We start from the raw sequence: 204,811 nt of genomic DNA on the forward strand, positions 1-204,811 counted from the left end.
TCTTCCTTCGGCTCTGGCTTCTTTGCTTCTGCCTTTGGAGCTGCGTTGGCATCGCCGACTCGTGCGATGACTGCGCCTACGTCGACGGTGTCGTCTTCGTCAGCGAGGATTTCAACGAGGGTGCCTGCAACTGGGGAAGGAATCTCGGTGTCGACCTTGTCGGTGGAGACTTCGAGAAGTGGTTCGTCGACCTCAACAGTGTCGCCGACCTTCTTCAGCCAGGTGGTAATGGTGCCTTCGGTAACGGATTCGCCGAGTTCTGGCATTTCGACGTCGGTAGCGTCGCCGGAAGCTGCTGGTGCTGCTTCCTCTTCTTCGGCTGGCTCTTCTGCTGGTTCCTCAGCAGGAGCTTCTTCAGCCTGTGGTTCTTCCTTCGGCTCTGGCTTCTTTGCTTCTGCCTTTGGAGCTGCGTTGGCATCGCCGACTCGTGCGATGACTGCGCCTACGTCGACGGTGTCGTCTTCGTCAGCGAGGATTTCAACGAGGGTGCCTGCAACTGGGGAAGGAATCTCGGTGTCGACCTTGTCGGTGGAGACTTCGAGAAGTGGTTCGTCGACCTCAACAGTGTCGCCGACCTTCTTCAGCCAGGTGGTAATGGTGCCTTCGGTAACGGATTCGCCGAGTTCTGGCATTTCGACGTCGGTAGCGTCGCCGGAAGCTGCTGGTGCTGCTTCCTCTTCTTCGGCTGGCTCTTCTGCTGGTTCCTCAGCAGGAGCTTCTTCCTTAGCCTCTTCAGCCGGGGCGTCCGAAGCTGCTTCGCCTTCTTCGCCGACCTTAGCGATAACTGCACCGACATCTACGGTGTCATCTTCCTCAGCGAGAATTTCCAGCAGGACGCCAGCAACTGGAGAAGGAATTTCGGTATCTACCTTGTCGGTCGAAACCTCAAGCAAAGGTTCGTCGACCTCAACAGTGTCGCCGACCTTCTTCAACCAGGTGGTAATCGTACCTTCGGTGACGGATTCGCCCAGCTCGGGCATCTCAACAGAGGTCGCCATGTGTGCACTCCTCGACTAATTGGTCTAAAGACGATGATCACATCCAAGACTACAGCCTGTCTGAAAGCCGTGCTTACAAGGTTGGGCCAAAACTGTTTTGCTTATCGAATTGCTACCTAAAAATGCAGGAGAGGCCACCCAAATCGCCCGTCGCCGGGTGTTTTCGGGTGGCCTCATTACTGGCATTCACCTTTGATGGTGGTCGAATTCAGTTACTCCAGGTTTTCAATGACGGCCAGCATTGTCCGGACTGGAACGCCAGTTCCGCGCTTTGGGGTGTAACCCCACGCGCCATTGGTGTTGAACGCTGGACCCGCAACGTCAATGTGAGCCCACTGGACATCGTCTGCGACGAACTCGCGAAGGTACGCAGCAGCGACGCTCATGCCACCCTCGCGTGAGGTCGTGACATTTCGCAGATCAGCGACGGGAGACTTCAGACCCTCGGTGAGCTCCTCAGGCATTGGCATTGCCCAACCGTTCTCTCCAATTTCGCGAGAAAGTTCAGCGACGCGATCTCGGAATTCATCGGTGCCCAACACGCCAGGCGTACGTCCACCAAGCGCAACGAGCTGTGCACCGGTGAGCGTTGCGGTGTCGATAAGGTGAGTCGGTTGATCCTCGCATGCACGTACAAGCGCATCCGCAAGAATGAGACGCCCCTCAGCGTCAGTATTCAAAATTTCGATGGTTTTGCCACCGTACTGAGTAACAACATCGCCCGGACGGTACGACTTTCCGTCCGGCATATTCTCAGCCATTGGAATCGTTGCGACGACCGGCACCGCAGTCTCCAACTTCGCGGCGAGCACCACGGTCGCGATAACCGCTGCCGCACCACCCATATCGGAGATCATGTTCTCCATGCTGGCGCCTGGCTTCAACGAAATTCCACCGGTATCGAAAGTGACACCCTTGCCAACGAGCGCCATCTTCGCGTCCGACTCTCCCTTGCCTGCCCATTCCATCCGCACTAGGCGAGGTCCGCGGGCGGAGCCACCACCGACGGCGGTGAGACCACCGAAGCCCTGTTTCTCCAACGCGACGTCGTCAAGAGTGGTCACAGTAAGTCCTGCAGCTTCACCCAGGTCAGTTGCGATATTCGCGAACACCTCAGGGTAGAGGTGGGAAGACGGTGCGTTGACGAGGTCACGCGCAGTGCATACTGCGTCGACAATTGCAGTCGAGCGCTGGATCTCCGCATCCGTCGCACCAATAACATGCAGGGTGCAGTCCTTGCTGGAATCGGTCTCGTTCGACTCGCTTTCCGACGCTTCCTTCAAGGACTTCAAGCCGGAGTAAGAGTATGCACCCAGTGCGAAACCCTCGGCTGCTGCCTGTGCATCGATATCGCCAAGTGCGGTAGCAATGGAAGTGGCTCCCTTAGCTGCGCGACCAGCGGCGCCAGATGCGCGACGGATGATTTCTGCGTCAGGGTCCGTATTGCCCAAACCAACAGCAATTACTGACTGCACACCAAGCCCGGAAGGTGCAGGAATGCGGGTAGTTGTTTCAAGCGAAGCGTTGGCATCTACTGCCTCGAGAGCTTCGAGGAGGGGCTTTGCGTATTCACCGACGACATGTGGGACTACGAGTTCCAGACCATCTTCGCCATCCATAATCGCGACAACGAGGCACTCCACAGAATCTGGCAAGGTGGCCGCGTCAGCTGCAGCTGCCCTGATGTCGATTCGAGTGCCGACAGCAGGGAGATGGCGCAACAAGATCTCGGAATTGGGGGTCTGGAAACTCATGAATTCTCCTTCATTGGTAAAGGCTGTGGGCAATGACTGTGCGGAGACTCCACATCGAACACGGGAGCAAACGCACCTGCCTCCCGCGGTTGTTGCGAGTTGCACAGTGATCATTCCTCTGTGTCGCCACTGTATATGTCACTGCGGATTGTGTCGTTAACTGAGACTGGCGAATCGGTGTCGGATGGTGATGCTTGTAGGCAGTGGGATGGTCACCCGTGGGGGTAATTATGTTGGCCAGTGAAACTTGAATGTGACGTGCATCACGCTGTAGTATCCCGATTGATGGGACTAAAATCCCAACGCTTGGACACCTTCTCGTTTCACCTCGGTGAGTCGAGGTTTACTATGGGGATATGTCGTCACTTGAATTCGCCATCGAGCGCACCCCGAATCCACTTTCCGACTCTGAACGAGACTCAATCCTGGCAAACCCAGGTTTCGGCAAGCGGTTTACTGACCACATGATTCGAATCGACTGGGATATCGAAAAGGGCTGGCATGACGCAAAGGTCGTGCCATATGGTCCGGTTTCTCTCGATCCTGCTACGTCGGTTTTGCACTATGGACAGGCGATTTTCGAAGGACTGAAGGCGTATCGCATGGCGGACGATTCCGTCGTCACGTTCCGTCCAGAGCAGAATGCGGAGCGATTCCAGATGTCGGCACGTCGTCTCGCAATGCCAGAGTTGCCGGTTGACCTGTTCTTGGAATCGCTTCGTCAGCTCGTGGAAATCGATAAGGCCTGGGTTCCTAAGGCTGGCGGTGAAGAGGCGTTGTACTTGCGTCCACTGCTGTTTGCAACCGAAGCAACACTGGGTGTGCATCCTTCGACGTCGTACACCTTTTTGTTGATGGCATCACCAGCTGGTGCTTACTTCAGCGGTGGCATCAACCCGGTGAAGGTGTGGCTATCGCACGAGTATGTTCGTGCGTGTCCAGGTGGTACCGGTGCTGCCAAGTTTGCAGGCAACTACGCAGCCTCTCTCGCTGCACAGGCGCAGGCGGAAGAAAAGGGCTGCGACCAGGTGGTCTGGCTCGACGCTATCGAGCGCACCTATATCGAAGAGATGGGCGGCATGAACCTTGCCTTCCTGTATGAAGATGACACCGCACCATCTGGAATCAAGCTGGTCACCCCGGCGTTGTCCGGCTCGCTGCTTGCTGGCATCACGCGTGACTCGCTGCTAACTGTTGCACGGGATCTGGGCATGAATGTCGAAGAGAAGCGCATTTCGACAGATGAGTGGGAGCAGGACGCCAATAGCGGTGCAATGCTTGAAGCATTTGCCTGCGGCACCGCAGCTGTCATCACACCAGTCGGCTTCGTTGAGTCGCGTGATGGATCGTTCACGATCAACAACGGTGAAACCGGCGAGTGGACCATGAAGCTGCGCAACCAGCTCACCGGCATTCAGCGTGGTTCGGTCGATGACTCCCACGACTGGCTCCATGAACTGAGCCCAGCCAAGTAGGTAAGTAGCGAAGGTAGCCAAATGCTCCTTGGCTGCCGAAGATGAGCACGCAGCCACCGCATCCTGCGGTGGCTGCAGTGGTTAAAAACGAAAAATATCCCGAGTGGAAATCCACTCGGGATACTTCGTAAATCGGGAGGCCGAAGGTGTGCTCGTTGATGGTGCCCCGGCAAACGGTCGGCACTAAATAATTTGGGCGAGCCCCGAAACGAGCCTCCTACTCCGCCTTCCCGGCGGTGTGCCCTTAGTGTATGCCCGCTCACAACCAAGGTCAATGGTTTTGTGCGAAAGATAGTGAAAATCGGGGGTGGAGTCAGGGGAGAGTGCTCTGACCAGCTAGAACGCGAAGATGGTTAATGAAACTGTTACTGCAATCTGAATTGTGGCCCCCAATACATCGCCGTTGACACCTGCCAACTTCTTCTGACAATGCCGCACAAACAGGACGGTGCTGGAGAGCGATACGATCGTCGCAAAGATCCCGAGGAATCCGGCAGCAAACCAGGACCCAATTGCAATGAGCGCCCACCACAAGGCGATCGTTTTGGTGCCTTGAGTGCCTACCGTCAAACCTCCGAATCCAGTGTTTGACATGGGACGGAACCACGAAGAACACGCCGTTGTCGCAGCCGCTCGCCCAGCAATCGTGGCGATGACGAGCAGCGAAGCGTGAGCCAGCTGCGTACCCCATGAACCATCAGATTGAGCAATCTTTGCAATGATCGCACCCATCGACATGGCCTGTACAAGAAGAACAAGCGCCACTGTGGCAGCGCCCATTGGGCCAGTTGAGGGATCACGAAGGATGGCCTGGGCGCCAGCTGGATCCCGGTAGGAGCCCAGCGCGTCGGCAACGTCTGCCAGCCCATCAATGTGCATGGCGCGAGTCACTATCTCGGTTGCGCAGACGAGTAGAGCTCCAAACATGGGGTAGAGCGCGGGGTTGATGCCATTGATGGGATCAGCAGACCACGAGGCCAAACCTGCGAAGAGTAGGGCGAGGACCCCGACGACGAAACCCGGGATCACACCGGCAACTGGAGCGGCAGCCATCGCACGGCGTCCCGTGATGCGGTCGAATGTCGCAGCACCACGCATGGGTACGATAGTCAGCCAAGAAATGGCCGTCGTGACGCCTTCGTACACCGGATTACCGTGCTGCGCTGGATCACCTTTCAAATCAGAGTGATCGGAGGGCCCCGCTTTTCCCGACATAATGCGGTACCCGATTAATCCTTACCAGCGACGCCGGCATCAGCGAACGTCGCCATGTCGCGCATAATCGCACCGGCAGCCTTGACGACTGGAATCACAGCTGCAGCGCCCGAACCCTCACCAAGTCGCATGCCATATTCCAACAAAGGCTCCAAATCGAGGTGCTTCAGCGCAATAGAATGCGCCGGCTCAACAGAGCGATGCCCTGCAACCCACCACTGGCGTGCACCCGGCGCTAACTGGTCCGCCAACAGCGCAGCAGACGTGACGACGGCTCCGTCCAAAATGCATGGCGTCCGCCGAACGGCAGCCTGAGCCAAGAATGCGGCCATCGCAGTGAGGTCTGGAGAACTAATGCGTCGGAGCACCTCAACTGGCTCGTTGCGGAGCCGGCGAACGCGGAACATCGCGTCGCGAATAGCGGCGGTCTTGATCTTCCAGCCTTCGTCGTCAATGCCCGTGCCACGGCCAACGACGACAACAGGTTCGGTGCCGGTGATAGCACCAATCATCGCAGCAGCTGGGGTGGTATTTCCGATGCCAAGGTCTCCCGGAATGAGCAGATCCGCGCCTTCGTCGACTGCCTTATTCGCGAGCGCAATACCCACGTGAATGGCCTTCTCGACTTCGCCGTGGCTCATGGCATCTTCACGATCAATTGACCCACACGAGCGGCGTACCCGGTACGCCCCCTCGGCTTCGTGGTCCAACGAAATATCTACTGATTCGACGGTCGCGTCACCATTAGCCGCAAGAATATTAATCGCGGCTCCATTCTGGCGGATATTCTCGTGCATCTGGATTGACACTGCAGGCGGAAAAGCTGATACACCATGCTGAGCAATACCGTGGTCACCTGCGAACACGACAACTCTGATGTCCTTCAGCTCTCGCGGTGGGCACTCGCCCTGGCACGCGGACAGCCAGATGCCGACTTCTTCTAAACGACCCAACGATCCTGCAGGTTTCGTTAGTTGCAAGTGTCGTTCACGGGCCAATTCCGCGATGTGTTCATCAGGGGCAGCCACCGGGCCAAAGTAATCCGCAGTCATGCATTAAAGATTAGTGCATGAAGAGTTAAGGCTGCTTCATCACCAGCTCGCAGCCAGCTACCACGAGCACAACCTTGTCACAGACCTCAGCCAACTGGGAATTCAGTGAACCAATTTCATCGCGAAAAAGCCTGCCCGAACGGTGCTCTGGGATCACACTCATGCCCACTTCCGGGCTCACAATGACCAGATGTTGCTCTGTGCTTTGCGACGGCCACCCCGCCACAGCATTTACCAATTCCTCGGTGTAATGCGCCAGGTGGCCACGTGGTTTTTCCCACGCGTCGTGCTGGTCAATGAGGTGGGTGAGCCAGGTTCCGACGTCGTCGAGAAGAACGTGCCCGGGAGCTGCCAGGGACTCCGGGGTGCGCAGAATATCCACGGCATCGGTGTCGTCGATGGTGGGCCAGTGAGCAGGACGACGAAGCTGGTGGGCGGCGATGCGTGCACCAAAGTCGTCGTCGCCAGGCCAAGGGCGGGCGGTGGCGACATAGTTGACAACCGGGCTGTCCGTGAGGCCCTCGGCGCGTGAGGAATCGTGGGCAAAAAAAGATTCAGCCCACGCAGATTTTCCGGAGCGCGCGCCACCAAGAACGAGAATCCGCATGGGCTGATGCCTTTCTACAAAGAAACTGGAAGCAAGAAACCTAGTAAGTGCCACCGATTTCGACTTGTGGACGAGGCGTGCGCAGACGACGTGGCTGTGACGCGCGTGAGTACGCATAAAAGCCGAGGCTCATTGGCTTCTCATCTGTATTTGGGTAGCGCTCACGAACGACGGCCATTGCCTTGCGGCCGATCCAGATGCCCTCGGCAAAGAGCGCCAAAATCATGACCATCGCAACCAACGTGGCAATGTTGGCTACCTGAGGCATCGAATTGCCAATCAACATGATGAGCAGCAACAAGAATGCAAATGGCATGAAGATGTTGGCGAAGAAACGACGAGAATCGACCCAGTCGCGGACAAGCTTGCGCTCCTTGCCCTTGTCACGGTCCAGGAGATACTGCGGGTCCCCAGAGGCCATGCGCTCATCAGCAATACGACGCTGCTCTCGTCGCTCTGCTCGTTCCTTGGCCTTCATGGCCTTCAGTTCGTCCTTGGACATCGACTGCTTCAGTTCACGCTTACGCGCGCGAGCTTCCTTCGATGTCAAAGGAGCGTCGACTGGTCCACGGCGTACACCTTGCGCACGCTCGACCTCGTTACGCTTCGGAGTTGGGCGCCCCTTCTTTGGCGTATATGCGCTGCTGACCGGGCGTGCGTCCGCTGCAGGAGTAGCTTCCGCTGCAGGCTTTGCTTGAGCAGCAGCATCAGAGCTGCTTGATCGGTCAGCATTCTCGTTCTTATTCCACGGCTTCTTCACAGCCTCAAGATTAGGGCGTAGGGACTGAACTGCAAAAGTGGGGTGTATCGCGTTCGCTCAGGGCTTAATGGAATTGCGGGCGAACCGTCGTGAAGTAAACGAAGATCGGGACTACCCTTTCAAAGAGCAGAGTCGATGGAATAGACTTCAGACCTATTACGTTGCCCCAAGGGCAGTACCGGGCAGGAAAATGTTCCGGACTCAGAATTTTCTTCTACATAAGTGAAGGAGCACCAAGGAATGACCACTGCACAGAGCACTGGCGTCACCCTGACCGAGACTGCAGCAGCTAAGGCAAAGGCTCTGCTTGATCAGGAAGGCGCAACCGATCTTTCGCTGCGCATTTCTGTCGCACCAGGTGGCTGCGCTGGCCTCCGCTACCAGCTGTACTTCGACGACCGTAACCTCGACGGCGACGTTGCAGAAGAGTTCAACGGCGTTCGCCTCGTTGTAGACCGTCAGTCGGTTCCTTACCTCATGGGCGCAACCATCGACTTCGCAGACACCATTGAGCAGCAGGGTTTCACCATCGATAACCCGAATGCAACTGGTTCGTGCGCTTGTGGCGACTCGTTCAACTAAGTCCTCGTTTCACTAAGTCACTGTGCCTCGTTGGCTTGTTGCCTGCGCAAGCAGGACGTAGTGATATAGCGAGGAAGCCTCAATAAAAAGGGGAGCCTTGCCCACATGAATTGTGTGGGTAAGGCTCCCTTTTATCTTCGGCCGAATGCGAAATGAGGCCCCTTCCGTCCTTCGGCCTCCCAGCCGTTTCGTCTCTCTGATCGACTCTCTGACTTATGACCGCGCTGGCAACATTTGAGGCCGAAAATTGCGTGAAATTGTTGCTAACTCGGTCATAGGTCGGAAGAAGCGGCGGTGCAATGAAGGCTAGAGGTTCACTGGGTAATCGCGCTCTTCAATCTCAGGCTTGATACGACCCTCGATGAAGATGCCATGCCAAATCATGAACGCAAGCACCGTCCAGAGACGACGAGAGTTGTCATTCTCGGTTGGGTGGTGTTCTTCGAGCATCTTCAAGACTGCAGCCTTGTCAATCAACTCTTCCGTCTGCGACTCACGAATGACATCCTCGGCCCAGCCACGAAGCTCGTCTCCAGCCAGCCAGTGACGAATTGGCACTGGGAAGCCCAACTTACGACGGTTCAAAACGTGTTCAGGAACAATCTGCTCCATGGCACGTCGCAAAGCGTACTTAGTGGTGCCGTTAGAAATGCGCATGTCCACAGGAAGGGTCTCTGCAACCTTCAGTACCTCGCGGTCCAGGAATGGAACACGAAGCTCCAGTGAGTTAGCCATGGTGATCTTGTCTGCCTTGACCAGAATGTCGCCGCGCAGCCACGTGAACAGGTCGAGGTGCTGCATACGAGTTACTGGATCCCAGCCCTGTGACTGAGCGTAAATCGGAGCAGTGACCTCGCGGTGATCCCACTCGCGTGGAGCCCATGGCAGAACCGATTTCAACTGTTCGTAATTAAAGGAGCGAGCGTTGCCGTAGTAGCGATCTTCCAGTGGGGTAGTGCCACGCTGGAGCAGCGACTTGCCGCGGACACCGTTAGGCAGTGCGTCGCCGACCTTCGCTAGGCCACGCAACAATGGAGAAGGAACCTTCTCGAAAGGCTTCAGCGACAATGGCTCCTTATAGATGGTGTAGCCACCAAAGAGCTCGTCAGCACCTTCGCCAGAAAGTACGACCTTCACGTGCTTACGTGCCTCAGCTGCAACGAAGTACAGCGGGACAAGCGCAGGGTCTGCCACCGGATCATCCAAATACCAGATGATCTTCGGAATCGCCGCCGCGAACTCCTCCGGAGACACCACCTTCACGATGTGCTCCACACCAATCGCAGCTGCAGACTCCGCCGCGACATCGACCTCCGAGAAGCCCTTGCGTTCAAAACCAGTCGTGAACGTCAACAGATTAGGGTTGTGGCGCTTCGCTAACGTCGCAATCGCCGTCGAATCGATACCACCGGACAGGAATGAACCAACCGTCACATCTGCACGCATGTGCTTCTCGACGGAGTCCTCCAAAGCATGAGCGATCGAATCAAAGACATCCTGCTCCTTGCCCTTCGCCACTGGCTTAATAGGGAAGGAAGGCTTGAAATAGCGCGTCTGCTCGACGATGCCACCTGGCTTCACGAAAGCGCTGCAGCCCGACTCGAGGCGACGGATGCCGGTGTGAAGAGACTCCGGTTCCGGCACGTACTGCAAATCCATGTAGTGAACCAGTGCGCGACGGTCCAGATCCTTCGTATCCACGCCCAACTCCGGAGCCATCTCCAGGATGGACTTCTTCTCAGACGCGAAAGCTGTGCCACGCTCAGTCGTCGCAAAGTAGAGGGGCTTAATGCCGAAAGGATCGCGGGCTAGGAACAGGCGACGCTCGACCGTGTCCCAAATGGCAATGCCAAACATGCCACGCAAATGCGTGACGACATCTGCGCCCCAATGGTGGAAGCCAACCAGGATTGGTTCACCGTCACCGGAGGTATTGAAGGTATAACCAGCATCGGTCAGTTCCTTGCGGAGCTCCAGATAGTTGTAGATCTCGCCGTTAAACGTCATGGAATAACGATTCGGCTGATCCTCCGGACCCCACTGCAGAGGCTGGTGGCTGTGCTCCAAGTCGATAATGGAGAGGCGATTGAAGCCAAATACGGCGTCCTCGTCGTGCCACGTTCCGGCCTCGTCTGGGCCACGGTGGCGCATACATGGCAGAGCGCGCTCGACAGCTGGAACCAGCTGCGCGGCATCAGCGTTTGCGGACAGAATTCCGAGAAGACCACACATGCCTTTTAGTGAGTACCTTTCCTAATGGATACGGCGAGCACCTCGACCGTACAAATCGGTCGAAGACTTTCGAGATGTAATCGATGCGTATCACCGCGTCCGCACTGGATAGTTAACTGTGCGAGACGTGACAGTGAAGTCGCGAAAGCAAAGGTGCAAGCAATTACTTCGACCACATTAGTACGGTAACCAACAATGTCGTGAACATTCGTGTTGGTGGTGTTAGTCACCGGGCTGCCGGACGGAGATTTTTCTCAGGGAGTAGGGCGCGGAGGACAGGGGACTGGCGCAGAGGTTCCTGATGAAAAGGAACCCTCTATTCCTGCCGTTGTCCTAGTTGTGAGCGTTTCAAGTGGGTAAAATTGCGTGCAATCTGTGGGAATCGGTACCTAATCTAAGAGATCTACCCCCGTAGGGTGGGGCACTCTCAGAGTTTTATTAGGCACGTTATACTCGGTGACACCCCTAAAGGTCTGTCCATTGTGGAGAATTCACAGGAATGGACTAACCTGCATTGGTAAGACTGAACCGATATTTAAGGTTCTTTAACAAATTGTGTGGATCAGGAAGGCAGACACACGTGAATCAGCGTAGAGAGCATGGAGCCGTTCGTAAGCTCGGCATCCTCGGCGTCCTCGCCGGAAGCGCCACCCTGCTCGCAGGTTGCGACGTCAATCCGCCGGAAAACGGCTTCTTCAAGCTACTCCGCTTCGGTTGGCCAATGGGCGTTACGCCTGAGGCAGAAGCAATGGGTAACTTCTGGGTGTGGGTCTGGGTTGCCGCGTGGATCATCGGCATCATCGTTTGGGGTATCACCCTGTACTCGATGGCCGCATTTACTGCTAAGAAGGCAAAGAAGACTGGCGAGGGTGAATTCCCACGTCAGACTGCTTACAACGTTCCACTTGAGCTGATTTTGACGATCTTGCCAATTCTGATCGTCATGTCTCTGTTCTTCTTCACTGTTCAGACGCAGGACAAGGTCACCGCGCTGGACAAGGAGCCAGAGGTCACCGTTGACGTCACCGCGTTCCAGTGGAACTGGAAGTTCGGTTACGCAAACGTTTCTTCCGACCTGATGGGTGGCGAAGAGTACACCGGGCGCAAGGAAAACCAGAGCCCAGAAATCTTCTTCACGGACGAGCACGCTGACGACGCTGAGAAGGCAGAGCAGAAGCAGTTCCCAGTTCACGGTCTGTCCAAGTCTGACCTCTCCTTCTTGCACTTCAACGAGATCGAGACCCTGGGTACCACCGAAGAGGTTCCAGTTCTGGTTCTCCCAGAAGACACTGCAGTTGAGTTCGACCTGGCTTCCGCTGACGTCGTTCACTCCTTCTGGGTTCCAGAGTTCCTCTTCAAGCGAGATGCATTCCCTCACCCAGATGCGAACAAGGTAAACCGTCTCTTCCAGATCGAGGCAATCGAGTCTGACAAGATTCAGAACCGCCCAGAGGACAACCCATCCTCCGAGGTTCACAATGCATTCGTTGGTCGTTGTGCTGAAATGTGTGGTACCTACCACGCAATGATGAACTTCGAGATCCGCGTTGTTCCTCGCGAGGACTTCGCTAAGTACATCAAGTTCCGCCAGGAGAACCCAGCCGCTACGAACGCTGAGGCTCTCAAGGAAATCGGCGAGCCAGCATTCGCAGTTTCCACCTCTCCGTTCAACGCTGGTCGTACCGAGACTCGTGACATGGGCAACCGTGAAGAGTCCAACACCGTCGACCTGAACCAGAACTAACCGCCCACTTTTTGGATTAGGAAGTCAACAGATATGAAGTCTGCAGCAAAGCTCTTCTACGGACTTACCGTGTTCTTGGGCACCATGACCGTGGTGTACATCTTCGGCACCATGTACTTGCAGGACACCGGTAACGTCATCAACGAAAACCAGGGCCGCCTCGAGTGGGTCGGTGCAACTGGTCTGTTCCTCGGTACCCTGCTCACCCTGATGCTCGGCGTTTACCTCCACTTCACGGAGACCCGCTCTGACATCACCCCTTCCGACTGGGAAGAAGCCGAGATCGCGGACGGCGCAGGAACCCTGGGCTTCTTCTCCGCAAGCTCCATCTGGCCATTCGTAATGACCATGGCAATCCTGCTCATGGGCTACGGCATCGCTTTCATGGCATACTGGCTCATCGTTCTCGGTGCGGTTATTCTCATCGTTTCCGGTACCAAGCTGAACACCCAGTACATCCAGCCAGTCGAAAAGCACTAGTCTGGAATACACTGTAAAAACGCCCTGTAGAACCCGGCCTTCCGGTTCTACAGGGCGCTTTTGTGTGCAGACAACCAATCTACGTAGGCATCCAGCGCAACCACAGCGTGCATAGAAAAGCCCGGAAGTCACCTCCCAGGACCCAACACTGGCATGTGACTTCCGGGCTGCTAGCACCGTGTAGAACTAATCAAGGCCTACGCAAACTCGACAGGCTTTTGTCCCTTAGGCAGCTCGGCTACTTGGCCTTCTTCTACGACCAAGTGACGCGCCTCTAATCGATCAACCATGCGGCGGTCGTGGGTAATCACGATGACAGTTCCTTCTGTCGCCACGATTGCGTCCTGGACTTCCTCAATCAGGTCAACCGAAAGGTGATTTGTCGGCTCGTCGAGAAGCAGAATCTCCGGGGGATCAGCTACTACGAGGGCCAAGGCAACACGACGTTGCTGACCAACAGAAAGATCCGAAACAGGACGGTTACGGTCGCGCTTTGTTAGCAACCCAAGGTCTTCCAACGTGACCTTTGGGTTGGGAGCACGGTCATAGAGCTCCTGAGGCGTCAGATTTGGATTGTCCCAATGCTGTTCCTGCGCGAGCATTGCGATACGCGCCTCTTGGCCGATACGCGCCTCACCGGCCTGTGGAGCTACTTCGCCCATCATGACCTTTAGTAGCGTCGACTTGCCCGCTCCGTTCGGTCCAGTGACCACGACGGTGTCGCCCGGGCGAATGGTCAAAGAACCTACATGAATTCGATCAGGGACAACAACGCCACGCAACTTGATGTGGAAGTCCTCTTCGCTGCCTGCAGCTGCGCGCTTCGACGACAACGGAGCTGTCAGTGGCGCATCGAAACCGAGCAGGGCAGGGGGCTTCGGTACACCGTCTTCGATCAACTCTTCAAGACGCTGTCGGGCAGCCCGGATTCGACGAGCAACTTGTCGATCAGCACGACCCCCAGCATGCCCGTAGCCCATCTTCTCGTTGTCGCGCTTCGGCTTGACGGGACCGGCATCTTCATTGACATTGTCAATGGTCTGTTCCAGCTTTGCACGTTCATGCTGCTCGGTACGCCACTGATGCTCCCAGAGTTGGCGTTCGTGGCGCCTGTGCTTGTCGTAATCGGTGTAGTTGCCACGGAACAAGCCGATACCCGGACGGTTCGGTACTAGGTCTCCAATGATCGTACAAACCGCATCTAGGAAGTCACGATCATGCGTTGCGACGACTACGACGCCAGGGTGCTTTCGAATCGTGTCAATCACAAGTGCGCGGCCACGGTCGTCGAGGTGGTTAGTCGGCTCGTCGAGAAGCAAGATCTCGGGCTTACGAATTAGGGTCAAAGCAAGACCCAAACGGGCACGTTGACCACCTGACATGTCTACGGTCCTCTGCTCGAGTACCGGACCGTCGGGGCCATCACCAGAGAGGCCGAGGTGATCGAGGACAACAGCAGCGTGATGCTCGGCATTCCAGTCATCGTGGGCCATGACATCGCTGAAGATGTCTGAATACGCCTTCTCGGCGGCCGCTGCAGCTTCATCACCGTCAGCTGTGGCCATGTGTTCGGCAGCTTCTTCTAAAGCCGCTAGACGGCGCTTTGATGGCCCGAGGGCTTCGTCGACAAGCATTTGCACTGTGGAGTCAAAAGGATCCTCTAGCTCTTGAGAGCCCAGCACACGAACACCGATATGAGAAACCTTGCCGCGGGTTGGCTTTCGGCGTCCTGACAACACCCATAGCAGCGTTGATTTGCCTGCGCCGTTGTCGCCGACGAGTCCGAGTACGTCGCCGGCCGATACAGTCAGATTGATGTCTTGGAGAACCGGCGTCCCCTCGTAATCAAAACTGACACCATTCGCGACAAGTTGAGTGTTGGTTGCATCGACAAAACTCAATGTTGATTCAGCCATCAGTCGATTCGCCTCCTTCTAGAGATACCTAACTAATGCAATCCCGAAAATTGTGAAGGCGCTGCGAAATGATGGGGTAGGGGATCGTAAGAACTAACCCGGTTCGCAGCTGGCGTAATCAGTTCATAGCTGAAGATTATACGCTGTTAAGTCCGTGTTAAGTAGCGATTGCTCACGAACCCTGATGATGTCTCGTTGGACTGAGACCTGTGTCCGCTGGCTTTCACGTCCACTGAGTTTTGCCTGCGCTGATGGAAAGTGGCCAACTAACGGGGCCTGACCGACTAATGCGCGCCGTCGAGGAAGAGCGCAGAAATGCGAAAACCGCCCGTCTAGGAATTGTGATCCTAGCGGGCGGTTTTGGAACGCAGTGAAAGTAGGCGCTTAAACCTTACTTCTCCAGCTCTGCGCGATCTGCGGCGTTCTTTGCCTCCAGCTCGCGGAACATCTGAGTACGCTGCTTGTCGTTCTCTTCCTCGATGCGAGCGGCTTCAGCTGCGATCTCAGGAGAGTCAGGCTTGAAGTAGCTGCCTCGACCTGGAGCGCCGGATGCGCCGAGCTCGTTCATCTGGGTAGGAACGTATGCACCCTGGTACTCGAGTGGAATTGGATGACCGTGCTCGTCAACAGGACCCAGTGGCTGGTGAACCTCAATGAAGGAACCAGATGGGAGCTGGTTGATGATGCCAGTCTCAATACCGTGCTCGAGGATCGCACGGTCACGACGCTGCAGGCCAATGCAAATGCGGTACGTGACGAAGTACGCAATTGGAGGCAGCAGAATCAGACCGATACGACCGACCCAAGTCATCGCATTCAGCGAGATGTCGAAGTGGTAAGCAACAAGGTCGTTACCACCGGAGATCGTGAGCAGACCGTAGAAGACCAGAGCCATTGCACCCAGACCGGAGCGGACTGGAACGTCGCGTGGACGCTGCAACAGGTTGTGGTGGCCTTCGTCGCCAGTGATCTTGGCTTCGATGAATGGGTAGGTGAAGAGCAGGACCACCAGCAGTCCGAGCAGCAAAGCTACCCAGAAGACTGCAGGAATGGTGTAGTTGCCGAGGTACAGCTCCCATGCAGGCATGACACGAGCAGCACCGTCAGTCCAGAGCATGTAAATATCTGGCTGGGAACCAGCGGACACCTGCGATGGGTTGTATGGACCCAGATTCCAAATCGCGTTGATCTGGAACAGACCAGCGATGAAGAACAGGAAGCCGAAGGTGATCAGACCGAACGATGCAGCCTTGACTGCGAAGATCGGCAGGATTCGAACACCGACAACGTTGTTCTCAGTGCGACCAGCGCCTGGGAACTGGGTGTGCTTCTGGTACCAGACCAAGGCCAAGTGAGCGGCGATGAGGCCGAGCAGCAGGGCAGGGATGATCAGAACGTGAGCGATGTACAGACGAGGAATAATGATGTCGCCTGGGAAGTCGCCGTTGAACATCATCCAGTGCATCCAGGTACCGATGATTGGCAAACCAATGATGATTGCCGACATGATTCGGAGACCAACACCGGAGAGCAGGTCGTCTGGCAGGGAGTAGCCCATGAAGCCTTCTGCAACCGAGAGGAGCAGGAGGATCGAGCCGATAACCCAGTTAGCTTCACGTGGCTTACGGAAAGCACCGGTGAAGAAGATGCGGAACATGTGCGCCATGATCGAGATGGCGAACAGCAGAGCACCCCAGTGGTGGACCTGACGAATGAACAGGCCACCACGAACCTCAAACGAAATCTGCAGGGCGGTCTCGTAGGCGCGGGACATTTCCACACCATTGAGTGGCGCATATGCACCGTCGTAAATGACCTTCGACATCGATGGGTCGAAGAACAAGGTCAGGTAGACACCGGACACGAGCAGTACGATAAACGAGTACAGCGCGATTTCACCCAGCATGAATGACCAGTGGGTAGGGAAGACCTTGTTCAGCTGCTGACGCAGGCCAGCAGACATGGTGTAGCGGTCGTCCATGTTACTTGCAGCGCGTGCTGCCTTTACGGAATTACTCATGACTGACGCTCCCAGAATGCAGGGCCTACAGGCTCAATGAAGTTGGACTTGGCGTAGAAGTAGCCCTCTTCGTCCACATCGATATCGAGCTCTGGCAGTGCGCGGGCAGCCGGACCGAAGACTGGCTTACCAAACTGCAGGGCATCGAACTGGGACTGGTGGCATGGGCACAGAATGCGGTTGGTCTGAGCCTCATACAGCGAAGTTGGGCAACCAATGTGCGTACAAATCTTCGAGTATGCGAAGTAGTCGCCGTAGTGGAACTCTTCCTGGCCCTTGCGCAGGGTAGCGCGAGCAGCATCGGAAGAACGCAGTCGAATCAACATGACCGAGTTACGGGAACCGTGAATCGAGTGCATGTGAGCTTCGTAAGCATCGCGATTTGCATCGTACTTATCGCCGTCGTTGACATCAGCCTCTGGAAGCGGGAAGACCGTTTCCATTGCGCCAGCGGAGAGATCTTCTGGGCGAACACGAACCAGGCGGGAAACGCCGCGGGTGTGGTAACCGTGGGAGTCTTCTTCCGCAATTGCGCCGGTGTCGCGACCGAGGTAAACCTTCTCGCCCTTTTCGACGAGGGTCCAGCCGGTGGTCCAGAGAGTGCCATCACCAGTGACGTCCATTTCGTGGCGTGGCTTCCAAGGATTCTTGATCATGCCACCGATTGGCAGAACCATGCCGAGGCCGGCGAGAACTGCACCGGTACCGAGCAGGCCCTTGATAGCGGAACGACGACCAAGAGTCGAGGTCTGCCAAGAATCGTTCAGCAGGGCGACGATGGTCTTACGGTCAACTTCCTCTGAAGGGCCATCGTGGCGACGCTGCACCGAGATCTCTTCTGGAACGAAACGCTTGGTGTACTTAACAGCACCAACGCCTAGGGAGATGATGGAGCCACCGAGGGTGAAACCGAGCAGTGGGGTGTACAGAGTGTAACGCCACAGGTTCTCGGAGCCGTGGCCCTCGTAGTTCCATGGGTAGAACAAGTAGATGGCGATGAACGCCAGTGCGAGAACAACTGCCAGTGACAGCCAGATGATGACGCCAGTTGCGGCGCGCTTCTCAGCTGGATCATTCTCGATTGGGAAGCGCTCCTTGCGGAACGCAATGGTAACGTCGTCGAGCTCTGCGCCGAGGCGAGCGAGCTCTGCGTTATTCATCTTCGACAGCTCTTCCGAGCTGTAGGTCTTCTTAGTGTTCTCACTCATTGGCGTGATCCAATCCACAGGGCTGCGGCGCAGAGAGCCACGATGCCAACAATCCACATGAACATGCCCTCAGTCACTGGGCCGATGCCACCGAGGCCCCAACCACCTGGGGTAGGGGTTTCGGATGCATTCTTGATGTAAGCGATGAGGTCCTTCTTCTCGTCGGCAGAAAGCTGACGGTCAGAGAACTTCGGCATGTTCTGAGGGCCGGTAAGCATTGCCTGGTACAGCTCCTGCTCGTTTGCAGGATCCAGAACTGGTGCATACTTACCGCCAGACAGTGCGCCACCACGACCGGTGAAGTTGTGGCAGGATGCACAGTTCAAACGGAAGAGCTCCGAGCCACGTGCAACGTCGGCTGGATCGATTTCACCGTTCGGGCCGGCGTTCTTACCGCGCAGGGATTCCATTGCGATGGAGCCGTCTTCGTCGCGGACGATGCCTGCGCCACCACCATGAGACTGAACGTAGGCAGCAATTGCCAGCGTCTGCTCTTCGGAGTAGCGAGGGGTCTTACGCGAAGCCTGTGCCTCGTTGCGGAGCATAGGCATACGACCGGAGTGAACCTGGAAGTACACAGCGCCTTCACCGACACCGATGAGAGACTTACCGCGGTCCTTGACGCCCTGCAGGTTAGCGCCGTGGCACGTGATGCAGGCGACGTCGTAAAGTTCCTTACCCTGCTGAATCTGAGCTGCCTTGTCCTGCTCCGCTGTAGCAGTCTGGGCATCTGGGGTAAGTGCGTTAGCAAGGAAGCCCGCGCCGGTGAGGGCGAGAGCAAGCGCCATTACGCCGGAAGCGGCGCGACGCATCTTACGGCGACCCTTAGTCTTAGGGGCCGCCGTCGAGGAGACATTCTCCTCAGTAGCGGGGTTTTTGATTTCCATCTTGTTCCCTTTAAGAGTTCGTGGAAAGTGGATGGCCTCGTAGTCGCAGTTAGACCGCGACAAGCGGCCTACTGGATGAAGTAGATGGTTGCGAACAGACCAATCCACACGACGTCAACGAAGTGCCAGTAGTACGAAACCACGATGGCTGCCGTTGCCTGGGCTGGGGTGAACTTCGCCTTGGAGATACGGATCATCACAATCACGAAAGCCACAACACCTGCAAGAACGTGTGCTGCGTGGAAACCGGTGGTGATGAAGAATACCGAACCGTAGACGGAGTTCTGGATGGTCAAACCGTGGCCGACAAGAGTTATGTACTCGTATGCCTGACCAAGAAGGAAGATCGTTCCCAGCAGGGTCGACAACGCGTACCACCTGCGGAGGGCGAAAACGTCGCCACGTTCGGCCGCGAACACGCCCCACTGGGCAGTGAACGAAGACGACACCAAGATCACGGTGATCAAAAGTGCGTACGGGACGTTGAGGTGGCCGGTACCCCAATCCCACGATTCGCCTTGGCCATTTGCGCGAGATACGAAGTACATCGCGAAAAGACCGGCGAAGAACATTAATTCCTGAGACAGGAACACGATCGTGCCGACACTGACCATATTTGGCCGATTCAGTGTCGCGGCACGACGTGGTGCTGTCATACCTTGATTTTCAACTGCGCTCGTCACGCTTAACAGTATGGCCTGTTTCTTAGGTGTAGTCACGTTGCAACCCCCATTTTGGCCAGAAATTTCGCAAAAGCCCAGGTCGTTGCAAAAGGTTCCTGAGAATTCACATAGATTTTCGGATTACCGGGAACTCTTTGGGGTCGCTTTCCGACGCGCACCTGAGTGGGGGTTTTGATGAGCCAGGCATCCATGACCGCAAAGCGTCGAGCACTGCACCTGTGAGCTCCAGTAGCTTATGGAACTCTCATGCCTGATTAATGTTCCACAAGTGTATATGAACGACAGCTCCATGGGCGAACGGGGGAGCTTTGCCGTCCGCCCACGGATTGTGATGTTGACAAGTACTATTGTCTCCGTGCTCGGGGTCCGGATGCACGCAACGTCGATGAGCTGATCGACCCCGAGAATCTTGTTAACCGAGACTGAACGTATTGTGATCGTGGATGTCCCAACTGCGTGCGTTTCCACGTCGTTGTATCTCAGAGATTTGTAGCCCATATATAAGGAGGAATATCAGCCATGACAGAGTTGACCGAGTTAGTCGCCGATACGTCGTGGCGTGAAGTCCTTGGGGCTATCGGTGCGCGACGCGAGCTGACGGAGCCAGAGATCGCGTTCGCAATGGATCAGATCATGTCTGGTCAAGCAACGGACGGGCAGGTCGCTGGTTTCTCATTCGGCCTTTTCGTCAAGGGCATTACTCCTGCCGAGTTGGATTTTGCTGCCAATGGAATGTTGTCCTTTGCTACTGAGCTTGACGACGAAGAAGTCCTGCAGGCTGTTGCCGATGGTGCGGTCGATATCGTCGGAACTGGCGGCGATGGTGCGCATACCGTAAATATTTCGACTATGTCGTCGGTTGTCGTCGCGGCATCGGGTGTTCCGGTTTTGAAGCACGGCAATCGTGCAGCGTCGTCAAAGTCGGGTGGCGCGGACATGTTGGAAGCGTTGGGTATTGATATTGCCGATGGTCGAGTCTTCTCGCCGTCGCACCCTGACTTCGTTCTGCGATTTATCTTTGCAGCGTCGTATCATCCGGCGATGCGCTATGCCGGGCCGGTGCGTAGAGAACTTGCGGTGCCGACGATCTTCAATTTGCTTGGTCCACTGACCAATCCGGCTCAGCCCTCGTGCAGTCTGATTGGCTGTGCTTTTGAAGAGCAAATGGAGGCCATGGCGGGTGCATATGCACGCCGCGGTCAACGTGTACTCCTTGTCCGAGGTAGTGATGGCCTGGATGAAGTAACGGTGACTGGACCTACTCGGCTGTTTTTTGTCGAGCACGGCGAGGTCCACGAGGATGTGATCGATCCGGAGGATTTCGGATTCTCGTATGCACCAGCGGATTCCTTGCGTGGTGGTACGCCGGAGTACAACGCAGAGATTGCTCGCCAAGTCTGGGCTAGTGAGCTTCATGGTCCCATTCGAGATGCAGTAGTTCTCAACTCCGCTGCATCTTTGGTTGCATCCAAGGGATTGCAGGGGCGCACGCTTCAGCAGGCGCTGGCGGAGGAAGTGGCAATTGCCGATCATGCGTTGTCGTCGGGGCGTTGTAAGGAGATCATCGAGTCGGTCATCGCGAACTCATGATGTGCGTCAGGCCCCTTTAGCCTCACGTGCTCTTAGCGCCCATTCTCGATATTTGCCGACACCTTCTATATGGGATGCCCACGGAGACGAGGTTGGTCCAATATAGACGTCGTCACGTGTGAGCCATTTCCAGGTAATGGAGAGCTCATCCGGTGTCGTGCCACGGAAGGGGGCGGCAGTTGGCGTGACCGTTTCTGCGGATGCAGCGAGTAGTTCGATGACATGGGCGACGCGGGCGCCTCGTGGGCAGTGTCCGGACGCAGTGAGTTTCCCGTGACGAACAATTGCGAGATTCCAGCCTCCGCAGCCGTCTGGGAAGGCAGCATGAACTTCTTCGATTGCTGCCAAACTTGCGAGGCGTTGTTGACGGTCCAGAAGCAAGATTAATTCCGATGTCACATCACGCAAGTGGGCAGCACGACGGTATCGGCTTTGGTCTGCTGCATCTGACACGGCGCGGATGAGCGCGGCAATGCGGTCCGCGCCCCCATGGCGAAGTTCGGTGGCGATGCGGGTGAAACTGCCGTCGCCGATTCCTAGGGTGTCGCGTGCTTCGAGCGCGGCATTTCGAGTCTTGAATGGGCCGATGCTGAGTTCGCCTTGCGGAAGCCGACTGGCTTTGGCGGAGTCAGCCTTGCCATTGCTAATGAGGTACCAGCCTCGACCGGGTTCCTTCCGCTGGCGGTTATAGGGTGGGCGCGTGCTGGACAGAAGCCTGGCCTCCCGGACTTCAGCTGCGAAGCCATGGACGCACTCGATGGTGTCAATGCTTTCGGTGAGCATGACCATTTCTGACATTCGTTTCCGCGGGTCTGAACCATTGAAGTACTGGTTCAGCCGTCTGCGAAGGTCGACAGCAGTACCTATATATAAGGGGTCGCCGTTGGCAGATTTGAAAACGTACACACCCGGGCTGTGAGAAACATTGTCAATGAGGGAGCGTTTCTTGCGGACGCGAGGATCGACTGCAGGGGAGTATGCAGTTAATTCGTCAAGTGTTTCGACATTGTGTCCGCCCAACCGTTCAATAAGGAAATAGAGGACATCGACGGTCGCGGCGGCGTCGTCAAGCGCTCGGTGCGTAGGTGTCGTACGTGCTTTCGCATATCGTGCCAGCGTGCCGAGTTTGAACGATCCGACCGTCTGTCGGTCCAGGACTTTTCGAGCGAGCCCTAGCGTGTCGACGACCGTCGGAGCTGGCCAAGGGAGTCCGAGTGCTTTGCAATTTGTCTGAATAAAACCGATGTCGAAGCGAGCGTTGTGAGCGACCCACACTGAACCTTCGGCAAACTTCAAAAACTGGGGCAGGACAGTTCCTATTTGGGGCTTGCCGACGACGTCGTGATTTGTAATACCCGTCAAATTGGTGATGAAGCCTGAAATGTCGACTCCAGGATCAATCAAAGTGTTAAAGCGTGCCAGCTCGACGCCTCCCCGAGTTTTTACGGCACCGATTTCCAGAATGTGATCACCGTCTGGGCGCATCCCTGTTGTTTCCAAGTCGAAAACGACAAAGGTCGTATTGAACAACAGGGTGTCAGCCTCCGATACGGATTCTCCTGAACCGGAGGACAAGGGGAGAGAAGGCTGCTGTTCGATCACGGCTCCACTGTAGTTTCTCGCTTGGATTGGATGATGTTCGACCGCTATGAGTACTCGCGGGCAGCGTTATGAAGCCGTAATCGTAATGTGAATAGCGGGGGACAAGTGAAAGTTGGGGCAGAAAATAAACCAGGAAGGTGTATAGTGACATAACTCACATATAGGATTCTCATGGGTGAATTGGCGCCAAACCTATGGAAGTACGCTGTTGTAATTCACCCGCTCATAGCTCCAGGTGGAACACCGTTTTTGAAATCTCCTGTCGGCAGGGTTAGCAGGGTAGCAATTTTGATAACGGCAAGGTAACGGCTTGACGGTCGCCTTGGTAACGACTTGGTTTCAGGTCGATTGTGGCGCGTCGACTGGACATGAGTTGATTCCATTTCGTAATCTTGCTGAGACATTGCAGCGGGGCCACAAAGTGTGGTGGCCGCTCATGGACAAGAAACCAGGCCAAATCAATTCCCTACAAGGAATTGAACCGGGGAACCACCTCAAACCATGGGGTGAATCTCACCGGCATTTGCCGGTGGGTAGGAAGTTCTTCCATACGCTTCCGAACCCGTCAGCTAACCCGGTCGGCACTAAACAGGAAGATTCGGAGTCTTTATCATGGGTATGCATTCCCGCCGTTCCAAGATTGCACGCAACGCAGCAGTTTTCTCTGCAACCATCGCTGGTGTTACCGCACTTGTTGCTCCAGCTGCATCCGCAAATCCACTTGCTCAGGTTCCAGGCCTGGACATGATCCCAGGTGCTCAGCAGGCTGTTGACCAGTTCGGTCAGTACATCCCACAGGGTGACATCGCTTCGCAGATCCCGGCTTCGGCACAGCTTCCAGGTGCTCAGCAGGGATTCGAGCAGGTCAACAACTTCGTAGGTAATCAGGCGGAGGTACCTTCCGTAGGTGGACAGTCCGGCGTTGTTGCAGCAGCTCGCTCCCAGCTCGGTACCCCATACGTTTGGGGTGGCACCCAGCCAGGTGGCTTCGACTGCTCCGGTCTGACTCAGTGGTCTTACTCCCAGGTTGGCAAGTCCATCCCACGCACCTCCCAGCAGCAGGCATCTTCCGGTGCTCCAGTTGCTTTCGGCGCAAAGCAGCCAGGTGACATCATCTCCTTCTACTCCGGTGCTACCCACGTTGGTATCTACTCCGGTGGCGAAAACGTTATCCACGCTCCAACCGAGGGTGACGTCGTGAAGGAATCCCCAATTTCTTACATGCCAGTCAACAACGTAGTTCGCTACTAATTAGCGTCTCTCGTTTCCAATAGGTGTCGCTAATCGACACCTACCTGGTTGTTACGCCGTAATTGAATAGATTCTTATCATCCTGTTTCAAGGGCGAGGTTCCACTGTGATGGAAACCTCGCCTTTCGGCGTTTTCTCGGTCGAACTTCAGTTCAATATGCCTGGTAGATACTGCTAGTATCGATGGCAGTAGTTTCTTTAATTCTGTTCTTGAAAGGCGTACCAGTTGTCTAAACGAGGACGTCGTGGTGCTTCTTGCTCCACCACCCGCGGAGCGCTTCTTGCAAGTGTCGTAATTTCGGCGATGTTGGTTCCTGTAGCCGTAGCGCCTTCGGTGTCGGCGCAACCCGTCGAGTCAAATAATGTGTTCGCTCAGATCGAGTCACTGTCGCGCGAAGCGTCAGCTGTTTCTGAGGAGTACATCCGCATCGACGAAGATGTGAAGGCGAAGGAAGCTGAGCTTGCGGGTTTGGAAACTCGCGTCACCCAAGCGACGGAGAGGGCAGAGGGCCTGCGGAGCTCTGCAGATGAGTTGAAGGGTGATGTCGGTACGTATGCCTTGCAGCGTATGCGTGGCCAGACTCTGGATCCGATGACTGCGGTTCTTGGCTCAGATGACGCGCAGTCAGCGATTGACCGTTCGGCGTATATCAATCAGCTCGCTCGCGACAAAGAAAACAAGCTCGCTGCAATTTCTCAGGCGCAACGCGCTGCTGCTGATGAGTACGCGGCGGCTTCCTCTGCCCGCACTATTGCGCAGTCGGAGCTGAAGGGTCTGGAAGTAAAGCGTGGCGAGCTCGACAAGCGCGCTGACGAGCTCGAAGCTTCCATCGATGAAGTTACCGTGCTGGTCAATGCGCTTACTCCAGAAGAGAGAATTGTTTGGGAAAACAAGAACAACCCGGTCACGGTTGGGTTGGAGACGTTCACTGGATCTTCTGCAGCGGTTGATGCCGCGATGACCAGGATTGGTGCACCCTATGTGTGGGGCGCAACCGGTCCGGATTCCTTCGATTGCTCAGGCTTGATGCAGTGGGCATATGCGCAGATCGGCAAGTCCATCCCACGCACTTCCCAGCAGCAGCTCGCTGGTGGTACCCCAGTCGCGTTCGAAGATCTGCAGCCAGGTGACTTGATCGGCTTCTACCCAGGTATTACGCACGTCGGTATGTATGTTGGCGATGGCAAGATTATCCATGCAGCGGACTACGGCATTCCTGTTCAGGTAGTGCCGATGTCTCAGGGTGGTCCATACCAGGGGGCTGTTCGCTTCTAGGCATTGCACGCTTCTCCGGGCACATTCGCTACTGTTGCGGGTGTGCCCGGACGTGTTTTGCTGATTACTAATGATTTCCCACCCCGCCAGGGTGGCATCGAGTCGTATCTTCGTGATTTCTGCGACTGCTTAAACCCTGAAGACATCACTGTTCTCGCATCGACTCGAGCTCCGGGCGCGGAGACGGTCGAGCACGACTCAGCGTTACGATATCGAGTGCACCGTCTGCGGGATCGGGTCTTGCTGCCGCTTCCGCACGTCGCCCGTGCAGCTGCGAAGATCATCGCTGACGAAGACATCCACACCGTATGGTTCGGAGCTGCGGCCCCAATGGGTTTGCTGGGCGCTGCTTTACGACGAGCCGGTGCCGACCGCGTCGTTGCCACTACTCACGGCCATGAAGTGGGTTGGTCCATGGTTCCTGGCGGGAGGCAATCACTACGGACAATAGGCCGTTCCGCGGATGTAGTGACATACATTTCGCAATACACGCGCAATCGTTTTGCAGCGGCGTTTGGCGCTGGTACTGCGTTTGAACGATTGCCTTCTGGCGTCGACATTGATCGTTTCGCGCCTAACGCTGAGGCTGGTCTTGCTATTCGTCAACGCCATGGACTTGATGAATCCACTCCGCTGATCGTGTGCATTTCTCGGCTCGTCCGTCGTAAAGGGCAGGATATGTTGATTCGAGCACTGCCTGCGGTGCTTGCCGACGTTCCCAATGCCAGGTTGATGATTGTGGGTGCAGGTGGGCGTCGCGAAGCTCTAGAGAAACTGGCGGAGCGAAAAGGGGTAGCGGACGTCGTCATTTTTACGGGAGCTGTCCCGTATGAGGAATTGCCGGCGCATTACAACGCTGCGTCTGTCTTCGCGATGCCAGCACGAACCCGAGGGGCAGGGTTGGACGTGGAAGGTCTGGGCATCGTGTATCTCGAGGCGCAAGCGTGCGGTGTGCCAGTTATCGCGGGCGATTCTGGTGGCGCTCCGGAGACGGTTATTGATGGCGAAACTGGTTTCGTTGTCGGTGGTCGAGATGTAGCGGGACTGGGTAGTGCGTTGGTCAAAGTCTTGGCGGACCCAGTGCGCGCTGCGGAGATGGGTGCTGCTGGTCGTGCGCATGTCGCAGAGCATTGGACGTGGGATGTGATGGGTGCGCAGCTCCGTCGAATCTTGGCTGTTGATACTGAATAACCTTCTCGCTGCATTCCTAGGTAGAATGAGCGAGTTCGTTCGTATCTAAATGCATTCAGATGTGCACTTTGGGTAGCGCACCTTAAAACAATGGAGTTTGCAGTGCCTTTAGAAGCCTCTCCGCAGCAGATGCAAGATGCAATGCCGACAACGATCGGCTTCGACATCGGCGGCACCAATCTTCGTGCAGCAGTGGTGCGCGGAGACGGAACGATTGTCGAAAGAATGCAGACATCTTCCGACGGTTCGGTGAAGGCTGTGGAAGACGGCATCGTTCGAGTGACAGAACGTTTGTATGCCATGCATCCTGAAGCTCAGGCGGTGGGGTTGGCGGTCGCTGGGTTCTTGGATAAGGATCGGCAACGAGTGCGCTTCGCGCCGCACTTGCCGTGGCGTGACGCAGATGTAGTTGCCCGACTGAGCCCTCGGCTTCCAGTACCTCTCGAACTCGAGCACGATGCCAACTCGGCCGCGTGGGGTGAATACAAATTCGGTGTCGCACAGAATGTTGATAATTGGGTTCTTTTCGCTGTCGGCACCGGTATTGGCGGCGCCATGATGCACAACGGCGAGATCTTCCGTGGTGCATACGGCACTGCACCAGAATTCGGTCACCTCACAGTTGTGCCCAATGGCCGCCCATGCTCGTGTGGCAAGCGTGGTTGCCTCGAACGCTACTGTTCTGGCACAGCACTTGCAGCCACAGCTTGTGAGCTTGCTTCGACCCGACGCTTTGCGACGCCACTCGTCGAATCATGCCTCCGTGGAGAAGTCACAGGCACTGACGTGATGGTGGCAGCACGAAATGACGATCGACTTGCTGTCGCCGCAGTCCAGGAATTTGCTCATTGGTTGGGGCAGGGGTTGGCGCTGGTAGCGGACATCTTCGATCCTGAGCTCATTGTGATCGGAGGTGGCGTGGCCCAGGCAGCAGACCAGTATCTGGACACTGCCACAGCATTGCTGGGGCGTTACACCACTGGAGCTGGTTATCGTCCGCTTCCACGTGTTGATGTGGCCTCGCTCGGAGTGGATGCTGGCTTGATTGGGGCTGCGAACATTGCAGCGACGAGCGTCGTCAAGAATTCCCGTACGTAGTTTTCACGGAGAAATTTAAGCCACGCCCTTGCGAAGGCCAGCGAATGTCACAGCAAGCGGTAAGATTCGACCCGTGAACAATCGGTGGTATTGGTTTTTTAAGAACATTCTTATCGGCCCATTCCTTCGGGTATGGAACCGTCCGTTTTACAAGGGTGGCGAGAAGATTCCCGAAACCGGTGGAGCTCTGATGGTGAATAATCACCTCGCGGTGATGGATCACTTCTTCTTCCCGCTGGTGTGTGATCGTCAGCTCACGTTCCTAGCAAAGCAGGAGTATTTCACTAACCCTGGTTTGGTTGGCCGGATCCAGAAGTTCTTCTTCACTTCGGCAGGTCAGGTTCCCATTAACCGCGAGTCTGGCGATGCGGCTCGTGATGCCCTGCAGGCTGGACTGAAAGTGCTTGAACGCGGTGATCTGATCGGCCTGTCCGCCGAAGGTACCCGTAGCCCAGATGGGCGACTGTACAAAGGCAAGACTGGTGCTGCACGTATGGCTCTCAAGAGCGGTGCGCCGGTAGTTCCCGTCGCTTTGATCAATACCGAAAAGGCGAATCCAATTGGTACCTGGATTCCACGCCCATACCGCGTTGGCGTCGTCGTCGGCGACCCGATTGACCCAGCTGATTACGTAGACATCACCGATGAGTACCAGGCTGCTCGTGCGCTGACGGACGACATCATGAAGGCTCTACAGGAACTCTCCGGCCAGGAATACGTTCATGAGTATGCGTCGGTCGTGAAAGAGTCGCTGAACGCAGGCAAGGGCTACCCAGAGGGCACGGAACCAGGTGGCGCACTGACTACACCAGCAACGAATCCAGTACCACGCGGATAACACGATGGTGGCTAACGTAAAGTAAGAGCGTGCGCTATTTTTATGACACCGAGTTCATCGAAGACGGTCACACCATTGACCTAGTATCTATCGGTGTCGTCTGTGAGGACGGTCGAGAGTACTACGCAGTATCGACCGAATTTGACGAACGCAAGGCAGGGCAGTGGGTTCGACAGAATGTGCTGAACCAGTTGCCAAGCCCGTCGTCCCCACTATGGAAGTCCCGCGCAACCATTCGAGAGGAACTCACCGAGTTTCTTTGTCCTCGCGGAGATGATCGCCCGGAGCTGTGGGCGTGGATCGGCGCTTATGACCATGTCGCATTTGCTCAGCTGTGGGGAGATATGACGAAGCTCCCACGACAGATGCCGCGTTTCACCCGTGAACTACGTCAGTACTGGGAAATGGCTGGTAAGCCACGACTTTCGAAGCAGGCTGACGGAAAGCACGATGCTTTGGCAGATGCCCGGCATAACTTGGTTCGTTTTAACGAGATCGCGAAGGCGTTGCCTCTCCGCTGATGCGACCGAACACGACATTGTGTGTCATGTCAGTTCTCGACGAATTGCTGTGCCGGTGCCAGTTTCGGTGATCGGCACAGTGCCCCCGGTTATCACTAGAACATGGCTAGTTAGGTCCAGCAATGTAGTTAGTGGCTAGAATGTTCCATTGTGAGTTGGAGCATTGACCTACCCGTAGACGAATTGCCTGATCTGCCACCATTGCCAGCGGACCTACGTGCCCGTTTGGATGAGGCACTGACCAAGCCGGCATTGCAGCAGCCGAGCTGGGATAAGGATCACGCGTATCGCGTGCGCCGCATCCTTGAATCTGTGCCACCGATTGTGGTCGCGCCGGAGATTCGTAAGCTCCAACAGGAAATGGCCGACGTGGCTAACGGTCGCGCATTCCTTTTGCAGGGTGGCGACTGCGCTGAGACGTTCGAGTCCAACACTGAACCGCATATTCGCGCGAATGTGAAGACCCTGCTGCAGATGGCCGTAGTTCTTACGTACGGTGCATCGACCCCAGTGGTGAAAATGGCTCGTATTGCAGGTCAGTATGCGAAGCCACGCTCAAAGGACATCGATGGCGATGGTCTGTTGAGCTACCGAGGTGACATGGTTAATGGTGTCGAGCCAACAGAAGAGGCTCGCGTCCACGACCCAGCTCGAATGGTTCGCGCCTATGCTAACGCATCTGCCGCCATGAACTTGGTTCGTGCCCTCACTAACTCCGGTACCGCTGACTTGCATCGTTTGCACGAGTGGAACCGTGAGTTCGTCACCAACTCGCCAGCAGGTGCGCGCTACGAAGATTTGGCGCGCGAGATCGACCATGCGCTGTCCTTCATGGCAGCCTGTGGTGTGTCGGATACCAATCTGCAAACCGCGCAGATCTACTCATCGCATGAAGCATTGGTCGTGGACTACGAACGCGCGCTGCTTCGCCTGGCCGAAGACGAGGACGGCAGCGAGAAGCTGTACAGCCTGTCTGCCCACCAGTTGTGGATCGGCGAGCGTACCCGCGGTCTTGACGATTTCCATATTGCGCTGGCTGCGCTGATCGGCAACCCAGTGGGTGTGAAGATCGGCCCGACGACGACGCCGGAAGAGGCTGTTGCGTACGTCGAGAAGCTAGATCCATTGAACCAGCCAGGTCGATTGACTCTGACCTCGCGCATGGGCAATGACAAGGTTCGCTCGACATTGCCAGCAATCGTCGAAGCTGTGGAAGCTACTGGCCACAAGGTGATCTGGCAGTGCGACCCTATGCACGGAAACACGTACAGTGCATCCAACGGTTACAAGACCCGTCATTTCGACCGCATTGTTGACGAGGTGCAGGGCTTCTTCGAAGTCCACCGCCAGATCGGCAGCCACCCGGGTGGTTTGCACATCGAGTTGACCGGTGAAGACGTAACGGAGTGCCTCGGTGGTGCGCAGGACATTCTTGATGTTGATTTGCCAGGTCGCTACGCATCAGCGTGTGACCCGCGATTGAACACCCAGCAGTCGCTGGAACTCGCGTTCCTTGTTGCGGAGATGCTTCGCAACTAGTCAGCGCAACTGGTTAAAACATTGCACACAGTGGGGTCGACCTATTTTCAGGTCGACCCCATAGTTGTTGAATGGTGAAAATCAGCAGTGATCAGAGAAAAGTGCCACGAAACGAATGCTTTTCGGTTGTGCTGCTACAGAGTTCGAACCGTCACCTTATCGCCAGACTTCGCGGATTTCCCTGCGCGTGGAGTTTGAGTAATGACCAGTGCGTTTTCGCCACCATCATTCTTCAAATCGAGTTCAAGTCCCGCCTCGCTGACCGCAGTACGCGCTTCGGCAACGGTCATCCCAATCACCATGGGCACACTGACGCGGTTTGAGACAACGATGTCAATATTTGGCTCCGCCGGGTCAACTAGTTTTCCGGCAGCGGGCGAGGTTGACTCGACCTGACCGGCTGGCAGCGAAGACGACGAGGTTTCCTTTGTCTCCGTCACAGTCAACCCCGCAGCGTGCAGAGCGGTGGTGGCTTCCTCAGCGGACATGCCCCGGACATCGGGCACTTCGATGGCATTATTAACAACAAGCGTGACCTCAGAGTCGCGTTCCAGACCAACTCCCGGTTCAGGTGAGACATCGAGGACTTCGTTCATGTCCGCTCCTGCCTCAAATTCCGTGTCAACGCGCGCAACTTTAAGCCCTGCTTCTGTCAACCGGGAACGAGCAACGTCTTCGGAGTCACCGATAACGTCGGGGACCTTCACAGGAGCGGCGCCCTTTGAGTGGTACACAGTCACAGTGGAGCCAACGAGTACAGCTTCACCTGGCGACGGTTGTGTAAACACCACTCCGCCGACAGGAACGTCATCTGAAAAGACTGGGTTGCCGGTCTTTTCCTTCAGTGTTCTTTCGGTAAGGGCAGCAGAGTAGTCAACTGCCGAACTATCCGAAGGGTAGCTCGGCACTACCGGTTTTCCCAGGCTGATCACCACTGCAACGTCTTCGCCTTTGACAACCTCACTGCCGACGCTGGGGTCGGTCCCGATGATGTGCGTCTTGGGGACACTGTTGTGGTACTCGTCCTTGGTCACCGGCGTAAAGCCAGCATCCGTCAAAGTCGTTATCGCTTGGCTCTGCGTCATTCCCGAGATAGATGGCACTTCGCCATAACGCCCCGAACCAAGCCACCATGCACCAAGACCCATGCCAAAGGTGGCAACCAGCGCAATGATGAGCCAGATCGCGCATCCGGTGCGCGTACGCTGACGACCAGCACGCTGGTGGGAGCCACCATTCTCAACCTCGTCGGTGTCGACTTCCCGTGGTGGGAACCGTTCCGGAACTGGAGCTTCTGCCTGGTACTGAGTTGTCTGCGAATCAACGGATGGCGCAATGGCCGGTCCAATGGGAACCGCCGGGCCAGGTGGTGCTGGGAACAGCACGCCCGTTTCATTACCGCCGTCATCGACAGCCCAGTCTTCCCGTGCAACCTTGGTGAAGTTCAGTTGTGAACCGGCTGCCTCGGCAGGCCGGGCTTCCGGACGGGTATTCATCTGTGTTGCTGCTGCCTCCAACGCACGATGCGAAGCGGAGTCAACCGGCGCTGGAACACGGAACCGTGGCAGACCGAGCTTTACGACGACGTCGTCAAGCGCTTCTCCAAACTCCACAGCAGTAGCGAATCGTTCGTGTGGATCGCGGGCACAGGCGCGGAGGACGAGATCATCGAACTCCGGGGGAACTCCATCGATGAGCTCGGACGGAGGAGGCACATCTTCTTTGAGACGCTTGAGAGCGATGCCGAGTGAACCATCACCAGTAAACGGTGTCTCACCAGTGAGCAGCTCGAACATGAGGACCCCCGCCGAATACACATCGGATGCGGGGGTGATGTCAGTTCCGGTGACTTGCTCAGGGGAGAGGTAGGCAACAGTGCCGACGATGACGGACGTAGACGTGATCTTGGCATCGGCCACAGCCCGCACGAGCCCAAAATCGGCGAGCTTTACTCGGCCGTTGTCGGAGATCAGGACGTTTTCCGGTTTGATATCGCGGTGCACCATGCCACGTTCATGCGCCAGAGATAGAGCTTCCAGAACCGGGTTCATCACCGCTGCAACCGCATGCGGAGGCATGGGGCCACGTTCGCGCAGTAGTTCGCGCAGCGTGCCGCCGTCGACAAGTTCCATGATGAGAAAGACGTGTCCAGCTGAGTCGACTCCCTGGTCATACACATTGACCAGGGTTGGATCCGTCATGCGCGCGACCGCACGAGCTTCGCGTTCAAAGCGGGCGCGGAACGATGCATCGTCAACGAACCGGGGATCCATGACCTTTGCAGCAACATGGCGACCGAGGCGAAGATCCGTGGCACGATGCACCGTACTCATGCCACCACGCGCAATGGTGGCGCCGATGCGATAGCGACCATCAAGAATGTCGCCTTCACGCAGTTCGGCCATCCGAGTCCGCCCCTTTCCGGAAAAACAAGTTTTTGTACTACAGCGGTAAGGTTACCTGTGTGAGAAAAATCCCTACCTGTACGGACATTCTAAATCCTGAAGAATCCACCCTAACCCTGCCAGATGTCGCGGATCGTATTGGCGTCGTTGTCACTCGTGTCCACTCGCTGCTGCAGGAGGGCAAGCTCGTTGCTGTTATGCGTGACGGAGTTCCGCGAATCCCTGAGCGCTTTCTCGACGACGATTCGGTGAATCGCTTTGTCCCCGGAGTTTTAGCAGTGCTGTCCGATGGCGGGTTCTCAAAGGAAGAATCACTGGAATGGCTGTTCGCCGACGATGAGTCGTTGCCAGGACGCCCAGTTGACGCGCTGCACGGGCACCTTGCACGTGAGGTCATGCGTCGTGCGCAGGCAATGGCGCTGTAAAACTCTGTCGCTGTAACTGACAGCCTGGTTTATTTAGTTTGCGCTGTTAGCGCACGTAGCCGTTTTTGTGGTCTGCCGGCGATCCACAGCAACATGCCAGCAGCTCCATTAGGAACGGCTACTTCCATTTTTCGAAGCTGCGGAACAACTGCGCGACCAGCGAAAACGTCATAGTTCGCTTTAACAATTTCGTCGAGAATATCCGAATACAGGACACGCGCCGTTCGAATGGCCTGTCTACTTGGCACCGCCAACATATCGATGCCTTTCTCGGCAGTGCGATACATCGACTGGTTTACAGCAATGAAGTGGGCAATCGCGGATCGAACTCGTGCATCTGCACATCCGTGAGCATGGCAGTACCGCAGCCGATCCTCATCGACACCGAATGCCTCCCACTCATCGAGGGGGAGATACACACGATCGCGTTGCAAATCTTCCGATACATCACGCAGGAAATTCGTGACTTGGAAGGCTCGTCCTAACTCAGCTGCGTAAGGGGCGGCGTCGTCACGCGATACCGACGCTCGGGTGCCCAGAATCGGCAGCACTTCCAGCCCAATGACAGCGGCGGATCCCCACATGTACGAATCGAGTTGCTCCCACGTGCGAAAGTGTGAAACATGACCGCCGGTACCGGGGATATCCATGAGCATCGACTCGAGGAACGCATCGGTGAGTTCCGTCGAAATACTCCACTCGCGCAGCGTGTGCGCTGTGGCAGCGAGGATATGATGCTCTTTCTCGCCGAACTCTGTGAGGACTGACTCTGGGACGGAGCCGTCGTGAAGCGTTTGGTGCAGAGCCTCATTGAGCGCCTGCACTCGTTGCTCGACAGCCTCAGCGTCTCTCACAGGGGACACTGAGCCATCGTCCAAATCCACGTAATCGTCGATGCAGCGCGCCCAGGCATACAACGCCCAAATTGCTAGACGACGACGCCACGGAAGCAACCGAGTCGCAAGAGCATACGTCTTGCCGTTTTCTTCGGTGACATCGCGGCACAGCTCGTATGCCTTCATCAGATCGTTCACTTGGCAGCGTCCTCTCGCCACTTCAGTGAGCCGTTCACCTTGCCGGTGAAGAGCCACACAGTGGCAAACCATGCCGCAATAGTGACAACAGCCATCCACGTTGGGTCGTAAAAGCGGTTATTGCCACCACCGGAAAACGACAAGCAAAGAATCAGCGTCGCAATCACAGTGCCTTGGATGAGCCAACGGCGAGGCTTCACCGCACCCATGGGAGTAAGCAAGCTCGCGTAGTACCACGGCAGGGCAACGGCATTGAATACACAAGCAACGCCGTAGGCCGCGACCATACCCAGCACATTGCGACGCGGGTTCTGGAAGAACAGGAACCAGCACACGACGAGTCCGGCCAACATAATGATGGACGACGCGATGCGGGTGTACGTCACGATGATGTTAAACGTGACATCATCGTTGATAAACGCCATGATCTTCGCAATAACGTTCGCCACTGCAGACGGTGCTGCCAGCGGATTAATCACCTTTGTGTTGCCACTAATTTCCGTGACCCAGCCCCACGTCGAGCCGGACAGTTTCGTTACCAGCGCCAGCGTCGCAACCATGATGGCCGCCAACCCGATGCCCACACCAAGGATGTGATGGAGGCGCTTGAACATATCCGTCCAATGCTCCATCGGCTTCTGGCGAGTAATGACCATCCACACAATAAAAGGCAGCGCAATCACTGCGGTTGCTTTCAACGACACAGCGATGCCGATGAGTACAGCCGACACAATGGCACCACGTACTGGGCGTGACTCCAGAGCAGCAACTAACGCCAAGGAAACCAGCCCGACCATCAATGCTTCGTTGTGTAATCCAACGACTAGATGCAACAGCACGAGGGGATTCAAGACTCCAAGCCATTGGGCAAGGACGGGGTCGCCACCAAGCTTCGTCGCAAGGCGTGGCACTGACCAGATGATTGCGTAGAAACCGGCAAGACACAGGATCCGGAAAAGAATGACACCAACAGTGATGTTGTCACCAACGATGCGCGTCACCGCTTCGCCGATACCGAGATGCAGCGGGCCATACGGGGTGGTGGTGTTGCGCCAGTCTCCCGAGACTTCGAGCAACATCGGACCAGGATTGGCTGCAGCGCCTTCGGTGTAGGGGTCGAACCCGTCACGCATCATCGCACCCTGCATCAAGTACGAGTACACGTCGCGCGAGAATGTCGGCGCGGACAAAGACAGCGGGATGATCCACCACAGCAAATTTCGGTTGATGGTTGCCAATCGAGCCTCGCGAGGTGAATCGAGAGCTTCGCCAGTGCGACCCCACAAGACATTGCGGCCAAGCAGCAACCAGGCCCCCAGCACACCGACGATGCCGATCCAGATCATTGCTTCAAACAGCGCAAAGCCATGTCCGTACGTAATCCAACCCATACCGAGCGCATCAACGATACCACCGCGATACCGCGTGGCTCCGGCGCCGAAAGAGCCGATTGCGATGAGAATCGCACCGATCGCGCCAAGGTGGGCGCTGGATAAACGGCTCATCCTTCATCTTCTTTCGCTGTTGATGGCATCACACTAGGCACCGAAGCGGTGCCAAATCGTTCTGCCGCGAGGCGCCCTGACACCATGACAGTGGGAACACCAACACCTGGAACGGTGGTTGATCCAGCCAATACGATATTGCCTGGCATCCGGTCAGAGAAATTGCGGGGACGGAATGGGCCGGTTTGCCGGAACAGATGCGCCAACCCGAACGGTGAACCGTCGCCCATGCCCTGTTCTGCCCAGGTTGCAGGAGTATCGATTTTGCCGGCGATCCATTGCGTGGAAATACCCGCGAACCCCCGTTCTTCCAGCTCCGTTGTGACTTCTGCGATGTAGGCGTCGGTAACCGATGCCCAATCGATTTCCGCCGACTTCAAATTTGGGCATGGAGCCAGCACACTGACGGGTTCCCACTGGGTGCCGTTGCTATCGGTCACAATCCTCGTCGGATCGGTATGCGCTGGCCTTGTAATGAGCAGCGACGGATCCGACATAACTCGACCTCGCGTAGGTGAGGAAATCTCCTCGAAGGTTTGATTCCAGTGCTCACCGAAAGAAATGTTGTGGTGCGACTGTGGCCACTTCTTTGCGACGTCGACAGGTACAACACCATGAGCAACGACTGCAGAAGGAGAGAAGCGAAGGGGGACTGGCCGGAACGGAACATCCCAGCCAGCATCCTCCAGCCATTCTTCGACGACGGGTAGATCCGTCGTTGCGATCACACCATCACAAGACAGTGCCGTGGGGACTGGCGTTGGCGAGCTAGACACGACAACTTCATTGACCTGCCACGTGTCGTTGTCGATGTCGAGGCCCAACACTTTGGTCCCGGTGAGGATGGTGCCACCTGCGTCGCGAACAGCAGCCGCGAGGAGTTCAGGTACAACACCTAGTCCGGAACCCCAACGCTGAGAGAGCGGGTAGTAGACACCCATGGACGTGTCCATGTGGGAAATGCATCCATAGACTGCGCGAGCACGCCGTGGCGTTACGCCTGCGTATAGTGCTTGAAAGCTGAATACCCGCGACAGCAGTTCGTCTGGCAGGAAGCTGCGAATCTTCGATTCCAGACCACCAAAAGCACCGTTGCGCGCCAGCCAGGTCAAGTCACGAATGCTTGTGCCGTCGCCGACCATATTCAGTGGTGAGTCAAAACTGCGAGACATGAAGTTGCCAAAGGACGATTCGAAAACGCCCTCGAACCAGCTACGAAGTCGGCGATACCCTGCAATATTGGTGTCAGCTGCAGCGGGGTCAAAGTCGCGCAATTGGTTTTCCATCAACGCTGGTTCACCGAAAACTTGCAGACGTCGACCATCCGTAAACATGGCATTGTAAGCAGGCGACATCTTCTTCACGACGAGCGAAGGGTCCACCTCCGCCATCGACGTGCCGACCGCAGCCAAGGCATTGTCGACGAGTTCCGGCATCGTCCATACCGTCGCACCAGTGTCGAAACGAGCGGTTACAGAACCAGCCGGGGTCGTGCACTCCACATCTTCCGTGGCACACCTGCCGCCGACATGATCACTAGCCTCGACAACAGTGACGGCATATCCGGAGCCGAGCAGGTACAACGCTGAGGTCAGCCCCGACAGGCCAGCGCCAACGATGACGATGTGATCACCCGGCGCGGAGTCCTTCACCGTACGACGCTTATCCCAACCTAGAAAACCCACCGAAAGTCATCTCCTGCGTTACTTGGCACGTGCAGTTGCACGCTTGCCCATTTCAATGAGGCGTTGCTTGTGCGTGTCTACGATCGGGGCAACATCAATTGCCGCGAGACCTTGATTGGTTAGCCGTTCAATCTCCTTTTCGACGAGCTCATCAGCTCCCGACGCACGAATAAGTTCAGTGAGCTCGGAAATCTCCGCGGGGGTGCGGACATTGCCCAATGCATCATCGAGTCGTTGTGCCCCCGCAGGATCCGATTCCTGCAAACGTGTGATCGCGGTGCTGACCAGTACTGTTCGCTTTCCTTCACGGAGATCGTCACCCGCTGGCTTACCCGTTATTTTCGGATCGCCGAAGACTCCCAACTGGTCGTCGCGAAGTTGGAACGCGATGCCGATGTCTTGTCCGAAAGTTCGGTACGCATCGAGGATTTCGGTGGTCGCGCCCGCAATCGCGCCACCGATATGCAGTGGACGGGCGATGGTGTACGCGGCGGTCTTGTACAGGTTGACCTTCTCGGCAACCTCGATGCGTGAATCGCCGGACGCTTCCGCAGTGATGTCCAACAACTGGCCGCCAAGCACCTCGGTACGCATTCTCCACCACGGCTCCAACAATCGGTCGATAGCCGCATGAGACAAACCAGAGGAATGCATCATGTCATCTGCCCACGCCAGCGCTACATCACCGGCGAGAATCGCGACGCTGCGACCGTAATGAGCAGAGCTGCCACGCCACGAGTTTTCCGCGTGCTTGTCTTCATAAATGCGGTGAATCGTTGGGGCACCACGGCGAGTATCGGAGTCGTCGATAATGTCATCGTGAACCAGAGCACAGGCTTGAATGAATTCCAATGCACAAACTGCTCGGAAAACAGCCTCCGGATCCTCTGCATCCGCAAAAGTGCCCATATTCCCACCAGCACCGAGCCAGCCCGCCCACGCAAATGACGGACGGACGCGCTTGCCACCATTCAGAGTGAAGTCCTTGAGCGAATCAACCACCATCGTAAACGCCGGATCAATGGCTGCGACACTTGCCGACCGCTCCTCGAAAAACGAAGCAAGCACGGATGTCACCGTAACGGGAATGTCCTTGAGCGCCATGTCCGGGTGGATGTGGAGGGCAACCATGATGGGGCAGACCTTTCCATGGTGTTGTCAACCAAGATTTGAAATAGAAATGCAGAGAAACAACTGAAAACACCTGGCCCAATCCTGAGGCTTTTGCCGAAGAACGCACGTGTTTTACATCTCCACAATATGGCACCCCTTAGAATACTTGTTCATGTCCTCAACTCCGCTGCCACCTGCCGGTCTCCAAGTCCCCATTCGACAGGCACTACAGATGCCCGGCCCAGGTCGCATTCCATTCAGCGTTGAGTTCATGCCTCCGCGTGACGACGACGCCGAAACGCGACTCCTCCGCGCAGCCGAGGCTTTCCATGATCTAGGCGCGACATTCGCGTCCGTGACATACGGCGCTGGCGGTTCGAGTAGGCAGCGCACGCTGCGTATTGCCGACCGGGTATCTAAGCAGCCACTCACCACGCTTGTTCATCTGACCCTGGTCGAGCACACAGTCAGCGAACTGATGGAAATCATGCGCTCGTACAAGGAACGCGGTTTAACCAATCTTCTGGTACTCCGAGGTGACCCACCGGGAGACCCATTGGGTGACTGGATTCCCACTGAAGGCGGCCTGCACTACGCCAGTGACCTCATCGAACTGATTCGCAACGAACCTGAATTCGATGATGTGGAAATTGGCATCGCGTCCTTCCCAGAAGGCCACTATCGAGCGGCCGATCTTGAGGAGGATACGAAGTACACCATCGCGAAGTTGCGAGCAGGGGCAGAGTATTCGATCACCCAAATGTTCTTCGACGTTGAGCACTACCTGCGCTTGCGAGATCGACTAGTTGCCGCTGATCCCGTCCATGGTGCGAAGCCTATTATCCCGGGACTTATGCCCATTACGTCGCTGCGATCGGTTCGTCGACAGGTAGAACTGTCGGGCGCAGCACTTCCGTCAGCGCTTGAGGAGCGGTTGATTGCGGCAGCAAATGGTGACGAAGTGGCTAATCGAGGTGAGATTCGGAAAGTTGGTATCGAAGTCTCGACACAGATGGCCGACCGACTGATTGCTGAAGGCGCGCCGGGCCTTCATTTCATGACTCTCAATTTTGCTCGAGCTACCCAGGAAGTTCTGCACAACCTTGGCATGGCGCCGGCGTGGGGTGGGGGTCAGAGCATGGTGCGTGGAGGCTTTTAAAGCCCATTCATGTCATACGAGCGACGTGCCCACAGGAAGACCAACACCGCAGCGAGAATACCGATGGCAGACACCACCCCAGTCCAGATCAGGAGCTGATTGCGGTTGGTCTCGCCTGCAGGAGCCGAAGCCCAGAAATTGGTTTGCTGGCCACCCTTGAGTTCCCACTGCACGGTGTCATTGTGAATCGAGCCATTCGAATTGATCACGGCCTCGGGGAACGTGATCGCCAACGCCACATAGGCGGTCGGGGCGCTCTCTAGATCAGCTTGCCCCGTCACCGACACCTGACCTGCAGTGGTGCGCTCAATTTCGACATCAATCGCTTCGTCACTTGCCGACGAAACCAATGCCTGCACTTCATCGAAGCCCAGTTGACGCAACTGAATGGTCATCGCACCCGTGTCAGGGTCCGTAGTTTCGACAACTACGCGATCTTCCATGCCACCAGGAACCTGCCACTTGTGAAAGTCCGCTCGGTACGCTTCTTCAGGAGTAACACGAATCTCGCCGTTTACTTGGTCATCGCCAGTGATAACCAATCCAGCTTCCGACTGAAAACACCCCGAGAGTGCTACGACAGGCGCAAAGGCAGCGATAGCCAATGCTGCTTTTCGGGCGCGCAGTCCACGAGAGTGCATGGAAATCCTTTCGGGTGGGTCGTCGAAAAGCATAGATGAATTGCAGCCCATGGGGCACGTCGGAGCTAGCGGGACGTGTCCGAGGAGGTTGGTGGAGGCGAGTCGAGGGGAAGCTTTGCGCCGAGTACTGCGAAGGGGCGGGAATCACCGGCGAACTCGAAATTGCGGAGAACATCTGTGAATCCGACGCGTCGGTACAAGCTCCAGGCTCGGTTGTTTTCGTGGGCAACTTCGGGTGTTGACAGTAAGACATGGTCCTCTGTGCGCCCAGCCAACAGCGTGCGAAGCATTTGCTCCCCAATTCCAGCGCCTTGATGGTCCGGGTGAACGTGGATTTCTGCCAGCTCAGTGTAATTAGAAAGGACAGCGCGACGATCGGCGAGCGGCCACTGGAGAGCTGCCATGCCAGCGCGAACCTGGGTATGCCACCACTGTTCAGGGCGCCCTTGATGGCAATACGCGATACCGACAAGACTGCAATCTGTGTCGAGCAACGCTTCTTCGGGAGTTACGGATTCTTGATGCTGAATAGCTGCGACAGCAGTGAATTTCGGCTCTAAACGGTGATTTGCCCACGCGCGTAGCCGCCCATCAGTAATGGCGGGGTCGTATCCCATGGCGTAGATGTACAAGCTCACGGCTTCGTGGAGACGAAGGCGGAAAGCTGAATCTGGCATGGAGAGAACGCTATATTGCACGCTGTACAGAGTAGCCTCCCCGCGCTGGTCAACGTGTCTTACTTGGTGAAAAGGTGTGGGATTCTTGCCCACATCGGAAAAGCTGGTCCTTTTCGACAGTGATTCGAACAAACGTGCTAAACTTGGGGTGTGGATGGAGTGGCGATCCGAGCTTCCCTATATCTTTCGGAGGCAAAGCGGGAAGTTTGGATTGCGGTTTCTCGAATTGCAGATTTTGTCCGTGTTCGCAGGTTCGCGCAGGAAGTAAGGAGGTTGGTTCGGATGCTGTTTAAAGATGAAACGTATGTAGTGCCGACTGGCGTTAGTGAGGAAGCGGTGATGTTTATTCGCCGTGCCCACGCCTTGCTCGCACAGGCGCGACATGCTGAGCCGGCCGAGAAGCTGGAATACAGCATGCAAGCTGCTTTTCGTGTGGCAGGTGCGGTAATTGCGCAGCGACCTGCGAAGCGCCGGCGGGGGAGTAGTAGTGCGTGGGTGCGTCTGCGCGCAGTAGCCCCGGAATACGCAGAATGGGCAGACGTTTTCGAAGAGTTTATGCCACTACGGGAGGATGTTCGGATGGGGCTGAATTTCAACCCCGATGAGTTAACGGTAGTGCGTATTAACTCGCAGGCTACTCAGTTCTTGGCAATTATTGAAGACGAAATGGGTGTATTGCCAGCGGTGGCGTAGATGTCTTTTTTCCTAGTCAGAGTGTGTTGAGTAGACTTTGGAGCTGAGACCGACTGCAATTTTTTGGCGAATTCAGTCGATGGGAACTTTTTGGCCGTTCGGTGCGTTTACATTGTTAGTATTCGGACCTGAATAGCGGGAGGCGGAAGCGTCATGGGACTGTCTGAGCAAGAACAGCGAATGCTCGATGAGATCGAGTCAGCGCTGTATGCAGAAGACCCTAAGTTTGGGTCGACCATGTCTGGTCATGTGCGGAGTTTCGATGCGCCATCGGCTCCTCGCGGATTCTCCCTGCAGGTTATTGCTCTGATCGTTGTTGGGCTGGTGCTGCTCATTGGCGGTGTTGCTGGAGCGATGGTCAATCTGTGGTTGATTTCCATTTCCGTTCTGGGCTTTTTGCTCATGTTTGGCGCTGGTGTCTGGGCACTGATGGGACAATCGGGCTCTGGTTCTGTGTCTCGCAGCGCCAAGTTGGGTGGCGCGCGCAAAACGAAATCGGGAAGGGGATCCAGTGCTGCTCGCGGTGACTCCTCTAATCTGGAATCTCGCTTCCGCGATCGCTTCAACGGTAGGTAAGTCAGTGGCTGCGGCTTCGTGCAGTAGTTAGGTATCTCATAACCACCCCAGATTTTTCTGGGGTGGTTTTTTCGTACCTGCGACGTGGGTTAACCCACTTCCTCGCGGGGTGGTTCACGGTTCACCCACTACGATCCACCATCGCTCCCCACTTTGCCCCACTTACGCGATTTGGCAGACCAATGAGTGTGTTGACCGGTGATTCCATAGTATCTGGTGCCACTTTAGTCACTCCAGCAACATCGGTTACCCCATCTAGTGAAGCTAAATGCCGCTATTTACGAGGGGTGGGAATTCCTCCCACTTTGACTTTGATGCTCTCGCTTTTAGTTTGTGCAGGTCAACCGTGGCCCTAGGTGTCTTCTTTTGTTAAGAATGGCTGAATCGCTCGGACTTGTTCGTCGTTTAGCTATTGATAGTGGGGACAAGTGGGGTATTGTGGGGCGTGATGTTGAAGAGGTTGGTCAACATTGCAGGAATTGAATAACTGAAAGACAGCGTCCGAGGCCTACAGCGCCACGGATGAAGGGCATCGAATGGGGAAGGAGCCGTTGACTGATGTTCCTCGGCACCTACACCCCAAAGCTTGATGACAAAGGTCGACTCACTTTGCCAGCGAAGTTTCGCGACGAACTGGCGGGCGGGTTGATGGTTACCAAGGGGCAGGATCACTCTCTTGCGGTCTACCCCAAGGATGAGTTCGTCAAGCTGGCGCAACGAGCCACTAAGGCTTCGCGCACCAACACTCGAGCTCGTGCGTTTATCCGCAACCTTGCGGCTAGTACGGATGAGCAACGCCCAGATGGTTCGGGTCGAATCACGCTTAACGCGGACCACCGCAAGTACGCGAATCTGACCAAAGAATGCGTTGTCATCGGTTCTATCGATTTCCTGGAGATCTGGGACGCAGAGTCCTGGGAGGCCTACCAGGCGGAGCATGAGGCTGATTTCTCCGACGGCGAAGATGATTCGCTGTTCGGCGTTCTCTAAGTCGCATCGATTCGCCGACTACGGGAGTGTCCGCATGGACTCTGTCCGGTTGCACCCTGGTGTACTTCCCCGATATCAGGTTGTGGCCGGGCAGGGCCCTGTGAACATTCCCTCCCCATTTAGCAGGGGTCATTCGAGCTGATGGTCACGTACAACTAGCACGCCTCGAGTAATGGGAGGAGGGTTCTTCATGTCGCAAGCACACACCAACAATCAGGACACCGATGTAGCGCAGAATGACGGTGATCGACGTTCTGGTGAGCACGGACACGTGCCGGTATTGCTGCAGCGCGTGACGGATCTCATCTCTCCGGGAGTGGAAGCTGCCCTTGCGGCGGGTCGAACTCCCGTGATTGTCGATGGCACCTTGGGTGCTGGGGGTCATACCGAGTACTTCTTGCAGACGTTTCCAGAAGCTCTCGTAATTGGACTGGATCGTGACATCAATGCTTTGACCTCAGCGCGTGCACGCTTGGCAGCTTTCGAGCATCGTTTCATTGGCGTGCAAACCCGCTTTGATGGTTTGCGAGATCTTGTTGATGGCTCGTTGGCCGACTTCGATGAAGATGTCGCTGATCCGCACGGCATTGTTGCCGCTGCTCGCCAGAATGGTCTCGCCGGTGCCTTGTTTGACCTGGGAGTGTCATCAATGCAGCTCGATCAGGTGCAGCGTGGTTTCGCATACCGCGTCGACGCTCCACTGGATATGCGCATGGATGCATCACAGGGAATTACGGCAGCAGACGTTGTGAATACGTATTCGCACGGCGACCTTGCGCGCATCCTGTCCACCTACGGAGACGAGCGTTTCGCAGGTCGTATCGCGTCCGCAATTCTCCGGGAACGCGACAAGGAACCCTTTAGTACATCGGGTCGTTTGGTCGAATTGCTTTACGACGCGATCCCTGCTGCTTCTCGTCGCACTGGCGGACATCCTGCGAAGCGTACGTTCCAGGCGCTACGCATTGAAGTCAATCGTGAACTGGAAGCACTAGAAAATGTCCTTCCGCAGGTGTGTGATCTGCTCGCTGTCAATGGGCGAGGGGTATTCATGAGCTACCAGAGTTTGGAAGATCGGCTGGTCAAGCGTGATTTCGCTGAATTGGTGAAGTCCACGACTCCGCCAGGGTTGCCAATGGAATTACCCGGACATGAGGCCAAATTCCAGTTGATAACCCGTGGCGCGGAGAAAGCGACCAAGCAAGAAATCGAAGATAATCCGCGCGCCGCACCTGTGCGAGTGCGCTGTATCGAACGAATATTGCCCAACAACTAATAGCCAGTCAGTACACCGCCAGCAACACTGCATCTTCTGGGAGAAAAACACATGGCAGCCACCGTTTTGGACGATGTCAAGGCTCGGACCTCATCCGTCGGGACCGCAACCCCAACTCGTCCTAGCTCGATTCCAGCGAAGCGTACCCGCCCACGTCGCTCGACCTACCGAGGCCGTTTCGGCTCGCAGCAGGTGGTGTCAGTTCGAGGTCGTCGTCTCACGAATACGACGAAAGACCGATCGTCGTTCAACTTTGCCCTTGGCGCGGTGCTGATTGCTGTTGCTGGCATCATCGTGGCCATGGTTTTGTCGGGCTTGTCGACATCGCAGTCCCTCGACCTGAATGCTGCTCGCGAGCGGGAAGTCGACCTGCAGAACAGTGTCGAGGTTCTCGAGCGCGATGTCGCGTACTTGCAGTCGACGGGTGAGATTGCTCGTCGTGCGGGTGAAATGGACATGGTTCACCATGATCAGCCAGCGATTCTGGCTACGGGCGAGGATGGTGTCGTTCGCGAAGTGCGCCCAGGCACCGGCGAGTACCAGAAGATGATCGACTTGAACGGTGGCAGCGATCGTCCTCACGCACCTACCTCTGACCCAGCAGAGACCAAGGTCGTCCCAGGCATGCAGGCGCCAACTATTCAGGAAGCAAATCCAGCAGGTCAGCTACCAGCTACTGCGCCGTATGCTCCGCAGGGCTACCGCACTCCAGCGCCAGCGCCAGCGCCAGCTCCTGCACAGGCTCCAGCTCCAGCAGAAGATAACGCTGCGCCTGCAGGCGAGGCACCACTGCCGGCACCAGCTCCATAGGTAAGCTGACCGGCGCAACAGTTCTGTGACCGTCGTATTGATCGCATTGCGTTCGCGTCGGTCATCTTGTCGTTTAGTTTGTGATTTTGCATTTTCTGATTCCTAGTCCATTAAGAAGGCGCCTGGCATGATTCGTTCTTCGAATGATTACCGCGATTCGGGGTATGACCGTGAACAACGCAATCATCGAATCAACATGCGTACCGAACAGCGACAGAAGCCACCGCGAAACCGCGAGTTCGCCACAGGTGAGCGTCTTCGGACATCGCACAAGGACTTTGTGCAGCGCCGCAACTGGCTGCAATTGATTGGTCTTCTGGTTGTTATTACCTTGGTCGCGCGTCTGGCTTGGGTACAGCTCATAGTGGGGCCGGATCTGGCCGCACAGGCGCAGAGTCAACGAAGCGTTGAAATCGTTGATCCGGCTCGTCGTGGAGCTATCACGGACCGTAATGGGGCTCAGCTCGCATTCACGATGGAAGCGCGAAGCTTGACGGTGCATCCAGGCACGCTACGTGCATTCATCGACGAGCGTCATCGGCTATATCCTGATCAGACTGATCCGTATGACGAGCGTCTGAAGCAGATCGCTGCTGAGCTTCCAGAAATGCTCGGCGTAAAGAATAAAGATGACGAAGAGGAAAAGAGCTCTCGTCGTCGACAAGCTTCACAGCCTGAACAGGAAGAAGGAATTCAGAATGTTCAGGAATCGATCAGTGCTAAGGAAATCCTTGCGAAGCTGAGAAACGAGAACAGCTCGTACGAGGTGTTGGTCCGAAATGTGGATCCAGACAAGGCCGCGGAAGTTACGAAGAAGTTCCCGGAGCTGGTGGCAGAACGCCAAGATATTCGTCAGTATCCAAATGGTGCGGCAGCAGCGAATTTGATTGGCAAGATCGGCATGGATGGTGTTGGTCAGTTCGGTTTCGAAGCATCGCGGGATTCCACGCTGCAGGGTGTCAATGGTGGAAAAACCATTGATGTCGCTGCAAATGGAATCGCCATTCCGGGTTCGACCCGTGATGTCAATGCGCCTATTGATGGGACGAACTATGAGCTGACCATCGATGTCGACATGCAGTACTACGTTCAGCAGCAGTTGGAACAGGCTGTAGAGAAGTCCGGTGCGAAGTCTGCATCTGCCGTCGTTCTGGATGCAAAGTCTGGCGAGATTTTGTCGATGGCGCAGTCGGGTACGGCAAATCCGAACCGCGACATCGGTGCAGAAGTTGATGCAGGTCGCAATATGAACAACTCCCCAGTGTCGGATCCGTTCGAGCCGGGTTCGGTTGCGAAGATCATTACAGCAGCGGCAGCAATCGAAGATGGGAAGACAACTCCCGATGAGGTCCTGCAAGTTCCAGGATCGATCGAAATGTCTGGTGTGACTGTGCGCGATGCGTGGGAACACGACACGGAAGCCTTCACTACCACTGGTGTCTTTGGTAAATCGTCAAATGTTGGCACGCTGATGTTGGCCGAGCGACTTGGACAGGACCGTTTCGCCGAGGTGTTGCACCTGTTTGGTCTTGGTCAATCAACAGGGGTTGAACTTCCTGGTGAATCCGCAGGTCTAGTGCCACAGCGTCCGCAATGGTCCGGGGGTACGTTCGCTAACCTGCCAATCGGGCAAGGCATGGCAATGACCTTGCTTCAGATGACCGGGGTTTACCAGGCTATTGCAAATGATGGTGAGCGTATCCAGCCTCGTGTCATTCGCAAGGAGACAACGTCGGACGGCACTGTCACGAAACAGAATCCGCCCGAGCGGGTACGCGTTGTTAGCCCAGAAACTGCTCGCACTGTCCGTGACATGTTCCAGTCCACTATGCAATCGGATGAAACCGGCGTGCAGATGGGTACTGCGGCTGGAAACGATATCGAAGGCTACCGACTATCCGGCAAGACCGGTACGGCACAGAAGGTTGACGAGGAAACGGGCGCATACTCGAACTCTCAGTACTTCATCACCTTTGCTGGTATTGCTCCAGCGGATGATCCTCGGTTCGTCATCGGCATCATGCTCGATGAACCCGTTCGGGGAGTACACGGTGAGGGCGGGCAGTCGGCTGCACCATTGTTCCGTGACATTGCTGCGTGGGCTCTGAATCGTTACAACGTGCCTCCGTCTGCACAGCCAGAACAAACGCTAGTGTTGCAGCCCTAATGAATCGTCAGGAAAAAGACAGTCTTACAAAGACACATCGACAAGGAGGACCAGTCATGGCCGTCACCATCGGAGACGTGGTCGCGCTATCAGGAGGCACTGTTCATAACGGTGCGGATAGTGCGGATACTGCACTCGTAGGTATGGATCTGAATGCAGCAGCTACTCCTGAAGGTGGATTGTTTGCTGCAGTACCAGGAACTCGTACCCACGGTGCAACGTATGCCAATCAATCCGCAGCAGCGGCAGTACTCACCGATGAGGCAGGGCTGGCACTCCTGAACGAAGCAGGAGAAAAGCGGCCAGTCATCGTCGTCGACGATGTGCGCGCGGTAATGGGTTCGGTTGCGGCGGAGATCTATGGCCGTCCCGTCGACAAGCTGACAATCATTGGTGTGACTGGTACGTCCGGCAAGACGACGACAACGTACATGCTGGAATCCGCGCTGCTTGAAGCGGGATGCACGACCGGCATTATTGGTACCACCGGCACCCGGATTAATCAGCGAACCGTGCCAAGTAGCTTGACGACTCCGGAAGCACCCTCGTTGCAGCGGTTGTTTTCTGAAATGGTCGACGAAGGCGTGACCCATGTTGTGATGGAAGTGTCGTCGCACGCCCTGTCACTCGGTCGCGTAGCAGGCGTGACTTTCGATGTAGGTTGCTTCCTGAACTTGTCGCAGGATCACTTGGATTTCCACCACACGCTGGAAGAGTACTTCGAAGCGAAGGCATTGCTGTTCCACGGGGACTCCCCAGTACATGCGCGCCATGCAGTTGTTTGCGTGGATGATGCATGGGGGCGTCAGATGGCAGAGATTGCGGGCGAAGATAGCGCTGTCACCGTGGACAAAGTGGCCACACACCGCATGCAGCTGGACGACGCACAAACCAACGACGCGCTGCCAGCAGACAGCGAGCTTGCCTGGAAAGCCCAAGACGTCACGGTGGCACCGAACGGCATGCAGCAGGTGACGCTCGTCGGAGCTGAGCAGGTGACTCTCGACGTACCACTGCCAGGAGAGTTCAACGTTGCAAACGCAACCGTCGCGTGGGGCGCGTTGGCAGCAGTCGGAATGGCTAACGACGCCGCACAGCGCGGTTTGGCAAAGGTCGCGGTGCCGGGCCGAATGCAGCGAATTGACAAGGGGCAAGACTTCTTGGCCGTTGTTGACTATGCACACAAGCCTGCTGCAGTTGGCGAAGTATTACGTACCCTTCGTGCACAGACCAGCGGCAAAGTCATTGCGGTTGTTGGTGCAGGTGGCGACCGGGATGCTACGAAGCGCCCACTCATGGGAGCAGAGGCTGTCAAGGTTGCTGATGCAGTGTTCGTCACCGACGACAATCCGCGTAGCGAAGAACCTGCCCTGATCCGCGAGGCTGTCGCAAGTGGCGCCTACGACCAGCAGAAGATCGAAAAGGATGCAGGTCGCGATGTCCCAGTCGAGGTCATCGGCGATCGCGCCGAAGCCATTTCCGCGGCGATCAACTTGGCGACGACCGGCGACGCAGTCGTCGTAGCTGGAAAGGGACACGAGACGGGTCAAGAAATCAACGGCGTGATGCATCCGTTTGATGACCGCGAAGAGGTTGCTAAGTCGCTGGAGCGAAAGAAGGGAGTGGACTAGATCATGATTCCAACTACTGCAGGTGAGATTGCCACCATCGTTGGCGGGCAATTGTCGAATCTTGACGCTGCGACCCCAGTTACTGGTCCAGTGGAGTTTGACTCTCGGAAAGTAACCCCCGGCTCTGTATTCTTATGCCTTCCCGGTGCTCGAGTGGACGGCCATGATTTCGCTCAGACTGCCGCTGAAGCAGGAGCAGCGTGTTCGTTGGCCGCACGGCCGGTTGCTGCAGGGGCGATCGTCGTAAAGCCGTTGGGTAAACAAGACTCCAATGCTGATGCGTTTGCGCATGATCCGGATGGATCAGGTGCGGCTGTGCTGGAGGCGCTGGGTAAGTTGGCGCGACATACGGTGGATGCACTGGCGGATCGCGAGCAGTCTGGTCTTCCGGGTGAGAACTTGACGGTAGTTGGAGTAACGGGGTCGGCAGGTAAGACCTCGACGAAGGACATGATGGCGACCGTCCTGCGTACCGCAGGTGAAACGGTTGCACCGAAGGGATCGTTTAACAACGAAATTGGTCACCCTTATACGGTGATGACCTGCACCGAAGATACGAAGTACCTCGTCGCTGAAATGAGTGCTCGCGGTGTCGGCCACATTGCGCATTTGGCTGAGGTTGCTCCGCCGAAGTTTGGCGCTGTGCTGAATGTTGGTACCGCGCACCTGGGCGAGTTCGGTTCCCGCGACGTCATCGCGCAGGCCAAGGGAGAACTCGTCGAATCGCTTCCTGCTGCGGAAGACGGTGGTGTGGCAATTCTGAATGCTGACGACGACTACGTCGCCGGAATGGCACCTCGTACCACCGCAAAGGTGGTGTACTTCTCGACGGACCCTACCAAGGCCGACAGCACCGATTATGTGGCGAAGGACATCGAGCTTGATGAACTCGCTCGTGCCCGGTTCACTCTGGTGTTCCCGAACCGGGAGGAACATCCGGTAGTGCTGCAGGTCTCGGGTGCTCATCAGGTGTCGAATGCCTTGGCTGCTGCGGCTGTTGGCGTAGAAGCCGGACTTCCAACAAAGCAGGTCGCAGATGCCCTGAGTAGCCATGTCGCTGCATCGGAGCGCCGGATGGACGTGCAAACCCGCGCTGACGGGGTGACTGTCATCAACGATTCGTACAACGCGAATCCTGATTCAATGCGAGCAGGAATTGACGCGTTAGTTCGTTGTGCCAATGCGCGTGACGACGTTCGTTCGTGGGCAGTGCTTGGACAGATGGGGGAGCTGGGCGACAGTGCAACGCAAGAGCATGAGAAACTCGCCGAGAATCTCGCGGAACAAGGCGTCAAAGTGCTGGTTGCCGTGGGAACCAGCGCCAACGTGTGTGCCCTGGCAGAGAAAGCACGTCAGTTGGGGTTAAATACTGTACGGGTCGCAAATACCGACGAAGCAGCGAACGCTGTTTCGGAAAGTATTTCGAGTGATGATGTCGTCTTAGTGAAGGCATCGTATGCAGATGGCCTGTGGCGAGTGGCAGATGCGCTACTTGCGGATGAACACGTTGGACAGAATCTCTCAGATAAAGAGGCGAATTAAGTGACTCAACTCATTGTCAGCGGGGCAATCGCATTCATTGTGTCGGTTTTTCTGACCCCCGTACTTATTCGTAAGTTCTCCGCTGAGGGCATCGGTCAGGAAATCCGTGAAGACGGCCCCAAGAGCCACTTGAAGAAGCGCGGTACGCCCACGATGGGCGGAATCGCGATTATCGCCGGTATCGTCGCTGGCTACGCGATTTCCAGTGTCATTAGCTTTATCCAGACCGGAGCAGGTCCAACGGCATCCGGCTTGCTTGTCATGTTCCTGACGCTGTCGATGGGTGCGTTGGGATTCGCTGATGACTTCATCAAGCTATACAAAGGTCGCAACCTAGGCCTGAACAAAACTGCGAAGTTGGTAGGTCAGCTCGCAGCGGCATTGATCTTCGGTGTGTTGCTGCTGCAGTTCCCGGACGCGAACGGCTTGACTCCAGGTTCGACTCAGTTGTCATTCATCCGCGATATTGCACCGTGGAATTTAGCGCCAGGTCCGGTATGGCTCGGGATGATCGTGTTCTTGGTTTTCGTCTACATCGTGATTGCAGCGTGGACGAATGCTGTGAACCTCACCGACGGCCTGGACGGCTTGGCTGCCGGTGCCACCGCTTTGCTGATGGGAACGTACACCATGATTACGTTCTGGCAGTTCCGCAATTCTTGTGAGACATCGGTGGGCCCTGGTTGCTACGACGTTCGTGATCCTCTAGATGTGTCGGTTATCGCCGTTGCAGGCCTTGGTGCATGCCTCGGCTTCCTCTGGTGGAATGCAGCACCAGCAAAGATCTTCATGGGCGATACTGGTTCGCTCGCGCTAGGTGGACTCGTTGCAGCATTGTCGTTCGTCACGAAGACCGAGCTGCTGATGGTGATCATCGGCTTCCTGTTCGTCATGGAAGTTGCCTCGGTTGCTATTCAGATTGCGGTCTTCCAGACCACGGGCAAGCGAGTCTTCCGTATGGCTCCAATTCACCACCACTTTGAAAACGGTGGGTGGGCTGAAACGACCGTCGTCATTCGCTTTTGGCTCCTTGCTGCAATCTTCAACATTTTGGGTTCGGCCATCTTCTACAGTGATTGGCTCCTACAGGTAGGCGTTTTGCAATGACACATTCCACTGACCATGCAGATCTGACGGCTCTGGTTCGATCCGGCCGGGTCCTGGTTGCGGGCGCGGGAGTGTCTGGCGCAGGTGCTGTGAAGATGCTGGCTGACCTTGGTTGCCCGGAGATTTATCTCGTTGATGATTCCGAACAGCGAGGCACGGAGCTGGCAACCGCGCATGGGATTCAGTGGTCTGACACGAATACTGCCCAGGAGCTGCTTGCAGATGCCGTAGCAGTTGTTACGTCTCCTGGATGGCCACCATCGGCTCCATTGTTTGCTGCAGCCGCAGCTGCTGGAGTGCCCGTCGTCGGTGATGTTGCCATCGCCTACGCTGGTGATCGTTCGGGGGTTTGGGGAGAGCCTCGTATCTGGCTCGTGGTTACCGGTACAAATGGCAAAACGACGACCACTGCCATGCTGGCTGCCATGATTGGTGATCGGGGATCCGCAGTCGGAAACATCGGAGTCGCTCTTCACGACGCGCTGAGCGCACCAGAGCGGATCGAGGTTCTCGCAGCCGAGCTGTCGAGCTTCCAGTTGCATTGGGCACCGAATCTCAAGCCTGATGCAGGGGTGCTGCTTAACCTGGCAGAAGACCATATTGATTGGCACGGCTCCTATCAAAACTACGCTGAGGACAAGGCGCGAGCCTTGACAGGTTCGATTGCTGTATACGGTGCAGATGACGACGACGTCGTAAAGCATGTCGCTCGCCTGCGGGCCAGCGGTGAGCTTGGGGCAACAGTGGTCGGGTTTACCGAAAGGGAACCAGCAGCGGGCGATATTGGTGTCGTTGACGGTTACATCGTTGACAGGGCTTTTTCTGACGGGGAAAAGATCGCTCCGATCGACGGGATTTCTCCTCCGGGGCGAGCAGGCGTGTTGGATGCGCTTGCGGCGACATCGCTAGCTCGAGCAATCGGCGTTCCGGCATCTGATATTGCAGCAGCACTGGCGGTCTTCACAGTCAATGCGCATCGTGGCCAAGAAGTTCATAACGCTCGTGGAGTGTCGTGGATTGACGACTCCAAGGCTACGAACCCTCATGCCGCCAATGCCGCGCTTTCTGGACATGACTCTGTGGTTTGGGTCGCGGGTGGTCAGTTGAAGGGTGCTGATGTGGGGGAGCTCGTCGAAAAGCACGCCCACAGGTTCCGTGCCGTCGTGGCGTTAGGTGTGGATGCTCAGATCATCGCCGATGCGGTAAAGGCGATTGATGCTGCAATCCCAGTGACGTTAATTTCAGAGAAAGACCCGGCGGTCGCTATGCAGCAATCCTGCGCGGCGGCAGCTGCGGCAGCACATTGCGGTGATGTCGTACTACTCGCACCCGCTGCAGCCAGCCTGGACATGTACACAGGTATGGCTCAGCGAGGAGACATGTTTGCCCAATACGCACGAGAGACGTAAGCAGTGACAGATCGCACTCACACTTCAGGTTCGAAGCGCCCGTCCCGACCGGCCGGCGCCTCTTCATCGCGTGCAACGGCTGCGAAGGCAGAACGGCCAGTAAAGTCAGCGGGCCCTTCCAGCCGAGGCGGTGGTCGCATGGTGTGGCGTGATGCAATCGAGGATTGGAAGTCACGGCCACTGTCGGACTACAACTTGCTGCTGATTATCGTCGGTCTTCTCACCGGTATTGGTCTCGTCATGGTGCTATCTGCATCAATGGCAAAGGCTGGTACCGAATCCGGCAACGTCTGGAGCGTGTTTATCCGCCAGACAGGCATGGTCATTTTCGGTTTGGTGGCCATGTGGTTTGTCGTGAGAATGCGCGTGGAAATCATTCGGCGGTTTTCGATCGTTGCGCTTTTGGGGTCACTTGTCTTGCTTATCCTCGTCATCATTCCCGGCATCGGTGTCGGTATGGAAGAAACGGGTGCGCAGTCGTGGCTGAACATCGGTGGCATGTCAGTACAGCCATCGGAGATCGCGAAGATCGCTATGGCTATGTGGGGCTCCAAGATCCTGGCTGATCGCACTCGAACTGCAACGACAACGAGGGAATTGTTCGGCGTCTTTGGTGTCGTTTCTGCCGTAATTTTGATGTTGGTGTTGCTGCAGCGCGACCTCGGCATGGTGGGTTCGATGTCTTTCGTCGTGCTCGCTCTAGCGTGGTTTGCTGGTTTGCCTCGCTGGATTGTTGCTGCCATCGGTGTATCCGGCGTCGTGTTGATGGTGGTGTTCTCTGTCTTGGAGAGCTTCCGTTCTGCGCGTTTCCGTGTCTACTTCGATTCGCTGCTGGGGAACTTCAATGACGTGCGTGGCGACGCGTACCAGTCTTACCAAGGCTTCCTGTCTCTGGCTGATGGCTCTATGACGGGCGTTGGCCTCGGCCAGTCGAATGCAAAATGGTTCTACCTGCCTGAAGCCAACAACGACTTCATCTTCGCCATCATTGGTGAAGAACTGGGCTTCATCGGCGCCGGAATTGTCATTCTGTTGTACGCCGCTCTCGGCTGGGTTGGACTTCGTATTTCAGCGAAGCAGGTGGACCCATTTCTTCGTTTGATGGCGGCGACTGTTACCGCTGCTACGGTGGTACAGGCGTTCATCAATATCGGTTATGTCGTTGGCGTACTTCCCGTCACTGGCTTGCAGCTACCGCTGATTTCCGCAGGCGGTACGTCGGCTTTCGTCACCCTCGCGTCGATGGGCCTGCTTTTGACGTGTGCACGTCACGAGCCTGAGGCCATTTCTGCAATGCAAACATCCGGGCGTCCAGCTATCGATCGCCTACTTGGAATCCCAGAGCCGATTGCCTACGACCCGTCCGCACGCGATCCACGGCCAGTTCGCACTCACCGCGAGACCCAGCGCTTCGGCGCCCCGGTTTCGGTGGCGGGCGTGCAAGAACGTGACGACGACCCCACGGGCCCACGTCGCAGCTCTGGCTCTGGCGGACACTCGAATCGGGCGAACCTGAATCGACAATCCAGAACGGAGCGGGTGGAACGCCGCCAACGACGAGATCGGCGTGATGAGAATCGTCGTAACGTAGATCGTCGTGGCGTTGATCGACGTGACGCCCCGATGTTTGAGAGCAACACGCGCGCTCGTGGCGGAGATATGTACCGTCAGAAGCAACGTGATGGTCGGTCGGTGCGGCCGATTGGCGAACGTCGTCCGGTGAGAGACCAACGAACTAGCTCAATGAGGAGAGAGAATCGTGACTACAGGCAACGATAAGGCTGTCTACACCAAGGCGGATGGCTCGGCACCATCCATCGTTGTTGCTGGTGGAGGTACCGCGGGTCATATTGAACCTGCCTTGGCTGTTGCCGATGCGATTCGCGAACTCTGTCCTGAGGCAACGGTGACGGCACTTGGCACGTCCCGTGGTTTGGAATCGACGTTGGTACCGGCTCGCGGGTATGAGTTGAAGTTGATTCCCCCTGTGCCGGTTCCACGCAAGCCGAATGTGGACTTGTTGAAGCTGCCGTTCCGGGTAGCTGATTCAGTGCGCCAGACCCGGAAGGTACTGGACGAAGTACAGGCAGATGCTGTCATTGGCTTTGGTGGCTACGTATCGGCGCCTGCGTACTTGGCGTGCAGGAAGGGACGAAAGATTCCGTTCCTTGTTCATGAGGCAAATGCACGTGCCGGCATGGCAAACAAGCTGGGTGTGCGTTTAGGCGGTGAGGGCTTGGCTGCGGTTTCGGGTTCCGGTTTGGATGCAGAGGTCGTCGGCATTCCAGTTCGCGCAGCGCTAGCAAACCTAGACAGGGAAGCTCTACGCGCTGAGGCTCGCGAGTTCTTTGGCTTGCCTCAGGATGGCTTGGTTTTGTTTGTGACCGGCGGTTCGCAGGGCGCGCAGTCGATTAACAAGGCACTGACGGGTGCAGCTGCTGCGCTTGCCGAAGCCGGCATTTCCGTTTTGCACGCATACGGCAAAAAGAACTCAGTTGAGGTCGAATCCACAAACGAGAAAGCCCCATATGTTGCGGTGCCGTACATCGACCGGATGGATCTCGCGTACTCAGCAGCTGACCTGATTTTGTGTCGCTCCGGTGCCATGAGCGTCGCGGAGATTTCCGCAGTGGGATTGCCAGCGGTGTATGTTCCTTTGCCTCACGGCAATGGTGAGCAAGCACTGAATGCCACTGACATTGTCGAAGCTGGCGGCGGTTTGCTCATCGCAGATGCGACGCTGACTCCGGCAACGGTTAAGGACACTGTTATTCCTTTGCTTCGCGACGAAGATCGTCTCAATGGCATGGCTGCCGCAACAAAAGCTCACGGGCACAGCTCGGCAGCTGAGGTTATCGCTGCTCGTGTCCTCAGCGCGGCGTGCAAGTAACATCACAAACTTTCACAACTATTTCGACATCATTTCGACTCACCACATAAAAGGGATTTCACACACATGTCTGACGTGAATTTTGACGCATTCCAGCCAGTGACGGAACCGTTGCCGGCAAGCGTTCACATGATTGGTATTGGTGGCGCGGGTATGTCGGGTGTTGCTCGAATTCTTCTCGCTCGTGGAGTCCGGGTGTCTGGTTCAGATATGAAGGAATCACGCGCAGTCATCGGACTCCGCGCTATGGGTGCATCGATTGAGATCGGCCACGCTGTCGATAATTTGGAGATCAGCGGTTCGTTGCCGGACGCAATTGTTGTGTCCTTTGCTGCGATTCCGCAGGATAACCCGGAGTTGGCTCGTGCCAAGGAACTGGGGATTCCAGTGCTCAAGCGCTCCGACGTACTCGCAATGCTGATGCGTGACAACCGTGCGTTGCTGATTGCCGGTACCCACGGAAAGACATCCACCACCTCTATGACTGTTGCTGCATTGCAGGCTGCGGGCATTGATCCTTCATTCGCAGTGGGTGGTCTGATGTCGAAGGCCGGCGTCAACGCGCATCAGGGCACCGGCGACGTGTTCGTTGCAGAAGCCGACGAATCCGATGCCTCTCTGTTGACGTATGCGCCTCAGGTCGCCGTCGTCACGAATATTGAGCCGGACCACCTCGACTTCTTCGGAACAGAAGAGAAGTACTTCCAAGTTTTCGATGAGTTCGCTAAGCGTCTTGTCGACGGTGGCACATTGGTCGTTTGCGCTGAAGACGAGCACGCTGCCGCGTTGGGTGAGCGTGCGGTTGCCGAGGGACTCAATGTGCTGGCCTACGGTGGCCCGGCATCTCTCGCAGCTCATTCTTCCTTGCCAGTTGGCGCGGAATTGCATGGCTGGACGTCTATCGGCGGTGGCGCAAAGATCGAAGCAACCGTGATGGACACTCCAGTGTCGTTTGAATTGCAGCAGCCTGGCCGACATATGGCGCTCAATGCTCTTGCCGCGTTGGTTGCCGGTAGCTGCGTCGATGCCGATTTGGCGCGCATGGCTCGTGGCTTGGGTGAGTTCACGGGTGTTCGTCGTCGCTTCGATTACCACGGCGCAGTGGCAAGCGGTCAGTTCGAAGGCGCTCGTGTATATGACGATTACGCACATCATCCAACTGAGGTCCGCGCTGTGCTGGGTGCTGCCCGTGAGATCGTGGAAGATGCGAAGGCCGGCAATGTTATCGCAGTTTTCCAGCCACACTTGTACTCGCGTACCCAGAATTTCTCCCAGGAATTCGCTGAGGCACTGTCGTTGGCAGACAAGGTCATTGTGCTGGATGTTTTTGGCGCACGTGAACAGCCAATCCCAGGTGTTGACGGCAACCTAATCGCCAAGGATGTCACAGTACCGGTTATTTTCGAGCCACACTTCGCATCCGCACCGGAGCGAGTAGCGGAGATTGCCGCAAGTCGGGATGTCATTCTCACCATCGGTGCTGGTAGCGTCACAATGCTTGCCGACGAGATCCTCGCTGAGCTTGGATCCGTGAAGGAGGACAACGCTGGTGTCTGATCCCACTGATAACGATGAGCAGCTGTTGGATCCAGCAACCGATGACACTGCAGCAGACGATGTAGATGACACTTCGTCGCGTGCTCGCAGCGCCAAGCGAGTAAAGCGATCTGGCACTCGTGGTGGTAGCCGAGTACGGGCGATCGGAGCCGCTGTCGTTGCACTCATCGTGATCATCGCGGCTGTATGGGCCGTGCTGTGGTTCACACCTGTTGCGACAGTGAAGCAGATCAACGTGGAAGGTGTCGTCAATGGCAATGCTGAAGAAATTCGTACTGCCTCGGGGATCTCTGAAGGGACACCAGTAGCTCGCGTGGATACAGTGTCTGCTGCGCGCAATGTCGCCTCGCAACCGTGGGTTGACGCTGTGACTGTTGGACGAAAGTGGCCATCCGCGATCACCGTGAAAGTCACCGAGTTCACACCAGCCCTGATGATTCGGGCTTCCGATGGCGCCCACATCATCGATACTAACGGCGTGGAATTTACGACGATCGACTTTGCAGCACCTGCGCCGGTTGGCGCAGTGGAGTTGACTGGAGCTCCTCAGGTAGATGCACCAGAGCCAGGAAAAGTTGGAATCGACCCAGGCGTGCTGGAATCGGTATTGGGCGTTGTCAACGCGATGCCACAGGTTGTTCGCGAGCAATTGGCACGAGTGGAAGCTCCCGGTGCAGCTGAAGTCACTTTGCAAATGAAGGACGGACGAGAATTCTTCCTGGGTTCATCGGATATGGCAAAGGAAAAGGGTAGAGCTGTGGAACTGCTCCTGCCTCGTGAAGAGCAGAAGTGGAATGTCTCGAATCCACATGAACCGACGGTTCGCCTCTAGTACAAAAACTTCGACGACTCTCGTTTGCGATAACGGGAGTCGTCGAAAAGTTTGTGGAGGATTTTCTTGAAATATTTTTCGGTGTCGTAATTCAGACTAACCGTGGCTGTTTGCCCGCAATCGTGTTGCCAGCGTTACTCATGTGAAAATCGCAGCGTATTGATGAGATTAGCCCTCAAGTTTGACTTGAGGCTAGCGACACGCCGGGAGTGTGAGTGACAGACATTTTCGGGTTGAATCAACGAAGATGGACGCAACAGCAAGCAGGGATCGTAAACAATGAAGAAAGGGCGAGAACAACGCAATGACCTCCCCGAATAACTACCTCGCCGTAATTAAGGTCGTCGGAGTCGGCGGTGGCGGTGTCAACGCCGTCAACCGAATGATCGAGGAGGGGCTAAAGGGCGTCGAGTTTATCGCCGTCAATACCGACTCGCAGGCTTTGATGTTCTCCGACGCAGACGTCAAGCTTGATATCGGTCGTGAAGCAACCCGTGGTCTTGGCGCTGGCGCTAATCCAGAGGTCGGCCGTACCTCTGCGGAAGATCACAAGGATGAAATTGAAGAAACCATCAAGGGTGCGGACATGGTGTTCGTTACCGCTGGTGAGGGCGGTGGCACCGGTACCGGCGCTGCTCCTGTTGTCGCGAATATCGCTAAGAAGTCCGGCGCGCTGACCGTTGGCGTTGTTACCCGCCCATTCTCCTTTGAGGGACGTCGTCGCACCAAGCAGGCACTCGAGGGTATCGAGGCTCTCAAGGAAGCTTGTGACACGCTCATCGTTATTCCTAACGATCGCCTGCTGCAGATCGGTGACCCAAACATTGGCATCATGGAAGCCTTCCGCGCTGCTGATGAGGTGTTGTTTAACGGCGTCCAGGGTGTGACCAACCTGATCACCACCCCAGGTGTCATTAACCTTGACTTCGCAGACGTCCGCTCGGTCATGGCTGATGCGGGTTCGGCGCTGATGGGCATTGGCTCGTCTCGCGGTGAGAACCGTGCGCGTGAAGCTGTCGAGTTGGCAATCAACTCGCCACTGCTGGAAAACACCATGTCCGGCGCTCGTGGCGTGCTGCTGTCGTTTGCTTCTGGCTCGGACTTGGGTATCCACGAAGTCAACGAAGCTGCAACCATCGTTGAAGAGCTCGCTGACCCAGATGCGAACATCATTTTCGGTACCATCATCGACGACAACTTGGGCGACGAAATTCGCGCCACAGTCATCGCGACCGGTTTCGAAGACCTGCACGGCGACCAGGCGAAGCCAGCTAAGCCAGCGCAGACTGCACGTCCAGCACAGTCCGCTCCACAGGAGCAGCCGGCACGGGTTAGCAACGAGATCCCTGGTGGAGACAACCTTCGCTCCACCGAACGCCCAGCTGCACGCCCAGAGCGCAATGAGCCAGCTCCAGCGGATTACCGCGATGAGCGTGAGCGCGAGCCACGTGGCGACCGCAACGAGGACCGCTACGACCAGGATCGTTTCACCCCGCGCACGAACGTAAGCTCCCGTTCCGGTGGCCTGTTCACCGATAACGGCCTGCGTGACCGCGACGAGAACTACCGCGGTGCGCATCGTATGGATGATTCTCGCGACGACCGCCGTTACGACGACCGCCGTGATGACCGTCGTGACGATCGTCGCGATGACCGCCGTGATGATCGTGATGACCGTCGCGGTGGCTACGACCCGAGCAGCGATCTGCCACAGTGGGGCTTCTAAGCTTCAGCGGCGCTAGGCATTCCTAGCTGCGACCTTGCTTGAAGAGCCCGCCAGCTCCTGAAGGGGAGACGGTGGGCTCTTTTTCTGTATATTTCAGCTATGACTTCTCATTCTGATGATCGCCGGCACCGCAAAGTCTTTACAACCCGGCACGGCGGTTATTCGACGGCCCCATTCGATTCCTTCAACCTCGGCGACCATGTTGGTGACGATCCGGAAAACGTTGCTAAGAATCGGCGTCGTCTAGCAGAGGGGTTGGGAATTGCGCCTGAAAATTTCGTCTACATGGAGCAAGTCCATTCGAATAATGTCACTGTGATCGACGGCCCTGTTAACGAGCCCGTGGAAACCACAGATGCTCTCATCACCGCAACCCCAGGGCTGGCGTTGGTGGTTCTGGTCGCGGACTGCGTTCCGGTACTGCTTTCCGACGACGATGCCGGCATTGTTGCCGCTGTCCATGCAGGGCGGATGGGTGCGCGAAATGGAATCGTCCGCAAGACAGTGGAGAAGATGATCGAGCTGGGTAGTAAGCCAGCCGATATTCATTGTCTCCTGGGGCCAGCGGCTTCGGGAGCGCATTACGAGGTTCCCGAGTCGATGGCGATCGATGTAGAAAATCGCCTGCCCGGTTCGCGCACCCGGACTAAAAAGGGAAGCCACGGTATTGATGTCCGTGCTGGGATCATTCATCAACTCGTCGGCATGGGGGTTAGCAACATTAATGCCGACCCGCGGTGCACGATTGATGACCACAGCTTTTTCTCGTACCGCCGTGAAGGAAAAACTGGCCGTCAAGCTGGGGTTATTGTGCTCACCAGCTGAGAGGAAACTGGCGGAGAAAATTCTGTCCTGGGCGTGTCTGCACCGTGAAAGGCATACCTAAACGGTACGTTGGGTGGCAGTACTGATTGAGCCGATCAGATGACACCACCCACGTAAGCCCTACAACGAAAAGAAGGACGTCAACATGGCCAACATGATGCGCAAGGTATCTGACTACTTTGGTCTGACCCCAAGTGACAACGAGCGTTACGAGGCTGAAGGATACGATGACTACGATCGTCGTGAAGTAGATACCTACGCTGACGAGTACCGCAGCGATCGTGACCTGCGTGATCGTGAGGACATGCCACGTCGTGAAGAGCGTGAAAGCCGTTACGAGTCCCGTCGCCCAGTAGATCTGCGTCCGATGGACACGCCAGTTGAGCCACAGCACATTTTCGTTGAGCCAAAGAGCGACTTCCAGGATCGTTACTCCAATGCTCCAGAGATTGGTCGTCACTTCCGTGATGGCGATATTGTCACTTTCGATCTGAGTGAGCTGGATCCAGCACAGCAGAAGCGTTACCTCGACTTCGCTGCAGGCTTGGCATTTGCTTTGCGTGGTCGCATTAAGGCTGACGGCCCAGTGATCACTCTGCTGCCAGAAGGCGTGTCGCCAGCCGATATCGAGCGCGACCGGATGTCTGTCTAAACTAGCTACCGTGCAATTAATTCTTGGCGTTCTACTAATTCTCGTGCAGGTATTTACCTACCTGCTGCTGATGCGAATTGTGATTGAAATGATTCAATCCTTTTCTAAAGCGTGGCGACCTGGCAGGTTGTTCTCTAGCATTGGTGAGATCATTTTTGTGATCACTGACCCGCCGGTCAAATTGCTGCGTCGGCTCATTCCGCCGTTGCCAATGGGTGGTGTTTCGGTGGATATGTCTGTGCTCGTTTTGTTCTTCATTCTGATGATTCTTCAGATGGTGTTGCAGAGCGTCGCACTTCAAGGCGCACCTTTCTAAGCGCCGGGGGTAATCCGGGGGCATAGATGGCAAGGGATCCTGACCAAATGTGGTCGGGGTCCCTTTTTTGTTGGGCGCAGCTATCTAAACCCGCAGGGTAATGCAAAGGTTGAGGGGTTCCCAGACGTTCACGTAGATTGAACGTAGCTAACGCCGGTGTTCAATCTGTACGTCAGCCTGAGAGTTTTCACAGGTTATAGGTAACATGGACTCGGTAATAGCTATTATCGCTGAAAACGCTCCACTTGAAGTGAAGGGGAACTCTCCATGCGGCTGACTCCAGCTGATGTGCATAACGTGGCCTTTAGTAAGCCACCAATTGGCAAGCGCGGTTACAACGAGGACGAGGTAGATCAGTTCCTCGACTTGGTTGAAGAAGCTCTCGCAAATCTTCAGGATGAGAATGAAGAGCTCCGCGCCGAGGTCGAAGAGCTGAAGGATCAGGTCAAGAGCGGCGCTGTTGCTGATTCTTCCGATTCTGACTCCACCGGTGCTGTTTCCGACACTGACGCTGTTGACGAAGACAAGCTCCGCGAGGAGATTGAGGCACAGCTGCGCGAGGAATACGAAGCTCGCTTGGCAGAGGACACTGAGCGCATCAAGGCTGACGCTGACGAGCGCGTTCGTTCCGCACAGGAGCGTGTGGAAGAGGCAGAGAAGCGTGCTGAGGAAGCATCTGCAGGCGAGTCCGCACAGCCAATGGCTGCTGTCGCAATGCCAGCTGCTGCACCAGGTGAGCCAGCAACCCCAGAAACCCACATGCAGGCTGCACGCGTGCTTGGTCTCGCACAGGAGATGGCGGATCGCCTGACTTCTGATGCGAAGAACCAGTCGGACTCCATGCTGACTGAGGCACGCACCCTGGCGGACACCACCGTCACCGACGCGAACAACGAAGCAGAGCAGACCCTCACCAGCGCTCGCAAGGAAGCTGAAGAGACTCTGACCAGCGCTCGCAACGAGGCAGAGGAAACTCTGACCAGCGCTCGCCAGGAAGCTGACGAGACCCTGACCAACGCTCGCGAGACCGCTAACAAGCTGGTCACCGACGCTCAGATCGAGGCGGAGAACACCCTCACTGACGCTCGCCAACGTGCAGATCAGATGGTCACCGACGCGGACAACCGCTCGAACGCAACCATCAAGTCTGCGGAAGAAAAGGCTATCGCACTGCAGGAAGATGCAGAGCGCAAGCACACCGAGATCATGACTACGGTCAAGTCTCAGCAGTCCGCACTCGAGGGTCGTATCGACGAACTGCACACCTTCGAGCGCGAGTACCGCACTCGTTTGAAGACCTTCCTGGAATCGCAGCTGGAGGATCTCCACACTCGCGAATCCGCTGCACCAGCAGAGGGCTACAACAACTAAGGTGCTGATTGCCGAGGGGCGTCGTAAAGCGATGGCGACTCGGCAATAGTACGGACGCAATTTTGCGTTTTCGGCGAATGGCTTTCCTTACCGCACGTGCTACTCCTTTCGGAGTACATGTGCGGTTTGTTGCATTTATGGAAAAGTTGCAGAAGCGGGCTATAATCGAGCGTCATACACGTGTTGATCCGGCTATCACCGGGGAGCGTCCCGGAAGAACGGTCACATTACGCGGACGGATGTAATGCCAGCGCGAGTGTGGCTCAGTAGAACTGGGCGGGTGGAGTCCGGCAGGTAACTCCAGCGATGAGCGGATGTGTCTTAGGGCATATCAAGCGGGGTGGTACCGCGCCGATTGGCGTCCCCGTGGTTGAACTTCAAGAAGCAAACCATGGGAAAGAAGAGAACCACTGTGAATAAGCCGACTCCTGCTGGTGGCGCATACCCACGCTCAACTGAGTTTGGAACAATTTCTGGTAGCCCAAGTTTTCCGCAATTGGAAAGTTCTGTTCTCGACTTCTGGGCCAAAGATCAGACTTTCCAGGAGTCTGTTTCTGCGCGTGATGGCGCAGATGAATACGTCTTTTACGATGGTCCTCCGTTCGCTAACGGTCTGCCACACTACGGTCACCTCCTGACCGGTTACGTAAAGGACATCGTCCCTCGCTACCAGACCATGCAGGGCAAGCAGGTACAGCGTGTCTTTGGTTGGGACTGCCACGGTTTGCCAGCGGAGCTGGAGGCTGAGAAGCAGCTCGGCATCAAGGACAAGGGCGAGATCGAGGACATGGGTCTGGCCAAGTTCAACGACTACTGTGCATCTTCCGTTCTTCGATACACCGAAGAGTGGAAGGACTACGTCACGTGTCAGGCTCGTTGGGTTGACTTTGATGGTGGCTACAAGACCATGGATCTCGATTTCATGGAGTCGGTCATCTGGGCTTTCAAGGCGCTCTACGACAAGGGCCTGATCTACCAGGGCTTCCGTGTCTTGCCATACTCGTGGGCGGAGCACACACCACTGTCGAACCAGGAGACTCGCCTCGACGACTCCTACAAGATGCGTCAAGATCCAACTCTGACCGTGACGCTGCCAATCACCGGCGCCGCAGCTGGTTCTGCTGCAGAAGAAACGCTTGCCGACGGCGGTGAGGTAGCGGAAGCGCTGACCGGTGCTGCTGCTCTCGCGTGGACGACGACCCCGTGGACTCTTCCATCCAACCTGGCCTTGGCTGTTCACCCTGAGATCACGTACGCCGTGGTCAAGGTAGGCGAGGAGGGGCTCGAAGAGTTCCGTGGCAGCAGGTTCTTGTTGGCTGAAGCTCTTGTCGGCCAGTACGCCAAGGAACTGGGCAAGGACTTTGAGGTCGTGGCCACCATGCCTGGTGCTGCGCTTGTCGGCCTGCAGTACACGCCAATCTTCGACTACTTCGCTGATGAACCAAACGCTTTCCGTATCGTTGCTGCCGACTACGTTTCGGTCGAAGACGGTACCGGTATTGTTCACCAAGCTCCGGCCTTCGGTGAGGACGATATGGAGGTCTGTAAGGCCAACGGAATCGGCGTTGTCATTCCTGTCGATATGGATGGCAAGTTCACCTCTCAGGTTCCTGAGTACGAGGGCCAGTTGGTGTTTGATGCAAACAAGAACATCATCAAGGATTTGAAGGCGAAGCAGCGGGTTGTTCGCCACCAGACCATTGAGCACTCGTACCCACACTCGTGGCGCTCGGGTGAGCCTCTCATCTACATGGCGTTGCCTAGCTGGTTTGTTGAGGTCACGAAGTTCCGTGACCGTATGGTCGAGTTGAACCGGGAACAGATCAATTGGATCCCAGAGCACATCCGGGATGGCCAGTTTGGTAAATGGCTTGAAGGTGCACGCGACTGGAATATTTCGCGTAACCGATACTGGGGTGCGCCAATTCCTGTGTGGGTGTCGGACAATCCTGAATACCCTCGCACCGATGTGTACGGTTCGTTGGACGAACTGGAGCGCGATTTTGGCGTCCGCCCTGAGTCTCTGCACCGTCCATACATCGATGAATTGGTTCGTCCGAACCCGGATGACCCAACGGGCAAGTCCATGATGCGTCGTGTTCCTGAGGTATTGGACTGCTGGTTCGAATCTGGTTCCATGCCGTTTGCACAGAAGCACTACCCATTCGAGAACAAGGAATGGTTCGACGAGCACTCGCCAGCGGACTTCATCGTCGAATACTCGGGTCAGTCTCGTGGTTGGTTCTACACCCTCCATGTCTTGTCGACGGCGCTGTTCGATCGACCAGCCTTCAAGACAGTTGTGGCGCACGGCATTGTGCTGGGCAATGACGGTCTGAAAATGTCGAAGTCGAAGGGCAACTACCCGAACGTCAAGGAAGTCTTCGATCGCGATGGTGCTGACGCGATGCGTTGGTTCCTCATGAGCTCGCCTATCTTGCGTGGTGGCAACCTCATTGTCACTGAGCAGGGCATTCGTGAAGGCGTCCGTCAGGCACTGCTGCCAATGTGGAATGCCTACTCGTTCTTGCAGCTCTATGCTTCAAAGCCGGCGGAGTGGTCCACGGATTCCGAGCATGTCTTGGATCGGTACATTCTGGCGAAGTTGGCTGCGACGGTTCGTTCGGTCACGGATAAGTTGAACGAGACGGACATCGCTGGTGCAACCGACGATATTCGTTGGTTCTGTGATGCATTGACGAACTGGTACGTGCGCCGTTCGCGTGACCGTTTCTGGGCTGGCGATGTCGAGCACCCAGAGGCATTCAACACGCTGTACACCGTCTTGGAGACGCTGACCCGTATCGCAGCGCCTCTGCTGCCAATGGCGACCGAAGTCATTTGGAAGTCGCTGACGGGTGGCCGTTCGGTACACCTGACCGATTGGCCAGATGCTGATTCCCTCCCACAGGACGATGCGCTGGTGTCTGCAATGGACATCGTTCGCAACGTGTGCTCGGCAACGTCGCGTGTTCGTAAGTCGAAGAAGCTGCGTAACCGGTTGCCACTGCCGAAGCTCACCGTTGCGGTGCCTGAATCAGAGCAGCTGTCCGCATTCGTGGACATTATCCGCGACGAGGTCAATGTCGATGAAGTCGAGCTGGCGTCTGACGTTGCTGCTGTCGGTACTTTCGAGGTGTCTGTGAATGCTCGTGCGGCCGGACCTCGGTTGGGCCGTGACGTGCAGCGGGTTATCAAGGCTGTGAAGTCGGGCAACTACGAAGTGGTCGATGGCGTTGTCGTTGCTGACGGTATTGAGTTGCAGGAGGGTGAGTACACTCGCAACCTCGTCGCAACGCAGCCGGAAACGACCGCCGAAATCGACGATGTCGATGGTCTGGTTGTGTTGGATATTGACTTCGATGAGTCTCATGAAGCTCGTGGTTGGGCAGCGGACCGCGTGCGTGGTTTGCAGGATGCACGTAAGCAGGCTGGTTTGGACATCAGTGACCGTATCTCGGTGACCATGCAGGTACCTGCGAAGTACGAGGCGTGGGCCAACGAGCACGCTCAGACCATTGCTGGTGAGGTCTTGGCAACGTCATTCAATGTCACCGTTGGTGAAGATGCGTTGACCTACGACTTGGGCGACGCATGCACTGCTGAGGTAGCGAAGGCATAAAATCGGTTTCGGTTCGCTTCACGACGGCCCGCTAACTCTCCTTTGTAGAAAGGGGAGCAGCGGGTCGTTTGTTTTCTGGGAAGGTCGAAGAATCAGACTTATGGCAATCGCGGGTTTTAGAGATTCGCTAGTGCGTAGTCAGCTTCTTCTGTAGTGAACTGCTCGCCGTAGTCAGAAATGAGCTGGTCGTAGATGGCATCTGGAGACATTGCCATTGTGTCTTGGTAGCTACGAGCCTTCTCGAGGGCGTTCTTATTCCAATCTGCTTGGACGTTATCCACGGCATACTGCGCAGCATCCGGTGAGAACTTCTCGCCGTACTCGGAAGTGAGCTGGTCATAAAGGCCAGCCTTAGACATATGCATCATGTTTGCATACGTATCTGCCTTCTTCAGCGCAGATGTGTACTCGGTAGGAACGTTCTGATCAGCCTTGTTAGCGGATTCATCGCTGTCTGCGGCCGCTCCTGTGGTGTCTTCAGCGCGGTCGAGTGCTGGGGCCGTAGCTACGATGCCTGCACTGTCCGTATTGCTCGACGCGGAATCCGTGCTATCGCTACCTCCACCCATCGCAGAGCCAATGGCAGCCAACACGATGATGCCCGCCGCGATGCCGCCCCATTTGAAGCAACCACCCTTCTTCTTTGCTGGCGGTTGTGGCTGCATTGGCTGACCCGCAAATTGCCCTGGCTGCTGCGCATACGGATTCTGCTGACCGTATTGAGGCTGGTTTCCATTCGGGAATTGCTGTGCCTGGAAGTCTCCGGTTGAATTCAACTCCGACATTTTTCTGACTCCAATATTTCGGAAAGAAGGGGCTCGTCGAATTTCGAAGAGCTCAGCATCACTTGCTGATGGTTCACATAGTGACGCATGACGCGGATTGGAGATGTGGAGGTTTCGAACATCTATTTGGCAACGTCGAAAAGCAAGCGAAAGAAAGCGCATTGTGGAGTAGCGATGGCTGTGCCTGAATATGAATATAAAGCCGAGAAACAGTCGTGTTTCATCGGTTTTAAATACCAAAAATCCGTTAGAAAATTAGCTCACAGGCGCGTTTCTATCCACAATTTCTGTATTGACTGGTGCCATTGCCCCTCTTGAACTCTGCCTATCTTGCTAAAACTGCCAGTGGAAATTGTTAAGTGTCGTTCTGTTGTGAAGTTATTAGCGTCAATGGAGCATTGGGGGATGTTTTCATGCAAGAACTGTCGTTTCCAGTAATGAGTTACGAAGCTGGAGAGCTGGAAAATCTCATGGTTATCGACGAGTGTGTGCATAAGATGACGGAATTGTTGGGGCCCGTTTCTGAATGGGAATGGGCGACATTACGCCGGAATACTTTGGCTGAATGTGTATTGGATGTCGTTTTTTCGATTCGTATGCGACATAGTGTGGTTGACGGAATTATTGAGCGCTGGAATGCGTGGGCTTCGGGGCGAGACATGCCAATGGCGAAATGTGCGTCTGTGCTTTGCGACGTCCACGGTGTGGAAGGTCCTGCGTCTGCAGAGCTGCCGGAGATCCCTGACGGGATTCTGCCGAGGAATCGCGTCGCCGGGCGATTAAAAACTGACGTTGTTGCTGACATTGCCGGAAAGCTGTCACAAGAAGGTATTGAGGACATCGCTGACTTTCGTGACGCGGTTCGGCGCGATTGCGCAACGGTGCGTCACTTGTGGCTAGGCGTGAAGGGATTGGGGGTTGGCAGCTGGAATCAGCTGCGCTTGATCTCCGGGTGCGACGTGGTTGATGTGTCGCCCGCTGTCCGGCGGCAGTTGGGTTGTGTATCAGATGCGCCAATCGAAGAAGTCGAAGGCGTGCTGAATGGGGTTGCACAAGAGCTTGGGGTCTCGGCAGTTGTGGCAGAGTACGGGTTGTCAATGATTGCCAATGCTCGGAAGTCGGTCGCCTAAAGGACACGTATTGCCGTACTTGTGAAATCTCACTCTTTCGCACAAATAGGCGAATTGCCGTAAATCTGGCTACACTTATGCCTTATGCAACGCTGGGTCTTACACATCGATATGGACGCATTTTTTGCGTCGGTCGAACAGCTCACCCGGCCAACATTGCAAGATCGTCCAGTGCTAGTGGGAGGACTGGGCGGTCGTGGCGTCGTTGCTGGTTGCTCGTATGAGGCCAGAGCCTACGGGGCTCATTCCGCAATGCCGATGATGCGGGCGCGTCGACTCATGCCACCCGGTGCGGTCGTTGTTGCACCTCGAAAGGGCATCTACGGGCATGTCTCCAAGCGGGTGTTTTCAATCATCCGTGAACGGGTTGATGTCGTCGAGCAGCTATCCGTCGACGAAGCATTTATGGAGCCACCCGAACTGGCTGGGGCAACCACCGATGCTGTTATAGCTTGGGCGGAGCAACTCCGCGCAGATATCCGTGAACAAACAGGGCTACCGTCGTCGATAGGTGCAGGGCCGGGGAAGCAGTTTGCGAAAATAGGTTCCGGCCTGGCAAAACCCAACGGTGTCTTCGCGATGCCAGCCGATAAGAAGGCTGAGCTGCTGGATCCGCTGCCCGTCGGAAAGCTGTGGGGTGTGGGGCCGGTGACTGCAGCGAAACTGAATGCGATGGGGATTTCAACGATCGGTGAGTTTGCCTCGCTACCGTTGCGCGATGTCGAGATTTCATTGGGGAAAACTGTCGGTCCCGCATTGTGGTCAATTGCGCAGGGCATTGATGAGCGTCCGGTGAAAGAACGAGATGTCGCGAAGTCTATTTCTTCCGAGTTCACGTACCCCGAAGATTTGCATTCGCAGGCCCAAATGGATGCGGCCATCAATCGAGCCCTCGACAAATCCTTCGAGCGATTGTTGAAAGACGGTCGTGGTGCTCGAACAGTTACCGTTAAGGTCCGATTGGCGGATTTGAATATCCATACCCGTTCGGAAACGCTTCTGTATGCAACGCAAGACAAAGCTGTGCTGTCTGCCGTTGCTCATCGACTTGGTTTTTCGCCAACCGTTATCGGCCCAGTGCGACTTGTAGGTGTCGGCTTTTCCGGTTTGGACGAGAACATGCAATCGGTTCTCTTCCCGGAACTGGAGCAACAGGGCGCCGGGAGTGTTGTGACAGAAGATTCCAACACGATCGACACCTCCTTGGCAGACGAACCCGCCGGACTTGTCGAGCTCACCGGCAGCAGCGAACTACCCACATTCCGCGCCACGGACTCGACGTGGCTGCCCACTTCGGATGTTCATCACGCGGAGTATGGACATGGATGGGTGCAAGGAGCAGGACACGGCATCGTCAGTGTCCGATTCGAAAGCCGCAGCACAGGCCCCGGGCGGATGCGAAGCCTCAAAGAAGACGACCCCAATCTTCAACCGTGCACACCAATCTGCAGCCTCGACTGGAACGACTGGTCACCCGTACCCTTAGATTCATGACGGACTCACACGCTAGCGACCACGCCTCCACAGCAACCCCGAAGCTCACTGCATCGCTACGCAACACCGGGCGAACATATGCGCCCACCATCGAAGAACTTGACGACGGCCGCACGCCCTTCGAGCACATGGTCTCAGGCGATTGGTATATCGCGGATAGCGAAGAACTGACTACGCTGCATGCTCGGGCGATGCAACTTGGCCGAGAATTCGCAGATGCCTATGTTAGGGACCAGGTTGCGGCACAGGAGATCGTCGCAAAGCTTGTGGGAAGTTGCGGAGAAGGCACCGTGGTGCGCCCGCCGTTCACTGTTGACTATGGCGTGAACATTCACCTGGGAAAACGGACGTTTATCAACTTTGGTTTGGTAGCACTTGATATTTGTCGCATCGACATTGGTGATGACGTACAAATCGGTCCGAATGTGCAGCTGCTGGGTGCAGTCCACCCCTTGGACCCGGTCGCTCGAAAGAAGTACATTGAAGCCGGCGATCCCATCGCTATTGGCAACAACGTGTGGATCGGTGGTGGAGCCATTGTGCTGTCCGGTGTGAAGGTTGGTGACAACGCAGTCATTGCGGCTGGGGCAGTGGTGACGAAGGATGTTCCCGCCAACGCGATTGTGGGCGGGAACCCGGCGAAAATTATCAAGTACGTCGATTAGTGCCCTGAACGTTCGAGCACGACTGTTGGTTTAAAACAGAGTCTGCGGGTGAGTGCCAGTCGCAATTGCGGCCGCCAGGATTACTCGCGCCTGTGGTGCATGAACGCAGCCAGCGCTGATTACACCCTGCTGTTGCAGCGATGCGCCACCGCCAAGACCGCCATACGCTGCGAAGACATCTCCTCGTGGAACGCGAGTACACATCACCACAGGAATGTCGGCCTGCACTGCACGAGCAACCGCTTCTGCAAACTGGGTGGGGACATTACCTGCGCCGAGACCCTCGATGACCAAACCACGGGCACCCGCAGTGATTGCTGCATCCACCATCGATCCATCCGCACCTGCATAGGCAGGGACAATATCGACTCGGACGTCAGCCAAAGGGTGCACTGGCAACGCTTCCGGACGAAGCGGTTCCTCCGGCGCATTTGTCGCAAATGCGAGCGCGTCAGTAGTGTGCCACTTCGTTGCGCCACGAACAGGCAAAACAGCATGGCCAAACACGATCAGAGTGCCAATGCCACGCGCAGACGCATCGATGGCGATAACACAAGACTCGAACAAATTGCCCGGACCATCAGCTTCTGGATGATCTGCTGCACACTGCGCCCCAGTAAACACAACCGGTCGATGATCCGAATGAAAAACATCGACTGCCATTGCCGACTCTTCCATCGTGTCCGTTCCATGCGTGACGACGACGCCATCAACCTCGGGATCGTCCAATGCATCATGGACAGCCTCAATAATCGCGTCGATATCGGAAAAAGTCACTGCCGATGAATCGATGTTCATGAGTTCGCGAACCTCGATATCGACGACTCCGGCATCAAATCGAGCAGCGATGGGACGTAGCAGCTCCTCACCACTAATAGTAGGAATGAGCTGTCCCTGCTTGTCCGTGGTGCAAGCAATAGTGCCACCAGTTGTAATGACAACGAGATGAGCGGTCCGAGTCTGCTCCTCAGACTGCTGCTGTGCCTGGTCAGTGGTGGCCTGGTTTTGCGTGCTATCCGCGCTGTTTATCATGTCTCATACCTTACGGTGATGGTCCGATCGGACTAACTCATGGTTGCACCTTGATGGCGTTCATAGTTTCCCACCTGCAGTGATAGGGATTCTGTGTAATGTTGGTCATGTTAGGCCGAATCCATTCGACCCACATGACGAGGTATGAAATGAAGAACTTGCGAAGCATGACAGCACTTGTCATCGCCGGAATGACTGCTTTGACGTTGGCAGCATGTGGCGATGATGAGCCGGCGACACCAGAATCATCAAAGGAGACTTCTAAAGAGAAGACTTCAACTAGCGAAGTTGCCGTATTGCCTTCTGCCAAGGAGCTCAACGACCTGTTGATGAAGGTCACTGATGGTGCTGCTCCAATTGAGGAACGCACTGCATTGGTGGAAACTGGCGAAGAAATGCCAGATCTATTTCCGGCAATCGTACGTCCACCTGAAGGCGGACCAAGCTTCAACGTCATTGAGCCAGTCATGCCGGGATTCACTGCAGATTCGGCACTCGCTGGTGTGGATGTGAACTACCCCGATCAGGAACCACAGCGCATTGAAGGCGTTGAGTTCATGAGGGTCGACGGTAAGTGGCGTTTGTCCAAGGTCTGGGCGTGTACTTTGGCGCAGACCATGTCTCCAGACAGTGTTCCGCCGGTATGTGCCCCAGAGGGCGAAGTTCCAGCTCCACCAGCTGAGGAACAGCCACCTGCTGAGGTGCCACCTGTGGAAGCTCCGGCTCCAGAGGCGCCACCAGCTCCGGAGGAGCCTGCGCCAGAAGCACCACCTGCACCACCAGCGCCGGAAGCGCCAGCGCCTGAGGCGCCACCAGCTCCACCAGCTCCAGAGGCACCTGCTCCGGAAGCGCCACCAGCACCTCCGGCTGACGCCCCACTGCTGTAGTGAGCAGTCGTGATTAGCGGCTAGCTGGTTGCCAACAGCTAGCCAGCTTTACTGGAACTGCAACGCTCGGTGGGCTTGTTGCACAATTCGGGTATCGCTGGCACCGTCGCCGTAAATCACTTCGGTGACGTAGTCGATGGTGCCTTCAACGGGCAGTGGTTTCGTCACATCGATGACGAGCCTTCCCTCGCGGGTTTCTGTCTTCGCGTCAACGACAGTCAGCTTCGCGCCCTCACCAGCATCAAGCTCCGTCACAGCTGGCGCCTGCTCCACTGCGACGTTGAGAGTCAACACATCTCCTTCGCGTTCTTTTAACGTGTAGGTGATTTTTTGTTGCATCGCGGTGCTGCTGGAAACTTCGTTCTCGACAGTCCATGACGCGCCCTTACCAATTGCCTCATCTGGGAACACAACAGGCACATCATTGAGCTGATGCAGCGCAGCCTCGATGCCCGCACGTGCAGTCTCCGATGCCTTGTCCGGCGCACCGACCTTCATTTCCTCAATGAGCCCAGTGTCTTTCGCTGTCCACTCCATGACGAAACCCTCGGCTGTCCCGATATCTTCGTTGAGCTCAGCGTTGGAACCAAACGGCTTGCCGACGGTCGCAGTAACGGCACGAGACTCTCCAGCGGTCGCCTTCGTCGTCAGTGGCATTTCTAGTCGAGTATCAGGGAACGTCGAATCCGATTGCTCATCGGCGCCCTTTTGCACAAACCCCTGGGTGATAATCACGCTGTTGGTTTGCTCGGCGCCGTCATCGTGCCAACGGACTTTGGCGGTTTCGCCGTCGCCGTCGTCAAGCAGAGTGACCTTAGGCGAGGAGATCTCGATTGGCATAGTCTCAGGGACCGCGGTATCAGAGCTACAGCTGCTTAACGAAAGTCCGGCTACGACGGGAATCCCGGCGCATAAAGTGATGATTCGACGCTTCACGGCCACCAGGCTACCGGCGAATGAGGAAAAGACCTAAGATGGCGGGGTGACTAAACCCGCCGACACAACTCAGAATGCACGATTAAAGCCCTTGATTGGTCTTTTGATCGCCACCATTGTGGTGGTGGCGGTGATCGATCAAATAAGCAAGATCGTGGCGGTGGGGCAATTAGAAGGAAAACCACCGATCGATGTGATCGGGGATTGGTTCCAACTCACGCTGCTGCGTAATCCTGGAGCTGCGTTTTCCATGGGTGCAGAATCAACGTGGATTTTCACCACCATTCAGATCGTCTTTATCGTGCTCGTCGGTGTTTTCTCGAAGTATCTGGTGACTCGTACTGGAGCCATTGCTGCCGGTATGGTCGCGGGCGGTGCGCTGGGAAACCTCATTGATCGACTTTTCCGGGATCCCAGTTTTTACGTCGGCCATGTGGTGGATTTCTTCTCGGTGAAGCATTTCGCAGTGTTCAATGTTGCCGATGCAGCGATTACGGTGGGCGTCATTGTGTTGGCAACGTGGATCGTATTCTCCAAGGATCTGGATACCGCGTTTGAAAAAGAGGCAGAAGACGCAGATGACGCGGAGGCTGCCAATGCGTGAGACTCGACAAATGCCAGTTCCACCTGGGCTGGCCGGGATGCGCGTTGATGCTGGTGTCGCAAAGTTGCTCGGCTTATCGCGCACAGTTGTCGCCGAGCTCGCGCAAGCTGGAGATATTACGGTTGACGGGGCAGTCGTAGGCAAGTCGGATCGATTACCCGAAGAAGCATGGTTGGCAGTGCTCTTGCCGGAAGTGAAAAACACCTTGATGCCTAAGGAAGAGCTGGTAGAGGGCATGGATGTCCTGTATCACGACTCAGACTTGGTAGCTGTGCACAAGCCTGTTGGGGTAGCTGCGCATCCATCGGTGGGGTGGGAAGGGCCAACGGTTGTTGGCGGTTTGGCAGCAGCAGGCTTCCGTATTTCTACCTCGGGCCCGCCAGAACGCCAGGGAATTGTGCAACGTCTCGATGTCGGTACCTCAGGCGTCATGGTGGTGGCGTGCTCGGAACGTGGTTACTCAACGCTCAAGCGGGCTTTCAAAAACCGCGATGTACAGAAGACATATCACGCATTGGTGCAAGGACATCCTGATCCGTCGTCAGGCACTATCGACGCTCCGATTGGACGGCATCCTTCGGCGGGGTGGCGGTTCGCGGTGCGCCAGGATGGCAAGCATGCGGTGACACACTACGAAACAATTGAGGCGTTTGCGCCCGCGTCGCTTGTGAAGATCCGACTAGAAACGGGACGCACACACCAGATTCGTGTGCACTTCTCCGCGCTGAATCATCCATGTGTTGGTGATCCGATGTACGGTAGCGACCCGGCGTTGGCGAAGCGAGTCGGACTGAACCGCCAGTGGCTACACGCCGTGGAACTGGGCTTCCATCACCCGGCAGATGGTCGTTGGATGACCATTGAATGTCCATACCCTGATGACTTGTCGCACGCACTTGATGTTTTGAGGACCTAGTTTTCATGTCTGCTTCTTCCAACCGCTCATCGACGGTGTCTCCGCTGCTGGCAGCGATTGCCTTTCTGTGCGTCATCGGCATGGCCATTCTCTTCGTTTACTTGTCCAACTCGGACCGCATGAGCAAGCCACAGAACATCAATGGCGACATGCTGGGACCTGAGGTCACGGAGTCTGCACCTGCCTATGTCAAGCGTGCCGACGACTCCCTGAACAACAGAGAAAAAGAAGAAGCAGAGCTTCGTGACCCGGGGGCAGCTGGGGTACACCCCAAGTATTGGGCACTGGTGTCGTTTGACACTCCTGGGACTACTCGCACCGCCGCGGCATCAGTCAAGGGAATCGAGGATCTTCGTGTTGCCTCCATGGTGGTGGGGCCAATGATGACACGGGACCTTCCGGAGCCCGTCGGCAAGGAGCAACGGCTGGATGTGCTGAACCGGGAAATGGAGATCGTGTATGAGTCTTCGGGCTTGGCCAAGGACGATCCGAATGTCACGGTCAATGGGCTCATTGTGCATGCAGATTTGGCAACACTTCGCGATATTCGGGACAACAAGGGTGTCTCTGCAGTCGAGGCACTACCTGCCGATGCTGCGCGAGGCCGGTTTGGCATCCGACCAATGCTTCCCTCGCAAGAAGACGGCGAAACCACCAGCACTACCAACAGCCCCGCAACTGGCCCAACCAACGGCCCAGCTATGGAGAATTAGGAGTTCTTGACGCGTGCTACAAGCAATTGGTGCTTATCTGCTGTGGGGACTGTTCCCGTTCTATTTCCCACTTTTGAAACCTGCCGGACCCGTCGAGATTTTGGCGCATCGCTTCGTCTGGACCTGCGTGCTCATGGCGATCGTCGTGACCATCATTGGTGGGTGGCGACGCATTCGTGCCATGAGCAGGAAAACGTTTCTCGTTGTTGCGGCTGCGGCAGTGTTTATCTCAGTGAACTGGGGCGTGTACGTTTACGCAGTTAACACCAACCAAGTGGCAGAAGCCGCTTTGGGCTATTTCATTAACCCGCTGGTCAGCGTCGCATTAGGCGTGGTGTTCCTCAAGGAAACGCTGACGCGATTGCAGACCGTCTCGGTTCTCCTTGCGACGATCGCCGTCATCATCCTGACCATTTCTATTGGTACTCCGCCGATTATCGCGCTGTCTTTGGCGTTTAGCTTCGGGTTCTATGGTTTGCTCAAAAAGCAGGTAAACCTCAGTTCTGCTGAGTCGTTGATGGCAGAATCGGCGATCATCACGCCGTTGGCCATTGCCTACCTCGTATGGCTGCAGACGAAGGGAACTAGCACCTTCCTCAGTGAGGGGCCATCGCACATGGGGCTGCTGATGTTTGCTGGCGTTGCCACGGCATTGCCATTGCTGTTGTTTGGCATCGGCGCGAAAAAGATTCCGTTGTCTACCATCGGGCTGATTCAGTACATCACTCCATGTATGCAGATGATTATCGCAGTGGTAATTAACAAGGAGCAGTTGGAGCCAGCGCGATGGGCGGGCTACATCATCATTTGGGTAGCAGTAGTCCTGTTCGTCGCAGACATTCTGATCTCGATGCGGAAAAGGCGCAAACTACGCACCGAAGAGCTCACGCAAGTGCGAGTTGAGGAATAGGCCCTGCGGATCCAGTTGGGAGCGAAGCTTTGCGACGTCGTCGAAAAGCGGGTAACGCTCACGCAGGTCAGCACTATTCAGAGTGTGCAGTTTGCCCCAATGCGGGCGTCCACCTGCTTCCTTGAAAATAGGTTCGATGAGATCGAAGAAGTAGCGCGCGTACGGTTCCTTCCAGTAGCGATGAACTGCAATGTAGGCGCTATCGCGTTGGTACGCGGTCGATAAAGCGACATCGTCGCTCTTTGCTGCGCGAATCTCTAGTGGGAATGACACCCAAGCCCGATGACGGTCAATGACCGAACGGATCTCACCGAGCACCTCGGGGAGATCGTCAAGAGCAATGGCGTACTCCATCTCGGAAAAACGAACACGGCGTGGCGAAACAAACACTCGATGCGATTCGTCCACATACTTCCGTCGGCTCACAGTACTGGCAGCAAAGCGGTTCAGCGCTCGGGTGCTCCGCGGCATTGCACGTGATAGTTCACAGATTCCGAGCAATCCGCCGTTGTTCAGGACTTCCTCTGAGAAAAAGGAACTTGTCGACGCAGCCATCCGTGCTGCACCCGAAGACTGACTGGTAGGAGAGTCACTCGGCAGGGAATGCGTGGCACGCAATTCTGGCAGGGCGGTGTTCAACTCTGTATCGGGGATGCGGGTGTTCTCTTTCACCAAGGCGGTCGAAGTCCCGGGGAACCAGTAGAACTCCATGTGGTCGACAGCTTTCACCCGCTCGGTGAAGTTGATGCGGACATCATCGAAGTCTTCTGGGTGTTCGTCGGCAGCAAGATGAAAAGCAGGTACGCAGTCGAGGGTCAGTTCTGTGAGAACTCCAAAGACCCCTAGACCGAGGCGTGCGAGGCGGAACAACTCCCCGGCACGACCTTCAGCTCCTTCGTAACAGTCGTATTCGACTGCATCGGCACAGATGATGCGGAATCCTCGGAGCATGCCCGCGAAACCAGTGAAATTCAGACCAGTGCCGTGAGTACCCGTCGATACAGCCCCCGCCACTGATTGCGGGTCAACATCGCCTTGGTTAGCCAAAGACAAACCCAACGGACGCAAAAGAGCAGGGACGTCGCGAAGGCGCGTGCCTGCACGAAGCGTAACTGTCATGGCCTCCCGGTCAACATGGAGCAACCCCGACATGTTGTCCAGCTGCACCCGATGCCCAGATGTTGTTGCCACAGGAGTAAACGAATGGCCTGCACCGAGCGGTCGCACCTGACTGCGCTGAGCTGCAGCTGCCCGAATTACCTCGGCAATGTCGTGCGTCGATTCCGGACTATGCACGCGCGCTGGTTCACACGTCTGGGTACGAGACCAGTTACTCCACAGCCGACTTTCTGTGTCGTGCCCCTCGTGCTTCGTGGAAAACGGATTGTGTAGCGAACTCATGTGAACAACAGTCCCTTTCCTCGGTACGTTGGCCAGCGATGAATAATCTCGCCACCTGCAACGATTAGTGTCTCATTGGCATGTTCAGCGATCTCTCCGGCTTTTGCGTGTCGGAACCAAACGGCATCACCGATGCCAAGCGACTTCGCTGCCTGTCCAGTCAGAGGCGTCTGTACTTCGCCTGGGCCCTCATCCGGCACGTACTTGAGTCCCGCCGGATACACCGGCGTTGGCAATCGATCGGCTCCCGCGGGGCCAGAGGCGATTCGGCCTCCACCAGCTACCGTCGCAATCGAACGATGAGGCTTTCGCACCACTGGCACGACAAACCATGCTGCAGGGGTCAGGGTGAACGCACGGTAGCCGTCGAAAAGTGTGGGGGCCAGGAAGCCAGATCCCGCAGCCACTTCCGTCACCGCAGATTCAACACACGTTGACTCAAACGAACCGGTGCCACCGCCGTTAACGAACTCCAGCGGGCCACTGTGCTTTTCGACGGCTGTCACTATAGCTTCTCGACGCTTCGCCAATTCCGCACGCGAGCGACGCTGCATCACTCGGATAAGGCGGGAACGCGCGGAACGGCCTTTGTCTCCGACACCTGCGATGTGGCCTTCGTACATCATGATGCCGGACAGTGCGAGCCCCGGAGTGTCGGTGACAAGCTTCGCAAGGCGGACAGCGTCTGCAGATGAGTGAGCAGGAGAGCGGCGAGTGCCAATATGGACGCCAGGTGCAGGTCGCCAAGACGCATCGATATCTAGGCACACGCGGATAGGTGTCGCATCTGTGGCGTGTCGTGCGATGAGAGCGATGTGTTCAGGGGAATCCACCATGAGGCAGATTGCTGCTCGGGCAGCGGGGTCGTCGGCAAGCTCAGTGAGCGCGGTCGTGTTAACGCTGGGGTACGCGACGAGAATGTCGTCGGAGATGTCGTCCCGAAAGAGGGCCAGTGCCTCGGGGAGTGTGTACGCGAGAATGCCTTGAAAACCAGGCTTGTTTAGTACATAGCGTAAGAGTTCGGGGATACGTACCGACTTGGAGGCCACCCGAATAGGCATGCCATGGGCGCGGTCAAGCAGTGACTGTGCGTTGGCGTCGATGGCTTCGAGATCCACAACGAGAGCGGGCAGTTGCTCGTGTGCGATCGCAGACCGAACTGCGTCGGGGACTGCTGGGGAAAACATGTCGCAAATATAACGAGATTAACTACGGCTCGTTGTGGTTTTAGAAAGAAAACCCGTAGGTGAAAGCCCAGATGCTGACTTCTATCGCTGGCGAGTACTGTCGCCGAAGTTCATCGGGGCAAGCGGCGGGAGTGGCTAGACGAGCCAGCTGTAACGAGCTTCGGAGGACTCGAATTCGATGACATCGCCGTCAACCAGGTAGCCAGCTGCTACTGGGCGACGTTCCATGGACTCCAAAACCTGATCGAGCTTGTCGGTGTTGAACATCGAGTAGACGCCCTCTGGGAGTGGAGAGAACATAGGTACGTTCCTTTCGCTATGGAAAACGTGAGAATGTCCTCAAGTATTAGGTAGAGGGTGGGCGAAAGTAAAGACACTGGTGAGTGAAATTCAACACGTCTGTAAGTATCGATATCTCATCATCTCTGACCAGGGGCTTGGCCTTCGATCCGGCTGTCAGCCTACAATCTGGGATCATGGCTAACTCTTCGTTCGTGCACCTTCATAATCACACCGAGTATTCAATGCTCGACGGCATGGCGAAGATCGATCTTCTGGCTGATGAGGTGAATCGACAAGGTATGCCGGCGGTCGGTGTGACCGACCACGGCAATATGTTTGGTTCAAACGCCTTTTATCGGCAGATGACCAAGAAGGGCATTAAGCCCATCATCGGCATTGAGGCGTACATGGCGCCCGAAAGTCGATTCAACAAAAAGCGTATTCAGTGGGGCGAGCCACACCAGAAGGGCGATGACGTCTCGGGTCGTGGTTCCTACTTGCATCAGACGATGCTGGCTCTAAATTCACAGGGCCTGCGAAATCTCTTCTACTTGTCCTCGATGGCATCGTACGAAGGGCAACTGGGTAAGTACCCGCGAATGGACGCAGAGCTGATTGCCGAGCGCTCCGAAGGCATTTTGGCCACCACGGGTTGCCCGTCCGGTGACGTTCAGACGCGCCTTCGCCTCGGCCAGTTTGATGAGGCCTTGAAGGCTGCCGGCATGTGGCAGGACATCTATGGCAAGGAGAACTACTACCTTGAATTGATGGACCACGGGTTGGATATCGAAACCCGGGTTCGCAGCGAGTTGCTGGAAATTGGCAAGAAGCTGAATCTGCCGCCCGTCGTCACGAATGACTGCCACTACGTAACCAGGGATCAAGCTAAAGCCCACGAAGCGATGTTGTGTGTGCAGACCGGCAAAACTCTGCACGATCCAGATCGCTTCAAGTTCGATGGCGACGGCTACTACATCAAGTCTGCCGAAGAAATGCGTGCGACCTGGGATCACCTGGTTCCTGAAGCGTGCGACAACACTTTGCTCATTGCCGAGCGCGTCGAGTCGTACGACGAACTGTGGGAGGAACACACCCACGATCGAATGCCACTTGCCGACGTGCCGGAGGGCGAAACACCCACCACTTGGCTGCGCCACAAGGTGATGGAGGGGCTAGAAAAGCGATTCGATGGGCGTGAAGTCCCAGAAGAATACATCCAGCGCGCCGACTATGAAATTGAAGTTATCGATGGCAAGGGGTACCCGTCGTACTTCCTCATCGTTGCCGAGTTGATCGCGCATGCGCGTGAAATTGGCATCAAGGTGGGCCCAGGTCGTGGTTCGGCTGCTGGTTCCTTGGTTGCGTACGCAACATGGATTACCAACATCGACCCGATTGAACATGGCCTGTTGTTCGAGCGATTCCTCAACCCAGAGCGCCCATCGGCACCTGATATCGATATCGACTTTGACGACCGTCGTCGTGACGAAATGATCCGCTACGCTGCTGATCGCTGGGGCGAGGACAAGGTCGCGCAGGTGGTGACCTTCGGTACGGTGAAGACGAAGCAGGCACTGAAAGACTCTGCGCGCGTGCAGTTCGGGCAGCCGGGCTACCAAATTGGTGACCGCATCACGAAGGCGCTGCCACCAGCCATTATGGCGAAGGATATTCCGCTGGGTGGCATCATGGACCCTCAGCATCCTCGTTACGGCGAGGCTGCCGAGGTGCGTCAGTTGATCGAAACAGATCCTGACGTAGCCAAGATTTACGAGACTGCCCGCGGTCTGGAAGGCGTAATTCGCCAGACTGGTGTACATGCGTGTGCGGTGATTATGGCTTCGGTGCCGTTGCTGGATCACGTGCCAATGTGGAAGCGCCAGGCTGACGGTGCGCTCATCACGGGCTGGGACTATCCGGCATGTGAAGCCATCGGTCTGCTGAAGATGGACTTCCTAGGCCTGCGAAACCTGACGGTTATTGGTGACTGCCTGGAAAATATCGAAGCGAATCGAGGAGAAAAGATTCTTCTCGACGAGCTGCAGACCGACGACAAGAACGCCTACGAGCTGCTTGCTCGTGCCGATTCGCTGGGTGTGTTCCAGCTGGACTCAGGTGGTATGCGTGAGCTGTTGAAGCGCATGCAGCCGACAGAGTTTAACGACATCGTGGCCGCTCTCGCGCTGTATCGACCAGGACCGATGGGTGTTGGCGCGCACTTGGCTTATGCCGACCGTAAGAATGGACGCAAGCCCATCGAACCAATCCACCCTGAGTTGGAAGAGCCACTCAAGGACATCTTGGGCGAGACATACGGTCTGATTGTGTACCAGGAGCAGATCATGAGGATCTCGCAGAAGGTCGCAAACTACACCGCTGGTCAAGCAGATGGCTTCCGTAAAGCAATGGGTAAGAAGAAGCCGGAGGAACTTGCTCGCCAGTACGCAACCTTCGAAGCGGGCATGAAGGAAAATGGTTACTCAAAGGAAGCACTCGATGCGCTGTGGGGAACCATCGAACCATTCGCGTCGTACGCGTTTAACAAGTCCCACGCTGCAGGTTACGGACTGGTGTCGTACTGGACGGCGTACCTCAAGGCGAACTACACGGCTGAATACATGGCTGCTTTGTTGACATCGGTGTCGGACAATAAGGATAAGTCTGCAATCTATCTTTCCGACTGTCGCCATCTTGGTATTCATGTGTTGTCCCCGGATGTCAACGAGTCTGCAATGAACTTCCAGTCGGTGGGCAAGGATATCCGTTTTGGTCTTGGCGCTATTCGTAACGTGGGCCATGATGTTGTGGACTCGATCGTCGCGACGCGAAAGGAAAAGGGGAAGTTCAAGGACTTCTCGGACTACCTGGACAAGATCGATACTCTGCCGTGTTCGAAGCGAGTGACAGAATCCTTGATCAAGGGCGGTGCGTTCGACTCGCTTGGCCACCCGCGTAAGGGATTGGCACTCATCCATGAGGATGCCGTCGATGCAGTCCTGCCAACGAAGAAGGCCGCTGACAAGGGACAATTCGACTTGTTCTCAGGATTCGGTGGTGAAGAAGACGAAGATGCTGTCAATGTTTTCCAGGTAGAGATCCCGGACGAGTCGTGGGAGCGGAAGCACGAACTCGCACTCGAGCGAGAGATGCTGGGTCTGTACGTGTCTGGTCACCCGCTGGACGGCTATGAAGAATCGTTGGCGCAGCAAACGGATACGGCAATTACGACGATCGTTGGTGGCGAAGTCCCTGACCGTACCGAAGTCGTCATTGGTGGCATCGTCTCGAGCGTGGATCGCCGAGTGAATAAGGACGGCTTGCCGTGGGCCATCATTGGTTTGGAAGACCATAACGGAGCCTCGGTGGAAGTGCTTGCGTTCCCGCGCACGTACGCAATGGTGTCGACGATGGTGGCGGAAGATGCAATCGTGCTGGTGAAGGCGCGCGTGCAGTACCGGGATGATCGCCTGAGCATTGTGTGCGATGACATTAAGGTGCCAGATCTCGGGCTGAACGGTGCATCCGGAATTCCGCTTCGGCTGCAGTTGCGCACTGAACAGTGCACGCCGGAGTTCATTGCCAAACTCAAGCGCGTTCTGCAAGACAATCCAGGTGAATCCGACGTGTACCTGAATCTCGTCGATGGCAATAATTCCACGATGATGGTGCTGGGCGAACACTTGCGAGTCAACCGTGCAGCAAGTCTTTTCGGAGATTTGAAAGCCACCCTCGGCCCAGGCATTTTGGGACAGTAATCCTAAAGGGTGGGACATTGGCGGAGGTTGTGGTTTGCCCGAATGTCGTCCTGAACTGGGATGACGGCGCGGTTATGCGCCGTAGCTGAGGGGGAGTTGCCGTCCCAATGTCATTGTTTGGGTTGGTGGCGGTAATGTAAATCAACATGACCGACTTTGCCGCTCCCTCCACAGATACTGCCCGCCGCCTCGTCCACGCGGCTGATATTCAGGTCGCTCAGGCTCGAATTTCGGCAGTCATTGCGGCAACACCTCTGCAGTACTGTGCTCGGCTGTCGGAAAAGACCGGCGCGAAGGTATTTCTCAAGCGCGAAGATTTGCAGGACGTGCGCTCGTACAAGATCCGTGGCGCGTACAACGCGATGGTGCAGCTTTCCGAAGAGGAGCGCGCAGCGGGTGTCGTTGCCGCGTCGGCAGGCAATCATGCCCAGGGCGTTGCATATGCGTGTCGTACACTCGGGGTCAAAGGGCGCATTTTCGTGCCGAGCCAGACGCCAAAGCAGAAGCGCGATCGCATCGCGTACCACGGACGGGATGCGGTAGAAATCATCGTTACTGGTGACAGCTTTGATGAAGCAGCAGCTGCTGCTCGTGCGGATGCACAGAAGTCAGGCGCAACGATGGTTGAGCCTTTCGACTCGTTCAATACCATCGTCGGCCAAGGCACTGTTGCTGCGGAAGTAGTGGCCCAGCTTTCGGCTCAGGGGCTGACTCCGGATACCGTGTGCGTCCCAGTCGGCGGTGGAGGATTGCTGTCGGGCGTCGTCAGCTACTTCGCAGATATGTCCCCACACACTGCTGTCATCGCGGTCGAGCCGCAGGGCGCACCATGCATGCAGGCAGCTCTGGACGCGAATGAGCCAGTGACACTGCCAACTGTGGATCCATTTGTCGACGGCGCTGCAGTCAAGCGTCTTGGAGATCTACCGTTCCACATCATTGAGGCAAATAGGAGCCGGATTCATCCACTTATTGCGCCAGAAGGTGCTGTCTGTGAAGCACTCCTGGACTTGTACCAGGACGAAGGCATCATTGCGGAACCTGCGGGTGCATTGTCAGTAGCTGCTCTCGAACAACTCAACTTCGCGAAAGACGAAGTCGTGGTGTGCATCATCTCTGGTGGCAACAATGATGTTCTGCGTTATGCGGAGATCATGGAACGCTCCCTTGTCTACCGTGGTTTGAAGCATTACTTCTTGGTGAATTTCCCGCAAAAGCCAGGACAGCTCCGAATGTTCTTGTCGGATGTCCTAGGTCCAGATGATGACATTTCCCAGTTCGAATACCTCAAGCGCAATAACCGCGAGACCGGCGCTGCCCTTGTTGGTATCGAGTTGCGTCGTGCTTCGGATCTCAACGCTCTGCTTGAACGAATGAAATCATCGCCACTCGACTGCCGTCGCCTCGTTCCGGGTACTCCGGAGTACGATTTCCTTACGTAGGAAACCGTAGTCACCTTGGGTGGTGGCGTGTCGTGAAGCGCAGGAAAGTGAGTGCATGTCTGCAAGTTTCTCGTCGGCGCAAGAGTCAGCTGCTCAAGGTGTAGAAGGCGGATCTACTCAGTCAGTTCAGGCACCGCATCCACACCGTTGGTGGGCCTTGGCAGTGTTGGCATGCGGAATCGTCATCCTCGCGGTCGACATGACGGTCCTGAATTTTGCGCTCCCGGCGATTTCTCGGGATCTGCAACCTAGCGGTACTCAGTTGCTGTGGATCATTGATATCTATGCGTTCGCGTTGGCATCGCTATTGATCACGATGGGCACACTTGGCGACCGTATTGGTCGCCGGAAATTGTTGCTCATCGGTATTGCTGGTTTCGCGGTGGCCAGCGCCATCGCGGCTATGGCGACTTCATCACTCATGCTCATCATTGCGCGCGCTTTACAGGGCATTTTTGGTGCAACATTGATGCCGTCGACATTGTCGATTATCAAGGCGATGTTCACAGAGCCAAAGGAACTGTCGCGCGCGATTGCTGCATGGATTTCCTGCTATTCACTTGGCGCTATCATCGGCCCGGTGCTCGGTGGCTGGTTGCTAGAACATTTTCACTGGGGTTCAGTCTTTCTCATCAATGTTCCGGTGGCAGCGATCATTTTCATCGGCGGCGTGTTCATCATTCCTGAATCCGTATCTCGCGCGCCGGGTCGTTTCGATGTTGTTGGTGCGGTTCTCTCGATCACCTCGCTCTTCGGGCTCGTCGGAGCGTTGAAAGCAGTGACTGCAGGGTTGGCACTGTGGGTTTCGCTTGGTTTGCTAGTTGTGGCAATTGGCCTCGGGGTGCTATTTGTCGCACATCTTAATAACACGCAGTTTCCGCTAGTCGACGTCCGCCTGTTGCGCAGCTCCGCGTACTCGACTGCAGTCATCGTCAATTTGGTGAGCTCGTTTTTACTTGTGGGCGTGATGTTCTATCTCACGCAGTATCTCCAAGTAGTTCTGGAACTCAGCCCAGTGCATGCAGGTTTATTACTGATGCCAGGAATGATCGTGTCGATGGTCTTCACCGTGGTAACCGGTGAGTTGGTCAGCCACGTTCCTGCACGCCGCTTGCTGGTGATTGCCCTTTTGCTAACAGCTTTTGGCCTCAGCATGCACGTCATAGAGGCCTTCGGTCAATGTGAAGCTATTTCTAGCGGGCCGCTGGTGAACTGGTGGTTTGGCGCCTCATTCATGATTATTGGAGCTGGCGTGGGCATGCTGGATCCGGTAACCAACACCATCATTTTGGGCGCAGCGCCCCCTGAACAATCAGGAGCAGCATCAGCATTGTCTGAAACTGGCTACGAGCTCGGCGCGGCCTTTGGTGCAGCTGTGCTAGGTGCTGTCTTGATTTCGGTGTACAGCTTTAACGTGGTGAAGCATGACTTTGGTGTGGATGCCAGCGAGCTCAGCGCGATTTCCAGCAATGTGAATAATGCTCATGCTTTTGCTGAGTCGCTGACCCCGGAAGCAGCAACCCAGGTTGTCTCCGCAGCGAATGATGCCTTCGTCACAGGAATGGGCGTGACGGCAGCCGTTGCTGCCGCATTATGCGTGGTCGCGGCAGTTGGTGTGCGCCTGGTGCTGCCGAATCTCGGCGTGCACGAGATGGCCGAAGCAGAGCGTCATTAGGCATACCGTCTAGGATGGAAAATCGGATGACAAACTGCCCTTAGAGCTCGTGGCGGTTGCAAGGCAAAAAGTTCCGTTTACTAGGGGAGATGGCAAACCAGTTATGGCCGACGTGTCGCAAAAACGTAGTTCGCAGCGATTGAACGATGCCACCATGGTTGGATTGTGGCTTCAGGCTGCTGACAGCGAGATGCGCGAACGAATGCAATCGTTGGTCGCATCAGCCACGGAATCTGATCTGGATGCTCTACTTGCGTGGTCAGGACTACGCATGGATGAGGTTGAGCGGATCGATACCTTCCTTGGCACTTTGCTTGCCCATCATTTGGCAGACTCCGCCGTCGAGGAAGCAAAGAGCGTTATAGATTCTTTCCCAGCCGTAGTGTTCGCTTCGGTTGTTGGTCGCGCTGCTCGTATTGCTGGTCCTCAGGACATCTGGCTCGATTGGCCGGCAGGTATGCAGCTCGATCCACGCGCCGATGAGACTAAGGCTGTGGTGGAGCACCTCATCGAAAAGCTCCCAGAGTTCGTTACGGACTTCGGGCTTGTCGACGTCGCAGTTCTCGACGGTGCCGCAGCTGAGGCAGGAACCTCGGAGGATTCCGCTCGATTGGCATTGCTCCACGCTGGCATGCAGCAGTCGGTCATGCCGCTGCTTATCGAGCGTCTAGAAGACGAAGCAGGGCTTGGTGACATAACTGATCCGTCGCCAAGCGATGTCGTGCAGACGCTGGCCACCGTCAAGAACTCGGTGGAAGCGATGGTGAGCGGGTTCGGAACGGATGCGGGTGGTGATGTGCCACGGGCGCTGCGGCTGTTGGCTCAGTCTGCGCCGAAAACGGCGGTCGCTCTGGTTAACGCAACGCTTGGCTATGCGATGGCAACGGCAGCGGATCCTGCGAACTGGGAATCACGCGATGATCTCGGACCTGACACCACAGGTATCCCACCAATTTTGCTCGATGCAGCTCGCGAAGAATTGCGATTGCGTCCAGTGGGTACGCAGTCACGACGAACCGCGGTTGGCGTTGTAGCTACCACTGGCCGGCCACAGTTGTACTTCGACGAGATCACGCAGCGCATCGGCATCCAGCTGCCAACTCCTGCAGCGCCCGCGAATCGCGACTGGCTTGTTACCTATGGTGGCACCGTTGTGTCGAAGCAGGCTGTTGGTTTGGAAGATTCGTCGTCACGCCCTGTCGTGCCGGTAACTGAACCAGTGCGTTCGGTGCTGGTTGAGCTGGGCGAAGATCAGCATTGGCGGGTACCCGCTATTGATACGGATGACCCGGTGCTGATTTTCGGTGCGGATGGGCAGTCGATCACAGATAAAGTGTCGCTTCATTCGGATGCCGTGACGGTTGTTTACCCTAACGATGCTCGTCTGGTGGATCCGGTTACTGGTGAGGATATTCCACTGCTCACAGAGCCACGTCCTGCTGAATGGCAGTTGTGGCAAGTCGCGGAAGTTGATTTACGTGATGTGCATGCAGTCCAGATTCGTCGCGGTGGTATCGCTGGCGAAGTGCGTTCTGCCTCTCCGGTGCGTCGACCGCAGCTGACATTGCCACACGCGCGTCTCGATGGAGCGGTTACGCAATTTGGCACGCCCGTCTATGCAGGTGGGCCGGTGGCAGTGTTCCCGCCGACGTTGTCTGGAAATGCGGAGACATGGCGAGCGCAGATTGCTGAATTCTCGGGCTATGGCAATTTCGCTGAAGAAATGATCATGGTCTACGACCTTGAAATCCCTGCAGCTGGCGGCAACGTCGACATTCTGACTGACGATGATTACCCATGGCTCGGTGAGTTCGTCGTACGCTTGACGAACCCACGCGGACGGAGCTTCCAGAAGCACTTTGCTGTCGCGGAGCAAGCCGAGCTGTCGGTCACGTACCGCAATGGTGGCGATGGGTTCCGTATCCCAACTGAAGAAGGTTTGAGCCCTGCTGAAGTGCGGGTTGTTTCCGGCGAGAAGCCGTTGGAAGCCGACCCAGCAGTGTTGCGTCTTGGTGAAGATGAAACGAAGGGCACCATAGAACTTTCCACCGAAGAGGGCGCTTGGCTAGAACTATTGGTGAAGCCAGGATTCCTCGAGTTTGAGGTTCCCCTGTCCGACGAAACTGTAGCGCGACGTAAGTTCACCCTGTTGACTCGCCCGGGACGACTCGATGTTCACGGTCGCTTCAAGGTCATGGCACCCGGCGAGTTGCGCCATGCGCACCTAGCTGTTGCGTCCGGTGAGCGTGACATTTGTCGAGTACCGATTTCTCGTAATGGCGACGAAGGTGTCGCGGACTTTGGGTCTTATGCTGATCGTATTGCGCTGCTGAAGTCGGTCTCAGTCAACTTGGACTGGACGCGAGTGACGGGTCGTCGCCGGTTGTCCGTTCCGTTGGTGTCAGCTCCCCAGGTTGATCCAGTGCAGTCTATTGCCTGGGCAGAGGATGCACCAGGAATTATCGAGGTTGAGCACAGCGCATCGGTTGCACATGTGCCAATGACACTGTGGGTGTGGTGTGCCCGAGCACCGTGGCTGAAGCCAGTTGGTTTGCGCGTCATCGATAGTGAGTGCGAATTGCCAGAGGAACTGCTGCCACATGGCCCGTTTGTGGTGCAGGTGACCTTCGGCGTCGAGAAGGATCGTCGCCCGGTGTGGCCAGCACTAGAATCGGTCATTCTGCCGGAAGTGGAGGGCGAGGAGGCGAGTTCCAGCCTTGCCGATGTCGTTGGTGACTTGAAGGTTGACCAGTTGGCTCAATTGTGGTCGTTGTTCGCTGCCATGCGGTCGGGTAGTGGCACGATGATGGCGCAGGCAAACGACGAGTTAACGCCAGACAATCTGCGGACTGTGCTGACGGCGGTGCCACGAAAGAATCTGTCGGCGCTGAATTCGACGTCTATCAAGCTTGACGATCAACCGGGCATGCTCATTTCTTCCGGCCTCGTGCTGCGTGATTTTTCCATGTCGGAACCGACTCCAGGTCGTCGTCGCGTGCCATGGCTGGGCGCACTGGCTGCGATGAGTGATGTCGTCACCGATGATGCGGTTACACACAGCGAACAGCTTGAGTATCTTCGCGCTACCGGTGGTGAAGCGCTGCTGCGTGCGATGGCTACAGGTCAGGATGCGACTTTGGAGTCCGCCTGCATTGACCAGTCATCCGTCCAGATCACGGCATTGCCCGAAGCACAGGCAAACGCGATTCTGGGGCAGTTCTTCGATGTGCACCGGATGGTTCCGGGTCCACTTACTGACGACGATGCTCGCTTCACCGCCATTTACGAAGTGGTGCAGCATCGCAATGAGATTGTGGATTCGGGCATCATGACTGGTTTGGCTGCTGCGTCCCGCAAACTCTTCCAGATTGTCTCTCGCACCTCGCCAAAGCTGAGGAAAGCCGTGAACGTGCGCTTCCACAAGCTTGACGGCATCGATGCCTATGAGCCGTCGTTGCACTGGACTCTTGTGCCTGGAACCTCACTGCTCATTGCCGTTGCAGCTCGAGCGTTGGCGAGGGCGAAGGCAGAGAACCCTGATGTCGATGACTCCGTTTTGGCTGAGCTCCTGCCACTGTGGGCGCAGCTCGCGGATCTGGTGCCAACGCTCGTCATGAGTGACCTTCTCATCGCCGATGCGTTGGTGACTTTCGCTCTGCACGGCGACCGTACCCTGCCGATTGAAGTCGCAGCTACCGATGACGACGATCCCGCCACGGAAACAAGTTCGGATACCAACGGTGACGAGGCGAGTGCAGCCGAAGCCAGCGCCGATGAGGCACTGGCTGACGCAATCCTCGGTGGCTCTGCAGACGCTAGCGACTAATTAGTCACCAGCGGTAGAGCTACTTTTCTCCGACCAGCGCGTATCCCCATGCAGGAAGCGTGACGACGCCGTCGTCAAGTGTTGCCGCCGCAGAGGGGAACGTGCTGAGTACAGTTGGCGAGCCGTGGGTGGTGTCGCCGAAACGGGCGACTGCTGCGTCATACATTACGTGGGAGTTTTGCGGTGACAGCGGGACTGTGACTTCCTCGTCCGAGAAGTTGGCCACAAGCATGACAGGAGATGGTGTTGTCGTTGAGAATGCTCCCGCAGCCGTGTTTGTGCGGGTGAGCTTGAGCCACCGTCCGTCAGCGTCGGTTTCTGTTGCCACGGACACTGCCCAGGGGCTGCGAAGCTGTGGGAGGGATCGGCGAAGAGCAAGCAGTTCTTGGTAGGCAGACAGAATTTCTGCGTGTGGAGCAGAATCCAGTTCCGACCAGTTCAACTTGGAGTTGGTGAACGTGTCGATGGCGATCGGGTCGGCGACTTCGTCTGGATCCCAGCCTGCCCGAGCGAACTCACGGAGTCGACCTTCTCGGGTTAGTCGCTGCAGTTCTGGATTTTCGTGCGAGCAGAAGAAGGCAAATGGAGTCGATGCGCCCCACTCTTCGCCCTGGAAGAGCATCGGAGTAAACGGGGACGCGGCGACGACTGCGAGTTTCAACGCTTGCTGAGCAGGAGTGAGATTCATCGATGGGCGGTCGCCCGTAGCGCGATTGCCGGTCTGGTCATGCGTCGTCGTATACGTGACGAAGGAGCTCAGTGGCTGGACATCGAGGTTGAAGCCACGGCCATGGGTACGACCTCGGAATGTGGACATACGGTTCAGGTGGAAAAACGCTTCGTTCAATGTCTGTGCGAGAACATCGACAGTGCCGAAATCGCCGTAGTAAGAGTGCTCTTCGCCGGAGACGAGCGTATGAATTGCGTGGTGAACATCGTCATCCCACTGTGCTGCAAGTCCGAATCCACCCGCGGCACGAGGTCGCACAATCTTTGGATCATTCTGATCGGACTCAGCGATGAGTGAACGAGGAATGCCCGTTTCAGCGGAAACGGACTCGGCGACAACCTGCATTTGTTCGAGGATGTGGAACGCGCCTTCGTCGTGAAGTGCATGAACCGCATCGAGGCGCAGGCCGTCAATGTGGTAATCAACGAACCACTGACGAATCGCATCCAGAATATAAGCGCGAATCTCATCGGAGTGATCGCCCATCAGATTGACGACTTCACCCCAGCCGGTTGAACCACCAGAGGTGTACGGGCCGAAGAACCCAACGTAGTTTCCATCGGGACCAAAGTGGTTGAACACTACGTCCATAATGACTGCTAGGCCCTTGTTGTGGCACGTATCAACGAGCTTTTGGAGGCCGCGCGGGCCACCGTAACCTTCGTGGACTGCGTGCCAGCTGACACCGTCGTAACCCCAGTTGCGATCGCCTCCGAATGGCTGCACGGGCATGAGCTCAATATGGGTAACGCCGAGGGAAATAAGGTGATCCAGGTGTTCAACCAGGCCTTCGAAGTCGCCAGACTCGGAAAATGTGCCGACGTGCAGTTCGTAAATCACACCACCTGGCAGGATCCGGCCGGTCCACTGTGCGTCTTTCCAGGCGTAATCGGAAAGGTCGACAATCTCGGAAAAGCCATGTGGGCCGTCCGGTTGCGACTGTGAACGCGGATCCGGAAGCGGGATAGTCCAGTCGCTCGGGTTCTCTGGAGTGTCGTCTTCGGAAGCGCCGTAGCCCGAATGTGCCCGCATTTGAAATGCGTATCGATCGCCAGGTGCCCGTGCTACGTCCGCTTCGAACCATCCCTCAAGAGCGCTATCCGGAAGCATTGGAAAGACCTGTGGTGCTTCCGGATCGCCAAGGAGGAGTTCAACTTCAGTTGCGTATGGTGCCCAGACTCGATAGTTACTCATGTTTTCCATGGTAAAGGCCTAATAGCGACTCTGTTGGATTACACAAGGAGGGAATAGGGAACAATAGGAGACATGTCTGATCCCAGCGCGCCCCTGATTGTGCCCTCGCCAGGCGAAATCGCTACTGATGAATACGAAATCAAACGATCTCGATTCATCACGTGGATCACGCGTGCCGACTCCGAAGAAGAAGCCCGCGACATTCTCGCACTCGCTCGCGCGGAGTATTCAGATGCTCGCCATCATTGTTCTGCATACATTCATGAAGTGGAGGGCTCGAATCGCGTTGAACGCTCCTCTGACGACGGTGAACCCTCCGGAACAGCTGGCAGGCCAATGCTCGATGTCCTCCTTGGGTCGGGGATGACGAATGTCGTGGCGGTCGTCGTCAGGTATTTCGGCGGGATCAAACTCGGCACAGGCGGACTTGTTCGAGCATATTCGGATGCAGTATCTGGGTGCTTGCCAAAGGTTTCAAAGAACACACGGGTGCGTCGCGAGCTGCGCAGTATCGAGGTCAATCCAGGTGACGCCGGGCGGGTCGAGTCGGAATTGCGCAATCGAGGCTTCGATGTTGTAGATACCGCGTGGTCGGCACAGGTGACTCATACTGTGGCAATTGAACCGGGAACAACTGAGCTTCTCGATGGAGCCCTGCAGGCCCTCTCTCACGGCGAGCTCTTGTCAGCCAAGGCGGGGACACGTTGGGTCGAGCTGCCACTGCGATAGCCTAGGCGAAATCGCAGAAACACCCGCGTCGTCAGTTAATCACTGGTAACTCTAAGTGCATGACACAGCAGCCTGATTCTTCCCAGCAGCCAGCACTTCTCGTCGACCGCGAGGGGTACATTGAGACATGGACTATCAATCGAGCGGATAGTCGCAATCCGATTTCTGCACCGGATGTCATTGACGCGATTGTCGATAACGTCGCTCGGGTCAACATGGACCACGATGTTCGCGCTGTTATCCTCACCGGCGCCGGGTCCGCATTCTCTGCTGGTGGCAATGTCAAGGACATGGTTGACAAGACGGGCATGTTCAGTGGCACCCCATACGAACTTCGCGACGGCTACCGCAACGGCATCCAGCGCATCCCAATGGCGTTGTACCACTGTCAAGTTCCTGTTATCGCTGCGGTCAACGGTCCCGCGGTCGGAGCCGGGTGTGACTTGTCACTGATGTGTGACCTGCGAGTGGCATCAACGAAGGCGTGGTTCGCAGAGAGCTTCGTTGGTCTCGGGATCATTCCTGGCGATGGTGGCGCATGGCTGTTGACCAAGACCATTGGCCCAGCGCGGGCGGCAGAAATGGCGCTGACCGGCGACCGAATTACTGCGGACAAGGCCGCAGAATGGGGCATGGTTAACGAGGTCGTCGAGCCGGACGAACTGCTCGATGCGGCGAAGAAGCTAGCGGGTCGCGTCGCAAAGAATCCTCCACATGCAGTGCGAATGGCAAAGAAGTTGCTTCGCGAGTCGCAGCATCAGTCTTTGGCTAGCCTGTTGGAGTTGTCGGCGGCAATGCAGGCGTTGGCGCACACGACTGAGGATCATCGTGAAGCTCTGAACGCATTCATGGAAAAGAGGCCGGGTTTCTATTCTGGAAAGTAGTCGTTTGCTGGTTATTGGGCGTTCCGCTATTAGCGAACAAGGTGCACTACGCTTTCCGCGATGTGCTGAAGATGAATAAGATGAAAGCATGAGTTACCTGCAGCCTTATCAGCAAAACCCGATTGAACTGCGCAAACAAGCGGTTCGTAAGCACTCGCGTAATGCAGTGTTGTGGAGCACCGGTGGCATTATCGGCGGTGTGGCCATTGGTTTGATGGCACAGAGCTTTGTCTTGATGGCCATGATCATTGGTATTGGCATCATCGGCGGTCTGGTGAACTGGCAGAAGGTTCAAAAGATCGTCAATCATAAGGACAATCAGTAGTTCACCCACGGGTTGGCGTGGCAGATGTGCCCGCGCAACCATGTGGTGCAGGTAGTTCATGACGCAGCATCTAGATGACGATAAGCCAGTCCGCATCGACGCCTGGCTGTGGGCAGTGCGGTTACTCAAGACGCGCTCTCAGGCTGCGGAGGCGTGCCGGGGTGGTCACGTCAAGCTGAATGGTAACGCCGTCAAGCCTGCGACGATCGTCGCGCCTGGCGACGAGATTCGTGTGTGGGCGAATCACCGCGAAACAATTGTTGAGGTCACGCGGACAATCGCCAAGCGAGTTGGCGCACCGATTGCGAAAACGTGTTACATCGATAAGTCGCCGCCACCGCCGCCAAGGGAAATCTTGGCGTCTATTCCGATGCGAGATCGGGGAGCGGGGCGTCCGACAAAGAAGGAACGTCGGCAGATTGATCGACTTCGCGGTCGATAACCCCTGTTTCGTTGACGGCTCCGGCCTTGTCCAAAATTGCGAGGCGCACTTTCATTCGCTTCACTCGCGCTTCTGGGTGCAGACCGAGGTGCTGGGTTTGCGTGATGTGATCTTCACCGAACTCGGCGAGGAGACAATCGTCGATAATTCGGGCGTGACCTGGGGTGAAACGATAGCGCATCGCTTTGGACACCTGGTCTACGCGACGAGGCTCTAGCAGTTTGCGCAACTCTCCCACGGTGTCGACTCCATTGGCATCAAGGATGTCTTCTAACCATGCGTAGTGTTCAGACTTGGATCGAGGGATGCGTGGCAGGAACAGGGTGAGCACGCCCGGCAGAGTTTCTGCATTGATTTCGATGTCGTCGGCACGATTAGGAGAGCTGTCTCTCCCTGTTGCATCGGACGTCGTGCTGTCTGAGTCTTGGGCAGATGCCGCTTCTTGTTCTTGCTCGTCAATGATGGAGGCGATCTGGTCGAACTGTTGGTCGGCAAGTTCAATCAGACCGGCTGCGAGAGCAAAAGCACGGTCGATGCGTGGATCGACTACACCCTCGGCTGACTTGTATCGAATATCGTGCTCGAATTCTGCCCACGCATGTTGGAGTACCGTGCGCACTTGAATCTCGAATTCAAGACCTTTATAAGGCTCGAGAATATTCGGCGCGTTCTCGCCGATTCGGCAGACCAAATGATGCGAGCCGTACCCTAGCTGCCCGCTGATTCGCGTTTCTAACGTTTTGTCCGTTGTGCGGAGGATGTCGAGGTCATCAGCCAGGACTTCAAGCACACTGGGGATCTCGGTAGAGTGGTACGTGGTGATACGAGCACCGACGAGATCATGAATATCGGCCCACGGGTCGGCGTAAACGAACGAGCCATCGTCGCGGCGACGCATCGCTTTCATTCGAAGCGAGCGCCATGTCTTCACTCGCGCTGTGACCTGATCGAATGCGAGGCCGGAGTCAGCGAGAATTTCACTGATTCCGTCTGCGAAGTCAGCAGCAGCCGTCGGGTGCGCCGCTAGCCACGAGTCGTACTGTGACTGCAGCGTGCGCATCCGTTCGCTAATTTTGCGACGCTTCTTTCTCGTCTGTGGACGAGCTGGTTGGTCTTGTTGCTTAGACATCTACTTCTTCTGCAACGAGCAGAGCCACAGGGTAGGTATCAAACATGCTAGAAACGACGACGGTTCCTGACCAGGTGCGACCAGTGAAGCGGTCTGTCCAGAATCCATCAGGCAAAGTTACTGTGGTGTCGCCCCAACCTCCATCGCGCTCCAGACCGATTGGACGGCGGGTAACCAAAGCGATGATGTCTTGGTCTTCGCCCTGTGGGCCACGTGCAGCACCGACCAGGTAGCGTTCGCCGACACCTTCGGCAAAAACTGGCTGGTAGGTGCCACCGACGAACGAGTCAGGTCGTTCAGCACGCAAAGCCAAACCATGGTGGGTGACCATCAGCTTGACCATGTTTGCATCTGCCGCAGTAAAGCCTTCAGGCAATGTCGCCGGAGTCTCTGCGGAGCTCACCGCAGTTGGAACCTCACCTCGGCGTACCTGGTCGAGTGCTACGCGACGGGCATCGTAATCTACGAAACGACGATTGTCTGGGTCCACCAACGAGTCTTCGAGGAACTCCGTGCCCTGGTAGGTGTCAGGAATACCTGGTCCTACGAGCTGAAGCAGCTTTCGCGACCAACTCGTCGTCATGCCTGCTGGAGCGATGGACTGCACAAATTCAGTAATGCGGTCGGTGAGCGGGCCGTCGAGGAGGCGGTCGATCCAGCGCATTACACGGAGTTCCATCTCCTCGTCCGGTTCGGTCCACGTGGTGATGGAACTAGCCTCGCGCATTGCTTTTTGCGCGTATGCGTGGAGACGGTCGCGGAGTTCGTCCGTGATAACTCCATCTGCGGGCCATACGCCAACGATGTTCTGGATCAAGAAATAGCCAGTTGCAGCGTCTGGAGCTGGGGTAATGGCATTCCAATCGCGAATGTTCTCGGCCCAGTCACCAGCGATATCCGAAAGTTGGATAATGCGAGCACGGACATCTTCGCCTCGCTTGGTGTCGTGCGTGGACAATGCCGTCATCGTTCCTGGCCATAGACGGGCACGCTCCGACTGCAGGAGATGGTACTCGGCAGCTGAGACACCATAGCGGCTTGGATCGCCACCGACTTCGTTCAAGCTGACCAGTCGGCTTGCCCTGTAGAACGTCGTGTCTTCGACTCCCTTTGCCATCACAGCACCACAGACCTGCGCAAAGCGAGTGGCGGCTTCACCCTGTGCGATCAGCCCAGCGGCAATCAAGTCCAGGGCAAAAACACGCGATGGGAAGCGTGCGGCCATTTCCTGGATGACCGACGATGCCACGCGAGACAGCGACACATAGTCCGAGCGATAGACAGGCATAGCTGCGACGAGCTCGCTGATGGTGTCCATCAACTCTTCCTCGGTGACATTGCCACCGTAGGTCGACCAGTTATCGCGGCGAAGTGCGCGGGCTAGACGACGTACCTCCGCCGTCAATTCGCTCTTTGCGATTTCTCGCTTCAGCTCTCGTTCCGTCGCCTTAACTGCCTGTTTGTCCCACGTAGAGCCCGATTCCTGTAGCGCAAGCATGCTCATAGTGTCGCGTGATTCGCGGTTCATGAAAACGTTGTCGAACTCACGCAGTGCGTCGTAGCCGGTCGTGCCATCCACCTGCAAGCGAGGATCGAGTGGCTCGGTAGCACCGAGAATCTTCTCGATGACCAACCACTTGTCGTCGCCAAGCAAGCGACGCAGCTGCGACAAGTAACCGAAAGGATCCGACAAACCATCGGGATGGTCAACTCGGACACCATCGATGATATCGGCAGCGATGAGCTCGCGAACGATCCGATGAGTGTGCTCGAAGACAACCGGGTTTTCCTGGCGAATACCCGCGAGCCCGTTCACACTAAAGAATCGACGGTAACCGATAATGCCATCGCGCCAGAACATCAATCGGTACGACTGGCGAGCATGCACTTCTTGCGGCGTACCCTCCTCGGTGCCAGGGCGGATCGGAAACGCATGATCGTAGTACTTGAGCAGTGGCTCATCACCGCTGAGATCAACCTCAAGCTTTTCGACGTCGTCCTCAGAGCCCAAAACGGGCAGGCCCATTTTGCCGTCAGCGCCGTTGTCCTCGTGCCAATCGATATCGAAGTACGGTTCGAAATCGGAATCTTGTCCGTATGTAAGGACATCCCACCACCACTTATTGAGCTCTGGCTGCTCGACACCAAGGTGGTTAGGGACGATATCGATGATGATGCCGATGCCAGCCTCGTGCGCAGTTGCAGCGAGCGACTGCAGTCCCTTCATGCCACCCAACTCAGGGTTTATGGTGGTGGGATCGATGACGTCGTAGCCATGGTTTGACTCGGGAACCGACGAGAGAACTGGCGATAGGTAAATGTGGGAAACACCGAGCTCGGCAAGGTAAGAGATCTGTTTCTCGGCATCCGCGAAAGTGAATGCGCGGCCGTTTGGATCCGCCTTTGGACCGCGCAGCTGAACACGGTAGGTGGACGTAATTGGTCGTCGATCCATGGAAACGAGATCACTCGCCTTTCTGTCAAGGTGCGACTAGTTCACCTCCACCTTAGTGGGCGTACGCCCAGAAAGTTGGATATAAAACTTCGCCAGTAGCGAGCGCGCAAGCCTCAACGTGGGCGCGATAGTCCGGACGGCTGCCCGCCGGAGTGAATAGAGCTAGTCGATCGCCCTCTCGCACGAAAGCAAGTGGCGATACCCGTTCGGCGGAGCGTTTCCATCTCTGTGCTGCCCATGCGTAACCACGTCGAAGGTCGACGTTGTGAGGAAAAACCAAAAGCGAATCTACTGATGCTGGAAAATACACCGGAGTGTCACCAAAAAGCCGACACAAGTGCCCATCCAGCTCTAACAGCGCAGCCGTAGCAGCAAGCCAACCAGTGACATGGTGCGCGGGGCTACCCAGTTCCAATCCATGCACAAGGTCGCGGCGAGCGGGGCAATGGCCTATGGCCTTACGCACCACATCCTGCTGGCGAGCCGTAAATAGCCGAGTAGCTTGTACTCCCGTTGCAGCTGCCGCGGGGCGTGCGACTACATGCAGTTGCCCCGTTGAGGTATGACGGTCGATCAATTCCTGCCCAGCTGTTTCCATTGAAAACCCTGGCCCAGTGACCACACCTATCAGCCCGGCCCCCACGTCGCGCCAATCTATATCTGATGGCGCATCACGTAACCACTCTGCCGGACGCAATTCCGGTACTGGTCGAAGCATTGCTAAGTCCCCCCACGTTCAGTCAATGCAATTTTGATGAAGCAGTTCTACTGCAGCCCTAGTGCAGCAGGAGGCTCTACCAACAGCCTCCCTTACTTACACTGACGCTCCAGGAATGGCATTGGTTCCCGAGGTTTTCGCAGAGGGGCACGAGAGCACGCATATTCGCGTGATGAGGTGTTTTAGAACGGTGGTTCGTCGTCAAGAGGGAAGCCGGCTGCAGCATTGTCATCGAATGAGCCTTGTGCATACGCGCCGCTTCCGAAGACTTGAGCGTGGGATTTGCGCGCCTCGGCTTCATCCAGCCCAAGTGCAGCGAAGAGCTGCTCTTTTGTCCAGATTTCGATATCCTGTCCCTGCTCCTGCAGCTCTCGGGCACGCCTTTCTTTTGATGTCACCGAATCCCACGGTCCGGCCACAAGAATGGTGGTTTTCTTGGTGACTCCCTTATTAATGTCCGCTCCCGCATCAGCGATCTTTTCCCACAACTGGCCTTTGTCGAACGGGTCGAAGTCTCCAGTCAGCGTCACTCGCTGGCCGAAAAGCAATCCCTGGGGATCAGCATGTGGATTCGGCTTGGGGATTGTTGTCGGTGTCTTCGCCGCATCCCACTTTGCTTGCCGACGAGCCCCTTGATTCCAATTCCCGCCACGACCAGCAACTCCAGAAGTGGTGCCTGATTTATACCTGACCTGGCGCAGCTTGCCTCCACTAATCTCGCCGAGACTCAGACTCAGAGTTTCAGACAACTCTTGGACGCTGGTGGAGTCCTGCTTGTGCATCAGCCATGTGGCGATATGAGCACAGGCAATGGCATCCGCCGTGGCATCGTGGTGTTCGGTCAAGTCGTAACCAGCAGCGGCAGCTAAGGTCGGCAGCTTCAAATTCTGCAATCCAAGCTCTGCTTGCCGAGCCCACCTATACGTGCAGCCGAACTTAACCTCAGGGGCTTCGATGCCCGCAGCCTGGCAGCCTTCATACATCGCAGTGAAATCAAACTTCGCGTTATGCGCGACGATGGGCATGGTTCCAACGACTTCGGTGAACTCCTGCACTCGTTGGGTAAACGAAGGTTGGTCTGCAACATCTGCTGGCTGGATGCCATGCACTGCGATGTTGTCCTCCGAAAACTCTTCCAATCCTGCAGGAGGTCGACACAACCACGAGTACGTGCTGTCGATTACACCGTTCTTTACGACGGCCAGACCCATTTGGATCACGGAGCCGAACGCAGCGTTTGCGGTCTCGACATCGAACGCAACGAAATCCTCCAAGCTACGATCGGCTGAACCTGATGTGTCTTCCTTTTGCTCAGACATGAACGGAAGCGCACCAGATTCTGCAATCTGCGTGAATTCTGGTGTGGGAGCAACTGCAGACATTGGGGCAGGGGTATCGATGATCACGTCAACGCCGTGGGTGTCTGTGTCTACGAGGGCTTGTGCTTCAGCCGCAAAGTCACCAGCTTTTGCCGCCGTCACGAGCACAACAAGTCGGTTGGCGGTGTCCACTGCAGCTGGTGTCACGCGAATCGCTGGAGCGTGAGGTCCAAACTTCACGAATCCTGGTAAAAGCGCTGTTGGAGCAGTGAAAATGAAGGATGGAGCTTCCACCGCGACGTCGTCAAGCGGAACGCGGACGGGGCCATTATCGGAGCTGTGAATACGAGCCCGTCGATCAACGGTCACGAATGATTCGGAAACGTGCACGATGAAACCGGAAAGCTGGAAGGCGACCATCATGGAAACCAGGGTAGCGGTCGGTGCGGATTGGCTGATCGACACGCCCTTTTGGGGGAGTAAGCGGAAGTGGAAAACCACATTCGACACGCGATTGGCGTCCGTATGATTTTTGATCGGACATTACCTATAATTCAGTCGCCTGCTAAAGATGATGGGAACAGAAATATATTTCGCTGAGCGGACAATGTTCTGTGACCGGAAGCTCGTGCAGGGGCGCGAGGAGCACGTAAAAATGTGACACGCGTCTCATGTTTTGGCCCCCTGAGACAGTTTGTTGGGTAATAATACCTGTGGGAAGCAACATGAATTCGTGCATAACCTGCATCGAAAACATGCAAAACCCACGTAAACCTGTTGTGTTTTCTACCGACTGCCCCTAGGACATCAAGGAAATAAGGAGCATCCGCTTGACCAGTGCTATTCCTGTACACCCTGGTTCCATCCTCAATGACGAGTTTCTGACGCCACGTAAGGTGTCCATCTACCGCCTCGCAGTAGGCATTGGAGTGCCAAGCTCAACGCTCGAGCGTTTCCGTAACGGTGACACCGCTGTCACCGAAGATCTTGCGCAGCGCCTGGCCAACTATTTTGACACCGACCCTGAGTACTGGATGAATTACCAGCGCGACTTCAATAGCAGCGCGGCCTAATCCCTGTTGTCGATTCGTAGGACAATGTAAAGAGTCGGCACCAACAAGAAAGCCCAACAACCATCGTGGTTGTTGGGCTTTTCTCATGCCTTCGCGCACTGCGCTTCTGGTTAGTGCTTTTCGATCAAGATAATGACTGATCGGGCTGGCACTCGAAGCTCGCCTTCAGGCTCGACAATGCGCTCCTTGGCTGGGCGTCCTGTTATTTCAGACGTATCCACAATGATTTCCCACTTGGATGCGTATTCGGTACCTGGAATCTGGAACTGAATATCTTCGTGGTGGGCGTTAAAACACATCAGGAAAGAATCGTCCTTGATGCGCAGGCCACGCAGGTCCGGCTCCGTGATAGCCTCGCCGTTCAGCCAGACCATTAGTGACTTACCGAAGTCGAAGCCCCAGTCTTCCTGAGTCATCACGCGGCCCTTGTACGTTAGCCACGTGATATCGCGATCGTCTGTCTCTGCGCCAAGAGGTCCGCCACGCAAGAAGCGACGACGACGGAACACTGGATGATCGGCGCGCATCTCGATGAGGAAGCGAGTGAAGTCCACCAACTCAGAGTTCGTACGGGTCTGATTCCAGTCGATCCATGCCAGAGGATTGTCCTGGCAATAGACGTTGTTATTACCCTTCTGGCTGCGTCCCATCTCGTCGCCGTGGCTCAACATTGGCGTTCCTTGCGAAAGTAGCAACGTCGTCAAGAAATTGCGGCGCTGACGTGCGCGGAGTTGCAGAATGCGCTCGTCGTCGGTAGAGCCTTCGACACCACAGTTCCACGAGCGATTGTGTGATTCGCCATCGCGGTTGTCTTCACCATTCGCTGAGTTGTGCTTCTCGTTGTAGCTGACCAAGTCGTTCAGCGTAAAGCCATCGTGAGCGGTAACGAAGTTGATCGATGCGGTCGGGCGTCGATCATTGTTGGCGTACAAGTCGGAGGAACCGGTGATTCGAGATGCGAACTCGCCCAGGGTTGATGGTTCGCCACGCCAGAAGTCGCGGATGGTGTCGCGGTACTTACCGTTCCACTCGGTCCACTGAGGTGGGAAGTTGCCGACCTGGTAGCCACCTTCGCCGACATCCCACGGCTCGGCAATGAGCTTGACCTGGCTGACAATTGGGTCCTGCTGAACCAAGTCGAAGAATGCAGCCAATCGGTCGACGTCGTGGAACTCGCGGGCAAGGGTGGAGGCGAGGTCGAAGCGGAAGCCGTCGACATGCATTTCGGAGACCCAGTAGCGCAGCGAGTCCATGATGAGCTGCAGCGAGTGTGGGTGGCGTACGTTCAGGGAGTTACCGGTGCCGGTGTAGTCCATGTAGTGCTGCTTATCGCCATCGACAAGACGGTAGTATGCCGCGTTGTCAATGCCACGGAAGCAGATGGTTGGACCCATGTGATTGCCCTCGGCGGTGTGGTTATACACCACGTCGAGGATTACTTCGATGCCGGCATCGTGGAATGCGCGAACCATTCCCTTGAACTCGCTGACGGCACCACCAGGTTTGGATGAAGCTGCGTAATCCTGGTGCGGAGCCAGGAAGCCGAATGTGTTGTAGCCCCAGTAGTTACGCAAACCCAGGTCGCGAAGGCGATCGTCCTGGAGGAACTGATGTACTGGCATCAGCTCAATGGCAGTAACGCCCAAGTCTTTCAGGTAATTGATGATGGCCGGGTGGGCCAAACCTGCGTACGTGCCACGCAACGTCTCCGGAATATCCGGGTGCTGCATGGTCATGCCCTTGACATGCGCCTCGTAGATAACTGTTTCGTTGTACGGAGTGCGCGGGGAGCGATCTGCAGCCCAGTCGAAGAAGGGGTTAATGACGACCGACGTCATCGTATGCCCAAGGCTGTCTTCCTCGTTGCGCTTCGACGGGTCATTCAAGTCGTAGCTGAAAAGCGAAGAGTGGCCATCGAACTCGCCGTCAAATGCCTTGGCATATGGGTCGACGAGGAGCTTGTTTGGGTCGCAACGGTGACCGTGCGCCGGATCGTAGGGGCCATGCACTCGGTACGCGTAGCGCTGTCCCGGCACGATTCCCGGCAGGTAGCAGTGCCAGATGTGAGCATCTACTTCTTCGAGCGGGATGCGGGTTTCCGTGCCTTCTTTGTCAATAAGGCAAAGTTCAACCTTCTCTGCAATGTCCGAAAACAGAGCGAAATTCGTGCCCGCACCGTCGTATGTCGAGCCCAAAGGATACGGTTCTCCTGGCCAGACTTGGTATCCGCCGACAGTATTAGCTTGATTCATGGTGAATACCTTAGTGCTAAGGCGCGAGAATAGGTGGAATTAAACAATCAGACACTCATCAAATTATGTCGAATTGGCGCGCCTACCTCAGTTGAAATGCATTCACTGCCGGTCGTTTTCGCGTGTCGACGTCGTCGTCGATCAGCTTTTCGACATGCCGGTGGATTCCCGTCGTGAATGTTGGCGACCAGTTATTGCCCGCAGGTACGTCGAATTAACCCGAACTGTGGGGGAGACAATCGTGTCAAACGGTGTTTCTTCAACGCTCGCATGCTGTGTTTCGTGGTTGTCGACGCGCGAAACTTACTGAACCGGTTTAGATTCGTAATTATGAGTCAGCGAACCATTGGAGTAACCGAAGTCGCCTTGCGTGATGCTCATCAGAGCTTAATGGCAACGCGCATGGCAATGGAAGACATGGTCGATGTCTGCGAAGACATGGACAAAGCAGGCTTCTGGAGTGTCGAGTGCTGGGGCGGAGCAACGTTCGACTCCTGCATTCGATTCCTGAATGAGGATCCATGGGAGCGTCTACGCACCTTCCGTGAACTCATGCCAAATAGCCGCCTGCAAATGCTGCTGCGTGGACAGAACCTCTTGGGCTACCGCCACTACGAGGACATGGTCGTCGATAAGTTCGTGGAGAAGTCCGCGGAAAATGGCATGGACGTGTTCCGTGTATTCGATGCGTTGAACGACCCTCGCAACCTCGAGCATGCGATGACCGCAGTGAAGAACGTGGGCAAGCATGCACAAGGCACGATCTGCTATACGACGTCGCCATTGCACGACATCGACGGATACATCAAGCTTGCGGGTCGTTTGCTTGACATGGGCGCGGATTCCATCGCGCTGAAGGATATGGCTGCGTTGCTGAAGCCACAGCCTGCATACGACATCGTCCGTGGTATCAAGGAAACCTACGGCGAAGACACGCAGATCAATGTGCACTGCCACTCGACCACGGGTGTCACCTTGGTCACGTTGATGAAGGCTATCGAAGCTGGAGCGGATGTCGTCGATACCGCGATCTCGTCGCTCTCCTTGGGGCCTGGCCACAATCCAACAGAGTCTCTCGTTGAGATGCTCGAAGGAACCGGCTATGACACCGGCTTGGACATGAACAACCTCATCAACATTCGTGACCACTTCCGCACCGTACGCCCGAAGTACGCGGAGTTTGAGTCCAAGACGTTGGTCAACACCGACATCTTCATGTCTCAGATTCCTGGTGGCATGTTGTCGAACATGGAGAACCAGCTCAAGGCGCAGGGCGCTGGCGACCGCGTGGAAGAAGTAATGCGCGAGGTTCCAATCGTCCGCAAGGATGCGGGCTACCCGCCACTGGTCACACCGAGCTCACAGATCGTCGGCACGCAGGCTGTGTTTAACGTCCTGATGGGGCGCTACAAGGTCATGACTGCCGAGTTCGCTGACTTGATGTTGGGCTACTACGGCGAATGCCCTGGCGAACGTAATCCAGAGCTGATTAAGCAAGCCGCGGAGCAGACCAAGAAGGAAGCCGTTACGTGCCGCCCAGCAGACTTGCTTAATCCTGAGTGGGATGACTTGGTTTCCCAGGCAGCTGCACTCCCGGGTTACAACGGCACCGACGAGGACGTCCTGACCAACGCACTGTTCCCATCTGTCGCGCCGGGCTTCTTCGAGTCGCGTGCTGAAGGGCCAAAGAATGTTGGTAAGACGGCCGAGCAGATGAAGCGCGAACAGGATCAAGCGACCGGCGCAGCGAACGCTATCCGCGAGCCAATCAAGTACAAGGTCACCGTGGGTGGCCGCTCGCAAACCGTCCAGGTCGAACCGGCCTAAGCAACGGCAGAACTACAACACGTAAAAGATTGTGAAGAGCTGATTTATATGTCTAACGAATCCTCTAACAACGCTCCTGCAGCTGTTGCTGACGCCTCTATGGACGAACGCCTCGAAGTGCTCTACGAGCAGCGCGCACGCGTCGCAGCTGGTGGTGGCGAAGCTCGTCAGGAAAAGCAGCGCGAGCGTGGCAAGATGACCGCCCGCGAACGCCTGGTAGCACTCTTGGATGAAGGTACGTTCCACGAAACCGGAATGTTCATCACCCACCGCACGACTGACTTCGGCATGGACAAGGCTGATGCCCCGGCTGATGGCGTCGTCACGGGTACCGGCGCAGTGCTCGGTCGCCCTTTGCATATCGCATCGCAGGACTTCACCGTGATGGGTGGCTCTGCCGGCGAAGCACAGTCCAAGAAGGTTGCGGCCATGATGAAGGCATCCGCAGATACGGGCACCCCATTCGTGTTCATCAACGATTCCGGCGGAGCTCGAATTCAAGAAGGCATCGACTCACTGTCCGGCTACGGCCAGGTGTTCTACAACAACGTGCTGCTATCCGGCTTGGTTCCGCAGATTTCCATTATCTCCGGCCCGTGCGCTGGTGGTGCTGCGTACTCGCCAGCATTGACTGACTTCATCATTCAGACGCGCAAGGCACAGATGTTCATCACTGGCCCAGGCGTGATCAAGGCTGTCACTGGCGAAGATGTCACCGCAGATCAGCTCGGTGGAGCTGATGCGCACATGGCGAAGGCCGGCAACATTGACTTCGTTGCTGACGACGATGAGCAGGCAATTCTCATCGCCCAGAAACTACTGAGCTTCCTGCCACAGAACAACACTGAGGAAGCGCCAGTCGTGGACCCGGTATTGGATGTGACCCCGGACAATTCGCTGCGCGATGTCGTGCCAGTAGACGGCAAGAAGGGCTACGACGTCCGCGACGTCATTACTCGCGTCGTGGACAATGCAGACTTCCTCGAGTCTCAGGCAGGTTTCGCACAGAACCTGGTCGTCGGTTTCGGACGTATCGCCGGTCGTACGGTGGGCATCGTTGCAAACCAGCCAGCAGTCATGTCGGGTGTTCTCGACATCAATGCTTCCGACAAGGGCGCTAAGTTCATTCGTTTCTGTAACGCGTTCAATATCCCGCTGGTTACTTTTGTGGATGTCCCGGGCTTCATGCCAGGCGTCGCGCAGGAACATGGCGGCATCATTCGCCACGGCGCAAAGATGCTGTACGCATACTCCGCTGCAACAGTGCAGAAGATCACTATCGTGCTGCGTAAGGCATACGGTGGCGCCTACCTCGCAATGTGCTCGAAGGACATGGGCGCCGACCGTGTCTTTGCATGGCCAACCGCTGAGATCGCAGTGATGGGTGCCGAAGGTGCTGTCAACGTTGTCTTCCGCAAGGACATCGCAGCAGCTGGTTCGGAAGAAGAGCAGGCGAAGGTTCGTAATGAACGCATTGCCGAATACAAGTCTCGATTCTCGACGCCGTACGTAGCCGCCTCCCGCGGACTTGTCGACGATGTCATTGATCCAGCAGAGACGCGTATGCAGATCGCAGATGCTCTAGAAGTGCTGGCCAACAAGCGCGTTGTACGCCCAGGCAAGAAGCATGGATTGGGGCCGATGTAAGCCATGACCACCGAAAACATGACCGGCGCTGGAGCCGGCGATGTTGCCGAACTCCGCGAACTCGTCGCCGAGATGGGGCGTCGCTTGGATGCGACGTCGCAAAGCTTGAGCACTGCGACCGCGCGACTGAAGAAGGCGGAAGCCGAGCTGGTCGAGCTACGAAAGCGCGTCGACGCCGACATTCCGGAAGAAGCAGTCATCGCTATTTCGGCGGCGGTATCGGCGTACTTGGGTAACCGCGGCACCGTGAAGGCAATCCGCTACAACCGTCACCGCACCTGGGCTATGCAGGGGCGTCAAGTTCAGCAGCTCCGACTGCGCTAGCAAACACCGTGTGAATCGAGGACAACCATGAAGTTGAAAGTCACCGTCAACGGCATTGCCTATGACGTCGAAGTTGAAGTTGAAGAAGAACAGAAGCGCCTGTCAACCATCGTGATGGGAGGCGGTGCAACCGTCACCAACACCTCCGAACCAGCTACTGCGAAGCTGTCGGGTGTGTCGTCGAACTCGGTCGTCGCGCCACTCGCTGGCTCCGTCAGTCGCATTCTGGTGGAGGAAGGGCAGCAGATTACCTCCGGCGAGGTTCTGCTCATCCTGGAAGCGATGAAGATGGAAACCGAGATCACTGCACCTCACGACGGCACCGTTGGCAGCATCAACGTTGAGGTCGGCGAATCGGTGCAGGGTGGACAGCCACTCGTATCGGTAGAGTAACCGAACAACGGCCACGGGCCCTGGTCGGTAAAGAGCATTGCTTGTTGCGTCACATTTGCGGTGATGAAGAACGGTTGAGTTTCATAACGGCATAAGTAATAACTTAGAATTTTTACTATGAATGCCGTTCTTCTCGCCGTTTTGGTGATGCTGATCCTCGCAGTGAGCAGGGTCCACGTCGTTATTTCACTCTTTGTTGGTGCCCTTGTGGGTGGCCTTGCCGGTGGGCTTGGCATCGATGGCACCATGGTTGCGTTCCAGGACGGCCTGTCCGGTGGCGCAAAAATCGCGCTGAGCTACGCCTTGCTCGGCGCTTTTGCTATGGCAGTGGCTAGTTCCGGACTTCCACGTTTGCTGGCAGAGTGGATCATTTCGAAACTGGGCACTGAAAGTGAGACAGCGAAGAGTGCCACGATTGCTCTCACCAAGTTTGGCATGATTGCCGGCATTTTGGCGATGGCCATCATGTCGCAAAACCTGATCCCGGTTCACATCGCGTTCATTCCGCTGATCATCCCTCCACTGTTGAAGATCATGAACCGACTACGCCTTGACCGCCGACTGGTAGCAAGCGTGTTGACGTTCGGTTTGATCACCACCTACATGTGGATTCCACTGGGCTTCGGCAACATCTTCTTGAACGAAATTCTGCTGGGCAATATTGAAAAGGCCGGCATGAATACGAATGGCATCAACGTCTTCACGACCATGGCAATTCCTGCAATGGGCATGATCGCCGGTCTTTTGATCGCGATATTCTTCTCCTACCGTAAGCCGCGTGACTACGAAGATCTGCCTATTGTTGGCGCAGAAGACACTGAAGATGAGCCAATTTCTCGGTACCGGGTCATCGTTGCAGTGATTGCGATTATTGCAACCTTCGCAGTTCAGGTCGTCATGCAGTCTATGGACTTCGAAGCTGATTCGCTTCTCGTCGGTGCTCTGGTAGGCCTGGCGATCTTTATGGTTACGGGTGCCGTGAAGTGGCGTGAAGCGGACGATGTATTCACCGCAGGTATGAAGATGATGGCACTCATCGGCTTCATCATGATCACGGCACAGGGCTTCGCCGCAGTGATGAGCGAAACTGGCGAAGTAGAAAATCTCGTCACCGCCTCTGCGGACATGTTCGCTGGCAACACGGGCGCTGCTGCAGCGGCGATGCTGGTCGTCGGCCTCATCGTCACGATGGGTATTGGCTCTTCGTTCTCAACGTTGCCTATCATCGCCACCATCTACGTTCCACTGTGTACAACGATGGGCTTTTCACCGGCGGCCACTGTTGCCATTATCGGTGCTGCAGGTGCGCTTGGTGACGCCGGTTCGCCAGCATCTGACTCGACTCTGGGACCAACGGCTGGTTTGAACGCAGACGGCCAGCATGACCACATTCGCGACTCCGTGATTCCAACCTTCATCCACTACAACCTGCCGTTGCTGGTATCCGGTTGGATTGCAGCCATGGTTCTCTAACCGCGAGGCACAATCGGGTTCTGACCGCGCCTCGTTCATTGTGGTGCGTCAGATCCGTGTGGCAGTGTTGAGCTAACAATCACGTCAAGGAGGTTCGTCGATAGTGGACATTGATGACCTGGATTTCGAGTTTCCAGAGGGGTCTTTTCGTAAGCTGCTCGGATTCTTCATGATCTGCATCGGCATCCTCGCATTTGTTGTAGCTGCAGCTGCACTCACGGCGTCAAATGTGCAAGGGGCGATTGCTCTCGGCTTCATCGGAGCTGGTTTAGGTCTCGGGGGCTGGCTTGTTGCCAGTGCCCGATGGTGGACTGGCGTGGCAGTGTTCCTCGGCTGTGTTGTCGCCGGCATAGTGCTTTCGCCTTTGACTTCCGCATAAGAACCAAGCCGGGATGGCATCACCGTCCTGGCTTTATCTCATGCAACCACTACTTAACCTGCTGCTTCAATGCCTGCAAGGATGATCTCGCAGCCTAAGCTGATGCGCCGCAAACCCTGCTGCCGGATCTCGTCCACGCTTAACGACGGGTCGTCCTTCGCCAGCTCTGCCATTCGCTCAGTAGTTTGCTCGTCCAGGGTCGTACCAATTGTGAAGTGCACCAATGTCGATGCCAAATCGGTAGCTGAAAAGTTGCTTGGAGCGTCGTCGAGGAGCGGTGCTAGCAGTGACAGCGGTGAAAGCTGCGCAGTGCCCGTGGCCATGGCTGCGGCGACGATCTCAGCACCATCGCGATGATGGGTCAAGCATTCGTGGAATGCAGTGATGAACTTGCTGACATTGTCGCGCCACCCTCCGGTGAATTCGCGAGTGGTGAGCGGAGTGAGGATGCGGTCAGCAACTGCGCCCAAAAGTGCTTGCTTCGATGGGTAGTGCCAGTACATGGCGCCTGCTGCGACATCGAGATGGCGAGCTAGTCGGCGAATGGTGAGGTCTTGGAGACCGTATTCGTCGAGGATTTCAAGCGCGGCATCCAAGATGATTTCTTTGGTCAGTTGCACAGTGGTCAACCGTAGCTGAAAAAACCGAGATGGTGATGAAAACACCGGGGGATGGCCAAATCACCACTCGGGTTGAACAGTGTTCTAGTATTGCAGTTAAACTAACTCGAGCACTGTTCAATTCTGTTTGACTCTGTTGTGCTTGACCCCCTTTTCCGAGAACTGGAGACATTAATGGCAGCCACCCCTGAAGCAGCAACCCTGGATCGCGACATCATCGAGATCGCCCGCGAGAAGGTCTTGGGTCGTGGTGAAGGTCTGAACTATGAAGAGACCGTTGCTGCTCTGAACATTGATGAAGATCGCATCGAAGAGCTCCTGCAGCTAGCCCATGAAGTTCGTCTGAAGTGGTGTGGTGAAGAAATCGAGGTCGAAGGCATCATTTCGCTGAAGACTGGTGGCTGCCCAGAGGATTGCCACTTCTGCTCCCAGTCCGGCCTGTTCGAGTCCCCAGTTCGTGCGGCGCGCCTCGACATCCCTTCTCTCGTGGAAGCAGCGAAGCAAACCCAGAAGACGGGCGCTACCGAGTTCTGCATTGTTGCAGCAGTAAAGAGTCCAGACGACGCACTGATTAGCCAGATGGAAAACGCAGTAAAGGCCATCCAGGCGGAAGTTGACATCAACGTCGCTGCGTCGCTTGGCATCTTGTCTCAGGAGCAGGTCGACCGCTTGGCTGCTGCAGGCATTCACCGCTACAACCACAACTTGGAAACCGCAAAGTCCTACTTCCCGCAGGTTGTTACTACCCACACGTGGGAGGAACGTGCGGAAACCCTCCGAATGGTTGGCGAAGCAGGCATGGAAGTATGTTGTGGCGGCATTTTGGGTATGGGCGAAACCGTTGAACAGCGTGCAGAGTTCGCTCAGGATTTGCAGAAGCTCAACCCAACTGAGGTGCCAATGAACTTCCTTGACCCTCGTCCGGGCACCCCATTCGAAAACCGTGAGCCACTGCCAGCAAAGGATGCATTGCGTGCAATTGGTGCGTTCCGACTGGCGTTGCCAAAGACCATTCTGCGCTTCGCTGGTGGACGTGAGTTGACCTTGGGCGACCTGGGTGCTGAGCAGGGTCTGCTCGGTGGCATCAACGCAGTTATCGTCGGCAACTACCTGACCACCCTGGGACGCCCAGCTGAGCAGGATCTGGATATGTTGGGCAAGATTCGCCTGCCAATCAAGGCTCTGAACGCCACCGTCTAAGAGCTGTTCAAACAAAGACCAAACGTAGAACTGTCAACCGGCAAGGTGCGCACATGATGAAGACAGCGAACACGGATCTCCTGCAGGCAATCGTCGTGCAAGACGAACCCATTTATGATCCATTCACCGGGGCGCATCTCGCCGCAGGGGAGTTCAAGCAGCGGAGCCATAGCGCTCGTGCAGGCCTCGAAGCTCCTCGTTACTGCCAGCTGTGCGGGCGTCGCATGGTGGTACAGGTGCGCCCCGACGGGTGGACGGCCAAGTGTTCTCGCCATGGCGAGGTCGATTCAGAAATGCTTGAGCGTCGCTGACCGTATTTAGTCACGCTCATCAGTAACACAATTGGGCAACACTGTTCGGCCATGTCGAGACTCTAGTAGATTCTTGGCATGGCCAATTCTCTTCCTACTGCTGCCCTCGGTGGGCCGTCGTCGCACAGCGGTAATACGGACGACGCCAGTTCGCCGGAAACCATGTCAGCTGCAGAAATCAAGAAGCTGAAGAAGTCACTTGTGAAAGATTTTTCTAGCGTCGTGCTGCAGGCCATCATCTTGTCTGCCGGTGCCGGCATTATCTGGGGTGTTTTGCGACCAACACAGGAAGTCGTGGGAGCAGGCAATGGACAATTGATGATTCCCCAAGAATCCCTCGATGCCAGTTTTGCCACCGTCCTCACCTATGTTGCCGTGATTGCGGTCGCGGGCTTGATTCTCGGAGCAGTGACGTACCGTCGCCTTCCGCAACGGCGCGGACTCGTTATGCAGAACTGGGTTGGCCTCTCGGGGCTCGTAGGCGCGGGCGCATTTACTCTCGCCGGTCAGTTCGTGGGATCGTTTCGCACCACGGACGTTGCGCACCTCAAAGTGTGGGAGACAGCGACGATAATCCCTGAATTCTCCACGTATATTGCCGGTTTAGTACTGCCGCTCGTGGCGATGATTGTGTATTGGCTTGGGCTCGTGGTGCTTGACGACGACTCGTCGGAAAGCGAACAGATTGTCTCACAAACGTAGTTTCGTGGCTCCAAGTGCAGAATTGCGCTGCCATCGGACTAAGATTGTGGCCAGCTACCCCCTGATGTCACGGTTGGGTGCGTCTTTGATGCCCGCGAGGGCTGCAGGCCGACTGTGACACCCTTGAAAACTTGTAAGGAAGAGTCACGTGACCAGCCAGCAAGCTACTACGTTGCAGCCAATCGAGTCTGAATTGGCAAAGAAGGTTGTCGACAACGGCACTAACTACGAAGGTGTCGAAGCCACCCCTGAATGGGCTGCTGAAGTAAAGCGACTGGCGAAGGAACGCAACGCCGTCATCTTGGCCCACAACTACGAGTTGCCCGAGATCCAGGATATCGCCGACTACACAGGCGATTCGCTGGGGTTGTCCCGTATCGCAGCAGAGACGGAAGCGGACGTGATTGTGTTCTGCGGTGTGCACTTCATGGCCGAGACCGCGAAGATCCTGAGCCCGGACAAGACGGTGCTTATTCCAGATGAGCGTGCAGGCTGCTCGTTGGCTGACTCCATCACCGCAGATGAACTGCGAGAGTGGAAGGCGGAGCATCCGGACGCATTGGTTGTCAGCTACGTCAACACGACGGCCGACGTTAAGGCTGAAACCGATGTCTGCTGTACGTCGTCGAATGCTGTCGATGTTGTTGCGTCGCTGCCTGCAGATAAGGAAATCCTGTTTAACCCTGACCAGTTCCTCGGCGCACACGTCAAGCGGGAAACTGGCCGCGAGAACATGCATATTTGGGCGGGCGAGTGCCACGTGCACGCGAACATCAACGGTGACGAGTTGGCGCGTCGTGCAGCTGAAGACCCAGAAGCTGACTTGTTCATTCACCCAGAATGCGGTTGCGCTAACTCTGCTATCTACCTGGCAGGCGAAGGCACGATTGCTCCAGAGCGTGTGCACATGCTTTCAACTGGCGCAATGTTGACGGAGGCCAAGAAGGTTGAAGACGCGCACAAGCCAGGCGCCAAGGTTCTGGTGGCTACCGAAGTGGGCATGTTGCACCAGCTGAAGAAGGCCGCGCCAGGTGTTGAATTCGAGCCAGTGAACGATCGCGCATCCTGCAAGTACATGAAGCTGATTACGCCAGCGGCGCTGCTGCGTTGTTTGGCCGAAGGAGTCGACGAAGTTGGTGTTGATGCCGACATCGCTGAGCGTGCTCGCAAGTCGGTCGAACGCATGATTGCTATCGGCAATCCTGGTGGCGGTGAATGATCCCGTCACCCTCCGGCTACGACTGGGATCTGTCCTGCGACCTGCTCATTATCGGTGCGGGCGTGGCAGGGTTGTCAGCTGCCCGTCGTGGTCGCGAACTAGGTCTTGATGTCCTGCTCGTTGACAAAGGGGAGTGGCGTACTGGCGCTCGCTCACACCTACGCTTCGACACGGCAGCCACGAATCTGGCACAAGGCGGCCTAGCGGTTGTCGGCCTTGCCGACGACCCGACGGGCCACCTCGCCAACGGCATCGATGATTCCGTCGAATCGCATGTCGCCGATACCCTCGACGCCGGTGCCGGTCACTGCGATGAAGATGCAGTACGCAGCATCATTGGCGGAGCTGGCGAAGCAGTGGAGTGGTTGATCGGCCTCGGCGCTGAATTTGATCCTGATCCGACGCATCCAGAAGTGCTGTCGCGAACTCGCGAAGGTGGGCATAGCGCTCGGCGCATCATTCACGCTGGCGGTGATGCAACTGGAGCCGAGATCCAACGCGCTCTGGAAGCGTCTGTGTCAGGAATTCGAGTTCTGCAGAATGCCGCCGCCGAGGATATCGTCGTTGACGATTCTCGCCGGGCGACAGGCGCGCTCATTCGAGATCCCCGTGGTTTGGGTTGTGTGACATCGACTGCCACACTCATTGCGACCGGCGGAGTAGGTCATCTCTACCGCTCTACGACGGCGCCAGAAGGCGCTTTCGGCGACGGCCTGTGCCTGGCCCTGGACGCCGGCGCAACTCTAGCCGACATGGAGTTCATTCAGTTTCACCCAACTGTTCTTTTTGACCGCGATCGCCGTGGACGTCGCCCACTCATCTCTGAAGCTGTTCGAGGTGAAGGAGCACGACTTATCGATTCCCGAGGAAAGAGCGTCACCGATGGTGTCGATCCACGCGGGGACTTGGCACCACGCGACATCGTCTCGCGTGCCGTCGCTACACGCATGAGCGAACTTGGCGACGACTGCGTTTACCTCGACGCACGTCATATTCCAGACGTATGTGAACGCTTTCCGACGGTCACCGCAGGGGTTGCCACAGCCGGATTGAATCCGGCGACTGACTTGTTACCAGTCGCGCCAGCGGTGCATTACACCTGTGGTGGCATTGATGTGGATGTGCATGGTCGGACCTGTGTGCCACAGCTGTACGCAGGGGGAGAGTGCTCGCGAACTGGTCTGCATGGCGCTAATCGCCTGGCATCGAATTCGTTGCTTGAGGGCTTAGTCGTCGGCAAGCGAGTCGCAGAAGATGCAGCATGGGTGCTAGAAGTACAAGGCGCCGACAAGAACCCCGCCGCGTTGCCATGGCCAGCGGAAGCGTGCGTGAAGCGTGCGGGGCGACCTGCACGCAGCGCAACGGGGCGACGGCGCCCACGGTTAAGCGCCCGGAATCTGGATAAATTGCAACAGGCCATGACACGTGGTGCTGGGGTAACGCGCAATGCCGAGTCCCTAGCGTCCGTTGCGGCGGTGCTGGCGACGTTGCCTGCTGCTCCTCAAGTCGTGGTTGCGAAGGCGATTGTCGCCGCTGCGGCGCAACGTCCGTATACGCTCGGATGTCATACCTGGTTGGAATAAAGAAGAAAGCAAGACAAACATGAGTGGAACTTTCGGCAGCAATGTTGGGCCGGATGCTGGTCAGCTGGACGAGCACATTACCCGTGGACTAATTCGCACGGCTCTGCAGGAAGACCTGCGTTACGGCCCGGATGTGACATCATTGGCGACGGTTCCGGCTTCGCAACGCGCGACAGGGCGTGTGGTGTCCCGTGTAGAAGGCATCATTGCTGGCGCGGCTGCAATTCAGTGGACCCTGGAAGAAGTCATTGCAGACGATTTCTCCGTCGAAATTCTGGTCTCAGATGGCGAGCGCGTTCACCCAGGAACCGTCGTTGCTGAGATTGAGGCGCCAACCCGAGGATTGTTGACCGCTGAGCGCACGCTGTTGAATATCGTGACGCATGCATCGGGCATCGCGACGCAGACCCGAGACTGGGTTGACGAGATTGCTGGTACTGGCACTCGCGTTCGAGACTCCCGCAAGACATTGCCAGGTATGCGCAATTTGCAGAAGTACGCCGTGTGCTGTGGTGGTGGAGTAAACCACCGCTTCGGACTTGGCGACGAGGCATTGATCAAGGACAACCACGTCGCAGCTGTTGGCGACGTGCGGGAAACCCTGGAACGAGTGCGTCGTGCGTACCCTGAATTGAAGTGCGAAATTGAGGTGGATACGCTCGAGCAGCTTGATGCGATCTTGCCACTGAAGCCGGAACTGGTCATGCTCGACAACTTCGAAGTGTGGCAAACCCAGATTGCAGTGCAGCGTCGTGCACAGGTCTCCCCAGCAACGCAGCTTGAATCGTCTGGTGGATTGACCATTGATGTGGCTCGGGAATACGCCACATGTGGAGTGGACTTCATGGCCATCGGTGGCCTGACCCACTCCGTCCATGTGCTGGACTTAGGCTTGGATTTCTAGCTAGAGTCGCGACGCGATGTCGGCGGCAATCTCGTCGAGCGCTTCGCCAAAGCGATCGCGTGCCTGCTGTGCAGTTGTGTGGTCGCGCGTCGTGAGGGTACGTGCACGGTGTAGCGCATCTTCAGCGCGTGGCACATCGTCAACAGCGAGTTGGCACTGTGCAACCTGTGCGAGCAGCGGTACTGCTTGTAGATAGAGTTCTTCCGACTCGAAAAGCCCCGCAGCGAGCTCCAAATGATCGACGGCACGGCCAGGATGCTGACGACGAACTTCCGCTTGCCCTGTCAAGGTATGCCACTGTGCCCAGCGCAAATGCCTGGGTGGTGTTCCCTCCGGAGACTCTTGGCCATCGGCTTCGAGATTGTCCAGGAAATCTAGCCAGTCTGCAGCTTTATCCATGAGTCGCGGTGCGGAGCCACGGATGGGGCGCCCCAACGAGTCCGTTTGTGGCGCATCAGCGGCGTCGCCGAGCTGCGCAAAACCACTCATTAGCACATCGGCAGCATCCCACAGGCGCTGCTGCTCGGCGAGAGCCTGGGCATCGGCGAACAGCTGTTGCGGATTCAAGTTCTTAGAAGACGCATCCATAACCGACAAGACTACCCGGGACTACATGTTCAAAATCTCTTGCAGTGCGTCAAGCACAGGATGCCCTGACCACGTTGGTTCCGGTAGTAATTTCTCAATGCGCGCTGCATAACGACGAGCGTCGTCCGGTTGTCCTCTATCGACACAACAGCGCACACCGGTCAGCAAGGCGCGCGCTGCCTCCTCGCCGTCGCCGGCTTCGAGGTACCCCGCAGCAGCGGTATCGACATGGCCGAGCGCCAAGTCTTCGTTGCCGGCCATCCAGTACACAAAGGCGAGGTCATCGTGCCAGTCCGCAATAGACCAGCCATCTGAAATCAAGTCTCTAGCCCTGATCATCAGATCCTCTGCTTGATCGAGATCCACCGAAGCCACAGATCGTGCTGCTTGGCGAAGCGCACGTGAGGCACGGTTATCGTCGCCAAGTGAGCGAGCGTTATCAGCGAGCTGCTCGAAAAGGCTGACCGCATGCTCAATATCGCCACTGCGTCCAGCAGCTGAGGCTGCGATGGTGAATGCGGCATCGGTACGTTCTTCGTCGGACGTAAACGTTGACCAATGTGCCACCGGTTCTGCGTATCGAAGTGCGCCGTCATCGTCGCCGGCGTCGAAAAGAGAACGGGCATAAATCAGTTGAATATCCATCGACAGTGGATTGATGGGCATGCCGGCTGCCCGTCGCAAAGCTTCGGCGGACACTGATTGGGCATCGTCGTACTGGCCGTTAGAGTTGAGCAACGCCGCGAGTAGTCGTGCAGAACGAAGCGTGCCGACGGTTAAGTCGTGGTGCAGCCCCACTGTGACCACGGGGCGCAGCTGCCGAATGGCCTCGGATTCCTCCTCGGCTTCCAGCGACAAGAAGGCCAGCATCTGACGAGCTTCAATTGTGCTGGTGACGGGTTCCGACTTCGGAGAAGCCGCGACTTCTGCGCAAATGTGAGCTGCCTTGCGGAGCTCGCCTCGACCATGCGCAAGTTGGGCATCAAGCAGTCGACGGTCATCGTCGCCAGCTCGTTTCGGTGCGTAGGTGCGCGCCCAATTCGCGAGTGCCTCGGCGATATCGGGGCGACGGGCTAGTGATGCAGAAGCACCGGCTACGGCGGCAGACAGCGCGTATTGATAGGCAAGTGGCGAGCCATCTTCCAACTCGAGATCTAAGATGTCTCGGGCCAAGCTGGTTAGCTGTGGCACATCGTGGTCTGTTGGACGGGCACCGGAGAAGAGATCTCCCGGATGGCTGTCAACGAATTTCTCGGCTTCGGCAAACGCACCGAATGAACGAGCATGGAAAGCCGCAGCTGGGCGGTTGGTGCGAATCGCCCAATCGAGCCATTGAGTGCGGGCTTCTTCGGCTTCGTCGACAAGCTCGAGCTGATCGGCAACCGCATGCCGGAGCGCGAAGAATTCTCCACGCTTGTCCTCAGCGAGATCTTTGGACGCGCTATCGTCGAGCCAAAAGGTCCGCGCGAAGGTAGAAACAGCGCGCCAACTGGACACATGATCAAGCGAGCGGGCAGCTTCACGTGAAAAATCAAGCAACGCTTCTAGCTCGACCGGTACCTCTGGTGGCTCATTTTCTGCATAGCGAGGAGGAATCGGATCAGCATCGTCCGATCCTTCGTTTTGCGCCGAAGCAAACTGATCTTCCGGCTCTGTCATCCACCACGTCATCTCACCATTGTGGGGCGAATGTGGCGTAAAGACAAAACAACATTAGTTTTGACGGGACTGCGGAGATAGCGTGGAGAACCTAAATCGATGCTGGTTAGTCCGCCGGCGCTGATTTCTTGGTCTCAGCGTCAGCCATAATCTGTGCGACGGTTGCTTGAATATCGGTATCGCCCGGCGCGAGTTCGTGGATCCGTCGGAGGTATTCCAACGAAGCTCGGTCATCGTTGGAGCTGAGTGCAGAACGCAGGGCGTATGTAAGTGCATCGGCGGCCTCCAGGGGCATGTCAATGCTGGTGAAAATCTCCGCGGCTTTTTCGGCGTTGGTACGAGCGGGGACATCGTCCCAGTTGGCCCACTTCAGCGCAGCAAACTGGCGATACCAATGTGCAGTTTCTTCCGGAGTGTCCAGATATTCGGCGGCCCGAGACATGAGGTTTTCGACGATCTCTGGATCAGTAGCGGCATCGTTCATCTCTGTCGCAGCTTGTTCGAGAGTTGCCGCCGGAGACGTCCGTGACTCAAAGCGGGACCGAACCTCTGCCAGCGCGTCGTAAAGAACCGCCGAGTGTGCGTAGTTTCCAGACTTGAAAGCAGCTATGGCAGCGATTCGACATGCGTGTGCCGTGCGGGCGTGATTCGACGTGTTGTCCGACCACGCGGCAATTTCTTCCGCCAGAGGCTGGGCTTCTTCAGTGCGTCCGGCACCAAGCAATTCAGTGGCGTGGTGGAGGCGGACATCCATGACGATAGGGGAGTCCGGCATTCCTTCCGTTGCGTCCAGAGCCGACGATGTGACGGCGAGGAGATTGCTGGTGTCGCCGGATTCGATCATGACTTGACCGAGCAGTCGGGTTGACACGATGTGGTCGAGATCAAGCCCCTGAGCCTCCGTGGCCTGCACGTTGGCACGTAACATGCGCAATGCAGTGTCGAAGTGTTCGGTTTCCATTGAGTACATGGCCAAGTTCTGGCGGTAGGCCAGGGAGGCGGTGATAGGTTCCCCCGCTGGCGACTTCAGTCCGGCAGCGCACGTACGTGCTGCCTTCATCAGGTCGCCGTCATCATGGAACTGGCGAGCATCCATCAATGCGACGGCGTCACGCAGGTCATCTTCTTCCGGTCGTTGAGCAAGATCCCGGAGCACGTCCTGCAACGGCGCTGCCAAATCCTGGCGGCCAACACGAATGCAACACGCTTCTACCCGCAAGAGAGCGTCGAGAAGCGCACGACCAATGCGACGATTCTCGTCAGAAGCGACGGCTTCGAGACGTTCGCGACCAGACAGATCCTGGGCGTGCTGAATTGTTGGTTGCAATGACTCGGAGGCCTGCCGGCCATCAAACGAGAAGTCCTTGAACTCAGCCGACGCGTCGCCTGTGATGAGATCCCGCAACTCGGGGAGTTCCTTCACCATGCGGGCGAGAAGCGGGACTTCGGACTCATCTGCGCTTGCCGAAAAATCGTCGGACAAGAAGGTGAGGTAGCGGGTGGCTTCATCCTCCGCGAGTCGTGCACGTGCTTGCCAAATTTCGGCAGCTTCACGACGGTCCGAAGCCCACGCAGCCCACTGCAACGCGGTGTGATGAGCGAGCTCATCCAGGCCGAGACCTCGGGCAATAGTGCGTTTCATGCGGAAAAACGCGCCGTGGAGGTCTACTGGCAGCTCGCTTTCCGACGTGTCCCAGTGGTGGCGTGCAAACATTGATTCCGCGCGACGCTCTGCGAGCGGGTGTACGTGATCAATGGCATCAGCATGAATCCGAATCAACTGTTCGGCTGGCAATACCGTGTTGTTCTTAATGGCATCTGCCAGAGCTGAATTCGCTTCCACGATGCTGCTTCACTCCTACCTTTAGGAACGCACTTGGGTGTGCGCTTACCCGCACGCGCCTGCTTTTGCGCCTGCGTGTCAACTGCGGAATCCTGTTGGAATCACAGCTAAGAGTAAGCAATATTACGCTTAGATACTAGTTCCATTACGAAATGATTTCCGTTTACGCCGAAGTTCACAGTGTTACTCGTATGAAACGGGTGTATTTTTCCTGGAAAATGGCCACGAATGACACCGTGAATCGAGGACAATCCGCGGGGCAATCTATGCTTATCCGTGTACGAAATTCGATCAACTCCGGAAGGTGGCTTCCCGCACCAATGCTCTCCACAATTGATTTGCGTGGCCAGACCCCAACAACCGCCGAGCTGCGCCGAGCGTTGCCTCGTGGTGCAGCTGACGTGGAGTCGATGATTCCAACGGTTCGTCCTGTTGTTGAGGATGTCGCAGCCCGTGGTGTCGCTGCTGCTATGGAGTATTCGGAGAAGTTCGATAAGGTTCGTCCCCAGTCTTTGCTGGTTCCGGCTGAGGTTATTGCGGAGGCACTGGAGAACTTGGACGACAGCGTTCGTGCTGCGTTGGAGGAATCTATTCAGCGCATCCGGAAGTTCCATGCTGCTCAGCGCCCATCGGATGTGACGGTCGAGGTAGTGCCAGGCGGCATCGTGAAGGAAAAGTGGGTGCCGGTACGTCGCGTTGGTCTGTACGTACCTGGCGGTAATGCGGTGTACCCGTCCAGTGTGTTGATGAACGTGATTCCAGCTCAAGAAGCTGGCGTGGAGTCGTTGGTTGTGGCATCGCCACCGCAGGCTGACTTCGGCGGGTGGCCTCACCCAACAATTCTGGCTGCGTGTGCGCTGCTTGGTGTCACGGAAGTGTGGGCAGTTGGTGGCGGCCAGGCTGTGGCATTGCTGGCGTACGGCGATGACGCTCCTGCAGATGGCTCGCAGGCATTGGAACCGGTGGACATGATTACTGGCCCAGGAAATATCTTCGTCACGGCATCGAAGCGCTTGTGCCGAAGCGTTGTCGGCATTGATTCGGAAGCCGGCCCCACTGAAATTGCCATTTTGGCGGACTCCACTGCTGATCCGGTGTCGGTGGCATACGACCTGATCTCGCAGGCAGAGCACGATGTCATGGCAGCGTCGGTGCTCATCACTGATTCTGAAGAGCTTGCGGCGGCAGTTGATCGGGAAATCGAAAACCGTTACGACGTTACATTGAATGCCGACCGCGTTCGCGAGGCACTGGAAGGCCAGCAATCGGGTGTCGTGTTGGTGGACAACATGGAGATTGGCATCCAGGTCGCGGATGCATATGCTGCGGAACACTTGGAAGTACACACTGCTCAATCTGCTGCAGATGCTCAGCAGATTCGCAATGCTGGTGCCATTTTCGTTGGTCGTTTTTCACCAGTACCACTCGGGGATTATTCGGCAGGATCCAACCACGTTTTGCCAACGTCGGGTACTGCTCGACATTCGTCGGGCTTGTCTACGCACACCTTCTTAAAGGCTATGCACGTTGTTGAGTACGACGAAGCTGCGTTGAAGGGTGTCGCAGACACTGTGGTTGCGTTGGCAGATGCCGAGCGACTGCCAGCGCACGGTGAAGCTATTCGTGCTCGTTTTGAAGACCTCCTGGCAGCTCAAGAAAACGACTCCGCTGCAGAAGATTCCGCGAACTAGTCGCTATCAAGGAAACCTGGACTGAAAGAGATTCATGGAAAAGCTAGAAAAGGTCACCCTCGCGGATCTGCCATTGCGGGATGAACTGCGTGGTGAGGAAGCGTATGGCGCACCACAGCTGGATGTTGATGTTCGCCTGAACACCAACGAGAACCCATTTCCACCGTCCGATGCTCTGATCGCTGAGCTCGTACAGCAAGTAGAAAAGTCAGCTAGCGACCTCAATCGCTATCCAGAACGCGACTCGGTTGAGCTTCGTACTGCCCTCGCGAAGTACATGACGGAACGCACGGGTGTTGCCCTCGGCGTCGAGAACTTGTGGGCAGCCAATGGTTCCAACGAGATCTTGCAACAGCTGTTGCAGACATTTGGTGGACCGGGCCGCAAAGCCATGGGATTCGTCCCTAGCTACTCCATGCACCCCATCTTGTCGTCGGGAACGCAGACGGAGTTTATTGGAGTAGAGCGTAATCCTGACACGTTTGATATCGACAAGGACGTCGCGCTTGCAGCTATCAAGGAACACCAGCCTGATGTCATCTTCGTGACCTCGCCGAACAATCCCACCGGCAACCTTGCCAGCACTGAACTTCTGCGCGACATTGTGGCTGCCGCGCCGGGCATCGTCATTGTCGACGAAGCGTATGCCGAATTCACCGATGAACCGTCGGCAGTGCATTTGATTTCTGAGTTCCCAAACAAACTGGTTGTCAGCAGAACGATGAGTAAGGCTTTTGACTTCGCAGGTGGTCGATTGGGTTACTTTGTTGCAGCGCCGGCGTTCATTGATGCGGTGATGTTGGTGCGCCTGCCGTACCACCTGTCCACACTGACTCAGGTCGCCGCTACAGTCGCTCTTCGACACGCAGACGAAACTCTGGGCACAGTTGCCACGTTGGCAAAGGAGCGTGACCGGGTCGTCGCAAAGCTTAAAGAGTTCGGCTACGACGTGATCGCGTCGCATTCAAACTTCGTGTTCTTCGGTAAGTTCACTGATGCTGCAACAGCGTGGCAGCAGTTCTTGGACAATGGTGTGCTCATTCGAGATGTCGGTGTGCCACATCGCTTGCGGGTAACCATTGGCCTACCAGCGGAAAACGATGCATTCTTGGATGCAGCGGCTGCTATTGCAACGGATGCAACCAGCCTGAAGGGAAAGAATTAGAGATGACGCACTCCTTGCCAGACACCACAGAGGATCGCATCGGTTCTGTTGATCGCGCAACGCACGAATCCTCCATCGTGTGCACCGTCAACCTCGACGGCACCGGTACGTGCGACATCGACACGGGACTACCATTCTTCGACCACATGTTGACCGCATTTGCCTCGCACGGCAGCTTCGACCTGAAGCTGCATGCGAAGGGCGACACTGACGTCGATGCGCACCACACTGTGGAAGACACCGGCATTGTCTTGGGTCAGGCCTTTGCAGAGGCGCTGGGAGACAAGAAGGGCATTCGTCGTTTTGGCGATTGCTTCATTCCTATGGACGAGACCCTGGCGCATGCTGTCGTCGATGTCTCGGGTCGTCCATACTTCGTTGCCACTGGTGAACCAGAGCAAATGGTCACAGCCATGATTGGTGGACATTATGCAACGGTGATCAACCAGCACTTCTTCGAGTCGTTTGCATACAATGCTCGCATTGCTTTGCATGTTCGTTGCCTATACGGTCGCGATCCACACCACATCACTGAAGCAGAGTACAAGGCTGTTGCCCGGGCGCTGCGCGCTGCCGTTGAATCCGATCCACGTGTAGACGGCGTTCCGTCCACGAAGGGCACGCTGTAATGGAACTTGCTACGTACATGTTGATGGCTATCGCCGGCCTGTTGGTTGGCGGTACCTGGTCGGCATACAAGTCTGGTTCAATGAAGTTAACCATCGTCATGGGACTGCTGGCAGTACTGGCCACTGCGGCAGCAATCTACTGGTATCTAGGAGCAGCAAACTAAATGGCAAAACGGGTGCTAAACCGGTCCGAGCTCGATCAGCTTGGCAGCATGTGGGAAGCACCCGGATTGAAACCCACCCTGGTCGCGGTTCTCGCAGCATTCGGTGGGTGGTCATTGCTTCTTCCAACGATCCCACAGGCCATTCTCGATGGTGGCGGATCTAACGGTCTTGCAGGCGCATATACCGGTGTCTTTATGGCCGCGACCGTTCTTACCCAAACCCAGACGCCACGGTTGCTGCGCTCACTTGGTTACGGCACAACCATGTTCATTTCTGGGCTTTTCTTGGGCTTGCCGACGCTACTGCATCTATTCGGCACTGACATGTGGCTGGTGTTGGTCATCGCAGTTCTCCGTGGCATGGGATTTGGTGCTCTCACGGTCGCGGAATCGGCATTGATTGCCGAACTCGTGCCTTTGAAATTCCTGGGCAAGGCGTCTGGCACATTGGGTTTGGCAGTCGGTATTGCCCAACTGGTCTTTTTGCCATTGGGCCTCGTGATGGCGGATTACTTGGGTAGTTACTCGGCGGTATATGTCGTGGGCACGATTGTGTCTCTCGTTGGCTCAGCCATGGCTTTGCTGATCCCACGAATCAAGGCGTCGCCCAAGGCGACAAAATCCGCCTCCACTGCCAAGGGCGACGCAGCTGTCGCGACAGTTCCTACGTGGAAGCTTGTTCTGGTTCCCGCCATTGCCATGAGCTCGATTGCTATGGGTTTCGGTGGAATCTCATCGTTCCTGGCGCCAGCTGCACGCGAGATCGACCCAGCTGCCGGTGCGATTGTCGGCGGCCTCGCTTTATCAGTACTAGGTGGCGCCCAAATGGTGTTCCGGTACCTGGCAGGTGTGTATGCAGATCGGCAGAGCAGAGCTGGGTTGTTGCTGGTGCCAGCGTTGCTCGCTGGTGTTGTGGGTCTGATCGCTATTTCCGGCGTGGCAGTCGCGGAATGGTCGGCCTGGCTCATCCTGGTTGCGGCAGCTGTATATGGTGCAGGCTTTGGTGTTGTCCAAAACGAAGCACTGCTGCTGATGTTCGCCCGCCTGCCTCGAGAGCGGAATGCCGAAGCAAGTGCATTCTGGAATATCTCCTTCGACTCTGGAACCGGTGTCGGGTCCTTCTTGCTTGGGTTTGTAGCCGGTGTTGCGCTGCATCCATATCCAGCGGTGTTCGCAGTTGCCTCCTGTCTTGTCGCTGGCGGTGCGCTGGTTGCTTTCATGGACCGGGTCGTCGGCAAGCACAGGGTGGCCGAGTATCAAAACACTCGTGCATCGCTACGGAAGCTGGGAGATGCAGCCACGGATGCTGTGCGCACCCGGCGCAGGAAAAAGTAGGTGGCGATGACAGCGGAAACGGCATCGGCAGGCCACGGTTCATCAAGACAACCCGACCACGCAGCGCGACATTCGTTGGGCGTAGCGCTGATGTTTGCGACCAACGGCGCAATGATGGCATCACTGGTGCCGTGGTATCCGACGTTCATCAAGGAATGGGGATTGCCAGAGGCAGCATTCGGGCTCGTGGTGGCATGTATGCCGTTCGGGTCATTGTTGTCATCGGTGTTGCCGGCCTGGGTGATGAGAAAGTTCGGTCCCAACGGTGCCGTGCTTGGTGGAACAATCTCGATGGCCCTCGTCGTCGCAGCAGCTGGTTGGCTGACCAATGCATGGATGCTCGCCGCACTTTTGCTTCTGTTTGGTGCGGCAGATGCGGTGGCTGATGTGGGGCAGAACCTGATTGGAGTTCGCGTTGAACATCGTCGCGGTAAATCGATCATGTCCAGCTTGCATGCGTGCTGGAGTCTGGGTGCAGCCGGAGGTGGCGCGCTAGCTACAACAGCCGCCGTGGCGGGTATCAATTACACGGTGTTTATGGTGACAGCTGCTGTTGTGATTGCGTTGCTGTCTGTGGTCGCCGTGCGCATGGTGGGCAGTGCAGCCCGGCACCCCGACGATGCCACCGACAGCCACACGCACGAGCATCATTCCAGCACCGAAAAATTGTGGACTCTGCCTGTCTTTAAAGCCGTACTGCCTCTTGTGCTCATTGCTATTGCCGCGGTGGTTATTGAAGACATCGCATCGAACTGGGCAGGGCTTAGCGCCGTGGAATTGCAGGGGATTGATGTCGCCTCGGCTGGCTCAGCATTCGTCTTCATTGTGGGTGCGCAGATGCTAGGACGCTTTACAGGGGACATGCTTATCGACGCCTTCGGTCGGGTCGCAATCGCGCGAATGGGAGGGATCTTCATCGCGTGTGGTGGTGTGTTAGTGCTGCTCGCGCCGAATGTGGTGGTGATGTACGCCGGTTTCATGTTGGCGGGGTTCGGCTGTGCCACTTTGGTTCCGTCGGCGTATTGGATGGCGACGCGGCTGCCCGGCGTATCTGATGGTGGCGGTTTGACGATGGTCAGTTGGTTGATGCGGATTGGGTTTATGGGGACGAGCCCTCTCATCGGCTCCATCGCAAGCGTGACCAATTTGAGCACGGCATTGTTGATACTCCCGGTATCAGGAGTCATCGTCGTTCTGCTGGCTACCGCTGTGGCACCTAAGACCGCAGCACAAGAATAAGGGCACGATTAAGGGCGCGACCAGTAATCTGGTGCGCCCTTTCTAAATGTGCTCTGAACGTTTCAGGGCTTATGTTGCTTAACTTATGCTGCTGATTCGTCGAGAACGCCCATGTCGGTGAGCAGTTCGCGAACGTGCGCTTCGATGTCAGCAGCGATGGTGTTGACTTCGACTTCGGTCTTACCTTCTGGGTCGTCGATATCCCACGAGACGTACTGCATGCCTGGCACTCCAGGAATTTCGTCGATACCCATCAGTACGACGACATCTGCGCGGTGCGATAGTCGTGGCGTAATGGACTTGGTGTACAGATCACTGGTATCGATGCCACGACCTTCGAGGACCTGCAAAACAGTCGGGTTAATCTCTCCGGTTGGATCGATGCCAACTGAGCGTACGAATACTGCATCGCCAACCAAATGGCGGGTGATAGCCGAAGCGAGCTGAGAGCGCCCAGCATTCTTCTCACATGCGAAGAGAATTTCCTTGCGGGAGCTAGCTTCCCTGCCCTCTGCTTCAGCGATCTCTTCGAGGCGTTCTGCCGTTTCCCGTTCAGCGAGAACAGGGAGGAAAGTCTCGACCTTTGCAGTCTCCTTCAGCTCGGCGATGACTGCGTCGAGTGTTTCGTCGATGAACGTAGCGTCGTGAAGCTGGTCGTAGCGACGGTGAATATCTTCGCGGATAATAGCGAACTGGCGATTGAGTAGAGTGTCGTTGAGCATGATGAAGACTTTCCCTTCCTCTCAGCCTGCGATGATTGAGAAACCGACCGCGTTACCGAGTATCTTCGTAAGAAACACGTATGTGCGTAAGCTAAAGTTCTAAGAAATAAGTAAGTTACTTCCTGGTGAACTACCGCTTAACCTTTTGTTAACCTACAGTTAACCTTACTGCATCACGTGGTCATCCGCTAAACCGTGATGGTTCGGCGTGTGGTGATTTCCGACATACAAATGCGCGCGACATGTGCGCACATTTTTTATTTGCATTAGGTGTTGGACTAGGTGACAGGTGCTTTCAGTGGATCGCGAGCCCTAGCGTAAAATTCCCACACATGACGACTGAAGACTTTTCGCACCTCACCGTTGCCATCCTTGACTACGGTTCTGGAAATTTACGTTCCGCTGAACGGGCTATCGCATCTACTGGTGTAAAAACTGTCGTCACTGCTGATCCGAAAATTGTGATGGCTGCAGATGGCTTGTTAGTACCAGGTGTCGGCGCGTACGCGGCGTGCATGGAAGGGCTCCAACGGGTGCAAGGACCCCGATTGATCGGATCGCGACTGGCAGGTGGGCGCGCAGTCTTTGGCATCTGCGTCGGCATGCAGGTCCTGTTCGAGCGGGGCGTCGAATTTGCGGACGGCATCCACGCTGACGAATTCAACCCAAGCTCCCGGGCGATCGGTACTCCTGGCTGTGGCGAATGGAATGGGACCGTCGAGAGGCTGCAGGCGAAAACCTTGCCTCACATGGGCTGGAACACGGTCGATGTCGCTGACAACTCAGCAATGTTCGCGGGCATCGAGAATGAGCGCTTCTACTTTGTGCACTCGTATGGTGTCCGAAACTGGGCGATGGAGGATGACTCCTACATTGCAGCGCCACAAGTGTCGTGGACGCAACACGAGAACGATTCCTTCGTCGCAGCCGTCGAGAACGGGCCACTATGGGCAACGCAATTCCACCCAGAGAAGTCGGGCGACGCAGGACTTGCACTGCTCAGAAACTGGGTTGCTACCTTGGCGCGGTAGTCCGCGACCTATACTTTGGGGGAACCGTGACGCATGTTGCGCGCCATGTCCTGGCAGTGCGATTTCTCTGCGTCACTTGAATAACTAACTAGGGAGCGATCCACGCTATGAGCTTGACCCTTCTTCCTGCTGTCGACGTTGCAGACGGCCAGGCAGTACGCCTCGTTCAAGGTGCCGCAGGTACGGAAACGTCCTACGGCTCTCCACTGGAAGCTGCAATGAATTGGCAAAATGCTGGCGCTGAGTGGATCCACTTGGTTGACCTAGACGCGGCGTTTGGTCGTGGTTCGAATTACGAGCTGCTGAAGGACGTCGTCGGCAAGCTCGATGTCGATGTCGAGTTGTCTGGCGGTATCCGCGATAACGACTCCCTCGAAGCCGCACTGGCTACGGGTTGCCGTCGCGTCAACATCGGTACTGCTGCGCTGGAGAACCCGGAGTGGTGCAAGACGGTCATTGAAAATTACGGCGATCGTGTGGCAATCGGCCTGGATGTCCGCAACGTTGATGGTGAGTGGCGTCTGCGTGGTCGCGGATGGGTGACTGACGGTGGAGATCTGTGGGAAGTCCTGGAGCGCCTCGATTCGGAAGGCTGCTCCCGCTTCGTGGTTACCGATGTCAGCAAGGACGGCACATTGCAGGGTCCTAATATTGATCTGCTTCGCGACGTCGCGGCAGCCACCAGCGCGCCAATCGTGGCATCGGGCGGTGTCTCTTCGTTGGCAGACCTCGAAGCTATTAAGACTTTGGTTGACGATGGTGTTGACTCGGCTATCGTCGGTAAGGCGCTGTATGCAGGGCGTTTCACACTGGAAGAAGCACTCGCAATTTCTAAGTAAGTTCTACGTGTCACGCCTGAGTTTGTGGGCGTGACGGCGTACTTATCATGCAGATGGATGCAGTCTGATGACAGAGCTCGATCCCCGTTCACTATTGGCGATGGCGGAGGCCGCACTCGACGAAGTCGAGGAAATGTTTGCCGCCAATGTTGGTGCGGCTCCACTAGTAACGAAGGCGCGCGGGGATTTTGCCACCGAGGCTGATTTCGCAATTGAGCAACGGCTGCGGGAAGTGTTGGCACAGCTCACGGGGTTTCCGGTCTATGGCGAAGAATTCGGTGGCAAGCGTCCAACAAGCGACACTGTATGGGTGATTGACCCCATCGACGGGACCACCAATTACGCAGCTGGGTTTCCCATGTGCGCGATGTTGTTGTCCTTGCTGCACAAGGGCGAGCCCATTGTGTCAGTGACGTCGATGCCAATGTTGGGGCGTCGCGTTACCGCAACGAAGGGCGGTGGCACCTTCATGAATGGCAGGGAAGTCCACCTTGACCCCGAAGCTGGCCGGCCCATTTCGATTGCCTTCGGGTCAGTGATCGCTCGGCACGATGGCACCTTCCCACGATCATGGCGGCAGTTGCTGTTGGCACGCGTGGGCGAGCGATACCCAACGATTCGAATTTCTGGTTCCGTAGGCGTGGACCTGGCTTCGACAGCTATGGGTGCTTTTGGTGGCACGGTCACGTTTTCGCCTCATATTTGGGATAACGCGGCAGGTGTTCTCCAAATCCGTGAAGCCGGCGGCATCGTGACTGATATTGCCGGAGAACCATGGACCAGAGATTCGGTCGGCGTGCTTGCAGGTACCAACGATGTGCATGCGACGTTGCTCTCGATCATCCAAGACTTGCAGCCACCTGAGGACTTCCGTGCGTAGCTCGGAACGCGCGTCATCCACCGAACTCACTACACAAAGCAGAATAGGAAACTCCATGTCAGTCGCAATTCGCGTTATTCCATGCCTGGATGTCAACAACGGTCGTGTCGTCAAAGGCGTGAATTTTGAAAACCTTCGCGATGCCGGTGATCCAGTCGAACTCGCTCGTCGCTATGGAGAGGAAGGCGCTGACGAACTGACCTTCCTCGACGTCACTGCGTCCAAGGATGGTCGTGGCACCATGCTCGACGTGGTTCGTCGTACAGCGGAGCAGGTGTTCATTCCTCTGACTGTCGGCGGTGGTGTCCGAAGTGTCGAAGATGTCGACCAGTTGCTTCGCGCTGGTGCGGACAAGGTGAGTGTGAATACTTCAGCGATTGCTCGTCCGGAGCTGCTCAGTGAATTGTCTCGTCGTTTTGGTGCGCAGTGCATCGTATTGTCTGTTGATGCCCGTCGCGTTCCAGAAGGCGGGAAGCCACAGCCGTCTGGCTTTGAGGTCACCACACATGGTGGTTCGAAGTCCGCTGAGCTGGATGCAGTTGAGTGGGCTCGTCGTGGCGAAGAGTTGGGTGTGGGGGAAATCTTGTTGAACTCCATGGACGGCGATGGCACGAAGGATGGCTTCGACCTGCAACTGTTACAGAAGGTGCGAGCTGCAGTTTCTGTTCCTGTCATCGCCTCCGGTGGTGCTGGCGCTGCGGAGCATTTCCCACCAGCCGTTGAAGCTGGTGCCGATGCAGTGCTCGCTGCTTCGATTTTCCACTTCGGCGAAGTTTCTATCCGCGAGGTCAAGGAAGCAATGGCTGCTGCTGGAATCGAGGTTCGCCTGTGAGCAACTCTGCTGAATCACGCGTGACGACGAACCTCGCTGCTGGCGCAGAAAACCACGGCGCTGGCGATAATCCTGCGGAGTACTCACTGCCAGATAAGGTCGAGCAGTTCGCAAAGTTCAACGCGGATGGTTTGATTCCGGCAATTGTTCAGGAAGCCGATACCGGAGACGTCTTGATGCTGGCGTGGATGGACAAGCATGCCTTGGCCTACACCATTGAGACGAAGCGCGGTACTTATTGGTCGCGGTCCCGCCAAGAGTATTGGATTAAAGGGTTGACCAGCGGGCACTTCCAAAAGGTCGTGTCACTGGCCTTGGACTGTGACGGCGATACAGTCCTCATGCGGGTCGAACAGTCTGGCGCTGCGTGCCATACCGGTGCGCACAGTTGTTTTGACGTTTTCCCGGTCTTTTAGTTTGCAGAAAGTCGGGCGCGGTGAGTTCCATCATGGTTGGGTAAGAGCATGCCTGTGCATCGCGTATTTCCCACCGCCCCGACGTACTCCCTCAGCACCCGTGTAGCAGCGGTAGCTGCCCGGTCAATGACTGCGCTGCCATCGGCTGTGCTTCGTGTGTTCGGTGCGACGAAGAATTCAGCTGGCAACACCCTTGATGCTGATGTCGCTGCGACTCTGCGCGCTCTCGCCGTCATCGAGTCCCGTGACTTTGCAGATGTGCGAGTGCCAATTGGGCGCGAGATCATCGACGAAGAAGCCTATCTTGGCGCGGGTCCATCCATCCCCGTAGGCACCGTCTACGAAGAAGATGTGGTGACTCCGGTGGATTTTGACACCGGTGCCGACAGCGTTCGCGTTCGTGTGTACCGGCCAGACGGGGCAGTACCCACAGCTGAGCTACCGACTCTGGTGTATTTCCATGGCGGTGGGTGGACGCTCGGATCACTAGACTCCCATGACAACACCTGCCGGTACTTCTGCCAGCGTGGCGAAGTTATGGTGATCAGCGTTGATTATCGACTGGCCCCAGAACATCCCTTCCCGGCTGGGCTGATGGATTGCGTGGCCGTCGTCAAGCTAGCTCTGGCGGGGGAGATTCAGGGCGTCGATGCTAACCGCGTGGCGGTTGGTGGTGACAGCGCGGGCGGAAACTTGGCGGCAGCAGTGTGCATGTACCTGCGCGATGAAGGAGCAGCACAGCCACAGCTGCAGATGCTGTTTGTGCCCGCGGTGGATCTGGCGAATATCAATGAAGAGGGTTGCCAAACGGCCAGTGGGCGCGAGTTTGCAGACGGGTTTTTCCTGACCGGTAAGCACATGTCGTGGTACGCCGATCACTATGTGCCCGAGCCCGCTGATCGCACGCATCCGTATGTGTCGCCGTTGCTTTCTGATGACTTTTCCGATGTCCCACCCGCCTACATTGCCGTCGCAGGATTCGACCCGCTGCGCGACGAAGGGCTTGCTCTTGCAGAGGCACTTGCCAAGGCAGGTGTGCGTGTGACCGTGCGTAATCACACCGGACTTGTTCATCCGTTTGTGAACTCAATGGGTGTGTGGGCTGGTGCTCGCCGGGCATTGGACGAAGCTGTTGGCGCTCTGCGCATGGAGTTGGGCATCGGAACTGGAAACTAATCGCGAGCTGGGTCAGTGGTGCATGGCACAATAGCGCCTATGACTCGTACCTCGATGACAAGCCGCGAGCATTTTCGCACGCTGGCTCAGGACCACCGGGTAGTTCCTGTAATCAAGCGCGTCCTGGCTGATAGCGACACTGCGCTGTCTGCCTACCGCAAGCTTGCTGCAGATCGCCCGGGTACATTTCTGCTGGAATCCGTGGATGTCGGACAGTCCTGGTCACGATGGTCGTTCATTGGTTGTGGTGCGCGCGCTGCGTTGACCGTGGGGGCAGACGGTCGGTCGACGTGGATCGGTACTGCCCCGGAAGGTGCGCCAGAAGGTGGCGATCCACTGGCAGATTTGCAGGCAACATTGGAGCTGCTGCACACGGAATTGCCCGAACTTGTCGACGTCGCGGATAACTCAGCAATCCCGAAACTGACGTCGGGACTGGTGGGGTACTTCGGCCACGACATCATTCGGTTCATTGAACGCAAATTGCCGGATACCTGCGTCAATGATCTACAGGTACCAGAAATGGTGCAACTACTGGTCGAAGATCTCGCAGTTATCGACCACCACCAGGGAGTGGTGTGGCTGATTTCTAACGCCATTAACTGGGATGGCTCTGCTGATCGCGTGGACGAAGCCTATGACCGAGCATGCGCGCGAGTCGAAGACATGGTTGTGCGGTTAGCAGCGCCGTCGTCAAGCAGTCCAAGCGTCGTGGATTTCCCGGAACCACAGATCCGCAGGCAACGGACGCAAAATGAACACATGCGCCGGATTGAAGTGTGTAAGGAGCACATTCGAGCGGGCGATGCATTTCAGATTGTGCTGTCGCAGCGTTTCGAAATGGACACCGAAGCCAGCGCATTCAACATCTACCGAATGCTGCGAACCACGAATCCAAGCCCGTACATGTTCCTCGTCAATGTTCCTGACGAAACGATGGAGCAGACGGCGTTTCAGATCGTTGGCTCATCGCCTGAATCGCTGGTAGCAGTGGAAAATGGTCAGGTAGTAACCAATCCAATTGCTGGCACCCGGCCACGGGGAGCAACCGTGGACGCGGATGTCGCGTTAGAGAAGGAACTGCTCGCCGACGAAAAAGAGAACAGTGAGCACCTCATGCTGGTAGATCTTGGTCGCAATGACCTCGGCCGAGTGTGCGCGCCGGGCACAGTAAAAGTCCATGATTTCCGTCATATCGAGCGTTACAGCCACGTCATGCACCTGGTCTCGACAGTGACCGGAGAGCTGGCACCGGGAAAGACCGCAGTGGATGCGTTTGCTGCAACGTTTCCTGCAGGAACGCTGTCCGGAGCTCCCAAGCCGTCGGCGTTGTCGATTATCGATCAGCTCGAAGACACCCGGCGTGGTGTCTATGGCGGCACAGTCGGTTATTTCGACTTCCGTGGCAACACTGATCAGGCCATCGCAATTCGCACTGGTGTTGTAAAGAATGGCACAGTATATGTCCAGGCCGGTGGCGGAATCGTGGCAGATTCTGATCCAGTGGCGGAAGATGAGGAAACTCGGAATAAGGCAGCAGCCGTGCTCCGCGCAGTGGCAGCAGCCGAGACTCTGACAGGTGCGGAAGGTAATGGCCATGACTAATGGCGACGCGATGGACACTACTGCAGCGGCGGACGATGTGGCAGTAACCGACAAGGCAACAGCCGAGACATCTCCGAAGAAGGACCGTCGACCCGGTATCGCTCAGCTTCTTATTGCGCTCTCTGCGCTCGGGATGTGGTTAGCGGGTCGGTTCAGCTGGCTCACCGTCACAACCATGGACGACAAGTCCGGTAGCGGCACCAATGAACTCGTCGGCGCGATTTGGGCACCCGAGATAGCGGCGCTTGCGTTGACGCTGCTTGCCGGTGTCGCTGCAACGCTGATCATGGCTGGCCTTGGGCGCCGCATCGTCGGTGCTGTCGCAGCGGCCGTTGCTGCGGGCGCGGCGTGGCCTCCGATCCAGTTGCTGACAGCTGGTGCGGATCACCAGCGAGCTCTCGAACTCTTGACGACGGGGTCAGCCACGCAACGCGCAAATGCGCCTGTGACCGTGTCGAATTGGGCACAAGTTGAAGAACTGGTCATCCACAATGGTGGTCCCATCGTGTCGATCATCGCAGCAGCGGTGGGCGTGCTTGGTGGCATGCTGCTGTTGGTTCGTCCGGGTGGGGTGAACAATCGCAAGTCGTCGGCATATGAGAATCCAGAAGTTCGTCGCGAGCGGGTGCGGGAAGACTTGGCTGCGGAGCCAACGTCTGGTCGTGTCCTGTGGGATGCCTTGGATGCCGGTGTGGATCCGACGGATATGGATTCGACCAGCGTCAGTGCAGAATCGACGGTGAGCGATGTTCATACTTCGCCGAAGAATACAGACCCCGAGGGAACAAAGACTTCTGGCAGCCATTAGCCTAGAAACAAGTCAGATAGATGTTTGCCCAAAACATCACTACTGAAAGGGGCCGATGATGGCGACCGTTCTAGACCAGATTATTGCAGGTGTACGGGAAGATCTCGCAGTTCGAGAAGCTGCCGTTCCTTATGCGGAAATCAAGGAACTGTCCCAGAAGGCTCCAGCTCCACTCGATGCAGCTGCGGCACTGCGTAGCGAAGGCGTGCAGGTCATTGCTGAAGTTAAGCGTGCATCGCCATCGAAGGGCGACCTAGCTGAGATTGCCGAACCACATGTGTTGGCCGCTCAGTACCAGCAGGGTGGCGCGGCAATTATTTCGTGCTTGACCGAGGAACGTCGCTTCCGTGGTTCACTCGCTGACCTTGATGCAGTCCGTAAAGCTGTGAGTATCCCCGTGTTGCGGAAGGACTTCATCGTCACGCCGTACCAGGTGCACGAGGCTCGTGCCCATGGCGCGGACCTGGTTTTGCTTATGGTGTCAGCACTGGACCAGAACACCTTGGTGTCTTTGCTTGATCGCACGGAATCGCTGGGTATGAATGCTTTGGTCGAAGCTCATACCGCTGAGGAAGTCGATCGAGCACTCGAAGCAGGCGCGTCCATCGTTGGCGTTAATGCTCGCAATTTGAAGACCCTCGAAGTCGACATGGGCGTGTATGCCAAGCTCGCTCCGCTGCTACCTGACGACGTCGTCAAGGTGGCCGAATCCGGAGTGAAGGGACCAGAGGATCTCCGCGCCTATGCCAGCGAAGGCGCAGACGCCGTGTTGGTAGGAGAGGGACTCGTCACCGCAGGTGACCCTTTCTTGGCTTGTAAGCGACTTGTTGCTGCTGGCCAGCACCCAATGACAAAGGGGTAATTGGGGGAATTCCCACCCAATTACTTCGAGGCACGTTTCTATAAGACAGAATGGCTAACTGTGAGCGATCAGGATTTCAAGAACCATGATGTTCGCGGTGACCGTTTACCAACCGTAGGTGAACTCATCGCGACCCCAACTACCCACGAGCCAAACGAGATCGGGCATTGGGGCAACTGGGGCGGACAGTTCGTTCCTGAAGCACTGATGGCCGTGATCGGTGAAGTGTCCGATGGTTACGCCAAAGCACGCGTAGACGAAGATTTCCGGAACGAACTGGACCGTTTGCAGCGCGATTACACGGGTCGTCCATCCCCGCTGTATTTTGCGCCGAAGTTTTCAAAGGCAATCGGTGCTCAGGTCTGGCTGAAGCGCGAAGACCTGAATCACACTGGTTCGCACAAGATCAACAATGTATTGGGCCAGGTCTTGCTGGCTAAGCGCATGGGCAAGACCAAGGTCATTGCTGAAACGGGCGCAGGCCAGCATGGTGTGGCAACTGCAACTGCGTGCGCGCTGTTAGACATCGAATGTCGCGTGTACATGGGTGCTGTCGATGCCGAGCGTCAAGCCCTGAATATTGCCCGAATGCGTCTTCTGGGTGCAGAGGTCATTGAGGTTGAACTCGGATCGAAGACTCTGAAGGATGCCATCAACGAGGCCATGCGCTACTGGGTGTCCCACGCCGATGACACGTACTACTGCTTCGGCACGGCGGCTGGTCCGCACCCATTCCCAACGATGGTTCGCGACTTCCAGCGTGTTATTGGTGCTGAGGCTCGCCAACAGATTCTGTCGGCGACAGGAGAGCTACCAGATGCGGTTATCGCATGTGTTGGCGGTGGCTCGAACGCGATTGGCTTGTTCCACCATTTCATTGACGACGAATCCGTGCGACTCATCGGCGCCGAAGCTGGCGGTGATGGACTGGAGACGGGTCGTCATGCAGCTCCAATTTCTGCTGGCGGTAATCCTGGTGTGTTCCAAGGCTCTTTCGCTGCGTTGATGCAGAACCAAGATGGGCAGATCATCGAATCGCAGTCGATTTCGGCGGGTCTTGATTACCCAGGTGTGGGGCCGGAGCATTCCTATCTGGCAGATATTGGCCGTGCGCAGTACGTGCCGGTGACTGATTCGGAAGCGATGGATGCGTTCCTTGACCTGTCGCGAATGGAAGGCATTATGCCGGCGATCGAGTCTTCGCACGCAGTGGCAGGCGCACGCAAAGTTGCAGCGGAACTGGCTGCAGACTTGGGTCGTGAGCCAGTTGTCATCGTGAGCATTTCTGGTCGTGGAGACAAGGACGTGACGACGGCCGCTAAGTGGTTCGGCCTTGTCACGGACGAGGGTGCTGCCGACAACTCTGCAGAAAACGCAGCGCAGCCAGAAGCCGTTGCTGGCGCAAAGGGGAAGAAGTAAATGAGCTTGCAGGACATCTTTGCACAGATTAAGGAAGAAAACCGATCTGCGTTCATTGCCTACTTGCCGGCGGGGTTCCCCACGGTAGCTGGTTCGATTGAACTTATCGACGCCGTCGTAGAGTCCGGCGCGGACATTGTAGAAGTGGGTTTGCCTTTCTCGGATCCGATGATGGATGGTCCAACGATCCAGGATGCTGCTGATATCGCGTTGGATAATGGATTCCGAACGAAGGACATTTTCCATGTCATTCGAGAGGTCACTGCCAAGGGTGCTAACTGCGTTGTTATGACGTACTGGAACCCGGTTTTGCAGTACGGTCCCGAGAAGTTCGCTGCCGATCTAGCAGCGGCTGGTGGCCTCGGCACGATCATTCCAGATCTGATTCCTGAGGAAGCTGGACGTTGGAAGGCTGCTGCGGAGGCACATGGCCTCGACACCATCATGCTGGTTGCGCCATCGTCTACCAATGAACGTCTTGCTCTGACCGCCGGCCAGTCCAGTGGCTTCGTGTACGCCACCAGTCATATGGGAATCACCGGTGCAAAAGACTCGGTGGACTCAGCTGCGGCAATTCTCGTGCGCCGTACGCGAGAGGTGACCGATGAACCAGTGTGCGTTGGTTTGGGCGTATCCAATGGGGAGCAGGCTCGGGAAATCGCTGCATTTGCCGACGGCATCATCGTCGGCTCAGCACTAATTAAAGCTGCTATGCGCAGCACTGACGACTTGCGCCAGCTCGGTGCAGAATTGGCAGCTGGAGTGCGGTAGCGTCGCATGACGTGAACACTCTTCTGTCTGCGACTGCCACTGTCGACTATCTTGCGAATATTCCCTCACCGCCACAAGGCGTGTGGGAGTTAGGTCCGCTGCCGGTTCGGGGCTATGCCATGTCAATCTTGGCTGGTGTCATTCTCGGCATTCTGTTGATGCGCAAGCGCTACAAAGATCGCGGTGGCGACCCTGAGCTTGTTCTCGATGTTGCTATCGCGGTCGTTCCTGCGGGCATTATTGGCGGTCGCATTTACCATGTCCTCACCGATTGGCCGAAGTATTTTGGCGAGGGTGCCAACCCTGTCGATGCCCTCAAGATCACCAATGGCGGCCTGGGCATTTGGGGTGCAGTGGTGTTTGGCGCGTTGGCGGCGGTCGCCGTCGCAAAGTACCGGAAGGTTCCAGTTGCTCCGCTTCTCGACGCCGCGGCGCCGGCCATCATTCTCGGTCAGGCTGTGGGTAGGCTCGGAAACTGGTTCAACCAGGAGTTGTACGGTGCATCGACGACGCTGCCGTGGGGTTTGGAGATCTACGAGCGGGTCGACGAAGCCGGTAACTTTGCGCCGGTAACAGGTACCTCGACTGGGGTTGTCATGGATGTTGTGCATCCGACGTTCCTGTATGAGTTGTTGTGGAACTTGTTGATTTGTGCCGTGCTGCTGTGGGCTGATCGTCGTTTCAAGTTGGGAGCCGGCCGGGTATTCGCGTTGTATGTAGCTGGTTATACCTTGGGTCGATTCTGGATCGAACTTATGCGCACGGATACTGCAACGATGGTGATGGGGCTGCGTATCAACACGATCACCTCTGCAGTGGTCTTTGTTGGCGCATGCGTTGTGCTGTGGTTGCTGCGCAAGAAGACTAGAGAATCTGAAGCCTATGTCAGGGGCGAGGCTCCTGCAGCTATGAACTGAACGGGATAGGGTAGGAAACGTGCAAAGACGAACAAAGATCGTATGTACCCTCGGTCCGGCTGTAGCCTCACTGGAGGGCATTAATGGCCTCGTAGAATCCGGCATGGATGTAGCCCGTCTGAACTTCTCTCATGGTGAGCACGCTGACCATGAACAGAATTACCGATGGGTCCGTGAAGCATCCGATGCAACCGGTCGTGCAGTGGGTATTCTCGCTGACTTGCAGGGACCGAAGATTCGCCTCGGACGTTTCAAGGAAGACTCCACGTACTGGGCGGACGGTGAGATCGTCCGTATTACCGTTGAAGATTGTGAAGGCACGCACGATCGTGTCTCCACGACGTACAAGAACCTAGCGAAAGACGCGAAGCCGGGGGACCGCCTTCTTGTCGACGATGGCAAGGTCGGCCTCGAGTGCATCGAGGTTGATGGAAACGACGTTGTTTGTAAGGTCATCGAAGGTGGCCCAGTATCCAACAATAAGGGCGTTTCGCTGCCAGGAATGGATATTTCCGTTCCTGCATTGAGCGAGAAGGACATCCGAGACTTGCGTTTCGCGCTGCGTCTTGGCGTTGACTTTATCGCTCTGTCCTTCGTTCGTTCGCCAGCTGACATTGAGCTGGTCCACGCTGTAATGGACGAAGAGGGACGTCGAGTTCCAGTGATTGCGAAGCTGGAAAAGCCTGAGGCCGTTGACGCGCTTGAGGCTATTATTCTGGCGTTCGACGCAGTCATGGTTGCCCGTGGTGACCTTGGTGTTGAAGTTCCGCTGGAAGACGTGCCTTTGGTGCAGAAGCGGGCAATTCAGATTGCGCGTGAGAATGCGAAGCCAGTTATCGTCGCAACGCAGATGCTTGATTCCATGATCGTGAACTCGCGCCCAACGCGTGCGGAGGCATCGGATGTGGCCAACGCAGTGCTCGACGGTGCGGACGCTGTTATGTTGTCGGGCGAAACGTCGATTGGTAAGTACCCGCAGCAGACCGTGCGTACCATGGCGCGAATTGTCACCGCAGCAGAGCGTGACGGTGAAGTACCAGCACTAACGCATGTGCCTCGTACCAAGCGTGGTGTTATTTCTTACGCGGCGCGCGACATTGGCGAACGTTTGAATGCACGTGCGCTGGTCGCGTTTACGTCTTCAGGTGATACCGCTCGTCGCGTAGCGCGCTTGCACTCCCACTTGCCACTGTTGGTGTTTACTCCAAACCAGTCGGTGCGCTCGCAGCTTGCGCTGACCTGGGGTGCCGAGACCTTCCTGACGCGCATGGTGAAAACTACCGACGAGATCATGCAGGTTATTGATGAGATTTTGGTAGCGATGCCGGACTACTCTCGTGGCGACACCATGGTGGTTGTCGCGGGAACACCTCCAGGAAATGAAGGCAATACTAACTTGATTCACGTGCATCTCCTTGGTGAGGACACGACGAACTCGAATTAGTAGTCGTCAGAGGCGTATCCGAGGGGTCGAGAATGCGGAGCGGGGTATACCCCCGCTCCGCATTTTTGCGTTAAAACGCAGAAGTGCTGCCCGTTTTATAGGGAAAATTATCCCCCGTGTGGCAGGCTCACTATCCTTGGGATAGCTTTCAGAGTATGAAGGCAACTGGCACCCTTGAGGTCTCTTATAACATCCCATCAGCACTCGAACCTTTGGTTCGTCTCGCAATGAACTTGCGTTGGTCGTGGCACCGACCAACGCGCGAGTTGTTCGAGAACATCGATCAGGAACTGTGGGCATCAACCCGAAACCCAATGGAAGTTCTGCACAAGTGCTCGCAGAGCCGTCTGGCTGAGCTTGCTGCAGATGAGCAGTACTTGGCTAATGTCCGCATTCAGGCAGACAATCTGGACAAGTACCTGCAGGACACAATGTGGTTCCAGTCCACTCACGAAGTTCACCAGGTAGCGGACCGCGCAACCACTGGTGCAACCAACCGCACGTCCACGGATCCAGTTGCTGCGTACTTCTCCATGGAGTTCGGTATTGACCCATCACTGCCGATCTACTCTGGTGGTCTCGGTGTTCTTGCCGGCGACCACATGAAGTCCGCGTCAGATTTGGGTGTTCCGCTGATTGGTATCGGCTTGCTGTACACCTTCGGCTACTTCACCCAGTCGCTGTCGACTGAGGGTTGGCAGGAGGAGTCCTACTTCGAGCACCCTCCAGTCGACCTGCCAGTTCTGAAGGTTACCGATGAGTCCGGCGAACAGATCATCGTGAACGTTGATTTCCCAGACGATCGCACGGTTGCTATCGCTCTGTGGGTTGCTCAGGTTGGTCGCGTTCCGTTGCTCCTGCTGGACACCAACATTCCACAGAACCCAGATGACCTGCGTGGCATCACTGACCGCCTGTACGGTGGCGACAACGAGCACCGTATCCGCCAGGAGCTCGTCCTCGGCGTGGGTGGTGTTCGTGCAGTAAATGCTTTCTGTGACTCCCGTGGCTTGGCTCGTCCACGCGTTGCGCACCTCAACGAAGGCCACGCTGGTTTCCTTGGCTTGGAGCGTATCCGCGAGCGCATGGACGAGGGCAACTCCTACGAAGAATCGCTGGCAATTGTCCGTGCCGGCAACATCTTCACCACGCACACCCCAGTGCCAGCTGGTATCGACCGCTTCGACATGGAACTGGTACGTCGCTATGTCGATGCTGGTGGCAATGGCACCTCGAAGCTGTGCCCAGGTGTTCCTGTGGACCGCGCGTTGGATCTCGGCCGCGAGCAGGATCCGCACCGTTTCAACATGGCGCACATGGGTCTGCGTCTGTCGCAGCGTGCAAACGGCGTCGCAAAGCTCCACGGTGTGGTGTCGCGTGACATGTTCCAGTCTCTGTACCCAGGCTACGAGCCAGCTGAAGTGCCAATCGGCTCTGTCACCAATGGTGTGCACCTGCCAACGTGGGTTAACTCCAAGATGGAAGACATTGTGGCGCGTGTGTCCGAGCATAAGGACATCACGGTTGTGAATGAGTGGAACAAGCCGGATGCAGTGACGAATGAAGAATTCTGGGCTGTTCGTAACGAGATGCGCGCGGATCTGGTTGAGGTTGCTCGTGAAGCAACTCACAAGTCGTGGCTGAACCGTGGTTTGGACGAAGCACAGTTGTCGTGGACCCGCCGCGTGCTGGATCCAAATGTGCTGACCGTTGGTTTCGCTCGCCGTGTTTCCACCTACAAGCGACTGACACTGATGCTCAAGGACCCACAGCGTCTGCGTTCCATTTTGCTGAACGAAGAGCGTCCAGTTCAGTTCGTCATCGCTGGTAAGGCTCACCCACACGACATGGGTGGCAAGCAGCTCATGCAGGAGATCATCCGCTTCGCAGATGAAGCTGGCGTCCGTGATCGTTTCTTGTTCCTGCCGGACTACGACATCGAGTTGGCAAGCTACCTGATTTCCGGCTCCGACATCTGGCTGAACAACCCAGTTCGCCCACAGGAAGCATCGGGTACCTCGGGCATGAAGGCAGTCATGAACGGCTGCATGACCTTGTCTATCTCTGATGGCTGGTGGGACGAAATGCCAAAGGACGAGACGGGCTGGACCATCCCAACCGTCGATTCCCCAGATTTCGGCTACCGTGACCAGCTTGAATCTCAGGCAATGTACGACCTGCTCGAGAACGAGATTGCTCCACTGTTCTACGACCGCGACGAAAGCGGCGTGCCACAGAAGTGGATGGACCGTGTTCGTGAGTCCTTCGCGACGTTGTCGCCAAAGGTTACGTCGACCCGCATGGTTCGTGACTACACGGAGGGCTACTACCGTCCTGCAGATCACGCTATCCGTCTCATCACGGCTGACGGCGACACGGCTCGTCAGTTCGTGAATTGGACTGAGCATGTTCACCAGGCATGGCCGAACTTGTCGCTCACGCACGCTACCTGTGAGGGCACTCCAATCGAGAATGGCCAGCTTGCAGGCCAAGACGCCACCATTTGTGTCGATCTTGAGCTCGGCACCCTTGCTCCTGACGACATCACGGTTCAGGCGATCGTCGGCAAGCTTGACGCGAACGGTGAGATCGAAAACCCTGAGGTCTACGAGATGACCCACGCTGAGGAAGGCCGCTACACCGCGACCGTGAACATCGATGTTCCAGGTGGCTACGGTTACACCGTGCGTGCGGTACCAAATAACCTGCTGCTGGCAAACCCAGCGGAGACGGGTCTGATCACTTACGCAAACGAGAACGCGTAAACCCGTTAGAAAAGCTGAAACTCCCACAGTTCCTTCTGAGCTGCGGGAGTTTTTGCTTTACGACGACGAGCGACTATCCAACGTAGCCAGCACAGCTGCGGCGGCTGCCGTGGTGGCGGCTGCGACGGTAGGTTCGTAGTCAGGGATGAACGTCGACATGTGGTTGGAAGGGATGTCTTCCACTACGCGGTCGGCCTTTACTGCGTTGTCCCATTGTTCTCGGGGGGTGGCTCCGACGGTCCAATAGACGTAAGGGGAGCCGAGACCACGGGGGATGTCGGCGAAATCTTCTGAGGCGGTCCAGGCCGTGGCGTCAATCGAGTCATCGCCGAGGATCGCATCGAACACTGGCCGAATGGTCTGGAAGAGCTCGGTTGAGTTGTCCGTGACTTCTCCGTGGTCCGAGTAGGTGATGACTGGTTCGCTGTCACAGCCGGAAGCGATGCATTCGCCTCGAACGATTCGCTCGATTCCGTCGATGAGCGTAGTGCGGACATCGTTGGAGTAGAAGCGCATATTCAGCACGATCCGGGCTGTGCCGGGGATGGTGTTGTTGGAATTGCCGGACTGGAGCGTTCCTACACTGACGACACCAAACTCATGTGGTGGGACCTCGCGACCGACAAGACCTTGTAGACGCAGCACAATAGATGCAGCAAGATATGTTGCATCAATCGAATTGTGTGGCATCGAGCCATGTGCTGAGCGGCCAGTGAGCTCGATCGTGATGGTGTCGCAGCCGGCCAGTGCAGGTCCTGGCATGGTCATGACGGTGCCTGCAGCGCCCGGGACAACGTGCTGCCCGAAGCATGCATCAGGTTTGGGGATAATGCGCCCCAGTCCGTCATGGATCATGGCTGACGCGCCACTAGCCTTTTCTTCTGATGGCTGGAACAACGCGATATAGGTGCCAGACCAGTGTTCTCTCGTGTTATGGATGATCGCAGCAGCCCCGAGCCCGGCCGTCATATGCATGTCGTGCCCACATGCGTGCATGACTTTTGTGCGGGAGCCATCACGGGCGACGCTGACCTTTGTGGAAGCGAAGTCGACTCCGGTTTGTTCGTCGACAGGAAGTGCATCCATATCGGCACGGAACAGAACGACGGGGCCGTCGCCATTGCGCAGAATTCCCACCAGGCCGTAGCCACCGATGTTTTCGTGAACCTCGAAATCACCCATGGCACGCAGCTTGTCCGCGATAAAAGAGGACGTTTCGCGTTCCTCTTCGGACAGTTCTGGATTGGCGTGCAGATGTGTATAAACATCGCGTTGCCAGCTCAAATCGGCAGTGTGATTCGACAGGATGTCGACGGCAGAGGTGGTCTGCACCAGGGCTCCTTGGGCGGTAGTCAATTCATGGTGTTCTCGACTACTGTAACCCCGGCCACGTTTACCTAGTCACATCCTGGGCCAACGTGAGTTGAATACTTGTTAAATACGTGGAGAGTCCTCAACTTAAATACGTGGCGAGTCCTCGACATGTGGGTTGTATCGCAGGGAGTTTGGCCTGCACGAGCATTCCGTCGCAATGCGGATATTGCGTGAGATGTGTCCGGCGTCGCGAAGCTCATAGAGGCGTGGGACGACGCGATCGCGCATGTCCCACGGGGAGATGGTGTTCAGATAGATCTTGGTGCCACCTTCGAAGCCTGCGAGGTTGGAGACGCGCCATTTGATCATCACCCGCCACGGCATCCGTTCTGCGAGGTCGACTGGGCGGTGGTGCCATTCTTCGTTGCATGGAATGGAGGCGCCTGCTGCCGCATGGCAAGCGTGGATGAGGTCGGACATGGCTGCGACTTCTTCATCGCTTTGTAGCCATGGTTCGCATACTGCGGACTTGGAATAGATTTCCAACGTCGGGTAGCGGTGCCCGAAACCAGCGAACGCGATGGCGTGGTCGTTTTCCGCCAGGATGAGGTTTTGGCGTGCGGCATAGTCGACGGCCAGTTCGTTGTACATGTTTGGCTCGTTGCGGAGTTTGGTGACTTCTCGTTTCAGGCTTTCCGCATGTTCGTCGATAGCTACCAACTGCTTGTGCAGGTGGTCGAAGCTGGCGCCGGCTGGTTTGAGCCAGTTTTGGAACGCAACGACGTAGCGCACATAGCGGTTGCGTCGGTACAGGTCAGCGATGGACTCCACCGTGAACGCGGTCAGCGCGCGGTGCTCATCGACGGTGAGCGTTCCCGACGATGCCAACTGGTCGTCATGCGTCGCCCCGTCGATGAAGTGCCGACGAGCAATGATCACATCGTGGCCGCCCGCAAAGTAGTCGGGTGCGCGTTGTAGAAGTTCGTCGTCAGCCATGGCGTCGACGTCCGCTGCTGGCTTGCCGGACGCCTTGAGCCTGGTACGCACGATATTCAATACATGCTCGCGACCTTGTTCGTCTGCGAGGTACGTCGCCATGCGGTGCTTAGTTTCGGCATCTGGGACGAAGCCGTAGTTCTTGGTCCAGTAGTCGTAGGTGACAATCTCGAAGAGGTTGGGCACGCGACGGAACTCGGCGACCGTGTCGTGTACCTGGCCAGGTAATACGCCTGTGATTGTGCGGAAACCCGTCGGCGACTGCTCATCGCGGACAACACGAGCTTTCTCCGGGGGCGTCAACAGCGGATTGTCCGAACCAAACGCGTCGCGCTTCGTGAAGTCATCCTCGGTGAGCGGTTTCGGCTGCTCGTTCTTAACCCCTAGTGGGCGATTTCCGCGCCCCGGAACCGTCCACACCTGTGTGCCCGAGAACGGATTGAGCTGCTTGACCGTGCCATCAGCCAAAGTGACAATTGGATTTCCATTAGCCTGCATGCTTCCCACATTACGGCGGGTGCTGGCGTGTTGGCAGCGCGAACTCTTACCCCTCCTGTGCCTGCGAATCGCACAGTCGCTGGACCGCCTCCGCACCCGCTGTTTCCAAGTCAGCCAGCGTATTGCTCATCGGCCCAGTCAGTTGCGTCCACGCCGTTGCTTGCTTTACGACGATCGCCTCCCGGTCAACCTCGCCCGCTACGAGGTGAACAGGCACGTTGTGTTCTTTGGCAGCGTCGATGAGGTAGCCGGCGACTTTGCCTACATGGCTTTGGTCGTCGATACGCCCCTCGCCAGTGATGAGTAGTGCGCAGCGGGGGAGGAGTTCGAGGAGGCCAGTGGTGCGGGCGACGAGGTCGGCGCCGATGCGCATGGTCATTGTGGAGCCTAGTGCTCGGCAGAGGTGAGCAATGCCGACAGCGGTGGCACCGGCTGCGCCATAGGCGGGGGTGTCGGGATCGACTCCGCAGTGGTCGCACCAGGCAAGCAGTCGGGCAGTGAGTATGTCGACCTGCTCTGGGGAGGCTCCCTTTTGTGGGCCGAAGACTTGTGCGGCTTCGCGTGGGGGAGTCATCACGTCGTGTGCCAGTACCCAGTTGATAGTGCTCAGTCGTTCGTGCAGTCGGTCGGCAGCGTCGGCGGCAAGATCGGTGGGGTTTAGCAGAGCCTCGACGATGCCTGCGCCTCCGTCGGTGGTCGCGGAGCCACCCAGACACAGGACGACGGTGGTGATACCTGGGGCGTTCAGCAAACAGTCGCGGATGACTAGGCCGGTGCCGACTGTAGATGCGTTCAGCGGGTCTTTCGCGTCGGAGACGGTGGGAAGCCCAGAGGCCGCAGCCAGGTCGAGGTAGCAAGTGGTTCCTTGCGGATCAGACCACCACACTGCTGTTGTGGGGCGGCCAATGGCATCGACGGTGGCAACCTCATGAGGAGTGCCGGTTGGTCCTGCGAGCAGCTCGGCTGTTCCTTCGCCGCCGTCGGCCATGGGTGCTTCGACAACGTCCCACGTCCCGTCGGAATCGCGAGGCCTTAACGACCGTGCTCCGTTTGCCAATGCACGAGCAGCCTGCTGTGCCGTGGCAGTGCCTTTAAAGGAATCAGGGCAACAAACAATCAGGTCACGGTTCATGGTGAAGCTTCCTTATAGCTTGTTCTGCGCAATCAACATGGTGGTGATGTAGTTGGCCACCGCTGCAACAGCCAAAATGCCAAGCATGACGAAAAGCTGCATGACAGCGGCGTCGATAAGCGACGCACCACCAAGAATCATGCCGACGAAAGCGCCGGGGATGGTCACCACACCAACGGTGCGCGTGGAGTCGATCGACGGTGTCAGCGCTGTCACCGCGGCATTGCGGATCACGATGAGGCGAGCTTGTGATCTGGCAAATCCGAGAGCAAGTGCGGCATCAACTTCACCGTGTCGCAACGAAAGTTCATCGTGGCAACGTCGCGCCGTTAGCGTGGTCAGCGTCATGCCGTTGCCAATGAAAATGCCGGCGACCGGAATGATGGCAATGCCGTTAGCGGGGACAACGCCGACAAGAACTAGGCACACGACGAGCATGATGGGGAATCCTGCGACGGGCAGCAAACTCCAGGTTGCCGAACGAATCCGGGATAGGCGATCATTCGTTCCTGGCTTAAAGCGGTGAGGTGCTACTCGCCCCGACGATGTCCACGCCGCAATCCATGCCATTACCGAAACGAACAGGGCGACGAGCCACAGGTTATCGACGATCAGTGTCAAAATGCCTGCGAGCGCCAGTAATTGGAGCGTCGCACGAATTGCTGCCCATGGCATTGACTTCCACTGTTCTTGCTTCGCTATAGCGGTCACGGCCATCGCGATGATGACAAGGAGAACGAGTACGACGATAAGTGTCGGGCCGATGTTGACGAGCGAAGTTTTCACACTGTTCACGCTACTGGACGCAGGCGTGGAGCTAGGGCTGATTGGAAAGCCCAGACGCTGCGTGCGGTGTCATTATGGCTCGTGGCTCCGCTCTCGCTACTACTTGTGCCACCTTCTAGCTCAGCGCATAACCCCGCGCAGTATGGTGAAGCATCTCACCAATACTCTGCGAAATTCCTTGCTCACCCCGGTTAGTTAGGTTAGCCTTACTGTTATGTCTGCTATCTACTTTGATTGCCTGGTCCTTCCATCTGACGTCGACTCGCTCGCGAATGCTTTTGCTGCTCAACTGCAGGAGTTTGAAAACGGGGGACGCATTAGTGGTGTGACGGTGACACATCAACCGGCACCCGTCGAGAAGCAGTTGGTCGAGCAGTGGGAAGAGCAGAATCCAGATGAGCCGCTGGGGGAGCGTGCGGTGGAGCGTTATGAGCTCGAGTTCACCAAGGAGTCTGGCTCGCTCAACGCATTGGCAATGGATCTGTCGAAGCTGCTGACGCCGGAGGCGGAGTTGCCAGCGGATCCAGTTCTGCGTGAGTTTGAGGAACTCTTTGAGGAAGTGGCGACCTACCCATGGATGGTTCGCATCCGTCCGTAGCTTTTGACGCGTGTGTGGACGCTCGAAAATTGAGCCTGTATGGATAGTTCGATGACTGGGGCACACCCGATAAGTCGGGGTGAATAATCTCCGGCCTATCCCTATTAAGTTAAATAAGCCGTTCTTACCGAACATGTTTAGATAACTAAAAGTCGCCCGACTTTTTCACCAAGTGAGACGTTGGGGGTAATTATTGAGAAAAATTACCCGCCCCTCTTGTAGCGCCCGCCAGGGAACGTGGAAGAATATCCCATTGTTCCAATCGTCTTCACCGTTCAGGTCGGCGCTTTCGGGACTCGCAGAGTAGCGGAGTTGAAGCTTGCTTCACGACGGCGCGCTGCGAGAGCTTCCTCCTTCGTATAAGGAGAAAGAAAACCGTAGGTGGTGTTTCCGGCGGTTGTGTAGAGAGGTGAAAAGTTGAGCATCGACGGTTCTGTTGCGAACTTTTATGAGGAGATTCTCCGCCGCAATGCTGGTGAACCAGAGTTTCACCAGGCAGTTGCTGAGGTTCTCGAATCCCTGAAGATCGTCCTGGAAAAGGATCCTCATTACGGTGAATTGGGCCTGGTTCAGCGTTTGTGCGAGCCTGAGCGTCAGCTGATCTTCCGTGTGCCATGGATCGATGATCAGGGTAATGTTCACGTGAACCGTGGCTTCCGCGTCCAGTTCAACTCGGTTCTGGGACCATACAAGGGTGGCCTTCGTTTCCACCCAAGCGTAAACCTCGGCATTATTAAGTTCCTTGGTTTCGAGCAGATCTTCAAGAACTCCCTGACTGGCCTGCCAATTGGTGGCGGCAAGGGTGGCTCGGACTTCGACCCTAAGGGCAAGACGGACCTGGAGATCATGCGATTCTGCCAGTCATTCATGACTGAGCTGCACCGCCACATGGGCGAGTACCGCGATGTCCCTGCAGGCGACATCGGCGTCGGTGGCCGTGAGATCGGTTACCTCTTCGGTCAGTACCGACGTCTGACCAACCAGCACGAGTCCGGTGTCTTGACCGGTAAGGGCTTGACCTGGGGCGGTTCGCTGGTCCGTACCGAAGCTACGGGCTATGGCGTTGTCTACTTCACTGAAGAGATGATGGCATCGCACAATGAGTCGCTGTCTGGCGCAAAGGTCATCGTTTCCGGTTCCGGCAACGTGGCAATCTACGCTATCCAGAAGGCGCAGCAGCTTGGCGCAACGGTCGTCGGCTTCTCTGACTCCTCCGGCTACGTTTCTACGCCTAAGGGTGTCAATGTAGAACTTCTGAAGAGCATCAAGGAAGTACGTCGCGGTCGTGTCTCTGACTATGTAGCAGAGTCTGAAGGTGCTACCTTCCACGCAGGTGGAAACATCTGGGAGTTGGAGTGCGATGTCGCACTTCCATGTGCAACTCAGAACGAGCTCGACGGCGAATCTGCCCGCATGCTCGTCGCTAATGGCTGCCGTTACGTCGCTGAAGGCGCAAACATGCCATCGACCCCAGAAGCTATTGCAGTGTTCCGTGAGTCGAAGATCATGTACGCACCAGGCAAGGCTGCTAACGCTGGTGGCGTTGCAACGTCCGCTCTGGAAATGCAGCAGAATGCTACCCGTGACTCTTGGTCCTTCGACTACACTGATGAGCGTCTCAAGGGCATTATGAAGAACATCTTCCGTACGTGTGAAAACACCGCGGCTGAGTACGACCATGAGCACGACTACGTTATCGGCTCTAACATCGCTGGCTTCAAGAAGGTTGCCGACGCAATGCTCGCACAGGGTGTTATCTAGTTTCACCTAGTAGATACCTAACGTGTGGCACGTAGGCCCACACCGATACACTTCCCGACGTGGACGTATCGGTGTGGGCTTTTGTCATTGTCGTGCTTGTCGTATTCGTTGGCTCGGGTATGCAACGAGTGTCAGGTATGGGACTAGGCCTTATCGGCGCACCTGTGTTGAGCCTCTTAGTCGGCCCAGTCGCAGGTGTACTAATCATCAACGTCCTCGCAGCCGTCAACGCAATCATGCAGGCGGTATCGGTGCGGGAGAACATCGATTGGCGAAAGTTCTGGCTGATCGGCCCGTTTATGGTGCTCGGCGCGATCCCAGGAGCGTGGGTGGTGCACAACACGCCGACCGGACCACTTCAAGTTGCGGTGGGCGGACTCGTGCTGATCGGTTTGCTTGTGACGACGTACATGCCCGACCACATGCGTGTCGACGGTCCCCAGTACGCCTCAACCGCCGGTGTGGCGGGAGGCTTCATGAATACACTTGCCGGAATCGCGGGTCCGTCGATCACTGTGTACGCACAGCTCAGTAGATGGCCGCAGCAGACGTTTGCGCCAACGCTGCAACCATTGTTCTTCGTCTCAGGCGCGCTTTCACTGCTGACTAAAGAGCTGAGCGCAGATCACAGCATCTTCACGATGACTCCATGGCTGTTGTGGCCGCTGTGTTTCGTCGGGATGCTAGGAGGCTTATGGGTAGGCACCCGCGTGTCGGCGAAAGTACCAACGAAAAAGGCCCGTCGCTTAGCGTTGATCATCGCTGCAACGGGCGCCTTCATCATCCTTGTGCGCGGACTGCTATTTCAATAGGGAAGACAGGAACTCGCGGGTGCGCTCTTCTCGTGGCTCACCCAGTACCTGCTCCGGTGCGCCGGCTTCCACCACAACACCATCAGCCATGAAAACAACCTGATCGGCTACTTCGCGCGCGAAACCCATCTCATGCGTGACGACGATCATCGTCATGCCACGATTCGCCAGTTCACGCATCACGTTCAGGACCTCGCCCACGAGTTCAGGGTCGAGGGCGGATGTCGGCTCGTCGAAAAGCATGAGCTTTGGTTCCATCGCGAGTGCGCGGGCAATAGCGACGCGCTGCTGCTGACCGCCGGACAACTGAGCAGGGTAGGCATCAGCCTTGTGGGAAAGTCCCACGATGTTGAGAAGCTCGTCAGCCTTGGCACGCGCTTGGTCTGGAATAACGCCCTTGACCTGGATTGGCGCTTCAATGATGTTGCCCATCACTGTGCGGTGCGGGAACAGGTTGAAGTTCTGGAACACCATCCCGATATCGCGACGCTGGCGGGCAGCATCTGCTTCAGAAATCTCGTGTAGGACGCCCTTCTTTTCGCGGTAGCCGATGAGCTCACCGTCCACATACAGGCGACCCGCGTTGACCTTTTCCAGATGGTTGACGCAGCGTAGGAAGGTAGACTTACCGCTTCCCGACGGGCCGATAAGGCACGTCACCGTGCCACGAGGAACCTCGAGATCGATGCCTTTGAGGACTTCGAGACGACCGAAATTCTTTCGTACTCGTTGAGCTTCGACCATCAAATCCGGTCGTGCATCAGTGGTAGTCATTACTGAGGATCCTCCTGGTTGAATCGACGTTCTTCGTGATCGACCACGCGGGTGTTAGCCAGCGGGATGCCTTCTGCATCGGCAAGGGCTGCCAACTGGCGAGCCGTGAGCTGGCGCGTCGCGCCACGTGCAAAGTAGCGCTCCAGGTAGTGCTGACCAACCATCAATACCGAGGTGATGACCAAGTACCAGGTCGCAGCAACTAGCAGCATCGGTACTGGCAAGAAGATGGCATTCGCAATATCGGTCGAGCGACCATACAGCTCCAAGGTGAATGGCACTGCGATGACCAGCGACGTGGTCTTCAGCAGGGAGATGAACTCATTGCCTGTTGGCGGGATGATGATGCGCATGGCTTGTGGCAGAACAGTACGAGTAATCGTCTGACGCCAGCTCATACCCAGAGCCTTCGACGCTTCGGTCTGTCCTTCCGGAACTGCCTGAATACCAGCACGGACAATTTCCGCCATGTACGCGGCCTCGTTCAAACCCAGTCCTAAGAATGCGAGGACGAAGGTGTTTGACAGGATCGTCGTCAAGTCCAGCTCAGTGAAACCGAGATTGATGGAGCTGTAAATAGTGGACAACAGGCCCCAGAAGACGAGCTGAACGTAGACTGGGGTGCCACGGAAGATCCAAAGGTAGAGCCATGCGACGGTGGAGAGCACTGGGTTGTCGGACATGCGGAGAACCGCAATGAGTGCACCACCGACGATGCCAATGAGCATCGCAATGATAGTCAGCGCCAATGTCCACCCAGCAGCTTCTGCGATGCGCGTGTCAAACAGGTACTGGCGGTACGTATCCCAGTGGTATGCCTCGTTCTGCGAGGCACTGATGATAAACCAGGCAGCGAGGGCAAGCAGGATGATGGCTGCAATCCACCGGCCAGGTCGTGGCAGGGGGCGGGCCTTAATTTCAGCGTTGAGCTCTTCGTTAGACGCAGTATGGCGTCCGACAGGCGTTGCCGACGTGCTCATTAATAGTCCTCTCCGTTAATGGTGGCCTGTTCGACAGCGCCATCTTCAAGTCCCCACATGGCAAAAATGCGCTGGTACTCGCCGGTATCAATCAGGTGTTGGAGAGCTTCGGCCAAGACTGGGCCGAGCTCGGAGTCCTTTGGTACTGGCCAACCGAACGGCGCAGAGTCGTAGATGTCTCCTGCCATTTCGAGCTTTCCATCGGAACGAGCGACAGCCCATGCACTGACGGGGGAGTCGGCGGCCAGCGCTTCGGCACGGCCGAGCACGACCGCAGTAGCTGCAGTACCGGCATCCTGATACGCGAGTTTGTCGATCGCCGGAAGTCCCTTATCCAAGCACTCCTGGTTCTTGAGCGGAAGGTCATCCATATCCGCGACAGTGTTGCGCTGTACTGCGACAGTCTTGCCGCATGCGGTATCTGGCGTGATGTCAGATTCAGGGGACCGTGCCCACTGCAAACCAGTGTCCAGGTAGTCAACGAAGTCGTAGGTCTTACGACGTTCTTCATTTGACGTGAATCCCGATGCTCCAAAGTCAACAGCATTGCCCGACACTGACGGCAGAATCAGTGCAAAGTCCTGCTCTTGAACAACAAGATCCAAGCCGAGAACGGCTGCTGTTGCCTTAGCGAGGTCAATGTCGAAACCAATGATGTTGCCTTGCGAGTCTTTGAACTCGGCTGGCGCGAACGTCGGATTTGTACCGATGCGAATGGTCCCGCGCTTACGGATGTCCTCGGGAACTTTCGCAGCCAATTCCGGGACGGCAGCTGGCTTAACTTCAGCCCAGCCTTCAGGATGACCACCTTCGTTATTGGTAACGCAGCCAGTCAACCCCAAAGTCAGCACCGTCGACAGCGCAAGTGTCGCTGTCACCGCCAGTGTGGTGAGGGGTTTTCTCATGGTGAAAATCTTACTCACCAAAGAGTTAGCGTTGAGGGTTACCCCAGTTTAAACGCTCAGGTCAGCTCCAGATGTGCTGTCGTTGCGAGCAGCGTCTTCCACAGCCTTTGCGACGGCCACCGGTACTCGTGGGTCCAAAGGAGATGGGATGATGCGCTGCGGCGACAACTCGTCGGCGCCTACCTCCGCGATAGCGCGAGTTGCTGCCAACTTCATTGACTTCGTAATGCGCTTTGCGCCAGCGTTCAGGGCACCACGGAAAATGCCGGGGAACGCGAGCACGTTGTTGATCTGGTTCGGGTAGTCCGAACGACCCGTCGCAACGATCGCACCGTACTTGGTAGCAATGTCGTAAGGAATCTCGGGGTTCGGATTAGCCAACGAGAACAGGATTGGATCGTCCCCCATGAGTGCAACCTGGTTCTCCGAGAGATGACCAGCGGAAACCCCGATGAAGGTATTTGCACCTTTGAGGGCTTCGTCGATAGGTCCCTGCAGCCCGCGTGGGTTCGTCAACTGAGCGAGATACGATTTCACATCATTGAGTGGTTCGCGATCTGAATGAATTATGCCTCGGGAATCAACGACGGTGATGTCCTTGACACCAGCGGCGAGCAACATGCGAGTTGCCGCAACGCCAGCAGAACCGGCACCAGAGATAACAATGCGCAGGTCCTCCATCCGGCGATTGGTCAACTTGCATGCATTGCGTAGGCCTGCGGTGATGACGATTGCGGTGCCGTGTTGATCATCGTGAAAGACAGGGATGTCGAGTGCTTCGTCAAGACGACGCTCGATTTCGAAGCATCGCGGGGCGGAAATGTCCTCCAGGTTGATGCCCCCGAACGACGGAGCCAACCGAGCAATCGTGTCGACGAGCTCATCAGGATCCTTCGTGTCCAGCACGATTGGCACTGCATTCAAGCCGGCGAAACGGCTGAAAAGCTGTGCTTTGCCTTCCATCACGGGCAGTGCTGCCTTTGGCCCGATGTCTCCGAGGCCGAGAACTGCCGTGCCGTCGCTGATAATTGCGACGTTGTTGCCCGTCCAGGTGTACTTTCGCGCCATTGATGGGTCGTCGTGAATTGCCTCGCAAACTCGAGCGACACCAGGGGTGTACGCGATAGACATGTCACGAATGCTGTCGAGAGGAAGCGTTGACGTGGTGACAAGCTTGCCACCCTCGTGCGCTGCGAAAATCTCTTCGTCAGTGACGTGTGCTTGCGAAAAATTGTTTGGCAACTGTGCCTCTTCGTTTCCCATACTTACGTGACCCACTTCGGTACCTATGACCTATGTACTTGCGCGTGCAGACTGGCTTTTTGGTACGCACGATGACCGGTGAGTTACTGGTGCAGAGATCGCATCAAGGGTGTGTGACGCGATGATCCTATGGAAGCCTGCAGTCGACTACTGCTGAGTTTTATAGGTGAAAAGTGTAATCCACTGACACCCAAAAACGTTAGTTGACCTGTGTGGTTAGGTGTGGGCTGAGTCACTGTTCTGGCATGGGGAACTCCCTGAGGGGTGGGAAGTCCTCAGGGAAGTAGAGAAGAAACCTACGGTGACGTAGCTAAATGATGGAGCTAAATCTCGCTACTCGATCACGTAATCATCGGTTGGAGGATCAAAAGGAGGATCCTCAGGGTAATCCGGATCGGTCGGATAGTCGGGATCAGTCGGGTAATCGGGCTCAGTTGGGTAGTCCGGCTCAGTGGGGTAGTCAGGATCGGTCGGATAGTCGGGATCAGTTGGATAATCTGGTTCGTCCGATGTCGTGGACTCATCCGTCGTTGACGTTTCAGTCGTGGACGAGGACTCGGTCGACGATTCTGACGTTACGGTCGTGGTTTCCGTCGTCGATGATTCGGTAGTAGTTTCCGTGACTACATCTTCAGTGACAGTTTTCGATGCGGACTTCGACTTCGGCTTCGGAGGAGTCTTGGACGACGATGAAGGCTTTTCTGCTACTGGAACCTCCTTCGCGTCCTTCTCAGGCAAGGCGAATGCCAGTGCGCCACCTGCAGCGAGTGCAGCCAATGACAAGGCGCCTACAGCTGTCCAGTGCTTATCGATCAGCTCTGCTGGTGCATTTGGATTCTTGGCCGCCTGGATTGCTCGGAATTCGTTGTACAGCCACCATGCACCCGGCCCGATCAGAGCGACGCTCAGCAAAACTGCGGGAATAACCCCCAGTAATCCTGACCTCAACACTGGAAGGGGCAATACCGCGATACCGGCGATGATTGCAAGGCAGGATAACGCGACTTTCCACCAGGTGGTCGAATGTGAAGCATCCTCAAACTGGAAGTTGTCCGAGTAAAATGCGTGTTGCTGAATGGCATCGTCGTTAAGCGGAAGTGCATCGTCGAAGTCGTTGCTCTCCGTAGCATTGAACGACGTGCTTCCAAAAGCGCCGTAGCCATGAGCGGCAAAGTCACTGTCTGTCGCAAAGTCGCTGTCGCTGGCATTCGACCAGGCTTGCTCATCAGTGGGGTGATTGTCCGATGCATCCCACTCTGAACGATCGGAATTGTCATGCGACATGGACTCGCCTCCGAGTGAATTAGCGTTACAACCCTGCGTGAGTTGAGTCTATCCAGTGAGAACTATGTTTGCTGGATGCGTGATGAAGGTGTGTGGTGCCGTGTCGTATGGGTTCGGCGAATCCAGTCTCGGAGCATACTTGCAGATAAATATGCTTATCCACGACCATATTCTGGGTTGAGATTGGAGCTTGCTGGAGGGGTGGGCGAGGTCTTGGGATACCGGTTGGTCGGCGGATTGTTCGGATGTGTTGGCTGCGAAGGGACGCTTGGATTGCGGGGAATGCTGGTCGCGGAGCTTCGAGGTATGGACGGGGTGGAAGTCGACGTGGTCGTCGGGCTTGATGTCGAAGACTCTGTCGTCTCTTCGCTGGTCTCTGCGGTTGTTTGTTCAGTAGTTTCTGTGACGGTTTCGTCGACAGTTTCTTCTACGGTTTCCTCGACAGTTTCAATTACTGGGGCAACTGGCTCCACACTTGCAGTTGTACTTTTTGGCTTCGGCGCTGGCGACTTAATCGAAAGTGACGAAGTAGTGAGCGCCACTTGTTCATCGGCGTCAGCGGTCACAGCAGGCAACGTGAAGGTAAGGGCGGTGCCAGCGAAAACTGCTCCGGCGCATAGCGTCGCAATCGGTGTCCAGTGTTGATCAACAATCTCGGGGAGTGCATTCGGATCTTTTGCTGCCTGGTTGGCGCGATATTCGTTGTAGAACCACCAGGTTGCTGGACCGAGGAGAGCGACGGACAACATGACGGCCGGAAGTACGCCAAGTGTGCCCAACTTCAACACGGGCAGTGGCAGAACTGCGATCCCCACCACAATGGCAAGACCCGCTAGCGCGACCTGCCATAAAGGTGTCGAGTGCTGAGGCTCAGGAAAAGCGAGATCATTATTTGTTAACGCGTGTTGCTCGCTAGCGACGTCGTCAAGCGGAAGCGCATCGTCTGAACTAAAAGTGATTCCTGACGACGCGCTCGCGAAATCGCCGTACCCATGAGTTTTATAACCGTTCAGAGGGGCCTGTCCCCAGGCTTGTTCATTGCTAGATTGCCCTTCGCCTGGGTGCGAAGGCGAATCGTCAAAAGGGTGATGCGCCATGATGCCCGCCTCCAAGTTAACGCGCTTAATAATGTTGCATGGGTGAGCCTAGAACAGTTCATGGCGGTTCGCTTAAGACGTGCGAGGCGATTCGTGCAGCAAAATCTTGGGGCTAGAAATTGGCGCGAGATTATGTAGCATGAGAAGACCCCGCCTACCAAGAAAACTTGGTAAACGGGGTCTCTATCTGGTGCCCCTGGTGAGACTCGAACTCACACTGGACGGGTTTTGAATCCGTTGCCTCTGCCAATTGGGCTACAGGGGCGCTCGCTTCGAATCGGTAGCTCCGAAGCAGCTGTGATCATATTAGTCTATGGCATCGTCTTTAGAAAAATAACGCTGCACAACTGCGACAATGGCGACAATCGCACCGCCCAACAAGAACAATCCTGCGGCCATTGGCCAGTCAGATCCGGCACGAAGCATTTCGTTTGTTTCGGACTGCCATGGCCACAATGCACGTAGAGAGCCGAGCAGCAGACCGGCCATTGCAACGAGCGTCAGGGTGTGGTGCTTTTCCAGCATCCACTCCAGCGCACGAACGAACAACACAATGCCCACCAGAGCACCAGCCATGAACGTGCCCAGATACGCAAAGTTACGTTGATCAACGGCGGCCATTGTTGGCGCGTACAGGCCGACGACCAACAAGAAGAACGAACCAGACACACCAGGCAACACCAGCGCGCAGATCGCAATCGATGCAGCGATAAAGACCATCCACAACGAAGGATTAGTTGGTGCGGCTGATGGCAACGAGGTGAGCCAGAAAGTCATCACGGCGAAGAAGACGAACACCGCGATGGCCTTACCCTGCATGCCGGGCCTCTTCATGGCACCTGGCTTCAACTCCTGAAATGGAATCAGCACAGACACTGCGATCATGCCGAGGAACAATGCGCGGGAAGCAACCGGTTGGTTTGTGACGAAGCTCTCCATCGGGCCGGCCATCGTAAAGACGACAGCCAACATTCCGATCGCTACTGGGATGAGAAGCATCCAGTCGATTCGTCGTAAAGCAGAACCCATAGAAGGCTTGCCGATGTGGGTCGGCACATCAGTGATGTTTTTCGCAGAGCCAATGAGGCGTTCGTAGATGCCCGTGACGAGGGCAACTGTTCCCCCGGATACTCCAGGAATCGTTTCCGCGAGCCCGATCAGGCCGCCTCGGACGGTGTTGCCAAGGACATTGCCGGGAGTCGGGCGAGGGAAGTCGGTGGTTTCATCGTGTGTACTCATCACGAAGAACTCTACGGGTAAAAGCGAAAAACGCTGGTAATCAACGCGCGAGAGTGCATAGTCACAATGTGATCTTGACTAAAGAAATGCAAAAACCTGTCCCCTGGAAGTCAGGAAACAGGTCTGCAGAAGTGGCACGGCGCGCTAAACGGTGTGGCGCAGCAAAAAGAAACTGAGCTACGCGTTTTCCAACACGCGCTGAATCTGCTCGCCGTACGACGTGATAGCTACGTCGGTGACACACGACTGGTTAGTGGTGTTGCCGAGCAACAAGGCAGTCATGCCCATGTACATAGCCAACGCGAAATCACAGCGGCGTTCTGCGTGAGCCTCATCAGTGATGCCCGGTGCTTCATTGCGCACTCGAGTAAGGAGTGTAGAGCGGGCCGTGGACTTAAACCGTTCTTCGATTTCAGCGGTTACATTGTCGCTTCCCGACGTCGCCATTAATAGGGACACGACAGATGAGGGGCCGAGATGCTCGCCAGAAATGGCGTCGGTAGCAAGCAGGCGGCCGAGCTCATTGAACGGCTGTTCTGCAATTGCATTAGTAATAGCGCCAAAGTCGATCAATTCAGCCAGTAGGCCTTCTTTGGAGCCGAAATACTTGATAATCAAGGGAGCGCTGACGCCTGCCTCGGTGGCAATTTCCTTCAGAGAGACCCTTGCGAAAGGCTTCTGAGTGAAATAAGTGGTCGCCGTATCAATAATCCGCGCACGGGTAGCTGCAGAATTTCTACGTCGCGTCGGCGTACTGTCGAGAGTCATGCTGACCAGCATAAACGCAACAAGGCGCAAATGTTGAACGCATAGCAAACGCTACGTATGCAAACTCCCATGAAAACGAGATGGATTACCCTATCGTGGGGGTGTGGATATGGAGACTCGGAAACAATTGGTAGCTACTGTGTGTTCGTTGAAGTTCCTCATGAATTTCATTCAACTAAGGAAGTGAGAGACGTTTAGGGGTTTTGGGAAATGTGTATATTCATTCTCCGTGACTTTTCCGGAGAGGATGAGGTTAGGCAACGCTTGATCACCATTCGGGATAGAACATTTAATGCCCCATTCGATGACGATTGTTAATTGTCTCTGCGATTCTGAATTGAGTTACGATCCATTTCCGCCTTCTTCGGGCAGCAAGTTGGCTCGGCGTCGACACCTGACGAGGGAAATGGCGAGAGCCAAGTCGAGGATGGGGGCGTGGGGCGGGGAGTCTGCAAACCTTTACACTGGTGCTATGAAACGAACGCTCATGCTTATCGACGGTCACTCCATGGCATTTCGCGCATTCTTTGCGCTGCCGACGGACAATTTCTCCACGACGAGCGGTCAATACACCAATGCTGTCTATGGATTTCTATCCATGCTGTCAACGTTGCTTAACGACGAGAAGCCCACGCACGTCGCTGTTGCATTCGACGTGGCGCGTGAGACGTTCCGAAACGAGCTATTTCCGGAATATAAGGCACAGCGCGACAAAACCCCTGAAGAGTTCCGCGGTCAGGTTCCGCTTCTGAAGCAGGTACTTCAGGAGATGGGCATCGTCACTTTGGAGAAGGATAACTACGAAGCTGACGACATTATCGCAACGCTCGCAACGCAGGCGAAGCCGGAAGGGTTCGAGACGCTTATCGTTACCGGCGACCGTGACTCGTTTCAGCTCGTCAACGATTCAACGACCGTTCTCTATCCGATGCGTGGTGTGTCGACGCTGCATCGCTTCACGCCGGAGGCCGTCGAAAAGAAGTATGGATTGACGCCGGAGCAATACCCAGATTTTGCTGCTTTACGTGGAGACCCTTCCGATAATCTCCCGGGCGTTCCTGGAGTTGGGGAGAAGACTGCGCAGAAGTGGATTCTTCAGTTTGGTTCGTTGGCGAACCTCTTAGAGCGCGTTGATGAGGTTCGTGGAAAAGTCGGCGACAATCTTCGCGAGCGCGTTGGTGCGGTTGAAATGAACCGCAAACTCACCGAGATGGTCAAGGATCTGCCCTTGCCGTATGGGCCGGACGAACTAGAGTTGCGTCCTGCGGATGCGCAGGGAATTGCAGACTTCTTTGACAAGTTGGAGTTCGGCGGGAGCTTGCGGGAGCGGGTATTCCGTACTTTGGCCATTGAAGGTGCGGGTGTGAAAGCCACCGAGAACGATGACACTGACGTGGTCATCGTTGAGCAGAAGGCTGGTGAACTCGGACACTGGCTAGATTCACTGAGTCAGCCTGTGGCGGTTGCTGTCGATGGGTTCTCGCTGTCTTTGGCAACGCCGCGCGACAATGATATCGAAGCACTTCAGGTTGAGTTGGGTAATCTCGATCCAACTGATGATGACTCCCTGCGCACCTGGCTCGCTGGCGAGCATCCAAAGCTCACTCACGACGCAAAGTCGCTCATGCATTCCCTGTGGGGACATGACCTAGAGATCGCTGGCATCGTCCATGACACTTTCCTTGCCTCCTACTTGCTGCGTCCAAGTCAACGTAGTTACACGCTCGAGAACATCTATCAGCGTCACTTGAATCGAACGCTGTCCCAGCAGGACGGGCAGCTTTCACTTCTCGACGATCCTGTTAACGCGGATCACGTCGCAGCAATTGTGGAATTGTCTGTAGCACTGTCTTCGGAACTGGAAGCGAATGGGCTCTATGAGGTGTACGCCGATTTGGAAGTTCCGCTTGCGCCAGTTCTCGCTCGCATGGAGCGTCTGGGCATTGCTGTCGACGTCGACAAGCTCGAAGATTTGCGGAAGCAAGCCCAGGCAGCGACGGATGAAGCTGAACATGCAGCGCGCGCACTGGTGGACCGCCCCGAGCTGAATTTGGCATCGCCGAAACAGCTGCAAGAAGTGCTGTTTGATCAGCTAGAAATGCCAAAGACGAAGAAGACGAAGACTGGCTATTCGACGGCGGCCAAAGAGCTGGAAAATCTGGCGAAGAATAATCCGCATCCATTCCTTGAGCATCTGATGGCTTTCCGTGAGGCTCAGAAGATGCGTTCCACGGTTGACGGGCTGATCAAGGCTGTCGCGGATGACGGGCGTATTCATACGACGTTTAATCAGACGGTCGCGGCGACTGGACGTTTGTCATCCACCGAACCGAATTTGCAGAACATTCCAGTGCGCACTGAATTTGGCCGCTCGATTCGTTCCGCATTCGTGGTGGGCGATGGTTTCGAGAATCTGGTGACGGCTGACTACTCGCAGATTGAAATGCGCGTAATGGCGCACCTTTCGCAGGATGCGGGTTTGATCGAGGCGTACCGGGCAGGCGAGGACCTGCACAACTTTGTGGGTTCGAAGGTTTTCAATGTGCCACTTGACGGTGTGACTCCTGAGTTGCGTCGTCGAGTCAAGGCCATGAGCTACGGTTTGGCATATGGATTGAGCGCGTTTGGTCTAGCCCAGCAGCTTGATATTCCGCAGTCTGAAGCAAAGCGACTTCGTGAAGATTACTTCGAGCGATTCGGTGGCGTTCGAGACTACTTGGAAGGTGTCGTCGCGCAAGCCCGCAAGGATGGTTACACCTCGACCTTGTTTGAACGCCGTCGCTACCTGCCAGATCTCAACTCGGATAACCGGATGGCACGTGACAACGCCGAACGTGCAGCGCTGAACTCACCGATCCAGGGAACAGCAGCAGACATCATTAAGGTCGCCATGTTGCGTGTCGACGATGCTCTTAAGGTGCAGGGGTTGAAATCGCGGATGCTGTTGCAGGTCCATGACGAACTGGTGCTAGAAGTGGTGCCAGGTGAATCCGAGCAGGTGGAGGCGCTCCTTCGGAAGGAGATGGATGCAGCGTGCGAGTTGCTGGTGCCGTTGGATGTATCTGTGGGTGCTGGGCCGAATTGGGATGCTGCTGCGCATTAGTGGTGAGCATGTGACAAATCGGGTTAACCTGCCGGTTGGATAGCCAGGCGAAACAGCGCGACATGGTGGTTATGGAACTTGAAAGGCCAGAGGTGGCCGAGTATCATTGTCGCGGTATGCATACGCATGCCGACTTTGCGTGTTCTAAGTCTGGCATCCCGCGGTCATAAACAAAGCTAAGGCATCGTTGCCGGAAGCGGATTGACCAGGGGATTTACAGTCTTGTCAGGCAAGGCCGAAATTGTCCGCTTTTTCGATTTACTATCCGCTTCGGAGCACATTATATATGTCCACCTCTAACACCCCTCAGGTTGCCATCAACGACATCGGCACCGCTGAGGACTTCCTCGCTGCAGTTGACTCGACGATGAAGTACTTCAACGATGGTGACATCGTTGAGGGCACCGTCGTCAAGGTTGACCGCGACGAGGTCTTGCTCGACATCGGCTACAAGACCGAGGGTGTCATCCCTTCCCGTGAACTGTCCATCAAGCACGATGTCGACCCTGATGAAGTGGTCGAAGTTGGTGACGAGATCGACGCTTTGGTTCTCACCAAGGAGGACAAGGAAGGTCGCCTGATCCTGTCCAAGAAGCGTGCTCAGTACGAGCGTGCTTGGGGCACCATCGAGGAGCTCAAGGAAAAGGACGAGCCAGTCACCGGTACCGTCATCGAGGTTGTCAAGGGTGGCCTCATCCTGGACATCGGTCTGCGTGGCTTCCTGCCAGCATCCCTCGTTGAAATGCGTCGCGTTCGTGACCTGCAGCCATACATTGGCCAGGAGATCGAAGCCAAGATCATTGAACTGGACAAGAACCGTAACAACGTCGTTCTGTCCCGTCGCGCATGGCTCGAGCAGACTCAGTCTGAGGTTCGCTCCGAGTTCCTGCACCAGCTGCAGAAGGGCCAGGTCCGCAAGGGCGTCGTCTCTTCCATCGTCAACTTCGGTGCATTCGTCGACCTGGGCGGCGTAGACGGCCTGGTTCACGTTTCCGAGCTGTCCTGGAAGCACATCGATCACCCATCTGAGGTTGTTCAGGTTGGCGACGAGGTAACCGTCGAGGTTCTCGAGGTTGACCTCAACCGCGAGCGCGTGTCCCTCTCCTTGAAGGCAACTCAGGAAGATCCATGGCGCGTATTCGCCCGCACCCACGCAATCGGTCAGATTGTTCCGGGCAAGGTCACCAAGCTGGTTCCATTTGGTGCGTTCGTTCGCGTCGAAGAGGGCATCGAGGGCTTGGTCCACATCTCCGAGCTGGCTTCCCGCCACGTCGATGTTCCAGACCAGATCGTCACCGTTGGCGAAGAAGCAATGGTCAAGGTCATCGACATCGACCTCGAGCGTCGTCGTATTTCCCTCTCCCTCAAGCAGGCTGACGAGGACTTCACCGAAGAGTTCGACCCAACCAAGTACGGCATGGGCGACTCTTACGACGAGCAGGGTAACTACATCTTCCCAGAGGGCTTCGATGCGGAGACCAACGAGTGGATGGAAGGCTTCGAAACCCAGCGCGCTGAGTGGGAAGGCCGTTACGCAGAGGCAGAGCGTCACCACCAGATGCACGCAGCTCAGATCGAGCGTCACCGTGCAGCTGCAGCCGAGGCTGAGGAAGCTCCATCTAACTACTCTTCCGAGACTGACGAGCCAGCACCAGCAGCTCCAGCAGCTCCAGAAGCAGCAGAGGATACCTCCGGCACCTTGGCTTCCGACGAGCAGCTCGCAGCTCTGCGTGCTCGCCTGTCCGGCAACTAAGCCTGTATAGGTAGTCCCGGTTACCTTTAGGTAACAAGGCTAACAATATTCCCCGTCTCTCCACAGGAGAGGCGGGGTTTTGTCATACTTGAAGCATTATGTTGAAAGTAGGACTAACTGGCGGAATTGGTAGCGGCAAGTCGACCGTTGCCCGGCAACTGAGTGCTCTCGGTGCCGTTATCATCGACGCAGACCAGATCGCTCGTGAAATCGTCGAACCTGGTCAGCCTGCACTTGCCGAATTGGTCGACTACTTTGGCTCGGACATCCTCAACCCCGATGACACGTTGAATCGGCGTGAGCTGGCTCGGCGAGCTTTTGCATCTGAAGAATCGACGAAGATCCTCAATTCCATCACCCACCCGCGTATTTCTGAACGTACGGCCGAACTTTACGACGAAGCGAGCGCCCGCGATGTGGTGGTCTTCGATATGCCGTTGCTGATCGAGAATGATCTCGTCGCTGACCAGCATCTTGTCATCGTGGTGAATACTCCGATGGAGAAGCGTATTGATCGGCTAGTTAACTCGCGTGGTCTGGATCGAGACGATGTTGAGCGACGTATTGCTGCGCAGATCGGCGATGAAGAGCGTATTGCTGCTGCTGACATCATTCTCGACAACTCGGGCTCAGAAGATGCATTGCGTGATTCCGTCGACAAGCTATGGCGTGAGCGTTTGCAGCCGATAGCTCAGTCGATGGTGCGACCTCCTGTCGTGCCGTTGGATATCTTGCCTGTGCAGCCTCGTGGTCGGGTCGAGCGCGAGAAGAAGCGTGTCGAACGGCAGTTGGGTGTTTCGGTCAAGGGGACGATGCTCAGTGAAAACCGGCTGATCTTGATGGTTGATGGAGTGCCAAATACGGAGGGAGCTCCGTGGATGGCTACTGGCCAAAACTGGATCAGCCTGGATCCTGGTAATCCTGTAACGCTGACACCTCCAAAGGAAATGTTGGAGATTGATCGTCAGCCATTGGATGGCCTTGATAAGGGGGCATCTAAGACCCCCTAATTGAAAATGAGTTGCAATAACGTGTACTGTCCCTCCTATGACAGTTAAGCGTTATTTTTTCAGCGCTATCCTCTCGTCCGCGCTCGTGCTTTCTGCATGCGGTACTGGCGAAGAAATAGCGAACAAATCAGTGAAAGACACGCCACGAGCTGGTGAGCAAGCACAGCCGTCGCCGTCGGTGACCACCGCTACTACGGTCGCTGACCTCCCGGAGTCTCGCTCGAAGTCTGATCGGCTGGCGGTGAGCTATGACGGTGGTGTCATGGTGATTGATGGTGGCAACCTCAAGCAGGAAATGGCTCCCGAAGTCCTCGACACTTTTGATGCCAAGGGCTATTTGCGTCTGAACAGGGCGGGCGATGGTCGACACGTTTTCGTCTCGACGGATTCGTCCTTCAAAGCACTGGACCTGGGTGCGTACGAGCGTCCACATGGCGATCACTCGCACTACTACGCCGGCGATCCATCGTTTACCGGCTTTGAAGTATCGGCGGTAAAGCCTGGACATGTGGTTGGTAATGCGGACAAGGCCGTGTTGTTCGACGACGAGACTGGTGATGTCACAACTCTGCGCTTGCAGGGGATGGACATGGTTGATCACTTCCATGTGCCAGCGCACCATGGCATTGCCGTTTTGGGAGAAGATAGCACCTATATGGTCACCATCGCTGATCAGGAAGGCGATCGGATTGGTGTAGCCCAGGTGGATGCCGAGGGTAAAGAACTGAAGCGTTTCGAGCAATGCCCAGGTGCGCACGGCGCAGCAGAAACCTCAGCTGGCGTATTCGTTGGCTGTGCAGACGGTGGACTTGTGTACCGAGATGGGGAAGTCACAAAGGTGAAGTCGCCAGATCCATATGGGCGTATTGGAAATCAGGCATCAAGGCCTGATTCAAAGTACGTGCTTGGTGACTACAAGTCCGATAAGGTCGCCGCAGATAAGGATGAGCTGGAACGGCCAACGCAGGTGAGCATTATTGATGCAGAGTCGGGAGAGATGCAACTCGTCGACCTGGGTGCCTCATACACATTCCGATCTCTTGCCATGACCGACGACAACACGGCAGTAGTTCTTGGTACTGATGGCAAAGTGCACCTCATTGATGCTGAAAAGGCAGAAGTGATTCGCTCCATTGACGTTCTCGCACCTTGGGAAGAGTCCGAAGAATGGCAGGATCCACGTCCTGCTATCACGGTCATCGGTTCCACGGCGTATGTGACTGATCCGGCGAGAAATGAAATTCACGCGATCGACCTTGACGGCAACGAAAAGCCACAGGTTACCAAGCTCCCCGAGCAGCCAGATGAACTCGAAGCTGCATAGAATGTGGATCCTGCTTGACGACGAATCGTCGTGAAGCAAACTCGACGAACACCGGCAATGACTTCAGCGGAGCTTTACCAATCCGCGCAACCAGATAACCTGGTGACTATGGCATTCCCCGCTGAACATCCGGTCCTTGCGCAATCTGAGTTTCGTCCTGTTGGAGATATCGAGCGTGCCGACGGCCAGTTTGAGGTCATCAGCGACTTCAAACCGGCAGGTGACCAGCCACAAGCTATCGCGGAGTTATCGGAGCGTCTCAACAACGGTGAGCGCGAAGTTGTGCTGATGGGTGCGACGGGTACTGGTAAGTCTGCGACTGCTGCATGGTTGATTGAGAAGATGCAGCGGCCCACGTTGGTGATGGCTCCGAACAAGACATTGGCAGCGCAGTTGGCAAACGAGCTTCGGTCGCTGCTGCCGAACAATGCCGTGGAGTACTTTGTGTCGTATTACGACTACTACCAGCCAGAGGCATACATCGCGCAGACCGATACATATATCGAGAAGGACTCCTCGATTAACGAAGATGTCGAGCGTCTGCGTCACTCGGCAACGTCGGCACTGCTGTCTCGTCGAGATGTTGTGGTTGTCAGTTCGGTGTCCTGCATCTACGGTTTGGGAACTCCTCAGTCGTATCTGGATCGATCGGTATTTCTGAAGACCGGCGAGGAAGTTGATCGCGATCAGTTCCTACGACTGTTGGTGGACATTCAATACGCCCGCAATGATATTGCTTTTACCCGTGGCACTTTCCGCGTCAAAGGCGATGTTGTCGACATCATTCCTGCATATGAAGAGCTCGCGGTTCGGGTCGAGTTCTTCGGTGACGAGATTGATTCTCTCTATTATCTCAATCCGCTGACTGGCGACGTCGTCAAGCAAGTGGACGAGCTGCGTATCTTCCCAGCAACTCACTATGTTGCGGGACCTGAGCGCATGGAAAAGGCGGTCGAGGCGATTAAGGAGGAGCTGGCGGAGCGCCTGGCGGATTTGGAAAATCGCGGCAAGCTGCTGGAAGCACAGCGCCTACGCATGCGTACGGAGTATGACTTGGAGATGATTCAGCAAGTTGGATTCTGCTCGGGCATTGAGAATTACTCGCGTCATATTGACGGCCGAGCTGCCGGTTCTGCTCCGGCAACGCTGATCGACTACTTCCCGGAGGATTTCCTCACCATTATCGATGAGTCGCATGTGACGGTTCCTCAGATCGGTGGCATGTTTGAAGGCGATGCCTCGCGAAAGCGTAACCTCGTTGACTTCGGCTTCCGACTTCCATCAGCGCTGGATAACCGTCCATTGACCTTCGATGAGTTTGATGCTCGTGTTGGCCAGACCGTCTACATGTCGGCGACGCCTGGCCCGTACGAGCTCGGGCAGACTGGCGGGGAAGTTGTCGAACAGGTTATTCGTCCGACAGGTCTGGTGGATCCGAAGATCGTCGTGAAGCCAACGGAAGGCCAGATTGATGATTTGATCGGCGAAATCCGCCAGCGCGAGGAACGCCACGAGCGCGTCTTGGTCACCACTCTGACGAAGAAGATGGCGGAAGACCTCACTGATTATCTGCTCGAAAACGGTATTCGCGTTCGCTATATGCACTCTGATGTCGACACTTTGCGACGAGTTGAGTTACTGCGCCAACTCCGACTTGGCGAATACGACGTTCTTGTGGGCATCAACTTGCTCCGTGAGGGTCTGGATTTGCCGGAAGTGTCGTTGGTCGCGATTCTCGATGCGGATAAGGAAGGTTTCCTCCGCTCGACTACTTCGTTGATTCAGACTATTGGTCGTGCTGCTCGAAATGTCGACGGTGAAGTGCACATGTATGCGGATACCGTCACGGATTCGATGGCTCGGGCTATCGACGAGACGGAACGTCGTAGGGAAAAGCAGATTGCCTACAACACGGAACATGGCATTGATCCGCAGCCGCTGCGCAAGAAGATCGCGGACATCTTGGACCAGGTCTACGACAATGCAGACAATGCTGATGGGCCGAATGTTGCGGCCAGTGCAGGCCACCGTCGGCGCAATCGCACCGGCAGTGATGCTGATTTGGCGACGTTTGGCAGTAAGTCAACGGCTGACTTTGAAGGCATGCCACGAGCACAACTGGAACAACTCATTGCTGATTTGAGTGAGCAAATGGGAGCTGCCGCACGGGAGCTGAAGTTTGAGCTTGCGGGCAGGTTGAGGGATGAGATTGTCGACTTAAAGAAAGAGCTCAACGGTATGAAAGAAGCGGGATTGCAGTAATTTTAAATTCCTGCAATCTGCAACCGTAGTTTTGCTACTCTTGGTCTCAGTTCACGAAAACGTTGTTGTTAAGCGAGTTTGAGAGGCACTTTAATGAGCGCATACAAGACCATTGTCGTTGGTACCGATGGATCTAAGTCGTCGCTGTTGGCAGTAGAACGCGCGGCTGCGATCGCTGCGTCGTTTGACGCGACTTTGGTCGTGGGTTGCGCATACTACGAGACTCCAGACGATGCATCGAAGACCCTTCGCCAGGACTCCGTACAGGTTCTGGGCGATGACCCAGCAGAGCGTAACTTGGCTGCTGCAAAGGAAACTGCAGAGGCTGCGGGCGCAACCAAGGTTGAAACCGAAGTTCGTGCTGGCTCTCCAGTAGAGGCACTGATGAGCTTGGTCAACGAGAAGAAGGCTGACCTTCTCGTTGTTGGTAACCGTGGCATCAACTCGCTGACCGGTCGTCTGTTGGGTTCTGTTCCTGCCGACGTTGCTCGTCAGTCTGACTGCGATGTCATGATTGTGCACACTGTCAGCTAGGACTGACGGTAAGTTTTCTTCAATGTGGCCCGCGCGCTGGTTGCCCAGCACGCGGGCTTTACTTCTTGGAGCGTCCTACGATAACACCATTGCGGACCTCAAATGGCCAGCTGATTCCGTTCTTGGTGAGCACCTCTGGGCGGAGTTCGTCGGACAGTACCTCAACGCGGGAACCATAACCTAGCAAATACTCGTCGAACGCGGGAAGCGAAAGCTCGCGGTCGAGAGCAGCTGTGAGTTCGGCAGCGGTGACATCGGCTTGCCACGAACCCATCCAGTAGGTATCGCCGTGGAATGCGAATGGGATGAGATCGCTGGCAGTCTCGACGGCTGTGACGGCTTGCTTCTTCGTGATGCCTGTCCACCACATCAAATCCTTCAGAGTCGCAGGTCCACGTGCGTGGAAATACTCCGTGCCTAGCACCTGCAAAGCATCGTCGCCGGTGAGTTCTCGCTGAGAGATTCCCTTCTCCTGCTCGATTGCAGTGAGGGATACGAAAGTCTCAACTTTGCCAATTCGTGGTCCCTGGACGATTTCACCAGCCCCGCCAAATGCACGCAATAAGTGCGGGCCGCGACCTTGTGAAGGGTCGACGTCGGCTGCTGCGAACACGTCGTATGCCTCAGGACGAGAGACAGGATCCGAAACTCCACGCTTGTTGAGCATGTCGACGAATGCCTCTAACGCGCGTTCGTAGTCGCCAGGTTCGAAGCCAAGTCCGGCGCGACGACGTGCCGCCTGTGCTTCAATGCGTGGGTGAGTCAACTGCATCATCCACCGAGCGTTCTCAGAGGGGAGGAAATGCAAAGTGCCACGTTGTGGCCAGCAGCGGACGATCTCGAAATCTGCGATGGAGTTCAACGCGGATTCAGTGGCATCCTGCAGCGGATCTGTATCTGCATCTGAGCGCGAAGAAGCCGCTTCCTTGACGCGCACTGCCAATGCCCGAACACCAGCGTCATAGTTCTGACCTTGGAGCGCAATCATATGCCGAGCGACGTCAACCGGAGCTGACGCGACCATTGGACGCGCCGCACTGTACGCAAGCCCTTGGGCAATGAGCCGGCGAGCTCGCAGTTCAGCGAGATGCGGCAGATAAGTTAGGTGATGGTCCGACATGGCGGAATCGTCTCCGGTTGTTTGTCAGCAACAACGACGAGGCCCTGCGTTGCGCGAGTCAGCGCAACATAAAGATCCTGCAGGCCTTGTGGCGATTCTTGCACAATCTCGTCTGGATTGACGACGATGACATCATCGAACTCCAGCCCCTTTGCTTCATCGACGTCGAGAATACTGACTGTGTCAGCATCGATAGTGCTGTCAGCGATGATGTCGTACAGTTCCTCCCGGCCGGAACCTAGGTGTTCGCGAGAAACAATGATGGCGATGAGTCGTCGTGAAGCAGTAGTCTCCGCGGCCCCATAATGCTCAGAAATACTGCGCAGCGCAGTGGCTACGGTCGTGGTGCGAACAGGTTCGCGACCGGTCGAACGAATCGATTGCGGAGGCTCCAGATCGGGGTTGACCATTGCAAGAACATGGGTCGCGACCTGCATGATCTCAGCGGGGGTTCGGTAATTTACCGTGAGTTCGTGGAGCCGCCACCGCGAACCAACAACAGGTTCGAGAACATCGGACCACGCCTCGGCGCCAGCGGGTGAGCCTGTCTGCGCGACATCTCCGACGAGCGTCATCCATGCATTAGGCGACCGACGACGCACCATTCGCCATGCCATCGCCGACAACTCCTGAGCCTCGTCAACAATCACATGTCCATATGCCCACGTCCGGTCGCTTGCAGCGCGATCCGCAGTCGAGCGGTAATCGCGTTCCTGGTGACGCTCTGCCAACGCTTCCGCGTCAATAACGTCATGCGCCATCAGAATTTCGGCGTCAAAACCGTCATCAAGTTCCTGCGACGCAGAACCGGTCAGAATATCCAGCGCACCCTGTGCTTCTTCGATCTGCGCCAGCCACCGCTCGCGATCTTCTTCTTCGCCTTTCGACGGTCCCAATAGCTCAGCAAGCTCATCCAACAGTGGTGGGTCAGTAGGCGAGAAGGGCGTGCCTACCGGGCGGAGCAGTGCTGCGCAGGTCTGCTCGTCATATTCATACGCTGCACTGGCGATGGCATCTTCCGAGGTGAGAAGACTGTCCAGGACTTCCTCGGGCGTGAGAATCGGCCAGAGTTCATCGAGTTCAACACCTACTAGCGGGTGATCATCAATCTCATCGCGCAGGTCGGCAACATCCGTGACAGATAGCAGATTCTCGCCGCCAAGTGGATCTCGGCCGATACGATCGGCCAATTGACGCGCAAGTGACTCCACGAGATGCTCCCGGAAAAGCGGGCGGGCCTGGTTATGAGGGCGACGCGAACGACGAGCCCGAGTCCGCGCAGCCTTCACCATCGCTGGGGTGATGGTGAGGGACAACCCGTCGAAAGGCACCGTAATCGGTTCCTCTGGAATGGCTTGGAGGTCGCGAACTGCATTCGTCAGAATGCCCACCATGTCCGCAGAACCCTTGACCTCACGAGTCACAAGTGGCTCGTCGCCGGTGCCATCGACACCTGGGTAGAGGTTCGAAAAAGTGCGAAGGACAACGCCCGTTTCGCCAAGGCTCGGTAGCACACGCGAAATGTAATCCAGGAAGGTGGCGTTCGGTCCGAGGATGAGCACACCAGTCTTCGCCAACTGATCCCGGTGGGTGTACAGCAACCACGCCACACGGTGCAGCGCGACCGCAGTCTTACCGGTACCCGGTCCGCCTTGCACAACCATCGTCCCACGGGTCTTGTCGCGGATAATGATGTCTTGCTCACGCTGAATCGTCTCCACGATTCCCCGCATATGGCCAGTTCGCGCAGCATTCAGCACCTCACGCAGCACAGTTTCGCCACCGACACCCACACTTGCATCGTCCACGTCGGTGTTAGTGCTTGTCGACGATTCATGAAGCGACGTCGTCAACCACTCATCATCAATGCTCTTCAGCGTGCGACCGTGGGTCCGGAGGTGACGACGAAGAGAAACACCTTCTGGGTGCGCTGTCGTCGCTAAGTAGAACGGACGTGCTTGAGGAGCACGCCAGTCCATGAGAATGCTGCGGTAGTCATTATCCGCGTCGGAAAGACCCATGCGACCGATATAGCGACGATCTACATTCGGTTGACCAGGTAGGGGATTGTCGGGTTCATCATCGGCTATGTCGATGCGCCCAAAAACGAGGCCGACTTCAGCTGCACGATACCGCTCCAAATTGCTGTGAAGTCGGTGGTACTCAACTTCACGTTCGACGCGGGCTTGGGGGTCCGTGTCGTCGTCAAGCATGACTTGGCGCAAATACTCTTGGTCGCGCTGGCGTGCTGCATCGAGGTGAGCATATGCGTCATCGAGGGCAGATTGCTCGACAGACAACTCGGAATGCGACACGACAAACTCCAATCGACTTGGACAAAAGAAATATCCATTCTATGTCACTGGAGTTGGTAGACCGGGGATGAGGTCAATGAGACAAGCAACTGAAAAAGGAGCCAGCGCTATCGCTGGCTCCCTTTAATGCGCCGAAAGTTTGACGCGCAGAGACACTATCGTGGCAACGTTCAAAACTTACTTACCGAGATTGCTCTTTACCTGCTTCGATGCCTTATCTGCACGCTCTGCAGCGACGGACGAGAACTGGCTAGCGCGAGTCGATGCCTCGGTACCGAGCTTGGTTGCGCGGGTCGACGCTTCGTCGGCGAGGGTACGGATCTGGTCAGTCCAGTCATCCTTGTTCTCGTCAACGTAGCCAGCAGCCTTCTCGTAGACCTCGGAGGCCTTCTGCTGCAGGACACCAACCTTTTCCTTGGCGGTGCCGGCCGCGCTAGTCAGAGATTCATTGAGCTCTTCAGTGCGCTTTTCTGCTTCAGACTTCGTTGGCAGCGCAGCCTGCACCTTCTTGTTGACCTGCTTGCCAGCGTGCTCTGCACGCCACTTCAGACCTGGCTTGCCAGCGGTATCAGCGCCAGCAAGGAAGAGTGCACCAAGCAAACCGACATCAGTGATAAAGCCGGTTCGACGAGCCTTCTTCTGCTCTGGATCCTGAGTCTCCCAGAATGCGTGGCGAGCAACTGCCGTTGGGATCTGGGCGAGTGCCAGAGCAGTAGCGGCGAAACGTGGAGCCTTGCCCAGTGCGTACAGAGAGCCTGCAACAACCTTGGTGCCGGCAACAGCCTGAACGGTCATTTCTGGGGAATTTGGCACGTAGCTGCGGTACTGATTTGGGGTAAGAGTACGTACACGATCGAGAACTGCGCGTGCTCCATCGAGGTGGTCCTGCTTGTTAACGAGAGTGTCAACACCATCTGCGACGAACACGGATGCCAGCATCGGGCGAGCAAACTTACGAATCATTTGTTGTTCAACTCCTGAGTGTTCTTATCGGACGTGATACTTCGAGGTTACGTGCAACCCAGGGTTCTCGCGGGGCAAAAACCCAAAAATTTCCACTGTTCACCTCTCAGCGAACAAAGGGGCTTCACTATTGCGACATTACCGAGACGTCTGTTATTCCGCGCGCGTTGGAACGAACGGGACAACCTGGCTACCAACCACGTTCGCGCCATTCCTCCAGGTGAGAGCGTTCAGCGCCGACCGTTGTGTCTGCGCCATGTCCTGGGTGGACGATGGCTTCGTCGGTGTACATGGCAAAAATTCGGTTCTCGGTGTCCCGGAGAAGTTGATCAAACTGTTCTGGCGTGTTTGTCTTTCCGACACCGCCAGGGAACAGTGAATCACCAACGAAAAGATGGGTTGGCGCATCGTCGCCGTCGGCAGCAGGAAGGGCGAGGCAGACCCCGCCCTTGGTGTGTCCGCGCATGATGAAGGCATCCAATTGGACGCAGTCTCCGAACAACAGCACATCACCGTTGTCGAGCGCGACATCCGCCATAACTGGAATATTGTCAGCATCCAATGCCGACGTCACATGCTGCGCACCCCACTCAGAAACCAACGGTTCTAACGCCTGCACATGATCAGAGTGTGAGTGCGTGGTGACGATGGTTGTCACTGTTGCTCCGGCATCTGCGACGAGTTGGCGGAGGGTATCTGCATCATTCGCCGCGTCGATAAGCAGAGAATTCTGGGGCTTGCGACGATCAACGAGCAAATAGCAGTTGTTGTCCATCGTGCCGACGGACTGTTTGTAAATATCTACGGAACCGGACGTGAACTTTTCAACCATGGCGCCAGGGTAGCGAGGAATAGTAGTCAGTGGGTACGGATAGCAGTTGAAAAATGCCTAAGAATTCATTCGAACAGTTGTGCCACAAAATAGGTATGATGGCTGAGGTAATTGCGTAGAAACAGGGCTACCTGAAAGTAGCCAAGTGAAAGAGGTATGCGCGTAGTGGCTGATCGTCTCGTCGTCCGAGGAGCAAAAGAGCACAACCTAAAGGGTGTGGATATCGATCTACCGCGCGATGAAATGGTCGTGTTCACCGGCCTGTCGGGTTCCGGTAAGTCCTCCCTGGCTTTCGACACCATTTTCGCTGAAGGACAGCGGCGGTATGTGGAATCCCTGAGCTCCTATGCACGTATGTTTCTTGGCCAGATGGAGAAGCCAGATGTCGAGTTGATTGAAGGCTTGTCGCCAGCAGTTTCGATTGATCAGAAGTCCACAAACCGTAATCCTCGCTCTACGGTGGGGACTATTACCGAGGTGTATGACTACCTGCGATTGCTGTACTCACGTGCAGGTACTCCGCACTGCCCGGTGTGTGACGAGGTAATTTCGTCTCAGACCCCGCAGCAGATCGTCGATCAGGTGATGGCTCTTCCAGAAGGCACGAAGTTCCAGGTGCTGGCGCCGGTCGTTCGTACTCGAAAGGGCGAGTTCGTCGATTTGTTTGAGAGCCTCGCCGCGCAGGGTTACGCGCGCGTCATGGTCGATGGGGAAATGCATCGGTTGACCGATCCGCCACAACTAAAAAAGCAAGTCAAGCACGATATCGATGTGATTGTGGACCGCTTGCAGGTGAAGGAATCCCAGCAGCGTCGCCTCACTGACTCTGTAGAAACTGCTTTGCAGCTGGCAGATGGTGTGGTGGTGATCGATGCCATCGATCTTGACGACGATCATCCGCAACGAAGCGTCCGCTTCTCTGAACGTATGGCCTGCCCGAATGGGCACCATATTCATATTGATGAATTGGAGCCACGCGCTTTCTCTTTTAACTCTCCATACGGTGCCTGCCCAGAATGTGATGGTCTGGGTACGAAACTGGAAGTCGATCCAGAACTGGTTATTCCTGATCCAACGCTGCCAGTGCTGGAAGCAATTAGTCCATGGCGGATGACCATGAACAAGAAGTACTTCCAAAAGCTGTTGGAAGCGCTGGCTGCTGAAATGGACTTCGACGCGGCAGCACCGTTTGATTCCCTGACGGCGGCCCAGAAGAAGGCCGTCCTGCATGGTTCCAGCCACAAGATTTCTGTGCGTTACCGCAACCGGTATGGGCGAACCAGGCAGTACACCGCGCCGTTCGAAGGCGTCATGCCGTATTTGCACCGCAAGCTTGCAACTGCCGAGAGCGATGCTCAAAAGGATCGCTTCCAGGGGTACATGCGCGAGGTGCCGTGCCATGCCTGTGAAGGTGCACGACTGCGCCCTGAGATCTTATCGGTCACCCTAAACTCAGAAGAATACGGTGACCGTTCCATTGCGGCGCTGACTGAAATGTCTGTTGCGGACTGCTCGCGGTATCTTGATTCGCTTACGCTAGGTCACCGGGAAGCCATCATTGCCGGACGTGTTTTGCGTGAGGCACAGGCTCGACTTCGTTTTCTTCTCGACGTCGGCCTTGAATACTTGTCGCTCTCTCGGTCCGCAGGAACGCTGTCGGGTGGTGAAGCCCAGCGAATTCGCCTGGCTACCCAAATCGGATCAGGTTTGGCCGGCGTCTTGTATGTCCTCGATGAACCATCAATTGGTTTGCATCAGCGCGACAACCAGAAACTGATTGGAACGCTGAAGAATCTCCGCGATTTGGGAAACACCTTGATCGTCGTAGAACACGACGAGGAGACTATTCGTGAAGCTGATTGGCTGGTGGATATTGGGCCACGCGCTGGCGAATACGGTGGCGAAATCGTCTATGCGGGTAAACCAGATGGCATTGTCGACTGCGAAAAGTCGATCACTGGCGCGTATCTGTCGGGTCGTCGTCAGCTAACTGTGCCTGAAGTGCGTCGTTCAATTGACCCGAAGCGCGTCATATCGGTCAAAGGTGCCAAGGAGAACAACCTGAAGAATGTCGATGTTGACTTCCCACTGGGTGTACTCACGTGTATCACCGGAGTTTCGGGATCTGGAAAGTCCACTCTCGTGAATGGCATTCTGTCCAAGGTTTTGGGCAACGAGTTGAACAAGGCTCGACAGGTTCCAGGTCGACATCGTCGTGTCGAAGGTTTGGACAACCTGGACAAGCTTGTTCAGGTCGACCAGTCGCCGATTGGTCGTACCCCGCGGTCGAATCCTGCGACGTACACAGGCGTTTTTGACAAGATTCGTAATCTCTTCGCGGAGACGCAGGAAGCCAAGGTCCGTGGCTACAAAGCAGGTCGGTTCAGCTTTAATGTCAAGGGCGGTCGTTGCGAAGCGTGTAAGGGCGACGGCACCATCAAAATCGAAATGAACTTCCTGCCCGACGTGTACGTTCCCTGCGAAGTGTGCGAAGGCGCTCGCTATAACCGGGAAACGCTCGAAGTGCTGTACAAGGGCAAGAACATTTCCGAAGTTCTCAACATGCCTATTTCCGAAGCTGCCGAGTTCTTCGAGCCAATCCAATCAATTGCGCGGTATTTGAACACGCTTGTCGACGTCGGCTTGGGGTACGTGCGCCTCGGCCAAGCAGCAACGACGTTGTCTGGTGGTGAAGCGCAGCGTGTGAAACTGGCTGCAGAATTGCAAAAGCGCTCGAACGGCCGGACTGTCTATATTCTCGATGAACCGACAACCGGCCTTCATTTCGAGGACATTCGCAAGCTGATGTTGGTGCTTCAGGGGCTCGTTGATAAGGGAAACACAGTGATTGTGATTGAGCACAATCTGGATGTGATCAAGTCTGCGGACTGGATTATCGACATGGGGCCAGAAGGTGGCGCAGGCGGAGGAACTGTGGTTGCCAAGGGCACTCCAGAAGAAGTCGCGGTGGTGAAGGACTCACACACCGCGGCGTATCTTCGACCGCTGCTTGATCTCAGCGCGTAGCTTTAGCTGCTTGTTCCCCAGGTTTCTTCAGGAACCTGGGTTTCCTCGGATTCCGCATCTTCTGTAGACGACTCAGAATTTGCCGTGCTGTTACTGCTATTACTGTTCTGCTTCTTACTTCCTAGGATTGCCATTGCCAGAAGCAAGAGACCGGAAACGATGAATGCGACTACACGGATAATGCCGTCCAGAGTCTGCATGTCGTAAAAGATCAGCTTGCCGACGGCAATGCTTGCGACCGCTAGAGCCGCGCCAAGATTGCCGTCGATAGCAGAGAATCGAGGTGACAGCACAAGAATGAACGCGGATACCATCCAGGCGATGCTGACCAGCATGTGGGAGAACATGAATGGTAGTCCGAGCACATTCATGATGGTCATGGCTGGCAACACCATGATGGCAAGCCCGACGAGTCCGAACCACACCGGAATCTTCCGTGTCATTGCCAACCGAATGAGACCCGCGTCTGCGATGGCCAAGAAAACCATGGAAAAGACAATGGCCCACGGTGCATCGAAGTACTCGTTAAATACGGCCGAGAGGTATGCCTGATTGTTGAAATGTGCCATTGCGAACCACAGTGCCGCTAGAACTACAGCAAGTTCGATGGCGGGGGATCCATTGGTGGCCTTCTTGATGAGGCCAAGGTCGGGTCGACCCAGAACGGCAATCCACATGAAGACCGCCGCAACAATCGAGGAGACGGCCAGGGTCAGAGGCGGAGTGCCCGGGAAAAACACCAGCAGCATCGGGACAAGCGCACCTATGAAGCCGCCGAGGCGAAGTGCGTGGTGGAATGGGGTGTCACGGAGCACTCCAAGTGCACCGAATCCAAGCGACAGGATGGTGATGAAGGCAATTGCCCAGTACTCCAAGGGACCCGGAGCTGAACCTTCGATTAATAGCGATACCGTTGCAATAACCAGGATTGTTGCGTAGGCACCTGAGATGGTGCGCACGAGTGGAACTGATTCTGCCTCATCCCGCTTGTCCGACCAGATTGTGAAAAGCATGAGGGCAGTTACTGCAGTAAAGAGTATGAGGAGAATAGCTAGCGTGACAGCAGTGACTCCAGTGCTCGACTCCTTGGTCGCAATTCCTGAGTTCTGGCCAAACAGGATGTAAGTGAGCGCAAGGAGCGCGAATGACGTGTAATAAACAGCTACGCCTGCCTTCTGCTTCCACGACAAGAACATCAGCACTGCGAAAGCAACCGGGATAAGTGTCACATAGTTGAACCCGGTCATCGCACGCATGGTTTCTGTGTTGACCGTGGAAAAGAGGAATCCAAGCCCCAGTACGCCAGAAATTATTGATTGCGAAGCGCTCTCTCGATATCGGGCTGTGGCCAGCCCCGCTAATGAGACCGCAAAGATCAGTGCTGTACCGACGAGCGGATGCCACCATTCGAGAATGTTGACTACCGCCGCCGTCGTCACGTGGGAGGTCAATTGCGCAGTGACTGCCGTTGCAGTGACTGCACTGGAATTCGCTTGACGACGATGCGCCCAGTAACTCGCGCCACCCAATACAGCGGCGAGGAGATACGCGAGAATGACACGACCGAGAGGACCCAACAGGCCGGTTTGAATCGCAAACGCGACCAAGAACAAAATGCCTGCTGTAGTGATAAGGCCACCGACGATAGCGATGACTCGCAGCACTATCTTCTCTTGTGTCCACCACGGCTCAGCGGGCGGACGCGGCGGGCGCGATGGGCCGATTGGTGTCGGTGAAGTGTGGGCGAGACCCGGCACAACTGCTGCAGCGGGTGTAACTGGTGCGTACCCGCTGACTGGTTGAGGCGGAGGTGAATGCGGGGTCGTGGGGATGCCCCATCCCGACGTGGTCGACGTAGGTACTATGACTGGAACGCTGCGTTCTTCGCGTGCACCGAGATCTGGTGTAGGAATCGAGACTGCAGGCTGAGGCGCAAGACGCTGAGGTGCAGCTGGCTTCGGTGTCTCAGATGAAGTGACAACTCCAGCTGCTGACTCCGAACTGCGTGCAACGGAGCCACTAAGCGTGTCGCGCATTTCGTGAGCAACGCGAGCTACCTTTGTTGCTGCTGTTTCCAGTTCGCCTAATGCCTCTACTAATAGCTTTGTAGAAGCTGCATCTGTCTCGGGAGAAGCGCTACCCGGTAAACCATCAGGGGAGCCCCGGTCTGGTGGCGTTGAAAAGCCTTCGGTGTTCATATTGAGAACACTAGTTAAGCTTTAGAGATAGTGTTGCCATGAAAATCGAGGGCTGTGGATAAGTCTAGGATCCTTGACTGTTTTTGTAATCACCACGTGACGTGATAACGTTGCGTACACAACCGCTGGGAAAAGTCGTAGCCGAGTTCGCGAAAGTGCAACAGGCCAGACAATTCCAGCAGTGAAGAGGAGTAACATCCCACCCTTGGCGCGCCAAAGAATTAGGGTAGTGCCGGGGTCATCGCTTTTCTTAACGGTCTGCCCATATTTTGTATGGCAGAGCCGGATACCTGGCGCTTTTGAGTTGTTGGGTAGATGAATCGCTATGTGGCATGGTCACCTCCTCCTCATCGCAGTTGCGGTTTGAGTAGAGACAGACATTGTTAAGGTTCGACCTAGGAGGCCACATCAGCGCTGAAGCTCGCACTAACGAGCGCATCCGAGTTCCCGAAGTTCGTCTTGTGGGACCAAACGGTGAGCAGGTAGGAATCGTCCGCACGGGCGACGCACTCAAGCTCGCGGAGGAAGCAGACCTCGACCTCGTGGAGGTTGCTCCGAACGCAAAGCCGCCGGTCGCAAAGATCATGGACTACGGCAAGTTCAAGTATGAGCAGGCTCAGAAGGCTCGAGAATCTCGAAAGAACCAGCAGCAGACTGTGGTCAAGGAGCAGAAGTTCCGTCCGAAGATCGATGACCACGATTACGAAACCAAGAAGAACAATGTCATCCGGTTCCTCGAAAAGGGGTCCAAGGTCAAGGTGACCATCATGTTCCGTGGACGCGAACAGTCGCGACCTGAACTGGGTTTCCGCTTGCTCGAGCGTTTGGCTGAGGATGTCCAAGAATTTGGCATCGTCGAAACTCGCGCGAAGCAGGATGGCCGCAACATGACCATGGTTCTCGGACCGGTTCGCCAGAAGAACAAGAAGTAACCGAGCTCCACAGTCACCACCGTTGGCATTAAGGGGCCTCGTCTTCCGTGGAACGAAGACGAGGGATGCCAGGCGTCATTGATCGTCGCCAATCCCGTGGCCTCGCCCGCTCAAATTCAGTTTGAGTGGACCCCGGACACCATCATTCGAAAGGCACTTGATTAATCATGAAGCAGAAGACCCACAAGGGCACCGCAAAGCGATTCAAGCAGACCGGCACCGGCAAGCTTCGTCGCGAGCAGGCTAACCGCCGCCACCTTCTTGAGGGCAAGCCATCTACCCGCACCCGTCGCCTGAAGGGTGACAAGGATGTCGCACCAGCTGATACCAAGCGTATTAAGCGTCTGCTGGGCAAGGCTTAATCAGCCAACCCACACCTTGCAGTGCACCACATGAAGTGTGCACCGCACTTTTCCCTCAAACTCTTTTCAATATCTCTGAAATAACGTAAGGAAGGTATCACCGTGGCACGTGTCAAGCGTTCGGTAAATGCCAAGAAGAAGCGTCGCGAAGTACTTGATTCAGCTAAGGGCTACCGTGGCCAGCGCTCCCGCCTGTACCGCAAGGCAAAGGAGCAGATGCTCCACTCCAAGACCTACGAGTTCCGCGACCGTCGCGCTCGCAAGGGGCAGTTCCGCAAGCTGTGGATCCAGCGTATCAACGCTGCTGCTCGTGCCAACGGCATGACCTACAACCGCTTCATGCAGGGTCTGGCTCTGGCTGGCATCGAGGTTGACCGTAAGAACCTCGCTGAGCTCGCCGTCACCGACGCAGCTGCATTCACCGCACTGGTCGAGGCTGCTAAGGCTGCGCTGCCAGAGGACGTTAACGCTCCAGCTGCACAGTAATTCAGCCGTTCTACTTAACTAGAACAACGTGAGAACACCGCCTTCCGAGAGGAGGCGGTGTTCTTGCTATCTGTGGATCAGATATACAGCCATTGGCCGATTTCCGTCGTGCGGTCTTCGGGTAGATGGAATCGCGCCGTTGGCGAGCTACTCAGGCTCGATAATCCAATGAAAACCGTCGACCGGAGTTTTTGATGCCATGGTTGAGGCGCGATATGAAACTCCAGGTTCGACAAGATGAACTGCGCCTTCGTGGGGTTGAGTTCCTCGTGATGCAGCCGTCGTGAAGCTCCAAGAAGAGCGAGTGGAACATTGATCCGATCGAAGAAGCCGTAGCGAATATCGACCAGCAGGATGCCCGGAATAGGGGCGGATGGTGGTTGTACTTTCACGCGATCGGGCAGTGGAATGTGCGGGACACCGAGCGTATGGACACGAACGATGATGACCGTTTCATGCAAAGTGCCATTTAGTCGCAGATTCTTCAGCAACGCTAGCGGCGGGCTGTGGTGAGCATTATGCGTATAAATGGCCGTTCCCGGGATACGCAGCGGGTGGGTTCGATAGGTCTCATCGAGGAATTCTCGCAATGAGCCTTCGGCTTTGCGACGTTTGCTGGCAACGGTTTTCGTTCCCCAATGCCACGTCTCCATGATGAATACTAGGGAGAGTGCAATGAGAATGGGTAGCCAACCCCCGTGGATGAACTTTGAGGTGTTTGCAGCGAAGATCGTTGATTCAACGGAGAGTAGAACTGCGCCCAAAGTAGCCGTGTGCCACAGGGGCCACTTTTTCCCGAAGTGTGCGTACATCAGGAACAGCACGGAATCGAGGATGAAGGTTGTTGCAACTGCCATTCCGTAGGCATTGGCGAGTGCCAGTGAAGACTGGAAAGTTAGGACGATAGCGACAACAGCCACGAGCAGTGCGTTATTTACTACTGGTACATAAATCTGGCCGTAGGACTGTTCAGAGGTATTGCGGATTTCCAGGTTCGGTAAGTAGCCGAGTCGTATCGCTTGCTTCGTAACTGAAAAGGTTCCCGAGATGACCGACTGGGAAGCGATGATGGTGGCAATCGTGGCGAGGACTGTCAATGGAATGACCAACCACTGTGGAGCCAACAGGAAAAACGGGCTCGAAACTGCTGTCGGGGAGTGCAATAGCAGGGCCCCTTGGCCCAAATAGTTCAGTGCGAGTGACGGGAACACAATCCACAGCCATGCTCTACTAATCGGTGAACGACCAAAGTGCCCGAGGTCTGCATACAACGCTTCAGCACCAGTTACCGTCAGAACTACTGCGCCAAAAGCCAGAAATGCCTTTCCAGGGTTCGCCACTGCGAAAGCAACAGCGTAGGTTGGCGAAATCGCTGCGAAGATCTCAGGTGCCTTCAATATGTGCGGAATACCAAGTACCGCGAGAACGCCGAACCAACTGGCCATAATTGGCCCGAACCAGGAGGCGATACTGCTGGTGCCGAATCGTTGCACAACAAAGAGGGCAATCAGAATTGACACCGCGATGGGCACTACGAAATGTGCAAGATCAGGTTGTGCGACTGTTAACCCCTCAACAGCCGAAAGTACCGAGATCGCTGGTGTAATGACGGAATCACCTATGAATAGACATGCCCCAACGACTCCAATCGGCATGACGAGCCGGGTTAGCCGGGGATGCCTCCGCATACTCTTGCGGGTCAGAGTTGCCAACGCCAACACTCCACCTTCGCCGTGATGATCCGCACGCAAAATGAGCGTCACGTATTTCACGGTGACGATGAGTGTCACAATCCACAGAACCAGCGAGATGATGCCCAGCACATTGTCGTGAGTAGGGGCGATCGCATGATGATGTTCTGAAAATAACGTTTGTAGTGAGTACAACGGACTTGTGCCGATGTCTCCGAAAACTACGCCGAGGCTTGCCACGATGAGCAATTTTGAAGTCTTCGGCGACGAAGTCTTAATCACGCTGGAAACGTTAGACCTACTTTCGGGCATTGCCCACTACATTTGATGTTATGAATATCTCTCTTGGAAACTGGGATTCGGACCCTTTTACTAGTCGCACTCCGCGCATCGTCAACGCGGCGAAGCTGCATCGGGCGGCAGCACGCAACAAGTCTGAACGATTCCTGGTTGAGGGATTCAATTCGGTTGACGCTGCGCTGCGCGCTGATGCCGCATACGAAGTTTTCGTAACCGAGACTGCAATCGACCGTTATTCTTCGTTGCTCGAAGGCGCCCGCGCACCGATCTCACTTATCGACGACTCCGCTGCCAGGGCACTCGCCGAAACCGTGACCAGCACCGGACTCTTTGCAGTGTGTGACGCTGACGCTGCACTGTCCTCTGTCGATGAAGTCATTGCTCGGGGAGTCGATGCTGGAGTTCTCGTCGTGCCGGTGGAGTGTTCGGACCCTGGCAACGTCGGCACGATCATTCGAATGTCGGATGCACTCGGTGCTGGTGGAGTGCTGCTCGCAGGCGACAGCGTTGATCCACTTGGCGGTAAGGCAGTACGCAGCTCTGCCGGTTCAATCTTCAATGTGCCTGTTGCGCGTGAGCGAGACGTGGATGCTGTGTTGTCTGCCCTCCATGACGCGGGCTTTGCGACGTTAGCGACGTGCATGGACGGAGCCGTGGTTCTTGGAAAGGACGAGCTCCCGACTGGGCATATTGCCTGGCTCTTTGGCAATGAGGCGCATGGTTTGAGTGACGAGGTCGTCGCAAAGTCCAGCCATAGCGTGTCTATCCCTATTCGTGGCGGCGCCGAGTCGTTGAACTTGGCTACCGCCGCCGCCATGTGCCTGTGGGAATTCGCGCGCGCTCGCTAGCGTGTACCGTGCATGCCACCCGTTGCACTGAATTAGTTTTGCAACAGACTATGATTGTTGCGTCCCATACTGGCTGCTCTGTGGTCGTGCGCTGTGCACGAGCGGAGCGCCGATAGAGCATTAGAGGAAATGGTTCACACGTGAGCGACTCACCAATTACCGTTGATCTTTCGGAAGAGGCATTAAACGCCGCGGCTCAGGCTGCACTCGATGCCTTTACAGCGGCTTCCGATTTGGCTCAGCTTGCCGACGCTCGCCGTGCACACCTCGGCGATGATGCGCCGATTCCACAGGCACGTCGTGCCCTCGGTTCGATTCCCAAGGCTGAACGCAAGGATGCTGGCCGTCGTGTGAACGTGGCACGGGGAACCGTCGAAAAGCAGTACGCGGAGCGTCTGGTTGTTCTTGAAGAAGAAGAGAATGCCCGCAAGCTGGTGGAAGAGCGTATCGACGTCACCGTGAGTTCGACTCGAACGCAAAAGGGCGCGATGCACCCGATCACGATCCTGTCTGAGCAGATCGGCGATATTTTCGTTGGCATGGGCTGGGAGGTTGCCGAAGGCCCAGAGGTCGAAGCAGAGTACTTCAACTTTGATGCGCTGAACTTCCTGCCAGATCACCCTGCACGAACGCTGCAGGATACTTTCCATATTGCGCCGGAAGGATCGCTTCAGGTGCTGCGTACCCACACCTCGCCTGTGCAGATCCGCACGATGCAGGAACGCGATCTGCCGGTATACGTCATCTGCCCAGGTCGTACGTTCCGTACCGATGAGCTCGATGCAACGCACACTCCGGTATTCCACCAGGTCGAGGGCTTGGCTATCGACAAGGGGCTGACCATGGGCCACCTGCGTGGCACCTTGGATCACATGGCCAAGATGCTCTTTGGACCAGACACGAAGACCCGCATGCGCGCCAACTATTTCCCATTCACCGAGCCTTCCGCTGAGGTCGATGTGTGGTTCCCAAATAAGAAGGGTGGCGCAGGCTGGATCGAGTGGGGTGGCTGTGGCATGGTCAACCCGAATGTCTTGCGTGCCTGTGGCATTGACCCGGAAGAATACTCCGGCTTCGCATTTGGCATGGGCTTGGAGCGTACGCTCCAGTTCCGCAACGGCTTGTCCGATATGCGCGACATGGTCGAAGGCGACGTTCGTTTCACCCAGCCTTTTGGTATTCGCGGTTAGTCCACCGGCCCACTTTTTAGGAGCTTAAAAGCAATGTTCATTCCTCAGTCATGGGTCACCGACATCGTTGCCGCGAAGACCCCAGGTTGGTCCGTTACTCCAGACGAGCTCGATGCAGGTTTCGTCCGCGTCGGATTTGAAACGGAAGGCCATGAGCCACTCGAAGGTGTCACTGGTCCTCTGGTATTCGGCGTTGTCGAGAACATCGAAGAACTCACTGAGTTCAAGAAGCCAATCCGTTTCTGCAAGGTAAACGTTGGCGATGCCAATGGCACCGGTGAACTGCAGGGAATCATCTGTGGCGCTCGCAATTTCGCTGAGGGCGACACGGTAGTTGTATCCCTGCCGGGTGCAGTACTTCCTGGTGGTTTCGCCATTTCTGCCCGCGAGACGTACGGCAAGGTTTCCGAGGGCATGATGTGCTCCGAGGCTGAGCTTGGTTTCACTGATTCTTCGGCCGGCATTATCACCTTGCCAGCTGGCACAGGCGAACCTGGCGAAGACGCGAAGCCATTCCTCGGCCTTGACGACGAGAAGTTTGAAGTCAACGTCACCCCAGACCGCGGCTATGCGCTGTCTGCACGTGGCATGGCACGTGAAATTTGCTCGGCATTCGACCTGCCTTTTGCAGACCCTGCTGAAGTGGAGCCACTGCCGGTTGACGGCGAGTCGTTGTCTGTCGAGCTGCGCCCAGAAACGGACGCAGTGCGTTTCGGCCTGCGTCGTGTCACTGGTGTTGATCCGAAGGCGCAGACGCCGTGGTGGATGCGCCGCCGACTGATGCTTTCGGGTCAGCGTCCGGTCAATGTGCCTACTGACGTCACAAACTACGTCATGATGCTGTTGGGTCAGCCCATGCATGCATTCGATGGTGCGGCAATCAAGGGTGGTCTGACGGTTCGTAACGCTGTGGCAGGCGAGACCTTGACCACACTGGATCACGTCGAGCGCAAGCTCAGCCCAGAAGATGTCGTGATCTGCGATGATTCCGGCATTCAGTCTTTGGCAGGCGTCATGGGCGGCGTGACGTCGGAGATCGCCGACGAAACTACTGATGTCGTCTTTGAGGCAGCCATTTGGTCGCCACTGCGCGTATTCCGCACAGGTCGTCGACATAAGCTCTCGTCTGAGGCATCTCGCCGTTACGAGCGAAACGTTGACCCGCAGTTGGTCGAGCCAGCATTGGATCTGGCATGCCGACTGTTGGCAGAGATCGCCGGTGGCACTATCGACACTGCTCGAACCTTGGTGGGCGATGCACCTGAACTGGCACCCGTCGTCATGCCCGCGTCGCGCCCAAGCGATGTAGCCGGTGTTGAGTACGGTCGAGACACTGTTGTTTCGCGTTTGGAAGAAGTTGGCTGCACCGTTGAGGTGTCGGAGGATGGGGAGACACTCACGGTTAACCCACCGAGCTGGCGCCCAGATCTGACGATGCCAGCAGATCTTGTAGAAGAGGTACTGCGTTTGGAGGGACTGGAAGATATTCCAGTTGTTCTTCCTGTCGCTCCAGCTGGCCGTGGCCTCACTGCACGTCAGCTGCGTCGTCGTTTCGTAGGCCATGCGCTGGCTCATGCCGGCTACTTAGAGGTTCTGCCGACACCGTTCATTGCCAACGATGTTTTCGATGTGTGGGGTCTCGATGCGGACGATCCACGTCGCAACACTGTCAAGGTGATCAATCCGCTTGAGTCCGATCACGGTCAGCTTGGTTCGACCTTGCTGCCGTCGATGCTGGATTCGTTGAAGCGCAATGTCTCGCGTGGCCAGGTTGATGTGGGACTGTACGGCATTGAACAGGTTTCTTTTGATCACGGCACTGGCAAGTCGCCGATGCTGGATACCTCTGGTCTGCCAAGTGGGGAAGAACGTAAGGCTCTGCTCGATTCGCTGCCACACCAGCCTCTCCACGTTGCAGCTGTCGCTTGCGGTCGTATCGAGTTGGACACCCCATGGGGTGCCGGACGTGACTATTCCATGGTTGATCTCATTGACGCAGCCCACACCGTTGCTGCCGCAGCAGGTGTGACATTGGATGTGCGCAATGCGGAGCAGCTGCCATGGCACCCAGGTCGCTGTGCTGAATTCAGCGTCGACGGCACCGTGGTCGGTTATGCCGGCGAACTGCATCCAAAGGTATGCAAGGATTCCGGTTTGCCAGAGCGAACCTGCGCGATGGAACTCAACCTTGACGCAATGCCACTGACCGAGAACCTGCCGGCACCTGTGCTGAGCCCGTTCCCGGCAGTTCACCAGGACGTTGCGATGGTCGTTTCCGATGACGTACCTGCTATCGAACTGGAGCGCACACTGCGTGAAGGTGCAGGGGAGTTGCTGGAGTCCATCCGCATTTTCGATGTGTACCGTTCGGAACAGCTTGGCGACGGTCGTCGTTCGCTCACCTTCTCCCTCCGTTTCCGTGCGAATGATCGCACGCTGACTGAGGAAGAGGCATCGGAAGGCCGTCTGGCCGCCATTGAATTGGCGAAGCAGCGTCATAATGCGGAGCTTCGTGGCTAGACTGGGTCACTAACATATGGGAGTCAACTCAACACGCTGAATATTCATGCATATCTTGCAATTGGATGAATAAAAGTGTTGAATGGCTCCCATGAGTATTTCCGTAGCCATTGCAGGAGCGACAGGTTATGCCGGAGGAGAGATTCTCCGTCTACTGTTGTCGCACCCTGCGTACCTTTCTGGCGAACTGACCATCGGCGCTTTGACTGGCGGATCCAATGCCGGCGCTATGGTGGGCGATGTGATGCCCCACCTCACGCCGTTGGCGGACCGTCAGATCGAGGCTACGAATGGTGAGACTCTCGCTGGTCACGATGTCGTTTTCCTCGGCCTCCCTCATGGCCATTCCGCTGCCATTGCCCGTGAATTGGGCGATGAGGTCACCATCATTGACTGTGGTGCCGATTTCCGTTTGGAAGATGCATCGCAGTGGGAGCACTTTTATGGTTCCGAGCATGCTGGTACCTGGACCTACGGCATTCCTGAAATGCCAGGCCAGCGTGTCAAGATCAAGAACTCGAAGCGTATCGCCGTACCGGGTTGCTTCCCGACGGGTGGCACCATCGCCATCCTCCCAGCTCTGGCCAACTTGTTGATTGAACCAGACTTGGCAGTTGTTTCTATTACCGGCACGTCTGGTGCAGGTAAGAAGGCAGCTGTTCCGATGCTGGGTTCCGAGGTGATGGGTAACCTCAAGGCCTACAACACTGCTGGTAAGCACCGTCACACGGCTGAATTTATCCAGAATCTTGGCCCATACGCCGGCGATAAGGAATTCAAGGTCAGCTTTACGCCAGTGCTCGCTCCTACTGCCCGTGGCATTTTGACCACGGTCACGGCTCCACTGGTCGACGAGAATCTCACCACAGAGGACGCACGTGAGGCGTACCTCAAGCACTACGCTGACGAACCTTTCGTACAGATTCTGACCAACGGCGCGCAGCCACAGACGAAGTCAATCGTTGGTTCCAACATGGTGCAGATCCAAGTAGAGGTCGATCAATTGTCGAAGCGGCTGCTCATCACTGCTGCCATTGACAATTTGACGAAGGGCACGGGCGGCGCAGCCGTTCAGTGCATGAACATTATTACTGGCCAGCCAGAAAACGCGGGTCTACCGCAGGTGGGAGTTGCACCGTAATGGAAAAAGAAAAAGAAGGTTTGGTCAAGGTCGGCGCCACGGCTGCAGGTGTGTGCGCTCCTGCTGGCTTCGAAGCTGCTGGTGTCATCGCAGGCATTAAGGCGAGTGGCAAGCCAGACATGGCTCTCGTCGTTAATCGTGGTCCAAAGAAGACTGCTGCAGCTGTATTCACGACAAACCGGGTACAAGCTGCACCGGTGACGATCACGAAGCAGCATATTGCTGATGGCGAAATCACGGCAGTGGTTCTGAACTCAGGCAATGCGAATGCGTGCAACGGTAAGCCTGGCCTCGACGATGCTTTGCAGGTATGCCAGGCAGTCGCAGATGCCCTTGATGTTCCGGTCACAGATATTGCTGCGTGCTCGACTGGTCTAATCGGCGATCGCTTACCAATGGACATCGTTCTTGGTGGCGTGCCAAAGCTGATGGCAGCCCTGGGTAGCGACGATGAATCAGATACCGCAGCTGCAACGGCAATCATGACTACTGACTTGGTGCCGAAGGAAGCCGCATTCCACGCAGATGGATTTTCAGTCGGTGCCATGGGCAAGGGAGTAGGCATGATCAGCCCTTCCATGGCGACAATGCTGGGAATCTTGACGACGGACGCTGACATCACAGCAGAAATGGCCCACGAGGCGATTTCGCAGGCAGCCGAGATGACGTTCAATCGTCTAGACATCGACGGCTCTACGTCAACGAATGACACTGTCCTGCTCATGGCTTCAGGTGCTAGTGGTGTGACCCCGTCGCAAGAAGAGCTGAACAAGGCTGTTTATGCCGTGTGTGACTCAATTGCGCGACAGATGCAGTCGGACGCCGAAGGCGTGACCAAGCGTGTTGCCATCACCGTTCGCGGAACTGGTGGGGAAGAAGATGCCCTGGTCGCTGCGCGCATCATTGGCCGAGACAACCTGTTCAAGTGCGCCATGTTCGGCTCGGATCCGAACTGGGGCCGAGTCCTCGCTGCCGTTGGTGTTGCACCAGTCGCGATGGATCCAGAACGCATCACCGTGGCGTTCAACGGACACGTCGTCTGCCGTGACACTGGTGGTACTCCAGATGCTCGTGACGTTGACCTCTCGGGTAGCGACATTCACGTAGAAGTGGACTTGGGTACTGGCAACACCGACGAAGCCACCATTCGTACGACCGACTTGTCCCACGATTACGTCGAAATTAACTCGGCATATTCCACCTAAACACCATGCCCCTTCAGAAAGCTCAAGAAATGGTTCACGAACTCACCGAGGATCTCACTGCCGAACAGCGCGCACATGTGCTGGCAGAAGCCTTGCCATGGCTGCAGCATCATCGTGACAAGATCGTCGTCGTTAAATACGGCGGTAACGCGATGACTGACGATAACCTCAAACGCGCTTTCGCCCAGGACATGGTGTTCTTGCGCACGGTTGGTATCAAGCCGGTTGTTGTGCACGGCGGTGGTCCGCAGATTTCTGCGATGCTGCGCCGGTTGAACTTGGATGGAGAGTTCAAGGGCGGATTCCGTGTGACAACTCCAGAAGTCATGGAAGTTGTCCGCATGGTGCTATTCGGCCAGGTGGGTCGTGAATTGGTCAATATGATCAATGCTTATGGTCCGCATGCGGTTGGTACTTCCGGTGAAGATGCCGGGCTGTTCACAGCGAAGAAGCGACTAGTCAACGTCAATGGCACGATGACTGACATTGGTTTGGTCGGTGACATCACTGAGGTTAAGCCAGAAGCTTTGTTGGACTTGATCGATGCCGGTCGTATTCCAGTGGTGTCGACGATTGCTCCTGCAATCGAAGGTGACGATGTGTACAACATCAACGCCGATACCGCAGCGGGTGCTCTTGCTGCCGCGCTGGGCGCTGAGCGACTCGCAATTTTGACCAATGTCGAGGGGCTGTACACAAATTGGCCAGATAAGTCGTCGTTGGTAACGAAGATTACTGAGTCAGAACTCCGAGAAGTCTTGCCTACGCTTGATTCCGGCATGATTCCGAAGATGGAGTCGTGCTTGAATGCAGTGTCTGCGGGAGTGAAGGCCGCGCACGTAATTGACGGACGCCAGGCGCACTCGGTACTTCTGGAACTGTTGACTTCTGGCGGTATCGGCACAATGGTCGTGCCGGACTAGCCGTCGGCTAACCCGCGCTCAACGCCACTTTAATTTCTTAGAAACGAGGCCCGGAAATTATGACAAATTTCCCAGCTAGCTGGCAGTCCTCCATGATGGACAACTACGGAACCCCAAATATCGAAGTAGTGTCCGGTTCTGGAGCTACCTTCACCGATTCCACGGGCAAAGAGTACCTGGACTTGTTGTCCGGTATTGCAGTCAATGCGTTGGGCTACGCTCATCCAGCCATCGTAGAGGCGGTATCGAAGCAGATCGGTACGCTTGCGCACGTATCCAATATCTTTGCGACGCAGCCGTCGGTGCAGCTCGCCGAGAAGCTCATTGAGTTGACGAATTGGAACACTGACGATACCCGCGTGATGTTTTGCAACTCGGGTACCGAAGCTAACGAAGCTGCATTCAAGCTTGCTCGCCTGACTGGTCGTCGTCGCATTATTGCGACCAACCATGGTTTCCATGGTCGCACGATGGGCGCGTTGGCCATGACGGGGCAGCCTGACAAGCGTGCACCATTCGAGCCAATGCCAGCCGGTGTTGAATTTGTTCCATATGGCGACCTTGATTTCCTGACAACCGCAATCGAGTCTGATCCGATGAGCGTTGCAGCAGTCATCATGGAGCCAATCCAGGGTGAAACTGGCGTCATCGCGCCGCCGGAGGGCTACCTGAAGAAGGTGCGCGAGCTTACGGAGCGCTACGGCGTTTTGCTCATTCTGGACGAAGTCCAGACGGGCATCGGTCGCACCGGTCAATGGTTTGCGCACCAGCACGAAGACGTTGTCCCAGACATCATGACGTTGGCCAAGGGCCTCGGTGGCGGTTTGCCAATCGGTGCGGTTGTGGCGAATGGCAAGGCAGCGTCGCTGTTTACACCTGGTTCGCATGGCACGACCTTCGGTGGCAATCCGGTATGTGCCGCAGCAGGTCTCGCCGTTATCGAGACCCTGGAGAACGAGGGCATCATCGCCCGCGTGGCGGAGAAGGGCAAGGTGCTGGCTCGGAAGCTCGCAGCGTTGGAGCATGTCGATCACGTTCGTGGTCGTGGTTTCATGCTGGGCCTCGTATTGGACGGCCCTCTTGCTCGCGGTGCAGTTGCCGCTGGCTACGAGCATGGTGTGATTCTCAACGCTCCACAAGCGGACGTGCTTCGCCTCGTTCCACCACTGGTACTGACTGATGAAGAAATCGAACGCGCCGTTGAGTTGGTCAATACCTGCTTGAACGATGCAGCGAAGAATTCCTAGTCAACGAATTATTAGAGAAAAGCGAGATAGTTATGGTTCGACATCTCCTGGCTGACGACGATCTCACGCCAGAAGAGCAGGCTGAGGTTCTGACGCTGGCTGCTGTGTTGAAGAAGCATCCGTATTCTTACCAGCCTTTTACAGGTCCACAGTCGGTCGCGGTTCTTTTTGATAAGACCTCGACTCGCACCCGGTTCTCGTTCGACGCTGGTGTTGCTGCATTGGGCGGAAATCCGATTGTCGTCGATTCCGGTAGCTCCCAGATGGGTAAGGGCGAAACACTGCAAGATACTGCAGCAGTTTTATCGCGCTTCGTCTCGGCCATTGTGTGGCGGACGTATGCGCAGTCCGGCCTGGAAGCGATGACAGAAACATCGACGGTTCCGGTCATTAACGCGCTGTCCGATGACTTCCACCCATGCCAGATCCTTGCTGATCTGCAAACCATTGTGGAGCACAAGTGCCCAGCGGAAGGTCCAGCAGGGCTTTCAAAACTGAAGGCTGTCTACTTCGGTGACGGTGCCAACAACATGGCAAATTCCTACATGGTTGGATTCGCTAATGCTGGTATGGACATCACGATTTGTGCACCAGCAGATTTCCAACCGGAAGCGAAGTTTGTCGCTCGCGCAGAGACCGTCGCAAAGCGTACCGGCGCAACCGTGACGGTGACTGATGACGTTGACGTGGCCATTGCAGGCGCCGATGTTGTGATCACGGACACGTGGGTATCAATGGGACAGGAGAACGACGGGCTGGACCGTCGGACGCCTTTCCTGCCGTACCAGGTCAATGCTGAGTTGATGGCCAAGGCGACGGACAACGCGATTTTCTTGCACTGCCTGCCCGCGTACCGAGACAATGAAGTCACCGCGGATGTCATCGATGGTCCGGCATCGGTTGTCTTCGATGAGGCAGAAAACCGCATGCATGCACAGAAGGCATTGCTGACGTGGATCGTCGCAAAGTCTCAGGGCATGACGGTGGAAGCGTTTGCTGCGTCGGCAAACACGAAGGCGTAAGAGCTCGATAACAAATGACGAATCCAGGGTCTCGTACAGCGCGGCAAGCTCGAATTGCCGACTTGTTGGCTCACCATGTTGTGTCCAGTCAAGTGCAACTCGTTGACTTGCTTGCGCAACAAGGCATCGACATCACGCAAGCGACGTTGTCGCGTGACTTGGATGAACTGGGCGCACGAAAGGTGCGGACCGAAGAAACAGGCTCCAGATACGCCATCGTGGAAGGAGCCGCAGTGACATCAGAAGGCGCAGTCTCCAGAATGCGGAGAGTGCTGGACGAACTGCTAGTGTCAATTGACCACTCAGGGACGATCGCAGTGCTGAGAACACCGCCAGGTGCAGCACAGTATCTAGCCAGTGTCATTGACCGCGCAGGACTGCCAGACATCGTCGGCACAATCGCCGGAGATGACACTGTTATGTGCCTAGCTAGAGCACCGATGAGCGGGGAAGACCTAGCCCAGGTACTGGCTGACACCAATGAGAAGTAACATCGTAACTAGTATTTCTGAAGCACCAATTAAAGGAGCACTACCTCATGACTGATCGCGTCATTCTCGCCTACTCGGGTGGCCTCGACACCACCGTTGCCATCGAGTGGATGAAGCAGGAGACCGGTGCCGAGGTCGTCGCTGTGTCCATCGATGTTGGACAGGGCGGCGAGGACATGGAGACCATCCGCCAGCGCGCTCTTGACGCTGGTGCAGTGGAGTCCGTCATTGTCGACGCACGTGACGAGTTCGCAGACGAGTACTGCCTGCCAGCAATCAAGGCCAACGCACTGTACATGAAGCAGTACCCACTGGTTTCCGCGTTGTCTCGTCCGCTCATTGTTAAGCACATGGCTGAGGCTGCAAAGACCCATGGCGGCACTCACGTTGCTCACGGTTGCACCGGTAAGGGCAACGACCAGGTTCGTTTCGAAGTTGGTTTCTCCAACACCGCTCCTGACCTGAAGATCATCGCGCCAGCTCGTGACTATGCATGGACCCGTGACAAGGCCATCGCATTCGCAGAGAAGAACGACATTCCAATCGAGCAGTCGAAGTCGTCTCCATTCTCCATCGACCAGAACCTGTGGGGTCGTGCTATTGAGACTGGTTACCTCGAGGACCTTTGGAATGCTCCAACGAAGGACGTCTACGCCTACACCGAGGATCCAACCCTCAACTTCAACTCCCCAGACGAAGTCATTATCTCTTTCGAAGACGGCAAGCCAGTCGCTATTGATGGCAAGCCAGTCACCATGTTGGAAGCCGTTGAAGAGATGAACCGTCGCGCAGGTGCGCAGGGCGTTGGTCGCCTCGACATGGTTGAGGACCGCCTCGTCGGCATCAAGTCCCGCGAAATCTACGAAGCTCCAGGCGCAATTGCGCTGATGACAGCACACGCTGCTATGGAAGATGTCACTGTCGAGCGTGAGCTCGCACGCTACAAGCGTGGCGTCGAAGCTAAGTGGTCTGAGCTGGTTTACGACGGTTTGTGGTTCTCTCCACTGAAGCGTGCTCTGGACACCTTCATCGAGGAATCCCAGAAGGGCGTTTCCGGTGATATCCGCATGGTTATGCACGCGGGTCACTGCTCGGTTAACGGCCGTCGCTCGAACACCTCGCTGTACGACTTCAATCTCGCAACCTACGACGAAGGTGACACCTTCGACCAGACCCTTGCACGTGGTTTCGTCGAACTGCACGGCCTATCGTCGAAGATGGCTGCGAAACGCGACTTCAACCTGTAAGAAGCAGCGTTCACCAGTAAGAACTAGAAATCGAGGTTTTCAGTGGAATCTGTGGAGAAGCACGGTACGAATGAAGGTTCTCTGTGGGGCGGCCGTTTCGCAGGCGGTCCCGCCGAGGCCATGGCGGCGCTCAGCAAATCAACTCATTTTGACTGGGTTCTTGCGCCGTATGACGTGCTGGCATCGAAGGCACACGCCCGGGTGTTACATGCCCGTGGCCTTCTGTCTGACGACGACTTCGCCACGATGCTCGAAGGCCTCGATAAGTTGGGTGCGGATGTAAAATCCGGCGTGTTCGGTCCAGAGCCATCCGATGAGGATGTCCATGGTGCGATGGAGCGCGGCCTGATCGATCGCGTTGGCCCTGAGGTGGGTGGCCGTTTGCGCGCAGGCCGGTCTCGTAACGACCAGGTCGCAACGTTGTTCCGCATGTGGCTGCGTGATGCGATACGCGGTGTTGCGCTTGATGTGGCGGACTTGGTTGATGCCCTGGTAAGTCAGGCAAAGGCGCATCCAGATGCGATCATGCCGGGTAAGACTCACTCGCAGGCTGCTCAGCCAGTGTTGTTGGCTCACCAACTGCTTGCGCATGCGCAGCCACTGTTGCGTGACCTTGACCGTGTGCAGGACTTGGACAAGCGACTTGCAGTTTCTCCGTACGGTTCGGGTGCTTTGGCTGGTTCATCGCTCCATTTGGATCCGGAAGCTATTGCCGCGGAGCTCGGCTTTGATTCTGCATCTGACAACTCGATCGACGGCACCAGCTCTCGCGACTTTGCGTCCGAGACTGCGTTTGTGCTCGCTCAGATTGCTGTTGATATGTCGCGTTTGGCAGAGGAAATCATCTATTGGGCTACGCCAGAGTACGGCTACGTCACTCTGCACGATGCCTGGTCAACAGGTTCGTCGATCATGCCGCAGAAGAAGAACCCTGACGTCGCTGAGCTAACACGTGGCAAGACTGGTCGTCTGATCGGAAATCTCACCGGCTTGATGGCGACTTTGAAGGCACAGCCACTGGCATATAACCGTGATTTGCAGGAGGACAAGGAGCCATTGGTGGACTCCGTGGAACAGCTCACCCTGTTGCTTCCTGCTTTGACTGGCCTGGTGTCGACGTTGACGTTCCATGAGGAGCGCCTGCGCGAACTCGCGCCGGCTGGCTATACCTTGGCAACTGACCTTGCTGAATGGCTGGTACGCCAGGGAGTACCGTTCCGTGACGCGCACGAAGCATCCGGTCAGTGCGTACGCATCGCTGAATCTCGCGGTGGTATAGGCCTAGACGAGCTCGCTGACGACGAGCTGGCATCCGTCCATCCGGCACTGACCGCGGATGTTCGTGAGGTATTGACCATCGATGGTGCAGTGGCATCGCGTGACACGCGTGGCGGTACCGCCGGTGTACGTGTTGCTGAACAACTTGCTCGAGTTGAGGAGAGTTCCGTGGCTGCCCGGAATTGGGCGGAAACGCCAGTTCGACAGTAGCTTTCCAACCGCCGCCTGACGACACCAACTCGAAATCCCAATCTACGGTTAACAGTGTATTAACTAGGGGTTTCGGGTTGGTGTTTTTGTGCGCAAAACATGCGTGTTGGCGGGCTGAAGTTAAGGAACTCTCGTATTCTTACTTGCGATAACTGTCCGGTGCAGACTCATGAAGCGACGTGTGCTCCGGTCTTACCGGAACGCCAGTTGCAGCAAGGGGGATAAAGCGAGTGAGCGCATCAAGCGCGCAGGTTTCCAAGAAGGGTTTGCGCAAAGCTGTTCTGGCCGCCGTACTGTTCGTTATCGCCATCGTTGCTGTTGTGTGGGGCCGAGGTGGCCTACCGGGAAACGTGTTTGGATCCGGACTCAGAATGGGGAAAACCGAAAGCGTTCGGGTCATCATCGGCTCCGAGAAGCGGGGCTTCCTCGAAGACGAACGAGTGCGCGACTTCATGGCTGACCGTGGATACGAACTGGACATCCACACGGCGGGATCACGTGAAATTGCTCAACGCCCAGATCTCACAGAGTTCGAGGTCGTCTTTCCATCATCTGTAGCGGCAGCCGAAAAAATCGAAGCTGTTGTCGGGGGAGCGGTCGTCGATAAGCAGAGGCCGTTTTACTCGCCCATGGCGATCGCTACATTCGAGCCACAACTGCAGGCTTTAGAAGCTGCAGGAATTGCATCAGAGGAACAAGGCACGTGGCGCATCGATATGACGCGCTACGTTGAGGAATTTCAGCGTGGCACCAGGTGGCGGAGTTTGCCAACTGCGGATGTTTCGTATCCGTCGAATCAGAAAGTGATGATTCGCTCGACGGATATCCGGACATCAAACTCTGCTGCGATGTATTTGTCCATTGTCAGTTGGGTCACGAATGGTGGCAGCATCGTCAACGGCCAAAACCAGGTGACACAGGCTGTAACTGATGTCGCGCCCTTTTTCCTTGACCAGGGTGGCTCTGGCCAATCCTCGGCTGGTCCGTTCGCTGGCTATCTCTCACAGGGGATGAGCGCCTATCCCATGGTGATGGTGTACGAAGCCCAGTTCTACGGCCGTCTCATGGGAACCGAAGCGGGTAACCAAGTATCCGACTCGATGCGTCTCGCATACCCAACGCCAACCGTCAATTCTGAACACGTGGCACTCGCTCTTACCGATCGTGGCGCGGATATCACCCGGCTGCTTGCCGACGCTCCAGAGCTGCAACGGATTGCCGCAGAACATGGGTTTAGAACCCAAGATCCGTCAGTATTCGCAGACGTTATCGCAGAAAAGGCAGCACAGTCGCCGCCGGAGTTTCTCGATACGACCGAAGTTCCGGATTATGACACGTTGGAGCAAATGATCGTGGGAATTGAGCGTCGCTATGGGTTCTCCAGTTCACCGCAAAGAGACCCCGATGGAACTGGCACTGATTCTCTGGTGTCCGGCGGAAATTGAGTGACTCAGGTAAGAGGAGAGTGCCATGACTAATCAAGCAATGCAGCCTTCGCCTGGTGGTGGGCTGCAGCTCACGCCGCCACCGGAGATCTCCGCGGTGCAGCCTCAACACGCCGGCATCGTGATTCCGCTGTCTAAGGAACGGAAGGCAATCGTCGCAAAGCGGTGCAGTGATTTTATGGAAGCCATCGAAAAGACTGATCCGATGGGTCCAGAAATGCATCAGCTAACGGATGCGATTTCGGCAATGGGTATGCGCGAGATGCATGCTGCGAACGCGAGCGCCGCTGAGCTTCTGGCCAAGCCGATTGCTGTGGTGAACGAGATGCAGACTGGCCGCGGCGCGGGTGGACAGTCTGTGGTGGTTGCGGGAATCGACAAGTTGAAGATCGTCGTAGGTGAACTCGACCCTATAACTATGCAAGATGACCGCAGTGTGCTGAAGCGCTTACTCAATAAGAATCCGCTGGCAGCGTACTTCGCGAAGTTTGAAACGAAGCAAGTACAGCTCGATCAGGTGATTCGTGAGCTACACACTGGCGGGGACTTGCTCCGCAAAGAGAATGCAACCATCGACGGCCAGCGTCGTCGTCTCTGGGATGCTATGGCCAAGCTGCAGGAGTATTTGGAACTCATCGAGCGGCTAGACCATCAAATGCAGCTCAAAATTGATGAGCTGGGGATGGTCGACTTTCAACGGTCCGAACGATTGAAGGCAACGTTGCTTCACGAAATCCGAGCGAAGCGGCAGAATCTTCTGATCCAAATCGCAGTGTGCGCGAATGCGTACCTGGGATTGGATATCGTGCGGCAGAATAATGCATCGCTCATTCGAGGTGTCGACGAAGCAACGACAACCACAGTCTCAGCGCTGCGAACGGCAATAATGACTGCTCAGAGTCTTGCCAACCAGAAGATTGTCCTGGACAAGGTTCACGGCATCCGCGACACGACCTCGAACTTGGTCATGTCGACATCGCAGCTTCTCAATCGCGACGGTGTGCACATTCAATCGCAACTGAATCAGCCAGCGGTTGATATGACTGCGCTGCAGTCGTCGTTTAGCAATATTTATTCAGCAATCAACGGCATTAATGCGTATCGCAGTGCGGCGGCTGACTCCATGTCAGCGACAGCGGGTGTTCTTGAAGAACAACTCGCTGTTTCCGCGGGCATCATGCGGAACTAAAAGGAATTCATCGCGGAACGCAGAAACTAGGGGAGCATCATGTTGTCGGTTCGTCATAATCGGGTAGCAATGGTTGTGTCATTGCTCTTGGCAGTGTGTTTTGTGTTGGTGTCGTGCTCTGAAGAAGACATCGCGAGTACGAGCAAGAAACCTAATGAAATAGACAGTCCTGGAGGAACTCTGTCGCTAGTCGCATCGACTGAGCTTGCTGATATGGAAGCCGTCATCGACAAGGCCGAGTCTGATCTGGATATGCAGATCGATCTGCAGTTCGTCGATGGAACTATCGAAACAAGTAATTTGATCGGGTACGGCGAGTTTGATGGTCGGGTCGACGGAGTCTGGCTCACCACAGATCGCTACCTGTTGCAGAACGGTCAGGCTGGCAAGATTGTCGATCCGACACCGACAGCTCTTTCTCCGGTGGCATTTGGTATTCGCCCGCAGAAGGCTGCGGAGCTCGGGTGGGATAAGAAGCAGCCAACGTGGGCAGAGATCTCACAGGCAGCTGGAGCCAAAGAGTTTACATACGGAATGACTGCCCCAGATCGCTCGAACTCCGGTTTTTCGGCTCTGGTTTCCGTAGCAACGGCTCTCGCAGATACTGGCGCTGCGTTGCAGACTTCAGATATCGAAGCAGTAGCTCCGGAGATGCAGAAGTTCTTCTCAGCACAGAACTTAACCTCAGGTTCCTCAGGATGGCTGCGTGATTCCTACCTCGATAAAGCGGACCGCATTGATGCCATGATCAACTATGAGTCCGTGTTGGAGTCGATGAAGCGCAAAGACAATATCGATCTCGAAGTCATCGTCCCATCTGATGGAGTTGTAACGGCCGATTACAAGCTCGCCACGATGGCAGCGCCGAAGGACGATCAATCTGCTGCACGCGTCAAGGCATTTAAGGACTGGCTCTTGACGGAGGAAACACAGCAGCAGATTTCCACAGAAACGTTTCGTCGTCCAGTGAACTCTGCGGTGTCGCCGGCACCTGAGTTGGCGGAGCGGAATCTCATTGAGCTGCCATTCCCTGCGACGACTCAGGTGTCTAACGCGCTGGTGGATTCCTACACCAATAAGCTGCGCGTACCTGCGCGGACGGTCTTCGCTCTTGATGTCTCGGGATCAATGGAAGGGGATCGCTTGTCTGCACTGCAAGACACCCTACGCGGGCTGGAAGGTCGTGCCGATAATGGAATCACACACTTCCGCGACCGAGAAGAAGTCTCGTATCTACCGTTCAGCACTGAAGCACATGAGATGGTGAGTACCACGATCGACAATGCCCGGCAGGAGTCCTACGCACCGCTGCAGCAGGTCACCGACTCGCTGATTGCATCCGGTGAAACTGCGCTTTACGACGCCGTCGCAAAGGCAAACGGTTATGCAACGGAACGCGGCGACGAGAGCATTTCGTCAGTGGTGTTGATGTCGGATGGCGAAGTGACGTCTGGACTAAATCTTGAAGCGTTTCGAGCAGAGTACAAGCGACTGCCGGAGGACAAGAAGAAGGCACCGGTATTCGTTATTTTGTATGGCGAGGCCGATGAAGGGGAGATGACTGAGCTGGCCGAGCTGACTGGTGGCAAGGTGTTCGACGCCCGCGACGGCAACCTAGGACAGGTATTCGAGGAGATTCGTGGATACCAATAGCGTTGAGAATGGAGCTGGTGACGGCTTTTCAAACTTCCTGACTTCCCGGCAGAACATCGTAGGTGTCGTTCTACTGTCGGTCACGGTGATCGTGCATCTGTTGGTCGGGCTCGGTTCGTTGTGGTGGGTCGCAGCAGCTGCCATGTATGGCGTGGGTGTATTCGCGGTACCTGCGCCAGCAAAGAAGACGGAGATTAGCTATGCGCCGATTGCTCCGCTCACAGCTACTAATCAACCGCCAGGAGCCTTGACGCAGTCGGTCTCTGACGTTGCCTATTTGGTGCGTCGGGATCCAGAGTTCCCGACGGAGTTCAGAGAGGTACTCAACGGTATTGCGGGGTCACTTCGAACCATCTTCGAACACTGGGATGAAGTTTCTGAAGCACCTGCCCAAAGAATCGCAGTGGAGCAGATTTGTCTGACCTATTTGCCTCAAGCGACTGATGCGTATCTCAATGTTCCGCCCAGACATCGTGATCGACAATTCGAAAGCCGAGAAAGTGCGAATCAGGCGTATCAGCGTGCATTGACCCTGCTCGAAAAGGAAGTAACACGGGTAGAGAACGCCGCCCTGGACCATTCGTTGCAAGAATTGCGCGACCAGAACCGGTACTTGGAACAGAAATTTGGTGGCTCGATACTCGACATGTAATCGGGCTTCATTAGGATGAACACATGAGCTTAGATCCACAACTCCTCCAGATTCTTGCGTGCCCACGAGACAAAGGCCCGCTGGAGTACCTCGAGGGTGAGCAAGTACTGGTCAATCCTCGACTCAAGATTGCTTACACAATCGACGATGGCATTCCTGTCATGCTTTCCGACGAAGCGATTGAGTGGAACAAGTAACCATTAACTTCTCCCGCTCGCTACTTTCCGACGCGCCCCTTATAGCTGCGCAGCATATTTTAGGTGCAGAATTGGTCATTCATGACCATGGCATTCGCGCTGTGATCACTGAAGTAGAAGCCTATGGAGGCCCAGCGGATTCACAGTGGCCAGACCCCGCCGCTCACACTTGGCCAGGTCAGACGCCCCGTAATCGCGTGATGTTCGGCCCTGCAGGTCATTTGTATGTCTACCGCTCGTATGGCATCCACCACTGTGCAAACATCACCTGCGGCCCCGAAGGTGAAGGTGGAGGTGTCCTGATTCGCGCAGTGTCAATCCGCGAAGGCGCGGACGCAGTACGAGGATTCCGCCCTGCATCAGTCCGGCTTTCCATTATCGGTCGAGGTCCAGGAAATGTTGCGCAAGCGTTGGGGATCACAATGGCGGACTACGGCACTGACGTCTTCTCGTCACGAAGTCGGATTCGCTTGGAGAAGCCCGTCGTCACGCAGAAGCAGGTTGTGCATGCAGGACCACGAGTAGGCGTGCGCCGAGCGTCGGAGCGGCCGTGGCGCTTGTGGCTTGAGGATGAAAGCGTGTCGAAGTTCCGGGCGCACGCGAAGGCTGAGGGTTTGTACTAGATCAGGGATAAGTCCAATGCCAGGAGCCCTTGTGTAGTCCTCAGCATAGGTGTGCCAACGAGCACACTCGGAATGCGAACAGTTACGATGGTTGGGTGACTATGCAAAACATTATTGATGAACTTGAATGGCGCGGACTGATTTCACAGTCCACTGATTTGGACGCTCTCCGCGAAGAAGCGGAAAAGGGGCCAATCACTGCTTATGTAGGTTTCGACCCAACCGGTCCGTCTCTGCACGCAGGCCACCTTGTTCCATTGGTAATGTTGCGCCGTTTCCAAATGGCAGGGCACCGCCCGATTGCGCTGGCAGGTGGCGCTACTGGCATGATCGGCGATCCACGAGATGTGGGCGAACGCTCGATGCTGACCATCGAAACCGTGGCCGAGAATCTTGAGTCGATTAAGAAGCAGCTTGCTCGCTTCATTGAGATTGGCGAAGGCAAGGGTCTTCTGGTCAATAACTACGACTGGACTTCCCAGATGAATGTCATCGAGTACCTCCGTGACCTGGGTAAGAACTTTTCGCTGAATACCATGTTGGACCGTGACACGGTCAAGCGACGTCTCGAGTCTGACGGCATTTCTTACACCGAATTTTCGTACATGCTGCTGCAGGCGAATGACTTCGTGCACTTGCGACGCAACTACGATTGCCGACTCCAGATCGGCGGAAATGATCAGTGGGGCAACATCGTTTCTGGTGTTGATCTCAACCGTCGTCTGGATGCCGAAAAGGTGCATGGCATTACTGTTCCGCTGGTCACCGACGCGGAAGGAAAGAAGTTCGGTAAGTCTACTGGCGGTGGCAAGCTGTGGCTCGATCCGGAGATGACCACGCCATACTCCTGGTACCAGTACTTCATTAATGCTGGCGACTCCGTAGTGATCGATTACCTGCGCTGGTTCACTTTCCTATCTAAGGAAGAAATCGCTGAGTACGAGACCGCGGTTACCGAGCGACCATTCAAGCGTGAAGCTCAGCGTCGTCTGGCTCAGGAAATGACTGACTTGGTTCACGGTCCTGATGCCACGAAGGCTGTCGAGTTGGCAGCGCAGGCTCTGTTCGGACGGGCTGAGTTGAGCGAACTCGATGAAGCGACCTTGGCTAGCGCGGTTGCAGAAGCGGGTGTCGCAGAGATTGGTGCCGGTGAGCCTCGCACAATCACGGATCTGCTTGTTGCGTCAGGGCTGGCTAAGTCGAAGGGCGAAGCACGTCGCACTATTAAGGAAGGTGGCGCGTACGTGAACAACGAGCGCATCTCCGACGAAGAGTGGACACCATCGGATTCTGATTTGTTGCATGGCAGCTGGCTGGTTCTGCGTCGCGGTAAGAAGAATTTCGCCGCAGCGCGCATTTTGGGTTAAGTCAGCGGATAGACGGTTTCTCAGACCGTAAATCGGAACTAACCGAGTTCCTCCCATTAACGTCACGGTGACGAATTAAATAACACCGATGACATTCGAGTCGGGCAGAGTCGCATCTGCTCGACTCTTTTTCAATTTCAAGCCAATTTAGGTCTTGACACGACCATCGCTTTACGACGGCTCGTCAGTATTGCACCGCGAATACCAAGGTTGAACTGGGGATTTGTATCCCGATTCGCCGTATGTGTATTGTTATCGGAGTCAGCGCGACGGGCTGCGGCCGGTGGTTGTGGTTGTTGTGTTGGTGGGGATGGTTTCGTTCCTTGTTGTGGTTCGGGTCTGGTTTGACTTTGTTCTGCGGGGTTTGTTACTGTTTCTTTTCGCTGCCAGGGGGCGCGCACGGTTGGTGTGTGGTTGTTGGTGGTGGTGTTGTTTGAGAACTCGATAGTGTGCCGATGTACTTTATTTTGTGATGCGCATGGATTGCGTTGGTGGGTACCTGGGTCTTTTTTGGTGG

170 protein-coding genes, 1 tRNA gene and 1 riboswitch are annotated in these 204,811 nt (G+C 56.1%); of the genes, 114 read left to right on the forward strand and 57 right to left on the reverse strand.

All coding sequences use genetic code 11. The features are described 5' to 3' along the window. Together WG934_RS09535 and WG934_RS09540 are read right to left on the reverse strand one after the other, a co-directional pair. Window positions 1-998 (reverse strand): biotin/lipoyl-containing protein (locus WG934_RS09535; RefSeq protein WP_339989891.1); only part of this gene is annotated, 998 nt, incomplete at its 3' end. A 212-nt stretch (window positions 999-1,210) separates the two neighbouring features. Then, window positions 1,211-2,752: a leucyl aminopeptidase gene (locus WG934_RS09540; protein ID WP_339980059.1), complete on the reverse strand. Its 1,542-nt coding sequence runs from the start codon at window positions 2,750-2,752 to the stop codon at window positions 1,211-1,213. Window positions 2,753-3,108: 356 nt separating this feature from the next. On the opposite strand from WG934_RS09540, the gene WG934_RS09545 reads away from it, so the two are divergent. Beyond that, a complete protein-coding gene (locus WG934_RS09545) occupies window positions 3,109-4,227 on the forward strand; it encodes a branched-chain amino acid aminotransferase (RefSeq protein ID WP_339989892.1) in 1,119 nt (372 codons plus the stop codon). 336 nt (window positions 4,228-4,563) lie between these two features. On the opposite strand, the gene WG934_RS09550 is transcribed toward WG934_RS09545, so the two are convergent. From WG934_RS09550 to WG934_RS09565, 4 genes are read right to left on the reverse strand one after another with little or no spacing between them, the layout of a single operon-like run. Continuing rightward, the gene (locus WG934_RS09550) at window positions 4,564-5,442 is read right to left on the reverse strand and encodes an adenosylcobinamide-GDP ribazoletransferase (protein WP_339989893.1); all 879 of its coding nucleotides are present in this window, start codon (window positions 5,440-5,442) and stop codon (window positions 4,564-4,566) included. A 14-nt stretch (window positions 5,443-5,456) separates the two neighbouring features. Continuing rightward, window positions 5,457-6,494, reverse strand: a complete 1,038-nt coding sequence (cobT, locus tag WG934_RS09555; protein ID WP_339989894.1) for a nicotinate-nucleotide--dimethylbenzimidazole phosphoribosyltransferase — start codon at window positions 6,492-6,494, stop codon at window positions 5,457-5,459. Window positions 6,495-6,519: 25 nt separating this feature from the next. Beyond that, window positions 6,520-7,101, reverse strand: coding sequence for a bifunctional adenosylcobinamide kinase/adenosylcobinamide-phosphate guanylyltransferase (locus WG934_RS09560; protein ID WP_339989895.1), 582 nt, complete (start codon window positions 7,099-7,101; stop codon window positions 6,520-6,522). Window positions 7,102-7,141: 40 nt separating this feature from the next. Next, on the reverse strand, window positions 7,142-7,861 hold the full coding sequence (locus tag WG934_RS09565) for a DUF3043 domain-containing protein (protein WP_339980068.1): 720 nt from the start codon (window positions 7,859-7,861) through the stop codon (window positions 7,142-7,144). Between the two features lie 240 nt (window positions 7,862-8,101). Between WG934_RS09565 and WG934_RS09570 the strand changes: the two genes are divergently transcribed. Continuing rightward, window positions 8,102-8,443, forward strand: a complete 342-nt coding sequence (locus tag WG934_RS09570; protein WP_339980069.1) for a HesB/IscA family protein — start codon at window positions 8,102-8,104, stop codon at window positions 8,441-8,443. Between the two features lie 306 nt (window positions 8,444-8,749). Here the strand turns inward: WG934_RS09570 and asnB are convergent, their stop codons facing one another. Further along, window positions 8,750-10,675 carry an asparagine synthase (glutamine-hydrolyzing) gene (gene asnB, locus WG934_RS09575; protein ID WP_339980071.1) on the reverse strand — a complete coding sequence of 642 codons (1,926 nt, stop codon included), beginning with the start codon at window positions 10,673-10,675 and terminating at the stop codon, window positions 8,750-8,752. A 580-nt stretch (window positions 10,676-11,255) separates the two neighbouring features. Here asnB and ctaC point away from each other — a divergent pair. Beyond that, on the forward strand, window positions 11,256-12,419 hold the full coding sequence (ctaC, locus tag WG934_RS09580; RefSeq protein WP_339980073.1) for an aa3-type cytochrome oxidase subunit II: 1,164 nt from the start codon (window positions 11,256-11,258) through the stop codon (window positions 12,417-12,419). A gap of 33 nt (window positions 12,420-12,452) precedes the next feature. Further along, a complete protein-coding gene (ctaF, locus tag WG934_RS09585) occupies window positions 12,453-12,899 on the forward strand; it encodes an aa3-type cytochrome oxidase subunit IV (protein WP_339980075.1) in 447 nt (148 codons plus the stop codon). 197 nt (window positions 12,900-13,096) lie between these two features. On the opposite strand, the gene WG934_RS09590 is transcribed toward ctaF, so the two are convergent. From WG934_RS09590 to ctaE, 5 genes are all read right to left on the reverse strand, one after another. Next, window positions 13,097-14,815: an ABC-F family ATP-binding cassette domain-containing protein gene (locus WG934_RS09590; RefSeq protein ID WP_339989897.1), complete on the reverse strand. Its 1,719-nt coding sequence runs from the start codon at window positions 14,813-14,815 to the stop codon at window positions 13,097-13,099. 391 nt (window positions 14,816-15,206) lie between these two features. Beyond that, the gene (gene qcrB / locus WG934_RS09595) at window positions 15,207-16,835 is read right to left on the reverse strand and encodes a cytochrome bc1 complex cytochrome b subunit (protein WP_339980077.1); all 1,629 of its coding nucleotides are present in this window, start codon (window positions 16,833-16,835) and stop codon (window positions 15,207-15,209) included. Then, the gene (gene qcrA / locus WG934_RS09600; RefSeq protein ID WP_339989898.1) at window positions 16,832-18,043 is read right to left on the reverse strand and encodes a cytochrome bc1 complex Rieske iron-sulfur subunit; all 1,212 of its coding nucleotides are present in this window, start codon (window positions 18,041-18,043) and stop codon (window positions 16,832-16,834) included. The genes qcrB and qcrA overlap by 4 nt, the downstream gene beginning before the upstream one ends. Beyond that, window positions 18,040-18,930 carry a cytochrome bc1 complex diheme cytochrome c subunit gene (gene qcrC, locus WG934_RS09605; protein ID WP_339980080.1) on the reverse strand — a complete coding sequence of 297 codons (891 nt, stop codon included), beginning with the start codon at window positions 18,928-18,930 and terminating at the stop codon, window positions 18,040-18,042. The genes qcrA and qcrC overlap by 4 nt, the downstream gene beginning before the upstream one ends. A gap of 68 nt (window positions 18,931-18,998) precedes the next feature. Next, window positions 18,999-19,613: an aa3-type cytochrome oxidase subunit III gene (ctaE, locus tag WG934_RS09610; RefSeq protein ID WP_339989899.1), complete on the reverse strand. Its 615-nt coding sequence runs from the start codon at window positions 19,611-19,613 to the stop codon at window positions 18,999-19,001. Between the two features lie 519 nt (window positions 19,614-20,132). Between ctaE and trpD the strand changes: the two genes are divergently transcribed. Further along, window positions 20,133-21,203: an anthranilate phosphoribosyltransferase gene (gene trpD / locus WG934_RS09615; protein ID WP_339989900.1), complete on the forward strand. Its 1,071-nt coding sequence runs from the start codon at window positions 20,133-20,135 to the stop codon at window positions 21,201-21,203. A 6-nt stretch (window positions 21,204-21,209) separates the two neighbouring features. Here trpD and WG934_RS09620 read toward each other — a convergent pair whose 3' ends face one another. After that, window positions 21,210-22,805, reverse strand: coding sequence for a DEDD exonuclease domain-containing protein (locus WG934_RS09620; RefSeq protein WP_339989901.1), 1,596 nt, complete (start codon window positions 22,803-22,805; stop codon window positions 21,210-21,212). A 441-nt stretch (window positions 22,806-23,246) separates the two neighbouring features. Next, window positions 23,247-23,404: riboswitch (cyclic di-AMP (ydaO/yuaA leader) on the forward strand. Window positions 23,405-23,417: 13 nt separating this feature from the next. Here WG934_RS09620 and WG934_RS09625 point away from each other — a divergent pair. The 7 genes from WG934_RS09625 to WG934_RS09655 all read left to right on the forward strand — a co-directional run bounded on the left by WG934_RS09625 (window position 23,418) and on the right by WG934_RS09655 (window position 30,519). Further along, complete coding sequence (locus tag WG934_RS09625) at window positions 23,418-24,056, forward strand: C40 family peptidase (RefSeq protein ID WP_339989902.1); 639 nt, start codon at window positions 23,418-23,420, stop codon at window positions 24,054-24,056. Between the two features lie 226 nt (window positions 24,057-24,282). Beyond that, window positions 24,283-25,332, forward strand: a complete 1,050-nt coding sequence (locus tag WG934_RS09630; RefSeq protein ID WP_339989903.1) for a C40 family peptidase — start codon at window positions 24,283-24,285, stop codon at window positions 25,330-25,332. Between the two features lie 42 nt (window positions 25,333-25,374). After that, the gene (locus tag WG934_RS09635; RefSeq protein ID WP_339989904.1) at window positions 25,375-26,523 is read left to right on the forward strand and encodes a glycosyltransferase family 4 protein; all 1,149 of its coding nucleotides are present in this window, start codon (window positions 25,375-25,377) and stop codon (window positions 26,521-26,523) included. A gap of 90 nt (window positions 26,524-26,613) precedes the next feature. Then, the gene (locus WG934_RS09640; protein WP_445228236.1) at window positions 26,614-27,621 is read left to right on the forward strand and encodes an ROK family protein; all 1,008 of its coding nucleotides are present in this window, start codon (window positions 26,614-26,616) and stop codon (window positions 27,619-27,621) included. Between the two features lie 73 nt (window positions 27,622-27,694). Beyond that, window positions 27,695-28,459 (forward strand): lysophospholipid acyltransferase family protein, encoded by a 765-nt coding sequence (locus tag WG934_RS09645; protein WP_339989905.1) that lies wholly within the window; start codon window positions 27,695-27,697, stop codon window positions 28,457-28,459. A gap of 29 nt (window positions 28,460-28,488) precedes the next feature. Next, window positions 28,489-28,980 carry a polyadenylate-specific 3'-exoribonuclease AS gene (locus tag WG934_RS09650; protein WP_339980093.1) on the forward strand — a complete coding sequence of 164 codons (492 nt, stop codon included), beginning with the start codon at window positions 28,489-28,491 and terminating at the stop codon, window positions 28,978-28,980. 150 nt (window positions 28,981-29,130) lie between these two features. Further along, entirely contained in the window at window positions 29,131-30,519 is a 1,389-nt protein-coding gene (locus WG934_RS09655; RefSeq protein ID WP_339989906.1) for a class II 3-deoxy-7-phosphoheptulonate synthase, read from the forward strand. Window positions 30,520-30,653: 134 nt separating this feature from the next. Here WG934_RS09655 and pknB read toward each other — a convergent pair whose 3' ends face one another. Next, the gene (pknB, locus tag WG934_RS09660) at window positions 30,654-32,924 is read right to left on the reverse strand and encodes a Stk1 family PASTA domain-containing Ser/Thr kinase (protein WP_339989907.1); all 2,271 of its coding nucleotides are present in this window, start codon (window positions 32,922-32,924) and stop codon (window positions 30,654-30,656) included. Between the two features lie 59 nt (window positions 32,925-32,983). On the opposite strand from pknB, the gene WG934_RS09665 reads away from it, so the two are divergent. After that, complete coding sequence (locus tag WG934_RS09665) at window positions 32,984-33,349, forward strand: Rv2175c family DNA-binding protein (RefSeq protein WP_339980097.1); 366 nt, start codon at window positions 32,984-32,986, stop codon at window positions 33,347-33,349. Window positions 33,350-33,378: 29 nt separating this feature from the next. On the opposite strand, the gene WG934_RS09670 is transcribed toward WG934_RS09665, so the two are convergent. The 4 genes from WG934_RS09670 to WG934_RS09685 are packed head-to-tail and all read right to left on the reverse strand — an operon-like array spanning window position 33,379 to window position 38,704. Next, window positions 33,379-34,383 (reverse strand): phytoene/squalene synthase family protein, encoded by a 1,005-nt coding sequence (locus WG934_RS09670; protein ID WP_339989908.1) that lies wholly within the window; start codon window positions 34,381-34,383, stop codon window positions 33,379-33,381. Then, a complete protein-coding gene (locus WG934_RS09675; RefSeq protein ID WP_339989909.1) occupies window positions 34,380-35,888 on the reverse strand; it encodes an alpha-(1->6)-mannopyranosyltransferase A in 1,509 nt (502 codons plus the stop codon). The genes WG934_RS09670 and WG934_RS09675 overlap by 4 nt, the downstream gene beginning before the upstream one ends. Then, window positions 35,885-37,573 carry a phytoene desaturase family protein gene (crtI, locus tag WG934_RS09680; protein WP_339989910.1) on the reverse strand — a complete coding sequence of 563 codons (1,689 nt, stop codon included), beginning with the start codon at window positions 37,571-37,573 and terminating at the stop codon, window positions 35,885-35,887. Before crtI ends, WG934_RS09675 begins: the two co-directional genes overlap by 4 nt. An 18-nt stretch (window positions 37,574-37,591) precedes the next feature. Then, complete coding sequence (locus WG934_RS09685) at window positions 37,592-38,704, reverse strand: polyprenyl synthetase family protein (RefSeq protein WP_339989911.1); 1,113 nt, start codon at window positions 38,702-38,704, stop codon at window positions 37,592-37,594. A gap of 154 nt (window positions 38,705-38,858) precedes the next feature. Between WG934_RS09685 and WG934_RS09690 the strand changes: the two genes are divergently transcribed. Then, window positions 38,859-39,845, forward strand: a complete 987-nt coding sequence (locus WG934_RS09690; RefSeq protein WP_339980103.1) for a methylenetetrahydrofolate reductase — start codon at window positions 38,859-38,861, stop codon at window positions 39,843-39,845. Here the strand turns inward: WG934_RS09690 and WG934_RS09695 are convergent. Together WG934_RS09695 and WG934_RS09700 are read right to left on the reverse strand one after the other, a co-directional pair. Continuing rightward, window positions 39,842-40,486, reverse strand: a complete 645-nt coding sequence (locus WG934_RS09695; RefSeq protein ID WP_339989912.1) for an LppM family (lipo)protein — start codon at window positions 40,484-40,486, stop codon at window positions 39,842-39,844. The two genes, WG934_RS09690 and WG934_RS09695, sit on opposite strands and share 4 nt — an antisense overlap. Before the next feature lie 65 nt (window positions 40,487-40,551). Next, on the reverse strand, window positions 40,552-41,163 hold the full coding sequence (locus WG934_RS09700; RefSeq protein ID WP_339989913.1) for a GNAT family N-acetyltransferase: 612 nt from the start codon (window positions 41,161-41,163) through the stop codon (window positions 40,552-40,554). A 282-nt stretch (window positions 41,164-41,445) separates the two neighbouring features. Here WG934_RS09700 and WG934_RS09705 point away from each other — a divergent pair, with 282 nt between their 5' ends. The 20 genes from WG934_RS09705 (at window position 41,446) to ileS (ending at window position 67,155) form a co-directional block, all read left to right on the forward strand. Beyond that, the gene (locus WG934_RS09705; RefSeq protein ID WP_339980108.1) at window positions 41,446-41,856 is read left to right on the forward strand and encodes an SAV_6107 family HEPN domain-containing protein; all 411 of its coding nucleotides are present in this window, start codon (window positions 41,446-41,448) and stop codon (window positions 41,854-41,856) included. A 153-nt stretch (window positions 41,857-42,009) separates the two neighbouring features. Then, a complete protein-coding gene (locus WG934_RS09710; protein WP_339989914.1) occupies window positions 42,010-42,432 on the forward strand; it encodes a DUF3040 domain-containing protein in 423 nt (140 codons plus the stop codon). 558 nt (window positions 42,433-42,990) lie between these two features. Beyond that, window positions 42,991-43,422: a division/cell wall cluster transcriptional repressor MraZ gene (gene mraZ / locus WG934_RS09715; RefSeq protein WP_339980111.1), complete on the forward strand. Its 432-nt coding sequence runs from the start codon at window positions 42,991-42,993 to the stop codon at window positions 43,420-43,422. 190 nt (window positions 43,423-43,612) lie between these two features. Beyond that, window positions 43,613-44,698, forward strand: coding sequence for a 16S rRNA (cytosine(1402)-N(4))-methyltransferase RsmH (gene rsmH, locus WG934_RS09720; protein WP_339989915.1), 1,086 nt, complete (start codon window positions 43,613-43,615; stop codon window positions 44,696-44,698). A gap of 51 nt (window positions 44,699-44,749) precedes the next feature. After that, on the forward strand, window positions 44,750-45,508 hold the full coding sequence (locus WG934_RS09725; protein ID WP_339980114.1) for a hypothetical protein: 759 nt from the start codon (window positions 44,750-44,752) through the stop codon (window positions 45,506-45,508). Window positions 45,509-45,635: 127 nt separating this feature from the next. Then, a complete protein-coding gene (locus WG934_RS09730; RefSeq protein WP_339980116.1) occupies window positions 45,636-47,675 on the forward strand; it encodes a peptidoglycan D,D-transpeptidase FtsI family protein in 2,040 nt (679 codons plus the stop codon). 56 nt (window positions 47,676-47,731) lie between these two features. Then, window positions 47,732-49,306 carry a UDP-N-acetylmuramoyl-L-alanyl-D-glutamate--2,6-diaminopimelate ligase gene (locus WG934_RS09735; protein WP_339989916.1) on the forward strand — a complete coding sequence of 525 codons (1,575 nt, stop codon included), beginning with the start codon at window positions 47,732-47,734 and terminating at the stop codon, window positions 49,304-49,306. A gap of 3 nt (window positions 49,307-49,309) precedes the next feature. Then, window positions 49,310-50,848, forward strand: coding sequence for a UDP-N-acetylmuramoyl-tripeptide--D-alanyl-D-alanine ligase (locus WG934_RS09740; RefSeq protein WP_339989917.1), 1,539 nt, complete (start codon window positions 49,310-49,312; stop codon window positions 50,846-50,848). Beyond that, the gene (mraY, locus tag WG934_RS09745; protein ID WP_339980119.1) at window positions 50,849-51,955 is read left to right on the forward strand and encodes a phospho-N-acetylmuramoyl-pentapeptide-transferase; all 1,107 of its coding nucleotides are present in this window, start codon (window positions 50,849-50,851) and stop codon (window positions 51,953-51,955) included. After that, complete coding sequence (gene murD / locus WG934_RS09750) at window positions 51,952-53,364, forward strand: UDP-N-acetylmuramoyl-L-alanine--D-glutamate ligase (RefSeq protein ID WP_339989918.1); 1,413 nt, start codon at window positions 51,952-51,954, stop codon at window positions 53,362-53,364. The genes mraY and murD overlap by 4 nt, the downstream gene beginning before the upstream one ends. Before the next feature lie 138 nt (window positions 53,365-53,502). Beyond that, a complete protein-coding gene (gene ftsW / locus WG934_RS09755; protein ID WP_445228238.1) occupies window positions 53,503-55,143 on the forward strand; it encodes a putative lipid II flippase FtsW in 1,641 nt (546 codons plus the stop codon). Then, a complete protein-coding gene (gene murG / locus WG934_RS09760; protein WP_339980123.1) occupies window positions 55,124-56,254 on the forward strand; it encodes an undecaprenyldiphospho-muramoylpentapeptide beta-N-acetylglucosaminyltransferase in 1,131 nt (376 codons plus the stop codon). Before ftsW ends, murG begins: the two co-directional genes overlap by 20 nt. A gap of 66 nt (window positions 56,255-56,320) precedes the next feature. Next, window positions 56,321-57,811, forward strand: coding sequence for a UDP-N-acetylmuramate--L-alanine ligase (murC, locus tag WG934_RS09765; protein WP_339989920.1), 1,491 nt, complete (start codon window positions 56,321-56,323; stop codon window positions 57,809-57,811). Then, a complete protein-coding gene (locus WG934_RS09770) occupies window positions 57,804-58,643 on the forward strand; it encodes a cell division protein FtsQ/DivIB (protein WP_339989921.1) in 840 nt (279 codons plus the stop codon). Before murC ends, WG934_RS09770 begins: the two co-directional genes overlap by 8 nt. Before the next feature lie 304 nt (window positions 58,644-58,947). Continuing rightward, window positions 58,948-60,369 carry a cell division protein FtsZ gene (gene ftsZ / locus WG934_RS09775; protein ID WP_339989922.1) on the forward strand — a complete coding sequence of 474 codons (1,422 nt, stop codon included), beginning with the start codon at window positions 58,948-58,950 and terminating at the stop codon, window positions 60,367-60,369. A 99-nt stretch (window positions 60,370-60,468) separates the two neighbouring features. Beyond that, window positions 60,469-61,194, forward strand: a complete 726-nt coding sequence (pgeF, locus tag WG934_RS09780) for a peptidoglycan editing factor PgeF (protein ID WP_339989923.1) — start codon at window positions 60,469-60,471, stop codon at window positions 61,192-61,194. 145 nt (window positions 61,195-61,339) lie between these two features. Beyond that, complete coding sequence (locus WG934_RS09785) at window positions 61,340-61,846, forward strand: cell division protein SepF (RefSeq protein ID WP_339989924.1); 507 nt, start codon at window positions 61,340-61,342, stop codon at window positions 61,844-61,846. 10 nt (window positions 61,847-61,856) lie between these two features. Next, window positions 61,857-62,162: a YggT family protein gene (locus WG934_RS09790; protein WP_339980129.1), complete on the forward strand. Its 306-nt coding sequence runs from the start codon at window positions 61,857-61,859 to the stop codon at window positions 62,160-62,162. A 267-nt stretch (window positions 62,163-62,429) separates the two neighbouring features. Further along, the gene (locus WG934_RS09795) at window positions 62,430-63,533 is read left to right on the forward strand and encodes a DivIVA domain-containing protein (protein WP_339980130.1); all 1,104 of its coding nucleotides are present in this window, start codon (window positions 62,430-62,432) and stop codon (window positions 63,531-63,533) included. Window positions 63,534-63,924: 391 nt separating this feature from the next. Continuing rightward, window positions 63,925-67,155, forward strand: a complete 3,231-nt coding sequence (gene ileS / locus WG934_RS09800; protein WP_339989925.1) for an isoleucine--tRNA ligase — start codon at window positions 63,925-63,927, stop codon at window positions 67,153-67,155. A gap of 116 nt (window positions 67,156-67,271) precedes the next feature. Here ileS and WG934_RS09805 read toward each other — a convergent pair whose 3' ends face one another. Continuing rightward, window positions 67,272-67,940: an Ltp family lipoprotein gene (locus WG934_RS09805; RefSeq protein ID WP_445228237.1), complete on the reverse strand. Its 669-nt coding sequence runs from the start codon at window positions 67,938-67,940 to the stop codon at window positions 67,272-67,274. A gap of 437 nt (window positions 67,941-68,377) precedes the next feature. On the opposite strand from WG934_RS09805, the gene WG934_RS09810 reads away from it, so the two are divergent. The 3 genes from WG934_RS09810 to WG934_RS09820 all read left to right on the forward strand — a co-directional run bounded on the left by WG934_RS09810 (window position 68,378) and on the right by WG934_RS09820 (window position 71,229). Then, entirely contained in the window at window positions 68,378-69,070 is a 693-nt protein-coding gene (locus WG934_RS09810; RefSeq protein ID WP_339989926.1) for a hypothetical protein, read from the forward strand. Between the two features lie 84 nt (window positions 69,071-69,154). Continuing rightward, window positions 69,155-70,564: a DNA polymerase IV gene (locus WG934_RS09815; RefSeq protein ID WP_339989927.1), complete on the forward strand. Its 1,410-nt coding sequence runs from the start codon at window positions 69,155-69,157 to the stop codon at window positions 70,562-70,564. Further along, on the forward strand, window positions 70,561-71,229 hold the full coding sequence (locus tag WG934_RS09820; protein ID WP_339989928.1) for a sugar O-acetyltransferase: 669 nt from the start codon (window positions 70,561-70,563) through the stop codon (window positions 71,227-71,229). Before WG934_RS09815 ends, WG934_RS09820 begins: the two co-directional genes overlap by 4 nt. Window positions 71,230-71,259: 30 nt before the next feature. On the opposite strand, the gene WG934_RS09825 is transcribed toward WG934_RS09820, so the two are convergent. Next, the gene (locus WG934_RS09825) at window positions 71,260-72,261 is read right to left on the reverse strand and encodes an asparaginase (protein ID WP_339989929.1); all 1,002 of its coding nucleotides are present in this window, start codon (window positions 72,259-72,261) and stop codon (window positions 71,260-71,262) included. A gap of 167 nt (window positions 72,262-72,428) precedes the next feature. Between WG934_RS09825 and WG934_RS09830 the strand changes: the two genes are divergently transcribed. Then, a complete protein-coding gene (locus tag WG934_RS09830) occupies window positions 72,429-73,148 on the forward strand; it encodes a hypothetical protein (RefSeq protein ID WP_339980141.1) in 720 nt (239 codons plus the stop codon). A 48-nt stretch (window positions 73,149-73,196) separates the two neighbouring features. Here the strand turns inward: WG934_RS09830 and WG934_RS09835 are convergent, their stop codons facing one another. Beyond that, complete coding sequence (locus WG934_RS09835; protein ID WP_339980143.1) at window positions 73,197-74,084, reverse strand: DUF6263 family protein; 888 nt, start codon at window positions 74,082-74,084, stop codon at window positions 73,197-73,199. Between the two features lie 46 nt (window positions 74,085-74,130). Here WG934_RS09835 and lspA point away from each other — a divergent pair, with 46 nt between their 5' ends. The 4 genes from lspA to rarD are packed head-to-tail and all read left to right on the forward strand — an operon-like array spanning window position 74,131 to window position 77,227. After that, window positions 74,131-74,688: a signal peptidase II gene (gene lspA, locus WG934_RS09840; protein WP_339989930.1), complete on the forward strand. Its 558-nt coding sequence runs from the start codon at window positions 74,131-74,133 to the stop codon at window positions 74,686-74,688. Continuing rightward, complete coding sequence (locus WG934_RS09845) at window positions 74,681-75,604, forward strand: RluA family pseudouridine synthase (RefSeq protein ID WP_339980145.1); 924 nt, start codon at window positions 74,681-74,683, stop codon at window positions 75,602-75,604. The genes lspA and WG934_RS09845 overlap by 8 nt, the downstream gene beginning before the upstream one ends. Before the next feature lie 5 nt (window positions 75,605-75,609). Further along, entirely contained in the window at window positions 75,610-76,317 is a 708-nt protein-coding gene (locus WG934_RS09850; RefSeq protein ID WP_339980146.1) for a hypothetical protein, read from the forward strand. 13 nt (window positions 76,318-76,330) lie between these two features. Next, the gene (gene rarD / locus WG934_RS09855) at window positions 76,331-77,227 is read left to right on the forward strand and encodes an EamA family transporter RarD (RefSeq protein ID WP_339980147.1); all 897 of its coding nucleotides are present in this window, start codon (window positions 76,331-76,333) and stop codon (window positions 77,225-77,227) included. On the opposite strand, the gene WG934_RS09860 is transcribed toward rarD, so the two are convergent. From WG934_RS09860 to WG934_RS09870, 3 genes are all read right to left on the reverse strand, one after another. Continuing rightward, window positions 77,186-78,628 (reverse strand): D-arabinono-1,4-lactone oxidase, encoded by a 1,443-nt coding sequence (locus WG934_RS09860; RefSeq protein WP_339989932.1) that lies wholly within the window; start codon window positions 78,626-78,628, stop codon window positions 77,186-77,188. The genes rarD and WG934_RS09860 overlap by 42 nt on opposite strands. Beyond that, window positions 78,625-79,815, reverse strand: a complete 1,191-nt coding sequence (locus WG934_RS09865) for an amino acid deaminase/aldolase (protein WP_339989933.1) — start codon at window positions 79,813-79,815, stop codon at window positions 78,625-78,627. Before WG934_RS09865 ends, WG934_RS09860 begins: the two co-directional genes overlap by 4 nt. Before the next feature lie 135 nt (window positions 79,816-79,950). Continuing rightward, entirely contained in the window at window positions 79,951-80,115 is a 165-nt protein-coding gene (locus tag WG934_RS09870) for a hypothetical protein (RefSeq protein WP_339980152.1), read from the reverse strand. A 173-nt stretch (window positions 80,116-80,288) separates the two neighbouring features. Here WG934_RS09870 and dnaE point away from each other — a divergent pair, with 173 nt between their 5' ends. From dnaE to WG934_RS09890, 4 genes are all read left to right on the forward strand, one after another. After that, entirely contained in the window at window positions 80,289-83,852 is a 3,564-nt protein-coding gene (dnaE, locus tag WG934_RS09875) for a DNA polymerase III subunit alpha (RefSeq protein ID WP_339990007.1), read from the forward strand. Between the two features lie 146 nt (window positions 83,853-83,998). Beyond that, window positions 83,999-85,294 (forward strand): threonine ammonia-lyase IlvA, encoded by a 1,296-nt coding sequence (gene ilvA / locus WG934_RS09880; RefSeq protein WP_339980154.1) that lies wholly within the window; start codon window positions 83,999-84,001, stop codon window positions 85,292-85,294. A gap of 55 nt (window positions 85,295-85,349) precedes the next feature. Then, window positions 85,350-86,969, forward strand: a complete 1,620-nt coding sequence (locus tag WG934_RS09885; protein WP_339989934.1) for an MFS transporter — start codon at window positions 85,350-85,352, stop codon at window positions 86,967-86,969. 103 nt (window positions 86,970-87,072) lie between these two features. Continuing rightward, window positions 87,073-90,795: a hypothetical protein gene (locus WG934_RS09890; RefSeq protein ID WP_339989935.1), complete on the forward strand. Its 3,723-nt coding sequence runs from the start codon at window positions 87,073-87,075 to the stop codon at window positions 90,793-90,795. Window positions 90,796-90,814: 19 nt separating this feature from the next. Here the strand turns inward: WG934_RS09890 and treZ are convergent, their stop codons facing one another. After that, the gene (gene treZ / locus WG934_RS09895) at window positions 90,815-92,728 is read right to left on the reverse strand and encodes a malto-oligosyltrehalose trehalohydrolase (protein WP_339989936.1); all 1,914 of its coding nucleotides are present in this window, start codon (window positions 92,726-92,728) and stop codon (window positions 90,815-90,817) included. A 63-nt stretch (window positions 92,729-92,791) separates the two neighbouring features. Here treZ and WG934_RS09900 point away from each other — a divergent pair, with 63 nt between their 5' ends. From WG934_RS09900 to WG934_RS09915, 4 genes are all read left to right on the forward strand, one after another. Next, window positions 92,792-93,448, forward strand: a complete 657-nt coding sequence (locus WG934_RS09900; protein WP_339989937.1) for an IMPACT family protein — start codon at window positions 92,792-92,794, stop codon at window positions 93,446-93,448. A 59-nt stretch (window positions 93,449-93,507) separates the two neighbouring features. After that, window positions 93,508-94,332 (forward strand): crotonase/enoyl-CoA hydratase family protein, encoded by an 825-nt coding sequence (locus WG934_RS09905; RefSeq protein WP_339989938.1) that lies wholly within the window; start codon window positions 93,508-93,510, stop codon window positions 94,330-94,332. 88 nt (window positions 94,333-94,420) lie between these two features. Next, window positions 94,421-94,657 carry a hypothetical protein gene (locus WG934_RS09910; RefSeq protein WP_339980165.1) on the forward strand — a complete coding sequence of 79 codons (237 nt, stop codon included), beginning with the start codon at window positions 94,421-94,423 and terminating at the stop codon, window positions 94,655-94,657. A 58-nt stretch (window positions 94,658-94,715) separates the two neighbouring features. Beyond that, window positions 94,716-95,099: an RNA-binding S4 domain-containing protein gene (locus tag WG934_RS09915; RefSeq protein ID WP_339980166.1), complete on the forward strand. Its 384-nt coding sequence runs from the start codon at window positions 94,716-94,718 to the stop codon at window positions 95,097-95,099. Here WG934_RS09915 and WG934_RS09920 read toward each other — a convergent pair. The 4 genes from WG934_RS09920 to WG934_RS09935 all read right to left on the reverse strand — a co-directional run bounded on the left by WG934_RS09920 (window position 95,020) and on the right by WG934_RS09935 (window position 101,143). Continuing rightward, on the reverse strand, window positions 95,020-96,228 hold the full coding sequence (locus WG934_RS09920; protein WP_339989939.1) for a GTP pyrophosphokinase: 1,209 nt from the start codon (window positions 96,226-96,228) through the stop codon (window positions 95,020-95,022). The genes WG934_RS09915 and WG934_RS09920 overlap by 80 nt on opposite strands. Continuing rightward, window positions 96,221-98,683, reverse strand: coding sequence for a malto-oligosyltrehalose synthase (treY, locus tag WG934_RS09925; RefSeq protein WP_339989940.1), 2,463 nt, complete (start codon window positions 98,681-98,683; stop codon window positions 96,221-96,223). The genes WG934_RS09920 and treY overlap by 8 nt, the downstream gene beginning before the upstream one ends. A gap of 52 nt (window positions 98,684-98,735) precedes the next feature. Continuing rightward, window positions 98,736-99,401, reverse strand: a complete 666-nt coding sequence (locus tag WG934_RS09930) for a hypothetical protein (protein ID WP_339989941.1) — start codon at window positions 99,399-99,401, stop codon at window positions 98,736-98,738. A gap of 182 nt (window positions 99,402-99,583) precedes the next feature. Continuing rightward, window positions 99,584-101,143, reverse strand: coding sequence for an exonuclease domain-containing protein (locus WG934_RS09935; protein ID WP_339989942.1), 1,560 nt, complete (start codon window positions 101,141-101,143; stop codon window positions 99,584-99,586). 407 nt (window positions 101,144-101,550) lie between these two features. Between WG934_RS09935 and WG934_RS09940 the strand changes: the two genes are divergently transcribed. Further along, a complete protein-coding gene (locus WG934_RS09940; RefSeq protein ID WP_339989943.1) occupies window positions 101,551-101,793 on the forward strand; it encodes a HigA family addiction module antitoxin in 243 nt (80 codons plus the stop codon). A gap of 110 nt (window positions 101,794-101,903) precedes the next feature. On the opposite strand, the gene glgX is transcribed toward WG934_RS09940, so the two are convergent. After that, window positions 101,904-104,045 carry a glycogen debranching protein GlgX gene (gene glgX, locus WG934_RS09945; protein ID WP_339980176.1) on the reverse strand — a complete coding sequence of 714 codons (2,142 nt, stop codon included), beginning with the start codon at window positions 104,043-104,045 and terminating at the stop codon, window positions 101,904-101,906. 330 nt (window positions 104,046-104,375) lie between these two features. Between glgX and WG934_RS09950 the strand changes: the two genes are divergently transcribed. From WG934_RS09950 to WG934_RS09975, 6 genes are all read left to right on the forward strand, one after another. Further along, entirely contained in the window at window positions 104,376-105,872 is a 1,497-nt protein-coding gene (locus WG934_RS09950; protein ID WP_339989944.1) for a methylmalonyl-CoA carboxytransferase subunit 5S, read from the forward strand. Window positions 105,873-105,920: 48 nt separating this feature from the next. Then, window positions 105,921-107,519 carry an acyl-CoA carboxylase subunit beta gene (locus WG934_RS09955; protein ID WP_339989945.1) on the forward strand — a complete coding sequence of 533 codons (1,599 nt, stop codon included), beginning with the start codon at window positions 105,921-105,923 and terminating at the stop codon, window positions 107,517-107,519. Window positions 107,520-107,591: 72 nt separating this feature from the next. Further along, complete coding sequence (locus tag WG934_RS09960) at window positions 107,592-107,843, forward strand: hypothetical protein (RefSeq protein WP_339980292.1); 252 nt, start codon at window positions 107,592-107,594, stop codon at window positions 107,841-107,843. A 27-nt stretch (window positions 107,844-107,870) separates the two neighbouring features. Continuing rightward, window positions 107,871-108,236, forward strand: a complete 366-nt coding sequence (locus WG934_RS09965; protein ID WP_339980179.1) for a biotin/lipoyl-containing protein — start codon at window positions 107,871-107,873, stop codon at window positions 108,234-108,236. Window positions 108,237-108,353: 117 nt separating this feature from the next. Then, window positions 108,354-109,709 (forward strand): Na+/H+ antiporter family protein, encoded by a 1,356-nt coding sequence (locus WG934_RS09970; RefSeq protein ID WP_339989946.1) that lies wholly within the window; start codon window positions 108,354-108,356, stop codon window positions 109,707-109,709. A gap of 103 nt (window positions 109,710-109,812) precedes the next feature. Beyond that, window positions 109,813-110,088: a hypothetical protein gene (locus tag WG934_RS09975; protein WP_339989947.1), complete on the forward strand. Its 276-nt coding sequence runs from the start codon at window positions 109,813-109,815 to the stop codon at window positions 110,086-110,088. A 53-nt stretch (window positions 110,089-110,141) separates the two neighbouring features. Here the strand turns inward: WG934_RS09975 and WG934_RS09980 are convergent, their stop codons facing one another. Then, window positions 110,142-110,708: a TetR family transcriptional regulator gene (locus WG934_RS09980; protein WP_339989948.1), complete on the reverse strand. Its 567-nt coding sequence runs from the start codon at window positions 110,706-110,708 to the stop codon at window positions 110,142-110,144. Window positions 110,709-110,882: 174 nt separating this feature from the next. Here WG934_RS09980 and bioB point away from each other — a divergent pair, with 174 nt between their 5' ends. The 6 genes from bioB to nadC all read left to right on the forward strand — a co-directional run bounded on the left by bioB (window position 110,883) and on the right by nadC (window position 116,627). After that, window positions 110,883-111,908, forward strand: coding sequence for a biotin synthase BioB (gene bioB, locus WG934_RS09985; protein ID WP_339980185.1), 1,026 nt, complete (start codon window positions 110,883-110,885; stop codon window positions 111,906-111,908). Window positions 111,909-111,964: 56 nt separating this feature from the next. Continuing rightward, entirely contained in the window at window positions 111,965-112,219 is a 255-nt protein-coding gene (bsaP, locus tag WG934_RS09990; RefSeq protein ID WP_339980293.1) for a biotin synthase auxiliary protein BsaP, read from the forward strand. A 78-nt stretch (window positions 112,220-112,297) separates the two neighbouring features. Continuing rightward, a complete protein-coding gene (locus WG934_RS09995) occupies window positions 112,298-112,921 on the forward strand; it encodes a hypothetical protein (RefSeq protein WP_339989949.1) in 624 nt (207 codons plus the stop codon). 193 nt (window positions 112,922-113,114) lie between these two features. Continuing rightward, complete coding sequence (gene nadA, locus WG934_RS10000) at window positions 113,115-114,140, forward strand: quinolinate synthase NadA (protein WP_339990009.1); 1,026 nt, start codon at window positions 113,115-113,117, stop codon at window positions 114,138-114,140. Further along, window positions 114,137-115,723 carry an L-aspartate oxidase gene (locus WG934_RS10005; protein ID WP_339989950.1) on the forward strand — a complete coding sequence of 529 codons (1,587 nt, stop codon included), beginning with the start codon at window positions 114,137-114,139 and terminating at the stop codon, window positions 115,721-115,723. The genes nadA and WG934_RS10005 overlap by 4 nt, the downstream gene beginning before the upstream one ends. Before the next feature lie 19 nt (window positions 115,724-115,742). Further along, on the forward strand, window positions 115,743-116,627 hold the full coding sequence (gene nadC, locus WG934_RS10010; protein ID WP_339989951.1) for a carboxylating nicotinate-nucleotide diphosphorylase: 885 nt from the start codon (window positions 115,743-115,745) through the stop codon (window positions 116,625-116,627). Here the strand turns inward: nadC and WG934_RS10015 are convergent, their stop codons facing one another. The 3 genes from WG934_RS10015 to WG934_RS10025 all read right to left on the reverse strand — a co-directional run bounded on the left by WG934_RS10015 (window position 116,628) and on the right by WG934_RS10025 (window position 120,717). Beyond that, complete coding sequence (locus WG934_RS10015; protein ID WP_339989952.1) at window positions 116,628-117,215, reverse strand: hypothetical protein; 588 nt, start codon at window positions 117,213-117,215, stop codon at window positions 116,628-116,630. A gap of 21 nt (window positions 117,216-117,236) precedes the next feature. Then, window positions 117,237-118,886, reverse strand: coding sequence for a hypothetical protein (locus WG934_RS10020; RefSeq protein ID WP_339989953.1), 1,650 nt, complete (start codon window positions 118,884-118,886; stop codon window positions 117,237-117,239). Window positions 118,887-118,980: 94 nt separating this feature from the next. Beyond that, window positions 118,981-120,717 (reverse strand): hypothetical protein, encoded by a 1,737-nt coding sequence (locus WG934_RS10025; RefSeq protein ID WP_339989954.1) that lies wholly within the window; start codon window positions 120,715-120,717, stop codon window positions 118,981-118,983. Between the two features lie 320 nt (window positions 120,718-121,037). On the opposite strand from WG934_RS10025, the gene hisD reads away from it, so the two are divergent. The 6 genes from hisD to WG934_RS10055 are packed head-to-tail and all read left to right on the forward strand — an operon-like array spanning window position 121,038 to window position 126,940. Beyond that, the gene (gene hisD / locus WG934_RS10030; RefSeq protein ID WP_339989955.1) at window positions 121,038-122,408 is read left to right on the forward strand and encodes a histidinol dehydrogenase; all 1,371 of its coding nucleotides are present in this window, start codon (window positions 121,038-121,040) and stop codon (window positions 122,406-122,408) included. Between the two features lie 34 nt (window positions 122,409-122,442). Continuing rightward, complete coding sequence (locus tag WG934_RS10035; protein ID WP_339989956.1) at window positions 122,443-123,573, forward strand: histidinol-phosphate transaminase; 1,131 nt, start codon at window positions 122,443-122,445, stop codon at window positions 123,571-123,573. 2 nt (window positions 123,574-123,575) lie between these two features. Next, complete coding sequence (hisB, locus tag WG934_RS10040) at window positions 123,576-124,202, forward strand: imidazoleglycerol-phosphate dehydratase HisB (protein ID WP_339980194.1); 627 nt, start codon at window positions 123,576-123,578, stop codon at window positions 124,200-124,202. After that, entirely contained in the window at window positions 124,202-124,366 is a 165-nt protein-coding gene (locus tag WG934_RS10045) for a hypothetical protein (RefSeq protein WP_339980196.1), read from the forward strand. The genes hisB and WG934_RS10045 overlap by 1 nt, the downstream gene beginning before the upstream one ends. After that, the gene (locus tag WG934_RS10050) at window positions 124,367-125,701 is read left to right on the forward strand and encodes an MFS transporter (protein WP_339980198.1); all 1,335 of its coding nucleotides are present in this window, start codon (window positions 124,367-124,369) and stop codon (window positions 125,699-125,701) included. It begins immediately after the preceding gene. A 6-nt stretch (window positions 125,702-125,707) separates the two neighbouring features. After that, window positions 125,708-126,940 carry an MFS transporter gene (locus tag WG934_RS10055; RefSeq protein ID WP_339980199.1) on the forward strand — a complete coding sequence of 411 codons (1,233 nt, stop codon included), beginning with the start codon at window positions 125,708-125,710 and terminating at the stop codon, window positions 126,938-126,940. 83 nt (window positions 126,941-127,023) lie between these two features. On the opposite strand, the gene WG934_RS10060 is transcribed toward WG934_RS10055, so the two are convergent. Continuing rightward, the gene (locus WG934_RS10060; protein ID WP_339989957.1) at window positions 127,024-127,662 is read right to left on the reverse strand and encodes an arsenate-mycothiol transferase ArsC; all 639 of its coding nucleotides are present in this window, start codon (window positions 127,660-127,662) and stop codon (window positions 127,024-127,026) included. A 332-nt stretch (window positions 127,663-127,994) separates the two neighbouring features. Between WG934_RS10060 and hisH the strand changes: the two genes are divergently transcribed. From hisH to glgP, 14 genes are all read left to right on the forward strand, one after another. Next, window positions 127,995-128,693 carry an imidazole glycerol phosphate synthase subunit HisH gene (gene hisH / locus WG934_RS10065; protein ID WP_339980202.1) on the forward strand — a complete coding sequence of 233 codons (699 nt, stop codon included), beginning with the start codon at window positions 127,995-127,997 and terminating at the stop codon, window positions 128,691-128,693. A 107-nt stretch (window positions 128,694-128,800) separates the two neighbouring features. Continuing rightward, entirely contained in the window at window positions 128,801-129,532 is a 732-nt protein-coding gene (priA, locus tag WG934_RS10070) for a bifunctional 1-(5-phosphoribosyl)-5-((5-phosphoribosylamino)methylideneamino)imidazole-4-carboxamide isomerase/phosphoribosylanthranilate isomerase PriA (RefSeq protein ID WP_339989958.1), read from the forward strand. 67 nt (window positions 129,533-129,599) lie between these two features. Next, complete coding sequence (locus WG934_RS10075) at window positions 129,600-130,412, forward strand: inositol monophosphatase family protein (RefSeq protein WP_339989959.1); 813 nt, start codon at window positions 129,600-129,602, stop codon at window positions 130,410-130,412. Between the two features lie 55 nt (window positions 130,413-130,467). Next, window positions 130,468-131,244 carry an imidazole glycerol phosphate synthase subunit HisF gene (gene hisF / locus WG934_RS10080; protein WP_339980205.1) on the forward strand — a complete coding sequence of 259 codons (777 nt, stop codon included), beginning with the start codon at window positions 130,468-130,470 and terminating at the stop codon, window positions 131,242-131,244. A gap of 20 nt (window positions 131,245-131,264) precedes the next feature. Further along, complete coding sequence (gene hisI, locus WG934_RS10085) at window positions 131,265-131,660, forward strand: phosphoribosyl-AMP cyclohydrolase (protein ID WP_339980295.1); 396 nt, start codon at window positions 131,265-131,267, stop codon at window positions 131,658-131,660. 48 nt (window positions 131,661-131,708) lie between these two features. Further along, on the forward strand, window positions 131,709-132,836 hold the full coding sequence (locus tag WG934_RS10090; protein WP_339989960.1) for an alpha/beta hydrolase: 1,128 nt from the start codon (window positions 131,709-131,711) through the stop codon (window positions 132,834-132,836). 39 nt (window positions 132,837-132,875) lie between these two features. Then, window positions 132,876-134,441, forward strand: a complete 1,566-nt coding sequence (locus WG934_RS10095; RefSeq protein ID WP_339980207.1) for an anthranilate synthase component I — start codon at window positions 132,876-132,878, stop codon at window positions 134,439-134,441. Next, window positions 134,434-135,249, forward strand: coding sequence for a TIGR02234 family membrane protein (locus WG934_RS10100; protein WP_339989961.1), 816 nt, complete (start codon window positions 134,434-134,436; stop codon window positions 135,247-135,249). Before WG934_RS10095 ends, WG934_RS10100 begins: the two co-directional genes overlap by 8 nt. A 58-nt stretch (window positions 135,250-135,307) precedes the next feature. Beyond that, window positions 135,308-136,111, forward strand: a complete 804-nt coding sequence (gene trpC, locus WG934_RS10105; protein ID WP_339980210.1) for an indole-3-glycerol phosphate synthase TrpC — start codon at window positions 135,308-135,310, stop codon at window positions 136,109-136,111. A gap of 60 nt (window positions 136,112-136,171) precedes the next feature. Next, a complete protein-coding gene (trpB, locus tag WG934_RS10110; RefSeq protein ID WP_339989962.1) occupies window positions 136,172-137,530 on the forward strand; it encodes a tryptophan synthase subunit beta in 1,359 nt (452 codons plus the stop codon). Next, complete coding sequence (gene trpA, locus WG934_RS10115; protein ID WP_339980212.1) at window positions 137,531-138,301, forward strand: tryptophan synthase subunit alpha; 771 nt, start codon at window positions 137,531-137,533, stop codon at window positions 138,299-138,301. A gap of 11 nt (window positions 138,302-138,312) precedes the next feature. Beyond that, the gene (lgt, locus tag WG934_RS10120; RefSeq protein WP_339980213.1) at window positions 138,313-139,218 is read left to right on the forward strand and encodes a prolipoprotein diacylglyceryl transferase; all 906 of its coding nucleotides are present in this window, start codon (window positions 138,313-138,315) and stop codon (window positions 139,216-139,218) included. Between the two features lie 19 nt (window positions 139,219-139,237). After that, window positions 139,238-140,662 carry a pyruvate kinase gene (gene pyk / locus WG934_RS10125; RefSeq protein WP_339980214.1) on the forward strand — a complete coding sequence of 475 codons (1,425 nt, stop codon included), beginning with the start codon at window positions 139,238-139,240 and terminating at the stop codon, window positions 140,660-140,662. Between the two features lie 155 nt (window positions 140,663-140,817). Then, the gene (gene glgP / locus WG934_RS10130) at window positions 140,818-143,427 is read left to right on the forward strand and encodes an alpha-glucan family phosphorylase (RefSeq protein WP_339989963.1); all 2,610 of its coding nucleotides are present in this window, start codon (window positions 140,818-140,820) and stop codon (window positions 143,425-143,427) included. A gap of 57 nt (window positions 143,428-143,484) precedes the next feature. On the opposite strand, the gene WG934_RS10135 is transcribed toward glgP, so the two are convergent. The 4 genes from WG934_RS10135 to WG934_RS10150 all read right to left on the reverse strand — a co-directional run bounded on the left by WG934_RS10135 (window position 143,485) and on the right by WG934_RS10150 (window position 148,153). Continuing rightward, a complete protein-coding gene (locus tag WG934_RS10135; RefSeq protein ID WP_339989964.1) occupies window positions 143,485-144,759 on the reverse strand; it encodes an amidohydrolase in 1,275 nt (424 codons plus the stop codon). 126 nt (window positions 144,760-144,885) lie between these two features. Continuing rightward, entirely contained in the window at window positions 144,886-146,235 is a 1,350-nt protein-coding gene (locus WG934_RS10140; protein WP_339989965.1) for a DUF4921 family protein, read from the reverse strand. A gap of 46 nt (window positions 146,236-146,281) precedes the next feature. After that, window positions 146,282-147,367 (reverse strand): glycerate kinase, encoded by a 1,086-nt coding sequence (locus WG934_RS10145; protein WP_339989966.1) that lies wholly within the window; start codon window positions 147,365-147,367, stop codon window positions 146,282-146,284. Window positions 147,368-147,379: 12 nt separating this feature from the next. Continuing rightward, window positions 147,380-148,153: an ABC transporter permease gene (locus WG934_RS10150; RefSeq protein WP_339989967.1), complete on the reverse strand. Its 774-nt coding sequence runs from the start codon at window positions 148,151-148,153 to the stop codon at window positions 147,380-147,382. A 214-nt stretch (window positions 148,154-148,367) separates the two neighbouring features. Between WG934_RS10150 and WG934_RS10155 the strand changes: the two genes are divergently transcribed. From WG934_RS10155 to WG934_RS10165, 3 genes are all read left to right on the forward strand, one after another. After that, complete coding sequence (locus WG934_RS10155) at window positions 148,368-148,751, forward strand: hypothetical protein (protein WP_339989968.1); 384 nt, start codon at window positions 148,368-148,370, stop codon at window positions 148,749-148,751. Between the two features lie 417 nt (window positions 148,752-149,168). Beyond that, window positions 149,169-150,512: an NADP-specific glutamate dehydrogenase gene (gene gdhA, locus WG934_RS10160; RefSeq protein ID WP_339980222.1), complete on the forward strand. Its 1,344-nt coding sequence runs from the start codon at window positions 149,169-149,171 to the stop codon at window positions 150,510-150,512. Between the two features lie 59 nt (window positions 150,513-150,571). Continuing rightward, window positions 150,572-151,324, forward strand: coding sequence for a sulfite exporter TauE/SafE family protein (locus WG934_RS10165; RefSeq protein ID WP_339989969.1), 753 nt, complete (start codon window positions 150,572-150,574; stop codon window positions 151,322-151,324). Here the strand turns inward: WG934_RS10165 and WG934_RS10170 are convergent. From WG934_RS10170 to WG934_RS10210, 9 genes are all read right to left on the reverse strand, one after another. Beyond that, window positions 151,313-152,098, reverse strand: coding sequence for an amino acid ABC transporter ATP-binding protein (locus WG934_RS10170; protein ID WP_339989970.1), 786 nt, complete (start codon window positions 152,096-152,098; stop codon window positions 151,313-151,315). The two genes, WG934_RS10165 and WG934_RS10170, sit on opposite strands and share 12 nt — an antisense overlap. After that, the gene (locus WG934_RS10175) at window positions 152,098-153,078 is read right to left on the reverse strand and encodes an amino acid ABC transporter permease (protein WP_339989972.1); all 981 of its coding nucleotides are present in this window, start codon (window positions 153,076-153,078) and stop codon (window positions 152,098-152,100) included. Before WG934_RS10175 ends, WG934_RS10170 begins: the two co-directional genes overlap by 1 nt. Further along, window positions 153,078-153,983: an ABC transporter substrate-binding protein gene (locus WG934_RS10180; protein WP_339989973.1), complete on the reverse strand. Its 906-nt coding sequence runs from the start codon at window positions 153,981-153,983 to the stop codon at window positions 153,078-153,080. The genes WG934_RS10175 and WG934_RS10180 overlap by 1 nt, the downstream gene beginning before the upstream one ends. Before the next feature lie 48 nt (window positions 153,984-154,031). Continuing rightward, the gene (locus WG934_RS10185; protein WP_339989974.1) at window positions 154,032-155,246 is read right to left on the reverse strand and encodes an NAD(P)-dependent malic enzyme; all 1,215 of its coding nucleotides are present in this window, start codon (window positions 155,244-155,246) and stop codon (window positions 154,032-154,034) included. A 333-nt stretch (window positions 155,247-155,579) separates the two neighbouring features. Further along, entirely contained in the window at window positions 155,580-156,530 is a 951-nt protein-coding gene (locus WG934_RS10190) for a hypothetical protein (protein ID WP_339989975.1), read from the reverse strand. Window positions 156,531-156,685: 155 nt separating this feature from the next. Beyond that, window positions 156,686-157,627 carry a hypothetical protein gene (locus WG934_RS10195; RefSeq protein WP_339989976.1) on the reverse strand — a complete coding sequence of 314 codons (942 nt, stop codon included), beginning with the start codon at window positions 157,625-157,627 and terminating at the stop codon, window positions 156,686-156,688. Between the two features lie 188 nt (window positions 157,628-157,815). Then, a tRNA-Leu gene (locus WG934_RS10200) sits at window positions 157,816-157,892 on the reverse strand. 41 nt (window positions 157,893-157,933) lie between these two features. After that, on the reverse strand, window positions 157,934-158,866 hold the full coding sequence (locus WG934_RS10205) for a DUF368 domain-containing protein (RefSeq protein WP_339980232.1): 933 nt from the start codon (window positions 158,864-158,866) through the stop codon (window positions 157,934-157,936). Between the two features lie 177 nt (window positions 158,867-159,043). Continuing rightward, the gene (locus WG934_RS10210; protein WP_339989977.1) at window positions 159,044-159,634 is read right to left on the reverse strand and encodes a TetR/AcrR family transcriptional regulator; all 591 of its coding nucleotides are present in this window, start codon (window positions 159,632-159,634) and stop codon (window positions 159,044-159,046) included. A gap of 487 nt (window positions 159,635-160,121) precedes the next feature. Here WG934_RS10210 and polA point away from each other — a divergent pair, with 487 nt between their 5' ends. The 6 genes from polA to WG934_RS10240 all read left to right on the forward strand — a co-directional run bounded on the left by polA (window position 160,122) and on the right by WG934_RS10240 (window position 169,620). After that, window positions 160,122-162,737, forward strand: coding sequence for a DNA polymerase I (polA, locus tag WG934_RS10215; protein WP_339990011.1), 2,616 nt, complete (start codon window positions 160,122-160,124; stop codon window positions 162,735-162,737). Window positions 162,738-163,023: 286 nt separating this feature from the next. Beyond that, on the forward strand, window positions 163,024-164,490 hold the full coding sequence (gene rpsA / locus WG934_RS10220; protein WP_339980235.1) for a 30S ribosomal protein S1: 1,467 nt from the start codon (window positions 163,024-163,026) through the stop codon (window positions 164,488-164,490). 98 nt (window positions 164,491-164,588) lie between these two features. Then, window positions 164,589-165,500 carry a dephospho-CoA kinase gene (gene coaE, locus WG934_RS10225; protein ID WP_339989978.1) on the forward strand — a complete coding sequence of 304 codons (912 nt, stop codon included), beginning with the start codon at window positions 164,589-164,591 and terminating at the stop codon, window positions 165,498-165,500. A gap of 37 nt (window positions 165,501-165,537) precedes the next feature. Next, window positions 165,538-166,824, forward strand: a complete 1,287-nt coding sequence (locus tag WG934_RS10230) for a hypothetical protein (protein WP_339989979.1) — start codon at window positions 165,538-165,540, stop codon at window positions 166,822-166,824. A 108-nt stretch (window positions 166,825-166,932) separates the two neighbouring features. Beyond that, on the forward strand, window positions 166,933-169,086 hold the full coding sequence (uvrB, locus tag WG934_RS10235) for an excinuclease ABC subunit UvrB (RefSeq protein WP_339989980.1): 2,154 nt from the start codon (window positions 166,933-166,935) through the stop codon (window positions 169,084-169,086). 93 nt (window positions 169,087-169,179) lie between these two features. Next, window positions 169,180-169,620 (forward strand): universal stress protein, encoded by a 441-nt coding sequence (locus tag WG934_RS10240; protein ID WP_339980242.1) that lies wholly within the window; start codon window positions 169,180-169,182, stop codon window positions 169,618-169,620. Window positions 169,621-169,678: 58 nt separating this feature from the next. On the opposite strand, the gene WG934_RS10245 is transcribed toward WG934_RS10240, so the two are convergent. The 4 genes from WG934_RS10245 to WG934_RS10260 all read right to left on the reverse strand — a co-directional run bounded on the left by WG934_RS10245 (window position 169,679) and on the right by WG934_RS10260 (window position 174,850). Next, the gene (locus tag WG934_RS10245) at window positions 169,679-170,740 is read right to left on the reverse strand and encodes a winged helix DNA-binding domain-containing protein (protein WP_339989981.1); all 1,062 of its coding nucleotides are present in this window, start codon (window positions 170,738-170,740) and stop codon (window positions 169,679-169,681) included. Next, on the reverse strand, window positions 170,722-173,055 hold the full coding sequence (locus WG934_RS10250) for a HelD family protein (RefSeq protein WP_339989982.1): 2,334 nt from the start codon (window positions 173,053-173,055) through the stop codon (window positions 170,722-170,724). Before WG934_RS10250 ends, WG934_RS10245 begins: the two co-directional genes overlap by 19 nt. A gap of 177 nt (window positions 173,056-173,232) precedes the next feature. Next, on the reverse strand, window positions 173,233-174,018 hold the full coding sequence (locus WG934_RS10255) for a DoxX family protein (RefSeq protein WP_339980248.1): 786 nt from the start codon (window positions 174,016-174,018) through the stop codon (window positions 173,233-173,235). A 190-nt stretch (window positions 174,019-174,208) separates the two neighbouring features. After that, window positions 174,209-174,850, reverse strand: coding sequence for an MBL fold metallo-hydrolase (locus WG934_RS10260; protein WP_339989983.1), 642 nt, complete (start codon window positions 174,848-174,850; stop codon window positions 174,209-174,211). A gap of 165 nt (window positions 174,851-175,015) precedes the next feature. On the opposite strand from WG934_RS10260, the gene uvrA reads away from it, so the two are divergent. Next, the gene (uvrA, locus tag WG934_RS10265) at window positions 175,016-177,877 is read left to right on the forward strand and encodes an excinuclease ABC subunit UvrA (protein ID WP_339989984.1); all 2,862 of its coding nucleotides are present in this window, start codon (window positions 175,016-175,018) and stop codon (window positions 177,875-177,877) included. Between the two features lie 2 nt (window positions 177,878-177,879). Here uvrA and WG934_RS10270 read toward each other — a convergent pair whose 3' ends face one another. After that, window positions 177,880-180,075, reverse strand: a complete 2,196-nt coding sequence (locus tag WG934_RS10270) for a hypothetical protein (RefSeq protein WP_339989985.1) — start codon at window positions 180,073-180,075, stop codon at window positions 177,880-177,882. 380 nt (window positions 180,076-180,455) lie between these two features. On the opposite strand from WG934_RS10270, the gene infC reads away from it, so the two are divergent. From infC to rplT, 3 genes are all read left to right on the forward strand, one after another. Next, window positions 180,456-181,007 (forward strand): translation initiation factor IF-3, encoded by a 552-nt coding sequence (infC, locus tag WG934_RS10275; protein WP_339989986.1) that lies wholly within the window; start codon window positions 180,456-180,458, stop codon window positions 181,005-181,007. A gap of 167 nt (window positions 181,008-181,174) precedes the next feature. Next, window positions 181,175-181,369, forward strand: a complete 195-nt coding sequence (gene rpmI / locus WG934_RS10280; protein ID WP_339980256.1) for a 50S ribosomal protein L35 — start codon at window positions 181,175-181,177, stop codon at window positions 181,367-181,369. Between the two features lie 102 nt (window positions 181,370-181,471). Next, window positions 181,472-181,855 (forward strand): 50S ribosomal protein L20, encoded by a 384-nt coding sequence (rplT, locus tag WG934_RS10285; RefSeq protein ID WP_339980257.1) that lies wholly within the window; start codon window positions 181,472-181,474, stop codon window positions 181,853-181,855. 77 nt (window positions 181,856-181,932) lie between these two features. Here rplT and WG934_RS10290 read toward each other — a convergent pair whose 3' ends face one another. Then, the gene (locus WG934_RS10290; protein WP_339989987.1) at window positions 181,933-183,828 is read right to left on the reverse strand and encodes a potassium transporter Kup; all 1,896 of its coding nucleotides are present in this window, start codon (window positions 183,826-183,828) and stop codon (window positions 181,933-181,935) included. Between the two features lie 50 nt (window positions 183,829-183,878). Between WG934_RS10290 and WG934_RS10295 the strand changes: the two genes are divergently transcribed. The 18 genes from WG934_RS10295 to tyrS all read left to right on the forward strand — a co-directional run bounded on the left by WG934_RS10295 (window position 183,879) and on the right by tyrS (window position 204,294). After that, window positions 183,879-184,694 carry a TrmH family RNA methyltransferase gene (locus tag WG934_RS10295; protein WP_339980260.1) on the forward strand — a complete coding sequence of 272 codons (816 nt, stop codon included), beginning with the start codon at window positions 183,879-183,881 and terminating at the stop codon, window positions 184,692-184,694. 140 nt (window positions 184,695-184,834) lie between these two features. Beyond that, window positions 184,835-185,884 carry a phenylalanine--tRNA ligase subunit alpha gene (gene pheS / locus WG934_RS10300; protein WP_339980262.1) on the forward strand — a complete coding sequence of 350 codons (1,050 nt, stop codon included), beginning with the start codon at window positions 184,835-184,837 and terminating at the stop codon, window positions 185,882-185,884. 33 nt (window positions 185,885-185,917) lie between these two features. Continuing rightward, window positions 185,918-188,404: a phenylalanine--tRNA ligase subunit beta gene (gene pheT / locus WG934_RS10305; protein WP_339989988.1), complete on the forward strand. Its 2,487-nt coding sequence runs from the start codon at window positions 185,918-185,920 to the stop codon at window positions 188,402-188,404. A 91-nt stretch (window positions 188,405-188,495) separates the two neighbouring features. Continuing rightward, entirely contained in the window at window positions 188,496-189,545 is a 1,050-nt protein-coding gene (gene argC / locus WG934_RS10310) for an N-acetyl-gamma-glutamyl-phosphate reductase (protein WP_339980268.1), read from the forward strand. Then, entirely contained in the window at window positions 189,545-190,750 is a 1,206-nt protein-coding gene (gene argJ, locus WG934_RS10315; protein ID WP_339980269.1) for a bifunctional glutamate N-acetyltransferase/amino-acid acetyltransferase ArgJ, read from the forward strand. Before argC ends, argJ begins: the two co-directional genes overlap by 1 nt. 29 nt (window positions 190,751-190,779) lie before the next feature. Continuing rightward, entirely contained in the window at window positions 190,780-191,673 is an 894-nt protein-coding gene (argB, locus tag WG934_RS10320; protein ID WP_339980271.1) for an acetylglutamate kinase, read from the forward strand. Window positions 191,674-191,732: 59 nt separating this feature from the next. Further along, window positions 191,733-192,920, forward strand: coding sequence for an acetylornithine transaminase (locus tag WG934_RS10325; protein ID WP_339989989.1), 1,188 nt, complete (start codon window positions 191,733-191,735; stop codon window positions 192,918-192,920). 32 nt (window positions 192,921-192,952) lie between these two features. Next, window positions 192,953-193,942, forward strand: a complete 990-nt coding sequence (argF, locus tag WG934_RS10330; protein WP_339980274.1) for an ornithine carbamoyltransferase — start codon at window positions 192,953-192,955, stop codon at window positions 193,940-193,942. A gap of 14 nt (window positions 193,943-193,956) precedes the next feature. Continuing rightward, window positions 193,957-194,433 (forward strand): arginine repressor, encoded by a 477-nt coding sequence (locus WG934_RS10335; protein ID WP_339989990.1) that lies wholly within the window; start codon window positions 193,957-193,959, stop codon window positions 194,431-194,433. 47 nt (window positions 194,434-194,480) lie between these two features. Further along, complete coding sequence (locus tag WG934_RS10340; RefSeq protein ID WP_339989991.1) at window positions 194,481-195,680, forward strand: argininosuccinate synthase; 1,200 nt, start codon at window positions 194,481-194,483, stop codon at window positions 195,678-195,680. 51 nt (window positions 195,681-195,731) lie between these two features. Beyond that, window positions 195,732-197,168 (forward strand): argininosuccinate lyase, encoded by a 1,437-nt coding sequence (gene argH / locus WG934_RS10345; protein ID WP_339989992.1) that lies wholly within the window; start codon window positions 195,732-195,734, stop codon window positions 197,166-197,168. Between the two features lie 230 nt (window positions 197,169-197,398). Continuing rightward, the gene (locus WG934_RS10350; RefSeq protein WP_339980280.1) at window positions 197,399-198,613 is read left to right on the forward strand and encodes a hypothetical protein; all 1,215 of its coding nucleotides are present in this window, start codon (window positions 197,399-197,401) and stop codon (window positions 198,611-198,613) included. A 25-nt stretch (window positions 198,614-198,638) separates the two neighbouring features. Continuing rightward, on the forward strand, window positions 198,639-199,802 hold the full coding sequence (locus WG934_RS10355; protein ID WP_339989993.1) for a toxic anion resistance protein: 1,164 nt from the start codon (window positions 198,639-198,641) through the stop codon (window positions 199,800-199,802). Window positions 199,803-199,841: 39 nt separating this feature from the next. Then, window positions 199,842-201,455: an extracellular solute-binding protein gene (locus WG934_RS10360; RefSeq protein WP_339989995.1), complete on the forward strand. Its 1,614-nt coding sequence runs from the start codon at window positions 199,842-199,844 to the stop codon at window positions 201,453-201,455. Beyond that, entirely contained in the window at window positions 201,442-202,107 is a 666-nt protein-coding gene (locus tag WG934_RS10365) for a hypothetical protein (RefSeq protein WP_339989997.1), read from the forward strand. The genes WG934_RS10360 and WG934_RS10365 overlap by 14 nt, the downstream gene beginning before the upstream one ends. A 23-nt stretch (window positions 202,108-202,130) precedes the next feature. Then, complete coding sequence (locus tag WG934_RS10370; protein WP_339980284.1) at window positions 202,131-202,304, forward strand: Trm112 family protein; 174 nt, start codon at window positions 202,131-202,133, stop codon at window positions 202,302-202,304. 2 nt (window positions 202,305-202,306) lie between these two features. Beyond that, complete coding sequence (locus WG934_RS10375; RefSeq protein WP_445228239.1) at window positions 202,307-202,927, forward strand: DNA-3-methyladenine glycosylase; 621 nt, start codon at window positions 202,307-202,309, stop codon at window positions 202,925-202,927. A gap of 101 nt (window positions 202,928-203,028) precedes the next feature. Then, on the forward strand, window positions 203,029-204,294 hold the full coding sequence (gene tyrS, locus WG934_RS10380) for a tyrosine--tRNA ligase (RefSeq protein WP_339980298.1): 1,266 nt from the start codon (window positions 203,029-203,031) through the stop codon (window positions 204,292-204,294). A 137-nt stretch (window positions 204,295-204,431) separates the two neighbouring features. On the opposite strand, the gene WG934_RS10385 is transcribed toward tyrS, so the two are convergent. Further along, a partial coding sequence (locus tag WG934_RS10385; RefSeq protein ID WP_339990001.1) for a hypothetical protein occupies window positions 204,432-204,811 on the reverse strand: 380 nt, incomplete at its 5' end.

The organism is Corynebacterium sp. H78 (assembly GCF_037572275.1).
Classification (GTDB): Bacteria; Actinomycetota; Actinomycetes; order Mycobacteriales; family Mycobacteriaceae; genus Corynebacterium.

What these genes read in the sequence shown, in the direction of transcription:
- tyrS (WP_339980298.1), top strand. Translation starts at nt 203,029, where the DNA reads ATGCAAAACATTATTGATGAACTTGAATGGCGCGGACTGATTTCACAG.
- WG934_RS09640 (WP_445228236.1), top strand. Translation starts at nt 26,614, where the DNA reads ATGGAGTTTGCAGTGCCTTTAGAAGCCTCTCCGCAGCAGATGCAAGAT.
- WG934_RS09825 (WP_339989929.1), bottom strand. Translation starts at nt 72,261, where the DNA reads ATGATAAACAGCGCGGATAGCACGCAAAACCAGGCCACCACTGACCAG.
- ilvA (WP_339980154.1), top strand. Translation starts at nt 83,999, where the DNA reads ATGACCGACTTTGCCGCTCCCTCCACAGATACTGCCCGCCGCCTCGTC.
- qcrA (WP_339989898.1), bottom strand. Translation starts at nt 18,043, where the DNA reads ATGAGTGAGAACACTAAGAAGACCTACAGCTCGGAAGAGCTGTCGAAG.
- WG934_RS10295 (WP_339980260.1), top strand. Translation starts at nt 183,879, where the DNA reads ATGAATATCTCTCTTGGAAACTGGGATTCGGACCCTTTTACTAGTCGC.
- WG934_RS10255 (WP_339980248.1), bottom strand. Translation starts at nt 174,018, where the DNA reads ATGATTCGTAAGTTTGCTCGCCCGATGCTGGCATCCGTGTTCGTCGCA.
- trpC (WP_339980210.1), top strand. Translation starts at nt 135,308, where the DNA reads ATGGCGACCGTTCTAGACCAGATTATTGCAGGTGTACGGGAAGATCTC.
- WG934_RS10355 (WP_339989993.1), top strand. Translation starts at nt 198,639, where the DNA reads ATGACTAATCAAGCAATGCAGCCTTCGCCTGGTGGTGGGCTGCAGCTC.
- WG934_RS09870 (WP_339980152.1), bottom strand. Translation starts at nt 80,115, where the DNA reads ATGTTCTCTCCACTCCCAGAGGGCGTCTACTCGATGTTCAACACCGAC.
- WG934_RS10055 (WP_339980199.1), top strand. Translation starts at nt 125,708, where the DNA reads ATGACAGCGGAAACGGCATCGGCAGGCCACGGTTCATCAAGACAACCC.
- WG934_RS10205 (WP_339980232.1), bottom strand. Translation starts at nt 158,866, where the DNA reads ATGAGTACACACGATGAAACCACCGACTTCCCTCGCCCGACTCCCGGC.
- WG934_RS09570 (WP_339980069.1), top strand. Translation starts at nt 8,102, where the DNA reads ATGACCACTGCACAGAGCACTGGCGTCACCCTGACCGAGACTGCAGCA.
- WG934_RS09850 (WP_339980146.1), top strand. Translation starts at nt 75,610, where the DNA reads ATGTCTGCTTCTTCCAACCGCTCATCGACGGTGTCTCCGCTGCTGGCA.
- murC (WP_339989920.1), top strand. Translation starts at nt 56,321, where the DNA reads ATGTCTGACGTGAATTTTGACGCATTCCAGCCAGTGACGGAACCGTTG.
- hisF (WP_339980205.1), top strand. Translation starts at nt 130,468, where the DNA reads ATGTCAGTCGCAATTCGCGTTATTCCATGCCTGGATGTCAACAACGGT.
- WG934_RS10100 (WP_339989961.1), top strand. Translation starts at nt 134,434, where the DNA reads ATGACTAATGGCGACGCGATGGACACTACTGCAGCGGCGGACGATGTG.
- WG934_RS10060 (WP_339989957.1), bottom strand. Translation starts at nt 127,662, where the DNA reads ATGCTCAACGACACTCTACTCAATCGCCAGTTCGCTATTATCCGCGAA.
- WG934_RS09730 (WP_339980116.1), top strand. Translation starts at nt 45,636, where the DNA reads ATGATTCGTTCTTCGAATGATTACCGCGATTCGGGGTATGACCGTGAA.
- WG934_RS09795 (WP_339980130.1), top strand. Translation starts at nt 62,430, where the DNA reads ATGCGGCTGACTCCAGCTGATGTGCATAACGTGGCCTTTAGTAAGCCA.
- WG934_RS09675 (WP_339989909.1), bottom strand. Translation starts at nt 35,888, where the DNA reads ATGAGCCGTTTATCCAGCGCCCACCTTGGCGCGATCGGTGCGATTCTC.
- WG934_RS09960 (WP_339980292.1), top strand. Translation starts at nt 107,592, where the DNA reads ATGGGGCGTCGCTTGGATGCGACGTCGCAAAGCTTGAGCACTGCGACC.
- WG934_RS09885 (WP_339989934.1), top strand. Translation starts at nt 85,350, where the DNA reads ATGTCTGCAAGTTTCTCGTCGGCGCAAGAGTCAGCTGCTCAAGGTGTA.
- WG934_RS10270 (WP_339989985.1), bottom strand. Translation starts at nt 180,075, where the DNA reads ATGAACACCGAAGGCTTTTCAACGCCACCAGACCGGGGCTCCCCTGAT.
- WG934_RS09590 (WP_339989897.1), bottom strand. Translation starts at nt 14,815, where the DNA reads ATGGCTGAATCAACATTGAGTTTTGTCGATGCAACCAACACTCAACTT.
- argB (WP_339980271.1), top strand. Translation starts at nt 190,780, where the DNA reads ATGGTTCACGAACTCACCGAGGATCTCACTGCCGAACAGCGCGCACAT.
- WG934_RS09625 (WP_339989902.1), top strand. Translation starts at nt 23,418, where the DNA reads ATGGGTATGCATTCCCGCCGTTCCAAGATTGCACGCAACGCAGCAGTT.
- cobT (WP_339989894.1), bottom strand. Translation starts at nt 6,494, where the DNA reads ATGACTGCGGATTACTTTGGCCCGGTGGCTGCCCCTGATGAACACATC.
- pheT (WP_339989988.1), top strand. Translation starts at nt 185,918, where the DNA reads ATGTTCATTCCTCAGTCATGGGTCACCGACATCGTTGCCGCGAAGACC.
- WG934_RS09970 (WP_339989946.1), top strand. Translation starts at nt 108,354, where the DNA reads ATGAATGCCGTTCTTCTCGCCGTTTTGGTGATGCTGATCCTCGCAGTG.
- asnB (WP_339980071.1), bottom strand. Translation starts at nt 10,675, where the DNA reads ATGTGTGGTCTTCTCGGAATTCTGTCCGCAAACGCTGATGCCGCGCAG.
- WG934_RS09545 (WP_339989892.1), top strand. Translation starts at nt 3,109, where the DNA reads ATGTCGTCACTTGAATTCGCCATCGAGCGCACCCCGAATCCACTTTCC.
- argC (WP_339980268.1), top strand. Translation starts at nt 188,496, where the DNA reads ATGAGTATTTCCGTAGCCATTGCAGGAGCGACAGGTTATGCCGGAGGA.
- bsaP (WP_339980293.1), top strand. Translation starts at nt 111,965, where the DNA reads ATGAAGACAGCGAACACGGATCTCCTGCAGGCAATCGTCGTGCAAGAC.
- WG934_RS10210 (WP_339989977.1), bottom strand. Translation starts at nt 159,634, where the DNA reads ATGACTCTCGACAGTACGCCGACGCGACGTAGAAATTCTGCAGCTACC.
- WG934_RS10005 (WP_339989950.1), top strand. Translation starts at nt 114,137, where the DNA reads ATGATCCCGTCACCCTCCGGCTACGACTGGGATCTGTCCTGCGACCTG.
- trpA (WP_339980212.1), top strand. Translation starts at nt 137,531, where the DNA reads ATGAGCTTGCAGGACATCTTTGCACAGATTAAGGAAGAAAACCGATCT.
- ctaF (WP_339980075.1), top strand. Translation starts at nt 12,453, where the DNA reads ATGAAGTCTGCAGCAAAGCTCTTCTACGGACTTACCGTGTTCTTGGGC.
- hisB (WP_339980194.1), top strand. Translation starts at nt 123,576, where the DNA reads ATGACGCACTCCTTGCCAGACACCACAGAGGATCGCATCGGTTCTGTT.
- WG934_RS09550 (WP_339989893.1), bottom strand. Translation starts at nt 5,442, where the DNA reads ATGTCGGGAAAAGCGGGGCCCTCCGATCACTCTGATTTGAAAGGTGAT.
- WG934_RS10050 (WP_339980198.1), top strand. Translation starts at nt 124,367, where the DNA reads ATGGCAAAACGGGTGCTAAACCGGTCCGAGCTCGATCAGCTTGGCAGC.
- pknB (WP_339989907.1), bottom strand. Translation starts at nt 32,924, where the DNA reads ATGGCCGAACTGCGTGAAGGCGACATTCTTGATGGTCGCTATCGCATC.
- WG934_RS09560 (WP_339989895.1), bottom strand. Translation starts at nt 7,101, where the DNA reads ATGCGGATTCTCGTTCTTGGTGGCGCGCGCTCCGGAAAATCTGCGTGG.
- WG934_RS09815 (WP_339989927.1), top strand. Translation starts at nt 69,155, where the DNA reads ATGCAACGCTGGGTCTTACACATCGATATGGACGCATTTTTTGCGTCG.
- rpmI (WP_339980256.1), top strand. Translation starts at nt 181,175, where the DNA reads ATGAAGCAGAAGACCCACAAGGGCACCGCAAAGCGATTCAAGCAGACC.
- polA (WP_339990011.1), top strand. Translation starts at nt 160,122, where the DNA reads ATGCTTATCGACGGTCACTCCATGGCATTTCGCGCATTCTTTGCGCTG.
- bioB (WP_339980185.1), top strand. Translation starts at nt 110,883, where the DNA reads ATGGCAGCCACCCCTGAAGCAGCAACCCTGGATCGCGACATCATCGAG.
- rpsA (WP_339980235.1), top strand. Translation starts at nt 163,024, where the DNA reads ATGTCCACCTCTAACACCCCTCAGGTTGCCATCAACGACATCGGCACC.
- ileS (WP_339989925.1), top strand. Translation starts at nt 63,925, where the DNA reads ATGGGAAAGAAGAGAACCACTGTGAATAAGCCGACTCCTGCTGGTGGC.
- WG934_RS09890 (WP_339989935.1), top strand. Translation starts at nt 87,073, where the DNA reads ATGGCCGACGTGTCGCAAAAACGTAGTTCGCAGCGATTGAACGATGCC.
- WG934_RS09540 (WP_339980059.1), bottom strand. Translation starts at nt 2,752, where the DNA reads ATGAGTTTCCAGACCCCCAATTCCGAGATCTTGTTGCGCCATCTCCCT.
- WG934_RS09805 (WP_445228237.1), bottom strand. Translation starts at nt 67,940, where the DNA reads ATGTCGGAGTTGAATTCAACCGGAGACTTCCAGGCACAGCAATTCCCG.
- WG934_RS10035 (WP_339989956.1), top strand. Translation starts at nt 122,443, where the DNA reads ATGGAAAAGCTAGAAAAGGTCACCCTCGCGGATCTGCCATTGCGGGAT.
- WG934_RS09995 (WP_339989949.1), top strand. Translation starts at nt 112,298, where the DNA reads ATGGCCAATTCTCTTCCTACTGCTGCCCTCGGTGGGCCGTCGTCGCAC.
- WG934_RS09785 (WP_339989924.1), top strand. Translation starts at nt 61,340, where the DNA reads ATGGCCAACATGATGCGCAAGGTATCTGACTACTTTGGTCTGACCCCA.
- WG934_RS10245 (WP_339989981.1), bottom strand. Translation starts at nt 170,740, where the DNA reads ATGTCGGACCATCACCTAACTTATCTGCCGCATCTCGCTGAACTGCGA.
- WG934_RS09865 (WP_339989933.1), bottom strand. Translation starts at nt 79,815, where the DNA reads ATGTTTTCCCCAGCAGTCCCCGACGCAGTTCGGTCTGCGATCGCACAC.
- hisD (WP_339989955.1), top strand. Translation starts at nt 121,038, where the DNA reads ATGCTCTCCACAATTGATTTGCGTGGCCAGACCCCAACAACCGCCGAG.
- WG934_RS09740 (WP_339989917.1), top strand. Translation starts at nt 49,310, where the DNA reads ATGATTCCAACTACTGCAGGTGAGATTGCCACCATCGTTGGCGGGCAA.
- WG934_RS09910 (WP_339980165.1), top strand. Translation starts at nt 94,421, where the DNA reads ATGAGTTACCTGCAGCCTTATCAGCAAAACCCGATTGAACTGCGCAAA.
- WG934_RS09950 (WP_339989944.1), top strand. Translation starts at nt 104,376, where the DNA reads ATGAGTCAGCGAACCATTGGAGTAACCGAAGTCGCCTTGCGTGATGCT.
- nadC (WP_339989951.1), top strand. Translation starts at nt 115,743, where the DNA reads ATGAGTGGAACTTTCGGCAGCAATGTTGGGCCGGATGCTGGTCAGCTG.
- WG934_RS09705 (WP_339980108.1), top strand. Translation starts at nt 41,446, where the DNA reads ATGCTGTTTAAAGATGAAACGTATGTAGTGCCGACTGGCGTTAGTGAG.
- WG934_RS09700 (WP_339989913.1), bottom strand. Translation starts at nt 41,163, where the DNA reads ATGCCAGATTCAGCTTTCCGCCTTCGTCTCCACGAAGCCGTGAGCTTG.
- argF (WP_339980274.1), top strand. Translation starts at nt 192,953, where the DNA reads ATGGTTCGACATCTCCTGGCTGACGACGATCTCACGCCAGAAGAGCAG.
- priA (WP_339989958.1), top strand. Translation starts at nt 128,801, where the DNA reads ATGAGCTTGACCCTTCTTCCTGCTGTCGACGTTGCAGACGGCCAGGCA.
- WG934_RS10260 (WP_339989983.1), bottom strand. Translation starts at nt 174,850, where the DNA reads ATGGTTGAAAAGTTCACGTCCGGTTCCGTAGATATTTACAAACAGTCC.
- WG934_RS10175 (WP_339989972.1), bottom strand. Translation starts at nt 153,078, where the DNA reads ATGAGCACGTCGGCAACGCCTGTCGGACGCCATACTGCGTCTAACGAA.
- WG934_RS10020 (WP_339989953.1), bottom strand. Translation starts at nt 118,886, where the DNA reads ATGACGTGGTGGATGACAGAGCCGGAAGATCAGTTTGCTTCGGCGCAA.
- coaE (WP_339989978.1), top strand. Translation starts at nt 164,589, where the DNA reads ATGTTGAAAGTAGGACTAACTGGCGGAATTGGTAGCGGCAAGTCGACC.
- glgX (WP_339980176.1), bottom strand. Translation starts at nt 104,045, where the DNA reads ATGAATCAAGCTAATACTGTCGGCGGATACCAAGTCTGGCCAGGAGAA.
- WG934_RS09860 (WP_339989932.1), bottom strand. Translation starts at nt 78,628, where the DNA reads ATGAGTTCGCTACACAATCCGTTTTCCACGAAGCACGAGGGGCACGAC.
- trpD (WP_339989900.1), top strand. Translation starts at nt 20,133, where the DNA reads ATGACAGAGTTGACCGAGTTAGTCGCCGATACGTCGTGGCGTGAAGTC.
- ftsZ (WP_339989922.1), top strand. Translation starts at nt 58,948, where the DNA reads ATGACCTCCCCGAATAACTACCTCGCCGTAATTAAGGTCGTCGGAGTC.
- WG934_RS10370 (WP_339980284.1), top strand. Translation starts at nt 202,131, where the DNA reads ATGAGCTTAGATCCACAACTCCTCCAGATTCTTGCGTGCCCACGAGAC.
- WG934_RS09690 (WP_339980103.1), top strand. Translation starts at nt 38,859, where the DNA reads ATGTCCTCAACTCCGCTGCCACCTGCCGGTCTCCAAGTCCCCATTCGA.
- WG934_RS09710 (WP_339989914.1), top strand. Translation starts at nt 42,010, where the DNA reads ATGGGACTGTCTGAGCAAGAACAGCGAATGCTCGATGAGATCGAGTCA.
- WG934_RS09845 (WP_339980145.1), top strand. Translation starts at nt 74,681, where the DNA reads ATGCGTGAGACTCGACAAATGCCAGTTCCACCTGGGCTGGCCGGGATG.
- mraZ (WP_339980111.1), top strand. Translation starts at nt 42,991, where the DNA reads ATGTTCCTCGGCACCTACACCCCAAAGCTTGATGACAAAGGTCGACTC.
- WG934_RS10170 (WP_339989970.1), bottom strand. Translation starts at nt 152,098, where the DNA reads ATGACTACCACTGATGCACGACCGGATTTGATGGTCGAAGCTCAACGA.
- WG934_RS10145 (WP_339989966.1), bottom strand. Translation starts at nt 147,367, where the DNA reads ATGAACCGTGACCTGATTGTTTGTTGCCCTGATTCCTTTAAAGGCACT.
- WG934_RS10185 (WP_339989974.1), bottom strand. Translation starts at nt 155,246, where the DNA reads ATGGGAAACGAAGAGGCACAGTTGCCAAACAATTTTTCGCAAGCACAC.
- WG934_RS10045 (WP_339980196.1), top strand. Translation starts at nt 124,202, where the DNA reads ATGGAACTTGCTACGTACATGTTGATGGCTATCGCCGGCCTGTTGGTT.
- hisH (WP_339980202.1), top strand. Translation starts at nt 127,995, where the DNA reads ATGACGACTGAAGACTTTTCGCACCTCACCGTTGCCATCCTTGACTAC.
- WG934_RS09955 (WP_339989945.1), top strand. Translation starts at nt 105,921, where the DNA reads ATGTCTAACGAATCCTCTAACAACGCTCCTGCAGCTGTTGCTGACGCC.
- murD (WP_339989918.1), top strand. Translation starts at nt 51,952, where the DNA reads ATGACACATTCCACTGACCATGCAGATCTGACGGCTCTGGTTCGATCC.
- WG934_RS09810 (WP_339989926.1), top strand. Translation starts at nt 68,378, where the DNA reads ATGAGTTACGAAGCTGGAGAGCTGGAAAATCTCATGGTTATCGACGAG.
- WG934_RS10155 (WP_339989968.1), top strand. Translation starts at nt 148,368, where the DNA reads ATGTCTGCTATCTACTTTGATTGCCTGGTCCTTCCATCTGACGTCGAC.
- WG934_RS09905 (WP_339989938.1), top strand. Translation starts at nt 93,508, where the DNA reads ATGACACAGCAGCCTGATTCTTCCCAGCAGCCAGCACTTCTCGTCGAC.
- WG934_RS09900 (WP_339989937.1), top strand. Translation starts at nt 92,792, where the DNA reads ATGTCTGATCCCAGCGCGCCCCTGATTGTGCCCTCGCCAGGCGAAATC.
- WG934_RS09920 (WP_339989939.1), bottom strand. Translation starts at nt 96,228, where the DNA reads ATGTCTAAGCAACAAGACCAACCAGCTCGTCCACAGACGAGAAAGAAG.
- pgeF (WP_339989923.1), top strand. Translation starts at nt 60,469, where the DNA reads ATGACTTCTCATTCTGATGATCGCCGGCACCGCAAAGTCTTTACAACC.
- WG934_RS10075 (WP_339989959.1), top strand. Translation starts at nt 129,600, where the DNA reads ATGACAGAGCTCGATCCCCGTTCACTATTGGCGATGGCGGAGGCCGCA.
- ftsW (WP_445228238.1), top strand. Translation starts at nt 53,503, where the DNA reads ATGGTGTGGCGTGATGCAATCGAGGATTGGAAGTCACGGCCACTGTCG.
- WG934_RS10325 (WP_339989989.1), top strand. Translation starts at nt 191,733, where the DNA reads ATGACAAATTTCCCAGCTAGCTGGCAGTCCTCCATGATGGACAACTAC.
- WG934_RS09695 (WP_339989912.1), bottom strand. Translation starts at nt 40,486, where the DNA reads ATGCACTCTCGTGGACTGCGCGCCCGAAAAGCAGCATTGGCTATCGCT.
- WG934_RS09965 (WP_339980179.1), top strand. Translation starts at nt 107,871, where the DNA reads ATGAAGTTGAAAGTCACCGTCAACGGCATTGCCTATGACGTCGAAGTT.
- treY (WP_339989940.1), bottom strand. Translation starts at nt 98,683, where the DNA reads ATGGATCGACGACCAATTACGTCCACCTACCGTGTTCAGCTGCGCGGT.
- WG934_RS10095 (WP_339980207.1), top strand. Translation starts at nt 132,876, where the DNA reads ATGACTCGTACCTCGATGACAAGCCGCGAGCATTTTCGCACGCTGGCT.
- WG934_RS09725 (WP_339980114.1), top strand. Translation starts at nt 44,750, where the DNA reads ATGGCAGCCACCGTTTTGGACGATGTCAAGGCTCGGACCTCATCCGTC.
- WG934_RS09930 (WP_339989941.1), bottom strand. Translation starts at nt 99,401, where the DNA reads ATGCTTCGACCAGTACCGGAATTGCGTCCGGCAGAGTGGTTACGTGAT.
- rsmH (WP_339989915.1), top strand. Translation starts at nt 43,613, where the DNA reads ATGTCGCAAGCACACACCAACAATCAGGACACCGATGTAGCGCAGAAT.
- WG934_RS10090 (WP_339989960.1), top strand. Translation starts at nt 131,709, where the DNA reads ATGCCTGTGCATCGCGTATTTCCCACCGCCCCGACGTACTCCCTCAGC.
- WG934_RS10335 (WP_339989990.1), top strand. Translation starts at nt 193,957, where the DNA reads ATGACGAATCCAGGGTCTCGTACAGCGCGGCAAGCTCGAATTGCCGAC.
- argJ (WP_339980269.1), top strand. Translation starts at nt 189,545, where the DNA reads ATGGAAAAAGAAAAAGAAGGTTTGGTCAAGGTCGGCGCCACGGCTGCA.
- glgP (WP_339989963.1), top strand. Translation starts at nt 140,818, where the DNA reads ATGAAGGCAACTGGCACCCTTGAGGTCTCTTATAACATCCCATCAGCA.
- qcrC (WP_339980080.1), bottom strand. Translation starts at nt 18,930, where the DNA reads ATGGAAATCAAAAACCCCGCTACTGAGGAGAATGTCTCCTCGACGGCG.
- WG934_RS09915 (WP_339980166.1), top strand. Translation starts at nt 94,716, where the DNA reads ATGACGCAGCATCTAGATGACGATAAGCCAGTCCGCATCGACGCCTGG.
- qcrB (WP_339980077.1), bottom strand. Translation starts at nt 16,835, where the DNA reads ATGAGTAATTCCGTAAAGGCAGCACGCGCTGCAAGTAACATGGACGAC.
- WG934_RS10230 (WP_339989979.1), top strand. Translation starts at nt 165,538, where the DNA reads ATGACAGTTAAGCGTTATTTTTTCAGCGCTATCCTCTCGTCCGCGCTC.
- uvrB (WP_339989980.1), top strand. Translation starts at nt 166,933, where the DNA reads ATGGCATTCCCCGCTGAACATCCGGTCCTTGCGCAATCTGAGTTTCGT.
- WG934_RS10180 (WP_339989973.1), bottom strand. Translation starts at nt 153,983, where the DNA reads ATGAGAAAACCCCTCACCACACTGGCGGTGACAGCGACACTTGCGCTG.
- treZ (WP_339989936.1), bottom strand. Translation starts at nt 92,728, where the DNA reads ATGGAAAACATGAGTAACTATCGAGTCTGGGCACCATACGCAACTGAA.
- WG934_RS10340 (WP_339989991.1), top strand. Translation starts at nt 194,481, where the DNA reads ATGACTGATCGCGTCATTCTCGCCTACTCGGGTGGCCTCGACACCACC.
- WG934_RS09735 (WP_339989916.1), top strand. Translation starts at nt 47,732, where the DNA reads ATGGCCGTCACCATCGGAGACGTGGTCGCGCTATCAGGAGGCACTGTT.
- WG934_RS10240 (WP_339980242.1), top strand. Translation starts at nt 169,180, where the DNA reads ATGAGCGCATACAAGACCATTGTCGTTGGTACCGATGGATCTAAGTCG.
- WG934_RS10360 (WP_339989995.1), top strand. Translation starts at nt 199,842, where the DNA reads ATGTTGTCGGTTCGTCATAATCGGGTAGCAATGGTTGTGTCATTGCTC.
- WG934_RS09685 (WP_339989911.1), bottom strand. Translation starts at nt 38,704, where the DNA reads ATGGTTGCCCTCCACATCCACCCGGACATGGCGCTCAAGGACATTCCC.
- WG934_RS09935 (WP_339989942.1), bottom strand. Translation starts at nt 101,143, where the DNA reads ATGATGGTCGCCTTCCAGCTTTCCGGTTTCATCGTGCACGTTTCCGAA.
- WG934_RS09820 (WP_339989928.1), top strand. Translation starts at nt 70,561, where the DNA reads ATGACGGACTCACACGCTAGCGACCACGCCTCCACAGCAACCCCGAAG.
- WG934_RS10190 (WP_339989975.1), bottom strand. Translation starts at nt 156,530, where the DNA reads ATGTCGCATGACAATTCCGATCGTTCAGAGTGGGATGCATCGGACAAT.
- WG934_RS10015 (WP_339989952.1), bottom strand. Translation starts at nt 117,215, where the DNA reads ATGGATGCGTCTTCTAAGAACTTGAATCCGCAACAGCTGTTCGCCGAT.
- WG934_RS09830 (WP_339980141.1), top strand. Translation starts at nt 72,429, where the DNA reads ATGACAGCACTTGTCATCGCCGGAATGACTGCTTTGACGTTGGCAGCA.
- WG934_RS10140 (WP_339989965.1), bottom strand. Translation starts at nt 146,235, where the DNA reads ATGCAGGCTAATGGAAATCCAATTGTCACTTTGGCTGATGGCACGGTC.
- WG934_RS10195 (WP_339989976.1), bottom strand. Translation starts at nt 157,627, where the DNA reads ATGGCGCATCACCCTTTTGACGATTCGCCTTCGCACCCAGGCGAAGGG.